This is a genomic window from Dyadobacter crusticola DSM 16708, from assembly GCF_000701505.1.
Lineage (GTDB): Bacteria > Bacteroidota > Bacteroidia > Cytophagales > Spirosomataceae > Dyadobacter > Dyadobacter crusticola.
In genome coordinates this window covers 287164-465525 of sequence record NZ_JNJB01000008.1, presented here as the reverse complement: position 1 = coordinate 465525, position 178362 = coordinate 287164, and the positions used below count along the sequence as shown (strand labels likewise).

The 178362-nt window shown below is 46.1% G+C and carries 153 protein-coding genes (1 of these 153 only partly in view); 57 read left to right on the top strand and 96 right to left on the bottom strand.

All coding sequences use genetic code 11. The features are described 5' to 3' along the window. The 4 genes from Q369_RS0114710 to Q369_RS0114695 all read right to left on the bottom strand — a co-directional run. The coding region (locus Q369_RS0114710) for a transposase (protein WP_031528561.1) at positions 1–222 on the bottom strand (222 nt) is incomplete at its 3' end. A 121-nt stretch (positions 223–343) separates the two neighbouring features. Continuing rightward, entirely contained in the window at positions 344–709 is a 366-nt protein-coding gene (locus Q369_RS0114705) for a hypothetical protein (protein ID WP_031528560.1), read from the bottom strand. Beyond that, complete coding sequence (locus Q369_RS0114700; RefSeq protein ID WP_157488179.1) at positions 688–1113, bottom strand: HEPN domain-containing protein; 426 nt, start codon at positions 1111–1113, stop codon at positions 688–690. Before Q369_RS0114700 ends, Q369_RS0114705 begins: the two co-directional genes overlap by 22 nt. A 234-nt stretch (positions 1114–1347) precedes the next feature. Then, positions 1348–2874, bottom strand: a complete 1527-nt coding sequence (locus Q369_RS0114695; RefSeq protein WP_031528558.1) for an RtcB family protein — start codon at positions 2872–2874, stop codon at positions 1348–1350. 189 nt (positions 2875–3063) lie between these two features. Here Q369_RS0114695 and Q369_RS0114690 point away from each other — a divergent pair, with 189 nt between their 5' ends. Both Q369_RS0114690 and Q369_RS0114685 read left to right on the top strand, forming a co-directional pair. Beyond that, on the top strand, positions 3064–4293 hold the full coding sequence (locus tag Q369_RS0114690; protein ID WP_031528557.1) for a pyridoxal phosphate-dependent aminotransferase: 1230 nt from the start codon (positions 3064–3066) through the stop codon (positions 4291–4293). A 131-nt stretch (positions 4294–4424) separates the two neighbouring features. Then, the gene (locus Q369_RS0114685; RefSeq protein WP_031528556.1) at positions 4425–5492 is read left to right on the top strand and encodes a ferredoxin--NADP reductase; all 1068 of its coding nucleotides are present in this window, start codon (positions 4425–4427) and stop codon (positions 5490–5492) included. Between the two features lie 9 nt (positions 5493–5501). On the opposite strand, the gene Q369_RS28365 is transcribed toward Q369_RS0114685, so the two are convergent. The 6 genes from Q369_RS28365 to Q369_RS0114655 all read right to left on the bottom strand — a co-directional run bounded on the left by Q369_RS28365 (position 5502) and on the right by Q369_RS0114655 (position 12945). Then, on the bottom strand, positions 5502–7403 hold the full coding sequence (locus Q369_RS28365) for a M56 family metallopeptidase (protein WP_051664063.1): 1902 nt from the start codon (positions 7401–7403) through the stop codon (positions 5502–5504). 2 nt (positions 7404–7405) lie between these two features. Further along, positions 7406–7780: a BlaI/MecI/CopY family transcriptional regulator gene (locus tag Q369_RS0114675; RefSeq protein ID WP_031528554.1), complete on the bottom strand. Its 375-nt coding sequence runs from the start codon at positions 7778–7780 to the stop codon at positions 7406–7408. Positions 7781–7960: 180 nt separating this feature from the next. Beyond that, positions 7961–9085 carry a DNA polymerase III subunit beta gene (dnaN, locus tag Q369_RS0114670; RefSeq protein ID WP_031528553.1) on the bottom strand — a complete coding sequence of 375 codons (1125 nt, stop codon included), beginning with the start codon at positions 9083–9085 and terminating at the stop codon, positions 7961–7963. A 109-nt stretch (positions 9086–9194) separates the two neighbouring features. Then, entirely contained in the window at positions 9195–10853 is a 1659-nt protein-coding gene (gene gldG, locus Q369_RS0114665; protein ID WP_031528552.1) for a gliding motility-associated ABC transporter substrate-binding protein GldG, read from the bottom strand. Positions 10854–10959: 106 nt separating this feature from the next. After that, positions 10960–11967, bottom strand: a complete 1008-nt coding sequence (locus tag Q369_RS0114660) for a phytanoyl-CoA dioxygenase family protein (RefSeq protein WP_031528551.1) — start codon at positions 11965–11967, stop codon at positions 10960–10962. Between the two features lie 84 nt (positions 11968–12051). Further along, positions 12052–12945, bottom strand: a complete 894-nt coding sequence (locus tag Q369_RS0114655) for a 3-keto-disaccharide hydrolase (RefSeq protein WP_031528550.1) — start codon at positions 12943–12945, stop codon at positions 12052–12054. Positions 12946–13098: 153 nt separating this feature from the next. Here Q369_RS0114655 and Q369_RS29025 point away from each other — a divergent pair, with 153 nt between their 5' ends. Both Q369_RS29025 and Q369_RS0114645 read left to right on the top strand, forming a co-directional pair. Next, positions 13099–13275 (top strand): hypothetical protein, encoded by a 177-nt coding sequence (locus Q369_RS29025; RefSeq protein ID WP_157488177.1) that lies wholly within the window; start codon positions 13099–13101, stop codon positions 13273–13275. Continuing rightward, a complete protein-coding gene (locus Q369_RS0114645; RefSeq protein ID WP_031528549.1) occupies positions 13272–13490 on the top strand; it encodes a hypothetical protein in 219 nt (72 codons plus the stop codon). Before Q369_RS29025 ends, Q369_RS0114645 begins: the two co-directional genes overlap by 4 nt. 1 nt (position 13491) lies before the next feature. On the opposite strand, the gene rnr is transcribed toward Q369_RS0114645, so the two are convergent. Genes rnr through lipB form a run of 4 tightly spaced genes read right to left on the bottom strand, consistent with a single transcriptional unit; the run spans position 13492 to position 17843 of the window. Then, on the bottom strand, positions 13492–15882 hold the full coding sequence (rnr, locus tag Q369_RS0114640) for a ribonuclease R (RefSeq protein WP_031528548.1): 2391 nt from the start codon (positions 15880–15882) through the stop codon (positions 13492–13494). A gap of 51 nt (positions 15883–15933) precedes the next feature. Next, on the bottom strand, positions 15934–16668 hold the full coding sequence (locus tag Q369_RS0114635; protein ID WP_031528547.1) for a 3'-5' exonuclease: 735 nt from the start codon (positions 16666–16668) through the stop codon (positions 15934–15936). A 36-nt stretch (positions 16669–16704) separates the two neighbouring features. Further along, positions 16705–17118, bottom strand: a complete 414-nt coding sequence (locus tag Q369_RS0114630; protein ID WP_031528546.1) for a hypothetical protein — start codon at positions 17116–17118, stop codon at positions 16705–16707. Further along, complete coding sequence (gene lipB, locus Q369_RS0114625; RefSeq protein WP_031528545.1) at positions 17118–17843, bottom strand: lipoyl(octanoyl) transferase LipB; 726 nt, start codon at positions 17841–17843, stop codon at positions 17118–17120. The genes Q369_RS0114630 and lipB overlap by 1 nt, the downstream gene beginning before the upstream one ends. Positions 17844–17952: 109 nt before the next feature. Here lipB and Q369_RS0114620 point away from each other — a divergent pair, with 109 nt between their 5' ends. The 3 genes from Q369_RS0114620 to Q369_RS0114610 all read left to right on the top strand — a co-directional run bounded on the left by Q369_RS0114620 (position 17953) and on the right by Q369_RS0114610 (position 22173). Further along, positions 17953–18312, top strand: a complete 360-nt coding sequence (locus tag Q369_RS0114620; protein ID WP_031528544.1) for a YraN family protein — start codon at positions 17953–17955, stop codon at positions 18310–18312. 82 nt (positions 18313–18394) lie between these two features. Next, the gene (locus Q369_RS0114615; RefSeq protein WP_031528543.1) at positions 18395–19264 is read left to right on the top strand and encodes a sugar phosphate isomerase/epimerase family protein; all 870 of its coding nucleotides are present in this window, start codon (positions 18395–18397) and stop codon (positions 19262–19264) included. A gap of 2 nt (positions 19265–19266) precedes the next feature. Further along, on the top strand, positions 19267–22173 hold the full coding sequence (locus Q369_RS0114610) for a PVC-type heme-binding CxxCH protein (protein ID WP_031528542.1): 2907 nt from the start codon (positions 19267–19269) through the stop codon (positions 22171–22173). A 9-nt stretch (positions 22174–22182) separates the two neighbouring features. Here Q369_RS0114610 and Q369_RS0114605 read toward each other — a convergent pair whose 3' ends face one another. The 9 genes from Q369_RS0114605 to Q369_RS0114565 all read right to left on the bottom strand — a co-directional run bounded on the left by Q369_RS0114605 (position 22183) and on the right by Q369_RS0114565 (position 30968). After that, entirely contained in the window at positions 22183–23304 is a 1122-nt protein-coding gene (locus tag Q369_RS0114605) for a DmpA family aminopeptidase (RefSeq protein ID WP_031528541.1), read from the bottom strand. Between the two features lie 84 nt (positions 23305–23388). Further along, on the bottom strand, positions 23389–24312 hold the full coding sequence (locus Q369_RS0114600; protein ID WP_031528540.1) for a DUF4249 domain-containing protein: 924 nt from the start codon (positions 24310–24312) through the stop codon (positions 23389–23391). 15 nt (positions 24313–24327) lie between these two features. Then, positions 24328–26694, bottom strand: coding sequence for a TonB-dependent receptor (locus tag Q369_RS0114595; protein WP_031528539.1), 2367 nt, complete (start codon positions 26692–26694; stop codon positions 24328–24330). 228 nt (positions 26695–26922) lie between these two features. Next, entirely contained in the window at positions 26923–27411 is a 489-nt protein-coding gene (gene folK / locus Q369_RS0114590; protein ID WP_031528538.1) for a 2-amino-4-hydroxy-6-hydroxymethyldihydropteridine diphosphokinase, read from the bottom strand. 87 nt (positions 27412–27498) lie between these two features. Beyond that, on the bottom strand, positions 27499–27738 hold the full coding sequence (gene rpmB / locus Q369_RS0114585) for a 50S ribosomal protein L28 (RefSeq protein ID WP_031528537.1): 240 nt from the start codon (positions 27736–27738) through the stop codon (positions 27499–27501). 91 nt (positions 27739–27829) lie between these two features. After that, complete coding sequence (locus Q369_RS0114580; RefSeq protein ID WP_031528536.1) at positions 27830–28516, bottom strand: response regulator transcription factor; 687 nt, start codon at positions 28514–28516, stop codon at positions 27830–27832. Beyond that, positions 28513–29766, bottom strand: a complete 1254-nt coding sequence (locus tag Q369_RS0114575; protein ID WP_031528535.1) for a sensor histidine kinase — start codon at positions 29764–29766, stop codon at positions 28513–28515. Before Q369_RS0114575 ends, Q369_RS0114580 begins: the two co-directional genes overlap by 4 nt. A gap of 110 nt (positions 29767–29876) precedes the next feature. Continuing rightward, positions 29877–30722, bottom strand: coding sequence for an N-acetylglucosamine kinase (locus Q369_RS0114570; protein ID WP_031528534.1), 846 nt, complete (start codon positions 30720–30722; stop codon positions 29877–29879). Positions 30723–30731: 9 nt separating this feature from the next. Continuing rightward, positions 30732–30968, bottom strand: coding sequence for a cytochrome b5 domain-containing protein (locus Q369_RS0114565; RefSeq protein WP_031528533.1), 237 nt, complete (start codon positions 30966–30968; stop codon positions 30732–30734). A 136-nt stretch (positions 30969–31104) separates the two neighbouring features. On the opposite strand from Q369_RS0114565, the gene Q369_RS0114560 reads away from it, so the two are divergent. The 3 genes from Q369_RS0114560 (at position 31105) to Q369_RS0114550 (ending at position 33674) form a co-directional block, all read left to right on the top strand. Further along, a complete protein-coding gene (locus Q369_RS0114560) occupies positions 31105–31560 on the top strand; it encodes a hypothetical protein (protein WP_031528532.1) in 456 nt (151 codons plus the stop codon). 86 nt (positions 31561–31646) lie between these two features. Next, entirely contained in the window at positions 31647–32666 is a 1020-nt protein-coding gene (gene thiL, locus Q369_RS0114555) for a thiamine-phosphate kinase (RefSeq protein WP_031528531.1), read from the top strand. A 153-nt stretch (positions 32667–32819) separates the two neighbouring features. Next, positions 32820–33674: a hypothetical protein gene (locus tag Q369_RS0114550; RefSeq protein WP_031528530.1), complete on the top strand. Its 855-nt coding sequence runs from the start codon at positions 32820–32822 to the stop codon at positions 33672–33674. Between the two features lie 49 nt (positions 33675–33723). Here the strand turns inward: Q369_RS0114550 and Q369_RS0114545 are convergent, their stop codons facing one another. Beyond that, entirely contained in the window at positions 33724–34554 is an 831-nt protein-coding gene (locus Q369_RS0114545; protein WP_031528529.1) for an aminotransferase class IV, read from the bottom strand. 197 nt (positions 34555–34751) lie between these two features. On the opposite strand from Q369_RS0114545, the gene Q369_RS0114540 reads away from it, so the two are divergent. Then, the gene (locus tag Q369_RS0114540) at positions 34752–35726 is read left to right on the top strand and encodes a polyprenyl synthetase family protein (RefSeq protein ID WP_031528528.1); all 975 of its coding nucleotides are present in this window, start codon (positions 34752–34754) and stop codon (positions 35724–35726) included. A 22-nt stretch (positions 35727–35748) separates the two neighbouring features. After that, complete coding sequence (locus Q369_RS0114535) at positions 35749–36369, top strand: rhomboid family intramembrane serine protease (RefSeq protein WP_031528527.1); 621 nt, start codon at positions 35749–35751, stop codon at positions 36367–36369. Here Q369_RS0114535 and Q369_RS0114530 read toward each other — a convergent pair. After that, a complete protein-coding gene (locus Q369_RS0114530) occupies positions 36361–37020 on the bottom strand; it encodes a phosphatidylserine decarboxylase family protein (protein WP_031528526.1) in 660 nt (219 codons plus the stop codon). The two genes, Q369_RS0114535 and Q369_RS0114530, sit on opposite strands and share 9 nt — an antisense overlap. A 131-nt stretch (positions 37021–37151) precedes the next feature. Next, positions 37152–40493 carry a preprotein translocase subunit SecA gene (secA, locus tag Q369_RS0114525; protein WP_031528525.1) on the bottom strand — a complete coding sequence of 1114 codons (3342 nt, stop codon included), beginning with the start codon at positions 40491–40493 and terminating at the stop codon, positions 37152–37154. 275 nt (positions 40494–40768) lie between these two features. Here secA and Q369_RS0114520 point away from each other — a divergent pair, with 275 nt between their 5' ends. The 7 genes from Q369_RS0114520 (at position 40769) to bshC (ending at position 51175) form a co-directional block, all read left to right on the top strand. Next, the gene (locus tag Q369_RS0114520) at positions 40769–41008 is read left to right on the top strand and encodes a PspC domain-containing protein (protein WP_031528524.1); all 240 of its coding nucleotides are present in this window, start codon (positions 40769–40771) and stop codon (positions 41006–41008) included. Positions 41009–41147: 139 nt separating this feature from the next. After that, positions 41148–42326, top strand: a complete 1179-nt coding sequence (locus tag Q369_RS0114515; protein WP_031528523.1) for an acetyl-CoA C-acyltransferase — start codon at positions 41148–41150, stop codon at positions 42324–42326. Positions 42327–42431: 105 nt separating this feature from the next. Continuing rightward, on the top strand, positions 42432–43439 hold the full coding sequence (locus Q369_RS0114510; RefSeq protein WP_031528522.1) for a glycosyltransferase family 2 protein: 1008 nt from the start codon (positions 42432–42434) through the stop codon (positions 43437–43439). Then, complete coding sequence (locus Q369_RS0114505) at positions 43436–44551, top strand: glycosyltransferase (RefSeq protein WP_031528521.1); 1116 nt, start codon at positions 43436–43438, stop codon at positions 44549–44551. Before Q369_RS0114510 ends, Q369_RS0114505 begins: the two co-directional genes overlap by 4 nt. A 1-nt stretch (position 44552) precedes the next feature. Beyond that, positions 44553–47441 carry a putative Ig domain-containing protein gene (locus tag Q369_RS0114500; protein ID WP_084165749.1) on the top strand — a complete coding sequence of 963 codons (2889 nt, stop codon included), beginning with the start codon at positions 44553–44555 and terminating at the stop codon, positions 47439–47441. A gap of 138 nt (positions 47442–47579) precedes the next feature. Then, positions 47580–49394, top strand: coding sequence for an acyl-CoA dehydrogenase FadE (locus Q369_RS0114495; protein ID WP_031528519.1), 1815 nt, complete (start codon positions 47580–47582; stop codon positions 49392–49394). A gap of 230 nt (positions 49395–49624) precedes the next feature. Then, positions 49625–51175, top strand: a complete 1551-nt coding sequence (gene bshC, locus Q369_RS0114490) for a bacillithiol biosynthesis cysteine-adding enzyme BshC (RefSeq protein WP_031528518.1) — start codon at positions 49625–49627, stop codon at positions 51173–51175. 8 nt (positions 51176–51183) lie between these two features. Here the strand turns inward: bshC and Q369_RS0114485 are convergent, their stop codons facing one another. The 3 genes from Q369_RS0114485 to Q369_RS0114475 all read right to left on the bottom strand — a co-directional run bounded on the left by Q369_RS0114485 (position 51184) and on the right by Q369_RS0114475 (position 53446). After that, positions 51184–52242, bottom strand: coding sequence for a hypothetical protein (locus Q369_RS0114485; RefSeq protein WP_031528517.1), 1059 nt, complete (start codon positions 52240–52242; stop codon positions 51184–51186). After that, on the bottom strand, positions 52202–52810 hold the full coding sequence (locus tag Q369_RS0114480; RefSeq protein ID WP_031528516.1) for a hypothetical protein: 609 nt from the start codon (positions 52808–52810) through the stop codon (positions 52202–52204). The genes Q369_RS0114485 and Q369_RS0114480 overlap by 41 nt, the downstream gene beginning before the upstream one ends. A gap of 81 nt (positions 52811–52891) precedes the next feature. Then, positions 52892–53446: an RNA polymerase sigma factor gene (locus tag Q369_RS0114475; RefSeq protein ID WP_031528515.1), complete on the bottom strand. Its 555-nt coding sequence runs from the start codon at positions 53444–53446 to the stop codon at positions 52892–52894. 178 nt (positions 53447–53624) lie between these two features. Here Q369_RS0114475 and Q369_RS0114470 point away from each other — a divergent pair, with 178 nt between their 5' ends. Beyond that, positions 53625–54848 carry a 4-hydroxy-3-methylbut-2-enyl diphosphate reductase gene (locus Q369_RS0114470; protein WP_031528514.1) on the top strand — a complete coding sequence of 408 codons (1224 nt, stop codon included), beginning with the start codon at positions 53625–53627 and terminating at the stop codon, positions 54846–54848. Positions 54849–54976: 128 nt separating this feature from the next. Beyond that, positions 54977–60430, top strand: a complete 5454-nt coding sequence (locus tag Q369_RS0114465; protein ID WP_031528513.1) for an alpha-2-macroglobulin family protein — start codon at positions 54977–54979, stop codon at positions 60428–60430. A gap of 5 nt (positions 60431–60435) precedes the next feature. On the opposite strand, the gene Q369_RS0114460 is transcribed toward Q369_RS0114465, so the two are convergent. Further along, positions 60436–61176, bottom strand: coding sequence for an MIP/aquaporin family protein (locus Q369_RS0114460; protein ID WP_031528512.1), 741 nt, complete (start codon positions 61174–61176; stop codon positions 60436–60438). A 155-nt stretch (positions 61177–61331) separates the two neighbouring features. Between Q369_RS0114460 and purB the strand changes: the two genes are divergently transcribed. Then, positions 61332–62687 carry an adenylosuccinate lyase gene (purB, locus tag Q369_RS0114455; RefSeq protein WP_031528511.1) on the top strand — a complete coding sequence of 452 codons (1356 nt, stop codon included), beginning with the start codon at positions 61332–61334 and terminating at the stop codon, positions 62685–62687. A gap of 84 nt (positions 62688–62771) precedes the next feature. Here the strand turns inward: purB and Q369_RS0114450 are convergent, their stop codons facing one another. The 6 genes from Q369_RS0114450 to Q369_RS0114425 form a co-directional block, all read right to left on the bottom strand. After that, positions 62772–63488, bottom strand: a complete 717-nt coding sequence (locus Q369_RS0114450) for a DUF3800 domain-containing protein (protein ID WP_229206844.1) — start codon at positions 63486–63488, stop codon at positions 62772–62774. Positions 63489–63645: 157 nt separating this feature from the next. Beyond that, the gene (locus tag Q369_RS0114445; protein ID WP_031528509.1) at positions 63646–66198 is read right to left on the bottom strand and encodes an adenosylcobalamin-dependent ribonucleoside-diphosphate reductase; all 2553 of its coding nucleotides are present in this window, start codon (positions 66196–66198) and stop codon (positions 63646–63648) included. A gap of 270 nt (positions 66199–66468) precedes the next feature. Next, positions 66469–67518, bottom strand: coding sequence for a hemin-degrading factor (locus Q369_RS0114440; protein ID WP_031528508.1), 1050 nt, complete (start codon positions 67516–67518; stop codon positions 66469–66471). Positions 67519–67542: 24 nt separating this feature from the next. Beyond that, positions 67543–68346, bottom strand: a complete 804-nt coding sequence (locus Q369_RS0114435) for a heme ABC transporter ATP-binding protein (RefSeq protein WP_031528507.1) — start codon at positions 68344–68346, stop codon at positions 67543–67545. Next, a complete protein-coding gene (locus Q369_RS0114430; protein ID WP_031528506.1) occupies positions 68343–69449 on the bottom strand; it encodes a FecCD family ABC transporter permease in 1107 nt (368 codons plus the stop codon). The genes Q369_RS0114435 and Q369_RS0114430 overlap by 4 nt, the downstream gene beginning before the upstream one ends. 5 nt (positions 69450–69454) lie before the next feature. After that, complete coding sequence (locus Q369_RS0114425) at positions 69455–70285, bottom strand: heme/hemin ABC transporter substrate-binding protein (protein ID WP_031528505.1); 831 nt, start codon at positions 70283–70285, stop codon at positions 69455–69457. Positions 70286–70515: 230 nt separating this feature from the next. Here Q369_RS0114425 and Q369_RS0114420 point away from each other — a divergent pair, with 230 nt between their 5' ends. From Q369_RS0114420 to Q369_RS0114395, 6 genes are all read left to right on the top strand, one after another. After that, a complete protein-coding gene (locus Q369_RS0114420; protein WP_031528504.1) occupies positions 70516–71787 on the top strand; it encodes a cation:dicarboxylate symporter family transporter in 1272 nt (423 codons plus the stop codon). Between the two features lie 299 nt (positions 71788–72086). After that, a complete protein-coding gene (locus tag Q369_RS0114415; RefSeq protein WP_031528503.1) occupies positions 72087–73820 on the top strand; it encodes a M3 family oligoendopeptidase in 1734 nt (577 codons plus the stop codon). 78 nt (positions 73821–73898) lie between these two features. Then, on the top strand, positions 73899–74150 hold the full coding sequence (locus Q369_RS0114410; RefSeq protein ID WP_031528502.1) for a hypothetical protein: 252 nt from the start codon (positions 73899–73901) through the stop codon (positions 74148–74150). A gap of 226 nt (positions 74151–74376) precedes the next feature. After that, positions 74377–75453: an NAD-dependent epimerase/dehydratase family protein gene (locus Q369_RS0114405; RefSeq protein WP_031528501.1), complete on the top strand. Its 1077-nt coding sequence runs from the start codon at positions 74377–74379 to the stop codon at positions 75451–75453. Between the two features lie 56 nt (positions 75454–75509). After that, the gene (locus Q369_RS0114400) at positions 75510–76457 is read left to right on the top strand and encodes a glycosyltransferase (protein WP_031528500.1); all 948 of its coding nucleotides are present in this window, start codon (positions 75510–75512) and stop codon (positions 76455–76457) included. A 6-nt stretch (positions 76458–76463) separates the two neighbouring features. Then, complete coding sequence (locus tag Q369_RS0114395) at positions 76464–78080, top strand: hypothetical protein (RefSeq protein WP_031528499.1); 1617 nt, start codon at positions 76464–76466, stop codon at positions 78078–78080. Here Q369_RS0114395 and Q369_RS0114390 read toward each other — a convergent pair. From Q369_RS0114390 to Q369_RS0114375, 4 genes are all read right to left on the bottom strand, one after another. Then, the gene (locus Q369_RS0114390; RefSeq protein WP_031528498.1) at positions 78072–78512 is read right to left on the bottom strand and encodes an RrF2 family transcriptional regulator; all 441 of its coding nucleotides are present in this window, start codon (positions 78510–78512) and stop codon (positions 78072–78074) included. The two genes, Q369_RS0114395 and Q369_RS0114390, sit on opposite strands and share 9 nt — an antisense overlap. Before the next feature lie 166 nt (positions 78513–78678). Further along, positions 78679–81084 (bottom strand): 3-hydroxyacyl-CoA dehydrogenase/enoyl-CoA hydratase family protein, encoded by a 2406-nt coding sequence (locus Q369_RS0114385; protein ID WP_031528497.1) that lies wholly within the window; start codon positions 81082–81084, stop codon positions 78679–78681. 36 nt (positions 81085–81120) lie between these two features. Then, positions 81121–81591: a MarR family winged helix-turn-helix transcriptional regulator gene (locus Q369_RS0114380; RefSeq protein WP_031528496.1), complete on the bottom strand. Its 471-nt coding sequence runs from the start codon at positions 81589–81591 to the stop codon at positions 81121–81123. A gap of 139 nt (positions 81592–81730) precedes the next feature. Next, entirely contained in the window at positions 81731–82975 is a 1245-nt protein-coding gene (locus Q369_RS0114375; protein ID WP_031528495.1) for a TlpA disulfide reductase family protein, read from the bottom strand. A 139-nt stretch (positions 82976–83114) separates the two neighbouring features. On the opposite strand from Q369_RS0114375, the gene rsmH reads away from it, so the two are divergent. From rsmH to mraY, 5 genes are all read left to right on the top strand, one after another. Beyond that, positions 83115–84047 (top strand): 16S rRNA (cytosine(1402)-N(4))-methyltransferase RsmH, encoded by a 933-nt coding sequence (rsmH, locus tag Q369_RS0114370; protein ID WP_031528494.1) that lies wholly within the window; start codon positions 83115–83117, stop codon positions 84045–84047. A gap of 23 nt (positions 84048–84070) precedes the next feature. Then, complete coding sequence (locus Q369_RS0114365) at positions 84071–84484, top strand: FtsL-like putative cell division protein (RefSeq protein WP_031528493.1); 414 nt, start codon at positions 84071–84073, stop codon at positions 84482–84484. 48 nt (positions 84485–84532) lie between these two features. Beyond that, a complete protein-coding gene (locus tag Q369_RS0114360) occupies positions 84533–86677 on the top strand; it encodes a PASTA domain-containing penicillin-binding protein (protein ID WP_031528492.1) in 2145 nt (714 codons plus the stop codon). A 7-nt stretch (positions 86678–86684) separates the two neighbouring features. Beyond that, positions 86685–88166, top strand: a complete 1482-nt coding sequence (locus Q369_RS0114355; protein WP_031528491.1) for a UDP-N-acetylmuramoyl-L-alanyl-D-glutamate--2,6-diaminopimelate ligase — start codon at positions 86685–86687, stop codon at positions 88164–88166. 72 nt (positions 88167–88238) lie between these two features. After that, positions 88239–89453 (top strand): phospho-N-acetylmuramoyl-pentapeptide-transferase, encoded by a 1215-nt coding sequence (mraY, locus tag Q369_RS0114350; RefSeq protein ID WP_031528490.1) that lies wholly within the window; start codon positions 88239–88241, stop codon positions 89451–89453. Positions 89454–89491: 38 nt separating this feature from the next. Here the strand turns inward: mraY and Q369_RS0114345 are convergent, their stop codons facing one another. Continuing rightward, positions 89492–90067, bottom strand: a complete 576-nt coding sequence (locus Q369_RS0114345; protein WP_031528489.1) for a DUF4136 domain-containing protein — start codon at positions 90065–90067, stop codon at positions 89492–89494. 80 nt (positions 90068–90147) lie between these two features. Then, a complete protein-coding gene (aroB, locus tag Q369_RS0114340; RefSeq protein WP_031528488.1) occupies positions 90148–91182 on the bottom strand; it encodes a 3-dehydroquinate synthase in 1035 nt (344 codons plus the stop codon). A 276-nt stretch (positions 91183–91458) separates the two neighbouring features. Between aroB and Q369_RS0114330 the strand changes: the two genes are divergently transcribed. Continuing rightward, positions 91459–92514 (top strand): VOC family protein, encoded by a 1056-nt coding sequence (locus Q369_RS0114330; protein ID WP_031528487.1) that lies wholly within the window; start codon positions 91459–91461, stop codon positions 92512–92514. A 3-nt stretch (positions 92515–92517) separates the two neighbouring features. On the opposite strand, the gene Q369_RS0114325 is transcribed toward Q369_RS0114330, so the two are convergent. Next, complete coding sequence (locus tag Q369_RS0114325) at positions 92518–93504, bottom strand: 1-acyl-sn-glycerol-3-phosphate acyltransferase (protein WP_031528486.1); 987 nt, start codon at positions 93502–93504, stop codon at positions 92518–92520. Positions 93505–93656: 152 nt separating this feature from the next. Here Q369_RS0114325 and Q369_RS0114320 point away from each other — a divergent pair, with 152 nt between their 5' ends. The 4 genes from Q369_RS0114320 (at position 93657) to Q369_RS0114305 (ending at position 98023) form a co-directional block, all read left to right on the top strand. Then, on the top strand, positions 93657–94697 hold the full coding sequence (locus Q369_RS0114320) for an aminoglycoside phosphotransferase/kinase family protein (protein ID WP_031528485.1): 1041 nt from the start codon (positions 93657–93659) through the stop codon (positions 94695–94697). Between the two features lie 33 nt (positions 94698–94730). Then, on the top strand, positions 94731–95579 hold the full coding sequence (locus tag Q369_RS0114315) for a TIGR01459 family HAD-type hydrolase (RefSeq protein ID WP_031528484.1): 849 nt from the start codon (positions 94731–94733) through the stop codon (positions 95577–95579). A gap of 184 nt (positions 95580–95763) precedes the next feature. Beyond that, entirely contained in the window at positions 95764–97305 is a 1542-nt protein-coding gene (locus tag Q369_RS0114310; RefSeq protein WP_031528483.1) for a YifB family Mg chelatase-like AAA ATPase, read from the top strand. A gap of 43 nt (positions 97306–97348) precedes the next feature. Beyond that, a complete protein-coding gene (locus Q369_RS0114305) occupies positions 97349–98023 on the top strand; it encodes a Uma2 family endonuclease (RefSeq protein WP_229206843.1) in 675 nt (224 codons plus the stop codon). A 3-nt stretch (positions 98024–98026) separates the two neighbouring features. On the opposite strand, the gene Q369_RS0114300 is transcribed toward Q369_RS0114305, so the two are convergent. From Q369_RS0114300 to Q369_RS0114290, 3 genes are all read right to left on the bottom strand, one after another. Continuing rightward, a complete protein-coding gene (locus tag Q369_RS0114300; RefSeq protein WP_031528481.1) occupies positions 98027–98854 on the bottom strand; it encodes a hypothetical protein in 828 nt (275 codons plus the stop codon). Positions 98855–99008: 154 nt separating this feature from the next. Beyond that, the gene (locus Q369_RS0114295) at positions 99009–99830 is read right to left on the bottom strand and encodes an enoyl-ACP reductase FabI (RefSeq protein ID WP_031528480.1); all 822 of its coding nucleotides are present in this window, start codon (positions 99828–99830) and stop codon (positions 99009–99011) included. 79 nt (positions 99831–99909) lie between these two features. Then, positions 99910–100950 (bottom strand): alpha/beta hydrolase, encoded by a 1041-nt coding sequence (locus Q369_RS0114290; protein WP_031528479.1) that lies wholly within the window; start codon positions 100948–100950, stop codon positions 99910–99912. 61 nt (positions 100951–101011) lie between these two features. Here Q369_RS0114290 and Q369_RS0114285 point away from each other — a divergent pair, with 61 nt between their 5' ends. From Q369_RS0114285 to Q369_RS0114270, 3 genes are all read left to right on the top strand, one after another. After that, positions 101012–101698 carry a response regulator transcription factor gene (locus Q369_RS0114285; RefSeq protein WP_031528478.1) on the top strand — a complete coding sequence of 229 codons (687 nt, stop codon included), beginning with the start codon at positions 101012–101014 and terminating at the stop codon, positions 101696–101698. Between the two features lie 144 nt (positions 101699–101842). Next, a complete protein-coding gene (gene hemB, locus Q369_RS0114275) occupies positions 101843–102823 on the top strand; it encodes a porphobilinogen synthase (protein ID WP_031528477.1) in 981 nt (326 codons plus the stop codon). Between the two features lie 74 nt (positions 102824–102897). Beyond that, positions 102898–104421 carry a M28 family peptidase gene (locus Q369_RS0114270; protein ID WP_031528476.1) on the top strand — a complete coding sequence of 508 codons (1524 nt, stop codon included), beginning with the start codon at positions 102898–102900 and terminating at the stop codon, positions 104419–104421. 82 nt (positions 104422–104503) lie between these two features. On the opposite strand, the gene Q369_RS0114265 is transcribed toward Q369_RS0114270, so the two are convergent. From Q369_RS0114265 to Q369_RS29490, 5 genes are all read right to left on the bottom strand, one after another. Next, the gene (locus tag Q369_RS0114265; RefSeq protein ID WP_031528475.1) at positions 104504–106684 is read right to left on the bottom strand and encodes a S9 family peptidase; all 2181 of its coding nucleotides are present in this window, start codon (positions 106682–106684) and stop codon (positions 104504–104506) included. 54 nt (positions 106685–106738) lie between these two features. After that, positions 106739–106921 carry a type II toxin-antitoxin system antitoxin gene (locus Q369_RS0114260; RefSeq protein WP_031528474.1) on the bottom strand — a complete coding sequence of 61 codons (183 nt, stop codon included), beginning with the start codon at positions 106919–106921 and terminating at the stop codon, positions 106739–106741. Position 106922: 1 nt separating this feature from the next. Next, on the bottom strand, positions 106923–107786 hold the full coding sequence (locus Q369_RS0114255; protein WP_031528473.1) for an SPFH domain-containing protein: 864 nt from the start codon (positions 107784–107786) through the stop codon (positions 106923–106925). A gap of 130 nt (positions 107787–107916) precedes the next feature. Then, positions 107917–109167 (bottom strand): energy transducer TonB, encoded by a 1251-nt coding sequence (locus Q369_RS27720; protein ID WP_229206842.1) that lies wholly within the window; start codon positions 109165–109167, stop codon positions 107917–107919. A gap of 5 nt (positions 109168–109172) precedes the next feature. Then, positions 109173–109364 carry a hypothetical protein gene (locus tag Q369_RS29490; RefSeq protein WP_229206841.1) on the bottom strand — a complete coding sequence of 64 codons (192 nt, stop codon included), beginning with the start codon at positions 109362–109364 and terminating at the stop codon, positions 109173–109175. 175 nt (positions 109365–109539) lie between these two features. Here Q369_RS29490 and Q369_RS0114245 point away from each other — a divergent pair, with 175 nt between their 5' ends. Continuing rightward, entirely contained in the window at positions 109540–110403 is an 864-nt protein-coding gene (locus Q369_RS0114245) for a UDP-2,3-diacylglucosamine diphosphatase (protein WP_031528472.1), read from the top strand. Between the two features lies 1 nt (position 110404). Continuing rightward, positions 110405–111520 carry a glycosyltransferase family protein gene (locus Q369_RS0114240; protein ID WP_031528471.1) on the top strand — a complete coding sequence of 372 codons (1116 nt, stop codon included), beginning with the start codon at positions 110405–110407 and terminating at the stop codon, positions 111518–111520. Between the two features lie 11 nt (positions 111521–111531). On the opposite strand, the gene Q369_RS0114235 is transcribed toward Q369_RS0114240, so the two are convergent. The 5 genes from Q369_RS0114235 to Q369_RS0114215 form a co-directional block, all read right to left on the bottom strand. Then, a complete protein-coding gene (locus Q369_RS0114235; RefSeq protein WP_031528470.1) occupies positions 111532–112110 on the bottom strand; it encodes a hypothetical protein in 579 nt (192 codons plus the stop codon). 2 nt (positions 112111–112112) lie between these two features. After that, on the bottom strand, positions 112113–113411 hold the full coding sequence (locus tag Q369_RS0114230; protein ID WP_031528469.1) for an LVIVD repeat-containing protein: 1299 nt from the start codon (positions 113409–113411) through the stop codon (positions 112113–112115). Positions 113412–113606: 195 nt separating this feature from the next. Next, entirely contained in the window at positions 113607–114836 is a 1230-nt protein-coding gene (locus Q369_RS0114225; RefSeq protein ID WP_031528468.1) for a serpin family protein, read from the bottom strand. A 121-nt stretch (positions 114837–114957) separates the two neighbouring features. Next, on the bottom strand, positions 114958–116460 hold the full coding sequence (locus tag Q369_RS0114220; protein ID WP_229206840.1) for an outer membrane beta-barrel protein: 1503 nt from the start codon (positions 116458–116460) through the stop codon (positions 114958–114960). Further along, positions 116429–116998 (bottom strand): RNA polymerase sigma factor, encoded by a 570-nt coding sequence (locus tag Q369_RS0114215; protein ID WP_031528466.1) that lies wholly within the window; start codon positions 116996–116998, stop codon positions 116429–116431. Before Q369_RS0114215 ends, Q369_RS0114220 begins: the two co-directional genes overlap by 32 nt. Before the next feature lie 280 nt (positions 116999–117278). Here Q369_RS0114215 and Q369_RS0114205 point away from each other — a divergent pair, with 280 nt between their 5' ends. Then, positions 117279–117575, top strand: a complete 297-nt coding sequence (locus tag Q369_RS0114205; protein ID WP_031528464.1) for a muconolactone Delta-isomerase family protein — start codon at positions 117279–117281, stop codon at positions 117573–117575. 49 nt (positions 117576–117624) lie between these two features. On the opposite strand, the gene msrC is transcribed toward Q369_RS0114205, so the two are convergent. After that, positions 117625–118110: a free L-methionine (R)-S-oxide reductase MsrC gene (gene msrC, locus Q369_RS0114200; protein ID WP_031528463.1), complete on the bottom strand. Its 486-nt coding sequence runs from the start codon at positions 118108–118110 to the stop codon at positions 117625–117627. 78 nt (positions 118111–118188) lie between these two features. Between msrC and purU the strand changes: the two genes are divergently transcribed. Further along, entirely contained in the window at positions 118189–119022 is an 834-nt protein-coding gene (purU, locus tag Q369_RS0114195) for a formyltetrahydrofolate deformylase (RefSeq protein WP_084165748.1), read from the top strand. A gap of 140 nt (positions 119023–119162) precedes the next feature. On the opposite strand, the gene Q369_RS0114190 is transcribed toward purU, so the two are convergent. The 16 genes from Q369_RS0114190 to ilvD form a co-directional block, all read right to left on the bottom strand. Beyond that, positions 119163–120320, bottom strand: a complete 1158-nt coding sequence (locus Q369_RS0114190; protein ID WP_084165747.1) for a 2-isopropylmalate synthase — start codon at positions 120318–120320, stop codon at positions 119163–119165. Positions 120321–120582: 262 nt separating this feature from the next. Continuing rightward, a complete protein-coding gene (gene leuB, locus Q369_RS0114185; protein WP_031528460.1) occupies positions 120583–121653 on the bottom strand; it encodes a 3-isopropylmalate dehydrogenase in 1071 nt (356 codons plus the stop codon). A 46-nt stretch (positions 121654–121699) separates the two neighbouring features. Then, positions 121700–123268, bottom strand: coding sequence for a hydroxymethylglutaryl-CoA lyase-like TIM-barrel protein (locus Q369_RS0114180; protein ID WP_035333438.1), 1569 nt, complete (start codon positions 123266–123268; stop codon positions 121700–121702). Positions 123269–123344: 76 nt separating this feature from the next. Further along, positions 123345–123941 carry a 3-isopropylmalate dehydratase small subunit gene (gene leuD, locus Q369_RS0114175; protein WP_031528458.1) on the bottom strand — a complete coding sequence of 199 codons (597 nt, stop codon included), beginning with the start codon at positions 123939–123941 and terminating at the stop codon, positions 123345–123347. A gap of 64 nt (positions 123942–124005) precedes the next feature. Then, complete coding sequence (locus Q369_RS0114170; RefSeq protein ID WP_031528457.1) at positions 124006–124365, bottom strand: four helix bundle protein; 360 nt, start codon at positions 124363–124365, stop codon at positions 124006–124008. A gap of 49 nt (positions 124366–124414) precedes the next feature. Then, positions 124415–125821, bottom strand: coding sequence for a 3-isopropylmalate dehydratase large subunit (gene leuC / locus Q369_RS0114165; protein ID WP_031528456.1), 1407 nt, complete (start codon positions 125819–125821; stop codon positions 124415–124417). A 216-nt stretch (positions 125822–126037) separates the two neighbouring features. Beyond that, positions 126038–126193 carry a HepT-like ribonuclease domain-containing protein gene (locus Q369_RS29875; RefSeq protein WP_374754355.1) on the bottom strand — a complete coding sequence of 52 codons (156 nt, stop codon included), beginning with the start codon at positions 126191–126193 and terminating at the stop codon, positions 126038–126040. 156 nt (positions 126194–126349) lie between these two features. After that, on the bottom strand, positions 126350–126637 hold the full coding sequence (locus Q369_RS0114160) for a nucleotidyltransferase family protein (RefSeq protein WP_031528455.1): 288 nt from the start codon (positions 126635–126637) through the stop codon (positions 126350–126352). 50 nt (positions 126638–126687) lie between these two features. Next, a complete protein-coding gene (locus Q369_RS0114155) occupies positions 126688–127536 on the bottom strand; it encodes an AraC family transcriptional regulator (RefSeq protein ID WP_031528454.1) in 849 nt (282 codons plus the stop codon). An 82-nt stretch (positions 127537–127618) separates the two neighbouring features. Beyond that, positions 127619–127891, bottom strand: a complete 273-nt coding sequence (locus Q369_RS0114150; protein ID WP_031528453.1) for a HepT-like ribonuclease domain-containing protein — start codon at positions 127889–127891, stop codon at positions 127619–127621. Continuing rightward, positions 127872–128180 (bottom strand): nucleotidyltransferase family protein, encoded by a 309-nt coding sequence (locus Q369_RS0114145; protein WP_031528452.1) that lies wholly within the window; start codon positions 128178–128180, stop codon positions 127872–127874. The genes Q369_RS0114150 and Q369_RS0114145 overlap by 20 nt, the downstream gene beginning before the upstream one ends. 65 nt (positions 128181–128245) lie before the next feature. Next, complete coding sequence (gene ilvA, locus Q369_RS0114140) at positions 128246–129502, bottom strand: threonine ammonia-lyase (RefSeq protein ID WP_031528451.1); 1257 nt, start codon at positions 129500–129502, stop codon at positions 128246–128248. 129 nt (positions 129503–129631) lie between these two features. Next, positions 129632–130678, bottom strand: a complete 1047-nt coding sequence (gene ilvC, locus Q369_RS0114135; protein ID WP_031528450.1) for a ketol-acid reductoisomerase — start codon at positions 130676–130678, stop codon at positions 129632–129634. Positions 130679–130733: 55 nt separating this feature from the next. Beyond that, the gene (gene ilvN, locus Q369_RS0114130) at positions 130734–131267 is read right to left on the bottom strand and encodes an acetolactate synthase small subunit (protein ID WP_031528449.1); all 534 of its coding nucleotides are present in this window, start codon (positions 131265–131267) and stop codon (positions 130734–130736) included. 19 nt (positions 131268–131286) lie between these two features. Then, on the bottom strand, positions 131287–133047 hold the full coding sequence (gene ilvB / locus Q369_RS0114125) for a biosynthetic-type acetolactate synthase large subunit (RefSeq protein WP_031528448.1): 1761 nt from the start codon (positions 133045–133047) through the stop codon (positions 131287–131289). A gap of 515 nt (positions 133048–133562) precedes the next feature. Further along, entirely contained in the window at positions 133563–135245 is a 1683-nt protein-coding gene (ilvD, locus tag Q369_RS0114105) for a dihydroxy-acid dehydratase (protein WP_031528446.1), read from the bottom strand. A 318-nt stretch (positions 135246–135563) separates the two neighbouring features. On the opposite strand from ilvD, the gene murQ reads away from it, so the two are divergent. Beyond that, the gene (gene murQ / locus Q369_RS0114100) at positions 135564–136367 is read left to right on the top strand and encodes an N-acetylmuramic acid 6-phosphate etherase (protein ID WP_031528445.1); all 804 of its coding nucleotides are present in this window, start codon (positions 135564–135566) and stop codon (positions 136365–136367) included. A gap of 72 nt (positions 136368–136439) precedes the next feature. On the opposite strand, the gene Q369_RS0114095 is transcribed toward murQ, so the two are convergent. Continuing rightward, complete coding sequence (locus tag Q369_RS0114095; RefSeq protein ID WP_031528444.1) at positions 136440–137231, bottom strand: NIPSNAP family protein; 792 nt, start codon at positions 137229–137231, stop codon at positions 136440–136442. A 99-nt stretch (positions 137232–137330) separates the two neighbouring features. Next, complete coding sequence (locus tag Q369_RS0114090) at positions 137331–138362, bottom strand: PorP/SprF family type IX secretion system membrane protein (protein ID WP_031528443.1); 1032 nt, start codon at positions 138360–138362, stop codon at positions 137331–137333. Between the two features lie 340 nt (positions 138363–138702). Here Q369_RS0114090 and Q369_RS0114085 point away from each other — a divergent pair, with 340 nt between their 5' ends. The 3 genes from Q369_RS0114085 to Q369_RS0114075 all read left to right on the top strand — a co-directional run bounded on the left by Q369_RS0114085 (position 138703) and on the right by Q369_RS0114075 (position 143102). Further along, the gene (locus Q369_RS0114085) at positions 138703–141465 is read left to right on the top strand and encodes a PKD domain-containing protein (protein WP_229206839.1); all 2763 of its coding nucleotides are present in this window, start codon (positions 138703–138705) and stop codon (positions 141463–141465) included. A gap of 100 nt (positions 141466–141565) precedes the next feature. Beyond that, entirely contained in the window at positions 141566–142591 is a 1026-nt protein-coding gene (gene ruvB, locus Q369_RS0114080; RefSeq protein ID WP_031528441.1) for a Holliday junction branch migration DNA helicase RuvB, read from the top strand. Between the two features lie 85 nt (positions 142592–142676). Then, a complete protein-coding gene (locus Q369_RS0114075; RefSeq protein ID WP_031528440.1) occupies positions 142677–143102 on the top strand; it encodes a (deoxy)nucleoside triphosphate pyrophosphohydrolase in 426 nt (141 codons plus the stop codon). On the opposite strand, the gene Q369_RS0114070 is transcribed toward Q369_RS0114075, so the two are convergent. Beyond that, positions 143085–144446: a dihydroorotase gene (locus tag Q369_RS0114070; protein ID WP_031528439.1), complete on the bottom strand. Its 1362-nt coding sequence runs from the start codon at positions 144444–144446 to the stop codon at positions 143085–143087. The genes Q369_RS0114075 and Q369_RS0114070 overlap by 18 nt on opposite strands. 70 nt (positions 144447–144516) lie before the next feature. On the opposite strand from Q369_RS0114070, the gene Q369_RS0114065 reads away from it, so the two are divergent. Next, positions 144517–145206: a ComF family protein gene (locus Q369_RS0114065; protein WP_031528438.1), complete on the top strand. Its 690-nt coding sequence runs from the start codon at positions 144517–144519 to the stop codon at positions 145204–145206. A gap of 58 nt (positions 145207–145264) precedes the next feature. Here Q369_RS0114065 and Q369_RS0114060 read toward each other — a convergent pair whose 3' ends face one another. Both Q369_RS0114060 and mfd read right to left on the bottom strand, forming a co-directional pair. Next, positions 145265–146530: an SUMF1/EgtB/PvdO family nonheme iron enzyme gene (locus Q369_RS0114060; protein WP_031528437.1), complete on the bottom strand. Its 1266-nt coding sequence runs from the start codon at positions 146528–146530 to the stop codon at positions 145265–145267. A 96-nt stretch (positions 146531–146626) separates the two neighbouring features. After that, complete coding sequence (mfd, locus tag Q369_RS0114055) at positions 146627–149974, bottom strand: transcription-repair coupling factor (protein WP_031528436.1); 3348 nt, start codon at positions 149972–149974, stop codon at positions 146627–146629. 240 nt (positions 149975–150214) lie between these two features. Here mfd and pnuC point away from each other — a divergent pair, with 240 nt between their 5' ends. Further along, positions 150215–150832, top strand: coding sequence for a nicotinamide riboside transporter PnuC (gene pnuC / locus Q369_RS0114050; protein WP_229206838.1), 618 nt, complete (start codon positions 150215–150217; stop codon positions 150830–150832). Between the two features lie 27 nt (positions 150833–150859). Here pnuC and Q369_RS0114045 read toward each other — a convergent pair whose 3' ends face one another. The 6 genes from Q369_RS0114045 to Q369_RS0114020 all read right to left on the bottom strand — a co-directional run bounded on the left by Q369_RS0114045 (position 150860) and on the right by Q369_RS0114020 (position 158581). Next, positions 150860–151300 carry a barstar family protein gene (locus Q369_RS0114045; RefSeq protein ID WP_031528434.1) on the bottom strand — a complete coding sequence of 147 codons (441 nt, stop codon included), beginning with the start codon at positions 151298–151300 and terminating at the stop codon, positions 150860–150862. Positions 151301–151302: 2 nt separating this feature from the next. Next, complete coding sequence (locus Q369_RS0114040; protein WP_031528433.1) at positions 151303–152226, bottom strand: sugar phosphate isomerase/epimerase family protein; 924 nt, start codon at positions 152224–152226, stop codon at positions 151303–151305. Between the two features lies 1 nt (position 152227). Beyond that, complete coding sequence (locus Q369_RS0114035; RefSeq protein WP_031528432.1) at positions 152228–153721, bottom strand: c-type cytochrome domain-containing protein; 1494 nt, start codon at positions 153719–153721, stop codon at positions 152228–152230. A gap of 47 nt (positions 153722–153768) precedes the next feature. Then, a complete protein-coding gene (gene rhaM, locus Q369_RS0114030; RefSeq protein WP_031528431.1) occupies positions 153769–154089 on the bottom strand; it encodes an L-rhamnose mutarotase in 321 nt (106 codons plus the stop codon). A 12-nt stretch (positions 154090–154101) separates the two neighbouring features. After that, positions 154102–155577 carry a DUF1501 domain-containing protein gene (locus tag Q369_RS0114025; protein WP_031528430.1) on the bottom strand — a complete coding sequence of 492 codons (1476 nt, stop codon included), beginning with the start codon at positions 155575–155577 and terminating at the stop codon, positions 154102–154104. Between the two features lie 247 nt (positions 155578–155824). Beyond that, entirely contained in the window at positions 155825–158581 is a 2757-nt protein-coding gene (locus Q369_RS0114020; RefSeq protein ID WP_031528429.1) for a DUF1553 domain-containing protein, read from the bottom strand. Positions 158582–158912: 331 nt separating this feature from the next. Here Q369_RS0114020 and Q369_RS0114015 point away from each other — a divergent pair, with 331 nt between their 5' ends. From Q369_RS0114015 to Q369_RS0114005, 3 genes are all read left to right on the top strand, one after another. Next, the gene (locus Q369_RS0114015) at positions 158913–159296 is read left to right on the top strand and encodes a hypothetical protein (protein WP_229206837.1); all 384 of its coding nucleotides are present in this window, start codon (positions 158913–158915) and stop codon (positions 159294–159296) included. A gap of 121 nt (positions 159297–159417) precedes the next feature. Then, positions 159418–162387, top strand: a complete 2970-nt coding sequence (gene secDF / locus Q369_RS0114010; RefSeq protein WP_031528427.1) for a protein translocase subunit SecDF — start codon at positions 159418–159420, stop codon at positions 162385–162387. Positions 162388–162509: 122 nt separating this feature from the next. Then, positions 162510–163961, top strand: coding sequence for an amino acid permease (locus Q369_RS0114005; protein ID WP_031528426.1), 1452 nt, complete (start codon positions 162510–162512; stop codon positions 163959–163961). Between the two features lie 154 nt (positions 163962–164115). Here Q369_RS0114005 and Q369_RS0114000 read toward each other — a convergent pair whose 3' ends face one another. From Q369_RS0114000 to recQ, 6 genes are all read right to left on the bottom strand, one after another. Next, the gene (locus Q369_RS0114000) at positions 164116–164394 is read right to left on the bottom strand and encodes a hypothetical protein (RefSeq protein ID WP_031528425.1); all 279 of its coding nucleotides are present in this window, start codon (positions 164392–164394) and stop codon (positions 164116–164118) included. A gap of 440 nt (positions 164395–164834) precedes the next feature. Next, positions 164835–166034, bottom strand: coding sequence for an L-2-hydroxyglutarate dehydrogenase (lhgD, locus tag Q369_RS0113990; RefSeq protein ID WP_031528423.1), 1200 nt, complete (start codon positions 166032–166034; stop codon positions 164835–164837). A 35-nt stretch (positions 166035–166069) separates the two neighbouring features. Continuing rightward, complete coding sequence (locus Q369_RS0113985) at positions 166070–167263, bottom strand: anhydro-N-acetylmuramic acid kinase (RefSeq protein WP_031528422.1); 1194 nt, start codon at positions 167261–167263, stop codon at positions 166070–166072. 82 nt (positions 167264–167345) lie between these two features. Then, complete coding sequence (locus tag Q369_RS0113980; protein ID WP_229206836.1) at positions 167346–168455, bottom strand: PSP1 domain-containing protein; 1110 nt, start codon at positions 168453–168455, stop codon at positions 167346–167348. A gap of 117 nt (positions 168456–168572) precedes the next feature. Next, positions 168573–169862: a phosphoribosylamine--glycine ligase gene (purD, locus tag Q369_RS0113975; protein ID WP_031528420.1), complete on the bottom strand. Its 1290-nt coding sequence runs from the start codon at positions 169860–169862 to the stop codon at positions 168573–168575. A gap of 52 nt (positions 169863–169914) precedes the next feature. Continuing rightward, positions 169915–172128, bottom strand: a complete 2214-nt coding sequence (gene recQ / locus Q369_RS0113970) for a DNA helicase RecQ (RefSeq protein WP_031528419.1) — start codon at positions 172126–172128, stop codon at positions 169915–169917. A gap of 93 nt (positions 172129–172221) precedes the next feature. Here recQ and Q369_RS0113965 point away from each other — a divergent pair, with 93 nt between their 5' ends. Further along, entirely contained in the window at positions 172222–173196 is a 975-nt protein-coding gene (locus Q369_RS0113965; RefSeq protein ID WP_031528418.1) for a KpsF/GutQ family sugar-phosphate isomerase, read from the top strand. A 43-nt stretch (positions 173197–173239) separates the two neighbouring features. On the opposite strand, the gene Q369_RS0113960 is transcribed toward Q369_RS0113965, so the two are convergent. From Q369_RS0113960 to rpmG, 6 genes are all read right to left on the bottom strand, one after another. After that, entirely contained in the window at positions 173240–173716 is a 477-nt protein-coding gene (locus Q369_RS0113960) for a DUF4293 domain-containing protein (protein WP_031528417.1), read from the bottom strand. Positions 173717–173784: 68 nt separating this feature from the next. Next, a complete protein-coding gene (gene rimO / locus Q369_RS0113955; protein WP_031528416.1) occupies positions 173785–175095 on the bottom strand; it encodes a 30S ribosomal protein S12 methylthiotransferase RimO in 1311 nt (436 codons plus the stop codon). Positions 175096–175235: 140 nt separating this feature from the next. Further along, positions 175236–175862 (bottom strand): PH domain-containing protein, encoded by a 627-nt coding sequence (locus Q369_RS0113950; RefSeq protein WP_031528415.1) that lies wholly within the window; start codon positions 175860–175862, stop codon positions 175236–175238. Then, positions 175862–176824 (bottom strand): signal recognition particle-docking protein FtsY, encoded by a 963-nt coding sequence (gene ftsY / locus Q369_RS0113945; RefSeq protein WP_031528414.1) that lies wholly within the window; start codon positions 176822–176824, stop codon positions 175862–175864. Before ftsY ends, Q369_RS0113950 begins: the two co-directional genes overlap by 1 nt. 146 nt (positions 176825–176970) lie before the next feature. Next, positions 176971–177123 carry a DUF4295 domain-containing protein gene (locus tag Q369_RS28745; protein ID WP_015813059.1) on the bottom strand — a complete coding sequence of 51 codons (153 nt, stop codon included), beginning with the start codon at positions 177121–177123 and terminating at the stop codon, positions 176971–176973. Between the two features lie 27 nt (positions 177124–177150). Beyond that, positions 177151–177333, bottom strand: a complete 183-nt coding sequence (rpmG, locus tag Q369_RS0113935) for a 50S ribosomal protein L33 (RefSeq protein WP_031528413.1) — start codon at positions 177331–177333, stop codon at positions 177151–177153. Between the two features lie 276 nt (positions 177334–177609). Here rpmG and Q369_RS0113925 point away from each other — a divergent pair, with 276 nt between their 5' ends. Together Q369_RS0113925 and gatB are read left to right on the top strand one after the other, a co-directional pair. After that, entirely contained in the window at positions 177610–178173 is a 564-nt protein-coding gene (locus tag Q369_RS0113925) for a c-type cytochrome (protein WP_031528412.1), read from the top strand. A gap of 86 nt (positions 178174–178259) precedes the next feature. Next, on the top strand, positions 178260–178362 hold the start of the coding sequence (gene gatB / locus Q369_RS0113920) for an Asp-tRNA(Asn)/Glu-tRNA(Gln) amidotransferase subunit GatB (protein ID WP_031528411.1). 1394 nt of this gene lie beyond the right edge of the window; 103 of the gene's 1497 nt are visible here — the first part of the coding sequence; it begins with the start codon at positions 178260–178262; its stop codon lies off the right edge, out of view.

Here is a 178362-nt window from a genome sequence, read left to right as displayed (position 1 = left end):
CATATAGCCAAATACGAGCACTTTTAACAGCATCTGGGGATGGTAACTTGCCGGACCGGTCAGGTAGTAGGCGGCATTGAGCGGCTCTAAATTGATCTTATTGATCACATCGTTGACCACCCGGACAACGTGCCCTTTGGGGACAAGATCTTCTAAACTTGGAGGAAGCAGCATCAACTGATGCTGGTGATAAGGCTTGAAATTAGGCTGTCGGCGACCCATTTTTCTTTGGTTTGCTTATAACTAAAGATAATCAATCCAGAAAAATTACCCAAACCTCTAAAATGAAAAAAGACTGCCTCATTTGAGACAGCCTCGTTTTTGCATTTTAATGATTAGTAAATCAGGCAATTTCATGGAGTTCCGCGATCTTCTTTCGGGGATCGTATTGATAGTCCTCGTCGTACCATGTCTCAAAATCGCGGTCACGATGTTCGTTGAGTTCATCTACGGTATCAAACACACGTACGCGATCTATCAGCCCCCTCTCATCGGAAGTCAGGTTTTCAAACATAATATCAATAATAACCGCCGCCTTATCAGCGAAAATCTTTCCTTTCAACGAAGGGGCACTTACACCAAGCGTATAACTGTCCTTTATCAGCCCATAATATGCAGGTGCAAGTCCGATTGCATCAATGTACAAGCCGTCCTTTCTTTTATTCCTGAAAATAGTTTTCAGTCTTTCTACCAGTGTGTCTTTATCCATTTAATTACAATTTTAACTGAATTCAAAAAGCGGTCTGCGGTCTCCTTCTCGCATTCTAATTTGTAACGTCGCTGTTCATTCCATTCCGAGACAACTGTCCAGGCCTTAGCAACGTCAGGGTCCTCTTTAACTAATCTATTCAAGTCCTGCTGCAAACCAGATAAAATAATCAGGTTCCTGAGGTTATGAATTTTAAACGGTCGAGAAACGTCCCTTGGGATATCCAGCAGTTCATCGTCGAAAATTTCGACATTCAATCTTCTACAAATTACAGATTTAATGGCAAATTCTATGGCATATCCTGCCATGTAGTGCGCACCCGAATAGAATTCTTGACTCAGAAGAACGGTAGATTCATCCAATCTAAGCTGTGCTAATGTTTTTAGATCAACAGATGTTGCCACTTATATTGTTGTTTCGTAATGACGATTTTTCAGTTTAGACGTTGAATTGATTTTTTGTCACAACTTCCTTTTACCGAAAACTCAAATCTCAAAACTACCTATTGACCGGATGTTAAGTAACTGCTACTTTTGAGTACACCTAACCTGCCTGCCTTCAATGATCCCCGCCAAACTCTTCCTCGTGTCCCTTTTTCTGATCCATATATTTGTTGAAAGGCGGCGCTTAACCAAGGATTAATCCTCTCTACCTTCTTTTCTATTAGCATCCGCCATTCTGACAATCTTAGGAGAAAACCTGGCCAGTACTGACACCAAGTCGGTTTGCGCCGATATTACATCTTCAATGTTCTTATAAACCATCGGCGATTCATCCAGATCGCCGCCGATCAGCTGAATGCCGGCATCTTCCAGTATCTGGTTCATCTGGCTTCTCGTTGTGCTTGTAAATGCCTTGCTGCGTGACATCAACCTTCCTGCGCCGTGGGACGCAGAGTTGATCGAGTCTGCATTGCCCTTTCCTCTGATTACATAACCCGGCTGGCTCATAGAGCCAGGAATAATGCCCAGTTCGTCCGTACCGGCTGGTGTAGCGCCTTTTCGATGCACTATCACTTCTCTTCCATCTGCCAGCTTTTCTTTCCAGGCAAAATTGTGATGGTTTTCGATCATTTTCAGTGGCGTTTCACCAAGCTGCTTCGCGATTTTGTTATGGATTTCGTGGTGGTTTGCAGATGCATAATCGCCGGCAAGGTTCATCCCGATCCAATATGCCTGCCCCTCTTCCGTATTCAGATCGAGCCAGGCGAGATGCGCCGCCTGCTTGGGCAAGATCGTTTTCTGCATTGCAAGCTTCGAGTAGTAGTTAGCCACATTCCCGCCAAATCCCCTTGAACCAGAGTGGGACAAAAGGGAGAGATACGTGCCTTTCGGCAATCCCAGCAACGGATCATCAGCCAAAATCTCGGTGATTCCCCATTCAACAAAATGGTTTCCCGTGCCCGAACTGCCCAGTTGCCGGTAAGCCTTATCTTTTAAGTCGCGGATTACCTTTGTTGCATTCCATTCCGGCTTGTCCATCACGCTATCATCAAATTTGCGGCCCGTCTCGCCGCCCATTCCGAACTTTGTATTCTCGGTAAGTATCTTTTTAAGTAAATGCGGCTCACGTTTAAGGTAGTCGGGCCGGATATCAAAAATGGACATACACATCCTGCACGCAATATCTACCCCAACTGCATACGGGATCACTTTATCGGCTTCCGTCGCAAGTACGCCACCAATAGGCAATCCGTAACCCTGATGAGCGTCCGGCATCAATGCCCCGCTGACTGAGATAGGCAGACTTACCGCCGTTTCCATTTGCTGCAATGCACCTTCTTCAATATGTTCCCGACCGAAAACCGTGAAATGCAGCTTCTCGTCACGTAAATCGAACTGATTTCCCGATTTATCCTCACGTTGCTGAGGTGTGAGCACCGCTTCTTCATTTACCAGCAGCTCCTGCCCGTCTTCAGTCAGGGTAATTTCTGAGCCATTTTTCTTCAGATCAAAGACGGTTTTGGCCAGATTGGTCAGCTTGCTTTTGGAAAACGCATACTTTTTAGGGTTTCGAAGCATTCTCACCAGCATAATGAATACTTTTTCCTTCGGATGTTTCGCTTTCAGGTGCAGCCCGTTGGCTACCCGCAGGAACGTAGTTTCAAGTTCGCGTGGGATATTGGCGAGAAACCTTAATTCCTCAATGGTGATCTCAGTTTCCATAAATGTATTTTTTAAGATAAAAGATTAGCTGATTATTAACTAAGACGTACAATCATTGAAATGGTAACGGTAAAATTTTAAAAAATCTTTGTTTGCTTAAAACGGCACAACTTCTAAAAAACCCGTACCTTTGCGGGCAATTTGTTGATACAGATAGCAGTACCTTCTTTAACTCAATTCCTTGTTGCAATGTCCGCAGTAGCAGAGCAAACACGGTTGGAAACACGCATGTTAGCCGACCGCATCAACGCCCTCGAAGAATCTTCGACGCTGGCGATGACCAAAATGGCCCGGGAGCTTGCCTCCAAAGGCCACAGAGTAATCAGTCTAAGTGTAGGTGAGCCAGACTTCAAGACGCCTGAGCACATCTGCGAAGCTGCCAAGAAGGCCATCGACGACGGTTTTCATGGCTATTCCCCGGTTGCAGGTTATCCTGATCTGCGCAAGGCAATCGCTGACAAGTTGTTGAGAGATAACAAGATAGATTGGAAGCCTGAGAATATCGTGGTTTCAACAGGAGCCAAGCATTCATTGGCAAACGTGATCCAGGTTTTGGTAAATCCGGGCGACGAAGTTGTCATTTTTGCACCATATTGGGTAAGTTACTCCGAAATGGTAAAGCTGGCAGAAGGAAAGTCGGTGGTTCTGGACGGCGCTTTTGAAAACGATTTCAAAGTTACCGCACAGCAGCTGGAAGCTGCAATCACGTCAAAAACAAAAATCGTGATGTATGCTTCTCCCAACAACCCAACCGGCGCTGTTTACACAGAATCGGAACTGAGAGAAATCGCGGCAGTACTTGAAAAGCACGAAGGTGTGTACGTACTGGCAGATGAAATTTATGAATATATCAACTTCACTGAGGAAGGTCATTTCAGCATTGGTTCCATTCCTGCATTGAAAGAGCGCGTGATCACGGTCAATGGAGTGGCAAAAGGTTATGCGATGACAGGTTGGCGAATCGGCTTTATCGCTGCTGCGAAATGGATCGCCGACGGAGTTGAAAAGCTGCAGGGACAGGTTACTTCGGGTACCAACTCGATTGCCCAGAAAGCTGCAACCGCTGCATTCAACGGTCCAATGGAGCCTTCTATTGAAATGGCGAAAGCTTACCAGCGACGCAGGGATCTGGTAGTAGGATTGTTGAAAGAAATTCCTGGTTTTAAAGTAAATGTACCTCAGGGCGCATTCTACGCATTTCCTGATGTGAGCTACTACTTCGGCAAATCTGATGGCGAAACTACCATTAACAATTCAGACGATTTCTGTAACTGGCTGTTGAACAACTCTTATGTTTCAACTGTGGCAGGCTCAGGATTTGGTGCACCAAACTGCATCCGGATTTCAACAGCAGCAGCAGATGAAGCACTAGTAGAGGCAGTTCAGCGCATTAAAGACGCAGTTGCTACTTTAAAATAAGCATTCAAGAAATGAAAAAAGCCTCATAGGTGTTACCTGTGAGGCTTTTGCATTTAAGATAAAACTGAAAACAAAAGAAGCTAATACCTAACAGCTAAAAGCTGATAGCCAACAGCCAATTCCCAGTCCAAATGAGCAAACACTATTTTTTGAAAGTTAAAGAAGTTGAAAAAGAAACAGAAGAGGCTTCAACAATCCACTTCTGGCACCCGCTGAATGAGGTTATCGCTTACCGGCCGGGACAGTTCCTGACTTTTTTGCTGCCTGCTGAGGATGGTACAAAGGTGCGGAGATCGTATTCAATGTCGAGCTCACCCTATACGGATGTTTCCCTTGCAGTTACGATAAAGCGCATTCCGGGCGGGTTTGCATCCAATTTATTGCTCGATACCATCAAAGAAGGTGACATTCTGGAAGCTGTGGAGCCAATGGGGTCGTTTTTCCCGAAGCAGGAAGATGATCAGGTGAGGCAAGTCGTATTTATCGGTGCGGGAAGCGGTATCACGCCATTGTTCTCCATTCTGAAATCTATCCTGATCGTTGAACCTGAAAGCCAGGTCTTTCTGGTTTATGGCAGCCGAAATGAAAACTCCATCATTTTTAAAAATAAAATGGAGGCGATAAAAGAAAAGTATGGCGAGCGGTTCCAGATAGTGCATACATTAAGTCAGCCCGGTGAAACCTGGACTGGCGAGACGGGTCGTTTGAACAAAACCCACATCTTGAAAATTCTCGGACAATTCGGCGACCTGAGAAGTAAAGAAGCCGAGTTCTTCTTGTGCGGACCAGAAGATATGATTGACGAAGCCAAGCGCGCACTAGCAATTCTTGGAGTTCCGGACGAAAAGGTCAGAAGAGAAAGCTTTGCAACTGCCGCATCGACACAGCCGGGGGAGGTAATAGTAGCCGAAGACGATACGCACAAAATGAGGGAAATAACGCTTTTGTATGAAGGTACCGAGTATAAAGTACCTGTTCAGGCGCACGAAACGGTGCTGGAAGCGGCATTGAATATGGATATCGACCTGCCCTATTCCTGCCAGGCTGGTATGTGTACCGCCTGCATGGGCCGTTGCGTTTCGGGGAAAGTACAAATGGACGAGGATGAGGGGCTGACGCAGGGAGAAAGAGATGCTGGTTTCATCCTCACCTGCGTCACCCGCCCACTATCTGACGATATTATAATCGAAGTCGAATAATTATTAATGCTAGTTATCTAGTTCTTTTGCAGGTGGGACTGGCGGTGCCGGAGGAGCTGCCGGAGCTGCCGGCGCCGGAACTCTCGCTGGTCTGGCAACTTTGGCAGGCGCTGCGGGAGGTGGAGGAGGGGGTGATACCCTCTTCCGCTGAGTCCGGGCACGTGCGGGGCTATGTGGTACATTCTCAATATACACATTTGGTGAAATATCGAAATGATGCATTCCCAAAGTTGAGGTTCCCATTTTGGCTGCGATCTCATTTATTTTCTCATTCAGATCCTCCATTTCGGATTCAAGCTTTTTGAGCGGCTCTTCTGCTGTAAGTGTTTCTTTTCTCGCAGCTGAAATCTGGGAATTAAGGTTGGCTATCTGCTGCTCCTGTACTTTGATCTGCTGTTCGAATTCCGATAATTGTTTGTCGAGATCTGCCTCGCTTAACTTGGATTGATTTGCATTGTTATTTCTGTTGAGAATTTCAGAGCGTTTGTCCATCAATTCTGACCGGGTGTCCATAGCCCGTTCTTTCTTCCATTCAATCTTTTCCATCTCACGATTTACCCGCTCCACCTCAAATCTCTGCTTTTCAATTTCAAGATTGATCTCTTCCACTCTGTGTTGAAGCGGCTCCATCTCGTTTTGTAAAGCCTGCAATTTACGCTGCAAAGAGTCCGTGTTGATATTGAGCCTGATATCGTCAAGGTTTACGTTCACATTGAAATCCAAATCTTCAAGATCTTCGTCGATATTTACATATACCTCGTCGGCTTCAAAATCTTCTGCAGTTTCGCTCTCATCGCTTTTTACAATTGTCCGCTTTTTGCCTGCCTTTTTTGCGGTGATCTGCTTAGATGTTTTTTGTTCTTGCTTTTTTTCTGATTTCTGAGCTACTGCGTACACCGAAACACCCACTACCAGACTAATTGCAAAAAGAACCAAAGGCAACGTGCTCATTCCGCTCGATTTCTTGGGAGAAATGCCCAGTACTCTTTGTACGCGATGGAGGAGTAAAGGTTTCCTGGATGCAAATGCCATCGCCATTCTTGGAGCAGTCTGCCATTCGGCTACTTTCACAAGCGCATGTGCCAGCGACATTTTATCGCCACAGACAGAAAGTGCAATATCATCACAGCAATGTTCGCGCTCTGCACGCACCCGGTCAGACAGCCACCAGATCGCCGGATGGAAGAAGAAAACAACTTCTACAAAGGATTGCAGCATATTTACGAGGTAATCGTTTCGTTTGATATGTGCCAGTTCGTGAGCAAGTATTGCTTCTACCTGGGAAGTGGAGAAGCCAGTCAGAAATCCTATCGGAATAAGGATAACAGGACTTAATGTTCCGATGACCATTGGCGTGAGGATCCGTGCAGTTTCCTTAAACTCAACTGATTTCGAAATATTCATCTTGGCTAAAATCACACCTAATCTCGCCCGCCATTCGCGATCGGATACAATTGCCGCATTCATGCGGAGCCGCTCCGTAAAAAGCCAGCCTCCTACAAACCGCATCAGCAAAAAACCGGCACCAATGAGCCAGCAGATCACCAGTTCGTGCAGGTGTGCACTGAGCCAAAGCTGCATTTTCAATGATAAAGGAAGCTGATATGTGGTTTGCCCTGCCATACTGAGCCTGTGGGAAGATGCGGTTGTTACTGCTGCCATGGTTTGGATAGAAGCCGACGCAGAGAATTGTAGGTAGTAATACGCAAACGTCGTGGCGGATGCAATTACCTGTAAAAGCAGAAAACCAATCCCGGACAAGTACCGCAGATTCGCAGATTTATTCCGAAATGCGAAGAATGTAGCAAGAGCAATTAATAACAAAGCTGTTCCCTGCCAAACTGAGTGAACAAGTGTCCACCCGAAGGCTGGCACAATGGGGGAGGAGAAAAAGGTTGAAATTGCATTCATGGCTAACGATTGTTTTCAAGGTTATTTAATAACTCACGAATTTCATCTAACTCTTCTTTTGACGTAGTGTGGTTTCCCAGCGCCTGCATAACCATCTGCGCTGCTGAACCCTGGAATACAGTTTCAACCAGTTTCCCCACCAGGTTCTGCTGTGTTTCCTCTTTTCCCAGTAAGGCGACATAAATGTGAGAGCGGCCTTGTTCGGTGCGGTACAGCAAGCCTTTGTCATGCATGATCTGCATTAATTTCAGGGTCGTAGTGTAGCCAACATCTTTAGTTGCGGAAAGTGCATCGTGTACAGCCCGGACTGTACTTGGGCCCGCTTGCCACAAGTAATTTAAAATTTCGAGCTCCGATTCGGTGGGTTTGATATACATAGCTAATTAATTACGATAATCTTAGTACCAAATGTCTACGAAAAAAATCGTAGATGCAAGCTCTGTCTACGATTTTTTTCGTAGAAGGTTGGTATTCTTGTTAAAGAGCTGTAAATGAGGATCAACAAAAAGGGTCAGCGTGAAACGCTGACCCACAAATATCTTAAACCAACACGTATTCTAAACGTAAGTATTCAGCATCACCGGCATGACCAGCATTAGAATATCTTCGTTTTCACCTTGGTCAACCGGAATAATCAAGCCAGCGCGGTTAGGAGCGGATAGTTCAAATGTGATGGTCTTACTTGAAAGATTCCCCAGTACTTCAATCAGAAATTTAGCATTAAAACCAATTTCCATATCGTCGCCATTATACTCGCACATCAGGCGCTCATTTGCCTCATTTGAATAATCAAGATCCTCTGCAGATATCACAAGATCATTCAAAGACATTTTCAAACGAACCTGGTGTGTAGTCCGGTTAGAGTAAATGGAAATTCGCCTTAGCGAGCTCAGAATCTCCATTCTGTTGATCGTTAAGGTATTCTGGTTGTTAGTTGGAATAGCATTTTCATAATCCGGGAAGCGCTCGTCAATCAGGCGGCAAATCATGCGGATATTTCCAAAACTGAAAAATGCGTTGGATGAGGTAAATTCTGCTTTTACAGGTACGTCATCGGATGGCAGACAGGATTTCAGTAGGTTCAATGCCTTCCGCTGAATGATCATCGAAGTATCTATATCAGATTTGATGTCAGTGCGGCGGTAGCGAACAAGACGGTGGCCGTCGGTTGCTACAAAGGTTGCGTTTTCTGTACCCATTTGTACAAAAACCCCCGTCATTGCAGGACGAAGATCGTCTGTACTTGTTGCAAACAGCGTATTTGCTATTGCAGCTCCAAGCGCAGAAGATGAAAATTCAACAGACTGGCCACGGTTGACAGCAGGCGTTTTAGGGAAATCAATCGGATTTTCTCCGGATAATTTATAGCGCCCGTTGTCAGAAATAATCTCCGTCCCGAACGTCTCTCCATTCACCTGCAAAGTGATCGGCTGCTCCGGCAATCCGCGAAGCGTATCCAGCAACAATTTAGCAGGTATTGCTATCGCTCCTTTCTCGGCAGATTCAACCTCAATTTCAGTGATCATCACTGTTTGAAGATCAGAAGCTGTGACTGTGAGCACATTGCCTTCCAGCGACAAAAGGAAATTTTCCAGAATGGGGACTATTGGGTTCGTTGAAACGACACCGTTTATAGCTGAAAGCTGTTTTAAAAGAACTGATGACGAAACGACAAACTTCATAATTCGTGACGTAAGTGTTTAAATGTTAATGATATATGATCGGCGGTGGCCAGGAAATCATTTTGTAGGGAACAAAAATATAAAAAATTGCCGACGAACTACCTTTATATCAGGCGAATTTTCGGGCTCGAAGATAGTATCGTAGCGCGCCAAAAATCCCGATAACCACAATGGGCAGCAACAGGTTGATACCCTGCCAGAACTTCCTTTTTTCCTGAATTTGAATCTTATCCAATGCACGGATATCAATTTCTTTGTTGCGCGCACTGATCAGCCCGTTGGCATCTGTGAGGTAATCCAGCGCATTCATCACAAAGTCTTTATTTCCAAACGTTTGCTTCGTTACCTTGTCGTAACCCAGCGGAAACGGAGCATTTCTTTTGTAATCAAAATCGTTGACGATCACGTCGCCGTCTGCACAAATAATCACTCTTCCACCGTTTCCATCAGCCTTGAATTTGGCAGCCCGCGGGTCGCCTGGCAAAATGCGATTTTGAAAAAGGGAGCTAAATGACCCTTCCAACAGCACTGCGGCCAGCTTTTCGCCACCGCGGTACTCCGCTGGATCCGGATCCTTGCGCGCTTCATTATATCCGACTAATGCAGGTGTGTTGAGCACCTGCGTGTACGTCGATGTCAGTAACAAAGGAAATTTCCGGACCGACGATGCGCCGCCTACGGTATCAATGCTGCTGAGAAACCGTGCGTAAATCGCATTCAAATTGCGTGTTATGGTATGTTTGCCAAAATTGTTGATCAGTGGATAAAACCGCCAGGGCACTGGCCTGATTTCCGGAGCATCACCGCGGTTACCTACATTCAGGAGGATCTCCGCGCATTTCAGGTCTTTGACCAGATTTGTATTAACTCGCGCGCCCCATTTGAAAAACAGGTCATTTAAGTTGAGATCGAGCGGCTGGGCATAATTCCCGTCCAGACTCACGCTATCTACTTTGGCCCCATCTACGAAAAACATCACACTACCTCCCGAAACCACGTACTGATCGAGCTTGTATTTTTCATCATCCGAAAACGCGCTGTCAGGTTTCATCACGATCAATGCATCCAACCCTTCATAGGATTCCGGATTGTTCATGTCGAGATACAGATCGTAATTCTGCTGAATTGTGGCAATCAGATCACTCAGTCTGGCCGGTGATATCTTGGTATGACTCACAACCAATCCTACCTTTTTCCGCTCAGGATTAGCCAGAAGACGAATTGCGGATGCCAACTCGAATTCTACGCCTTCGTAAGATTGATTCAGCTGCTCCTCAGGCGAGCTTGTTTTGTTTCCTTTCAGCAGCTGCACCGGGACCGACAAGGTATCTGCCTGAACAATGGCGCCGGGAAAGATGATCTTCTCTGTACGCTTTCCGTCCTCGTTAGCAAAAACATTGGTGGGTGTCAAGCCTCTGTCAACCAAGCTGATAAACTGCTTTTGTCGCTGTTCCTCACTCGTAGCCTCGGTAGGGTCAGAATAATTGACGCTTAAATGTCCATTGGAGTAGGTCTTGAATTCTTCCAGCGTTTCCCGGGTTGCACTTTCCAGCCGCTCAAATCCCGCAGGAAAATCGCCGGAGAGGTACACATTTACAATAATATCCTTTTCAAGGCTGCCCAGCAGATTTTTTGTAGCTTCGGAAATGCTGTACCGCTTATCTTCGGTTAGATCCAGTCTGACGAAAAAAAGCGAACCAAGCCAATTAATTCCAGCCAGAGCAACAATCAGCAGAATTATCCGGAGAATTGAACTTTTGGGGAGCATAAAAATGCTTCGGGGTTAAAAACGAAAAATGGACATTAGTATGAATCAACCTACTAACGTCCATTCTCTGCAAAAATATAAAAAACCGAAAATGAAATGGTTTTAATTACTTGAGTATATCCTCGGATTGGGGGAATACGGGATTGTTATAAATGTGAACGCCGTTGAAAGTCTGCTTAACTGGTTGCTGAGTGGTAAAATTCCTGTGATAGGGTAATGCTTGTTCAGTAGAGTAGTGGCAGACAAAAGATTTTCTGGTTTGTTCCGGATTGGAGATTATCGAACCGCCGTGAGCCAATGCAGCATGCCAGATCAGCACGTCGCCTTTTTTGATCAGCAGTGTTTCTTTTGGATACTGAAGTTCGGTACAGGTTTTGTCCAGGTAATCCGCAAATTCAAGCGGTGTTTTAGTGGAATCTCTTTTAAACAAAATACCTGATCCAAAATCGAACTTCGGCATTTTGTGTGATCCGATGTAATAATATAATGGACCAGAATCGATTTTGATATCTTCCAATGCAATCCAGGCTGCTGCCAAATGGCTGGGGATCTTGGCCGTAACCCAGGGGAAATCCTGGTGGGTGGGTTGCTGGCTGCCGTACATAAATATCAGGCTCTGCATAACCACCACCTGCTGATTGAAAATCGCTTCCAGAAAGGCAACAATGGAAGGATGTGTCATCAGTTTCTTCCCTGCAACGGATGAATTATGGAAGTCATTGATCTTAACGTATTTGCCTAGCAAAGCTTCTTTCGGGAAATCTTTGATATTACGTTCCTGATTAGGTTTGAACTCGTCACGATCAATGCGGACAGATAGATCATACTTATCCGGGTTTTGCACAAGCTCCTGAAAATCGCCCCAAAACTTGTCAATCATTGATTCCGGGATAACGTTTTCGAGTACAGCATAGCCATTTTTCTCCCATGCTGCGAGCTTTTCAGCCATATTATAAGGTACCTCGAAACGCGGCGGATTCTTCTTGAGGAACTCCGCGATGTCGGCGCCGGGCTTGTCAATCCACGGAAGTGTGGATTCGTCGAATTTTCTAAGTGGGAAATATTGATCTTTCAGCGTTTCGGCCTTACGCAAGACCCGGTCAACAATGCTCATACTGAGATAGGTTTGAGAAGATGATATTATCAAATATAATTAAATCCACTTATCGCCAGATACCAGTCGAACAAGTGAAAAGGACTATTTATTAAACGTACAGGACTTCTCATCCGGCTCCACGTAGTACGACTTAAAATTGGTCGCTTTCGGGTTCATACATCCTTTCAGGTTTAGCAGCTCAATGTTCCTGAAATCGATCGGGTGGCTTTCGGCTTGCAAGGCAATGTACCCGCTGCCCAGCTTCGTGCCATCTTTTTTGAGCCAGTCGGATGCGTTGCCTACTTTTCCGTCTTTAAAGGTGTGGTTCTTGCCCACATAGCCGCCACCTACCCGTGGGTTTGTGAAAACCAATACTGTGTCGCCTTCTATCAAATGGTACACGATAGAATCGCCGAGCACAATTGCCTCAGCGGTAACCCATTGGTCGCCATTGTAGGTTTTAGAAGAAGAGTTAATGCAATGCGCTTCGTCGAGTTTTCCATTAATGTCTACGATTGTTCCCGGTGTACAAAGGTTTCCGGTGGTACGCTCGCCGGCATTAAGTCCGCCCAGATACTGCATTTCCAGTGATATCGGAAAGTCCTGGTCGAGCCCGAGGCTGGCAGCGGATTGTGAATGCAGCATAATACCGCTGTTCCTCACATTCCACGAAGCGCCGCCCGGCACCTGATTTCCGGTAAAACGATATTGCAGGCGGATTTTATAATGCGAAAAAGGCTTGTTGTAATACATGTGCCCGTACTCGGTAGTGAACTTATCGTACTCCTTGTAATTGACACGGATCATGTTATCCTCGACGATAAAGGTGTTTTTGTAATTATCGTTGACTTTATGTCCGGCAATCTTAATGTCCCAACCAGTGAGATCCTTCCCATTAAACAGCGGCTGCCAGTCTTCTTTCGAAGCGGGCTTTTGAGCGAGTAACGCGGAGAAGATAAAAGTATTTAAAATGAGGAAAATGAGTGTTTTGCGCATAAGGTGTTTTTCTAAACAAATGCAAAGAAAGCTCTCGCTTGATTCTAACCTATTTGGTTGCTCATTGAGTACTGCCTTCTGCTAACTAAAATGAAATGAGCATTTTTTCAACCATACATTTATGGTGAGTTATTCAAATGTGCATTCTTATAAATGAATCAGGAAGAAAGAAGTGTTCTTGAAGAAGAGCTTATTTATCTGAAAAATATTCTGGATTTTTATGTAAAATTCAGTTCGCGCGTTCTAAGTATGGATGCACCACAGATTGAAGCGCACATTGACGATATACTGGATAGACTGAATGAAATTGAAAACCGGCTGAAATCATGATGCACATACCAACAATCCCACTTAGCTTGATCTCTTACTTTGAGGAATTTTCTGCATTAAAGACCGAAGAGGAAAGAGAAATGTTCTGGAAGAAAATAAATGAAAAAAGTGCTTCCAAAGAAGCACTTAAAGATCAACTGATCAAAGATTTACAATCATTATCAATGCAGGCAGGCTTGCTTGAAGAAAAAGTAAGGGCATTCCTGCCAGCCTGACTTACCTCCTCCGTTTCTTCGCCCTGCCGGGATCAACGCTGGTGGAGCCTTTATTGCCTTTGTTACCTCTTGAAGAACGTGGCGGGCGGGTTTCGCCCCGGCTTGACCGGCCGCCGCGCTGGCCGCGGTCACTGCCTCCCCGATCACGACTTGGCGACGGAATAGTACCTGCAAGGTAAAGGTCCATGCTCCTCCTCGCCAGGTTCGTATCCTTCACCTTTACTTTTACCTTATCCCCAAAAGCATAGATCTTGTTGGTACGCTGACCGACAATGCGGTAATTCTCCTTGTCCAGCTCGTAAAAATCATCACCCAGGTCGGTCATTCTGATCAGGCCTTCGGAAGCTGTCTCTGTTATTTCGACGAAAATCCCGAACTCTGTTACGCCGGTAATGATACCGTCAAACTCCTGGTCGGGATCCATCGAGCTCATGTATTCCACCTGCTTGTATTTGATGGAAGCGCGTTCAGCCTCAGCAGCCAGTCTCTCGCGCTCGGAAGAATGTTTGGAAGCCTCTTCATAAGCTTCCTTATCCACGTTACCACCGCCATTCAGGTAATGCTGCAGCAACCTGTGCGCCATTACATCTGGGTACCGGCGAATAGGTGACGTAAAATGCGAATAACGTGTGAATGCAAGACCAAAGTGACCGTCGTCCTCGGTACTATACCTCGCTTTGGCCATTGTGCGTACCGCCAGCGATTCAATCAGGTTCTGCTCAGGCCGGCCTTCCACTTTGGCCAGCATGGCGTTCATTGATTTGGCAATCTTATTTTCTTCCTCCACATTCAGCTTGTAGCCGAGCTTGGCCACGAAAGTGCCAAATGTTTTCAGCCGCTCCACATCAGGCGCCTCGTGTATCCGGTACACCATCGTATTCTTCTCCTCGCCTTTTGAAATTGAGTACACATACTCGGCCACGCGCTTGTTGGCCAGCAGCATGAATTCTTCGATCAGCTTATTGGAGTCGTGGCGTTCTTTCTTATAAATACCCAAAGGCTTTCCATTCTCATCCAGTCTGAACCTTACTTCCGTCGTTTCGAAGTTGATAGCTCCTTTTTTGAAGCGCTCTGTCCGGAAAATCTTAGCGAGATTATTCAAAGTACTGAGCTCCTTCGGAAAATCACCTTCTCCTGAATCAAGTACTGCCTGCGCTTCTTCGTAGCTATATCTTTTATCAGAATGGATCACAGTTCTTCCAAACCACTCTTTCAGCACTTTTCCTTTTGGATTTATTTCAAAAACCGCTGAAAATGCAAGTTTATCCTCGTGAGGTCTGAGGGAACAAAGGTTATTGGAGAGCTTTTCAGGAAGCATCGGTACGGTCCTGTCTACCAGGTACACAGAAGTAGCGCGCCTGTAAGCCTCTTTTTCAAGCTCTGTGTTTGGCAAAACATAATGGGAAACATCAGCAATGTGAACACCCACCTCCACAACATCATCTTCCAGGTACCTGACAGACAATGCATCATCAAAATCCTTGGCATCGACGGGGTCAATGGTAAATGTGAGCCAATCGCGGATATCTCTTCTGTTAGCAATTTCTTTTTCCGAAATCGTGTCGGAAATCTTGTTCGCCTCCGCTTCCACTATTTCCGGAAATTGATAAGGTAAACCGAACTCCGCCAGGATTGCGTGCATTTCTACATCGTTGTCACCAGCTTTACCCAGTACCTGTACCAGCTCACCCTCAGCCTGGCTTCTGCGCGTCGGCCATTCTTTCACTTTCACGATGACCTTATCCCCGTCTTTGGCATCTTTCGTCTCGCCAGGTTCGATGAAGATAGGATCAAAAAGCTTTTTATTATCCGGCTGAACAACTGCAAATCGCTGGTTTATTTCAATGATACCTACGATTTCAGCATTGTTACGCTTCACAATGTCTGTGACGCGCCCTTCAACACGACCTTCCAGGCGGCCTTTGCCCGAATCGCCTCTGCCTGAGTTCCGGCTGTTTTTGCTTAAAGGTTGAACAGAAACGGTATCACCGTCCCACGCACCATTCAGCAGCTCTGATTCTACATAAATATCATCCTCGCGGCCTTCCACAATCACGAATGCGAAAGACTTGTTAACCCGATCTACGCGTCCGGTCAGCCCTTTGCTTGCTGCCGGTTTGTTGGGGCCGGCCGTGTAGGTACCATCTTTATGATAAACCAGCGTTCCTGCTTGTTCAAGCTCGTGCAGGATTTCATTAAACAGTACCCTGACTTTTTTATCCTGAACTCCAAAATGATCATGAACGTCAAACGGGCGAAATGCCTGATCGTTGTTCAGATCGAAAAATGCGGCAATATCCGCTTTCAAATTATCTATATAGGAAACAATATGATGAGGAGCTTTTGGCTCCTTTTTCTCTCTTGTCCTGTCCTTTGTCTTTTTTTCTTTCATTTATTCTTTAAATTAAATAGCCGGCTGCCGCTGTGGCCGCCTGGCAGAGCCTCATTCGACTCTCGTAATGTTCTCTTCCCGAACGGCTTGAAAACAATGTAATCTGAGGTACAGTTGCGCAAGTACCACTACGTCCTCTCTGCAATATCGCGAAATTTTGGCCAGATCGCCTTCTTCATAATATACCTTCGTCACCTGATCGCCGCTCATTTCGTTTTTGCTGCCCGGAACATTGAACACCGCCGCTAGCAGATCGAGTGAAGTGTAGCTTTTATAGTCACCGAACTTCCACAGGTCCATGGTATCCTGGTGCAGAATTTCCCAGGGTTTTTTGCCTGATATCTGTAAAGCCCTGGGGATTTCAATGCAATGGATCAGCATTCTGCGGCAGAGAAACGGGAAATCAAATTCCTTGCCATTGTGTGCACAAAGTACCAGCTGGTCTGCGGGATATTTCTCAATCAGCGCCTTAAACTGCCGGAGCAATACAGCTTCATCGTCGCCTGAAAAGCTGCTGACCTTAAATGCAAGCTCTTCATTTTCATTGAAATAAAATGCGCCGAAGGCAATGCAAACTATTTTACCAAACTCAGCATAAATGGCGCCCCGATCATAGAAGCAATCCGCATTGGTAATGGATTCGTCGCCACGTTTCAGACCTACCGCTTTTTTATCCCAAAGCTTCTGCATCCGGTCGGGTAGCGCGTCGTAAGATGCGTGTGATGAAACAGTTTCAATATCAAGAAGGAGGAAGTTCTTGATACGTTTCTTGAATTCTTCTGTCATTATCGTGTGTGTTAAAAGGTGGAATTATCGCCCGCCTCATTCATGCAATACCCCTTGTAAGCCAAGCGGTTCTATATTTGTAAGGTTGGCATCTATAATGCTGTCGGGCACGAATATAAACTTTTTATCGTAGATCTGATTTCCAATGAAGTAGCTGACCCAGAATTCGTTATTGAGGTGAAACACATCGGGCATGATCGGTTCTACCACTGCGTGCTCCGACGGCGCAATTTCAGGAAAGAAGTGCCGTAACGTCGATGTTTTCTGGTCTGAGTTGGTCCCTGACTCGCTGTTACTGTATCCCTTTGAGGTTACGAACACATTCGTAATCGGCTGTTCGTTCCTGTTGATCACAATAACGTTCCATTCTTCCTGCTGCAATTCATTCAAGCTTTTAACAATTGCAACCTGTATGCCCTTTACCGGGTGAAATATAATATCCTTCTTCATTATGATGCTTCCTGTAACTCCATTTGAAACAATGCAGCCAAATGGTTCTTCAATTTATTCGAAACTTCGTTTAAGTCAAGCTCGCGTCCGAGCTCTTGTGACATCGAGGTCACCGCCTTATCTTCAATGCCGCAGGGAATAATATTTCCAAAATACGCAAGATCTGTGTTCACATTCAATGCGAATCCATGCATGGTTACCCAGCGGCTGGCTTTCACGCCCAATGCACATATTTTTCGAGGATTGATCTGTTCTTCAAAATCAAGCCAGACGCCGGTTAATCCTTTAATCCTGCCGGCAGCTAATCCATAATCTGCCAATGTTAAAATGATCGCCTCTTCCAGGGTACGCATATATAAATGGATATCCGTGAAGAAGTTGTCCAGGTCCAGAATAGGATATCCTACCAGCTGGCCCGGCCCGTGATAAGTAATGTCGCCTCCACGGTTAATGCGGTAATATTTGGCTTGTTTTTCGACCAGACCTTCTTCCGGCAACAGCAAATGCTCAGGCCTGCCGCTTTTTCCCAGCGTATATACATGCGGGTGCTGGCAGAAAAACAGAAAATTAGGCGTCAATACCTTCTCAGCATCGCTTAACGACCGATTTTGAGTTTTAATCGCCAAAGTTTCCGCAAATACTTTTTCCTGAAAATCCCAGGCTTCCTGGTAGTCGATCAGCCCAAGGTCTTTAAAGCCGACTACTTTATTAATGAGGGTATCCATTACTTCCATTTTAACAGCCGCAGGTGTGACCAATTCTGAAATTCTGCGTCATAATACAACTAGTATAACCTATTTCACAACGTAAATGTTCTGAAAATCACATTAAACAATGGCAACACACAACGACACAGGTTTTTGGGGAGAAGCAAAAGCAGCGGCTTTCCTGAGCGCAAAAGGCTTTGAGATCGTTGAAAAAAACTATCGCAACCGGCACCAGGAAATTGATCTCATCGTGCAAAAAGACAAGATGCTCATTTTTGTTGAGGTCAAAACCCGGTCTGGGACCGGCTTTGGAATGCCCGAAGAATTCGTAAATCCTGCGAAGGCGCGTCTAGTCTTGCGCGCTGCCGAAAATTACATTTTTGAAAAAGACTGGCATTTCGATGTCCGGTTTGATATCGTTTCGGTGCTGATCCTCCCGAATGGAGAAACTCAGATCCACCATATCGAAGACGCATTTTACAAGTAGTAGGCTGACTATCTGACAAGTAGAATCCATTTGCAGGTACATTTTGAAGGTAAAAGAAGGTATTCCTAAATCTTGCGAGACCATGTTTGAAGATTTGAACCTCAGCCGCCGGGAGCTATTCCGGAAATCGGCGCTTATGTGCCTGGCAGCCGGCTCCGATTGGCGCATACCTGCCGCACCCCGGTTTCAGCTCGGCGCGTGCGACTGGTCAGTTGGGAAAGCATTGAACCCGGAGGCATTTGAAAGGGCAAAACAGATCGGCTTGCAAGGAATACAGGTAAGTTATAATACCTCCAAAGACCAGGCCGGACTTTCTGTTCCCGCCACTTTGCAGTCCATTCAGGAAGCTTCCCAGCGCACGGGGATCAAAGTTTCCAGCCTGGCGATCGGAGAATTGAACCGGGTACCTTACAAATCGGAGCCGCGCACCGAGGAGTGGGTTTGGAACAGTGTGGAAGCCGCGAAAAAACTTCATGTAAAGGTGATATTGCTGGCATTCTTCTCGGAAGGTGATTTGCGCAACGATGAAAAAGGCAAAAAGGCGGTAATCGAAAGATTAAAGAAAGTAGCGCCCCACGCAGAAAAGCAGGGAATTGTACTCGGGATTGAATCGTACCTCAGCGCGCAGGAGCATCTGGATATCATCAATGCAGTAGGCTCGCCAGCAGTTAAAGTGTACTACGATTTCCGGAATGCAGCTGACGCAGGCCAAGATATCTACAAAGAAATCCCGATGCTGGGCAAAGAAATAATCTGCGAAATCCACATGAAAGAGAATGGGCAGCGTCTCGGGGAAGGTTCGCTTGACTGGACAAAGATCGCAGCTGCACTGAACGAAATCGGTTACACCGGCTGGATGCAGATTGAAGGCGCGACTCCGCCAGGTGCAGACCTGGTAACCTGTTACCAGCACAATAGAAAATATCTCGAAAGCTTGTTTTCATTTAAGTAATTATGAATGCGATATCTCTCTTTCCGCAGCGTGGTTTACTGTTGTTTTTCAGTGCGTTGTTGTTCTTTTTTGTTGGTTTGAATAAAAGTGAAAATCAACTGAACAAGCCTGAGAAATCGGGCTCTGTTCCTTTCCAGCCAGCGGATACCTCCAAACTGTACGTGCCAGACGATCTGGAAGCGACGCTTTGGGCAGAAGCACCGATGTTTTACAATCCTACCAACATGGATATCGATGCAAAAGGCAGGATCTGGATTACAGAAGCAGTCAATTACCGCGATTTCAATACGAAACCCGCAGAGCGGCTGAGCCACAGGCAAAAGGGGGACAGGGTGATGATTTTGGAAGATAAGGACGGAGACGGGAAAGCGGAGACTTCAAAAGTATTCGTGGAAGATACATTGCTCACCTCGCCGCTGGGCATTGCAGTAATTGGAAATAAAACAATTGTATCCTGCGCCCCAAACCTGATCATTTACACAGACTCGGATGGAGATGACAAGCCGGATAGCCGTGAGGTGCTGCTCACTGGATTCGGCGGTTTTGACCATGATCATTCCCTGCATTCGCTGGTAGCCGGGCCTGATGGCAGGTATTATTTCAATACGGGAAATGCAGGTCCACATAATGTCAAAGATAAAAGCGGCTGGACTTTGCGTAGCGGAAGTCTTTACACCGGAGGAACTCCTTATAACGAGTCAAACCAGGGCAACCAGAAGTCTGACGACGGCCGTATTTGGGTAGGAGGGTTAGCATTGCGCATTAATCCGGACGGAACGGGCTTGAAGGTTTTGGGCCATAATTTCAGGAACAGCTTTGAAGTTTGTCTGGATAGCTACGGTAATATGTGGCAAAATGACAATGACGATCAGGTAATTACATGCCGTGTTTCGTTTTTGCAGGAAAATGGAAATGCGGGTTACTTCTCGGCGGACGGGACACGTTACTGGCAAGCAGACCGTCGGCCGGGACAGGATATTTTTACCACCCACTGGCATCAGGAAGATCCGGGGGTAATGCCGGCTGGTGACAACACCGGCGCAGGTTCACCGACCGGTATCGTTTTCTACGAGGGCGACGCGCTCGGCAAAGATTATCGCGGAACATTACTGAGCTGCGAAGCCGGCCGCAATCTCATTTTTGCTTATAGACCAGAACAAACCGGTGCGGGTTTCAAGCTTACCAGACGTGATCTGATCAGCTCTTTTCCCCAAGCAAGTGAGCGGTACGAATGGTATGAAACAGACCAGGATACCCGAAAATGGTTCCGCCCATCGGATATAACAGTCGGTCCCGACGGCGCGCTTTACATTGCAGACTGGTATGATCCGGTGGTAGGAGGACATGCGATGAAAGACAAAGCCGGATACGGACGCATTTACCGCATTACACCAAAAGGAAAGATGTTAACCACACCAAAAATTGACCTTAAAACAACACCCGGCCTCATTGAAGCATTAAAAAGCCCGGCCGTAAATGTGCGGCTGCTGGGATTTGAAGGTCTGAAAGCAAAGGGGGAAGCGGGTATAGAGGAAGTAAAGCAATTGCTGACCGCCGAAAACCCATTCCACCAAGCGCGGGCAATCTGGCTGTTGTCTCAGCTGGGTGAAAAGGGGGTCGCAGAAGTGGATAAGCTCACCATGTCTGACAATGCGGCGCACAGGCTTACTGCCTTCCGGGCGTTACGTTCCATTGGGAAGTCTGACGGTTTTTTGGAACAAATGTCGAATGATCCTGACGCGGCTGTGCGCAGGGAAGTGGCGATTGCATTGCGGGATTTAAGTTATGATCAGGCTTTTAAGCCGATATTCAACCTTATACAAAAATATGATGGTAAAGATCCCTGGATGCTCGAAGCAATAGGGACGGCTGCGGACGGGAAAGAAAACAAGGTTTATAATATTGTCAAAGAATCATATAAAGCGTCGCCTGAGTATTGGTCCTCGCAGCATGCGAACCTAAGCTGGCGGTTGCACCCTTTAAATGCGATCAATGACCTGAAAATCAGAGCTGGTTCTTCAAAAGTGTCACAAACCGAACGGAAAAAAGCATTAACTGCACTTGGCTTTATTAACGACAAAAAATCTGCGGAGGCAATGGTTGCTCTGGCAAAATCGACCTTGCCAGATGTAGCCTCACAAGCTTCGTGGTGGCTGAACTTTCGAAAAACAAACGACTGGGCTGATCTGCTGAACTGGGCAGAGTCAGCTGCACAGCAAGTAACGCCTGCTTACCGGCAAATGCTCCAAAAGAAAAAGATCGTAAGTGACAAAACGCAAACACTGGCGGAAAGAATAGAAGCTGCGAAGTTGATGGCGGCGAGTGCAGACGGCGGGAATATTTTGATTGATATGCGCGTACAAGGTCAATTGCAGGATACGATTGCAAAATCCGTCAGCGAGATTATTTTCAAAAACCCCGACGCAAGCGTGCGTGTAGTGGCCAGCCAGTTTTTCCCAAGAAACGGAAAAGTGCTGAAAACAGACTTTATAGCCAGAATGAAGCCTGACCCGGTGCAGGGAAAGAAGGTGTTTGAAACCTATTGTACTGCCTGCCACAAACATAGCCAGAATGGAGCCGATATTGGTCCTGACCTGACTCTGGTACATAAAAAGTTCGACAAGGGCGGCTTACTGGATGCCATTATCAATCCTTCTGCCAGCATAGTTTTCGGATATGAGAGCTACACCATCGTGACAAAGAGCGGCGAAACGCATTTCGGCTTTCTAATGAGCGACGGTGCCAATGTAGTACTTAAAGATGCCGCCGGAAAGCAGCACTCGATCAAAGCAAGCCAAATCAAAACGCGTGAAAAAATGCCGAATTCACTGATGCCGGAGCCGGTTACATTGGGATTGAAGGAACAAGACCTGGCTGATTTGACCGGGTATCTGCTTAGTTTTAAATAGCAGAGCAGGTTATTCTTTCAAGCGACCGTATTTCCGCATGATTTCGAGCAACTTCTCTTTCGGGAGCTCTTCCACTTTGTGTCCCTGAGTCCCCTCGGAAGTCCTGGCCATCAAAAGTGAATTGATAATCGCTTCTTCGGTTGACTCGATAGCTGCCAGAAACAAGGGTGATATATAATCGTTGCTTAGAAAAGTGGCAGCTGCAGTGGGCTCAGGCGCGTCGTGCAGCACTTTATTGGCAGTAGAAAATGCGATTACATAATCACCGCTCCCATTGGACGCAATGCCGCCGGTTTGTGCCATTCCCATTATTACCCGCTTAGCCAGTCTTTTCAAATTCCGGGAGTCAAGTGGCGCATCGGTCGCCAGGATCATCATACAGGAACCGTCAGATGATTTGTCCAGAGTTTCCTTGAATGCGTATTTGCCCAGTTCCTCACCAACAGGGACACCATTTACCTGCAATACCCCGCCAAAGTTGGTTTGTGCCAACACGCCGACAGTGTACCCGCCCAGCTTTTGAGTCAATTTGCGCGAGGCAGTTCCGATCCCGCCTTTCCAGTTGAAACAAACAGTGCCGGTACCTGCACCTACATTTCCTTCTTGCACGAGACCATTTTCAGCTTGTGCCAACGCATTCAGTACGTGCTCCTTACGAACATGTCGGCCACGTATATCATTTAAAAAACCGTCATTTGTTTCACCTACTACCGGGTTTACCGACCTTACATTCTCATTGCCTTTTTGCCCCAAGGTCCAATCAATAATGGCGTCAGCAGCTGTGGGTACGCTCAAAGTATTGGTCAGTACGATTGGCGACTCCATTGTACCCAGCTCCTCCACCTGCGAAAAGCCGGTCATTTTACCAAAACCATTGCCGATATACATTGCAGCCTGTACTTTTTGCTGAAACAAATTGCCCTCGTGCGGAATGATAGCAGTGACCCCGGTGCGAATGTCAGCTCCCTCAATAAGTGTAACCTGGCCCACTTTCACACCGGCAACATCTGTGATCGCATTCATGGCGCCTGTGGGAAGTACACCAATTTTGATGCCCAGCTCACGGGCTCTTTTTTGTGCAAAGGATAACGCCGGCAGCATCACCAGCAGGAGGAGGAGTGACTTTTTCATAGCTTTTTACAAAAATGAAATATACTAAAAAACCGCTGGCGAATGTGCTTGCCAGCGGTTTTTGATCAGAACGGAACAGATTTGCTATTTGTCGTCCGGACGTGCTTTTTCCGGAATAATGGTAGTTTCCATCCTGCTTACTGCCGACGCGCCGAAAAAGCCCAGCGCTTTGCTGCCGGAGGCATTTGTATTGATTATGTTGGAACGCACGTTTGCGATCGGAGTGGCGAAAAGCCCACCATTCCCGGCTTGCTCCCGGATTTGTTTCAAAAATTCAAAAGCCTCATTCGTGATACTGTGCAGCTCAACACCCACCTGGTCGCCGGCTGAGTACAGCGAGTCAATGGTAATCGATTGGCGGAGCGGCAAAATGAAGATCAGACCGTCCGAGGGTGCGCCTGCGCCGAATGCTGCATCGTAGGCAATGGAAATATTTACAGCCTTGTCTACCCTTGGCTTGCCTTTCAGTACCGGTTTGATCCAATAGGTATCACCCTCGCCAACGAAATCGCGGGCATAGAACTCGGCTACATATCCCTCCCTCGGTCCTTTATCAGGCTCAAAAGGCAGCTTTTCCTTGGTGTAAACAATAGAATCTACTGGCGGGACCCGTTTCAGCTCCGTGGTAGATGTGAAAGTCTCAGTACCTTGCTTGATAGTCAATGTATAAGTGCGCCCGATGTGGCCCAGCGTGTCGCCGGTTTTTTGCCAGACATAATTTCCATTGCCAGCTACATCTTTAAACTCATATATCACTCCCTGATCATCTTTTACACTTACTTCTGCGTCGAGCACGGGCTTGGCCGGTGTATTGTCGAAGTAGCTTGCCGACCAGGTCAGCTTGATTGTTTGCGGGCCTACCTCGTTGGTGAGCCACCCCTCGACGACCAGCTGAGGCGGTCCGCTTTGCGTTTCCAGGTCGATCACATCTTCACATCCGGTGAGAAAAACACCCAGGAATGCGATCAATGCACTAAATTTTATAATGGATATCTTAAAATATTTCATGTTTCAATGGCCGGTTTAAAATTTGAAATTGTAGGTAATCGCAGGGATAAAGCTACCTATTACTGCATAGCGCACAGCTTCCGTTTTCAGCGGAGTATCTTCATTCGCCCGGGTATAAACCGAGAATGGATTACGGCGGTTGTATACATTATAAACAGAAAGAACCCATTCACCTTCGCCGGTCTTAAAGAGCTTTCGCTTTGCTTTCAAAGTTGCTGCTAGGTCGAGCCGGTGATATGCGGGAATGCGGTTGTTGTTTCTTGCATTGTCATAGTTGTTACCCACCGGCCAGCCATTGAATTCCCAGCGATTGGTCGGGAAAGTGGCAGGTGTTCCTGATGTAACCGTGAAGTTGGCGGAGAGCGACAGGCGCTTGCTCATTTCGTAAATAGCGACAGAAGTGAAGTTATGTGGCTTGTCAAAGCGGGCAGGGAACCAGTTATTGTTGTTAATGCTTTCTACCTGCCTTTCTGTGCGGGACAATGTATAGCTGATCCAGCCGGTCAGTTTTCCCTTATTTTTCTTCAGATAGAACTCAGCACCGTAGGCGCGGCCTTTACCGAAAAGCAAATCTCCTGCAACAAATTGGTTAAGCAACAGATCTGATGCTGGAACGTAGTCGATCTGGTTGTACAGCTTTTTGTAATAAACCTCCACTGAGGCTTCATACATATTATCCTTTAAGTTCTGAAACCAGCCCAATGCAACCTGATCAGCTTTTTCCGGCTGGATAATGGGCGAGCTCAAAGTCCAGACGTCCAGCGGCGATGCTGCTGCGGTATTGGAAAGTAAATGCAGGTACTGCGCCGTGCGGTTGTAGCTGGCTTTGATAGATGCATTGGAACTTACCCCGATATTCAATGACGCCCGAGGCTCCCAGTTTCCATAACTTTTGATTACATCACCTCTTTTGTACTGCGTTCCGGGGAAAATAGGGGTCTTGCGTTTGCCGACCTCATCGGTATAATAATCATATTCAGTACCGGGCCCCAGGCTGCGGAAGTAAGAGTACCGGATACCATACTGCAATGAAATGCGGTCAGATAACTTCTGCTCGTTTCCGATATAGAGTGCGGATTCGTCCGCGTATTTTGGGTCAAGACTAATATCGGTCTCTTCTCCTTCCGACACTGCGACTGCGCGGCCCGGGCGGGTATCATAATAAATGTATTGCCCGCCGAAAGTAAGCTGGTTATTCGGTGTGAGGTAAAAGGTGAAATCTGGTTTCAAGCTGGTACTGATGATCTTTGATTTCCAGTCAAACCTGTCTTTTGCTTTCGGATCATTTACATTCTGCCCGAGCGAATAATCGTAATTGCTGTAATAGCCCGTCAAATTCATGAAGAGCTTATTAGAGAAAATGTGGTTCCAGCGACCGGTGGCAGTTGCATTTCCCCAGCCAAAACCAAAATCGCCGCCGCCGAAAACGTCTTTACCAAAATAACCCGAAGCATAAAAAGTATCCTTGTCGCCAAGCTGGTAGTTGACTTTCGCCGTCAGATCGTAAAAGTAAAATTTAGAATCGCGCAGGTCAGAATTCAGGAATGGCTTTGCGAGGATATCAATGTAAGACCTCCGGCCGGCAACAATGAAGGATCCTTTTCCTTTGGCAAAAGGCTGCTCGTAGGTAAGTCGCGAGAAAATGGTACCGATCCCGCCATTCACCTCGCGTTTTTTTGAATTACCTTCTTTCATCCTCACATCCAGAATAGACGATATCCTTCCACCGTACTGCGCCGGAATCCCGCCTTTGATCAGTTTCACATCTTTCACAGCATCAGGATTGAAGACCGAGAAAAATCCGAAAAGGTGGGAGGAGTTATAAACAGGTGCTTCGTCAAGCAAAACAAGGTTTTGGGAAACATCCCCGCCACGTACATTGAAACCCGACGCGCCCTCACCGACTGTGGTAACACCAGGCAGCAGCTGAATGCTGCGGATCAGATCTACTTCACCAAGTAATGCAGGCATTTTGCGAATGGTTTTCATTTCCACCTTATTCACCGACATTTCTATACTGCGAACGTTTTCGTCTTCCCGCTGCGTGGAAACGGTCACTTCCTGCAATTGATTGCTCTCGTCTTCCATTTCAATGCTGATCGTCTTATCAGCATCCAGAGTCACTTCCCTGGTTACTTTTTGATAGCCAATGTAGCTGAAAACAAGCGTGTAAGCTCCATCGGGCAGGGTAATGGAGTAAAAACCGTAGGGATTGGTCACCACGCCGGTGGAAGCTTCCCGTACGTAAACGGAAACGCCTATCAGCCCTTCTCCATTAGCCTGGTCTTTGACATACCCGCTTACCGTGTGCCGGCTCTGAGCAGATACATGCAGGCAAGTGCCGATCAGCATTAATAACAGGTAGAATGTTTTGTTTTTCATGGACGTGATTTTCGTTCGGATATTGAATTTTTTCTATTCAAAAGATTGACAACTCAAAAGCAGAATCCCCTTTACTAAAAAGGATAAATGTTGTATTCATTGAGCTTACCGGCAACAAAACAAGGTTTAAAGGCGGTATGTTGATAGAAAAAAGTGATGAACTGACTAAAAAATGGAGTCAATGGTCAATGCAGGAAAACCAAAGCACATTCTTTTGATATAATTATTTCAAGAATATCTTGATGCTTGACTTGGGTCGGTACATTCTCCGAGTAACTGGCTAACCGGCTTTTTTAATTTCGGGTCCAAAAAATCGGCTGCTATCTCTGAGAGTGGGACTAATGTAAACCTACGTTCTTTAATGCGGGGATGTGGCAAAGTGAGTGTGGTGTTTTCAAGGATTGTGTCGCCGTAGTACAGCATATCAATATCGATCAGCCGCGCGCCCCACCTTACTTTCCGGACACGACCGAGTTCCTGCTCGATCTGCAGTAAATGAGTGAGAAGCAGCTCTGGTTCCTCAGCGGATCTCACTTCAATGACCTGATTCAGGAATGCAGGCTGATCGGTGATTCCCCAAGGCTCGGTTTCGTAAATAGAGGATTCGGAAATGATCGGCGCGATTTCCGCGATCATTTCTCTGGCCTGCTTCAAGATAGCGGCACGGTCGCCCAGATTAGAGCCTAGTAACAGGAATATCTTTCCGGAGCCGGTCATGCAGACAATTTAATGTATTAAGGTAAGTGCACGAAAAAAGGACTTCCCGATAAAAAGAAGTCCTTTAAAAATAAATTCGTAAAATCCTTAGAACGTAAGTGTTCCTTTGTCGTATGCTTTCTGTATAGTTGCTTCGATACCGTTTTTATTGATGGTACGAAGAGCTGATGTTGCTACTTTCAACGTAACCCACTCTCCTGATGAAGGAAGGAAGAAACGTTTCTTCTGCAAATTCGGGAAGAATTTGCGCTTTGTTTTATTGTTAGCGTGAGAAACGTTATTTCCAACGCGAGTTCTTTTACCTGTAATTTGACAAACCTTAGCCATAACCTTGCAATTTTTCCAAATGAGGGTGCAAAGATGTGTAATTAATTTATTCTGAACAAATGTGAGTGATAGAAATTTTTTAAAAATCATATTACCAACGCATTCTGAACCCAACTCCGTGGACATTGTCAATGCGGATTTCCGGGTCAGCAGACAGGTATTTTCTCAATCTTGATATAAAAACATCGAGGCTTCGCCCCATGAAATAATCATCGTCTCCCCAGATCGCCTTCAAAAGTTCGTCCCGGCGGATTACCTGGTCCGGGCGCTCGGCCAGGTACTTCAAAACCTCTGCTTCCCGGAATGTAAGATTTTGACTAGCTCCGTTCAGGTTCAATGTAAGCTTTTGAAAATCAAATGCGTATTGTCCAACCTTGCTGGAATTCGACTTTACAGGCGCAGGTTGTTCCGATTTGCTGCGGCGTAAAAAAACGTCGATCCGCAGCTTCAATTCCTCGATACTGAAAGGTTTGGTAACATAATCGTCGGCGCCGAGCCGCAAACCTTTGATCTTGTCTTCCTGCAATGAGCGGGCCGAGAGGAAAAGAATGGGAACCTGGCTGTCAGCAGCCCTGATTTTTTCGGCCAGCGTAAAACCGTCCATTTTGGGAAGCATAATATCCAGCACGCAGATATCGAAATGTTCTTTGCCAAAGAAGTCGAGCGCCTCTGCGCCGTCGGAGGCGTGAATCACCTCATAATCATATTCTTCCAGATTGTCTTTGGTCGCGAATGCCAGGTTTGGATCGTCTTCTGCGTACAGGATTCGTTTTTTCATGCGTGTTGTTTCTGGGGAATTGAGATTTTAAACGTGCTTCCCTTGCCTAATGTACTTTCCAGTTCGAGCTTCCAACGGTGCGCCCGCACAATTTGTTTCACATAGCTCAGCCCTATTCCGAAGCCTTTTACATTATGTACATCGCCGTAGGGAATGCGGAAAAACTGGTTGAAAATCTTTTTCTGATACTCCGGCGCAATGCCGATACCTTGGTCGCGGACTTCGATGATCAGACATTTACCTTGATTATAAGTTGCCACATTCACTTCGGGATCATCGTCTGAATATTTCAATGCATTATCAATCAGGTTGTTGATCATGCAACGGAAGTGAAATGGGTCGGTTTCAATCACGTTATTTTCCGTTTGGTCCTGAAACTTCACCTTTCCTTCAAATGGAAGCAGAATGGACTGAATCATTTCGTTTACGTGAACTGTTTCCTTCTGCAAAGTCAGTACGTTACGTTCAGCTTTCGCCATTGAAAGGACCATTTCTACCTGTCCCTGCAAACGCAGGATCTCGTCCTGCACGATCTGAACATACCTTTTGTGCCGTTGCGGCTGCGTGATAATATGGTCGGAATTAAGCACATCGGCAGCAATGCGGATTGTTGAAATCGGCGTCTGCAATTCGTGGGTCATGTTATTGACAAAATCGCGCTGCACTTCCGACAGCTGCTTTTGTCTCAAAATCACAAATAATGCATACGCGAAAAGCGAAACTGCCACCAGCACCAGCACCGACGACCAGATGGCGCGGTTGATGCTGCCTGCAAAGTAGGTTTCCTGCTCCGGAAAACGGACCCCGAAATAGTAGGGATACTTATCTGTTTTGATAAAATTGGCAGTTGTGGCAGGAAGTTTCGCATTGGTTTTAGTGCTCAGCGACATGCCATACCGCATTCTGTTGGTGGTACAATCGTAAATGCCCACTTCAAAATCTGCGATGAGATTATGTTTTTGAAAACTATCCTTGATAAAAACTTCCAGCAGGTCCGGCTGCGTGGTGGAATTGGTATTAACGAGAAAATACTCGGGCGAAAGCTGCTCAACCGGGTTGCTGGTTTGCATTACCCCATTGACTTTGGCCAGCTTGGCAGCCACATCCTGTAAAGCAACGTGCGCATTCTGGTTAAACTGCCTGTGCCGGAGATCGAGCGCCTGTTTTACCCAAAAAATCTGCGTGATTACCACGCCTATAATCAGGAGCGCAGAAAAAACGGTGAGTGATTGAATGGTTCGTCTCGACATAGCACAATGATAATAGCAAATTTAAGGCCAATAAAAGGAATTGGCCTTAGCTATAACTTTATAAGCGTACCGGACGTGCGGGTTTAACATTCATTAACGCTTTGACTGCCTCACGAATAGTATAGAACCAGCCCGTCGAGTGGGGTCCTCAGGATGCGCCCGCATTGCAGGCCTTTGGAAGCAAGTACTTCTTGAAGGATTGCCTGATAATAGAATGCAACGGAGCCTGTAAAATGGACGGGGTAATCAGCCGCGTTGGGATGTTTCAGGATGTATTTTTCGGTAAAAAGAGAAAATGCTTCATTTACCAGATGCTGCATGTGGCTGTCTGCGATATGTGCGGAGATAAATTGTGAAAAGCCTGCGAAGAACCGGTTTGGATAAGGTTTTTTGTAAGCATTGTCCAAAACATATAACCTGTTAATTTCCGGGTAAGTAACTGCAAAATCTTCATGCAATGCGGCGGGAAGCTCATTTTGCAGGAATTGCACGACCAGTGTTTTCCCCAGGTAAGAGCCGCTGCCTTCATCTCCGAGCCAAAAACCCAGCGAACCAATGGAATGCACGATTTTCTCACCGTCGTAAAATGCATTATTTGCACCTGTACCCAGGATACAAGCCAATCCGGGTTCCCGCCCGCACAGGCCACGCGCTGCGCCGAGCATATCCGATGCGATTTCAATTTGTGCAGCAGCAGGAATGCAATGCGACAATGCATCTAGAACAGGCCGGCTCGTTTTCTCATCCGCGCAGCCCGCTCCGTAGAAGAAAATGCGGTCAACTTGTGCCGTAAAATTAGGAATAACCTGCTCATTCAGAACAGGAATGATCTGCTCGGCTGTTTGGTAAAATGGATTGATACCGGCAGATTGAAATGCGGCAAGCTGCACACCTTCGCGTGTAATTACCCAGTCGGTTTTGGTGGATCCGCTATCTGCTATTAAATAGGTTTGCATTGGATTTGACTAGTTTTTCGACTGCAGGCGGCCAATTACATTAAAACGCTCGAAAACGCGATCGGTATGCGGCGCGTCACCCAGCTCTTTGGTCAGGTCCTGCCCGGCCCAATGCTCATAATGGTGCCCGTTGCGCCACAGACGGGAGGAGGTTACATCATATATGATCCCTTTGTACGCACACCAGATTTCCTCTCTGTCCTGCCCGTTTCTGAGTGCAAGTTGCGCGTGCGTATATTCTTTCATAAAATATGATTTGACCGTGCAATTTAGCGATCGGAGCCAGTGGGTAAAAATTAAAATGATCTTCACTGAATATTTTGATAATAAGACTAAAAAGTAGGAACTTGGCGTTGTGTTAAGAAATTTAGGAAATACAAATATGAAAAAAAGTTACTCTCTGATTTGGTGTATCGCTCTGATCGTCACTTTGATAAATGCAGGATGTAAGGAGAAAGTAAAGCCGGCATCTGAAAGAATTGCGAAAGCGTGGACTGCCGAATCGGTGAAACACGGAAGTGCAGTGGCCTACACGAGAGGAGGTTCCAATAATTCAGTTCCGGGATATTCAGGTTTCAGATTGACTTTGACCAATGCGTCAGGAGCAATGACCGCTACACTGACCGACTACGATGGAGTCACTTTCAACGGAAACTGGGCCCTCGAAGGAGATACCAAATTGATCCTGAAAGACCTGGTACCACAGCCTACCGGAACCGGCGGAACGATCGAATTTACGATCAATACACTGGAAGATTCAAAGCTCGTGCTGACGCGTTTGAAAGGCAGCTCGAAAACAGGAGGCACGATCAACGAATATACATTGACGAATCCCTAGTCAACAGCATATAATTAATAGAAGATACCACAGCGAAGCCGGTCCTCACCAGAACCGGCTTCGCTTTTTTTGTCTAATTTTACAGTATGGAAAGCAGAACAGAAATCAGCAGCCTGGGTGAATTCGGGCTGATTCAGAGAATAAATAAAGGAGTGGCAACGGTGTTGCCGGATACTGTACGCGGCATTGGCGACGATGCAGCTGTAATTGATTTAGGCGAAGAATACGGTTTGCTTAGTACCGATCTCTTGTTGGAAGGTGTGCACTTCGACCTTACTTTTTTTCCGCTTAAACACTTAGGTTACAAGGCAATCGCGACAAATGTGTCGGACATTGCTGCAATGAACGGGATACCCCGCCAGGTGACAGTGAGTATTGCAATCAGCAACCGCTTTTCTGTAGAGGCTGTCGATGAGCTTTATGCGGGCATTAAAACAGCATGCAAGGATTTCAATGTAGACCTTGTAGGCGGAGATACTTCTTCTTCGCGCTCAGGATTGCTTATCTCAGTTAGTGTTTTTGGCAAGGTAAAAAAGGATAAGATCGTATACCGGAATACTGCCAAACCGAATGATTTGCTGTGCGTAACGGGCGATCTGGGCGGTGCTTACCTGGGATTGCAGCTGCTGGAACGCGAAAAGCAGGTTTTTCTTGCCAATCCTGAAATGCAGCCTGAGCTGGACGGTAAAGACTACGTAATTCAGCGCCAACTGCGGCCCGAAGCCAGAATGGACGTGATTTACGAGCTCGAAGAAGCCGGGGTCATACCTACTTCCATGATAGATGTTTCGGACGGACTGGCTTCCGACCTGCTGCATATCTGCGCGCAATCGGGTGTAGGAGCGGTGGTATTTGAAGAGCGGCTTCCTATTGATGAGCAAACGTTTCTGGCGGCTTCGGAATTGAACCTGAGCCCGGTAACAGCCGCATTGAATGGAGGTGAGGATTATGAACTGTTGTTTACAGTGTCCCAATCTGCTTATGAACTGATTAAAAACAACCCGAAGATCACATTCGTCGGGTACATTGCGGACAAGAGCGAAGGTGTTTCCATACATACTAAATCCGACAGCCGCATTCCGCTGACTGCACAGGGTTGGAGTTAAGTTTTATTGAAGATGAATGAAGGCGCGGCTATCTGGCTGCGCCTTTTTTATTAGTGAGCAGCTGCATTTGGCAAAAAGAAGCTACGCAACCATCGGGAGATTTTGACCGTATTCGGGACAAATCAATTCATCTCTAACAATAATTTAATTCCGATGAAAATCTTTTCAATCACGCGAATGCTGTTCATACTGGGAGCTTTGCTGGCAGTGACAGTCTCCTGCTCCGACGATGACAGCGAAACTCCGGTAACGCCAAATGACATCATGCTGAAAGAAACCAGCTCGCTTGGCAAGGTTCTGACTGACAAGAATGGCAAAACCCTTTACTTTTTTACCAAAGATGCGGGCAATACCTCAGTTTGTACTGGTCCCTGCCTCGCTGCCTGGCCGGTTTTTTCAGTCGCTAACCCTGCTTCATTGAAACTGGATGCTGGTTTGAAAGCTTCTGATTTCGCCAACATTACCCGCACTGACGGCGCTACGCAGACTACTTACAAAGGCTGGCCGCTTTACTATTTCGCCAACGACGCAGCGCCGGGCGAGGTAAAGGGAGAAGGTGTTAACAATGCCTGGTATGTGGCTAAAACCAAATACACTGTTATGCTCTCCAATGCGCAGCTGGTAGGAAACGACGGGAAATCCTATAAAGCCGATTATACCGAGGGTACGGCCGAAACGCAATTCCTGGTAGATAGTCTCGGTCGCACATTGTATGCATTTGCGCGGGATTCGTCGATGAACAACAACTTCACGAACAATGACCCGACGCACGATGCTACCTGGCCGATCTATGAAGTATCCAGCATTGACGAAATTCCGTCTGCATTGGATAAGACACAGTTTGGTACAATCACTGTTTTTGGTAAAAAGCAATTGACCTACAAAGGCTGGCCGCTGTACTATTTCGGGGCAGATGCCATGACAAAAGGCATGACGAAAGGCGTAAGTGTACCTCGTCCGGGCGTGTGGCCGATCGTGAACAAAGAGTCACCGAATGCGCCTAACTAAGTTGACTTGTTGCGAATGCAAGGTGGCTTCCCGCGGGAAGTCACCTTTTTTATTTGCCCCAGTTCAAAACCAGCTTTTCGAAAAGTCCCTGTAAAAAAAGCGTCTGCTTGCCGGCAGTTCCGTCGCCTATGGGCTGCTCTCCGATTTGCACAACGGGCATAACCCACTTTGTCGTACTGGTTGTAAATACCTCATCAGCAGTGATTACCTCCTGATACGAAACTGGTCGTACTTCAATTTCGAAATGTGGTTTGGCAATTTCCAGGATAACTTTTCGGGTAATTCCATTCAGGATGTTTCTGTTGGAAGTAATAAGCTTTGAGCCTCGGAAAATAAAAATATTACTGCGCGTCAACTCACTCACTTCACCATCTTTGTAGAAAAGCAGGTCAGCGGCTTGCTGCCTTTTCAGTTCGTCGGCCATCAAAACCATGTGCACGTAGTTAGTGGTTTTGATTTCGGGTAAATCGCGGACGTACTCGTACGGGATCACTTTAATGCCTTTCAACCTGCCCGCCGGATTATCCTGGGGCAAAGCTTCTGTGCGTATCAGCATGTTGGGCTGTACTACATGCACACTGTCTGGCGCATAGCCTCCGGTAAGTACAAAGCGGAATGCTACTTCCTGTTCGCCCGACATTGCGTATAAATCTGCGAGGATTTTCTCTGTTTCCTGCTGGGTAACCGGTAGGGTCAGTTTGAGCAGTCTTGCTGAATTTTCAAATCGCTGCCAGTAATCGTCCCACCGGAATGGTACACCATTATAAGTCCTGGAATAGTCAAAAAGTCCGTAGCCACGGAGCAATCCAAGATCGTTCGTCTGGAAAACGGGCTCGTTTATAGCTAGTATATCGCCGTTGAAGTACTGATGAAATGGCATTTTTAAGTAAAAGTGAGATTGAATCTTAAAGTTATGATAATGTTGCAGAATAGCGCCACAATGGCAAAAAGCGAATTTATCCTCGAATTCTGTCGGCAAGACAAGGAAAATCCGCTACTTTGCATAAGTCTCCGGATTGATAAAAACGTTCATAACAAACATTGCGCCCTGGCTTTTTCAGGCGATTTCTGCATTCAATGCTTAACCCCGACCAACTACTTCAAAAGCTTCAGTCTGAATTTGAAAAGCATACTTATGGCGTAGGCCCTGTGGAGCTTTACGAGCCGATCAGCTACATTATGTCGCTGCATGGAAAGCGCTTCCGGCCTTTACTGACGCTGCTGGCCTCGGCGATCTACTCTGAAGATGTGGAGCATTCGATCAAGCCGGCTATGGCGGTGGAGGTATTTCACAATTTTACTTTAATGCACGACGACATTATGGACCGCGCGCCGCTGCGCCGCGGCAAGCCAACCGTGCACGAAAAGTGGAATGCAAATACAGCTATATTATCTGGCGACGTAATGTTGATCCGGGCGTACGATCTGTTGCTTGATATTCCGAAAGAGCATCTGAGGATTGTGCTGGCGCGCTTTAATCAAACAGCTTCTGAAGTATGTGAAGGACAGCAACTGGATATGAATTTCGAAACACGCTGGAATGTGACGGAGGAAGAGTATCTTGAAATGATCCGGCTCAAAACTTCGGTTCTGCTGGGTTTTGCCTTGGAATTAGGCGGGATAATCGGCGGGGCTGATGAACAGTCGGTGAAGCTGCTGTACTCGGCCGGAGAAAATATGGGAATTGGCTTTCAACTGAAAGACGATTTGCTTGATGTTTATGGAGATCCTTCCAAGTTCGGGAAGCAGGTAGGCGGCGACATTATCGCAAACAAAAAGACGTTCTTACTCATAGAAGCTTTGTCAAAAGCGACAGGGTCAATCAAAGCAGAGCTCGACCAATGGATTTCCGCCGAGCAGTTCGATCCCGAAGCGAAGGTGAGTGCGGTAAAAGCCATTTATGAGTCGCTGGATATCCGCAGGTTTACCGAGGAGAAGATCAATACTTATTTTGAAAAAGGCCTGGCCAACCTTCGGAGCTTGAATGTGGAAGAAACCCGGAAAAAATCGCTACTGCAATTCGTCCAGCAGCTGGTTGAACGTGAAAAATAATAGCTTACTAACTCACTGAATTATGTCAATAACCCTCATACTTGTAATTATTACCTCGGGTATCAGCTACTACGCGCTCAATAATTACAGTTTAATGGACAAAATGATCCTGAATCCGTACCGGGTCAGGCAAAAAAATGAATATTACAGGTTCCTTACCTCCGGCTTTGTCCACGCAGATTTTGGTCACCTGATATTTAATATGCTCAGTTTGTGGTTTGTAGGGGATGGGATCGAAAGATTATTCGCAATGCTCTTCGGGCCGAGCGGGACTTTGTATTTTCTTTTTCTTTATCTGGTAGGTATTATTGTTTCCGATATCCCGACTTTTCTAAAACATCGGAATAACTCCAAATACAACTCCCTTGGCGCTTCTGGTGGGGTTTCAGCTGTGCTTTTCGCTGCAATACTTTTTTCGCCGCTCATGCAGATCTGCCTTTATTTCTTCATTTGTATGCCGGGTTTCATATTTGGCCTCCTGTTTCTTGGTTATTCCTTTTATGAAGGCAAGCGTGGTAGGAGTTATGTGAATCACAGCGCCCATATGTACGGAGCTATCTTTGGAATGCTGTTTATGGCGGTGGTTTATCCGGGAGCAGTTCCTCAGTTTTTTGAACAAATATTGAGCTGGCGCTTATTTTAATTCAGCGAGCACAGTTACGCTTCCTACTGTTTTGTCCTGCAGCTTCACTTTGATCTCCGCGTCAAGCGGGACAAATATATCTACGCGGGAGCCGAACTTGATAAAACCCATTTCCGTGCTTTGTTCTACTTTATCGCCTTCTTTGATGTACCAGCGAATGCGGCGCGCTGCTGCACCTGCGATCTGACGGAACAAAACGTCAATTCCTTCAACAGTCCTGATCACCACCGTGGTGCGTTCGTTGTCGGTACTTGATTTCGGATGCCAGGCAACCAGGTACAGTCCTGCGTGATATTTGAAGTATTGGATAATCCCGCTGACCGGGTTCCAGTTGATATGAACGTTAAGAGGTGACATGAAAATGCTGATCTGTCTCCTCGGGCCGTTGAAGTATTCTGTTTCAACAACTTCTTCGATTACCACCACTTTTCCGTCGCAAGGCGCTACGATCTGGCGATCACTTTTATGGACATTTCTTTTGGGAACGCGGAAGAATTGAACGACCAGCAGGAAAACGAAGATACTGCCGATCAGTACCAGCCGCGGAATCCAGTATCCATCAGGAAGAAGATAATTTATTCCTAAGTTGATCAGTACCAGAACAATAATTGTGATTAAAATAATGGTATAGCCTTCCCGATGGAGTTTCATGCTAATAGAATGTTTTCGTTAATGCTTTCAACACTGCAAATATCGTATAAATCCTGATTTAACGGCAGCAAAAAGCCCTGCCTTTCGGAAACGAGAGGCAGGGCTGGTATTTTAAACAGAACTCAAATGGACTACTCGATTACAACGCAATCGCCGTTTTTCACTTCCTGTTCTACTTTTTTAAACTTCACGTCGCGAAGAATCCGTCCGTCCCTGTATTGAACAGAAACCTTCTGGTTTCTGTCCGCAACGCGTTCTGCACGCACAGGCTGCGCCTTGGTGGTGGATTCGGTCCGGGCGTATTTACTTGGATCTTCTACGTCCACGTCAAACTCTTCTTCTTTATTGGTATGCAATGCAGGTGGCGGCGTTGGGCGGCGTACTGTTTGCTGTACTGCACTTGCTGGCACCGCTTCTTCCTGCGGAATATCTGCCTTCATCAGGAAGGAGATCATATCAAAGTTAACTTTGCTCAGGAAGCGTTTGAAAAGCTCAACGGATTCAAACTTATAGATCAGCAAAGGATCTTTCTGTTCGAAAACCGCATTCTGCACGGATTGTTTCAGATCGTCCATTTCGCGCAAATGCTCTTTCCATTCCTGGTCGATCAGCGAAAGCACGATTGCTTTCTCCATTTCACGGGTAATTTCCTTTCCTTCGTTCTCAACAGATTTTTTTAAACCAACAACTACACCGGTCTGACGAAGTCCGTCGCTGAAAGGAATCATTATTTCTGAAACCGTAGCGCCTCTTTCCGCGTAGATAGATTGCAATACCGGCAATGCTTTTTGTGCAATTGCATTGTTTTTGTCCTGATACTGCTTTTCAGCTGCATCGTACAATTTCTGCGCACGATCAGTTGGCTTAAAACTATTGTACTCTGACTCGCTGAATGGCAATTCCATTCCCAGCGTCGTAATAGACGCCAGTTCGAGCTCAGCGTAAGTTCCGGCAGTGCTGATCAATTCGTCACATACATCAAATAACGTGTTTGCAATATCAACTGCAAGACGGTCACCGAATAATGCATTGCGACGGCGGGTATAGATTGCATCACGCTGATAGTTCATCACATCATCGTATTCCAGCAATCTTTTACGCATTCCAAAGTTGTTTTCTTCCACCTTTTTCTGCGCGCGCTCGATCGACTTGGTAATCATTCCGCTTTGGATCACTTCTCCTTCTTCCAGTCCCATGCGGTCCATTACCTTCGCCATCCGGTCAGAACCGAATAAGCGCATCAGGTTATCTTCCAGAGAAACAAAGAATTGAGAAGAACCCGGGTCACCCTGGCGACCGGAACGACCGCGCAGCTGTCTGTCCACGCGGCGGCTTTCATGGCGTTCTGTACCAATAATCGCCAAACCACCTGCTTTCTTTGCTTCCGGGGTCAGCTTGATATCCGTACCACGGCCGGCCATGTTCGTTGCGATTGTAACAGTACCCGGCTTACCGGCTTCTGCTACTACTTCTGCCTCGCGCTGGTGTTGTTTCGCGTTCAAAACCTGGTGCGGGATCTTACGCAAAGTCAGCATCCGGCTGATGATCTCAGAGTTTTCAACGGAGGTTGTACCTACCAGCACAGGTCTGCCGGCTTCCACAAGCTCCACAATCTCATCGGTAACTGCATTATATTTTTCACGGACAGAGCGATAAACTTTATCCTCCTGGTCTTTCCGTACAGCTGTTACATTGGTTGGTATCGAAACCACATCCAGCTTGTAGATTTCCCAGAATTCACCTGCTTCTGTTTCAGCCGTACCCGTCATACCAGCCAGTTTGTGGTACATACGGAAGTAGTTCTGCAATGTAACGGTCGCATAGGTTTGCGTGGCATCTTCCACGCGCACGCTTTCTTTTGCTTCAATTGCCTGGTGCAAACCATCCGAGTAGCGTCGGCCTTCCATGATACGACCGGTTTGTTCGTCCACGATCTTCACTTTGCCGTCGATAATCACATACTCAACATCCTTTTCGAAAAGCGTAAATGCTTTCAAAAGTTGGTTTACTGTGTGAATACGGGCTGTTTTTACAGAATAATCTCGGATTAATGCTTCTTTCTGGATAATGCGTTCCTGCTCATTGAGGGAAGCGTCTTTTTCGATTCTGTCCAGATCGACAGCGATATCAGGCAGGATAAAGAAGTTGGTTTCTTCTGATTCTCCCGTCAGGAAGTCGATACCTTTTTCTGTCAGTTCAATGCTGTTATGGCGCTCGTCGATTGTAAAATAGAGCGGCGCGTCGGCTACCGGCATCAATTTCTGGTTTTCCGCCAGGTATATTGCTTCCGACTCCTGCATCAATGCTTTTATTCCCGATTCACTGAGGTACTTAATAAGTGGCTTGTATTTGGGCATACCGCGGTGTGCACGGAACAATGCAAGTCCGCCTTCTTTCTTATCTCCCGCAGCGATTTTCTTTTTAGCATCGTTCAGGAATTCCATCGCGAGCTTCTTCTGGGCTTCAACGATCCTCGAAACACGCGGTTTCAGTTCCAGGTACTCCTGCTCATCGCCGCGTGGAACCGGGCCGCTGATAATCAATGGGGTACGCGCATCGTCAATCAACACGGAGTCAACCTCATCGACCATCGCAAAATGGTGCTTGCGCTGAACCAGTTCTTCCGGTGTGCGTGACATATTGTCACGTAAGTAGTCAAAGCCGAATTCATTGTTGGTACCGTAAGTAAGGTCTGCCTTATAAGCATTCCTTCTGGCTTCCGTGTTGGGCTGGTGGCGGTCAATGCAATCGACACGCATTCCATGGAACTCAAAAAGAGGTGCATTCCATTCAGCGTCACGTTTCGCGAGGTAATCGTTTACAGTTACGATATGTACACCCTGGCCTGCAAGTGCATTCAGGAACGCAGGAAGAGTTGCTACTAAAGTTTTACCTTCACCGGTCGCCATTTCAGCGATTTTACCCTGGTGCAAAACCACACCACCAATCAGCTGAACATCATAATGCAGCATGTTCCATTTGATAGGCTGGCCGATTACATCCCAGGTTGTATTCCAATACGCTTTATCGCCTTCAATGGTAATGTGCGACTTGCGTGAGGCCACTTCCCGGTCGAAAAAGTTAGCTGTAACTTCCAGTCTGTCGTTTTCTTTAAACCGGCGTGCAGTTTCCTTTACAATCGCGAATGCTTTTGGAAGAATATCCAGAAGCACTTTTTCAAGTTCTTTATTTCGGTCGAGTTCAAGCGCATCTATTCTTTTAAAGATCGCTTCTTTACTATCTACATTAGGCTCGTCGCTTGCCTGCTGTCTCAATGTAGCGATCTGCTCGTCAATCGATTTGAGCTGATCAGATATATGCTGTTTCAGGTTTTCGGACTGCAACCTGAGCTCATCATTTGTCAAAGAAGCCAGCAGCGCGTATTCGGCATTGACCTTATCCACATACGGAGTCAGTTCTTTCAGATCCCGTTCGGACTTTGTGCCAAATAGCTTGGAGAATATTTTAAACATGATTATATATTTTTATAACTTTCTTCTAAAACGAAAAAATTAAGCCTGCCGTAAAGGAGTGTCAGATTGTCAGCACGCTAACATTTTAATCCCAAAGGTAATTCATTGACAATTCTGTTGTACAACATCTTTCGTTTTCCTATCGGAGTTCTGATCTTATATCCGGGATTAAAGCCCGCTCTACCGGTTAATACACCGCTTGTCAAGAAAGAAATCTGCTACTGGGTAATGCACAGTACCTTTGAAACATCAAAACAAAATAAAAGGACATAGCCATGAACCATAACAGATTATACCGCAATACAGCCAACAAAATGCTTGGAGGTGTTGCTTCCGGACTTGCCGACTACTTTCAAACCGATGTAACCATAGTACGTGTGATTTTCGTACTCTCTGTTTTCATCCCAGTAACTTTTCCGGCCATTTTCTTCTATATCATTTTATGGATCGTAATGCCGGATATAGCCAAACGTCCGAAGCCACTCACGGGTAGCGATTTCCCGCCTCAATTTTAACAATCCATCAGTACAGACTTGGTATTTGCAAACCGCCGGAAAACAAACTCCGGCGGTTTGTTGTTTTAGGTATAATTCTTATTTTTACAATGGTATGCCAGCATACTATTATTCATTTTCATCGAACTAAGAATTTCATATGGACGCATATATTGTTGCAGGATACCGCAGTGCAGTTGGTAAGGCTTCAAAAGGCGGTTTCCGTTTCACCCGCCCCGATGACTTGGGTGCGGCGGTGATCAAACATTTACTCGAAAAAATTCCGCAGCTTGATCCTACCCAGGTTGATGATGTGATCGTGGGGAATGCGGTGCCTGAGGCGGAGCAGGGAATGCAAATGGGCCGCTATGTGGCTCTGCTTGCCTTGCCGCAAAATGTGTCAGGTATTACGATCAACAGGTACTGCGGTTCTGGTGTGGAAGCAATCGCGATGGCGTCGGCCAAGATACACGCCGGAATGGCCGAATGCATTATTGCAGGAGGAACGGAATCCATGTCGATGGTACCGACCATGGGCTGGAAAACTGCATTAAACTACGAAATCGCACATACCAACCCGAGCTACTACCTGAGTATGGGATTAACAGCCGAGCAGGTTGCAAGCGATTTCAAGATCAGTCGCGAAAAGCAGGATGAATTTTCGTTTCAATCACATCAGAAAGCTTTGCGAGCTCAGCAAGAAGGCTGGTTTGCAAACGGGATCGTACCTGTAACGGTTAAGGAAACATACTTCGACGCTGCATCCGGCAAGAAGAAAACGCGGGCGACTGTGATCAACCAGGATGAAGGTCCGCGGCCCGATACAACACTGGAAGCTTTGAATAAGCTGAAACCCGTTTTTGCTGCCGGAGGGTCGGTTACCGCAGGGAATTCTTCCCAGACTTCAGACGGAGCTGCATTCGTGATGGTAATGTCAGAGGATATGGTGAAAAGACTAAACCTAAAACCGATTGCGAGAATGCTGTCTTACGCGACGGCCGGCGTCGATCCGAGAATTATGGGAATAGGTCCCGTGGCGGCTATTCCAAATGCATTGAAACAGGCAGGGTTGAAATTGCAGGACATCGAGCAGATCGAGCTGAACGAAGCATTTGCGGCGCAGTCACTGGCCGTGATCCAGGAGCTTGACATTGATCCGGAAATCGTCAATCCAAATGGCGGCGCGATTGCATTGGGGCACGCATTGGGTTCGACAGGCGCTAGGCTATCGGTGCAGCTATTCAATGAAATGGAGCGCCGCAATCAGAAATACGGGATGGTAACAGCTTGTGTAGGTGGCGGCCAGGGAGTGGCCGGGATCTTCGAAAGGCTTAATTAGGCCGGGAAATAACAAATGCTACTTATTTAGGGATCTCCGTGGACAGCTTGGCTATGTTCCACGGAGATTCTTTATTTTTGCCCAATCCAACTTGCAGATTGTTTCATGGATGTATCCATCATCATCATTAATTACCGCACTCCTCAACTCATAATCAATTGTTTAAAGTCAATTTATCAATTTACTTCCGGGGTTACATTTGAGATAATCATTGTAGATAATGATCCGGAAAACGGAGGCGGGTCGCTGGTTCGTGATACATTTCCTGAGGTCCGCTGGGTCGACTTACCTTCTAATCCCGGCTTTGGAATCGCAAATAACAAAGGAATGTCCATTGCAAACGGTCGATATTTTCTCCTGCTGAATGCAGATACCCTGTTGACCGACAATGTGATCGGCCGGTGTTTTCAACGAATGAACGAGCGGCAGGATATTATCGCCTGCGGCGCTTTGCAATACTATCCCGACGGTACTCCGATGCCTTTTTACAAGAGCTTTAACGAGTTTCGTAAAACCTTTTTCATTGTGCCCCCGGCCGGCTTTATCGAGCGGACGATTAACAAGCTTTATCCGGAGCCACAATACCAGGACCCCGACCAATACGACTGGCTTGTGGGTGCATTCATTTTTTTGCGGAGGGAGGGTTTTGAAAAAACAGGCGGGTTTAGTGACGATTTTTTTATGTACGGCGAGGATGTGGAATGGTCGGGGCGACTGGGCAAGCTGGGCAAGCTGTGTTATTTCAAAGACTGCATTTTCATCCACCTCGAAAACAATAACCCTTTCCGAAGGACCAATATCTCCTGGATCAACCGGTTCAGCACACAGATGCAAGTGTCTAATTTTCTGTGGGTACGGAAGCAATATGGCGCGTTACAGTATGTGCTGCTGATTTTACATTACTTATTGATGGTACCTGTGGTATTTGGATGGAAAATCGCATTTAACATCAAGAGCCGAAGAAATCCTCTTACTGAATTACGGACCCAGCGCATTTATGTCAGAAAAACAGGTGTGCTTTTAAAGTATTTCTGGGCAACCTTATTCCTGAAAAAAGGGTCGTATAAGATAAAACCTTATGAAAACATCGACCTTTTAACCGCCTCTTCATGAACAAGACCAAAAAACGAATTCTCTTTTTCACGCCCTTTGCAACACGAACAGGATCAGAAATGATGCTGTTGTACATTCTAAAAAAAATTGATCGTTCCCGTTTTGACATCGGAATAGTGAGTTTTGCCGATGGCGAGCTGCTGAACGATTTTCCGCAGGATATTCCGAGGTTCATTGCTCCCCGCAAATTTAATATACTTCAAAAAGTCTCCTATCACCTGGGGGCCAATCCCATTCACAGACATTTACGCAAGCTGGCGACCGACTTTAAGGCTGACTTCTGGTATGTGAATACCACCATGATTCCCGAAACTGTTTTGATAGCCAGGGAATTCTCAATCAAGCTGGTGACGCATTTTCACGAAATGCCGCTGACCTACTCCTACCTGAGCGGGCCCGACTTCAAAAGCATTATCGATTACTCCGATTTGCTTATCGGCTGCTCCAAGGCAACCAGCGATGCATTAGTAGACTCGGGTGGTAAAAATATCGGGTTACTTTACTCATTTATAGACAGCAGTCTTGTCAAAAGCAGCAAAGAGCGTACTGCTGAGCTGAGAAAAAACCTGGGAATTGCTGAAAGCGATTTTGTGTGGGTACTGTCTGGAATGACCTCTGAGCGGAAGGGATTTGACTTGCTGCCCGACATCGCCGAACAACTCAACGATCCCCGCGTTCACCTGGTCTGGGTAGGGGCGAAAATCGATGATGGAATGGTATATTATACCGAACAAAGATGCAGAAATTCAAGATCGGCGACCAGAATTCACCTGGTAGGTAAGCAAAAAGAAGATTATTATAACTACCTTAACACGGGAAACGGCTTTCTCCTTACTTCTCGGCAGGACCCTTTTCCGTTGGTGATGATTGAAGCCGCGTTGCTTGGTAAACCCATCGTTTCTTTTCCTTCGGGAGGTGTGTCTGAATTCGTTCAGAATGGTATGGGTGTTGTAACCAATGATTTGAGTGTGAGCCAAATGGTTGAAGCAATGCGGAAAATAATCAATGGAGAGATCGTAACCGACAGTTCCAAAAGCATTGAAAGGGCAGGTCAATTCAATGTAGAAAACGGGTACAATGAGTGGATCAAATTAATTGACAAAAACTTTTAGCATGTTCAATTCTGCGAACGCATTTCATTTCTTCAATAAGCTTTGTTACCTGGCGCTCTGCCTGACTTTTTTCCTGCAGCCACTCTCAGCACAAACTGATCAGAAAACTGCAGAAGCTGACCCGCAGCGTTACCTCGCATTGATGCTGCTGAACCTGACCGACGCAGATAACCGTGGCCCGGAGCCGGACCTGATCCGGTCTTCACACCAATATGGCCTCAATGCTGTATACATTACCATTCCCTGGGATAAAGTCTATTATAGTTCACCAACGGAAACTCCGAAGTGGGCGAAATATGACGAGCAAATTAAAATAGCCACCGATCTGGGTATGAAAGTGGCACTTCGCATTCATCTCGGTCGCCACAGTACCCGCATCAAAGGTTTTTGGGAACCATCAGACAGCCAGTTCAGCCATTCTGACCAGCCTTTGCTGGGCGGTTACCTCGATACGTTTTATGGATTCGATAACCAGGCCATTGTCAATAAAGGACTTGCCTTTGTGAAGGAAACAGTTACCCGCTATAAGTACCTACAAACGGATAATAAGCTCCTGTATGTTTCTGTTACCAACACCCCCACGCAGGAAGGCGAATATCCCGGTGGACTGATTGTGAGCGGAAAGGAGAATACTGCTGTTTACGATTATTCCAAAACAATGGTAAGTGGTTTCCGCGCGTGGCTGAAAGCACATTATACCAAAATTGAGCGGTTGAACTTCCTTTGGGGGATGAACTACAAGACTTTCGAAGATCCGTATCCGCCGTTTACCGCCTGGGCTCCCGAGGAATCCTTCCGCCAGCGGGCAGGGAAAGACTGGTATATTTACCGGCATGAGGTCATGAAAAAGTATTTTGACCAAATGATTGCGGCCATCAAATCGGTCGACCCGGCTATCAAGTTTGTTTCCGATTACGGGTCTGTTTTCGATGCCGCTTCTGTGATGCGCGGCACACTGGGCTTTAAAGATCTGAATGAAAAAGCGGATGGGATTAAAATCAATGACAGTCCCATTTTTGATCATAGGTGGTCGGTAGATATTGTGAAAAGCAATGTGCCTGCGCACTTTATTACAGCTAATGAGCTGTTTGTAAGCTCCTACCTGGATAACAATGCGCATTTCAAGCAAATTGATGAAAACTACGCCCACGGTGCCAATGTAGTAGCAGTCGTTGTTTCAACAACGGAACAGATGGGCAGATCCGAGCCTTTCCTGCGTCAGGCTTCATCCAAGTGGCTGAGCCAGCCGGTGACACCTTTTAATTATACTGAAACCGTAAGTTACCGCCTGTCAGCCGCGGTAGAGAAGAAAGGCGCGATTGCAGTGATTTTCGATGAATGGGCCAAACGTGCTTACGCGAATGCAGGTAACCCCAAACCCGTGGCTGTGAAGCTGGAAGAAGACTTGCTTTCGCCGGAGTATTGGAAGGATGCGTCTAATTATATGCCATACGTTTTCAGGCCGGTTCCTATGCAGATCATTCCGGTGAACAGAGATTTCAACTACAAGCTGCCGATTGACACATTTTCTGACGTCGACGGGACCATCGTGAAAGTGGAAGTAAGTAATCTTCCGCCCTGGCTGCGGTTCCAGAACGGGCAGCTCTCGGGCCGGCCAACTCAGCTGGGTGACTACCGCATTACTGTTACAGGTACCGACGACGAAGGTGGTTCAACGGTTGCTTTCTTTACTATCCGCGTCGATACCAGGGAAAATGCCAACAAGCCACCGACCGTAGATGCCAATTTCTCAAACCAGATGGTCGCTGTTAATAAGGCATTTACCTTCACGATCCCTCAGAATACATTTACAGATGCCGATGGAGAAATCACGAAGATCGAAGCAAGTGAGCTGCCTTCCTGGCTGAAATTCTCAAATGGCGTGTTGAGCGGAACTCCAACCGCATTGGGCGAGTACCGTATTATTTTCAAAGCTTATGACGATCTGAATGCATTTGTGGAGACTTACTTTACGATCAAAGTCGTGGAGCCGCAGTTCCTGAATGCGCCGCCGTTTGCGAGCAGTACGCTTCCTGTGAAGTATGCGCAGGTAAACATGCCTTTTAATTACATTTTGCCAACTAACATTTTTGGCGATCCAGACGGGTATATATCGTCCATTTCGATCCAGAACCGACCTTCGTGGCTCAATTTTGCATTGAATGTATTTTCCGGAACACCTACCGAGGAGGGCGAATACAGGCTGATCGTCAGGGCGTATGACAATGGAGGAGCTTATGTCGAGATCCCGCTGATCCTGAAAGTTCAGACTCCTGAGTTGCGTTTTGAGCTGGTAAGTGGAGGAAGTAAAGTGGAGCAGCGCATTATCCGGAAGCTGGTCGGCGACGATGTCCTGGCACACGAATCGCTGCCGCCGCTGCTGAATATTTATGCTTACGGAAACTTCGAATACGATCGGGTTACCTTTCAACTTGATGGGCCTTATAAACGGACTTCCACAACAGCGGTTTTCCCTTATGCTCTGTATGAGAATGACAAAGGTTTCGCACCTTACGCGGGCAGGTATACGCTTACTGTCACCGCTGCAAAGGAGGATTCCGCGATTGTTACCCAGACCATTCAGTTCGGTATTTCGGCCGGTGACTCTGTTAATATCACGAAGAACATAGCTGAATGGGCATTTTACCCCAATCCGACTGAAAATATCATTAACATCAAATTGCCCGAAATTCAGTCAATCGAGGGAATGGAGTATGAGATTGTTACAGTTGGAGGAAAACGCATTCCGCTGCCGCCTGGTCTGGTGACGGTGGCCGATAATCTTGCTTATATCGATCTCTCAGACGCGGGCCTTTCATCGGGAATTTACTTTGTGCGGATTCTAAGTAACGGCGAGCTTTTAAAGCAATTCAGAATCTTCAAACAATAGCGAACACCCAGTTCACGCAGCCTTAACACAAAATTTTAGGATAGTATGCGCGCATAACTTGTTTATGGTTTATATTTGAAACTATCAATAGTATGCAAGCATACCTTTGTTTCACATCGTTCTATAATTACTACTGATATGGCCGTTGCAGAAGCGAACAAAACATCTATTAGAGGAGGCGAATTTTTGATAAAGGAAACCCAAGCCTCTCAAATATTTATCCCTGAGGAATTTACAGAAGAGCAGCGCATGATCGCCGATACTTGCCGGGACTTTCTTGCGAAGGAAGTGTGGCCGATACTCGACGAGATAGACCACGCAAAAAGCCCGGATTTAATATCAGGTTTGATGGACAAAGCGGGTGAGCTGGGCTTACTGGGTACGGTTGTCCCCGAAGAATATGGTGGTTTTGGAATGAACTTCAACACCTCCATGCTTGTAGCCGAAGCTACCGGCGCCGGTAACTCGTTCTCAGTAGCACTTTCGGCGCATACCGGAATAGGTACCCTGCCAATCCTGTATTATGGAAATGAAGTGCAGAAATCAAGATATTTACCGAAGCTGGCCAGCGGCGAATGGAAAGCAGCCTACTGTCTCACCGAACCGGATTCGGGCTCTGATGCAAATTCTGCCAAAACAAAGGCTAAGCTCACAACCGATGAAAAGCACTATGTCATTAATGGTCAAAAAATGTGGATCACGAATGGCGGTTTCGCAGATGTTTTCATTGTTTTTGCCAAAATAGAAGAAAACGGGCAGACGGATAAAAACCTCACAGCCTTCATCATTGAGAAATCGTTTGGCGGTATTACGATGAATGAGCCCGAGCATAAAATGGGAATCAAAGGCTCGGATACCCGGCAGATTTTCTTCAACGATTGCCTGGTGCCTGTTGAAAACATGCTCTCAGAGCGCGGGAATGGTTTTAAGATCGCTGTTAATATCCTGAATATCGGACGTATTAAGCTTGCAGCTGCTGCCCTGGGAGGCGCGAAGAGAGTGGCTGAGCAGGCTATTAATTATGCCAACGAGCGGAAGCAATTTGGTAATTCCATTGCCCAGTTCGGTGCAATTAAGCATAAGCTGGCAGAAATGGCAGTTGGCATGTATGCGACTGAATCGGCATCGTACCGGGTCGGGCAGCATATTGACGATCTGATCGAAGCATTTCAATCGAAGGGAATGGAGGATTCAGAAGCCAAGCTGAAAGCGCTGGAAGAATTTGCAATAGAATGCGCTATTATGAAAGTACACGGATCGGAAGTACTCGATTTTGTGGTAGACGAAGGTGTGCAGATATACGGTGGAATGGGCTTCTCGGCAGACGCGCCAATGGATCGCGCTTACCGAGATAGCCGGATCAACCGGATTTTCGAGGGAACAAACGAGATCAACCGGCTTCTGGTTGTGGATATGTTGCTGAAACGGGCTATGAAAGGCCAGCTCGATTTAATGGGACCGGCTGCCGCGGTGGGCAAAGAAATTATGTCCATTCCGGATTTTGGTGCCGAAGAGGAAGAAACGCTTTTTGCCAAAGAGAAAAAGGTTTTGAAAAACCTCAAAAAAGCAGTGCTGATGGTTTCAGGTGCAGCCGTGCAGAAGTTTATGATGAAACTATCGGAAGAGCAGGAGATCATCATGAACCTGGCGGATATGGTCATCGAGATATATGTGGCCGAATCGGTGCTGCTGCGTGTTGAAAAAAGCATTCAGTTGCTGGGTGAAGAAGAGAATGCATTACAGAAGGATATCGCTGCCATTTACCTCAACCGGGCTGTTGAAAAAGTGAACAGCGCCGGAAGAGCGGCCATTACCAGCTTCGCCGAAAGTGACGAGCTGAACGTGATGTTAATGGGATTGAAACGATTTACGAAAATAGAACCGTCAAACCTGAAAGATGCGCGCAGGCGGATTGCGGACGAATTGATCTCCAAAAATGCTTATGCTCTTTGAGAAAAACCAGTATTGAGCTCTGAGCTCGTCCGAAAAAATAGCCAAAAATCAAGCCGGATCTGCGTAAGGTCCGGCCTTTTTGTAGCCCTCAATAAGGTTTTTTATTCTTCTTCAAATTGCGGAACTTTGGGAAACCAAATTCCGGGATTTTCTCGTTAAAAGATTGGTTACAGATGAACAAAAAGTAAAACACGTTGGATTCTCTTCAAGCTACTGAAAAGCCACCTTTCATGACTCTGCACACTGTGGATCTGCGTACAACAGGGCAATTCCCCGCACTTTTACTCGATTATCTGGACCAAAAACCTGCGCTGGAAGCTTTTTACACCTCTTTTCCCACGCTCGAAAATTTTCAGGAGGTAATAGCAAAGAAGAGCAGCTTCGATCTAGGGAAACGCAAAACGCTGGTGGACGTACTTGAACAGCAATACAAAGGTCTGCCGCATTATCCCGATTTCTCGCTTTTGCTTGATGAGAAAACTTTCACGGTAACAACAGGTCACCAGCTGAATATCTTCACGGGGCCATTATACATTATTTACAAGATCATCACGGCGGTTAAGCTTGCGCAAGCGCTCAAAGCGGCTTACCCGGATTACAACTTCGTGCCTGTGTATTGGATGGCGACGGAGGATCATGATTTTGAAGAAATCGCTTCATTCCATTTGTTTGGACAAACCCATAAATGGACTGGTGAACACAAAGGCGCAGTAGGCCGGCTGAACCCGAAAGAGCTGGAAGTGATTTTAAAACAACTACCTGACAAGCCGCTGCTTTTCGCGAAAGCGTATCTCGAAAACAATTCGCTTGCTGATGCGGTTCGATGTTATATGCACGAGTTATTCGGGCAATATGGCCTGATCAGTATCGACGCCGACAATGCAGATCTGAAACGCAGTTTTCTGCCAGTTGTAAAAGAAGAATTAACTACTTCCATTTGCGAGAAAATCGTTTCGCAAACTACTTCGGAGCTCAATGCACTGGGCTACCATACGCCGCTGAATGCGCGCGAAATCAACTTATTTTATCTGGATAATAACCTTCGGGAGCGCATTGTAAAGGAAGGCGAAACCTTCAAGGTACTTAATACCGACTTGTCCTTCTCCGAAGACGAGATACTCGAACTGGCTGAAAACAGGCCTGAGCTTTTCAGTCCCAACGTCATATTAAGGCCGCTTTACGAGGAGATAATCCTACCTAATCTTGCGTATATTGGTGGACCGTCAGAGGTGCCTTACTGGATGCAACTGAAAGGAGTTTTTGATCATTTCAATGTACCTTTCCCTGCCCTGATGCCGAGGAATTTTGCATTGTATATCAATGGGTACCAGAGCAAAAAGGCGCGTAAGCTGAAAATAAGCTATAAAGATCTTTTTCTCGACGAAGTCGCATTGCGGAAGACTTTTATTGAAAGGAACAGCGAGCGCGTTCTGGACCTGAATGCGGAAAAGGAAGAATTTAACAAGATTTTTGATTCCATTCTTTCAAAAGCTGTGGCAGTGGATCAAACGATGCTGGGTGCTGTGAAGGCGGAGCAAACACGGCTTCTGAATTCTTTGAGACAACTCGAAAAGCGCATCGTGAGAGCGGAAGAACGCAATCATGAATCGGAAATCGAGCAATTGCTGACGCTTAAAAACAAACTGTTCCCGAACGGAATCGCCCAGGAACGGTATGATAATCTGCTGAGTTTCTATATCAATGATCCCGAATTTATTCAGAAGCTTTACAATGCTTTTGATCCGTTGAATTTCAGTTACAATGTAATTCTGGAAGAATAAAAAGGTTCTTACTCTTTTAGTCTCACATCGCCATACCGGGAATTAACAGTAATCTTGGTACCAGAGCCGGTGCCGATCTTTCCCTGGTACTGCTTCAATGTATACGATTTATGGTCTTTAGCCGGCTGCACTGAGAAGTTCACGTTATTGGTCGGATAGGTGAAATTCCCGTAAGAAACAGTCACATTAAACTGGTTAGCCTCCGCCGGTAGTACTACCGAAGAATAAGCAGCTTGGATATCTACATTCTGGGCTGAGTTGGTCAGCTCGTCGATTTTGAAGTTGCCCGAGTAATTCAGCTTGATTTTCCCGGAACCGCGGATCGTACCAATCTTGGCACCTGAGTAGTCAATATCTGCATCCAAGGTGATCACATCGCGGATATTCAGTTCACCTGATTTGTTGACCAACAATATCTTTTTTGCCTGATCGAGGCTCAGCTTCGAGTACTGAAATTCAAGCTTTCCACCATCCATTTTCCCGATTGTAGCACTGCCGTAACGCACATCGATAACATTGTCTGCGTTTTCCAGGTGATTGGCAACAAAGTTTCCATACCTGGAATCTATCGTTAATGGCGCGTAAAATGAAGGAATATCTGTATCGCCAAACTCGTTTTTCACAACCAGTGCATTCTCTTTTGGCATGTAAACGGTGTAATCGATCCGGATATAGTTCTTTTCACCTTTGCGGTTATTCCATCCATTATTGCCAAACTGACTTCTGTCAATGCGGGTAACGAGGCTGATCTGGTTTTTAATTCTTCTTTCTTCAATATTGACTGCGCTCAGGTATTCAGAAGCACGGCCGTCGGAGGGAGCATTGGCAGTTACGACTATTTCTACCTTGATCTCATCTTTGGCCCAAAGGTTGACTTTCACCTGACCGAATTTGTTTTCGACAAGCAGCATATCACTGCTTTTCACATCAAAAACCTTTGTAATGTTCCTCCGCTTCTCGATTAGCCCGTTTTGGTCGGGGATACCTGGTCCTGCGCTGAGCAGGTTGGGTAAAATCAGTGCTATATTAAATAACAGGAGCGCTGTTATTCTCTTTTTCGTAGTCATTTTTGACTTGATTAATGCGTTGCAAAATGTCTAATTGTTGATTGAGCAGATCTACCTGCCATTGAAGGTTCTGGATCATCGCTTCCAGCAGCGCCTCCTGGTTAGGGGCATTTGCCAGGTTGGAGCGCAAGTTCTTGTAACTTACTTCCAGACTTTCCAGATCAGAAGCAAAATCCTTGTACAATTCAGGATTGTTCTTCGCCAGCTTGATAATCTCCTCCCGTTTCTGATCTATTGCAACATTGTACTGGTTGAGCTCCCGGGCGTAAGTGGGAACTTTCAGCGCTACACGAGGGTCGCGGGCGAGGCCGTATTCATTATTAAGGTAAACCAGGAACCCGATTCCAAGGGCAAGGCATACGCCGGCCGCAATGCGCCAGTCGAAGTAGGGATTGTTTAATCGCCTAAGTTTTTTTTTGGATTTCTCGGGAACGACGGGAATTTCGTGATGAAGTTGGCTCTCAATTTGGCTCCACAAAGAATCCTGCGGTAAGAAAGTATCAAATCCATCCCTGTTATCTCTCACAAACCGCTCCAATCGATCCTTTTTATCTGAAGAATTTTTCATAGATTCATTAACGTGTCATGGGTAAATAATTTTTTCAAATCCGTATTTTTTAAGTAGATACCTTGTTAAATATTGTTAATGCTATCTGACCAGCATTTCAGTCAGCTTCCTTTTCGCTCTCATATATTGTGTTCTCGAAGTGGTTTCGCTGATTCCCAGCACCTCGCCTATTTCTTCGTGATCATAACCTTCAAACAGATAAAGACTCAGTACAACCCGGTAACCGTCAGGCAATTTTTGAACCATACTTCTCACCCGCTCCACTTCCAGCAAAGTCTCTTGCTCGTCAAAGCCCAGAGTATCGACGCTGTCCTCCATTGTTTCCTGGTATTCGTCAATCTCCACCCATTTCACCTTTCTGCTGCGCATATGGTTGATCGCCTTGTTGACCACGATCTGTTTGAGCCAGGCGCCAAATGTCGACTGCTGCCTGAACTGGTGCAGATTGGTAAATGCGTCCACAAAAGCTTCCTGCAAAGCATCCTCTGCCTCTCCCATATGGTTCAGAATCCGCATACAGATGTTGAACATGGCTTTTGAGTACGATTTGTACAACTCGTACTGCGCTTTTCGCTCGCCGAGCTTACACCGTTCCACCAGTTCGACATGCCGGTCTGGGTATATTTGTGTTTTCAAGCAGAAGGTTTAATTTTTGAACGTTCTGTAACAAAGACAGCAATGCATCTGGCATGTTGCACGTTCATTATAATTTTTTCAAAAAAATCAGATTTGAACAATGATAAACAGCAGATTGTTCTTCAGGAAGTTTAGTATAGTATCTTTGGCTGTTAGCTGCAATCTACCGAATTCGTAAATGAAAACGTTCAATATCCCGGATTTTTACAGGAGCCGGATTATCACTCCGATCAAGGAATTCCGCCGCAAAAATGACAAGCTGAAACGCGATTATTCGCCAACAGTACTTGATTTCGGGCCGGTTCAATTCCTGATCGCGCGCCACTTCGGGTTTTGTTACGGAGTTGAGAATGCAATTGACATTGCCTACAAAGCAATCGCCGAAAATCCTGGTAAACGGATTTTCCTTCTAAGTGAAATGATCCATAACCCGGATGTAAACCGCGACTTGACAGACCGCGGCGTGCGGTTCATTATGGATACCAAAGGAAATCAGCTGATTCCGTGGGAAGAGCTTACTACGGAGGATATCGTGATTGTTCCCGCATTCGGTACTACGGTTGAGAACCAGCAAAAGCTATCACAACTGGGCATTAACTCGTACGTGTACGATACGACCTGTCCGTTTGTTGAAAAAGTCTGGAACCGGGCTGCACAGATCGGCGAAAAGGACTATACGATTGTGGTTCACGGAAAACCCAAGCACGAAGAGACACGCGCCACATTTTCGCACAGCAAGGAAAATGCACCCACGGTCATCGTCGAGAATATGGCCCAGGCCGAGCGCCTGGCTGAATATATGACCGGAAAGAGAATGGCTGCCGAGTTCTTTACAGACTTTCAGGGGCAGTACTCGCAAGGTTTTAACCCAGAAAAAGATTTGCAGCGCATTGGTGTGGTTAACCAGACAACCATGCTCGCTTCCGATACGCAGGGCATTTCTGATTTTTTGAAAAATGTAATGATCCGCCATTACAATCTCCTTCCCGACCAGGTTGAAGCGCATTTTGCAAATACCAGGGATACACTGTGCTATGCTACCAATGATAATCAGGATGCAACTTATGCATTGCTGACGCAGGACGCAGACCTGGTGATTGTGGCCGGAGGTTATAACAGTTCAAACACCTCGCATTTGGTGGAGCTGTGCGAGCAAGAGCTGCCGACTTACTTCATAGAATCTGTAAACAAGTTGCTGGACAAGCAATTAATCCGTCATTTCGATCTGCATTCAAAAGAGGAAATCGTTTCAGAAAATTACCTGCCCAAGCACCAGCCAGCCCGCATTATGCTCACCTGCGGCGCTTCCTGCCCGGATGCAGTCGTCGAGGCAATTTTGCTGCGTTTACTCTCATTTTTTGAAGGTGCAAAACCTATTGAAGAGGTAATGGAAGCCTTTTAATACCGGTTATCAAGGATTTCAATCCTTTAAATCATTTGGGCTGGAAAGTTCAAGGTGATTAATCAATATACGTTAAATTAGACGGGTGATTTTTACAAAAAAGATCATCCGTTCTTTTATATGCTCTTATGAAAAAAAATTTCCTGTCTGCATTCATTTTCCTTCCTCTGCTCGCCTTACTTATCAATAGCTGCTCTTCTTTGAATGAGGTGCGGATTGCAGGTACCAACTTCGGAGATGAGATCAACCTATCTCAGAATCTTGTTTTTACTTTTAATAAAGACCTGGTATCCCTGGCAGACCTGAATAGCTGGGACTCAACGCAGTACATTCAATTTGAGCCGGCTGTGAAAGGCAAGTTCAAATGGACTGCCGAAAATGAACTTGTATTTTCACCGGTTGCAGGATTTGGCGCGGCAACTTCTTACAAGGCAAAGCTGACCGATCTGCTGACCAGGAAAGTGGCGGAAGAAAAGAAGTACGACGTTGCGAAAGAGCCGCTCGATTTTCACACACCTTTTTTGAGCTTGTCGGCGACAGAAAGCTGGTGGGCGATATCGCAGGAAACAGGTAAGCAGGAAGCCCGGATCAAGCTGGCTTTCAATTATCCGGTCAATGGTCAGGAAGTTGCTCAGAAGTTGCAGATCTCGGTGGATAATGCCAATGCCGGGTTCAAAGTCCTGCCTTCGTCCAACGATCAGGAGGTGACACTTGCGCTTACCCAGGCGGGAAAAGCCGATAATAATGCGATTCCGGTAAAGCTGACTGTAAATTCGGGAGTTAAGATCCTGAATGGAACACATGTGAGCAAAGAGCCAATGGTAACGAATGTAAACCTGCCTTCGCCGCTGCACCTGCAGGTGATCGACGTTCAGACAGGTTTTGAAAACAATGCAGGCTACGCCCGTGTGATTACGTCGCACGAGTTGGATAAGGAGAGTATTTCAAAAGGATTCAGCATCAATCCCGACACGATTAAACAGGTAGAACCAACTGCTAACGGGTTCATTTTACGAGGGGATTTTAGTGAAACGGAGACTTACACACTGCTGGTTAACAAAAACTTAAAAGAATTGCTCGGCCGGAGCCTTGAAGAAGAAACTTCGAAGGACCTGTTTTTTGGCAAACTTCCGGCTGCTGTTTCATTTACGAATAAAAAAGCAGTGTACCTGCCAGGGAAAGGATCTAAGAACATTGGTATTCAGATCGTGAACATTCCTGAGGTCCAGGTACGTATTTCTAAGTTATATGCAAATAACATCCTCAACTACATACGTCAGAACCGCTGGAAAGAATACGGTGAAGTAGATAATACATGGCAAGAAACCGGAGCCTTCCAGTATAGCGACGATTGGGAAAGTAATTTGAGTGATGTGCTGGTATTCAAGAATGTAGATACCGAGAATTTACCCAAAAGCAAGGGAGTAACTGCGCTTAACATTGCATTGCCTGACGAAAATAAGCGCCAGGGCATTTACCTGGTAACCGTTCGTTCTACAAATGAAGCGTATCTGAGTGCCACAAAGCTGATCTCCATTTCCGACATTGGTTTGATCGCCAAGCAGGGAAAAGATGAGTTATGGGTTTTTGCCAATTCTATCCAGACCAATGAGCCTATTGCTGATCTTGATATCACATTGATCAGTTCCAATAATCAGACTATACACACACTTAAAACTGACAGCAAAGGTATTGCGCATGTCGATAAGCTGGAAGAAAAGGCACCAGGGTTAAAGGTCGCATTGCTGACAGCTAGTGTGGAAGATGATTTTAATTACCTGGTTCTGAATGATACCCAGGTAGAAACCTCGCGCTTTGAAGTGGAGGGCATGCGGGATAATGTATCCGGATTTCAGGCTTTTACTTACGGGCAAAGGGATATTTACCGGCCGGGGGAAACAATGTACTTCAATACAGTACTCCGGAATCACAACTGGAACACAGCAAGCAAAATCCCGCTCAAAATGCGGATGGTTACACCAAATGGAAGGGAATACCGGACCTGGCGGAAAACAACCAATGAGCAGGGTGCGGTGGAAACCGAAGTACAAATGGACCGGGCTGCGCTGACGGGGACTTACGTTTTGGAAGTTTATAATGCTAATAATATACTCCTCGGCTCGCACGCGATCAGCGTAGAAGAGTTTATGCCCGACAGGATCAAGGTTGACCTCAGCGGCGCAAAGAAGGAGTATATGGTGGGTGATCCCGTGTCATTAACTGCAACTGCAGTCAATCTTTTTGGTCCGCCCGCAGCGAACAGGACTTATGAAATGGACTATGAACTTACACGAAAAAGGTTTCTGCCAAAGGAGTTTTCTGAGTACACTTTCGACATTCCGTCTGAGGATCCCTTCGCAAAAGACACCCGGCAAGGTATCACAAATGAAAACGGATTGGCAAAGGAAACCTTCTTACTTGGCGCCGGGCTGAAAGATATTGGTGTGCTGGAAGGGAAAATTTACGTAACTGTTTTTGACGAAAATGGCAGGCCGGTTAATCGCTTGCAGCGATTTGATGTATTTACACAGCCGATATTTTACGGGATTCGCTTACCCGATCATTATGTAGGTACCAATGCGCCTGTTCCCGTAGAGATCGTTGGGATAAATGGAAAGGGACAGCTGCAAAATGGAAGTAGCGTAAATGTGGAGGTAGTAAAGCTGGAATATCAGACTGTGGTAGAGAAAAGATATGAACAGCTGCGGTATACCTCCCGGAAAAAGGAAAAGCTTGTTTATTCCAATACAATGCGTTTGCCGGGTGGTAAGGCAACTTTCCGTTATGCGCCTACTGTCTCCGGTGAATACGAAGTAAGGGTGAAAAGGCCGGGAGCGAAGCACTATACCCTCGCCAGCTTTTATGCTTATGGTTACGGAAATACGCAGTATTCTTCGTTTGAAGTAAGCAATGAAGGAAGGGTTTTGATGGAAACCGACAAAGAAGTTTACGAAACAGGCGACGAAGCGAAGGTACTTTTTAAAACACCTTTCGACGGCCGCTTGCTTGTGACTTTGGAGCGCAACCAGGTTTTGGAACAACATATCCTTACTACGGACAAAAAAGCCGCGGAACTTACCTTCAAGATCAAGGACGAACATTTGCCCAATGTATTTGTTACAGCCACGCTGATCCGCAAAATGCACGATTCTGATATGCCGCTGACGGTTGCACATGGTTTTACTCCGGTAATTGTGCAAAATCGGGACAGAAAGTTACCGGTTTCCGTTACAGTAGCGGAAAGTTCGCGCTCGAAAGTCAAACAGCAGATCAGAATCAAAACGGCCCCGAATGCACAGGTTACCGTGTCTGTTGTAGACGAAGGGATATTACAGATCAAGAATTTCAAAACACCTGACATTTACACGCATTTCTATCAAAAAAGGGCATTGGAAGTAACCAGCCACGATTTGTATGCACAACTATTCCCGGAGCTTTCCCTGAGTAAGTCCAGTTTCGGAGGTGATGGTTTTGATCTTGAAAGGAGAATCAATCCGTTGAGTAACGGAAGAACTGAGCTGGTGTCCTTTTGGAGCAAAATTATTACGGCCAATGGAAGCGGCGAAGCTAGTTTTAGCATTGATATCCCCCAATTCAGCGGCGACTTGCGGGTAATGGCCGTTGCATACAAAGATAATGCATTCGGCTCGGCGGCTAAGAATATGAAAGTGGCTGATCCGATTGTGATCAGTGCCGCGGTACCACGGTTTTTCAGTCCGGGCGATGAGCTCACGTTGCCGGTTAATATCAGCAACACTACCAAAACAGCTGCGAATGCTACCGTGACTTTACAGCTGCAAGGCCCACTGTCGGCCGGCGCGCAACCTGCGCAAACGATTTCAGTTCCGGCTGGCAAGGAAAGCAGGGCAACCTTTTTTGTGAAAGCGGCGCAAGCAATCGGGCTGGCAAAGCTGACAGTGAAAGTCAATGCATTCGGAGAAACTTTTGTCAATGAAACGGAAGTGACAATCCGCCCGGCTTCGCCGCTTCTGAAAACAAGTAAATCGGGATTGATCGCCGGTGACAGTCAGGGATTGATCGACCTGAGCTCCTCTTTCATTCCTGCCACAAGCCGGAGCCAGATTGTGCTGAGCCGGTCGCCGCTCGTGCAGGGTGGAGGAAAGGCGCTTTCAACGTTGCTGGGCTATCCTTACGGTTGTCTGGAACAAACGATTTCAAAAGCATTTCCGCAGATTTACTTCGCCGATCTTACAAAAGCAATGGCCGCGCCAGTGTATATGGTGAGAAATGCCGAAAGTGATTTTAACCCGATGACCAATATTCAGCAGGCGATCCGGAAAGTCGAATCGCAGCAGCTTTATAATGGAGGAATGGGAATGTGGCCGGGCGCTACGCAGGAAGATTGGTGGGCAACTGCTTACGCCGTACACTTTCTGGAAGAAGCAAGAAGAGCTGGATTTGAAGTTAATCCCAAAACCGTCAGTCGCGCGCTGGACTACCTTAAACAGCAATCCGGTACCACTGCCAACAAGGAAGTGGTAATCGCATCGACGGGAGACGGATTAGCTTATGAAGGCCGACCCACCGGTACGCAAACCCGCAAACTGGTAGCAAGGCGCGAAGCGATTTACTCTCTTTACGTACTCGCATTGAATGGAAATCCGAACCGTCCTTCGATGAACTATTACAAACAGAATGCGCAGCTGCTGACTACCGATTCCAAATACCTGCTGGCAGCGGCTTTTCAGCTGGCAGGCGACGCGCGAAGCTTTGCTGCATTGTTACCGAAAAAATACGTTACTGAGCATGCAGGGCAGGGTTTGGATGAAAGTTATTCTTCCCCGCTCCGGAATATGTCACTTGTTTTGAACACGTTGCTGGAATCTGATCCGGGTAACCTGCAGATTCCTGCATTGGGTCGGCAGTTGTCACAAGCAGTGCAATCGGCATCTTACCTTAATACGCAGAAGGCGGTTTTCGCTGTACTTGCATTGGGTAAACTCGCCAGGAAAAGTGCAGGATCCACGGTAACCGCAACTGTTTCTACAGGCAATAAACAGGTGGGGACTTTTAACGGGAAAGAGCTGAAAATTTCGAAAGGTTTGGCTGGTCAGCAGGTATTGATCAAAACGCAGGGGAAAGGCGATCTGTATTGGTTTGCACAAACGGAAGGAATGTCGGCAACAGGTACTTACACCGAAGAAGACCAGGGGCTTAGCATTCGCCGGCAATTCCTGACCCGCAATGGAACACCTGTTGGCGCTTTTCATCAGAATGATCTGGTGGTTGTAAAGCTGACTCTAACCAGCATGAATGGACTACCAATTGATAATGTGGTAGTCACCGATCTGCTGCCAGCCGGATTTGAAATCGAAAATCCGCGCATTACCGAGCCGCGTGACATGCCGTGGATCAAAGATGCATCTGTACCGGAATATTATGATATCCGGGATGACAGAATTCACTTCTTCACAACTGCAGACAGACAGGCTAAGACCTTCTATTACCAGGTAAGGATTGTTTCAAAAGGCAATTTTACGGTTGGCCCGGCAGCAGCTGACGCAATGTACCGCGGCGAATACCGGAGCTACTCCGGCGGCGGCAAAATCAAGGTAGATTAAGTAACCTAAAACGAAAAAGAACGGAGGAGCAAGCCTCCTATAACAGCTCCGGCAATGGGCGCAACGACTGGAATCCAGGCGTAGCCCCAGTCGGAGCTGCCTTTGTTTGGTATCGGCAGAATTGCATGCGCAATTCTTGGTCCCAGATCACGAACCGGGTTGATTGCGTAGCCAGTGGTCCCACCCAGTGAAAGCCCGATGCTCCACACCAGCATTCCGACGAGATAGGGATTTATTCCCGACGGAATCCCTCCTTTTTCGGGATCAGAAGTGCCCGCATAGCCAATCGCGACTACGCCGACAATCAATAAAATAGTGGCGATAAATTCACTCAGAAAGTTAGGTCCGGAAGAACGCAGTGCGGGATCCGTAGCGAAACAGGCGAGTTTTGTACCAGCATCTTCGGTTACTTTCCAATGCGGAAGGTATTGCAGCCAGACAAGCACGGCACCTAGAAATGCACCGATAAGCTGTGCCGGAATGTAGCTGGCAATCAGGGTATAATCATTTTTTAAGACAGCAAAGCCGACTGTTACCGCGGGGTTAAGATGTGCAGCCGCGCTTCCGAATGCATTTGCCGTAAAAATCCCGATCATCACCGCGAAAGCCCAACCTGCCGTAATCACAATCCAACCTCCATTTGACCCCTTCGTACTTTTCAAAACTACATTGGCTACCACGCCGTTACCAAGTAAAATGAGAACCATAGTTCCGACTAATTCTCCAACAAAGGGGGAAGGCTGCATAGAAATGAAGTAAAAAGGTTTGGATCGCGAAATATGCGAATAGTTTTATATAATCTGTCTCTGATCCCAAAAAGAATATTTCGTCTCCTTTTTACCATTTTCGCACCACGAATTCCACTAACTTTGCGCGATAATCAATTTCTGTATTGAAAATCATGTCTTTAAATCAACTCACAGCGATCTCTCCGGTTGATGGCCGTTACTACAAGCAGGTATCAGAACTATCAACTTATTTCTCTGAGTACGCCCTCATCTATTACCGAGTATTTGTTGAAATAGAATACTTCATCGCATTATGCGAGTTGCCGCTGCCTCAGCTTTCAGAATTTGACAAGAAGAAATATCCATTACTGCGCAAAATCTATGAGGATTTTAGTGAACAGGATGCATTACATATCAAGGACATCGAAAAAGTGACCAACCACGACGTAAAAGCGGTTGAGTACTTTATCAAGGAGCAATTTGAAAAACTGGATATCGCGACTTACCAGGAGTTCATTCACTTTGGTCTTACGTCACAGGACATCAATAATACCGCCATTCCGCTCTCTTTGCGGGATGCATTGGAACGCCAGATTAAGCCGCTTTTCCGTCAGGTTCTTTTTGTATTGAAAAGAATGTCTATTGAATGGAAAAATGTGCCAATGCTTGCCTTCACGCACGGTCAGCCTGCCTCTCCGACACGAGTAGGCAAGGAATTTCTGGTTTTCGTGGAAAGATTGGAGCGGCAATTGGAGATGCTGGACAAAATCCCGGCATCGGCTAAGTTTGGCGGGGCTACAGGTAATTTCAATGCGCATCATGTGGCTTATCCAAAACAGGACTGGATGGCATTCGCTAACCATTTTGTGGAAGGTTTAGGCTTGAAAAGAAGCAGACACACAACGCAAATCGAGCATTATGATAATCTCGCCGCTACTTTCGACTGTCTTAAAAGGCTAAACACCATTTTAACCGACCTTAACCGGGATATGTGGACTTACATTTCCATGGGTTATTTCAAACAGAAGATCAAGGCTGGTGAAGTGGGCTCTTCGGCAATGCCACACAAGGTAAATCCCATTGATTTTGAAAATTCAGAAGGAAACCTGGGTTTGGCTACTGCCTTGTTCGAGCATTTTGCGTCAAAGTTGCCCATCTCTCGTTTACAGCGCGACTTGACGGACTCTACTGTTTTACGAAATATCGGTGTTCCATTGGCGCATTTGGCAATAGCATTGAATTCTTTGCTTAAAGGTTTGGGTAAAGTCGAATTGAATGGAGAAATGCTGAAAGCAGATCTGGAAGATAACTGGGCGGTAGTTTCTGAAGCAATTCAAACTATCTTACGCCGCGAGAGTTATCCAAAACCTTATGAGGCACTGAAAGAGCTAACCCGCACCAATGAAAAAATCACGCGCGACTCCATTTCCCGTTTCATAGAAACCCTCGACGTCTCAGAAAAAATCCGGGAGGAACTGAGGGCGTTGAGTCCGTTCAACTATTTAGGTGTGGTTGAAGACGCTAACTAGTTTTTTAGTATATTCGTGCTGGGATTGGGGTGTCTCCCGGTCGGCAAAAAGAGTCATTCTTAAGTTGGAATGGCTCTTTTGTTCTTAAGGGAATCTTTTAAGGCCAAAAATTTTTCCGTGTTTCTGGTAAAATTTGGGTTTTAGCAAATCAAATGCCGGATTCGCTCTTGTTGGATGCATGGTGTGAGTGGCAATTGGATAAGCTACCAGATCGGCAACTTGTAAACCGTTTATATTGTCTTTCTTATCTCTGAATTCTATATTCAGGTCGTATTCTTGAATTCTTTCACGGCCAATGTAGCCAGTTCCGCGAGCTTTTACCTTTTCGAAATAGCTTGCCAACTTTTTGTCTTCCTTTTCTCCTCTCTTCTCAATTATGATGCGGATAGACTTGGAATTATGCTTGAAGTCATCTAGCAAGAAAATCGTTCTTTCTATAATGAAAGACAAGCTAATCTCATAGGGGTCGTCAGCAATCCGACCATATCGCTGAATATACCTGGTTTTGTCTATCGAAGCGGCTATAATTTTAAATAAATGCGTAGATATGCAGCTATTTAGCTCATTGTAAAAAGCTCCTTTGGTGTCAAGATTGAGCAATATCTGGAATTCTTTCTGACATTTTCGAATGTCTCGGGAGTGAAATATAACCTCTTTTGTTCCCCAGAATCTAATTTTGATCTGGTTAAGATGATCTCTCATTTTTTGATAGCCATCTTCATAAAAGAGTATTCCACAAAGCACGAAGACCGGAAAGCCTGGATCGATTCTGTCGAGACCGTGATCTCCACTTTCATCCATGTATAGTGTGAATTCCAACGTTTGTTTTTTAAGTGTGTGTGGGAAATAAGAAATAGGATAGCGCCTCGGGCTTCCGGCTTTCGGCCGTCGGCTATCAGACTCTGGAATCGAAAACATCTTAGGTCTGATAGCCGACAGCTGACAACCGACAGCCACTCTATCCACATTTCGAAGAGCCGCAGTCTTTACAAGTGAGGCAGCCTTCCTGGTATAGCAGGTTGGTTGAATTGCAATTCTGGCATTTCTGTTTTGCTGCTTCGGTTCCGTCCGGAATGTATCGCTTCAAAGCCCGGGCTACTCCTGCTTTCCAGGTATTAATCGCCTCATCCAGCTGCAAGCTGCCGATGAGGTCCACCACTTTCTCGATTGGCATTCCGTGTCTCAACGTGCTGGAAATCAGCTTAGCGTAATTCCAGTATTCCGGATTGAATTTGTACGAAAGACCTTCAATTGTGGTTTTATAGCCACGTGTGTTTTTGTATTGGAAGTCGTACCTGGAAGTGCCGTCGCTTTCCCGGTTTTTAATAATATAACCATCATTTACCCAGCGCGGGATCAGAATACCATCTTCATCGTCGGCAAAACCGGTGAAGATCTCGTAAGGCCGGCCGTCGATTGTTCCGATGAATGCGATCCATTTGTCTTTCTTATTCTGAAAACGAACAACATCCGCTTCCAGGGTCTGCGGTCTTTCGGTAGGGAATGGAGCAGGCGCGTCCGCAGATTTTTCTTCTTTTTTCTCCTCATTGGAAATCAAAACGCCAGATCTCGATCCGTCTCTGTAAACTGTAACACCTTTACAGCCAGCTTTCCAGGCTTCCATGTAGCATTCACCTACCAGCTCTTCTGTCACATCATTCGGCATGTTGATCGTCACACTGATCGAGTGATCAACCCACTTCTGGATCGCGCCCTGCATCTTTACCTTTTTGAGATAATCCACATCGTTGCTGGTCGCTTTGTAGTAAGGCGACTTTTTAACAAGTTCATCGAGCTCTTTCTGAGAGTAGTTCTTTGTTAAGTCGTGGCCGTTTATCTGCATCCATTCTTTGAAACGGTGGTGAAAAACAACGTACTCTTCCCAGGAATCACCTACTTCGTCAACAAAATCAACCCGCGCATCCTTATCATTCGGATTAACCTTTCTTCTCCGTTTGTAAACAGGCAAAAACACAGGCTCAATGCCAGAAGTGGTCTGCGACATCAGGCTCGTGGTACCCGTCGGCGCGATGGTGAGCAATGCAATGTTCCTGCGGCCATATTCAAGCATTTCATAGTAAAGCTGCGCATCCGCGGCTTTCAGGCGAAGTATAAAAGGATTGTTTTTCTCCCTCTCCGAATCGAAAATGGCAAATGCGCCACGCTCTTTTGCGGTGTGCACGGAGGCGCGATAAGCTTCCAATGCAACTGTTTTGTGGATTTCAACAGCAAAATCATTGCCCGCATCGCTTCCGTAACGCAGGCCTAATGCGGCCAGCATATCTCCTTCGGCTGTGATACCAATACCTGTCCTGCGACCTTCCTGCGCCTTTTTCTGAATGTTCAGCCACAAGTTTTTCTCTACCAGCTTCACCTCCTCACTTTCCGGATCCGCATCGATCTTCTGTATGATCGCATCGATTTTTTCAAGTTCAAGGTCGATGATATCGTCCATCATGCGCTGGGCAGCGGCAATGTGTTTTTTGAACAAAGACCAATTGAAACTCGCCTGATCCGTAAATGGATTTTCAACATAAGAGAACAAATTGATCGCAAGCAGCCGGCACGAATCGTAGGGGCACAATGGAATCTCGCCGCAAGGATTGGTTGAAACTGTTTCGTAGCCGAGATCAGCATAACAATCCGGAACAGACTCCCGGGTAATGGTATCCCAAAACAAAATTCCGGGCTCCGCAGACTGCCACGCATTGTGCACGATCTTTTTCCAGAGTGCAGTTGCGTCGATATCTTTTACGTGCGTCGGCGTGGCGCTTTTTACGGGATATTGCTGTCTGTAAGTAGATTGTGACTCAACAGCTTTCATGAAATCATCGTCGATCCGCACAGAAACGTTGGCGCCGGTTACCTTACCCTGCGTCATTTTGGCGTCGATGAAATCCTCCGAATCAGGGTGCCGGATTGCGACAGAAAGCATCAATGCGCCCCGCCTGCCGTCTTGCGCTACTTCTCTCGTTGAGTTTGAAAAACGCTCCATGAACGGTACAATGCCCGTAGAAGTAAGTGCCGAATTTTTAACAGGTGAACCTTTCGGGCGAATGTGCGACAAATCGTGGCCGACACCACCGCGCCTTTTCATCAGTTGAACCTGCTCCTGGTCAATTTTCATGATCCCGCCATAAGAATCAGCGGCGCCATTGTTTCCGATTACAAAACAGTTTGACAGTGAAGCAATCTGATACGGGTTGCCAATGCCCGTCATCGGGCTACCCTGCGGAATAATGTATTTGAAATCTTTAATCAGGTCAAAGATTTCGTCCTCGCTGAGCGGATTGGCATATTTCTGTTCAATTCTCGTAATCTCCCTGGCAATGCGGCGGTGCATATCATCGGGTGTAGCCTCGTAAATCGCGCCGTAAGAATCTTTCAATGCGTATTTGGTAACCCAAACCCGGGCAGCCAGATCGTCGCCTTTAAAGTATTGAAGGGAAGCCTGGTAAGCTTCATCGGACGTGTAGGTCCTTTCAGATTGCGAGGACTGAATTGTTTCCATTTATAATAATTTTTTTGAGTAATTGGTGAAGATCAGTAATAGAGCAAATGCAATTGTGGAATTACTTGGCTTTCCAGTATTTTTGAAAAGTTTACAGGAAATTAGATAAATTGGCTTGATTTACAACGATTTATAAAAATCTTTGTTTCATAAAGTTAGCAAATATTTACATCTTAATTCACTTTATCAGCTTTATTTTAAACAAAAAAACCGGCTCGAAGTGAAACCGGTTTTCTTCATTACTATGGCGAAATTTCGACTTAAAGTTTCTTAATTCAACTTAGTTACAGCACGTTCCAGCAGCTCGGGCCATTCTTTCAATTCAGGTATTCCCGGCTTTCTTTTCCCAAAGAATTGATTGAACATGACGCCTTCTTTGTCGATCAGCTCGATGCCCGTCACGATCCCATCTTCCGTCGGCTTTCTCACGATCCAGGCTTCGTCTATTGCATCTTCCCGCAAATGCAGGTTAAACTCGGGATCCATAATATTTAGCCACGGCCCCATTACAAAAATCTTGTTGATCGACCCGGTATGGATCTGAATGCAGTTGGGATTTGAAACAAAAACCATAATGGGAAGTCTTGTTTCTGAAACCGCATCAAAAACTGGTTTCATACTTGCAGGCGTGATCTGGTAGGCGTAACCCTCAGGCGCAAGACGCAGCGCCTGTTTGCGGGTTAGTTTGTATTTGCGCAGCAATGTGAAGAAATCGTGCGTGTCTTTCAATGCAAGCCACTCAGACTGGAATGCGGCAACATCAATGTCCGGCGCAGTTTCTGGCTCGTCAATTTTCTCCGGTTTTGATGCAATTGCCAAGCTAACTTCCTGATCAGCAGCTGTGTATTTTGCTGCCAATGCATCGTAAGCTCCCTTGTTACTTTTTTCTGTCAGGTAAATCTTATGTGTTGCTTCTCCAAAGCTGTTGAAGAATTGCAGACTGTGCCGGTCATTTTCCGAAACGGCAAAACCAAATTTCCAGTCGCCGAGAAACAGCCTGAGATCGATATCCTCACCGAGCACAAGCCCTACGTGGTTATTGAAAGATATTTTTTCGTAAACACCTTTGCGCTCGTGGACTACGTGATCGTTGCGGGTAAGTGCCATGACGTAGCCCAGTGAGCCGACCTCTTTGATCAGTTCCCTGAAATCACCGTCAAGCAAAGTTGCGTTTTCACCTATTCCGGTTGCAACGAGCTCGGCTTCACTTGTATTCAGCTGCTTTGCGGCATCGCGTATTCTTGTTTTCGGATTAGCAACCTTAAATTCTTCCCAACGCTCTTTGAGCTCAGTTCTGTCTGGTGAAAGGGTCGATTTCATATTCTTGTATTGTTAGAGTGATATTTAGATATGAGGGATACCTGGCGAAACCGATGCGATATGAGGTACGATGATCGGGAATTGCAGGTTTTCAGATTTTACCAGCTGTACAGGTAGGCCGAATGCAGCTTTGATGTACTTCTCATTTAAAACTTCCGCTGGCGGGCCTATCGCAAAGCTTTCGCCATTTTTCAGCATCAAAACCTTATCTGCGTACTGCAGAGCCTGGTTGAGATCGTGGATTACCGCCACTACTGCAAAACCTTTGGCAGTCATTTTCTTAGCAAGTTGAAAAGTTTCAAACTGGTGAAGCAGGTCCATTCCGGTAGTAGGTTCGTCGAGCAGTAAGAGTCCATTGTCCACCTCCCATATCTGCGCCAATGCGCGGGAAACCTGTACGCGCTGCTGCTCGCCACCGGAAAGTGTCGGGTATAAGCGTGATTTTAGATGCGCTATCCCTACTTTTTGCAGGCACAAATCTACAATCGCCAGATCACGTTGTGCAGGTTGAGAGTCGTAGAAGGGGTACCGTCCCATGAGTACGATTTCCTGCACGGTAAACGACAATGCAATCGAATTGTGCTGGGTAAGTACAGCCCGTTTCCGCGCCAATTCGCGCAGCTTGTATTTTCTAAGCTCTTTTCCCCTGAACAAAACAGTACCTGAACCAGGTGTAAGCTCAGCGGACAGCAACTTGATCAAAGTAGATTTGCCGGCGCCATTTGCGCCGATAATTGCCCAAAACTCTCCCGGATTTACAGAGAAGCTGACATTGTGTAAAAGCCTGCGACCCCGCACCTCAAAGCCTACCTGATTAATCTCCATCATAGCCTTTTTCGTTTTTGTTCCCAAAGAATATAAATGAAAAAGGGGGTGCCCAGCAATGCAGTAAGTATCCCGATAGGCAGCTCAGAAGGCGCTACAATGGTTCTCGACAGCGTGTCGGCCAGGGTAAGTACAACGGCGCCTGCAATTGCCGAACCGATAATCAGCGTTTTATGGTTGGGCCCAAAAGTGGTGCGTATAATGTGAGGGACTACCAGACCGACAAAGCCGATTGTGCCTGCTACTGCTACGGAGGCGCCAACACCCATTGTTGCCAGGATAATGACTTTTCTTTTAAGCGATTTCATATCTACGCCCAGGCTTGCGGCCTGGCTTTCTCCTAAAACCAGCAGATTCAATGCCTTGGCCAGATAGGGCATGAACAAAACGGAGATACCTACAAAAGGCGCGACTGCCAGCACAGAAGTCCACGTAGCGCCGCCGAGACTCCCTAAATTCCAGAATGTAATGCTGCGTAATTGCTGATCGTCAGCCAGGTACGTCATCAATCCCGTGATCGCGCCGACAAATGCATTGATCGCTATACCGCAGAGCAGGAGCGTGGTTACGCCGCCCTCCCCGGCCACTTTCGACAGTTGATAAACAAAAAACGTCGTAAGTGCTGCGCCGAGGAATGCGACGAATGAAATGCTGTAAACGCCCGCGAGCTCATTCAGCATTCCGAGATATTTAACGTTGAGCATAAGTACAAATACAGCAAAAAGGGACGCGCCTGAGGTAACACCGATCAGCGTGGAGTCCGCGATCGGGTTCCTGAAAAGTCCCTGCAGGGAAGCGCCTGCAATCCCCAGCCCAGCGCCTATCAGCACTGCCAAACAAACCCTCGGCAACCGGATCACCCAAAAAACAATGGATTTCTGTTCCTCAATTGTAGTTTCCCGGATCAGTCCCAATTTAAATGCGACTATTTCGGTCAACTCTTTCATTGAAATGGAAAGCGCGCCGGTGCAGGCAGAGAAAATGATACTGGCAAGCAGGATCAAACCCAATATCCAGGCCATTTTCCGGGTCGAAGATGGCAGGAACAGCCGCTCTTCTGCGTGCGGTTTTTCTGTATCAGGTTCTTTGACGATCTCGGCCAGCATAATACTTAGTTAACTTTTTGCGACAATTCCAATGCAGCTTTTCCAAGCCTCGGTCCGAACCCGGTAAGGAACTGACCATCCATCGTGACTATTTTTCTGTTTTTTCCTGCATTGGTGTTCGCAATTCCAGGCACTTTCAACAATCCGTCCGTTCCTTCCAAACTCTCCAAACCGCTGGAAAACAGCACCAATACATCGGGATTCGCAGTGATCAGCGACTCAGCGGTGAGTGGTTTGAAATCAGTAAATCCCTGCACTGCATTCTTGTGACCTGTCAGCAGGAACATTTTGTCGAGCGAGGTGCCGGTGCCCGACACCATCAATGTGCCTGTGCCTCTGGCATATATAAAAAGTAATTTTTTTGGTGACTTTGGTGACTTAATCTTCGCCAGGTCATTTTCCAGCGCTTTCACCATTTTCTCCGCCTGCGGCTTTGCATTAAAGTAGGCACCCACTTCCCTGATCAGGTTGATTGCACCTTCTTTGGTATACTCATGCTTAAATTCCACCACCTTTTTTCCGGAACTCCCAAGCTGTTTGAGCACTGCCGGCGGCATCATACTTTGATTCGTGTAAATGATAATGTCCGGATTCAGAGAGAAGATACCCTCTGCTGCAATGGTACGGTTGTGACCGATCTTCGGGATTTTGTCAAGCGAAGCCGGGAATGTGCTGGTTACATCCACGCCGACAATATGTTTTTCCAGTCCTAGGCCCACCAAAATCTCACTTAATGTCCCATTGGTAGAGACAATGCGCGCCGCATTTACATTAGATATCGTGTAAATGGCTAATAGAATGAAGACACTTAATCTTTTGATAAATCCGTCGCGCATAGCTTCTTATTTCGCCGGAAAGTACTTCCGAATGCATTTGATCGAATGGTTGATCGCAAATATATGGCATTAATTTAGACCAAGTATAAATAGTTAAGAAAAAAATGAGTTGGCCACGACTAAATCCGCAGCAGCAATCTTTATTATTGTAAATTCATCAAAATGCGCAAAGGGCTGTGTACGCGCTTTGCACTTGACTGATCTGTTCCTAACTCTTATACCTGCTGATCTTGAAAAAGTTATTTACCAATCTTACCTTCTGGGTACTTACCGCAATTACGGCGGGGGCTTTGCTCGGGCACTATTACCCGGCTCAGGGAGTTGAGATGGAATTTTTGGGCAAAGGCTTTATCCAGATTGTCAAGATTTTTATCAATCCGATCATTTTCCTCACGATCACGCTCGGGATTATCGGAATGGGCGATTTGAAAAAAGTGGGCAAAGTAGGTGCCAAAGCGCTTATTTACTTTGAGGTAGTTACTACGCTGGCGTTGGTTGTCGGAGTGGTTGTTGCCAATATTATCCAGCCGGGAAAGGGGGTAGTGACAAGCAACTTGCAGAAAGGGGATATTTCGGTGTATGCAAGTAAGGTCGGCGATTTCAGCTGGCTTCAATTCTTTCTCGACAATGTTACTTTACAGGTTTTGCTGTTTTCACTTGTTCTGGGAACAATCCTGAGCAAGTATTCGGGAAAAGACAAGGTTATTCACTGGCTGAATTTCGTGTCCAAATACGTTTTTCGCGCATTGCACCTGGTGATGATTTTCGCCCCGATCGGTGCATTCGGCGGAATGGCGTACACGATCGGAAAGTACGGGATTGATACGCTCCTGCCGCTTGCCAAGTTGATGGGTACCGTTTATGCCACAATGGCGATATTCATTTTCGGGGTACTTAGCCTGGTTTTGAGAATGTACAAAATCAATCTCTGGTCTTACCTGAAATACATTCGCGAAGAGCTGCTGATCGTACTCGGCACATCTTCTTCGGAAGCTGCATTGCCTTCTTTAATGGTCAAGCTGGAAAGAATGGGCTGTTCCAAACCGGTTGTCGGACTGGTGGTACCGGCAGGTTATTCCTTTAATCTCGACGGAACAACGATTTACCTTTCGATGGCAACGATCTTCCTGGCGCAGGTCTTTGATGTACACCTGACTTTCGGGCAGATACTGTCTTTGATCGGGATTTTAATGGTTACCTCGAAAGGGGCCGCAGGCGTAACGGGAAGTGGTTTTGTGGTACTAGCCTCGACATTGACAGCAATTAAGGTAATTCCTCTTGAAGGACTTGCATTACTGCTGGGTGTTGACCGTTTCATGTCCGAAGCCCGCGCTATCACCAATTTTATAGGAAATGGAGTTGCAACGATCTGGCTGGCGAATAATGAAAAGGAGTTTGACAGAGACAAAATGAATTATGCATTTGCGAACATCAGGGAAACAGAGAATGTTGTAACTGATAACCTGAGCGATGTCACGCAGCCAAAGGAGACGAAATTGTAGGAATTTCGTTATTTTATGAAGTGATAAATAGTGAAAGTCATGAACTATAAAGCGTTTACAGAGGACAAAGACTTTGGAGAATGGGTCTATGCACATCATATATCCGGGATCAGCGTCATTTTTCTCAGATATCATTTTTTGAGACCGAGGCAATTACTAAAGTTTTGATAGAACTTCTGAATGAACGTCCTGATGAGCTTTATGATCATTTTACGACAGTTACAATAAAGAAGATCAGGTCGCGGTCTTTTTTATAGATAGCTTGTACATCGATTAAGTATTACCAACATTATAACACCATGATTGAACAGGAAACAGTACATACACCAACCCGGGCGAGCCGGGTTTTTATTGGGGAAGAATTTGATTTGAAAAGCTGGAATGATGTTGAGCCCTTTTTTGAGAATTTGAAAAATCGGGAGATCAACTCGGCAGAAGATTTGAAACAATGGTTCTCAGATCGCAGTGAAATAGAATCCTACTTGTCTGAAAACTTTGCATGGCGCTATATCCGCCAAACCTGCGATACTGCTAATACAGGACTAATCAATGCATTGCAATTTTTCATTACAGAAATTCAGCCCAAGCTGGCAGAATATGGTAATGCTTTGGACAAAAAGGTTGTCGATAGTCCTTTCCTGAATGAGCTGACAGAACCCGGCTTTGCGATCACATTGCGGGGAATGAAAAAGGCGATCGAGATTTTCCGCGATGAAAACATTCCGCTCATAACCGAAATGCAGACCGAAGAGCGGAAATATGGCGCAATAGCAGGAGCTATGACGGTCACGCTGGATGGAGAGGAAATGACCTTGCAAAAAGCATCTGACCGGCTGCAATCCACAGACCGCACGATCAGGGAAGAAGCCTGGCGTGCAATCAGCGAGCGCCGCTACCAGGATCATGATAAGCTGGACGAGCTGCTGAACTCGCTGGTTACGCTGCGTAACAAAGTTGGGCAGAATGCAGGTTTCGACAACTACCGCGATTATATGTTCGCCGCAATGGGCCGGTTTGACTATACGCCAGAGGATTGCTTCAACTTTCACGGTTCAGTTAAAAAAGCGGTGGTACCTCTGCTAAATACCATGGCAAGTGCGAGAAAGGATTCGCTGCAGGTGGATTCACTTCGTCCGTGGGATACTAAAGTAGATCCGAAAGGTTTGCCGCCATTGAAACCATTTGCAACTGGCGAGGAGCTTTTGGACAAAACGATCCGCTGCTTCACCCGCCTTGATCCTTTCCTTGGCAATTGCCTGAAAGTGATGAAGGCTATGAACCACCTTGACCTGGAATCGCGGAAAGGAAAAGCGCCGGGTGGTTATAATTATCCGCTCGATGAGATTGGCGTACCTTTCATATTCATGAATGCAACGTCCAATCTGCGCGATATGGTGACGCTGCTGCACGAAGGCGGCCACGCGGTGCATTCGTTTGTAACCCGCGACTTGGCATTAAATTCATTCAAGCATACACCTTCCGAAGTAGCAGAACTGGCTTCCATGTCTATGGAGCTGATTACAATGGATTTCTGGGACGAGTTTTTTGAGAATGAGAACGATCTGAAACGCGCTAAAATCCAACACCTCGAATCTATCATCGAAACGCTACCGTGGGTTGCGACAGTAGACAAGTTCCAGCATTGGATGTATGAAAACCCACAACACACCGCGACTGAACGCCAGGCAGCTTGGGTCAGGATTTATGAAGAATTTACGGACTCGGTCATGGATTGGAGCGGGATTGAAAACTTCAAGAAGTACCTCTGGCAACGTCAGCTGCACATTTACGAAGTTCCTTTCTATTATATCGAATACGGAATTGCGCAATTAGGGGCAATCGGAGTCTGGAAAAATTACCGTGAGAATCCGGCAGCCGGACTGAAAGGGTACCTGGATGCACTCAAACTTGGCTACACAGCCCCAATCGGTGAAATTTACCAGGCGGCAAATGTTCCTTTTGATTTTTCAGAGAGGAATATCACCGAGCTGATGCAGTTTGTAAGCAACGAACTGGAAGCGCTAAAAAAATAACAATCCGTCTGTCAACGATTTGGTGGTTATGAAAATGGCGGCTATTTTTGCGCACAATACCATTGAACTGTCAAAGAAATGAAACTATATAGAATTGTTGCATTTGTAGCTTGTGCGGCGTTGCTTACTTCCTGCGAATACCAGAAGTATAACCATATTGAGCAAAAGGACCTGAACACTGGAAATGAATATGTTTATGGTGTAAGTCCGGATTCTTTGCCGCGTCAGATGTCATACAAATATGATCCGCAGCCTAAGCTTGATACACGTGTAAATAATATCAGAGCAAAGCTTTACGGCGGAATAACCAACTCGGTTGTGAAGCAATAGCAGCATTTCAGTCAAATTATAAGGAGATATCCCTGCCAGTGCGGGGATATCTTTTTTTTGATCCTGTATTGAATATTTTCAATATCAGTTCCTGCCGATAGCTTGTTTGCGGCCGTCCATTCAATAACCGATGTTGCGAGATTTTGAACATTTTTAATTTACTTTACGTATTCGAGGCAAGTAGATCTGGTATTATCAAGAACTAAGTAATTAAAAATACACTAACATGGATATAGCTTTGGTAACCGGCTCTGCTGGATTAATAGGAAGCGAATCGGTTGCTTTTCTGGCTGGCAAATTTGATCTTGTCATCGGTGTTGACAATAATTTGCGTCAATACTTTTTCGGAGCTGATGGTAATACAGAGTGGAACCGCAACCGTATCCAGGAAGCTTTTGGAAATTATAAGCACTACGCAGCAGATATCAGAGAAGTAAGTGAACTGGAGCCTATTTTCAAAGAATACGGTTCTGATATTAAAATGATTGTTCACGCAGCCGCACAACCTAGCCACGACTGGGCAGCCCGCGAGCCTTTTACCGACTTTGGCGTAAATGCGGTAGGTACGCTGAACATGCTTGAAATGACCAGGCTGCACGCTCCTGAGGCAGTATTTATATTCACATCAACAAATAAGGTCTACGGAGATAATCCCAATTACCTGCCGCTGGTAGAGTTGGAAACACGCTGGGAAATTGACGAAAACCATCCCTATTTTGAAAATGGTATCGACGAAAACCACAGCATTGACCATACAAAACACTCAATTTTTGGTGCTTCGAAAGTGGCTGCCGATATCATGGTTCAGGAGTACGGCCGCTATTTTGGAATGAAAACGGCAGTTTTCCGCGGAGGCTGCCTGACAGGCCCAAATCACTCTGGTGCGCAACTACACGGATTTTTGGCTTACCTGATGAAATGCGCCATCACAGGTAATCATTACACGATTTTCGGTTACAAAGGCAAGCAGGTACGCGACAATATCCACAGCCACGACCTGGTGAATATGTTCTGGCATTTCTACCAAAACCCACGTCCGGGCGAGGTGTATAATGCAGGCGGCGGCCGTTTTGCGAACTGTTCAATGCTGGAAGCAATTGCATTGTGCGAGCAGATCACCGGAAACAAGCTCTCCTATTCATACTCAGAAACAAACAGGATCGGCGATCACATCTGGTATGTGAGTGACCTTTCTAAATTCAAATCCCACTATCCGGATTGGAACTGGGAGTACGGCCTGGTGGAAACTTTAACTCAGATTCACGACGGTATCTCTTCCCGCCTGGGCTTAAAAACGGTTTAATTGTATTTTTGAATCTCCGGAGCATTCCGCTTCGGAGATTTCTATTTCCTCCCCCGATGTCAGAAAACATTGTCATTATCATTCCCCAATTCAACGACTGGGAGGCGCTGAACCTGCTGATACAAAAGATAAATGCCGACGTTGACACGTCCATTCTGGCAAATACCACCTTAATGATTGTCGACGATTGTTCGTCCAGGCTGCGGCAAGTTCCCTTTGCTCCGTTTAGCGGAAAAGAGATCAAGGTTTTAAGGCTGTATCGCAATCTGGGACACCAGAAAGCAATTGCAATCGGGTTGTCTTATGTAGCTGAAAACCTCGCGGCCGACAAGGTGATTGTAATGGATGCAGACGGGGAAGATGCGCCGTCGGATATCAACAGCCTGGTGCGCAAATCACTGGAAGTGCCTGATACCATTATTTTTGCGGAAAGAAATAAGCGGACGGAAGGTCCTGTTTTCAGGATTTTTTATGTGATCTATAAATTGATCTTCAAGCTTCTGACAGGCAAGATTATCACCTTTGGAAACTTCAGTCTGGTTCCGCACAGCAGACTGCAAAACCTTGTGCGTGTCTCCGAAATCTGGAATAACTATCCGGGAGGAATTATAAAATCACGCATTCCCTACGACTCCGTACTCACAAACCGCGCGAGAAGGCTCGCCGGAGAAAGCAAAATGAATTTTGTTTCTCTCGTTTTGCATGGTTTGAGCGCGATCTCGGTCATGATCGACACTACCGCGGTGCGTCTCCTGATCTTTTCCATTTGTATGTCCGGACTTGCGATCGCATTTATTTTCGTGATCGTTTTCCTGAAATTGATAGGGAATGCAACACCTGGCTGGGCTTCTACTTTGGGAAGTACCCTGATGATCCTGATGCTGCAAGCATTTCTGATATCTCTTTTTCTGGTGTTTATGGTGTTGCAATACCGTTCGCAGCAACACTTCATTCCGGCGGTACATTACAAGGATTTCGTGGAGAAGGTTGAGACTTTCAGCTAGCCGCCTATGATTAATTTCGATCATTCCCCGACAGTCTACTGGTTGCTTGGCTACCTGCTGGCCGGGATGATTGTTTTGTTTGCGGGCTACAAAAAGCTCCCTGCTAACGCATTTGTTCTGCTCGGCATCGTGTTGCTTTTCATGATGCGTTTGCCCGTGATTGTGTTCAATCGGGAACTTAATCCCGATGAAAGCCAGATGCTTAGCCACGCGATCACGCTTTTTCAGGATCCTGTGTACTGGCGCTCGGTCGATGGTACTACCATTGGTCCGCTCGACAATTACCTGCTAGTCATTCCCCGCCTCTTAGGCTTTGAGATCAATTACACTTCCGGCAGGCTGATGGGGCTTCTTTGTTCCGCAGGCTCGCTGCTTTTTCTGTTTTTTGCATTAAAGAATTGGTTTGAAGAAAGGACAGCGCGACTTGCCTGGATTGTACCTCTTGTTTTGCTGTCTTTTACGCAGGAGGTCGATTTTGTTCATTATTCGAGTGAGCAGTTTCCGGTGTTTCTTTTGGCACTCTGCATTTGGTTGCTGTCCAGAATAAGTACTCAAAATGGAAATTTGCAACCCAGTGCTTTTCTGCTCGGGCTGGTTGCGGGCGCTGTTCCTTTTGCCAAATTGCAGGCAGTTCCGCAAGCTTTTGTCCTCGTCTTCGCAGCGTTGTTTTATGTATATCAATGGTTTAAAAATCGGCGGGACATTGTTCCGCTCGTTTTGCTTCTCCTGGGCGGTCTTACCTTTCCGTTACTTGCTCTGATCTGGACTTTGGTGCACGGCGTCTTTCATGATATGATCGACTTTTACCTGCTGGGAAATGCAATTTATGCAGGAGGCGAAGGCTTCTTGGGTATTCCCGGTCAGTTCTGGCGTATTTTCAGCTTGTCGCCTGATTTTCAAATTTATACCTATGCGCTTCTCGTTCCGATACTAGTTAGTGTTGCAGGCTTTTTTAATGCAGCAGAAAAGAAGAAAGGTAAACGGGTCGTTTTAACTACAATAATTTCGCTGCTACTGGCGGGCGTTTATGCAGTCACGAAATCCGGAAACGATTTTATCCATTACCTTAATTTCTGCATTCTCCCGTGGAGCTTACTCGCTGCCGCAGGTATTCAGAGGATCAGCAAGTTTGCAATTATTTTCCCGGCAGCGTTTCTGTTATGGTTTGCAGGAAATGATGCATTGGGATTTGTAAAGGAAAGAAGACTCAACAATTTCTATTCGGTAGACGCAGTAACACTGGCGCAAAGCCCGGTTGTTCAGGAATTGAAAAAGTACAGTTCCGGTACCGACTATATGATCGTGTGGGGCTGGCAATGCAGGTATTACGTGGAGGCGCAGCTAGCACAAGGTACCGCTGAAAACCATTCAGAACGGTCTATATTCGCACATCCGATGCGGGAGGTTTACCGCGCCAGGTATATGTCGGATCTGGAACGCACCAGGCCGGCATTTGTGCTGGATGCAGTTGGGAAAAACAGTTTTTGGGTACAGGACAAAAAAACGCAGGGCATTGAAAGTTACCCTGCGCTGCTGACTTTCGTCCAAAACAATTATAAGTATATCGGAGACTTCGATGGTACGCGGCTGTTTGTCCGCAAAGACCGGGCGGTTTTAAGGTAAAATGTCCAATCCTGCATTCTCTGCACGCAACAGGTCGTTCAGTGTTGTTTTATCCAGAACCGCCAGGTTAGCGTCGCGCCACCTTTCCAGCACAGTTCGCAGGCTGCATGTTTCTTCATCTTTGCAATCATCGCACCGACCGTAAAAAAACATTGAAACGCACAAAGCCGGAGCGATTGGTCCGTCAATAATCCTCAGTACCTTGGAAAAATTAACCTCTCCCGGCGGCACTCTCAGCAAGTATCCGCCGCCTTTTCCTTTCTGACTTTGTAAAACGCCATTATTGCGCAAATCGAGCAGAATCGCTTCCAGGAACTTCTTCGGGATTTTCTCTTTTTCCGCGATGTAAGATATCAGTACAGGACCTTTTCCATATTGCTCTGCTAAAACTTTCAGGGCTTTCAGCGCGTATTTGGCTTTTTTTGAAATCATTGTTGATTATTAGGCTCTTTTTTGGGGTTGGGATCGGCGCAAATATTAGACGGTTTTAGAAAAGATTTTAGTTGATCCATTCTAAATATCGAATTTTTGAGCGGAAATCCTAATATTCGAAAACACAAATCCGCCTGCTAATAATTCCATTTACGAAATGCAGCCGCTAGTTACGCGGTGGCTTGCCTCCGTTCAATAGTCCCTGCATTCGTTCAAGTGTTTTCTTTTCGCCGCAAAGTGAGAGGAATGCTTCGCGTTCGAGATCCAGCAGGTATTGCTCAGTAACCAGCTGAGGATAGCTCAGATCACCTCCGTTAATTACATAAGCCAGCTTGTTCGCAATTTTCGCATCGTGGTCGCTGATGTAGTTGGCGAGCCGCATTTGCGCTATACCTGCCATGAAAAGCGCCATTCCGGTTTTTCCTTGTACCTTGATATCATTGCGCTGCTTAGGCTGTGTATAACCATTATCTGCCAGATCCAATGCGGCTTGTTTCGCCTCTGCGATCAGGCGTGAGCGGTTGAGTACGATCTGGTCTTTTTCCTGCAGGTAATTCATTTCCAGTGCTTCCTGTGCCGAAGTGGATACTTTCGCCTGCGCAATATTCATGAAAGCAGTTTGCAGGATATTAAGCTCAGGATCTCCGACCTTGTACAGATCGGAGCAGCGCAGCGCCATTTCCTTGGTACCGCCGCCGGCCGGGATTAGTCCTACACCCAATTCTACGAGACCAATGTAAGTTTCTGCGTGCGCCACAATCTTATCTGCATGCAGGTTCAGCTCACAGCCGCCTCCCAGTGCAAGCGTGTGCGGCGCAGTTACCACCGGGATAGACGAGTACCGTGCACGCATCATCGTTTGCTGGAATTGCGCAATTACCATATTGATCTCGTCAAATTCCTGTTCTATCGCAAACATGAAAAGCATTGCAAGGTTAGCACCTGCCGAAAATGCCTCGCGGGACTCATTGCCGATCACCAGTCCGTGGAAATCTTTTTCTGCAATGCTGATACTCTTCTGAATACCCTCGATTACCTCGGAGCCCATTGTATTCATTTTGGATTTGAATTCCAGGTTCAGAATTCCGTCTCCAAGGTCGTACAAATTGGCGCCTGCATTCTTCCATACTATATTCTGAGAAAGGTTGCTCAGAATTACAAAGCTGTCCTGGCCAGGGATCTTCTGGTAAGATTTTGATTGAATATCATAATACAGCCGCTTTCCATTCTCGATTCTATAGAAAGACTCATTGCCCGCTTCCACCATTTCGTACACCCAGGCAGCAGGTTTTTGATCAAGGCTTTCCATGATACCAAGCATGTTTTTCAGCCCGATCGCATCCCACGTCTCAAACAGACCATATTGCCAGCCAAAACCGGCCGAAATGGCCTGGTCGATCCGGAAGATCTCGTCAGATATTTCAGGAATGCGGAAAGTGGCGTAGCGGAAAATGTCAGCAAATGTCTTCCTGTAAAATTCACCCGCCTTGTCTTCGCCGGTTAGCAGCACCGGAAACCGCTTCCACACATCGCTGATCGCCTTGGTACCTTCCAGTGTGGCAAACTTAACTTTTTCAGAAGGCTTGTATTCCAAAGTTTGAAAGTCCAGCGCGAGGATTACAGACTTACCTTTTTCATCTTTTACTTTCTTATAAAATCCCTGGCCCGTTTTGTCTCCAAGCCATTTATTGTTAAACAATTTCTGCATAATGGAAGGCAAAACAAATGCATCTCGCGATTCGTCTTTTCCTTCTCCCGAGGCGTATAAGTTATTGGCCACGTGCACAGTAGTATCCAGCCCGACCACGTCAGAAAGCCGGTAGGTACCCGATTTGGGGCGCCCTGCGACTGGGCCTGTGAGCTTATCCACTTCGTCCACGCTCAAACCCATTTCCTCCGCAACACGGATCGTCTGGATCAATGCGTAAATGCCGAGGCGGTTGGCGATGAAGCCCGGGGTATCTTTACAGAGGACAGTTGTTTTGCCCAAAAACAAATCGCCGTAATGCATTAAAAAGTCAATTACCTGCTGATCTGTTTCGTGGGTCGGGATAATTTCAAGCAGGCGGAGGTATCTTGGCGGATTGAAAAAGTGGGTACCGCAGAAATGCTTTTGAAAATCCTCGCTGCGCCCCTCGGCCATCAAATGGATCGGTATACCCGATGTGTTGGAAGTAATGAGCGTACCCGGCTTGCGCAGCGCATCCACCTTTTCGAAAAGGCTTTTTTTGATATCCAGCCGCTCCACTACCACTTCGATCACCCAATCGTAATTTTTAATATCTGCCAGGTTATCTTCAAAATTCCCGGTCTTAATGCGTGAAGCAAATGAGGGACTATAAAGCGAAGCCGGTGTCGCTTTGAGGGTTTGCTGCAGCGATTCGTTTACAATTTTATTTCTGAATGCAGGATGTTCAGCAGATATTCCCTTCGCCTTTTCTGCGTCGGAAAGTTCTTTTGGGACAATATCGAGCAGAAGTACTTCCACACCAATATTGGCAAAGTGACAGGCGATCCTGGAACCCATGATGCCGGAACCCAGCACAGCTACTTTACGGATTGAACGATTCATCAGTTAAAGATTTTGGTTTTTAGAATAGCAGCAAAGTCAGAATGCTTCTTCTGCATCGCCTTCGCCAGCTTTAATTTTCTGGTTTTCCTCCTCTACGAGCCTGTTAATATCTTTTATTACATCAAAAAAAGTGACCAGCTTGTCCAGCGGGATTTTGTCCCTCACCATTGTATTAAACGAAATTACACCCTCACGGGCCAGCTCGCGTTTCTCTTTACCGAGCTCTGTCAGCACAATTCTTACAAAACGTTTATCATTTTCACTTACCTCCCGCTTAATCAATCCCTTCTCTTCCAATGTTTTAAGCATTCGAACCAGACTCCGTGGCTCCATTCCGAGCAGCGGCGCGATCTTGGTAGCAGGCGTGCCGTTTTCAATGTCGATATTCAAAAGCACATAGCCCACTGACATGGTTGTGTCGTAACGCGCAGCATAGGCATTGTACATTCTGGATATGGAATGCCAGGCCCGTTTTATCTGAAAATCAACCGTTTTCTCTTTCCGCATTGGTCTTGATCTGCTAAATGATATCAGTTAAGCCTTGTTCACAAATGTAAAAACCGCAGTAGTATTATGCAAGCATACTATTTTTTGGTCAAAAAAATACACCGCGATGGCTGGTCGCGGTGTATTTGGTTATGCTTGCTTATTTTTCGCTGATCAGCTTGTCCATCAGCGTGTTGAATTCAGTGACAAACTCATCATAGTATTTGCCGGTACCAGGACCTGAAAACCCGGTGTGTATCTCGCGTACTTTTCCTTTTTTGTCAAGAAAAATGGTTGTCGGATACGACATTACTTTGTTGAGCATTGGAAGCGCTTTCGCAGTGGCTTCGTCGGTGCTTGTGCCGGCCAGCACAACAGGGTACTGAATGCCGAAACGCTCTACCATTTTGGTGATTTTCGGATTGGCCACTTCCGGCTTGTCCGAACGTTCGAATGCAAGTCCGATGATCTCTACGCCACGGTCTTTATTCTTTTCGTACCAGGGTTGCAGGAAATTTGTTTCGTCCATACAGTTGGGGCACCACGAGCCCATGATCTGGATGATCACCGGCTTACCTGCAAAACGGGGATCTTTCAGCGTCCATTCTTTTCCGCTCGGATCCGAAAATTTGAAGTCAACCGTTTCAAACCCGGGTTTCATAAAGGTCAGTTTCACTGGATCGGGTAATGTTGCATTGGGATCCAGCGTTGCATTCCAGCTTCTGAAACCTTTAATACCTGACCATAAAGATCCGCTCATTTTTCCGTCTTTTACCGCCGCCTTGAAGAGCTTCGCATTGGATCCGTCGAATGTGGACAAGTACAGGCTGTCCCCATTAACACTGCCTGTCAGGTAGCGATAATCTCCGGTAGTTGTCAAAAAAGAGCCTGTTACTTCTGTTCCTTTCTGCGTCAGAGTTCCGAGTGCCTGGGTAGAGTCCCCGGTTTCATCATTGATGAAAACAGTAGCCCATTTCCCGGAAACATTCTGCGAGCTCTTCGCCTGTCCTTCTTTGAAGAAAGTGTGCTTCTCGCCGAACCTGGCTTCAAATGGAAGTGAGCCCGATACAGTTCCGTTAGCGAGACGGTAATAAGTACCTTTCAGATGCTCCTCTTCGGCTTTTGCGACGATTTTGGCATCAAAAAGCTCCATGGTAATAACAAGTGAATCATTCTCAAAATAGGCAGTGTCCATGCTGAGTTTTTCCTCACCGTTCAATGCATAAACGTTGTATGTTTTTCCATCGGCATTTTTGGAGATATCGAGCAGAAATGGAAGCTCCTGATTGTCGCGGTTGAGCGTCGCCCTCCAAATGCCATTTTTAAGGTTAGCTTCGGAGGAGGATTTACAGCCAATTTGAAACACTAAAAATAATAGGGAGGCTGCCGAAATGATTGCTCTCATAAACAGTTTGTTATAGTATAAATATAAGTGCGGCAAGAAAATTAAATCCGATGAAAGGCGCAATTCCTACGGTCTAAAATTGCTAAGTTTGTAACTGCCGCCTGGTAAAAATTAGTTCCTAAAAACGTTTCTTTTCACAATGGATCAACCGAGTACCTATCACGAACCTGTTATGTTACAGGAATGTCTTGAGGGATTGCAAATTGATCCGGCTGGTATTTATGTCGATGTCACTTTTGGCGGAGGAGGACATTCCCGGGCGATACTCGACCAGCTTACTACAGGTCACCTGTTTTCATTTGACCAGGATCCCGACGCAGCAGTAAATGCACAGGCTTTCAAAGGCGATCAGCGCTTCACCTTTATAGCGGCCAATTTCAGGCATTTAAAACGCTACCTCAAATTACATAAGGCCGAAAAAGTAAATGGTATCCTGGCCGACCTGGGCGTTTCTTCACATCAGATCAATACACCGGAAAGAGGGTTTTCCACAAGATTCCAGGCCGACCTTGATATGCGGATGAATCCGGGTATTGACAAAACGGCGCGCGAAGTTTTAAATTCGAGGTCGGCGCGGGAGCTGCAGCGCATTCTCGGGATGTATGGAGAGGTAACCAATGCCAAAACGGCTGCCGATGCGATTTTCGCGGCGCGCCACAATACACCGATTGAAACGGTCGATGATTTAAAGAGCATTCTGCTTCGGTTTGCGCCTAAACATCGTGAAAACAAATATTTCGCGCAGGTTTTCCAGGCTTTGCGCATTGAGGTAAATGACGAGCTGCTGGTACTGGAAGAGTTTCTCTCGCAGGTTCCCGACGTACTTGCGCCGGGTGGCAGGCTGGTGGTAATGTCTTACCATTCGCTGGAAGACAGGCTTGTCAAGAATTTTATACAAAAGGGAAAGTTTGACGGAGAAGTTGAGAAAGACTTTTACGGAAATGTTTTAAAACCTTTAAACAGCGTTACCAGAAAGCCTGTTGAGGCAAGTGAGGAGGAATTAGCAAGAAATCCACGCGCAAGGAGTGCGAAGTTGCGGATTGCTGAAAAAGAACAGGTTTTTGCTGAGTGAACGATCAATTTGGAGGAATTAGAATGGCAGAGAACAAAAGAAAACCAAAACCAAAGGCGCCCAAGCCACCAAAGAAAAAGCGGGAATATCACCTGTTTAACTGGCTCAACAAGTTCCTGCCGCTCGATAAGGTTTTCGGGGACAAAACACCAGGTCGCGAGGAGCGGCTTCCGGTTAAATATTTCTACTATTTTGGCTGGGTTGTGATTCTGCTCGTCGCTTACGAAAGGATCGGATTCCAGTCTGAGCAGTATGTGCGGAACAGCATCAAGCTTAAAAAGGAGGTAGATGATCTCCGGGCCGAGTACCATTCCATCCATTCCGAATATCAGAAAAGCAAAAAACAGTCGGTTATTATTGAAAAAGTGAAGGCGACCGGCCTGGAAGAGAACCTGACCCCCCCCAAGAAAATCTTTGTCAAAGCAGACGAGTATTAAACCGCATTCAACTCTGAAAATCGTCAAAAGTAATTTTTTCTTCCCGGTATGAAGAACGAGATCGAAAGTGGTCAAAACAACAAGAAGGCACTTATTAACAGGGCGCGGACTGTCGGCTGGCTGTTGTTCGTGCTGGCTATACTTGTTTTCGTAAAGCTGATCCGCGTCCAGTATTATGATGAGTTCAAAGGCAAAACCTGGGCTGAGTATTCTGTCAAAAATGACCTGAAACTAGATACGATTCCGGCAATGCGCGGAAATATCTATTCTAATGATAAAAGCCTGCTTGCTACTTCGCTGCCTTACTATTATGTCGGTTTGGACACCAAAGTAGCCGATTCGACCTACTTCTACGATCATTTGGACGAACTCGCTTCCCTGCTAGCAAAAAGCTTCAAGGAAAATACAGCGGCGGGTTATCGCAGTAAAATTTTGAGATACCGCGTAAGTAAATCGAAGCGGTACCTGCGATTGAAGAGTCGTGAAATCAGTTATCTCGAACGGGAGAAGATCAAGCAGTGGCCATTTTTTGCCAAAAACAGAAAAGGCGGCGGAGGTAAATTCGAGACGATCTACAAACGCTATAAACCTTACAGTCCGATGGGTGACCGCACGATCGGCGGTATTGACCCGAAAACGGGGCGGGGCTATATCGGGCTCGAAGCGAGTTTTGACAAAATACTGGAAGGGAAATCGGGGATAGGCTGGGTGGAAATGGTTGAAGGCGGAATGAAGATACCTGTCGGGGACGCACTCAATGTGCAACCGGAGGCGGGCCGTGACGTGTACACAACCCTCGATATGAAGATTCAGGATATGGCTGAGATCGCATTGCGACGGAAACTGACAGAAATGAATGCGGATTTTGGTTCTGTGGTCATCATGGAGGTAAAAACCGGTGAAATCCGTGCTATGGCGAACCTGACGAGGCGGGGCGAAAACAAGTACGAAGAAGTGTTCAACTATGCATTAGCCGGCAGCAATGATCCGGGGTCGACTTTCAAGCTGGCTACGATGATGGCGCTTCTGGAAGAAACCCACATGGATCCGGACAAGATCATGGTGAATACCGGAAATGGTGCAATGCGGTTCCGGAGCAATATCATCCGTGATGCGCACCGCGGCGGGTTCGGCACGATCACAGCTTCACAGGTTCTGGAAAAATCATCCAATATCGGCATTGTACAGCTAATGATGCGGTATTTTGCCAACAAGCCTGACAAGTACCTGCAGTACCTCAAACAATTTCATCTGACTGAGCCTACGGATATTCAGATGAAAGGTGAAAAGCCGCCGCTAATCCGTAATCCTTCGTCGAAGCAATGGAGTTCTTACTCGATGTACTACATGGCGCACGGTTACGAAATGCAGCTTACTCCTTTACAAACGCTTGCCCTTTATAATGCGGTGGCCAATGACGGTTACTGGGTGAGGCCGATGATCGTGAAAGAGATCAGGAATGCAGAGGAGATAGAGGACAAAATGGAACCTTACGTGCAAGAAAAGCCGATTTGCTCCCCGGAGACGATCCGGAAAGTAAAGAAAATGCTGGAAGGGGTTGTAAATAATGGTTTGGCAAAACATATCAAGAGTGACTTGTACCAGATCGCAGGCAAGACCGGAACTGCCCGCAAACTGATCAACGGCATTTATACAGAAGGTAAGAACTACACATCTTTCGCGGGGTACTTTCCTGCTGACAAACCTAAGTACAGCTGTATCGTAGTAATTGATAACCCTAAAAGTTCAGGCGCAGACTATACGCGGTATGCGGGAAGTGTGGCGGCGCCAGTTTTCAAAGAAGTAGCCGACCGCATTTATGCATCCGAAGTGGGCATTCAGAAGCCGGTCAAAGATTCCATTCCGGAGGAATCCAAGCCGGTCAAGTGGGCAGGCAGAACTTCTGATCTCAGGGTAATCAGCAAGGAGCTGAAACTTACACCTGCGCCGGAGGATGCGGAATACGCGGCTGCTTCGCTTTACAAGAAGGGGAAAACGAACTGGCGGTCTGCTGATGTACTATCTAAGGAAGTCCCCGATTTGCAGGGAATGTCAATGCGGGACGCGCTTTATTTATTGGAAAACAAAGGTTTTAAAGTGACTTTCAAAGGGTCAGGTAAAGTGGTGGAGCAATCGCTGCCGCCGGGCGCCAATAAGGAAGGGATTAAAACAATACTATTAACCTTACAGTAACTTCTTGATGGACAACAATCAGGATAAGATATTAAGTACGCTTCTTTCTGACGTGAAAGGTGCCCGGGTGACGGGTTCTGATGATATAACGGTCAATGCACTTGTACTTGACTCCCGCAAAATTCTTACGGGAAGTCTATTCGTAGCACTGAGGGGGACACAGACGGACGGGCACCAGTACATTGGGAAAGCCACGGAACTAGGCGCTAGTGCGATTTTATGTGAAGAACTGCCTTCGCAAATCAGCGATAATGTTACCTATATCCAGGTAGAAGATTCGGCGGCAGCAATGGGGCTGATCGCCTCCGCCTTTTACGATCATCCCTCTCGAAAGGTGAAGCTTGTGGGAGTAACCGGGACGAATGGAAAGACGTCTGTCGCTACCTTTCTTTTCCAGCTTTTCAGGGCGCTGGGTTATCGCTGCGGGCTGCTGTCTACTGTTCAGAACCAGATCGAAGACGAGGTAATCGCCTCGACCCATACCACGCCCGATTCCATTGCATTGAACCACCTGCTTTCTCAAATGGTGGCCAGGCACTGTACGCATGTTTTCATGGAGGTAAGCTCACATTCAGTGGCGCAGCACAGGATTACAGGTCTTCACTTTGCCGGCGGTATTTTCACCAATATCACCCACGACCATCTCGATTTCCATAAAACATTTGACAACTATATCGCTGCCAAAAAAGGCTTTTTTGACCAGCTCCCGAAAAGTGCGTTTGCATTGGTGAATATCGACGATCGCAGAGGCGCTGTGATGGTGCAGAATACGAAAGCCAAAATCGAGACTTATTCGTTGCAGACGCTCGCGACTTTCAAGGGAAAAATCATCTCTGACACGCTGGCGGGTATGCATATGGACGTCAATAACCAGGAGGTTTGGTTTAGGGTAATCGGACGTTTTAATGCATATAATTTGCTTTCTGTATACGGAGCGGCTGTTTTACTTGGTGAAAAGGAAGACCTGGTACTAACCGAGCTTTCAAACCTGAAAAGTCCTCCCGGCAGATTCGAACAATTCCATTCTGCCGATCAGATCGTGGGAATTGTGGATTATGCACATACGCCTGACGCACTTGAAAATGTACTCGAAACCATCACGCATTTACGGAATGGAAATGAGCAGGTGATTACCGTGGTGGGCTGCGGAGGAAACCGCGACGCTGAAAAGCGCCCGAAAATGGCTGCAATTGCGTGTAAGTTCAGCAACAAAGTTATATTGACTTCGGATAATCCCAGGTTTGAAAATCCGATGGACATTCTGGAACAAATGCAGAAGGGAGTACCGCCATTGGACTACAAAAAAACAACTACCATTGCGGACCGGAGAGAAGCAATTTTCAAAGCGGGACTTTCGGCAAATCCGGGTGATATAATTCTCATTGCAGGTAAAGGCCATGAGAATTATCAGGATATACAAGGCGTAAAACACCATTTTGATGATAAGGAAGTACTGCTTGAAGTTTTCGAAAAGCGGTATTCCAATTAAATACACAATGGCTTTTTGCGTAGTCTTGGAAAAGCCCCAACTTTGCAGCCGTCACCCCCAATAAGCTTTTTCATGCTCTATTACCTATTTGATTATCTCGACAGAAACTTCAATATACCCGGCGCGGGCGTATTCCAGTACATTTCTTTCCGCGCTTTGGGTGCAACTGTGCTGTCGCTTTTTATTGCTGCCACCTATGGTAAGTCGATAATCAATTTTTTAAGGAGAAAGCAAATGGGCGAGTCGATCCGTGATCTTGGATTGACAGGACAAATGGAAAAAGCGGGTACACCGACTATGGGCGGGTTCATTATCCTTGCTTCGCTGCTTATTCCCGTTATTCTCTTCGCAAAGCTTACCAACGTATACATTGTGCTGCTGATCATCACCGCTTTATGGACAGGTTTGATCGGGTTTGTTGATGATTATCTGAAAAAATTCAGGAATAATAAGGACGGACTGCACGGCCGTTTCAAGATCGTCGGACAGGTGGGCTTGGGTATTATCGTAGGTGTGACACTTTCTTTCAACGACAGTGTGAGGATCAGAATATATGATCAACCGTTACTAAGTTCCAGCCTTGGGGAGATCCAGCGGTACCGTGATATTATTCATCCGACAGTGACTACTATCCCTTTTACCAAAAACAATGAATTTGATTACAAAACATTGCTTTTCGGGTGGTTACCAGAGGAATATACCTGGGTGATTTACACAATCGTCGCCATTTTCATCATCACAGCAATTTCCAACGGAGCGAATATTACGGACGGGATCGACGGGCTTGCTGCGGGCGTTTCGGGTATTATTGCATTGACACTTGGCGTGCTGGCTTATCTTTCGGGTAATACCAAGTTTTCGCAGTATTTGAACATCATGTACATTCCGAACTCGGGTGAGCTGGTAATTTTCTGTGCAGCATTTATAGGAGCGTGCGTCGGGTTCTTATGGTATAATGCATATCCTGCGCAGGTATTTATGGGTGATACAGGGAGTTTAATGCTGGGCGGGGTAATCGCAGTAATCGCGCTGGCGATCCGCAAAGAATGGCTGATCCCTATTATGTGCGGTATTTTCATAGCTGAAAACCTGTCGGTGATCATGCAAGTCAGCTATTTCAAATATACCCGGCGAAAGTATGGGGAAGGCAGGCGCATTTTCCTGATGTCACCACTGCACCATCATTACCAAAAGAAGGGAATTCACGAATCTAAAATTGTAACCAGGTTCTGGATCGTAGGGATTATCCTGGCCATTTTGACGCTGGCGACATTGAAGCTCCGTTAGAACCCCCAACCCCCCGGAGGGCGGTTGGGGGGACAAGGTCAACGCCCAACCTCCTCGCTGTACCTCCTTGGGTCATATCCTTTTGCAAATAAGGGATATTGGTCAAAAATCCTTCTAACAACACTTCTGTAGTGGTTATTTGAGTTTTCAACGCCTTTAAATATACCGGAAGCATAACCTCTCCAAACCACCTGGTCGCTCTCGGCATCGATCAGAGATACGATCAGTGTTCCTTTATCGAGCGCGTATTTGATAGGCTCGTACCGGAAGCCGTCGTTTTCAGTGTCAACCCAGTTTTTGATTACAGGCTGCATATAACCTTGATAACGCAGGTTATCATAGAAAATACCGTAGTTAACCAGCAGGGTAGGTTTGTCGGCGGTGAGTTTGTATCCTCTTACCTGCATTTGCCGGCGGATTGCTTCGTAAATCTCGGTACAAAGGTTGTTGGTATCACGTTCACATTCCAGGAACGTGTAGGAAGAGTAGTCTTTGAAATTGGTTTCGTAGCTGTAATCGTGCTCGACAAACACTTTCCTGCCGCTGGAGCAGCCGGCTATTATAATTACAAGAAGCAGTGCAGAATAGATAGAAATAGACCTCAGCATAAGTATTTAATTTGTCAGGTTGAATAAAATATTTCTGTAAATGGTTGATACAAAACATTATTAACCAATAACTGACTCTGGTAAAACTATCCCAAATAATAAGCTATTGATTTACGCATTTCAGGAGCTGTCACTACTATATCAAATGCACATTGCCCGGCTCCATTCAGCAACGAAAAACGCACTTCTTTTCCTCTGTTCTTTTTATCCTGCTTGGTCAATGCAATAATCTCCTCCACATCTTCCGCACTGATCTTCACCTTCCCATAAGTGGCGAAAATGAATTCCTCGATCTCGGTAAGCGTGTCTTGCGTAATCATTTTACGCTCAAAAGACAGATAGCTTTCCATGATCATTCCGATTGCGATTGCTTCGCCGTGGTAGAGCCTTTTATTTGCTGGTTTATTCAAAAAGCAGGTTTCTACCGCGTGCCCTAGTGTGTGTCCGAAATTCAGGATCTTGCGAAGTCCTTTTTCCGTTGGGTCCTCGTCTACCACTCTCTGTTTGATCTGCACCGAGTGCGCAATCAGATCCGGCCATTTTTGTGCCTCAAAATCCCTTTGTCTGATCTCGTCCCATTTCGCCACATCTGCAATCAGACAGTGTTTGATGATTTCCGCGAATCCCGACCGAATTTCTCTTTCAGGTAAACTGCTTAGAAAAGAGGGGTCGATCAAAACACTTTTCGGAATATTAAAAACACCTAAATGGTTTTTAAATCCTTGAAAATCAATTCCCAATTTCCCGCCAACACTGGCATCAACCTGTGAAAGCAAGGTCGTGGGCACCTGTATAAAATCTATTCCACGTTTGTAAACTGCTGCACAAAAACCACCCATATCTCCGATCACGCCGCCACCTATATTAATGACCAGTGCGTGCCGGTCCAATTCTTCTTTCGTCATTGCCTCCCAGATCTTCTCGCAGGTCGACAAGGTTTTATTCGCTTCGCCGCTTGGAACTGTTACGACAGTATGTTTTGGTAAAACGTCCTTTAGCGTCGGATAACAATACCTTTTGGTATTACTATCGGCAATTACAACGATTTTTGAATAATTAGTGCTACTTAAAAAATCCGGTAAGCTTTCGCCTATCGGTGCAATGATAACTGACTGATTCATTCCAGGTTGAATTGAGACAAGCTCACCACAGATACGATGAGCGCATCCAAATGGATGCGTAGATTTCACGTTTTTAAAAAGAAAATTCTGGAAATCTCATTTAAAGATAGGAATTATAATGTTTATCAGAGAACGCTTTCAGCTTTGTTGATCAGAAAAATTTTCCACACCCCACAATTTTTCGGCAACTATGCCACACGGCGGCTGGTTTGCATTTTATTTTGTAAAATTGCCTTTTAAATTGCAATCGACTGATCCATTTTTTTCTCTCAACGAATGAGTGCTGCACTGATTTCAGGAATCCAACAAGTAGGAATAGGTGTTCAAAACGTGCCCGATGCATGGAAGTGGTACCGGCAGGTACTGGGATTCGACGTTCCGGTTTTTGATGAAAAAGCAGAGGCTCCATTGATGATCCCTTACACGGGGGGAAAAGTACATCAGCGGCATGCTGTGCTGGCTATTAATATGGCTGGCGGCGGCGGGCTTGAAATCTGGTCATTCACAAGCCGCCAGTCGCAGTTACCTGATTTCAAAATAGAGCCTGGCGACCTGGGAATCAATGCGATCCGTTTTAAGGCGCCGGATGTGCACAAGGCGCACGCCTGGATAAAAAGTCAATCAAAAGAGAAGGTCGGTCCCATTGTGAAGCTGCCTGAAGGCGAAGGTTTCTGGGGAACTGATCCCTACGGTAACATTTTCCAGATTACGACTGACAATACCTGGTTTCAGAAAACAGGCTCGCCGGTCGGGGGAGTTGCGGGTGTGGTAGTGGGCGTTTCGGATATAGACAAATCTTTGGCATTTTATAAGAGCCTTTTACAGCCGCTGGAAGTAGTTTATGATGAAACGGGTGTATTCGCGGACATCCCGTCATCGCTGCCGAACCAGCAATACCGCAGAATGCTGTTGCGCAAGAAATTTACCCCGGAAGGCGCATTCAGTAAGTTGTTAGGGGATATCCAGATCGAGCTGGTTCAGGCGCTGGACCGGACTCCTAAAAAGATCTTCGAAAATCGTTTCTGGGGAGATTGCGGCTACATTCATTTGTGCTTTGATACACTGGATATGAATGCATTGAAAAGCAAACTGCACTCGCAAGGATATCCATTTACGATTGACAGCGAAAGCTCTTTCGGAATGGAAGCAGCCGCGGGCCGCTTTGCTTACCTCGAAGATCCTGACGGAACACTGATCGAGCTGGTAGAAACGCATAAGGTACCGATATTGAAAAAGATCGGCTGGTTTATGGATTTACAAAAACGTAAAAGCCAGAAGCCGCTGCCCGACTGGATGCTCAAAACAATGGGTTTTGGACGCGTTAAGGATTAAGGTTTAAAGTACTTTGTACCGGCTCCCAATCCACGCAAGCAGCGGCAAGCCAAAGAAGACGATCAGCGCGGCTGGCCAGCCTGCAAATGCGCCGATAAGCAATGCAAGGAGCGTGACGATTACGGGATAGAGGTACATCAGCATTCCGAACAATACGGAATCATAGAACACAGACCGGCCAGTTAACTGGGCGGTCTTTTTTGTGAAAAAAGAATAGAGCGGGGCGTGGATCATTCTGCCAGCCCAACCTATCGCTTTCATAACGGGGTTGGTACGAGGCGGAACTGTGCAGTCGCTGAAAAATGCGTTAAGTAACCTTGTGCGTTCCTGAATGGTTGTGTCTGCAGGGATCGTGAGGATTACCTCATTCATTTTTCTTTCCAGTATCTCATTAAACTCCCGGAGCCACTTTTCATATTCCTGCGGACTGGTCAGAATTTCCTCCTGACTGATCGGGTGACCAAATTTGAGTGAAACCCTTTTATGCGGGCCGCGAAAATTTTCATAATTGAGCCCCGTCGGAATCACGTTCATTTCCGGCAATGCATCCTCGCCAAACCAGATTTTATACGCCATTCTCGCGGTACCTTTTCCGAGCGGGCGCAGGCGCCATTCATTCACACAAATACCCTCGGAAAACACCACCACAGCATCATTTTTTTTCAATGCGTCGTGGCTTTCCTGTTCTGTTACATCATGGTTTTTCAAGTACTGCCGACCTTCCGAGCCACGGAAAACAGGTATCAGGTTGATCTGCCTGAGCCAGAAAGCAGCGGCTTTTTTCTTGAAAACGTCTCCGCGGGTAAGCGTATGAATGGGCTGACTCAATACCGAGCCGATCACAACAGCATCAAAAAAAGAATCAGGGTGATTGGAGGCCAGTAGCAGCGGCTTTCCTTTTGGCAGCCTGTCGAAGTGCGAAACACAAAGCTTTCTTAAATAAATCGGCAATGCCAGGCGAACGAGAAAACGGGAGAAGTAGTAAAACAAAATGAAAGCGGTAAGTTTTTACAAAATTATGTGATTATTTTTTTATTTATCCAGTCGGCTTTCCTCAATCGGCGCATTGAAGTTGCTAACTTTGAAACTGCATATAACTGGCTATAAGAACATCGACAGGCTAAATTGTAACATATAAAGCAATGCATTTAAAAGATTATCCGGCAATTATCCGTCAGGCCTGGGCTGGTTTTGATAATTCGATCGGGGTCAAATTTGTAGAAGATATCAGTGCGAGGGTATCTACCAACCATGTTTTCAGGGTAACACTCGACAATGATGATAAGGTAATTGCCAAGCTGTCTTATTTTGGTAAATACGAGCATTTCAAGGAGGACCACCGCATTATACAGGCGCTTTCCAACAATCTGCTTTATCCCTTTGAAAACGTACTCGCGAAGTCCCTTTTCAAGAACAATCAGGTTTATACATATCGTTACCAGGAGGATTTTGTGGATACCTGGGTTGTTTTCTACAATCCGATCAGGGCTGCCAACCGTTTGCCGCGCCGGTTGAATGAAGATCAGATCAGGAAGCTGGGGGCGGAGGCGGCAAGATTTCACCAGGCGTGTTTTCGTGCAAGCCGGTCTATCCCAAAGTCTTCCAAAAATCTGAGAACCGATATTCAGCATTTGCTGGACATTCTGGAAACGGACACGGGCCAGTATGAGCACCGGGGATATATCAATATTCTCAAAAGGCAATGCGATATATTTATGAAAAATATCCAGCGCCTGAATGTAAGCGGATTTGATCTGATGCCCGTTTTTGTAGACTGGAACATCGGGAACTTCTCAGTAACAGATGACCTGAAACTGTTTTCGAGATGGGATTACGACTGGTTTCGCGTCTCTTCCCGGGTAATGGATTTCTATTTTTTCAGCCGGGTTTGTTCCAACGTGGGTGACAAAACCGTGTTCAGCTACCTGATCGGTCCGCTGATGGAAGAACGGTTTATGATTTTTCTGGAAGAATACCACAAGATCTATCCATTGACTGAGCGTGAGGTGCGGTTTATGAAGGAAGCTTACCGGTTTTTTATTCTTAATTATGTGATAAAATACGGAAAATACTTTTTTCACCGGGCCTACTGCGCCAAGCTTCAGAAAGAAGCTTATGAGCTCTATTTTCCGTCCATTGACGGTTTTGACGCCGAGAAGATTCTTAAAAGATTAAATATATAGGCTTTTGCGAGCCCATCTTTCACTTCCTTTACTATGGTTCTTGACAATTTCAGATCAGTAATCTCTAAATATGATGTCATTTTTTTTGATGCCTTCGGTGTTTTAAAAACTTACAACGGATTGATCCCCGGCATTGAGAAAACCTTTCAGTATCTGAATGATAACGGGAAGGATTTTTACGTGGTGACCAATGATGCTTCCCGGAGCCCTGAGCAGCTAGCAGATTCGTACTTCCAAATGGGCATTAACGATATAACAGCCGACAGGATCATTTCGTCCGGAATGCTGGCCCGCGAATATCTTGATTACAAATTCCGGGACGGGCTGGTAGCTTATGTAGGTACCGACAATTCTGCGCATTACATTGAAACGCTGGGGTTGAAAACGATTTCGATCCACGAGGTGAACCTGGACGATGCATCTAGTATCAATGCACTTGTTTTCTTGGATGATGAAGGATTTGACTGGAACACTGATTTGACAAAAACCCTTAATCTGCTGCGTAAACGAAATATTCCGGTTATTGTAGCCAATACGGACAAAACATACCCGGCTTCAAAGAGCCGGCTTTCTATTGCAGTGGGCGCACTCGCAAAAATGATCGAGGATACGATCGGCCGGCAGTTCATCCGCTTCGGAAAGCCTGACCCGCAAATGTTCATTTTCGCTTATCAGCACATCAAAAACTATCCGAATGTAAGCAAGCGCAGCATTCTGATGGTAGGCGATACATTGCATACTGATATTCTCGGAGGTAACAAATTCGGGCTCGATACTGCACTGGTACTGACCGGAAATACCCAGGCCGAAGATGCCGAGGTTCGTATCAGAGCTACGGGTATCATTCCTACCTATATTTCTGTTTCAGCAGTGGTTGAATAAGAAGTGAAGGAGACGGTACTTGCTCCTAATGTTAACTTATTCCCGCCATTTGTACATTGATCTCAGCCGGTAGTAACCGGTTGCAGTGGCACCTTGTTGCCGGATCTAAAAATATGACTTGGTTTGTAGTATACTGGCAATTCTTGCCGGGACTTTTCTTTGTATTTACTCAAATTACACACACATGTTAGCTAAGACTTACGGAAGCGCCGTATTTGGCGTAGATGCTACCATCATCACCATTGAAGTGAATGTAGGTCAGGGGCTCGGTTTCTTCATGGTTGGGCTCGCCGACAGTGCGGTGAAGGAGAGTCAGCAGCGCGTGGAAGCATCTCTTAAATACTTCGGCTACAAAATGCCGAGGCAAAAGCTGGTGGTTAACCTTGCTCCTGCGGATATCCGTAAAGAAGGTTCAGCTTACGACCTGCCGATTGCGCTTTGCACACTTTTGACCTCCGAGCAGCTGACCTGTGAACGCAGCCTGGAAGATTACATTATCCTGGGAGAGCTTTCCCTGGACGGCGTTCTGCGGCCGATAAAAGGTGTGTTGCCGATCGCCATTGAAGCCCGAAAACAAGGTTTTAAAGGCGTAATGCTGCCGGCTGAAAATGCATACGAAGCAGCTATCGTCAATAATATTGACGTGATACCAGTCGAAAACCTGCCTGATGCGATTGCATTCTTTGAAGGAAAGCTGGATATCCAGCCGGTGAAAGTAGATACGCGCGATCTGTTCTTTGCCAGCCAGAACGAGTATGATGCTGATTTTGAGCATGTACAGGGTCAGGAGAATATTAAGCGTGCATTGGAAATCACAGCCGCAGGCGGGCACAATGCAATTATGATAGGTCCGCCGGGAGCAGGCAAAACAATGCTGGCGAAGCGAATACCGAGTATTTTGCCACCGCTCAGTCTGCCGGAAGCATTGGAAACTACCAAAATCCACTCAGTAGCAGGCAAGTTGGGGCAGCGGGCTACCCTCGTGTCGCGCCGGCCTTTCCGCGCGCCGCACCATTCTATCAGCGACGTGGCGCTGGTGGGCGGCGGAAGTTACCCGCAGCCGGGGGAAATATCACTGGCACATAATGGCGTGCTGTTTCTGGACGAGCTGCCCGAGTTCAAGCGGACAGTACTGGAAGTAATGCGGCAGCCGCTTGAAGAACGCAAAGTATGTATTTCCCGGGCAAAAATGGCAGTGGAGTACCCGGCTAACTTTATGCTCATTGCGAGTATGAACCCTTGTCCGTGCGGCTACTACAATCATCCCGACCGGGAGTGTGTTTGCGGGCCGGGAGTTGTTCAAAAGTATCTTAACAAGATCAGCGGTCCGTTGCTTGATCGTATCGACTTGCACGTGGAAGTCACGCCTGTGTCGTTTGATCAGATATCATCAACCCGGAAGTCGGAGAGCAGCGCGGAGATCCGCGAGCGTGTTATCCGCGCGCGGCTCATGCAAACGGAACGTTTTAAGGATAAAAAGGAAATTTATTCAAATGCGATGATGACGCCCGAAATGGTGAAAGATATCTGCGTGATTGAAGACGCCGGAAAGGCGCTGTTGCGCAAAGCAATGGAAAGACTGGGACTTTCCGCAAGAGCTTACGACCGCATTCTGAAAGTCTCCCGCACCATCGCCGATCTCGCCGGAAGCGAAGACATCAAAGTAGAGCACCTCGCCGAGGCGATCCAGTATAGGAGCCTGGACCGGGAGAACTGGGCTGGGTGACAGTGCTAACAGCTTTATTTTTTCACCTTAAACTTTGTTAAATTTGGAAATACAACTTCTGACAAAAAAGATGAGCAATCGTATTTTTTCCGAAATCATGAATGTGCCGGATGCATATTTGATTCTTGATGCGGTAGGAAAAGCACTCGACGAAGAGCGGGAGCGACGGTTGCAATTCTACAATGACATTACAGACGAGCAAAAAGTCGAATTCATCAACGGGGAAATTATCGTGCATTCCCCCGCTCAAAAGCGACATGGGCGAATACTGTTCCGTCTTGCGCATCTGATAGACATATATGTGATGGAAAGAGACCTTGGTCTGGTAGGCGGAGAAAAGTGTATGATTACGCTAACTCGTAATGATTATGAGCCTGATATTTGTTTCTTTCGAAAGGAAAAAGCCGAGCGTACAACAGATAAGCAAACGCTTTTCCCGGCTCCCGACTTTGTCGTGGAAATTTTATCACCTTCAACACAGTCTCGCGACCGAGGGGTCAAATATGATGATTATCAGGCGCACGGAATCGAAGAATACTGGATTGTTGACCCAGAACTTGAATTCCTAAAACAATATCACCTGGTCGGAAATAAGTACGCGGAGGTACTTAACAGTGGAACAGGGTTAGTACATAGCTTTGCGATCAAAGGCTTTCAAATTCCCGTTCGAGCTATTTTCGACGATACCGAGAATTTGAAAGCTATTAAAAATCTATAATACTCAAAGTTCCTCTACACTCACCCCGCCCAGCTCCTGAAACAGCGTCTGCCAGTAATGCGTTACGTGCGGGTTGTTTTCTTTGGTGGAAGCAGTTGGTTCGAAAGGCGAGACAATGGTTACCTGAGGCGAGCCTATCGCGTATTGATCCAGTTTTTTGCTATCTGCTTTTGCATCGGCTTCGGCTTCTGAGTCGCTTTTCGGAGGTTTAATGTGAAAATCTCTTCTATCCGCACCTTTTACACTTTCCACCATATCACTGAAATAATAAACTTTCACCTCCGAGCCACTTTCACCCGCTTTTGCAATTACCGGCAAGCTCGCCCAAATGTCCGTCTGCAAGTTGGAAGCGCCTGTGTTCTGCTGATTTAGCTTAGTCAATAGCTGCCGCAAATAAATGCCTTTTTCTTTTTGAAGTGCGAGCTGGAATGCGGTTTCAATACCTTCTCGGTCAGTTGCATTGGCGCCCTCGGTTTCATCCTTTTCGCTTCTGACCGTCAGGGAAAGGGCCCGTGCTTTTGATGTATTTTCATGAATAAAATACACTTCCAGCTTATCTCCTTTGTTCCTCATGTTCGTTTCCACTATATCTGTTAATGCCTGACGGTATTTATCATTCACATAGTTCCTGTCAACATGCACGCTCTGCGTTTTATCCAAAAAAACCAGGGTATAGATAGGTGTGTCCGGAGCCGCCTTCGCTTCCTCCTTCTCGCCGCCACAGGAAAGAAATGAGAAGGATACTGATAAAAGCAAAAGAGCAGCAAATAGCCGCGCCTGTTTTTCATTTAAAATACGATCTGCAAAGGGCTGATTTATCCGAGGTTTCATAGGGTCAATTTTATTTGGCTAAAACTAATCTGTTCATAAATAGCACACAACGCCAAACGGGTGAGTGGTGGAAATATTTTAAGTAAAAACAGAAAACCCTTCAAAACGTGTGCCTTGAAGGGTTTTACCTATGATATGCTATGTGATCAGCGGCTTATTTGTGCTGCTCCTGGATCAGTTCGACCAATTCCTCTGAGATACCTGTCGATGAGTAACCGCCATCGTGGTAGAGGTTCTGCATGGTAACAAAACGGGTGAGATCAGAGAACAGGGTAATGGCGTAGTTGGCGCAATCATCTGCTGACGCATTACCCAGCGGGCTCATTTTATCTGCAAAATCATAAAATGCATCAAAACCGGCGATTCCTGAACCAGCTTTTGTCTTGGTAGGTGACTGTGAAATGGTATTTACGCGAACATTCTTCGCTTTGCCGTAACGGTATCCGTAGCTGCGGGCAATGCTTTCCAGCAATGCTTTTGCTTCGGCCATATCATTATAAAATGAGTAGGTTCTTTGAGCGGCAATGTAAGACAATGCGACAACCGAGCCCCATTCATTCAGTGCGTCCTGTTTCTCGGCAACCTGCATAAACTTATGCAGTGAAAGTGCAGAGATGTCAAGTCCTTTTTGAAACCACTCATAGTTCAAGTCGCCATATTCTTTGCCTTTTCTTACATTTAAAGACATTCCGATTGAATGCAGCACAAAGTCTATTTTACCTCCCAGGATTTCAGTTGACTTGCTAAACAGATTTTCTATATCCTCAATAGAAGTAGCGTCGGCAGGAATGATTTCGGCTTCACATTGTTTGGCCAGATCATTGATCGCCCCCATACGCATCGCGATCGGCGCATTGGTCAATGTAAACGTGGCACCTTCTTCTTTTGCTTTCAAGGCTACTTTCCAGGCGATCGAGTTTTCGTCCAATGCACCTGAAATAATTCCTCTTTTTCCTTTTAATAAACCGTAAGCCATATTTTCCTCTCTATTGATTAATTAGGATAAGTCCGTTTAAGGCGGCAAAGTAAAGCATTTTTGATTGGTTATGCCAGATTTAGTCAGCCCAACTAACAGTATGAGGCTGGGTTACTGCCGATTCTACTGGTTTTAAATGCAGCTTTTCCTGAAAAAACCTGTCGGTTGCTTCATACACCCCTTTCACATCTTTCGAGCGCAGCCGCGATGCAATTACATGGTCGCCGCTTTCCGGAAAGGCCTTTTCAACTTTCAGTGTTTCCGGCGTACCCAGCAATGGTACCATCTCCTGAATTGCTTTGACAGAGACAACCGGGTCCTGTTCTTTTTCGTTTTTATAATAATACCCAACAAAAACAGGCATTTTGATGCGCTCATAAACCTCGCGTCTGGCAATCACATCCATCATTTGCTGCAAAGTGATCAGTCCGTTTGTATGGTAGCCTTGTAGCCAGAACTGCGCCCGCTCGGGAATGGAATCCTTAACTTGATTGTGTTCGCCTATTACCTGATGAAGAATCTGCTTGCCCCATGGACCCGTAATGAGTTTGAGGCTTGAATTGGCCACTTCCATGCACGGTGAATAAAGTACCAGTCCTTTGATTTCGGGGTGTGTGGAGGCGAGGTACACCGACAATAAGCCGCCCGCCGAAGTTCCGATCACGATAACACTGTCACCTAGTGCTTTACCGATCGCGAGTGCGCGTTTTGCTCCCGATATAAAGTTGTTTGGAGTAAGATCATCGAATGCATCAGGATCATCAATCCCGGCGTCGTGCATGCGCGCCAGGTACAGATTGGCGCCATACCTTTTTGCCAGTTCTCTATGTACAGGATCGCCTTCTGCCCAGCTGGCACCGAATCCGTGGATATACACTATGCTGTAAGGTGTCTTCGCCTTTTTGCTGCTATCGGCCCAGATAATGCGGGCTTCGTTATCTTTTTTGATGTGAGGAACCGCCTTTTCAGACTGGTTCATTTCCTGTTCAAGCTTTGAAAGGTCAGTAGTAATCGTGGGTAACACGGGTGTCAGATGTGCTTCCGGCACCCTTGGCCCGGCGTAATAAACAATACCCAGGAGAACAAATATGGCTACGAGCCAAACCAGAAGTTTTAACATTTTTTATAAGTTAAGAAGGTTTATCAATACTATCTTGCAAACATAATCTAATATCCTTTCTATGCCCAACCTGCTACTAGTTGAGGACGATGCAAATCTGGGTTCGCTGCTTCAGGAATATCTGATCGATAAAGGCTATCCTACTGATCTTGCTACTGATGGACAGAAAGGATGGCAGTCTTTTGTCGATAAAGAGTACGATCTATGCATTTTCGATGTGATGATGCCGAAAAAAGATGGTTTCTCGCTGGCAAAAGAAGTTAGGATGAGCGGGCGCGATGTGCCTATCATTTTCCTGACTGCCAAATCGATGAAGGAGGATACCATGCAGGGTTTCAGGGTTGGGGCCGACGATTATGTTACAAAGCCTTTTGACCGGGAAGAATTGTTACTCAGGATAGAAGCGATTTTACGCAGGTACAAAAAGCAGCCCGACGCTAAGGAGGAGCTTAAAGTGTATCAGATCGGGCAGTATCAGTTTGACTACGATCACCAGCAGCTTTCTGCAAACGACAAATCAGCCAGGCTCACCAGTAAAGAATCCGAGCTGCTACGCCTTTTTTGTCAAAACCTTAATCAGCCGATCAGCCGCAGCTATGCATTAAAAACCATTTGGGGCGACGATTCCTATTTCAATGCGCGGAGCATGGATGTTTATATTACAAAGCTGCGCAAATACCTCCGGGAAGACCCCTCCATTCAGATCATGAACCTGCACGGCGAGGGTTTTAAGTTGATGGTAGGGTAGGTGAGGGAGGAAGGAGGGTGGACGAAGGGGAGGAAAAAGGAGGGGCCGGGAAACTGAAACAGTTGCTGAATGGTTTTTTATTTGCATTAAATTTAAGCAGCATAAAAAAGCCGACAGCCTACCGCTGATCGCCCAAATCCCATTATGATCCAATTATCCCGTCGCCCGAGACGCAATAGAAAATCCGCAGGAATCAGGGAACTGGTTCAGGAAACAACACTTCAGGTTTCCGATTTTATTTATCCGATGTTTGTGCAGGAAGGCTCTAACCAAAAGGTTGAGGTGAAGTCGATGCCGGGCATTTATCGTTTTTCACTCGATAATTTACTGGAAGAATTGAAGGAAGTAACTGATCTTGGAATCCGTGCGATCGACCTTTTTCCTAATTATCCCGAAAGCAAAAAAGACAAAGTAGCTTCTGAAAGTTACCGGGAGCATACCTTTTATCTGAAAGCGATTACCGCCATCAAGGAGCGTTTCCCTGAGCTGGTGATTATGACCGACGTCGCAATGGATCCTTACAGTTCTGATGGTCACGACGGACTGGTTGAGAATGGCAAGATTTTGAATGATGCTACATTGGAAATCCTGGGAAATATGTCGCTGGCCCAGGCGAAAGCAGGCGCGGATATCCTTGGCCCCAGTGATATGATGGACGGCCGGGTAGGTTACATTCGTCAGCACCTCGATTCACACGGATTTTCAGATGTGAGTATAATGTCTTACTCAGCTAAGTATGCGAGTGCGTTCTATGGTCCATTCCGCGACGCGCTTGAATCGGCTCCCAAGTTTGGCGACAAGAAAACGTATCAGATGAACCCGGCCAACAAGCGTGAGGCGCTTCTGGAAGCACAGCTTGATTTTGCAGAAGGAGCAGATATGCTGATGGTCAAACCCGCGCTTTCTTACCTCGACATTATCCGCTTACTCGACGAAAATTTTGATATACCCATTGCTGCATACAATGTTTCGGGTGAATATGCGATGATTAAGGCAGCTGCACAAAACGGCTGGATAGACGGTGACCGCGCCATGATGGAAGTACTTACAAGCATCCGCCGCGCCGGCGCCAAATGCATTCTCACCTATTTCGCGAAGGAGGCAGCTGTGATATTGAATGGGTAAGATTCCTTCGGACTTTATCGGAATTTAGAAGGATTCTTTTACATTCAATTTTAAAACATTATCTGACTTTGCAAATGAGAAAATTATCCTTGCTGGCACTTGCTTTAAGCTTACACATTCAGCCTTCCTTCGCTCAAAAAAAATCACCAGCCTTACCCGAATTCCAGACGAAGAAATCCGAACTGGAATCGCATATGCGGTTTTTGGCGGCAGATGAATTAATGGGCCGGCGGACTGGCGAGATGGGGAACCTGGTTGCGGCACGTTACATTGCCGAGCAGTTCCGGAAGCTGGGCCTTAGTGCTGTTGCCGGTACAGGGGCCAACAATAACACGTATTTTCAAAGTGTTCCTTTCGAGAAAATGGGCGCTTCTACTGCCGGGGAAATTACCGCTGATGCAGAAATGATGAAGGCCGGAACGGATTGGATCCTGATGAATGGAGGAGAAACAAATCTCAAAGCGCCGGTTGTTTATGCCAGCTTTGGTCTTGAAAATGCAGCTAAAAGCTGGGACGATTATAAAGGTCTTGATGTAAAAGGCAAGATCGTGCTCGTTGAAAGCGGCACTCCCGAGACGCAAACGCCGGGAGAAATCTTTGCAACTTCCAATGAAAAAAGAAAGCTTGCTGCCGAAAAAGGTGCCGTCGGCGTGATTGAGCTGTTCAATGCGCCCATTCCCTGGAATGTGGTAACGAAGTATTTTGGTGGAGAGAAAATGGCTCTTTCGGAAGGCGGTGAAGGGACTTCTTCAACAATTCCACACGCCTGGGTCAATGGCAAAGAAGCAAAATTTGCCCGCGCGTTACGCGCTGCTAAGGAAGTGGACTTTAAAACACCCGGCCGGAAAACGCAGGTAGTCAACAGCTATAATGTTGTGGGGCTAATCCCCGGATCTGATCCGAAGCTGAAAGAAGAGTATATATTGCTGTCTGCGCATTACGATCACGTGGGTGTCGGCAAGCAGGGTGGACAGACTTATACGCCTGAGGACAGCATTTTCAACGGAGCCAGAGATAATGCATTCGGGACCGTGGCTTTGCTGGCAGCCGCAGAGGCTCTATCTAAAAATCCGCCAAAACGTTCGGTATTGATTGTTGCATTGACAGGAGAAGAAGTGGGCTTGCTGGGAAGCAAATATTATGCTTCACATCCGTTATTACCTTTGAACAAGTGCATTTTTAACCTTAACTCTGATGGGGCAGGTTACAACGATACCACGATTGTAGCCGTAATGGGCCTGGACCGAACAGGCGCTCGCACTGAAATCGAAACAGCCAGCAAAGCATTCGGCTTGGACGTTTTCGCAGACCCATCACCGGAGCAGGGGCTTTTCGACAGATCGGATAATGTAAATTTTGCCAAAGAAGGAATTCCCGCACCGACTTTCACGCCCGGCTTCAAGGAGTTCAATGGAGATATCATGAAAAACTATCACCAGGTTTCAGACAATCCCGAGACGATCGACTTTAACTACCTTCTGAAATTCAGCCAGGCTTATACTTATACGACCAGGTTAATTGCAGATAGGAAAGTCGCTCCGCAATGGTCGGCAGGTGATAAATATGAGCCGGCCGCTAAGAAGCTTTACGGCAAATAAAGGCTTTTGTCATCCTGAGCGCAGTCGAAGGCGCTACTCAGCATGTGGTAACGCCTTCGACTGCGCTCAGGACGACAAAGTGTTACTTTGCTCCCGGAGGGCAGTTCTTTTTGAGATAATCAGTAAATAAGCTTCTCAGATGCGCTGAGGTACCCTGGCCTTCGTTGATGCTGTGCGAGCGGTTTGGATAAGGCATAAATTGAAATACCTTATTTGCCCTAATCAATTCGTTCACAAGCATCTCTGCATTCTGGTAATGCACATTGTCGTCTCCCGTGCCGTGAATGTAAAGCAAGTTGCCTTGCAGGTTTTTAGCGTAGGTTATCGGTGATCCTTTTACGAAATCATCGTGGTTTTCCTGTGGCAGGCCCATGTACCGTTCCTGATAAATGTTATCGTAAGTAAGCTGATTGCCGACAGCCGCTACAGCAATTCCTGTTTTAAAGTGCTGAGGATATTGGAAAAGCAGGTTTAAAGTAGAAGAACCGCCACCGCTCCATCCGTGCACCGCTACCCTCGATGTATCAATGAACGAATACTTTTTGAACATCGCCATAGCAGCGCCGTCCATATCTTTGATGTTGATGCGGCCGATGTTCTTGTAAATCGCTTTTCTCCATTTCGCACCTTTTGGCGAAGGTGTGCCGCGGTTATCCACAGACGCGTAAATGTAGCCGTCGTCTGCCATACTGCCGTTGTATAATCTGTTCCGGCCTGTTCCGTAAGTGTCTTTTATAGTACTTCCGGCTGGTTCTCCGTACACCGTGAATACGATCGGATATTTCTTGGAAGCGTCAAAATTGGTTGGTTTAACAAGCCAGCCGTCGATTTCCACGCCTTCGTCGGTGGTTACCTTGAAGAATTCAATATCCAGATTGGCAGCGTTGATCTTGCCTGCTGACTGTGCAATGGAGTTTGCAGGATCAATGGAGGTATGTTTTGGGAGAGAAATCCATTCAGTTAAAGGCGTGGTTTTCGCATTCGAGAAGCGGTGCATTGCAAATTTCGCAAGTGGTGAAATCTCGTACACGTGAGATCCCTGCTGGTCGGCCGGAGTAATTCTCACAGGCTTGCCTTTTCCATCAAGCGTTGTTTTGTACAGATAGCTTTGCGTTGCATTGTCGGGAGAAGCAATGAAATAGTATGCATTGTTTTTCTCATCGATTCTCACAGGATTGATCATGTCAAAATTTCCTACCGTGATCAGCGTCTCCTTTTTACCGTCGCGACTTATGCGGTAAGTGTGGCGCCAGCCGTCTTTTTCACTTACCCACAAAAACTCCTTTCCATTGTTGATCCAGTCCCAGCCCATCGGGTCATTTTCCCAGCGACTTTTGATATCGATCCACGCTTCGTCTTTTTCAGTGTAAAAAGGTTTCGCCGATCCGTCAGTTGTATTAATGTAAAACAGAGTGCTTTCATTCTGTTTGCGGTTAAGCTGCTGTATCACAAGCTCGTTGGGCATACCCGACCATTCCATCCTTGGTACATAGGTATTCTGCGGATCACCCGGGATATTCATCCATTTGGTCTGAGAACCAGCGATATCTACCACACCAATCTTGTAAGGCGAAGGTGTTTCCCCTACTTTGGGATATTCAACAGGTACATTGAAGGAGTAAATAGAGTCCGTGGTATTGATCATCAAAAAGTTGCGGATCTTGCTTGCATCCAGCTGCCAGTAAGCAATGGACTTGCTATCGTCGCTCCACCGGAAGCCGTCACGGCAATCAAATTCCTCTTCGTAGGCCCAATCGAAAGTACCATTGATCACACGATCTGTGCCGTCTTTCGTCAGCTGCTTTACTTCACCGCTTTGAAGATCCTCTGCATATACATTGTGCTTGCTTACATAAGCCACGTGTTTCCCGTCCGGAGAGAACTTCCCGAACATCAGTGACGACGCAGGCAAACCTTTACCAAGTTGCTTTAATGTTTTCGCAGTCATATCAAAAACCCAGTAGTCGCCGCGTGTATCATATCTCCAGACTCTTTTAGAGTTGGTATAGATCAAAACCTTATCTCCTGCCTTGCTCATGGTGTAGCTTCTGACTGCAAGCGGACTACCTCCGGCCGGGGTTAGCTGCGCTTTTGAAACGATAACCTTAGGCGTATTTGCGGGAAGTGCTACTTCCACAATTTCATTATCGCTCACATCGCGATAGCCGCTCCCGTCGGGAAGCCATTGAAAATTATCGGGAATTTGGGCAGATAGTTGGAGAGAGATAATGGCGAACGCCAGAATCCTGATAACGTGCTTCATGTTCGGCTTGAAAATTGGTAGAACAACTATTGTAATGCAATGTTAACATTTTCTTTATTCTTTTCCTTCCGCATCATCGTTGCTTTGCTTCTTGCTTCGTCGCTGCTTTTTCAGTGCCTCACTCAGCAGGAATTCGATCTGCCCATTTAAACTACGGAAATCCTGCTGTGCCCAAACTTCAAGTTCTTTGAGCATATCAGGATTGATCCGTAAAACAAATGCCTTTTTTTCTGCCATATCAAGGGTACAGGGTACCAGCGTTCAATATAGGCGTTGCCGCCTTTTCACCGCATAATACTACCAATAAATTGCTTACCATAGCAGCTTTGCGTTCCTCGTCCAATTCCACGATCTGCTTCTCAGAGAGCATTGCGAGCGCCATATCCACCATTCCAACTGCGCCGTTTACAATCTGTCGGCGGGCTGCTACTACTGCGGAAGCCTGCTGCCTTTGGAGCATTGCGCCTGCGATTTCGGGTGCATAAGCCAGGTGGCTGATCCGCGCTTCGAGCACTTCGATACCGGCCCGGCTCAGGCGCTCGGTCAGCTCGCCTTCCAGCATTTCGTTGATTTTGCCGCTGCCGTCGCGCAACGTTACTTCGTGTGCGGCCAGATCATCGTCTTCCATACTGTCGTAGGCGTAAATGCCTGCCAAATGGCGGACTGCCGCTTCGGATTGTATCTCCACATATTTGACGTAATCATCTACCTCAAAGCAGGCTTTTACTGTGTCTCCCACACGCCACACCACCACGGCAGCGATTTCAATGGGGTTACCCAGTTTGTCGTTTACTTTAAGCTTTTGTCCGTTCAGGTTGCGTGCGCGCAGACTGATTTTCTTTTTCTTAAAAACCGGGTTGACCCAAGCCAATCCATTTTTCTTGATCGTTCCCTGATAATCGCCGAAAAAAGTAGCCACTACCGCTTCATTTGGGTTGATCACCGTGAATCCCACCAGCAGAAAAAAGCCGGGAATAAATAAAATCACGCCTGGCAGCGAGTTGTTTAATGAGGCCGACAAGCCGCCGCCGGACAGCATCAGCAACAAGCCAAGACCGAGCATAGCAGCTGCTGATCCGGTACCTAGTTCTTTTTCATTCATAGCCTGGAAGTTGATATTGAATTGATATCACAATATTATCAATTCGAGGATAAATGCATTACAATTCTGCATAAAAAAATCCCAAAAACATGTGAGCGGTTTTGGGATTGGATAAATGGTTCTGATAAAATCATTCAAGCTGAAAATTGATCGGCACATTATAACGGACCCGAACGGGCTTACCCCTCATTTCGCCCGGTTCCCAATGTCCGTTCATCAATTTCACGACGCGCATTGCCTCGTTGTCTAAGCGGAACCCGGCACTCTTCTCCACCTTGTACTCACATAAGCTTCCGTCTTCACACACCACAAAAGATAGCTGAACACGCCCGGCCACACCCCGGCGCGAGGCTTCTGACGGATATTTGATGTTCATCCCCAGGAACTTGTAGAAAGAATTAAGCCCACCCTTAAACTGCGGATTGATTTGTGGCTCGGTATACTCGCTTTTTGCGCCGTCGTGGTAAGCTATTCCTTTTTGCAGTGTTCCATTCTCGTACAACTCTTCATAATGCAGCGTACTGTCGGCCCACTTACCCGTCCATTTACCAGTTTTGCCACCCGCTGAAATACGGCCGGTTTCGGTGAGCCACTTTCCATTATAGGTTTTCTCGGTTGTTTCCCAGGTACCTTCGCCTTCCTTGGTTATCTGCGTTCCGTCTTTTTTCCAGGCATCGAGATAGATGGTTCTCGGAATTTCAGTCGGCTTGGCACTTATCATTTCTGTTACCGACCTGATCTGCCCGTTTTCATACCACTTAACCTCCGTTTTTACACTGTCTGTATAAAGGTGCAGTTCGCGCACCATTCCATTCAAATCGTATAGTTTATGCAGGAAAGCCTTGTTGTTGGCACCGTATTCTGTGAATTCCAAAAGGGTTCCATTCAGCTGAAAAGTACCTTCCGCAGCGTGGCTGGCCGCATTCTGATCTCTTGCCGACACAGAATACACCTGAATGGAATCGGTATTTGCGGGCAGGTAGTCGGACTTGAACCAGCCATTATCCCTGGCGAATGCAGCGGTTCCCATTCGCTTCCATTTGCTACCCTGCCGATCTTCGTATACAACATTCCGCGCCACAAAGCCTTTCTCGTCAACCGGCAAGATTTTCCTGTACTCCGCCTTATTCGGATCTGATGTAGGAGCGTATTTGGCGTCGTAATATTCAACGACTGTGCTGCTTGTACTATCGTACCCACTCCTGGGCGCTGCTTTGAAGGTTATCGGGTAGGAAATGGACTGTCTCACCGGCTCACCTTTGACAGTGGCGGGTTTCCAGGCTTTATAAAGTTTAAAAACACGAACTGCTTCCTGGTTGCACAGAGAATCGATCCCGCGGGCGACCTCCACATTGGTAACACTGCCGTCGGTTTCGACCACTGCTTTTACATAAACTCTCCCATTGATTCCTTTGACTTCGCTTTTAAAAGGAATTTGGAGGTTTGTGTTAAGAACTGCATTAATAAAGGATTTCCGCCGGCAGGTTCAGCTACTTTCTCGACCTCATGAGGAAGGTGGATTTTTTGTGCAAATGCGCCGAAAGAACATGCCAAAAAAAGTGCAAAAAGTGATCTCATAGCTTGTCTGTTGATTTCTGAAAATATAAATATCTGAGCTTTTTGATTAAATAACCAATGGTGACGATTAGAAAAAATATACAGAGCTGCGTAGAAATACTTTTTAGCGAAGAACTTAACTTACTGATAAACTGCAAGTAACATCCAGGTAATATAAAATGAGAAAATTTGTATCATGGGAGATACAACTCACTTTCGCACAATCATCATTTCTGATCTGCATTTAGGCGCCGGAGGTTCCAAAGCAGAAGAGGTGACCAACTTTTTGAAGAGCTACACCTGCAAGAAGCTAATTCTTAATGGAGACATCATTGATGCGTGGCAGTTGAAAAAATATGGTGTATGGAAGCGAAAGCACACGATGTTCTTCAAAAGAGTGCTGAAAATGATTGAAGAGCACAAAACGAAAGTGATTTACATACGTGGTAACCACGATGATTTCCTGGACCAGATTATCCCATTGCGGCTGGGCAAGCACTTTCAAATCAGAAAAGACTACATTCTAAACTCAGGTACCCAGCGTTTTTACGTTACCCACGGCGATGTTTTCGACTCCATTACCACGCATTTGAAATGGCTGGCGTACCTCGGAGATATGGGCTACACTTTCTTGCTTTGGGTAAATAAGTTTTATAACAAATACCGCGAATGGAGAGGGTTATCCTACTATTCGCTTTCGCAGCGTGTGAAGCAATCTGTAAAGCTGGCTGTCAACTACATGACAGACTTTGAAGAAAAACTTACTGAACTTGCGCGCTCCCGCAACTGCGATGGTGTGATCTGCGGGCACATTCACCACCCTGCTATCCGCGAAATCGACGGGATTATGTATATGAATTCGGGTGATTGGGTTGAAACGCTCAGCGCTTTGGTCGAGGATTTCGATGGAAATTGGAGTTTGCTTTATTACGATCAGCAGGAAGTTGTTCAAAAGCCGGCAAAGACCAAGGCGAAAGTCATTACTGAAAATTTCACTGTTTCCGAGAAACAAGTTGCATTCACAGGCTTATTAACAGGCCGGAACCAACGCTATTTATAATATGAAGATCCTTTTTATGGTGCAGGGCGAGGGTAGGGGGCATCTTACCCAGGCTATCTCGCTTGGACAAATACTAAGGTCGGCCGGTCACGAAATAGTGGGTGCGCTGGTAGGAACTTCGCCTGGCCGGCACATTCCGGCATTTTTTAATGATGCAATCCAGGCTCCGGTGTTGCATTTCGATGCGCCCAATATCATCTACAAAGCGCAGGGCGGAGGTATGAACTTGCAGCGGACATTGTGTACGCATTTGGCCAATATTCCCAAATATCTGCGAAGCCTTCAGAAAATTCATGAGTCAGTCAGGCAGATCCAGCCAGACCTGATTGTCAGCTTTTACGACACTTACGGCGGTTTGTATAACCTGATTTACAGATCGGAAATACCGATGGTCTGCATTGCACATCAGTACCTGTTGCTTCATCCGAGATTTGTTTTCCCGGAACAAAGCAAGGTCAATCAGTTTCTGATCAATCTGAATTCAAAATCGACTTCCTGGTTCGCAAGGAAGCGACTGGCATTGTCTTTCCGTGAAATTCCGTCCCGGCCGGACCTGAAAATTACAGTTGTGCCGCCGCTTCTGAGGCGGGAAATCGGGCGGCTGGTACCTCAGAAAGGTGATTATTTTCTGGTGTACATGACCCATCACAGTCTGAGCCAGCAGATTATCTCATGGCACCAGGAACATCCCGAAATCAGGTTGCACTGCTTTTGGGACAACCCGAATGTTTCAGATGAATTTGAATACGACAAAACGCTTACCTTTCATCGCATTAACAGTGAAAAGTACCTGAATATGCTCGCAGGCTGTCGTGCATTGGTTACCACGGCTGGATTTGAGTCCGTATGTGAAGCAATGTACCTGGGTAAGCCAGTGATGATGGTTCCGGTGCCCAATCATTTTGAGCAGGAATGTAATGCATTAGATGGCGTCATTTCCGGCGCAGGCGTAACTTCGAAGTCCTTTGATCTGTCGGTTCTGCTGGAATACCTGCCTACGCACATTGATCAGTCCGTAAAATTCCGCTCCTGGTACCATAGTGGTAAAGCCATGTTTTTAAAGGAAATTGAAGCATTTGGTGCCGGTAGTAACCAGAAAATACCTACCGAAGTTTAGCCGGATTTTGTTCAAAAGCTAATACCCATTCTAAGCCCCAGCCGGTTATATATGCGGCTCTCGTGACGCTCCGTCTGGTTCCAAAGTGGAGGTTTATCCACTTCTGCCTCCTGGCGTTTGTATGAAATCGTAAATGTAAAAGCAGCATTTCCGGCTTTCCCGCACCTGATCCCAACAGCCGGATTGAGCATCACGCCACCTTTGGTTTTATAACCGACCGGGTCGTCGTGAAACCACGCAAATCCATAGCCGGCATCCAGTTGAGCTAAAATATTCACATTCTTTTTTCTCGTAACGTCATAGCGAATACCTGCGGCAATAGGATTGATAAATGCAGCTTTGTACCAGTCAATGCCTAGTGTAATGCCAGCAGCCGTTTTTCTATTAATCTGTATTCCATTGAAAGTTTGAACCGTGAGGTTGAGCCTATTGGCGGCAGTCTCCTGCATATAATTGTAAATAGCGGGAGACCGCACTCTACCAAATAATCCGCCTGCTTCGGTATGGTTGATGTAGCTTCTTGTAAATGGCTCTTGCGCCATCACCGCATTCGTGGTGACAAGTAATATCAGGATCAGTAAGTTTCTCATGATTAAATGGCTTTACCGACCGGGATCTTACTTAACAATTTCAGGTCACGCGGATTGGACGCATCATATTGGTAAAAACCATCTTTGCCGATCAAGAGCAGGGTTTTACCCAAGGAAATTACATCGTATGCATCCATATCTTTAAAGTGCGCAATCTGATTTTTATCAACATCAAATTTGTCAGTGACATTGAACAGCTTTAACCCATGCTCACCTTCGCAGAGGTACAATGTTGGGAAGTCAATGCTCAATCCGTGCGGGTTCTCCATCTGGTAGCTTTTGATCAGCTGTGGCGAAGTGGGGCTACTTACATCCACAAGGTCGAGCTGATTTTGGGTTCCTGCGCAGGCAGTACCGGTGCGCAAGGTTACGTAAGCGATATTTTCATGAACAACCACCGGATCGCAAGCCCGTCCATGCTGGAAGACGGAAAGCTGTTTTGGCTCGGAAGGATTGCTGTTGTCGTAAATGAACATGCCGGTTGCAGATCCGATGAAAAGCTTGTTTTGGTAGGGAAAAATAGTTTCGATGCCCCAGCCGAGGGTTATCGTTGTGAAATCAATGGGTTTTGAAGGAGAAGCGATGTTAAACAAATGCAGCTGGTTTTGGCTGACAGTGTATAGAAATTGCTGATGAAGTGCAAAGCGCGACATTGATCCGGCCTGTCCGTTCGAGCCGCCCGCAGACTGCGGTGAAGCCGAAGATGCAGCTGAGCTGAAAAATGCCCGGTCGGCTACCATCCAAATGCCATCCAACCATGAATTCGGCGTGATATCGCTTTCACAATCTACCGTAACCGTTTCTGTTACGAATTCCACATTCTGATCATTGATCGCACCTACGGACTCATTCAAGGTCCAGCTGCCGCCGTCGAAAAGTCCTTGTTTAAAGACGTTTTTAACCCGGTTTATCTCAGTTGCATTCTCGGGATTGGAAATATCCAGCGCTATCAGATCTGAAAAGCTGTCGGCATAAAGCACATTGTCCCGAACCGCGATATCTCCATTGCCGGGGATATTAATAAATGAAATGAACCTGGGATTTGATTGGTCTCCATTGTCAATGATATGAATGCCTTTTTTGATCTCGTTGACAAACAAGTACTTGCCTTTTACGTACATCTTCCCCGGGTTTTCGAGGTACCTGGGCGCTTGTGCTTCAACCTTGGTGCGCAACTCCATCAGGGAATGCGTTACATTGCTGAACTTGCGGACAACCCGCGTCTCTTTACATTGGTCATTGCAGGACCAAAAGGCCGTTGCGAATACCAGCAGAAGCAATTGTAGAAGGTTAGGTTTCATAAGGGTTGAGTTAAATGGAGATATGACAAATAGAAGTAGTTATATGACAATTCTATTTCACAATTGGTTGTAACGCAAAACAAAATCGTCCGAAAGCAAGGCTCTCGGACGATAACGCACCCCGAAAATGCCGACATGGCCGGCATTTTTTATCTTTGATACTCTAAATGTCTGATAATGAAAGGTTCACTTATGTTATTTGCTGTCAGGATTTTTGATCCTACCCATAAACAAGATTGTATTCGATGTATTTTCGCTTATGATAAGCCCGAAAGGTCTGTCGCAGATGAATTTCGGCTCTTGCGGACCGACGGAGGTAGCTACCACTCCTATCGATGTAACAGCAGCTGCTTCTGTTCCTTTTTCGTCGATTCCCAGGTAAGTATCCTGTTTTACAAAATCCACTTTTAACTTTGTATCCTGACTTATTTTTCCAAATTCGGCACCGTCTGTAAATGCCTTTTGGATCCCCATTTGCTTTATAGTGCCTGAAAGTAATGTTGAATATTCGAGCTTAAATCTGGGTAAGCCGAGCTTTATATTGTTATCATTTGTGCTGGAAGCAATTGTTTTCCATCTTTCCGAATCCAATCCTGACAATACCTCATCAATCGTCGCGCTTCCTTTTGGAATCAAGATTGTCATGCTAAATTGACCGTTTCCGTATGGAAGCTTCACTGCACTGTAAGTCGCATCTCCGGCAGTAGTAAAAGCGCCTTTGACATTCATCATTTTCACCGTTTTCACAGATCCGTCTTCCAATGTGAAGGGAGCATCAACTGTTTCTTTCGGGTCAAAGCTCGCTTTCCAGTCGCCTTTGAAATACAGTGCATTTAAGAGAAACATCACGTGATCAGCCTGTATTTGGTCGATCACTTTTTTGATTTTCCCATTTGTCTTATCACTTGCCCATTGATTGATCTTCGCTTTGGCAGCGTCGTTAAATGGCAAGCCTGTTATCTCCGCATGAAAGGAATCTCGAAGTACACTCTGGAAGTCTGGTGCAACATTAAAGCCTGCTTTATACCAGATCGAGTTAGCCAGCCTAAGCGTAACCCTCGAGTCGGCAACAGGCAAATCATTGATCAGGGTTTGATAAGCCTTATTCAGGTCGGCCATTGACACACCCTGCATTTCAAGCGTTTTCTTTATTTCCTGTGCTGTTTCACTTTCTGCGCCATTCAGCAGCATTCCCAATGCCATGTGCAAGCTCAGCGGTGAAACGAAGAAATTATCCTGAGGCTGGCTTTTTTGGAGATTGTGTAAAAACTGAAAGGCAAACCTGCTTGATCCATCTGCTACTTCAGCAGGGATTATCACAGGGTTGATTTGATTTGAGGGAGCAGGCTCCTCATCACTGGTGCATCCTACCAGAGCCGAAGCCGCCAGTAGGGATGCGAAAATTGACCGCGTTAAGATTTTCATGGCTAATAAATGTTAAAGTAATCTAAGGAACAGCTTCAATAAGAAAGATTTCCCTTTCAATGCATCAACACTTTTCAGATTCAAAAACCCTTACGAAGGTTGGAAGAGGTTTCAAACAATTTTAAAATGAATACCTGACTCCCCAGGATATCCCGTACAGATAAGGGCGTGCATCCAAAGTCTGGTTAGATCTGAAACTCGATGAAACAGACTTCTGGTAAGAGCCTGTCAGGCTGGCTTTCCATTGGCTGGAAAGACGGTAGTTGAACCTTAAACCTGTTGTAGCAGCCCAGTTCATACTTTTATAAATCTCGTCACTGACTTTGGTCGTAATGATCTCACCCGAAGCAGCTTCAAGCTCGTTGCTCAGGAAGAAATTCGCCATCATACCACCGAGCAGTGAGTAGCTCAGTTTCTTGTCAGGGTTGAGCGTGAAACCGGCCTGCACAGGCATTTGCAGGTACTGGTAATTGTTGCTAACTCTTTTGGCTACATCAATATATGCCGCTCCGTTGTTAAAGTTTTTCTCTGCGGAAAAAGAAGGCCTCGGGGAAGCGTCGGCCAATGCATTTTCCAGCACGTTGGCCGACTGGTTATAGGCATTTAACAGGTACCCTCCACCTTCATACGAAGAATTTCCCTGCAGGTAACTAAGTCCAAGTTCTACAGACCAGTGTTTTGAAAGCCGCATTCCGCCTTGTGTCTGCAAAGCATAGGAAACGCCTGCTTCACTGGTACCTGATACCGCTTTCATGTTCGAAAGGGCCTGGTAAGAAAAGGCTTGCGGTGTTTGCTTTACCTGCACATTGGGATTGAAAGAAGCTGGCATCAGGCCAATCCCAGCCCAATACTCTTTGTGCTTTTGGGGCTGAACTTCTTCCTCTGCCATCACATCAGGTTTGAAGAAAACATACCTCTGCTGAAAATGAACATCCAGCTCATTATAGGTGCGACCTGCAAGCATTTCCGGTGTAACCGCACTTTGGTATATATTATTTTGTGCCAACAGCGGGGTCTCGGGTTGCGTAGCAGTCTGCTCCGCATTAGTCACAGCATATTTCTGCTCCGAGGTTAATGGTTGTTTGGAGAAATTATCCTGACCGGAACGAGGTACATTGGGCCTTTTTGCACGTGCTAACGCATTTTCGCCACCATATTTCGAAGCTGAATAATTACCCGCGGCATTGCCAGGGTTTTTAGAGCTTGCAATAGCGGCATCTTCGGGAGAAATGTTTGTTTGCTGATCAGAAGAAGTCTTTTTGTTCTCAGCATCTGCAACTGCCTCCATACCTCCAGTTTCTGCATTTAATGTACCAGGAACTGCTGAATTGCTGTCAGAAGTTTTGGCGGATTCTGTAACTGCAAGACCATTTTCACTGCCTGCATTCTTAAAATCTGAATACCACAGTCCTGCACCCACGACCAGCAAAGCCGCGACAGATGCGGCAACAAGCCACAGCTTTTTCGACTGCCACCAAAGAGGAAGAACCATTCCTTTCTCATTCTCCTCGTCAAGCCGCGCTTCTATGTTCTCCCAGATCGATTTCGGGGGAGTTTCAGAAGCATCGCTCAGCGCCTTTCGCCACTGTTCTTCAAAATTGTTTATTCCGGACGGATCCATCATCAAATCTTGTTTCCTTGTTCAACTTTTGTTGAAGGAGCGTTCTTGCCCTCGCATATTGCGATTTCGACGTTCCTTCTGAAATGCCCAGTTTTTGAGCTATTTCGTTGTGCTGATAACCTTCGATAGCATAGAGATTAAAGATTGCCTGGCAACCTGGCGGTAATTCCCTGATCAGCTCTAATAGTTGCTGCATCTGAAAATTACCGAGGGTAAACTCTTTGTCTGCTATACCATTAAGATGGTAATCAATGTCATCAAGATCTTTCAGGTACTTCTGCTGCCTCAGGTGGTTCAGCGCCGTATTTACCACTACGGAGCGCAACCAGTATTCCAATGGACTATCTGCCCTGAAAGAATCTATATTCTCATATATTTTAATAAAAGCATCCTGCAGAACATCCTCTGCATCAGCCCTGTTCTTGGTATACCGAAGGCAAATAGCGAACAGCTTTCCCCCAAAAACATCATATAGCTGCTTCTGGGCGGTGCGGTTGCGCTGTTTACAGCCTCTCACCAGTTCCTGTTCGTTAAATGTCATCCGAAGGTTTGGGGTGCTTCGTTCGGTTTATGGTTTAAAATCAGCACCCTTACCCAAAGGTAGTCGAATACTGCTTCGCTTTGGCTGGGTTTGAAATACTGAAAACCGCAATCCGTATATAGTACGACACAGATTACGTTTAGAAGGTTGGAAATTCCGATGCAGGTTTTCAAGAATATTCGTATGTTATTCTGAGGAACTAATAACCGGTGCATATCATTTTATAAGGAGATCACACACAAGAAAAAAGGTATTTGTTGTAAACCTAACTTTATCACCTATGAGCCAATATATGGTTGAAATACAACTTCCGGCGGTGCTTTCGGAGGATTTCACGGCAAAAATACCAGCTCAGAAGAAGAAGATCAATGAGCTTATGGAACTGGGACGGATGATGTCGTACGCTTTGTCAGATGATTACTCCAGACTATGGTGCGTCGTAAGGGCGGACAGTGAGTTTGAGGTGATGTCACTGGTCTCCGAGTTTCCGCTTATTGATTTTATGGATCCGAAAATCACGAAGCTGATGTTTAATAATGTTGTTGCTTTGCGACTACCGATGTTCTCCCTGAATTAAGCTGGGAACGATGCTATTGTTAGGCTTTCCTGAACCGGAAAGCCTTTTTTTATAATTTTTTTTCGAGCAACTGCAAGATCTTGCCAAGTCCGTTTGCATCTGCTTCGCTAAAATCGTCCAGCTCGTCGCTATCTACATCCAAAACCATTGCAACGGTGCCGTTTCTATGCATCACAGGCAGTACAATCTCAGATTTGGAAGCGGAACTGCAAGCAATATGTCCTGGAAATTGTTCAACGTCGGGAACAATAATCGTTTCCTTTCTTGAATAGCTGGCGCCGCAAACGCCTTTGTGAAAAGGTATCCGGGTACAGGCAATTGGTCCCTGGTAAGGACCAAGTACAAGCTGTCCCTCCTTCACAATGTAAAATCCAACCCAAAAAAATCCGAAAGTTTGCTTTAATGCGCCTGCTATGTTTGCGAGGTTGGCAACGAGGTCACTTTCATCTTCTATCAACGCGCTAATTTGCGGAATGAGCGCTTCGTAAGTACCGGCGCGGTCGGTGTCTGCTGGTATAATCAGTTCTTCTGCCATTGAATATTGGATTATGGAAATTAGCTAACAGAAATTTTCAGATATTGGTTACCGGATTAGCAAGGAAACAAAGCCAAAATGATTCAAAAACACATTCTTTTGATGGACGGTCCTGATCACAAGGGACTGATTTACCAGGTAACACGCATTCTTTTTACACATAATCAGAACATTATCCGAAATGACGAATATGTGAGCCCGTCGAGGTACTTTTTCATGCGGACAGAATTCGAGGGGGAAACGGATGCAAACGAGTTGCTGAAAATACTTCAAAGCGAATTGCCCGCCGGTTTGAACCTCAGGATTAATCCCAAGAAAAAGAAAGATATCGTTATTCTGGTGACCAAGGAACATCACTGCCTTGGCGAGCTGCTGATCCGTTACGCATTTGATGAGCTGGATGCAAATATCTTGGCAGTTGTAAGCAACTACAACAAGTTACAGCCATTGGTTGGGAAATTTGGCATTCCATTTCACTTTATATCACATGAGGATAAGTCGAGGGAAGAGCACGAAGAGGCTATATTAAGGACTTTGGATGTATACCGGCCCGAGTACCTTGTTCTCGCCAAGTACATGCGCATTATTACGCCCGCATTTGTGGATCACTACCCTAATAAGATTATCAATATCCATCATTCGTTCTTACCCGCTTTTGTGGGGGCTAACCCGTACAAGCAAGCTTACGAACGTGGTGTAAAGATAATCGGAGCGACTGCCCATTTTGTGAATAGTGATCTGGACGAGGGCCCGATTATTGCGCAAGACGTGAAATCAGTTGATCACCGGCAAACGGCTGCCGATATGGCAACTTTGGGGAGAGATACAGAAAAGGCGGTTTTGTCAAAGGCTTTAAAGCTTGTTTTTAACGACCGCGTTTTCATTCATAACAACCGCACGATTATCCTATAAACAAGAAAAAAGCCCTTAGTCAGAATCACCGAGGGCTTTTTGCAATCTGATGGATGTTATTGAATATGTAACATTACAAAATTTTCTTTAAAACATCAAATTCAGATTCAAGGAGTTAAGCATTTCTAAGCATATTCTAATCAGGCCGGAATAGCAGTTTTTGCTAAATCAACCAGGTCAGCGTCATTTACCTCTTTTTTGAGGTCAGCTACTTCCAGAAAACGTGTATATAGTTCGTCCAGACTTGGTTTTTCAAAACTGAAACCCAATAGCTCAAAACGGTACTTCAATGCGTGCCGCCCGCTTCTGGCTGTTAATACAATATCTGACTTGTCTAAACCCACATCCTGCGGGCTCATGATTTCGTAAGTCAAATTGTTTTTCAGGAAGCCATCCTGGTGAATTCCCGATGAATGCGCAAATGCATTACGGCCGACAATCGCCTTGTTAGCCTGCACGGGCATGCGCATCATTTTAGAAACCAGCTGACTTGTCGGATAAATAAACTGCGTGTTAATGCCGGTTTCCAGCCCAAGCTCATCCTGGTGCACGCGCATTGCCATTACCACTTCTTCGAGCGAAGTGTTGCCGGCGCGTTCGCCTATTCCGTTGATTGTAACTTCTACCTGGCGGGCGCCTTCCGTGATTCCCGCAAGGGAATTGGCGGTAGCCAGTCCGAGGTCATTGTGGCAATGAATCGAGATGGTAGCTTTATGAATATTGGATACGTGTTCAAAGATGTATTTGATCTTGCCGCCATATTGTTCAGGAAGGCAATACCCTGTGGTATCAGGAATGTTCACCACCGTTGCGCCGGCACCAATTACCGCTTCTACAAGCTGCGAAAGAAATACCAGATCGGCGCGACCCGCGTCTTCACAGTAAAACTCTACGTCTTCAACTTTGGACTTAGCGTATTTCGTAGCTGCAACTGCTCTTTCCAGAATTTTTTCGCGGGTAGTATTGAATTTGTGCTGGATGTGAATGTCGGAAGATCCGATTCCGGTGTGAATGCGTCCGCGTTTCGCGTATTGCAATGCGTTGGCTGCCGCGTCAATGTCACCTTGCACTGCCCGCGACAATGCACAAATAATAGGTTCGCGAACTACTTTCGAAATTTCTACCACAGAACGAAAGTCGCCCGGGCTCGAAACCGGGAACCCAGCTTCAATGATATCCACTCCCAGCTTTTCGAGTTGACTCGCCACAACAATCTTTTCTTCCGTGGTCAATTGGCTGCCGGGTACCTGCTCGCCGTCTCTCAAAGTTGTGTCGAAGATCTGAACTCGATTACTCATTGGTGGGAATTAAAAATTTAATGGATACGAATTTAATAATTTTTGGACAATATAAAACCCCTTCCTAAGCAGGAAAGGGTTCGAAATGAAATCACAACATAACCTTTTCCCGTGTCACGGAACTATCTGAATGAGAAGAATTGAATTTCTTAGAAGTGCGCTCATTAATACCTGGCGAAAATTCGCTGACAACTGGTTTATATTGCAAAGAAAGCAGAAGTTTTGATTGCAACAAATATTCTTTGGCAAAACTTAGGTTAGTTTATAATCTTTTCAAAAGTTCAGCTCCCGCAGCCTGAGTGTTCAGGATTTTATCCGCAGAAGTAGTAGAATCAGCTATATCTTTTGTTCTAAATCCATCTTTAAGCAATTGGTCCACAGCCGATATGATAGAATCAGACTCTTCTTTCAATCCAAATGAGATATCCAGGAGCAATGCAGCTGACAATACCGATGCAAGCGGATTTGCGATTCCCTTGCCGGTAATATCATGCGCGGAACCGTGGATCGGCTCGTAAACTCCGGTGCTGTCTCCAACCGAAGCCGATGCCAGCATACCCATTGAACCGGCAATCTGACTTGCTTCGTCGGTAAGTATATCGCCAAACAAATTGGCAGTTACCACCACGTCAAACCGGCGTGGATCTTTGATAAGCATCATTGCGGCAGAATCTACAAACTGGTGCTCGACTTCGATATCGGGATACTCGGGAGCAAGCGCCTGAACTACTTCTCTCCACAGTCGGCTGGTTTCCAGTACATTTGCCTTGTCTACCGAGCAAAGCTTCTTTCTTCTCGTGCGGGCAGCTTCAAATGCCTTACGTGCGATTCTTTCCACTTCATAGCGGCTGTACTCTGCGATATCGTAGGCAGTGTTATTGTCATTCTTGCGACCTTTTTCACCGAAATAAATGTCTCCTGTCAGCTCGCGGAAAAAGAGGATATCCGATCCTTTCAAAATTTCAGGTTTGATGGAAGAAGCGCCTAGCAGCTCATCAAACAATTTGATCGGTCGTAAATTGGCGTATAAACCCAGCTCTTTACGCATTTTCAGCAGACCTTGTTCCGGGCGTACTTTGGCAGTTGGATCGTTGTCATATTTTGGGTGACCCACTGCGCCAAAGAGGATTGCATCCGAAGCGCGCATTTTGGAAAGTGTCTCGTCAGGAAGCGGGTTACCAGTCGCTTCGATCGCCGCGTGGCCCATTAATGCTTCGTCGTAAATGAATTCATGCCCAAACTTCTCCGCTATCTTCACCAGGACACTTTTTCCGACTTCAGTAACTTCCTGCCCGATTCCATCACCGGGTACAATAAGGATATTTTTTTTCATTCAAGTATTTAATTGATAATAAATAAGTAGCTAAGTGCAGACCCTGCTAAATAGAAGCCAGCGGCAACTCGGGCGCCAATTTTGCATTCTCTGGCACGCCAAGCAAATTCAGCATTTTTTGAGTGGCCATAATTGCTGAGAATGTCTGGTCAGAGTCCAATCCGCGGGTTTTCACTTCTTTTCCATTGATCTCCCAAGTAATGATCGTTTCGCAAAGTGCATCGGTTTTTCCTCCCGGCGGAATGCGTACAGTATAGTCAGTCAGCATGGGTAAACTGATCCCTTTCTGGCAGTAGATCTTCTTCAATGCATTCATAAATGCGTCGTACTGCCCGTCACCCTGCGCATTTTCCTCAAATACTTCTTCACCAAACTTGATTTGCAGCGTAGCCGAAGGTTTCAGGTTTTTGGAATGCGTCAGAACGTAATTCACAATCACGACTTTCTCCTCAATTGCATTGCTGTCGAGGATATCTGAGATAATATAAGGCAGATCCTCCGGTGTTACTGCCTCTTTCCTGTCGCCGAGCTCGATGATCCGCTGGGTAACTTTTTTAAGATCCGCATCAGAAAGCGTGATTCCCAGGTCGCGTAAATTGTTTTCGATATTCGCTTTACCAGAAGTTTTTCCCAAAGCATACAACCGCTGGCGGCCAAACCTTTCGGGCATTAACTTGCTGAAATATAAGTTGTTCTTCTTATCTCCGTCAGCGTGGATTCCCGCAGTTTGAGTAAATACACTTTCACCAACAATCGGCTTGTTAGAAGGTATGCGGATTCCAGAAAAAGTCTCAACGATTTTGCTAACTGTATAAAGGGACCTTTCATTTACCGAAGTCTTGTATTCCGGCATCAGATCATTCAAAACAGCAATGGTACTTGCAAGGGGCGCATTGCCGGTGCGTTCCCCCATTCCGTTCACAGTTAAATGCAACCCGTGAGCACCTGCGCGCAATGCTTCCATGACATTGGCTACACTCAGGTCGTAATCATTATGTGCATGGAATTCAAAATGCTGCTTTGGGTAGCGATCAACGATCTGCTTTACAAAGCTGTAAGATTCTGCAGGCGTAAGTATGCCCAGCGTGTCGGGCAACAGAATCCGTCTGACAGGCTGTGTGGACAGGAAATCCAGAGATTGGAAAACATAATCAGGAGAACTCCGCATTCCATTACTCCAGTCTTCGAGGTACACATTACACTCAATGCCTTTTGAATCGGCAAGCTCAATAACAGCACGGATATCTTCAAAATGGGCTGCGGGTGATTTTTTGAGCTGGTGGGTTAAATGGTTGAGCGAACCTTTTGTGAGGAGGTTCATCACCTTCGCGCCGGCTTCCAGCATCCAGTTGATAGAAGCGTCGCCATCGACAAAAGTGAGTACTTCTATTTTGTCAAGAAAACCATTCGCCTTTGCCCAGTTTGTAATCTGTTTGACAGCCTGAAATTCTCCTTCAGACACACGTGCCGAGGCAATTTCAATGCGGTCTACCTTCACTTCCTGGAGTAACACTTGGGCAATGGTCAGCTTTTCTGACGCAGAAAACGACACTCCGCTGGTTTGCTCACCATCGCGCAGTGTCGTATCCATTATTTCTATGTAGCGACTGTTCATATTTGGTTATCGGCTGTCAGCCGTCGGCTGTCGGCCAATCAAAGTATGATAGCCGAGAGCCGAAGGCCGAAACCTGTTAATACATTCTTTCGAGCTCAAAACCTCTGATTTCCTCTTTCATAGCCTGCAAATAATCGATGTCATCAAAGCCATTCATGAGGTTATGTTTTTTGTAGCCGTTAATGTCAAAGGATTCTTTCTCGCCGGTCGCAACGATCGTGATCGTCTGTTCAGGAAGATTAACTTCCAGCTCAGCTTTTGGATCTGCTTCAATTGCAAGGAAGATTTTGTTTAAAAATTCTTCACTTACCTGTACAGGCAAAATGCCGATGTTCAGTGAGTTACCTTTAAAAATGTCGGCGAAGAAGCTGGATACTACGCAACGGAACCCGTAATCGTAGATTGCCCAGGCTGCATGTTCCCGGCTTGATCCGCTTCCGAAGTTACGTCCGCCAACCAGGATTTTTCCGGAGTAGATCGGGTTGTTAAGTATGAAATCTTCTTTCGGCGTATCGTCGCCATTGTACCGCCAGTCGCGGAAAAGGTTATCTCCAAATCCTTCTCTTTTCGTCGCCTTCAGAAAGCGAGCGGGGATAATCTGGTCGGTATCGACGTTCTCAATGGGTAATGGAACGGCTGAACTTCTAAGTACAGTGAATTTATCGTAGGCCATGTTAATTAGGCTGTCAGCTTTCAGCGATCGGCTTTCGGCTTTTACTTCGCCTTGTGCCTTTCCCTTAAACCTGAGCATTAAGTTTTTTAATTAAATGATACAATTGCTTTTTTATTGAAATAATATCCGCTGCAAGGAATTGATGAACATCAGCTTCAATAAATCCCAGATCTTTAGCAAGTAGTGTCAGATATTCCACTTCCTGGCAAGAGCCAAACGAAATGCTTAGAAATCTGGCAAAATCCTTTTGACTCGGTTTACCACAGCCCTCGCAGATGTTAGTTGGCACTGACACTACCGCACGTCGTATTTGCGATACTAACCCGAATTTCTCATCGCTTGGAAATTCTTTGGTCAGCCTGTAAAGTTCAAGAACAAGTTGATGGCTTTGCTCCCAGACAGAATACTTTCTGAAATCTCTCATTTTAAGTGTGTGTTGAACTGGCTGACTGCCGATAGCCGACAGCCGAAGTCTATTGCATCAACTCCCGAGGATCTGTAACAACCCCCATCACTGCCGCTGCAGCAGCCACAAGCGGGCTGGCGAGTAAGGTACGGGCTCCCGGTCCCTGGCGGCCTTCGAAGTTTCTGTTGGAAGTACTTACTGCATATTTTCCAGCAGGTATCTTGTCGTCGTTCATCGCGAGACAAGCCGAGCAGCCAGGCTGGCGGAGTTCAAAGCCGGCGTCGGTCAGGATATCCAGAATACCTTCCTCTTTGATCTGAGATTCAACGATATGTGAACCTGGTACAATCCAGGCAGTAACATTGTCAGCTTTTTTACGCCCTTTAACGATTGAAGCAAATGCACGAAAATCTTCAATGCGGCCATTGGTACAGCTGCCGATGAAAACGTAATCAATCTTCTTGCCAATCATCGACTCATTTTCTTGGAAGCCCATGTAATTCAGTGATTTATCAAAAGTAGCTTTGCCGCCTTCGACCTGATCAGCAGTCGGGATTGTTTTGGAAATACCTTGCCCCATTCCAGGGTTGGTTCCGTAAGTGATCATCGGCTCAATTTCCGATGAACTGAAAGTATATTCTTTATCAAAAACAGCGTCTGCATCTGTTTTAAGCGTTTTCCAGTAAGCGAGCGCTTTGTCCCATTTCTCGCCCTTTGGCGCTTGCTCGCGACCCTCGATGTAGTCAAAAGTTGTCTGGTCAGGAGCGATCATACCGCCGCGCGCGCCCATTTCGATGCTCATGTTACAAACGGTCATACGACCTTCCATGCTCATATTTTCAAAAACATCGCCTGCGTACTCAACAAAATAGCCTGTTGCGCCAGCAGTTGTCAATTTTGAAATGATGAAAAGGGTAACATCTTTCGGGGTAACCCCCTTGCCTAAAGTCCCATTTACGTTTACACGCATTTTCTTTGGCTTAGGCTGCATAATGCATTGAGAAGAAAGTACCATTTCTACTTCGGAAGTACCGATCCCAAAAGCAATGGCACCAAATGCGCCGTGCGTTGATGTATGTGAATCGCCACAGACGATTGTCATTCCAGGAAGTGTAATCCCATTTTCGGGACCTACTACGTGTACAATACCGTTTCTTGCATTGCCCAGTCCCCAGTGAGAAATTCCGTATTTCGCGGAGTTAGTTTCAAGCGCTTTCAATTGGTTTGCAGAAAGCGGATCTGCAACCGGAAGATGTTGGTTGATCGTGGGAGTGTTGTGATCTGCTGTCGCGAAAGTGCGTTCGGGATACATTACACCGATGTTTCGGGTTTCAAGTCCAAGAAATGCAACCGGGCTGGTTACTTCGTGGATAAAGTGACGGTCGATGAAAAATACATCCGGCCCATCTTCGATTTTGCGGACAACGTGTGCATCCCACACTTTGTCAAACAAGGTAGTTGCTTGGTTACTCATTTTGATAGATTGAAATTTCGCCTATTCAACACTGGCATTAAAGAAGAAACTACGGTCGCAGCCACTTCTTTAAGGGAGAATTGATATTACAAATTACCACATATTCAAGCGAACAATGATAACGGTAAAGGTTCAAAAAATAGTGATTTTGGTTTGAAGGTGTTGTTTGAGCGAGAATCTTTATTTGAGCATCTCAGGACTTGTCTTCTACTATCTTTACCAATGCTTCGCGCAATGGGGAAGATGTTGTTCAATGATGCGCCAGACAATCTCAAAAGCAATTCCTGCATAATCATGAACAAGAATGTGTCGGGATCTTATAATTCGCATCCACTCGATTTCGGGATAGAGTTCTCGAACTTCTTTCGTAATGCGGTTTGCGGCTTATCCTAAAACCTGAATGTTCCGAATAACAGCATCTCTTGTCTTACGATCATTGAGAAATGCGTGATAATCCATTCCGCAGTGTATTCTTAAACCGTATCGACGGAATCAAGCATGTCCGAGAAAAGAATTGATGGGATTCTCTCAGACATAAATCAGGGTTTTCTCAATAATCGGGAGTAGGGGAGCTTTCACGCCTTTTTTACTCACAAGATCTACTTTCTGATGCAAAACATTCTCTAACTCAATTGCCAGGTCGATGAACTCGAACCCGACTGGCGCTGAAAATTCTACAAGGATATCTACATCACTTTTCTCATTAGCCTCATTCCTGGCATAGGAGCCAAACAAAGCCATAGATTTTAAAGGGTACTTTTTAAAAAAGTATCCTTTTGACTGATGAAGCTTGTCTAAAACCTGAGCTGTATCCATAGCGATCTCGATGTGGATTGAAGCTATGATATTTAAGGCGATTAACCAAATCAACCCTGCTTCTTCGGAGTAAAACCGTACTTTTCCTTATACGTTTTTATGAAATGAGAAACGCTTTCGTAGCCGATCTCAGTACTGATTTCAGAGACATTTTTGGTGCTGTTCCGGAGGAGGAAATCTGCATAGTCGAGGCGCTTATTTTTAAGCCAAAGCGCGGGAGAAGTGTGAAATTCATCCTGAAAGTCGCGTTTGAAGGCAGATAAGCTGCGGCCGGAAAGTTTCGCGAGCTCGTCTAATGTGAGCGGTTTAAGATAGTAGCTGTTCATCAGAAAGGCTAAGTCGACCTTTTCACCTTTGTAAAGACTATACAATATCGCCCGCAATTGCCGGGAATGATCCAGTTCCAGCAAATGCAGCAGCAGTTCCTGAAATTTTAATCTCAAAAAATGATTTTTTAACTCAGTTCGGGAGCGGAAATATGGAAAAACAGACTGAATGAATTTTTCAAAATTCTCATCTGATTTCAGCAGCAGAATGGGATTTTCAAAAACTGTTTTTTGCTCCTGACTATCGAAGAGCTCCGAATGTAACCCGACGAATTCTTTCAATAATTTTTCATCAAAAAAGAAAACAAGGCTTTTGTAAGCTTCATTAATAGACTCAGACATCAGGTAAAAACCCCGCTGGACAAACAGAATATCGCCTTTTTCAACATGTACTTCCTGGCTTGGACTTGTAAATTTTTTCTCGCCTTCCAAAACCACAATCACCGCATGCTCTTCAAAAAAGACGTCGTACTTGGAGGGATATACCTCATTGCGGTATGCAACAAAAGTCATATCCTGAATTTTCAGGGATTCAAATTCGGAGGAGCTGATATCGGAAGGAACGCGCAGCATACTGTACAGAAATTACTTCTCGCGTTCGATTATGAGTGATATCCATATAAGATTGAATGGCAATTCCATTTTGATTGCATCATCAAATGATATAGTAATCAATTCCCCAGTAATGGTGAATCATTCTGTCTCTTAAACCTGCAAATCCCCGCCAATCGAATAGTGGATACTTAGTCCGAATTTCATCTGGAACACGTTTGCAAGCTTCACCCGCTATTTCAAAGCTTCGAACAATTGCTTTTGTCAGGGTTTCATCATCCAGGAATTCGTCAAAGCTCAGAACCGCCGTTTTCTTGTCGATATAGCGGAGTTCGGATTCGATATGTTGTAAGAACTCAATCAGCGAAGGTGACATATTCTATTTCTTCTTTCACATTTCGCTGAACAAACGAGGCAAGCGACTCCCAGGTCAATAAATCGACTTTTCGATTAAGCAATATTTCTAGATAGTCAGCAAGATTCAGATAGTTTCTGAAAGTTTTCTTTCCCTCCTTAAACTCTACCAATATATCTATGTCGCTACCCTCGTTTTGTTCCCCACGAACAAAGGATCCAAAAATACCTAATCGCTCAGCTCCAAAACTTTGAATAGATGATTGGTGATTTTTGATAACCTGATAAACTTCCTGTTTGCTCTGGACCATTTTTCTATCTGTATGTGTAACACAATATTAAATACTTGCGAGCTGACATCAAACAACTTAAATCCTCAAACCATAAACTGAAACAAATCCGGTTGATCGTTAAGGTATTCGTAAACTACCCGGTTGGCATCCATTCGCTCGATGAGCGGCGCAAAGTCTTCGCGGTTTTTCAACTCAATCCCTACCAATGCAGGGCCTTGCTCGCGATTTGTTTTCTTTACGTATTCAAAACGGGCAATGTCGTCATTCGGTCCCAGAACATTCAAAAATTCGCGGAACGCACCGGAACGTTGTGGAAAGCGGATAATGAAGTAATGTTTCAAGCCTTCAAACAAAAGCGATCTTTCCTTGATTTCTTCTGTGCGCGTGATATCATTGTTGCCGCCACTGATCAATAAAACTACGTTCTTACCCTTTATCTCGTCCCTGATCAGATCGAGTGCGGCTACTGTCAATGCACCTGCGGGCTCCGCTACAATCGCTTCTTCATTATAAAGCTGCAAAATGGAGGAGCAAACTTTCCCCTCAGGAATGAGCAGGATTTTATCCAGACTTTCACGGCAAATCTGAAAAGTAAGATCACCTGCACGCCGTACTGCCGCGCCGTCGACAAACTTGTCTATTTGTTCCAGCGTCACCACCTGACCTTCTTCAATGGACCTTTTCATGGTCGGTGAACCTTCCGGCTCTACGCCGATCAGTTGCGTTTTAGGAGATAGTTGTTTAAAAACTGTCGAAATGCCCGAAGCCAAGCCGCCGCCGCCGATGGCCATTAACAAGTAGTCAATTTTGAAATCAGCGTCTTTGAAGATTTCCAGACCCACGGTTCCCTGACCTTCAATCACCTGCAAATCGTCAAATGGGTGTACGAAAACTGCATTGTTGGTAGTCTGGTATTCTTTTGAGGCATAGTAGGCATCGTCGTAAGTATCTCCTACCAAATGAATTTCGATCCATTCTTTTCCAAAAAGCCTTACCTGCTTGATCTTCTGGGCGGGCGTGGTAGTTGGCATGAAAATCGCGCCTTTCACTTCCATTTTCCGACAGGCGTACGCCACTCCCTGGGCGTGGTTACCAGCGCTGGCGCATACAATTCCATTCGCTAACTCAGCTGCTGACAAGCTTGCCATTTTGTTATACGCGCCTCGGATTTTGTAGGACCTTACCGTTTGCAGGTCTTCTCTTTTAAGGTAAATGTTTGCATTATACTGTTCCGACAAATGCGCATTGTACAAGATCGGTGTGTGATTAATAACCCCGCGCAACCTTTCGGCAGCCAGGAAAATATTGTCTAAAGTTGGGAGTGAATGTGCAGTTTCCATTGCCTGTAAAGAAAAAAGCCTTGCAATAGCAAAGCTCTTGTTTTTTCAGCACCGTCGGCTAAAAGCCGACGGCAACTGATTATAATTTTCTATTGCCGTCGACTTCAGCCGACGGCATGAAAGATTTGATTAGTTGTTTTCTGGGCGCAGGCTGCGAACAGTTGTGCCGGCTTTCCACATTTCGGATTCGCGAAGCTCAGCCAATTCTTCTTCCAGTTTCACGCGGTAATCTGGTTGCGAGTTGCGGGTAATGGAAATATTTGCTTGCTCGCCGCTTTTTACCGAATTGTAAAGTTGCTCGAAAACAGGCTTGGTAGCGTCACGGAAAGGTTTCCACCAGTCAAGCGCACCGCGTTGTGCGGTTGTTGAGCAGTTGGCATACATCCAGTCCATTCCGTTTTCAGCAACCAATGGCATCAACGATTGTGTCAATTCTTCAACTGTTTCGTTAAATGCTTCTGATGGAGTGTGTCCGTTCGAACGCAATACTTCATACTGAGCAGCGAAGATTCCCTGAATAGCACCCATCAAAGTACCACGCTCGCCAGTCAAGTCAGATGTTACTTCACGGTAAAAATCAGTTTCGAACAAATATCCTGAACCAACACCGATTCCCATTGCGATACATTTCTCACGCGCTTTGCCGGTTGCATCCTGGAAAACAGCGAAAGAAGAGTTCAAACCTTTACCTTCTACAAACAGGCGGCGAAGTGAAGTACCCGATCCTTTTGGAGCAACAAGGTACACATCCACGTCAGAAGGAGGAATAATGCCAGTCTGGTCTTTGTAAGTAACACCAAAACCGTGTGAGAAATACAGCGATTTTCCGGCAGTCAGATGCTTTTTAACAGTTGGCCAAAGTTCAATCTGAGCGGCGTCAGAAAGCAGGTAGCAAATGATAGTTCCTTTTGAAAGCGCTTCTTCGATATCGAAAAGTGTTTCACCAGGTACCCAGCCGTCGGCAACAGCTTTGTCCCATGATTTGCCACCCTGGCGTTGACCAACGATTACATTGAAACCATTGTCACGCATATTCAAGCTTTGGCCCGGACCTTGTACACCGTAACCGATTACAGCTATAGTTTCATTAGAAAGTACTTCACGCGCTTTTTCAAGAGGGAATTCTTCACGGGTTACTACTTCTTCTTCGACCCCGCCAAAATTTAATTTTGCCATTGATTATTGGTTAATTTGATTTATTACGATTAAAAAGGACAATTAATAGAGCTGATTACTGATAATACTCCCATTCGGCTTCCGGGAGATAATCCACGAGCGTCTGGGGGGATTTGCTTACTGCTACTCTGCCGGATCTTACAAATTCAAGAATCTCGTGTGGTTTGATATAGTCGAAAAACTCGAATATTTCCTCCTCTGTACCGGTCTTCTGGATGATCACATAGGTGAGGTGCCAATAAACAACCCACGCTTTGTAAACTTTGTTAATGGTTTCAATGTCAATTGGTTTCGCACCAATCGGGGTCGATACTTTGAACAATGCGATCTCATTGTACGCGATATCATCGTTCAAATATCCGAAAACAGCGAGTACTTCCACTACTTTCCGAATCTGGCGCACGAGTTTTTCGACAGCTTCTCTCGACTCATGCCGAATGACGATAGTAAAACGGGAGATACCCTTACGCTCCGTTTCTGAGACTGTCAAACTGTCGATATTAATCCGCCTGCGCGTCAGAATGGTGGTAATCTTATTAAGAATACCAATCGTGTTTTCCGTAAAAACGCAAATGGTGTATGTTGTCATAGTTGCGATATTTTCCTGTTTATTCTAATCTGATATCTGACACACAGGCACCGGTAGGCACCATAGGGAATACATTTTCCTCATTTTCAACAATAACCTCCAACAGATAAGGTTTGTCAGAAGCGAGCAGCGTATCCAATGAATCGTTCAGGTTATCGCGGCTGCTGCAGGTATGTCCGTTTATTCCAAAGCCTTTTGCAATCGTGATGAAATCAGGATTTTGCAGTTCTACGAACGAGTATCTTTTCTGATGGAAAAGCTGTTGCCACTGGCGCACCATCCCTAGGAAATTGTTATTCAGAATGATAATCTTTACTGGAAGTCCGCTCTGTGCAATGGTACCCAGCTCCTGGATCGTCATCTGAAAACACCCGTCGCCAATAAAAGCAACCACTTCACGATCAGGCGCTCCTACTTTCGCTCCGAATGCGGCAGGCAATGCGTAACCCATTGTACCCAAACCGCCGGAAGTGATAAATGAATTCGGCTTTTTAAACTGGTAATATCTGGCGGTCATCATTTGATGCTGGCCCACATCCGCCAAAACGACTGCCTCTCCCTTTGTCTTATTTGAAAGTGTGCGGATTACTTCCGCCATTTTGATTTTTTCGGTAGTAGGAGCGAGCTCAGGTTGCGTGATTTTTTCATTCTCAATCGCGTCAAACTTCTTAAACTCAGCGATCCAGCCTTTGTGATCATTCTCCTTCACCAATGGAAGCAGCATTTCAAGTGCTAGTTTCGCGTCCCCTACTACGGGCGCATCAGCCTTGATAATTTTGTCAATTTCCGCCGGATCTATCTCAATATGAACAACTTTCGCCTGTTTTGCATAGCGGCTTACATCACCGGTTACCCTGTCGTCGAAACGCATGCCGACAGCAATAATCAAATCGCATTGGTTTGTCAGCACATTCGTGCCATAGTTACCATGCATTCCAAGCCAGCCCACATAGTTAGGGTGATCAACCGACACAGACGAGAGGCCCAGCAGGGTTGATGCAGCAGGAATATCCGTTTTTTCAATGAATTTGATCAGCTCATCTTCTGCATGTGAAATCCGTACACCGTGGCCAACGAAGAGAAAAGGCTTTTTTGCTTCGTTGATCAGCTTCGCTGCTGCTTCTACCTGCTCCGTTTTTGGCGCAAGGCGCGGACGGTAGCTGATCAGGTTCTCACATTTTTTATAAGAAAATTCTTTCGACATCAGCTCGTTTTGAGCGTTTTTTGTGATGTCGATCAGAACTGGTCCGGGACGGCCGGATTTGGCGATGTAAAATGCTTTGGCCATGATTTCCGGGATTTCGTCAGCCCGGGTAATCTGGTAATTCCATTTTGTAATTGGAATCGTAATACCGATAACATCCGTTTCCTGAAAAGCGTCAGTACCAAGTAAATGCGCAGCTACCTGTCCCACTACACAAACCAGCGGCGTGGAGTCAATAATCGCGTCAGCAATGCCGGTTACCAGGTTCGTTGCGCCGGGGCCGGAGGTAACAAGGCAAACTCCAACCTTACCACTCACACGTGCATAACCTTCCGCAGCATGCGCCGCGCCTTGCTCGTGACGTACAAGAATGTGGTCAATTTGATCTTGATAGTCGTAAATCGCGTCGTAGACGGGCATAATTGCGCCGCCGGGGTAGCCAAAAATAGTTTCAACACCCTCTTCAATCAATGACCTGATGACCGCGTGAGATCCGTTGACCAGCTCCGGTTTGGCAACAGCCGCTACCGTTTCAGTAACCTGGGCTATCTCAGTTTGATTTTCATTAAATTCCATGACTCCTCTATTTATTTGTCTGACGAATTTTCAAGATTTTCAATATCATTCATATCTCTCGGTCTTCCCGCTGCCTTTTTTGCTTTGATTAAATCGTGGTAGTTTATCAATCGTATTTTAAGATCTTCTACCAGATAATCTGATGCATTTTCATTTGCAATATCAAACTCGAGTCCTTTCAATTTTGTTATTATGTCAATTGAAAATAGCCTCCAACCAAAATATATTCTACGTTGCTTTCATTGAGACATTTTAAAGAATCCTGAAGGTCATCGTTGAAGATATTAGCCATCACAATGCGTGTTTTCTCATCGAAAAAGCTGTTTTGTCCATTTTGGGAGGATTTTCCAAATCGTACTGAAAAGCAATACTGTTCAGGTAATTGGCGGCTTCGAGCCTTTCTTTACCGGTCTTCGGCTGTACATCTGAATAGTATTTTTCTGCCTTAGCATGCGTTCCAGCATGAAATGCGGTTCTGTCTAATTTGAAATTTCCCGAATTCATATTCCTGAATTCTACGCCTCGTCGGTAACACAACCTTCACTGGCTGATTTTACGGTTCTGATATATCTTCCCAGCATTCCTTTGGTAAACTTCGGTGCGGGCTGTACCCACTCTGCTTTGCGGGCCGCCATTTCTTCGTCGGAAATATGCAGGGTCAATTCACGCGTATTTGCGTCAATTGTAATCCGGTCTCCGTCTTTTACCAATGCGATAGGCCCGCCGTCGAATGCTTCCGGTGTAATGTGACCAACCACAAACCCGTGCGTACCGCCTGAAAAACGGCCGTCAGTGATCAATGCGATTTTATCACCCAGACCAGCACCCATTACAGCAGAGGTCGGTTTAAGCATTTCCGACATACCCGGTCCGCCTTTTGGTCCCGCATTGCGGATTACTACTACGTGTCCCGGCTTTATCTCGTGGTTTGCCAGCATGGTAATAATTTCCGATTCATGCTCACATACTTTTGCTTCTCCGTCGAAAGTTAAGCCTTCCTTGCCTGTGATCTTCGCCACTGCGCCTGTTGGTGCAAGGTTACCATACATGATTTGGATGTGTCCCGTGGGCTTTATTGCTTGTTCGATTGGGAACACCATTTTTTGAGCTTCAAAATCAAGATCCGGCGCTTCTGCCAGGTTCTCTGCTACGGTTTTCCCGGTTACTGTAATGCAGTCTCCGTGGATTAGTCCTTTGGAATATAGATACTTGGTGATAGCAGGTACTCCGCCAATTGCCAGAATATCCTCCATATAGTATTTGCCGCTCGGTTTCAGGTCGGCAATGAATGGCGTTCTGTCGGAAATTTCCTGAATGTCATTTAAGGTCAGCCAAAGTCCCGCTGAACGTGCGATTGCTAGGAAGTGCAGTGCTGCATTGGTAGAGCCGCCGAGCGCCATTACTACTGTTAACGCGTTTTCAAGCGACTTTTTAGTGATGATTTCCTTAGGAGTAATGTTCAGTTCAAGCAGCTTTTTCATCGCCGAACCGATCTTCTTGCATTCCTCCTGCTTGCCTTCGTGCGTGGCAGGATAAGAGCTGCTGAACGGGAGGCTCATCCCCATTGCTTCGATGGAAGCAGCCATTGTGTTAGCGGTGTACATACCGCCGCAGGCACCTTGTCCGGGAATTGAATTCTGGATTACTCCTTTAAAGTCTTCATCAGAAATATTGTTTGCAAACTTTTTACCCAAAGCTTCAAACGCAGAAACAATGTCCAGTTTTTGTCCTTTATAGTGGCCGGAACGGATTGTACCGCCATAAACCATGATCGCCGGGCGGTCCAGGCGCGCCATCGCCATTACTGCACCGGGCATATTCTTGTCACAGCCCACGACAGCAATTACGCCGTCGTACCATTGTGCTGAAACTACGGTCTCAATCGAATCTGCGATAATGTCGCGACTTGGCAGCGAGTAGCGCATACCATCGTTTCCATTGGTCATACCATCAGAAACACCAATGGTATTAAATATCAAACCAACCATGTCGTTGGCTGTTACACCCTGCTTGACGTACACGGAAAGCCCGTTCAAGTGCATGTTGCATGGATTTCCCTCGTAGCCGGTACTAGCAATCCCGATTTGTGGTTTCGCGAAATCTTCTTCTTTCAAACCAATACCGTAAAGCATGGCCTGTGCGGCAGGGTTTGTAACTTCCTGGGTTAAGGTTTTTGAAAATTTGTTCAGTTCAGACATGGTGAATGGTGTATTAAATAAAACACCTCACTCTGTTGTGAGTGAGGTGCCGAACTATATAGTCTTTCCTCACTCACGCAAAAAGCGTGACAACTCGTAGACTTAGAATGACGCTGATCTTTTTCATAGCGGAAAATAGAAGCTTAGCGAAATTTCGCTGAATTGTGCTTGCTGACACAAATTAGAAGGGTATCTTTTTATTTTCCAAACAATAGGTCAGTTTTTTGTTCATATTCTTTAATAAATACCAAATTTCTTGGAGGAAAAGCTTTGTTACGGGAAAACTTTTAATTTTGAATTCTAACGAACACAAGCAAAATGCTAACTACCGAATCTTCATCCCATTATCATGACCTCGAAAAAATGAGTGTCAATGAGCTGCTGACTTCCATTAACACAGAGGATCAGACAGTACCATTCGCTGTTAACAAAGCTATCCCGCAGATAGAAGCGCTGGTAGAGCAGATCGTTTCGAGGATGCGGGGTGGGGGCCGGTTATTCTATATCGGAGCCGGTACGAGCGGAAGGTTGGGAGTAGTAGATGCATCTGAGTGCCCGCCGACATTTGGCGTTCCTTTTGATCTGGTTGTTGGAATTATTGCGGGAGGCGACACTGCAATCCGCCGCGCAGTTGAGAATGCGGAGGATGATAGCGAGCAAGCCTGGAAAGATCTTGCTGTCTATAAACCTGGTGAAAATGATACTTTGATCGGAATTGCTGCATCCGGCCGCACGCCTTATGTGATAGGTGGATTGAATGCAGCCCGGCAGGCAGGTTTACTGACTGGCTGCGTGGTTTGCAATGCGGGCTCCAAGGTTGCGGAAGCGGCGGAGTTCCCTGTGGAAATCGTAGTGGGTCCCGAGTTTCTCACCGGCAGCACGCGCATGAAGTCTGGTACTGCACAAAAACTGGCATTAAATATGATTTCAACAGCGGTGATGATCCGTTTGGGGAAAGTAAAAGGCAATAAAATGGTAGATATGCAGCTTACTAACGAGAAGCTCGTCGACCGCGCTGTACGTATGATCATAGAAGAACTGAATATTTCACCTGAGGAGGCCGAGTCACTGCTGACCGAACATGGAAGTGTGCGCGCCGTAATTAATGCGGTAAAAAGGTGATTTAATTAAAAATAAAAGAGGGTGCAACTGCGGCTAAATGCCGGTTGCACCCTCTTTCTTGTTGATTACAGATCAGATATCTGAATATTCAGTCGGGAACAGGAACAATGTTATGTTTTTAGATACATTGTTCTGGTACTCAGGCAATGATCTTACTGTTTTCCACTCCGCATCGTCGCCGAATGATTTCCAATGGGCGTCGCGGGAAGCTTTGTCTGCGAATGTTGTCATGTACATCAGGTTCGGCATCGTCGCGCCTGCAACTACCTCTCCATAAAATACTGCGTTGAAGCCAAGACGCGCGAAAATTCCGATCTCATTTCCTGCATTGAATTGCTTTACCTTGTTCCAGTAGATCTTCTCGGTATGGCCTTCGTAGCTTCTCAGCTCGTAAATGCGCTCACTTTTTGGTGACGTAAGATCAGGTTTTTTCATCATCGGGCTGTTTTCAAATGCTCTCAGCACCGTTGATCTGATCCGGATGTAAGGCGGGTTCTTGTATTCAGCGTCGATATAGTCTTTTCCTGCTGCCATGTAAGCAGCATCTTTGCCAAGTACCTTTGGAAGGTCAACCAGCTGGTCAAGTGACTTTAATGGTGTAAGTACGTAGATCAGCTTGCCGGCTGCTGTGTCGGAAGCCACAGGTTTAAAAACACCGATGTTTTTTATCCCTGCACGGTGCAATGCCGGTATGTAGGCATCTTTCAGGTAGTTATCAATGCGTGACGCCTGATCGGCATCTTTTACGTGGTAAATTTTAATCTCGTAAAATTCTCTCTTCGGGGGAGCGGCAAAAAGCAACGTAGCACAAAAAAGCAGGCACAGTGTTGCGAATGCACCTTTCTTGGAAATTTCAAACATCATGATGTGGTAGGTTAATATATAGTAGTTAATACACAGGAAAGACCTCCGGCTTCCATCTATACCCGCCGGCTCCCTTCAATATTTGAACAAATAAAAAACTTAGAATTTTGGACAGGAAAGCTGCTTTTTGCTGCTTCTGCTTCGCTTTTGTTTTGGTTCGAGAGGAGGAAAAATGTAGGAGAGTGAAATCTCATGAGCGCCGCCGCTACCCACGCCAAGTGTGGAAATCGTTACGTCGTAACTGTAACCAATAGAAAATTTATCCTGACGAAAGCCTGCAAGGAAAATCAGCGACTCGTGATTATTGATGTTTTGTTCATATTTCTTAAATGGTATTCCACGGTACCAGGCCCCCAAAACAAGGGGCTCGATGGTGACGTATAATCCTGCGTCGAACTGATCGTATTTACCCTGTTTTTTATACATGATAGCAGGGGAAATGGTTTTTTCTTTGTCGATCTCGTCGCCTAGAAATGTGTAGCCGGCAAATGGAATGCGCAATCCCGCCTGCAAACTTGCCTTCACGGGCAACCGCGCGTCTGTTAATCCTGAGAATGCCTGATTAGGTCTGTTCAAATGGTGAGCCGAAGCGCCAGCCCAGTACCAGTCAGAGTAAAGCATTGCCCCGGCCCCAAAATCTGCATAAAAAACGTTCGGGCCGCCTCGTGCAAAGGGGTCCTGGGAAGGACTTCCGGTTAAGCCGCCATTATCATACTGGTCACCAAAAGTCAGTCCGAAATAATCGAGTGTACGTGAACCAAAGCCTCCCTGTATCCCCAGCCTAAGTGAGGTAAGCTCATTGAACTGGATCTGGTAGGAATATTGTAACGCGGCTTCGGTCGACTTCAGATTACCCAATCCCTGGCTGTCCATTGTTACCAGCACGCCTACGCCACTGTTTACATTTGAGAAAAATGCATCGGCTCCGAAGGAAGTAGTAACAAAATTCGCTGAAAGGGAAGGCCACTGGTTGCGGTAGTTCACGGTAGCTCGGGGCGCAAGTGCTCCGCCTGCCAGGGCAGGGTTAAGATACAGTGGATTAGCATAAAACTGGGAAAATTGGGGGTCTTGACTCCAACCATCTATGCAAACCAGTGTCAGTATAAAGAGGCAAAGTAAACGCTTGATCATATATTTAACTTGCATCCGCCACGCGGGTGGCAGTTAGGTTATGGGCCGTAAATATTTGCCCGATTTAATTTTCACAAAATATCTTCTAATTGCGTATTAATATTCAAATTAGAGTGGTTTTTACGACTTTCCCGCACAAAATTTTAACATTTTATTTTCGTTAGTATTGTCGGGTAATCTGAATATCAAATGTGGTGGACAGGGGTGTTTGAACAGTTAACGAAACATGGGGCGATTTTATAATAGGTACCAACAAATTTTTTGTGCTTTTTTCTTCCTTATGCTGCTCTCAACAGGGTACGCAAAGGCACAGGTAAAATTTTTGGTCGAAGGTCAATGTATGCAAAACCCCGACTGTGAAGCAGATTCTACTTCATTCAGGGATACACTAAGTACAGCCATAGCCTGGCGATGGAGTTTTGGTGAAGGCGCAGCAACAGATACGCGGCGCAATCCGCAGCATTCGTACATGGCGCCGGGCGCTTATACAGTTACATTAACCCGCACCATCAGAGGCGGCTCCACGGAAACTGTTTCTGAGGTTGTACAAATCGGCGCGCTTCCTCCGTCTTTTCAGGAGTGGAAGACGGACACGACCATTTGTCCGGGTGATACGCTTATTCTTGATCCATATCCAAACGGCGCGCCCGCAGGAGCAAGATTCGTCTGGTATCCCAAAGGTGATACGACGCAGACGTTAAATGTCGATAGTTCAGGCTGTTACTCCGTGGAGGTGATTTTGCCAAACGGATGTAAGATACAGGATCGCGTGAATGTGAAGATTTGTATGGAACCTTCTGCTCAGGAAGGTGCAAAATGGTATTTTGGTGGAAATGCGGGACTTGATTTCTCCAACTCTCCCCCAACGCCAATTACCGACGGAAAAGTCAATACGCCCGAGGGTACGTCTTCTATTGCCAATTCGAAAGGTCAGCTGCTGTTTTATTCGGATGGTATAACGGTCTGGAATAAGAATGGCGACGTCATGCCCTGTTTTAGTCCCGGAAATTGTGCGCCGTTGAAGGGAAGTCCGAACTCAACACAATCCGTACTGATCGTTCCGCAACCTACCTGTAAAGGCTGCGAGTATCTTTTCAATGTATTTACAACGTCCGATATCAATGGCGAAAAGCTTTTGACAGTCAGTGTAGTCGATATGCGCAGGAACAATGGACTTGGCGCAATCATTGAGCAGAATACTACTTTGCAAACGCCAACTACGGAACGTATAGTCTCAGCCCGTAACGATCGTGACTCGACTTACTGGGTTATTTCCCACGACTACGGTACCAATAAATTCCGCGTTTTTCATGCGACAAATGGTGGACTTAATGAGAGCGGAACCTTCGACCTCGGAATAGCGCACGACAGCTTGCATAAAGCAGAAGGTTACATGAAATTTTCTTCTCCCGACAGTGCGACGGGACAAAGGAGACTTGCCGTCATAGTTCCCGGACCGCCTAAAAACTATGTAGATCTGTTCTTTTTTAACGATTCAACCGGTACGCTGACGCACGATAAAACAGTGGACCTTGGCCCGGCGCCACCGATTGCTTACGGGATCGAATTTTCGCCCAGCGGAGAGAAAATGTACATTTCCTTTACCGGCGAGAATGGAACAAGCTCGTACTTAAAACAATACGATCTTACATTACCGGATAGTTTACTGACTGAAACAGCAATCACGATCGACAGCTCGGCAACACGAAAGTTCGGGGCATTACAATTCGGTCCGGATGGGCGGATTTATATGGCTATTCAGGGTAGTGAATACCTTGCAGTAATCGGGGAGCCCGAAGGTAATTCGCTGACTGGCGTTGAATATGAGCGGGACGGCGTAAACCTGGGTGGAAAAAATAGTCAGTTGGGTTTGCCCAATATGGTGCAGGACTTTACGCAGGAATCGTCAGGGCCGGGCTTTGAGGCGGATGGTTTTTGTACCAATGAGCCTACCACTTTTCAGGCCAGTCCAATTTGTGACCCGATTGAAGATACTTACCAATGGGATTTCCTTGGAGACGGCAGTTTTACAGCGCCTTCCAAAGAGACACAGGCGACTTACACTTACACGCAGCCGGGTACTTACATGGTGCGAATGCGCGCAGCCAATAAATGTAAGGATACGATCATTGTGCAGGAGGTAACTATCTATGAAACACCGCCACAGATCAACCTGGGAGCTGATAAAGATACCTGCGGCAGTTTTGTTCCGCTGGATATGGGCGTTGAGGCGGAAGTATATGCGTGGATCAACAGAGGGAGGGTAGTATCTCGCCAAAGAACTTACAATGCAACTGCAACAGGCCAGTACATTGCAGTAGCATTCAACGGACCACAAGGAGAATGTTATTCCGCAGATACTATCCAGATTACCCTGCGCCGCCCGCCCGCATTCTCCATTGGGCCGGATACGACACTTTGCCGCGACAGTTCCGTCGTACTTGGTGTTGTGAGTGACAGATGGATTGAGTTCAATTGGAGCAATGGCGAAACAACCCGTGACGTAACAATCAGTCAGCCGGGAACTTACACCGTAATTGTAAAAGACAGAAACGACTGCTACAACTCCGATACAATTCAGGTAGGAGAGCTTCCATCGCCGATCCTGAACCTTGCGCCGGAAAATGCAATTTGTATTCCTGATGGACAATCTGTGATCCTGGATGCAAATGGACAAGGGCAACTTTCGTATCTCTGGCCCGCCTCTGGGGATACTACGCGAACGATCACCGTAAATGTGGAGGGTACCTATGTGGTACGCGCTACTAATCCCGAAGGCTGCGTTACAGAAAAGTCAACTGAGGTTGTCGATAAATGTGAGCCGCGGTTCTTTATTCCCGATGCATTTACGCCCGACGGAGAAGGAAGAAATGAAATTCTTGAAATCTTTGGAGCCTATTACACCAATTTCACAATCCGCATTTACAACCGCTGGGGTGAGGTGATTTATGCTACCAACAATCTTGAAGACCGCTGGGATGGTACCTATAAAGGTCAGAAAGTACAGCCGGGAGCCTATCCTTATGTGCTTTCGTACGAGAGCCTTTATTATCCAGAACGCGCCCCAACTGTAAAGCGCGGCTCGGTGATGGTGATCCGCTAACCCTTCTTTTTGCGGATTAAAACAGCTATTTTTGATTATACCAAATACCCGCCGCGTGATAAGTGGCGGGTATTTTTGAACAATACTATTATATTCCATTATGCGCCAGGACTATTTGTCAGGAGATAAAGAGGGGCTTTCCAATACTGAAAAGGAAATTGAACGTGCATTGCGTCCGCTTACTTTTGATGATTTCGCAGGGCAGGATAAAATTCTTGAAAACCTGAAAATTTTTGTTCAGGCAGCTCGGCAACGAGGTGATGCATTGGACCACGTACTACTGCACGGACCTCCCGGACTGGGCAAAACTACATTGTCTAACATCGTGGCCAATGAACTGGGCGCTAACATCAAGATTACATCCGGCCCGGTACTTGACAAGCCGAGCGACTTGGCAGGCTTGCTGACCAATCTTCAGGAGCATGATGTGTTATTTATAGATGAAATCCACCGGCTCAACCCGATTGTAGAAGAATATCTTTACTCGGCAATGGAGGACTATAAGATCGATATTATGCTCGACAGCGGTCCCAATGCTCGCAGCATTCAGATCGGTTTGAACCCATTTACATTAATTGGCGCGACTACCCGCGCGGGAATGCTGACATCCCCTCTACGGGCGCGTTTCGGGATCAATGCCCGGCTGGAATATTATGATGCGAAACTACTTTCGTCTATTTTAAAACGCTCGGCGGCAATCCTCGGAACGCCGCTTGAAGAAGATGCAGCTTACGAAATTGCCCGCCGCAGCCGGGGTACCCCAAGGATTGCCAATAACCTGCTACGCCGCACACGGGATTTTGCCCAGGTGAAAGGCAATGGACGAATTACGGTTGCAATAGCAGAAATTGCATTGCGGGCGCTAGACGTCGACCAGAATGGACTGGATGAAATGGACAACCGGATTTTGAATACGATTATCCAGAAGTTCAAAGGCGGACCGGTGGGGTTATCAACAATCGCGACAGCTTGCGGCGAAGAGGCGGAAACGATAGAGGAAGTATACGAACCTTTTTTAATCCAGGAAGGATATCTGAAAAGGACCTCCCGGGGAAGGGAAGTAACCGAGAAAGCTTTTAAACACCTCGGAATTCTTCCTACTTACAGGTCGGGAGAGCTGTTCTGATTCTTGTAATATATTTAGTTTCAGGATGTAGATGCAAAATAGGAACAGAAGTAGTAAATTTGCGGTAAATTGACTAACCGCCTCTATGATTGAAGTGCTTGTTTCAGAAAAATTGGTTGTGAGAGTGCCCTGTGCAGTGATTGAACACAATGGAAAGATACTTGCAGGTCAACGTAGCGCAGCCCTTTCCTTCCCATTAAAATGGGAGTTTCCCGGCGGTAAAGTTGAACAAAACGAATCTGACGAAGAGGCACTTGTACGCGAGATCCGGGAAGAACTGAACGTTGAAATTGACATTCTCTACAGGCTGCCGGTTACCACCAAAGATCAGGGCTGGCGTGAGATTATCCTGGTACCTTTCGTTTGTAATCTTCAAACCACTCAAATCACCCTCACAGAACACGAGCAGATCGTCTGGCTTAAAGCCGAAGAGCTACCTACGCTCGATTGGACGGAAGCAGATCTCAATGTAATTCAAAGCTACTTCGATTACCTAGCGGTTAAAAAGTAAGCGCTCCCCTTTCACTTCCTCATGGAAGCTTCCATTTTCATATACCAGATGCCCCGATACAAATGTGTGGGTAACCTGCGAGCCAAAGCGCATTCCTTCAAATGGTGACCACCCGCATTTAGCATAAATATTATCCGGCTCAACAACTGTAGCCGCATTCGTGTCTACCAATATAAGATCTGCCTTGTAACCTTCACGTATATAGCCCCGGTCGGCGATCTGGAAACAATCGGCTACGGCGTGGCTCATTTTTTCCACTACCCGCTCGATGGAAATTTTCCCGGCGGCGCACAGTTCAAGCATTACATTCAGGGTGTGTTGCACCAATGGAAGTCCAGACGGTGCCTGCCAGTAATCTTGGGCCTTTTCTTCGACTGTATGCGGCGCGTGATCGGTTGCTATTACATCAATTCTATTGTCCAATACAGCCTGCAAAATAGCCTCTTTATGATGCGGCGCTTTGATAGCCGGATTGCATTTGATCTTGTTGCCTAAAGTGTGATAGTCTTCTGCGTCGAACCATAAATGATGCACGCAAGCTTCTGCCGTAACCAATTTCAGTTCTCCATCGGGAAGCCAGATCCGGCCATTCTTCCGGATACCGGTTTCAAACAGCGGCACTTCATCACCGGTTGAGATATGCAGAATGTGCAGACGGGTTTTATGTTGGTGAGCAAGTGAGGTTGCAAATGAGGAAGATTTCAGGCAGGCTTCCTCATTCCGGATTAATGCGTGAATGTTATAAGGCACATTCTCCCCGTACTTTTCTTTAAACAACTCCATTCGCTGACGTACCGTCGGCTCATCCTCACAATGCGTTGCGATGATACACGGCGCATTTGCAAATATCTTTTCCAAAACTTCGGGTGCATCCACAAGCATATTTCCGGTGGACGAGCCCATAAAAATTTTAATTCCACAAACCTCCGCCGGATCGGTCTTCATCACCTCTTCGTAATTGTCATTCGACGCACCCATGAAGAATGAGTAGTTCGCGAGTGAAGTTTGGGCAGCGATTTGGTATTTGTCTGAAAGTAACTCTTGCGTGAGCGTATTCGGGACTGTATTGGGCATTTCCATAAAGGAAGTAACCCCTCCGGCTACTGCGGCCTTTGATTCGGTGTAAATATTGGCTTTGTGAGTAAGTCCCGGCTCCCTGAAATGCACCTGATCGTCGATTACACCGGGCATGAGGTACTGGCCTGTTGCATCTATAATCTTGTTTGCGGGAATGTGCTGCAGGTTTTTTCCTACACTTTTAATGTGACCATTTTGAATTAATACGTCTAATTCCTGAACCGTATTTTCATTTACTACGCGAGCATTAACTATCAATGTTGTCATATCAGTGTAAGAATTTCTTTCCAAAGTTATTTAGTCAAATCAAATAACCCCATTTCAGATCAAAAAATAGATGTTAAATCGATTTTTCAGAGACTTACTGGACCTTATTTTCCCTCGTTGCTGCGCAGGTTGTGACAAGCCGCTGATCGGGACAGAACAAACATTATGCACGGTTTGCCGGATTTCCCTTCCCAGAATCGGCTTAAAGGGTTTGCAAAAAGATGTTCTTCAGAACAAATTCGTCAATGAGCCGGCTGTCGTTTTCACGCATTCGTTTCTGCTTTTTACCAAAAAAGGCAAAGTCCAAAAACTGTTACACGCACTCAAATACAGGGGAAACCAAGAGGTAGGGTTGGTACTTGGAGAAATGTTCGGGCAGGAGATGAAAGATGCTGAGCAGCTATCTGGCGTAGACCTGATCATCAGTGTGCCGCTTCATGCGCGTAAGAGGAAGTCGCGCGGCTATAATCAAAGCGATTTACTGGCAGCAGGCTTCTCGAAAGCAACCGGCATTCCCTGGTCAGCTTCTGCATTGAAGCGGTTGAAGTTTACAGAGACACAAACGGGGAAAAATAAGATTGAGCGCAGAGACAATGTGAAAGGAGTATTTGCGGCAGATACCGATTTGAAAGCATCCAAAGTTATTATCATGGACGATGTACTTACTACCGGAGCTACACTCGAAGAATGTGTACAAACACTTACCAATGCCGGCTGCCGAAAATTTGTAATACTCACGATTGCACTGGCTCAGCACTAAATGCAAAAAGCCGCCACCTGATCAGGTGACGGCTTTTCTAGCATTATTATCTAAAATCTTATTCTTTGTGGCTACCAGTAGCGATCATTGCGCAACGGAAACCAACCATTGCAGTTGCAGAATCCTGATCCATGTAGCGACGCGTTCCGGGAGACAACCAGTAAGCAACGTCTGCCCACGATCCACCTTTGTAAACTCTCAGCTTATCATCAACAAGTGAGTTGTAGTTTTTGGTATCGTATTTTTTTGCTTCATCCTGATAACCGTCTCGACGGAAAGAGTTCAAATCGTTAACGTCAGAGTTTGACAATGGACGGTAAACGTCATAAACCCATTCGCTTACGTTACCTGCCATATCATACAAGCCATTATCATTTGCAGGATACGAACGAATTTCCTGAGTAATAATCGCTCCGTCATTTGACTTACCTGCGATACCCGCGTAGTCACCAGGACCGCGCTTAAAGTTCGCTAGCATCGTTCCTTGTTTCCGGCCGCGAGGCTGGCGCATTGTTGAACCATCCCAAGGATAAATTCTTGAGTTGGACTGGTTCTCGTCAGAATACTGCGTACCGATCATCGCCATTGCTGCATACTCAAATTCAGCTTCTGTTGGAAGGCGATAAGGTGGCATTACGTAGCCGCTTTCAATTCTAAGTTGTGGCGCTGGTGCTGCTGTTTCTGCGGATGCAACTGCTGCATCGTCATTTTTCTTCTTACCAAAAGAAAATCCTTTCTTTTTCTTACCACCTGCTGCTGCTGCCGCACCTGCTGTATTATTCGCCTGACTTACAGCCGCAGTACGCCACGCACAGTAATCATTTGCCTGAACCCATGAAACGCCGACAACCGGATACAGACGGAAGCCCGGGTGACGAAGGTACATGGTCACGTAGGAGTCATTGAATGACAACTCGTTGAACCACACGTTTGTATCAGGTAAAGCTTTTGTGTAAAATTCTTCTGAGGAATCTCTTTGAACTGCATTCAAATATTCAAGATAGTGGACATTGGCCACCTCTGTCTGGTCCATATAGAAAGACTGGATACTGACAGTTCTTTTAGGGTTATCCCTTCTTGCCATCACATCCTCTTCCAGAGAACCCATTGTAAACCGGCCACCTTCGATATAAACCAAGTCGGGGCCTGCTGGCAGCGCTTTGTACTGCTTTACTTCAAAACCATCTTTGCCATTATAAGCCAATCCTGTTTTAGAGCTCGTCTTCCCAGGTTTTAAGCTGGTAGGTTTCTTCTTACTACATGAAGTAGCCGCTAATAACACAATCAACATCAACGCGATTGACCGGGTACCCATCTTTTGCATGCAAATCATTGCTTAAAGTGACTTTATAGTTTGGTCTTTTATAGTATGCGAAACCGCAAATTTATGAAATGAAACGAAAACATTTTCAAAAATCAATCAGTGTGTCATATCCGCAAGCACATTCCTCGCCTGATCTATACTTTGTACATCTTCGCAGATCAGGATCAGCTTACCTTTCTGGTCCTTTAACGAGATCTTTTGAGGATGTTTTTTAATGTAATCGATCACCTGTCCGAACCGGGCTGACTGAAAGAATTCGTCGTTCTGCGAAGTAACGAAGTACCCTTTCATTGTATTGCTCTTCAAAGTTAGTTTTTCCAGATGCAAAGTCTCTGCTTCCCAGCGCAAACGGACCGTTTTAAGCAAATCCTGAACTTCCTTCGGAACCGGACCAAAACGGTCAAGTATTTCCTGTTCGAATTTCGAGAGTTCGTCTTCGGTGGCTATGTTGTCAAGGCGGGTATATAACGATAGTCTTTCTGAAATATTTTTAACATATCCGTCGGGAATTAAAGTCGCAAAATCGGTTTCGATCTGTGTATCGGGAACCAGCTTTTTCGGCAGTCCCAATGCATTTGCGAACAGGTCTTTAAACTCGTTGTTTTTTAATTCCTGAACTGCCTCATCGAGCATTTTGTGGTAAAGCTCGTAGCCCAGATCATTTACAAAACCACTTTGCTCAGCTCCCAGCAGGTTACCCGCGCCACGTATATCCAAATCTCGCATCGCAACCTTAAAACCGTCGCCCAGATCTGAAAATTCTTCCAGTGTCTGCAAACGTTTACGGGAATCGCTGGCCAGTGTCGAAGCGCTTGGTGTAAGCAAATAGCAGAATGCTTTTCTGTTTGATCTTCCTACGCGCCCGCGCATCTGATGCAGATCCGAAAGTCCGAACATGTGCGCCGAGTTGATGATGATTGTATTTGCATTGGCAATATCAATCCCGGATTCTATAATGTTGGTTGAAACGAGCACATCATATTCACCCTCGATAAAGCCTACCATTACTTTTTCCAGCTTGTCGCCGTCCATTTGTCCGTGCGCTACCCCAATTCTCACATCCGGAACCAGCCTAAGTATAATGTTCGCGATTGACTCAATATCGTTGACACGGTTGTGTACAAAAAATACCTGACCGCCACGGTTCACCTCAAAGCTGATCGCATCCCGGATAAACTCTTCGCTGAACGTATGTACTTCGGTAGTTACAGGCTGCCGGTTTGGCGGCGGAGTTGCGATAACAGAAAGGTCGCGGGCGCCCATCAATGAGAAATGCAGCGTTCTTGGAATCGGCGTTGCGGTAAGTGTCAGCACATCCACATTGACGCGCATTTCCTTTAAGCGGTCTTTTGCTTTGACACCAAACTTCTGTTCTTCATCAATTACCAGCAGACCCAGATCTTTGAATTTTACATCTTTATTCAAGATCCGGTGCGTTCCGATCAGAATATCGATTTTACCTTCCTCGGCTTCTTTCAGCGTCTCTTTGATCTCTTTCGGAGTTTTGAAACGATTGATATAACCGACCCGCGCCGGGAAATCCGACAAACGCTCGCTAAATGTTTTATAATGCTGCATCGCCAGAATGGTAGTTGGTACCAGCACTGCAACCTGCTTGCTGTCACAAACGGCTTTGAATGCAGCGCGGATCGCAATTTCAGTTTTACCAAAACCCACATCCCCGCATACGAGCCTGTCCATCGGATGTGCTTTTTCCATATCCTCCTTCACATTTGAAGTTGCTGTAGCCTGGTCGGGCGTATCTTCGTACAAAAAGGAAGATTCGAGCTCGGCTTGCATGTAGTTATCGGGCGAATATTGAAAGCCCGGAGCTTGCCTGCGCTTGGCGTACAATGCAATCAGCTCGTGGGCAATATCTTTCAGCTGCTTTTTGACCTTCGATTTTTTGGCTTCCCATTCACCTGAGCCGAGTTTGCTCATAGCTGGCGGTGTACCTTCCTTGCCTGTGTATTTGGCGATTTTGTGCAGGTTATGCACACTTACATACAGCAAATCATTATCCCTGTAAATCAGCCTGATTGCCTCCTGCTGCGTTCCATTCACATCTTTCCGCTCCAAGCCCGCAAAGCGGCCGATACCATAATCCACGTGCGTAACAAAATCGCCCGGTTGAAGGGATTTGAGTTCTTTTAATGTAATCGCTTTCGATTTGGAGAACTTATCCTTTAAACGGTATTTATGAAAGCGTGCAAAAATCTGGTGATCGGTATAGCAGGCGACTTTTACATTATCGTCAACAAACCCTTCCCGAAGCGAGATGTGCATTGGCTGAAACTTGACAAACGGATCAAGGTCTTCGAAAATGCGTTCGAGCCGGTCCAGCTGCTTGGGCTGTTCGGCAACAATTACATTGACATACCCTTTGGATTGGTTTTCAGACAAATCGTCCAGTAACCTTTTGAAATCTTTGTTAAATGAAGGCTGCGGCTTGGATGAATAGGGGATTTTAACCTCTGTTTTGAAATAAAACTTACGGCCAAACTCGACGGTCTTGTACTTCTTCACTTGTGCAAGAAACCCGCGCCTTGTTTCAAATAATGCCTGCGGATTGGAAACGATCTGAACACCGCCGCCTGTGGCATCTTCCAATGCTTTTTCCGCTTTCTCAAAGCATTTTTCAATTACTTCCAGTGTCAGCTCGGCATCTTTGAACCAAATGGTCGTTTCTCCGGAAAAGAAATTTAAAAAGGACTCTCTTGTCTCGTGAGACAGCCTTTGCTGAATGTCCGGTACAATGTTGATCTGCTTCGAGGATTCAATGGAAAGCTGCGTATCGGGGTCGAAAGAACGAATGCTTTCAACCTCATCGCCAAAAAGCTCGATACGGAACGGATGTTCGTTGGCGAATGAAAAAACATCGATAATACCTCCACGCACAGAAAACTGACCTGCCTCAAATACGAAATCCGTAATCTCAAATCCATAGCTTGTCAAGAATTCGGTCAGGAACGAAGGGTCCAGCTTTTCGCCGACTTTAACCGAAAATGTATTTGCTATCAGCGATCGTTTGTTGATCACTTTTTCAAACAGCGCCTCCGGGTAAGTTACTACCTGAATGGGAGTCGCCCGGCTTGTGTTCAGCTTGTTGAGGATTTCGCCCCGCATCAGGACATTGGCATTGTCCACCTCCTCATAATGGTAAGGCCGCTTGTAGGAAGTTGGGTAAAAAAGTACCTCCGAGCTACCAAGCAGGTTCTGTAGATCGTTCTGGAAATAAGCGGCCTCATCGCGGTCGCTTAATATATAGAGTGCCGGACTTTTTTTGCGTTGCTGTACTGCCGCAGATACCACTGCGTCCAGGCTGCCAACAAGTCCTTTAATTTGGATATGGGAGGATTCCGGGCTCTTTGAACCGATCTGCTCCATCAACAGATTCATGTATCCGTCGCCCCCGTATAGTGTTAATAAGTCCTTGACTTCCAAGTAATTTCAAATTAATCGCGGCTGTTGCCGACTGTGAATTTAAACGCAAAAAGCCGTTTCGGGGATTTTCCCGACCGGCAAGAGTGATAACACCAGCTTCGGAAATTTCGTTTGCTGATATTCCTTGACTACAAAAATAAGACCAAAGGTCACAGCTACAAGTTACGCTTTCGTTAACAGCCTGGCATTTCGTACCTATATTCGCATATTTTCCAGCTTTTCAGATGTTTTAATGCGATAATGATGATCGACTGGCTCAACAAGATGGTGTCCCTTGGGATATTCGTAACCACACCTTTGGAAATCCTCGGCTTTGTGACTGGCGCGATCTGTGTTTATCTGAACACGCGGCAGAATGTACTTGGTTGGTTTTTCGGGATCATCAATGCGATTCTATACGCAGCTGTTTTCTGGCAGGTACGATTGTATGCAGATATGGGGTTGCAGGGCTACTACTTTCTTACAAGCATTTACGGCTGGTGGATGTGGAAATTCGGCGGAGTCGGCCGGAACGAATTACAGGTAACATTTACTCCGCGCAAGTTATATCCCGTTTTCGCCCTTGTTTTCATTGGTGCAACCATTTCATGGGGATACCTGCTGGAAAGGTTCACGAATGCAAGCTTCACCTATGCTGATTCGGCATTGACAATCGCGAGCCTGATCGGACAATGGATGATGGCCAGAAAATACCTCGAAAACTGGCTGGTCTGGATAGCAGCCGACGCTTGTTATGTAATCATGTACATTTACAAATTCCTGAACCTCACCGCATTGTTGTACTTCGTCTTTCTGATACTCGCCATGATAGGTTATGCGAAGTGGCGGAGGAGTGTTTTGGAAAATGGGTATCAGTAGTCGTTGATGCCCTATAAGCTCCATTAGTTAAATAACACCAAATGGTATCTCCTGCTCTTCCAGCAGCGCATTAATGCGGTCGGACTGCTGGAAAACGATGCGCAGTTCTTTTTTATCAACACCTTCCTCATCGTCGAGCCATTTCCAATCCTCAGCAGTTGCATCGAGCATGTCGATCACCGTGAGAATTTTCTCCTGCGATTTTTCTTTTGAAAGCCACTCAGCCGAGCTGCTGATGTAAATAATAATCTGCTTCGATCCGATCCAGGAAAGATCGTTCAGCATTTCGTCCAGATCATCCAGACTTGTACCCTCATAGTCAGGGAACTGCAATGCCTCTGCGATCTGAGTATGGAAATCTTTGACGGAAAGAGATTTGGTACCATCGATGTGCGCTATTACCGCAGCGTGAAATTCTTTTTGAACCTCCGTCTCGTCGGCCGCAAGTAAAAAGTGTGTGTTCTTCATAACTATTTTAAGTATCGTTTTCTGAATAAATGCATCATATGTACATTAATTGCCCATTGATCTGCAATAGGCTGGTGCGTAAACGGGACTGTAGGCAGGTAATTAGGCGGGCCGAATTCTGTTAAAACAGTCAGCGTTTCGCCACTTTTTACTTTCTGTTCCACAACCGCATCCCACCACGCTAAATGCGCCTTTAAGGCTGCCTCCCACTCGGGAGCCCGCGGATCATTGACCTGCGGCCCCTCTTCGTGTCCGACGCGCGAGTGAATGTGACCGGTTCGCGACAATGCGAGTTTAACCGTTTCCTGTTGATCCTGCAACAGACTTTCGTGCACATTACACCAGTGCGAAATATCGAGCGTCAATCTCAGTTCAGGATTTTTCTCCATAAACTCCCTTGCAATATGCGCAGCAAAAAGCATTCTACCCCTATGTGTTTCATGGTAAATGGGAATTCCTGTTTTAGCAGCTGCAGCAGTAGTATGGTCTATAAATGCTCTGTTTTGTTCGTAGGTAAAAAAATCCTTCCCGCTGTGGCAGTTGATATAAAGGGGTTTTTGCTCATACTCCGTCGTCGCTGCATTGATCTGCTTTTTAAAAATATCCAAATGGGCTGCATACTCTTTTTCCGCTGATCCACATAGAAAACCAACATCCAGACTGTGCTTTTTCAAAGCTGTAAAAAGCTCTTTTTGCTTCTCTTTTGTACCCGGCCACCAAATTTCCAGTCCGTCGTAACCTTCTTTTTTGATGGCTGCACAAAAAGCATCGGTATTCCCCACAAAGCCCCAATTGGTGCCGAAGACTTTAAGTGAAAGCTTATTGTCAAACTGGAAAGGCGCTTTTTCTGCATCTGAGATAGCCTCAAAGCCTGTTAAAACTCCCGCTGTGGCGATGGCACTGCTCATAAATTTCCGACGGTTCATATTATTGTTTTTTGACTACTTCTCTGCCGGTCGAATCACCAGCTTTTAAAAATTGCGCCACCGCTGCTTCATTGAATCCATTTACCACCATGATATTAGGATTTTGACGACTCGCCTGGCTTACTGCACTATCCGTCACCGCCGACTGCCATACATAAACCGACTTAACAGATTTCATCCCCGCAATCATTTTCAAACCTTCATCGCCTACTTTGGTATCAACTATATTGACGTATTCGAGATAAGAAAGCGGCTTTAATGCAGCGATACCTTTGTCGGTGACAGACGTATGTTCCAGATGCAGCTTACTGAGATTGGGGAATTTGGCGATCTGCTGCAGTGCGGCGTCGGTGATTTGCGTGCCGCCCAATTTTAGCCAGGTAATCTGTTGTGCTACCGGTTGCAGCAGCTCCATTTGTTTGTCACTGAAAGCAGGCAGGTTCACCGCACTGATTTCAAGTAAATTCTGGTCCTGAGATAACGTGTTGACGATCAATCCGGTTTTACGTAGATTTTCAATTGCCTGCTCATTTGCCTTGGGTACTTTCAAACTAAGTACCGCAGATCCCTGCGCCTGGCCTGAGCCTGCCGGAGCCTCTTTGCCCAACGATGCCAATGCAGGCTTTACCGCTTCTGAGACTGTTAGCTGTGATACTTTTTTGTCAGCCGACGCACCCTGATCGATCCACCAGGAAAGCAATGCGATCTGGTCTGTCGTCAACTGCGGCTTGCCTTTCGGCGGCATGTGATCGTCGTCGTTTTCGGGTAAAAGGCATCTTCTGATCATGTCACTTTCAGCGCCTTTGCCCGCGATTAGCGCAGGTCCGCCTTCTCCGCCTTTCAAAAGTAATGTAAGCTGGTCCATTCGTAAATCACCTTTGCTTTTGCTGGCGCTGTGGCATTGCACGCATTTTGCTTCCAGAATGGGTTGAACAATATCGGTGTAAACAACAGCTTGCTGTACATCAGCAATCGGCTTGATTTCAGTACTTTTCTCCTGCATAGGAGGCAGCCCAGCTAGTCCGCGGAATGGTTCGGGTGTATATTGGGTCAGGTAACCTGCTCCGTGCGTCAGTGAACCGCCGTCGTGACCGGCACTCAATGTCAGGATTGTAGCAATCAGAATCGCAGGCAGGTAGACCATTTTCCCCGAAGGTACTGCTCTGGAAAGCCGGTCGGACTTGACGAGCCAGGCCGCCCAGGCAAAAACGGCGACGCCGATTCCTTTCCACATGTGGTTATTCAATAACTCCACATCATATCCGCCACTCAGGGATAGGAGATAACCTGCAATGCAAGCGATTGTCGCGGTAACAGCAGACCAAAACAGAATAAAGACGACGGTACCCTCGCTCACATTGACCTTACCCCAGCGTCGGCCAATTTCCAGGACAGCTGCGATCAGTAAAAAGCCGATAGGGAAGTGGACGATCGCCGGGTGGAACCTGCCAATGAAGGTAGCCCACGACGAATCCTGAAGTAGAATGTAATGCATTTATAAAGGGTTTAATATCAATCCTAATGATGCCTGTATTCGGCTTATTAAAGCCTGAAAACCTCGGGCAATGCAAATACCTGAGGAGAATTGTCTTCGTTTACATCCATTATATCTGCCATATAATCCCACCATTTTTTCATGATCGGTAATGCAGCCAGTTCGGAGGTTGTATCACCTTCTTTCAACTTCTGAAAAGCGAAGAGGGCCAATGTTTTTTCGTCAAGAAATATATAGTATTCCAACAATCCGGCATTTTTCAGGAGCGCGGTAAGTTCCGGCCAGATCTCATCGTGGCGCTTTTTGTATTCTTTTTCAAAACCCGGTTTCAGCTGCATCCGGAAAGCCTTGATCGTTGTATGCTCCATTATTTGAAAAACCTAAGCGATAACTTCTTTAACTACTTTTCCCTCCGTATCCGTAAGCCGGAAGTTCCTGCCCTGAAAAGGATAGGTGAATTTTTCGTGGTCAAAACCCATTAAATGCAGGATAGTAGCTTGCAGATCGTGAACGTGGACCCTGCCTTTTGTACCATAATAACCCAGCTCGTCGGTTTCTCCGTGCGAGAAGCCTTGCTTTACGCCGCCACCCGCCATCCACATCGTGAACGCGTCCAGATGGTGATCTCGTCCCATAAACGGCATTACCAATCCATTCCGATTTTCCTGCATTGGCGTGCGGCCAAATTCCGCGCCCCATATAATGAGTGTTTCTTCCAAAAGTCCGCGCATCTTCAAATCTTTAATCAATGCAGCTACGGGCTGGTCTGATTCCCGGCATTTATGGCGCAGGCCGCCTTCTACATTGTGATCTTTCGAAGTACCGTGCCCATCCCAGCCCCAGTCAAACAGCTGCACAAAACGGACATCGTTTTCAACCAGCTTCCTGGCCAGCAGGCAGTTCATTGCAAAAGTGCCTTCGCCGGGCTTTACGCCGTACATATCCAGTATAAACTGCGGCTCTTTGGAAACATCCATTACTTCCGGCACAGAAATCTGCATTCTGAATGCCATTTCGTACTGGCTGATCCGTGTCAGGATTTCAGGATCTTTTACTTCTTCGTAAGTCTGCTTGTTAATTTCATTAATAGCTTCAATGGTCTGCTTGCGCATATCGCGGTTCATTCCGCTTGGGTCGCTTACGTACAAAACGGGATCTCCGCCGGTCCGGCATTGTACACCCTGGTATACCGACGGTAAAAAGCCGCTCCCGTAAACACTTTTTCCTGCGTCAGGCTGCTGCCCCCCGGAAGCCAGAACAATGAACCCAGGCAGGTTCTGATTCTCAGATCCCAATCCATAAACCGACCACGCGCCCAAACTGGGCCGCCCAAGCCGCGCACTTCCCGTGTGCATCAGCAGCTGCGCCGGTGCGTGGTTGAACTGGTCGGTATGCATTGCTTTGAGGAATGTGATCTCATCAGCCACGGTTTGCAGGTAAGGGACATAGTCGGACATCCATGCGCCAGACTGACCATATTGTGCGAAATGACCTTGCGGCCCGAGCATTTTTGGTACACCCTGTATAAATGCAAACTTCTTTCCTTCCAGAAATTCGGCGGGACAATCCTTTCCGTGGTATTTGAGCAATTCGGGTTTGTAATCGAAAAGCTCCAATTGCGAAGGCGCGCCGGCCATGTGAATGTAAATCACACGCTTCGCCTTGGGTGCAAACTGTGGAATGCGGGCCCTCGCTGCTTCGCCCATCTGCGTATCCGCTGCAGTTGAAGAGCCGCAGGAATGAAGCATCGTTCCCAGCCCTAATGCGCCCAGCCCAAACCCAACGGACTGCAAAAAATGCCTCCGCGTTTGGTGCAGCAAAGAAGCATGTTGCAATTCTTTTATTAGCTTTTCCATTTATCCAGATCCCCGGGCTTAAGCCCGGGGCAATTGATTGTTTTGACTGATTTTCGGGCTTCGCCCTGAATCTTTCTAAATATTCTAGTGCAATCTGTCTAAAGCCGGGCGCAATTGATTGTTTTTAATTGATTTTCGGGCAAAGCCCAAAATCTAAAATCCATTTCCGTCGACTTCAGTCGACGGAGAAAGGGTATGTGATGGCGGAAACGGCACCATCGAAACAGAGCGACGAAAACAGGCATCATCATTCTTTAGTAATGACATTATCCAGATTGAGCATCACATTTGCTGAAATTGTCAAAGCTGCCAGCTCGGGTGTGCGCTCTTTTCCGTAAGCCAGAATGCTATCGGCATCCGTGGGCTTTTTCCGGTAAGCTTGCAAAGCTTCTTTATAAACTTTCACCAAAACACTCAGATTTCGCTGCTCTATCGGCTGAAAAGTCAGCATCCGATAACCTTCTGCTAATTGTTGTTCAGGCGTTTTTCCTCTCTTTTGCATTTTACCCGCCAGACTTTCCGCTGCTTCCAGGTACACCGGATCATTGAGGGTAACCAATGCCTGCAAAGGTGTATTGGTTAAAATTCTCCTTGACTGGCAGAATTCACGGCTCGGTGCATCAAATGTTACCATTGACGGATAAGGCGCGGTTCGCTTCCAGTAAGTATACACGCCGCGGCGATACCTGTCTTCCCCTTCACTCAGCACCCACTTCTCACCGCTGTAAGGCGATTGCCAGATTTTGTCAGGCTGAGGCGGCATTACACCGGGACCGTACATTTTATCTGATATCAACCCGCTGCACGCCAGTGCCTGGTCACGTACCTGTTCCGCACTGAGGCGGACGCGTGGCCCGCGCGAGATCCAGACATTGTAAGGGTCTTTTTCGAGTTTATCTTCATTGGTCTTGGAGCTCTGCCGGTAGGTCGACGACATCACAATCGTTTTCAGCATTTTTTTGATACTCCATTGATCATCTTCCATAAACTTTACCGCTAACCAGTCCAGAAGCTCGGGATGTGTCGGCTCTGCGCCCTGTGAGCCGAAATCTTCCACGGTTTCAACAATCCCCTTTCCAAACAGCTGTTCCCAGAACCGGTTCACGATGACACGGGAGGTCAGTGCATTGTCGCGGCTTACAATCCATTTGGCCAGACCAAGTCTGTCACGCGGCGCGTCGCCTGGTAACGGCGCCAGCAATTTTGGTACATCAGGTTTTACTTCTGCGCCTTTTACCATCCAGTTTCCGCGAACAAAAACATGTGTTTTCCGTGCAAAATCTCCTTTACCTTCCCAGATTACCGGCATGCTCTCGGTTTGGCGGGTCAGTACCGTCGCATAATCTGAAAGAATTTCCTTGTACTCAGGTTTGTCAGTCCCCGGCAATGCTTTTTGAAAAGATATCCAGGTAATCCGCACCCATTCTTCCGGTGCTTTGGGACTTTTAAGTGCGAGATAAATGTCGTGCTTACCTGATGTTTTGATAAGTGGTGCAATGATCACAGAATCTCTCACCGGCACTTTGATCTCAGAAATCACCGGGCCGTCTAGTTTGTCGAGGTGTAAGGATAGTACGGCATTCTCCGCTTTGGTGGCAATGTTCATGACCACATTGTCCGCGCCGGTAAGGTTAACTTGCGAAATACGCGCGTTTCCATTGTTTTTCACACCATAATAGGAAATCGTCAATACCGTCGACTGGTCGCCTTTTACAAAGTTGTGGGCATTGATCTTCGGCTCCATTACTTTCATAAACTGCGTCACTTCCGGCAGCTGCTCAGGTTTGTTTTGTCTGATCCAGCTTTTCACGCGTTCCACCCGCATTGAATCTTCTCCTTTGTAAAACCGCAGCTTTGGCCATTCATCCCACACATCTTCGTCGCGGGTGTTATTGAAGAATGCCATGTATTTGTAATAATCCTCGTGCGGAATCGGATCATAAGGGTGGCTGTGGCATTGAATGCATGCAAATGTAGTTCCCTGCCAAACTTCCCAGGTTGTGTTCACGCGGTCGATCTGCGCGGCAGTGCGGAATTCCTCATCGTCGGTACCACCTTCATTGTTTGTCATCGTGTTCCGGTGGTAGCCGGTGGCGATCATATTGTCTTCTAGCGGGAAACCGTCTTTGTCCTTTTGAAGTAAATCCCCTGCGAGCTGTTCAATGGTAAACTGGTCAAAAGGCTTATCCTGGTTGAAAGATTTTACCACATAATCCCGGTAGCGCCACATGGTGCGCCCGCCGTCGCTCTCGTACCCTTTTGTATCTGCATACCTAGCCAGATCCATCCACATGGAAGTCCAGCGCTCTCCATAGCCTGGTGAATGGAGCAGGCGGTCAACTACCTTTTCATAAGCATTTTCCGAGTTGTCATTTATAAAATCGGCAACCTGCTTCTCGGTTGGAGGCAAGCCGGTCAGGTCCAGACTTACCCGGCGGATCAATGTGGCGCGGTCGGCCTCGGGCGATACTGTTAGGTCTTTGTCTTTCAGTTTGGCCAAAATAAAGTGGTCAATCTCATTGGTCGCCCACTTTTTGTCGCCTGTGTTCAGCAGTCCGAACAAATTGCTGAAACTGTTAAGAGAAGGTACTTCCGGCTTTTCGATTTTTTTGTAAGACCAATGCGTTTCCCATTTCGCACCTTCATTGATCCATTTTTTGAGAATATCAACTTCCTGCTCATTGAGCGGCGTGCCATTTTTCGGCATTTTTTCGTCTGGATCATCGGATAGTATGCGCCGGATCATCTCGCTGGCGTCGGCGTCACCGCGCACGACCGGGATCTTGCCGGACTTACCGGGTTCCAGCATTTCATGCTCAAACAGGAAACTCACGTCGCCGGCCTTCTTCACTCCTCCGTGGCAGCCCATACAATGCTTGTTCAAAATAGGCTTTACATCGGTATTATAATCTACCGACGAGGAGCCCGAGCCCGAAAGCCAGAAAAAGGAAGATATAACAACGATCAGAGCTCCCGCACCAATAAAGATTTTGTTATTCAACATCCTTTTATAATTCTGTTTGTTATAAACATCAATATAGCGAATCTATATCTTTAAAAGTATTTACCCTCAGGGGTTTACTTGCAGTCGGCGCTACTGTTCGTTTACAATTAGCTTTACATTCATTTTCCTGTGAGAGCGTTCTGCCGGATTTTCAGACTGGTCAACTGGCGCGAATACCTTCTCAGATCATTTGTATTTAGTTCATACTGTGTTTGATGATGATCGAATACTATCCTTCTGGATTATCCGTTGAATACGAAAAAAATAGTTTGCTATTCTGAAATTTTCGATCCTAATTTGCGGTTCGTTTTTGAACCCCCTACTGCAAACAGTGAAAACTCAAAGAGTTATCAACCAGACAATCAGCTTTATGCTTGCCGCCATGCTTTTGGTGGTAGCAGGCGCACGGTCTTGGTCTGATCATGCAATAGGCGGACAGAACCTTGTTTCCAAATCGAAAGAAATTGCCAAGAGTGGCGCGGCTGAGCAGGCTTCCCAGCCTGGCGAAGCCAAAGTAAGCGCGCTTGCGCTGGATGCGGTAATTACCCCCGCCATTTCGTTTAACTTCTCCGATTACTTTTACTTTTTACCTCAGCCCGTCTGGCATTTTGTAGCCAAAGAGCTGGCGGTCAGATTTACTTTCCAGGAATCATTTTTCCTGTTTTCCTACTTCCACCGGATCTTCGGAAGGTTCATAGTCACCAATGCTCCTTGATAAGATAGGAGACTCTTTCTGCATTACTATAATATTTTCAAAGTGAAGCGCCTCGTAGCCTGAACCAGGCAGCAAGTCCGTATTTTTTTAAGAATCCCAATCAATTTTTTCATTTAAGAAAATGACCAATAAAAATGGAATAATAGGGCTGACCATCGTGATCGCCCTTATTAGCGTTTATTATCTGTCTTTTACTTTTGCTTCAAGAAGCTTCAGAAGCAAGGCAATTGCTTATGCAACTGACGCAAAAGGAGAGGTAGATATCGCGAAAAAACAACGTTACATTGATTCTCTGTGGCGTGAAGAGGTATATCTCGGCCACACATTGCAAGAGGTTACCGAGCGTGAACTGAACCTGGGTCTTGACTTACAGGGTGGAATGCACGTAGTGCTTGAAGTAGCACCTGCGGACATTTTGAGAGGAATGGCCGGCGGAAATGCACGCAGCGCAGCATTCCAGACTGCATTGAAAAAGGCAGGCGAGGACAAAGCGGCGAGCAACAGTACATTTATCAACCGTTTTGCAGCAGCTTACAAAGAGGCAGCACCTAGCAGCAGCCTTGCGTCGTTGTTCGCAACCAGTGCCAACCGTGGCAAGATCAGCAGCAATTCATCTGATGCAGATGTAATTAAGATGCTGAATACGGAGGTGGATGGTTCTATCGACCGCGCATTTCAGATTACTTCTGCACGTATTGATAAGTTTGGGGTAACTAACCCGAATATCCAGCGTTTGCCTGGTCAGAACCGTATTTTGGTGGAATTGCCAGGTGTGGATAATCCGGAGCGTGTTCGCCGCCTGCTCTCAGGCGCTGCAAAGCTTGAATTTGCAGAGGTATATCTTACAAATGAACTTGGCGCGGGACTGGAAGGTCTGGGCAGATATCTGACCCAGCAAGCTGAAATTGAAAAAGCAAAGAAACCTGCTGCTGCAACTACTGCACTCACAGATACTACCAAGAAAACATCTACCGGCGGTTTGGCTGAGCAGCTCGCTCAGAAAAGTGATTCTACTCAGAATGACTCCGCTGCGGTAGCCGCACAAACTGCCGCATTGACCAGCCTGTTTGTTCCAATGCCACAAGGATTGGGCGTTTATTTGAAAGATACTGCACGTGCCGGAGAAATCCTGCGCCGCCCGGAAGTACGTTCATTGTTCCCTGCTGATCTTGTTTTCATGTGGGACCGCAAAGGAACAGCCGCTGGTGACAATCAGTTGATCCTGCCATTGTATTTTATCAAAAAGGCAAATGGCGAAGCTGCAATGGAAGGCGACGTGATCGTAGATGCAACGCACGATTATGACGAAAGAGGTCGGCCGGAAGTTACCATGCGTATGAATGGAGAAGGAGCACGTAAATGGCGCTCCTTGACTGCCCGCAGCGTTGGCCGTCCGGTAGCTATCATCATCGATAACCTGGTTTACACTGCACCGACTGTACAGGGAGAAATTCCAAATGGTAACTCAAGCATTACAGGTAGCTTCACGGTGGAAGAAACAAAAGATATGTCGAACGTGCTAAAAGCAGGTAAGCTGCCGGCTCCGACACACATTGTGGAAGAAGCGGTGGTAGGCTCGACACTCGGTGCTGAGGCGATTAATGCGGGTTTGTTATCCTCTGCGGTTGGTCTGCTGATCGTACTGGTTTTCATGGTGGCTTACTACAGCAAAGCTGGCTGGATTGCAGATATCGCCTTGTTAATTAACTTGTTCTTCCTGCTTGGCGTGATGGCGTCATTGGGTGCAGTATTGACGCTTTCAGGTATCGCAGGTATCGTACTTTCGATTGGTATGGCTGTGGATGCGAACGTATTGATTTACGAGAGTATCAAGGTGGAGATGGAAACAGGCAAGCCTTTTACCCAGGCAATCCGCGACGGATTTAAACACTCGCTGAGCGCGATCATTGACTCGAACGTAACAACCTTATTAACAGGTATTATCCTTTATACATTTGGTACCGGGCTTGTACTTGGTTTTGCGACTACCTTGGTACTGGGTTTGCTTACATCACTGTTCAGTGCGATTTTCATCACCCGCCTTTTACTGGAACAACAAATCAAGAAAGGGAAGGTTTTCAACTTTTACACCGGGCTGACCAAAAACTGGTTTAAGGACAATCATTTCGACTTCGTATCGCAGCGCAAGCGCTTCTACCTGATTTCCGGAGTTATCATCGCCATCGGTATCGGTTCATTCATTTTCAAAGGATTCGGTTTAGGTATCGACTTCAAAGGTGGCCGTTCGTATGTGATTCGTTTTGAAAACAAGGTGGATGCAGATGATCTGCGCAGCAAAATGGACGAAACATTGGGATCTTCTACGGAGGTGAAAACTTTCGGTGGTCAGGACCAGGTTAAAATCACTACTGCTTACCTGATTGATGAAACGACACCCGACGCGGACCAGAAAGCTGAGGCTAAGGTGATGGAAGGCGTGAACAAGATCAGCGGTAATCCTGCCACAATCGTAAGCTCAAATAAAGTGGGTCCAACGATGGCGAAGGATACATTATGGTCAGCTATTTATGCAGTATTGCTGGCGCTTGCGGCCAACTTTGTGTACATCCTGATCCGTTTCAGGAGAGTTGCATTTAGCTACGGTGCGGTAATGTCGCTTTTGCATGATGTGGTGATTATCCTGGCTATTTTCTCATTGTTCAATGGCATTCTTCCCTGGTCACTTGATATCGACCAGGCATTTATCGGTGCAATCCTCACAATGATCGGTTATTCGATGAATGATACTGTCGTAATTTATGACCGTATCAGAGATTACCTGAAAGATGATAAGGCGCGGGGCCAGAGCCTGCCTACCGTAATCAACAATGCATTGAACAGTACGCTGAGCCGTACAGCGGTGACAGGTATTTCTGTAATTCTCGTATTGCTTGTACTGATGATCTTCGGAGGAGCGGTTATCCGCGGATTTACATTCTGTATGCTGCTTGGGGTAATCGTAGGAACTTACTCTTCACTGTTCGTAGCGGCGCCGATCGTGGTAGACCTTCTGCAACGCGAAAAGATGAAAGAGCCTGCGCTTGCAGTAGCTGAACCTGTTGCGCCTGCTGGTAAAAAGGTTAAAGCGTAAGATTTATAGAATAAAAGAGGGTGAGGATTGTACTTGCCCTCTTTTTATTTTGCAGGAATACGTAAGTAGCAGAATTTTCTTATAGTTTTATAAGATGTTAAAATAACTACAACAAACAGCTTATGGCAAATCAATTATGGGTTAAAAAGCCCATTGAGAAATTATTAAGTGAATCAACAGGCGAGGCTAACCAGCTCAAAAGATCATTAGGATCGGCGAGTCTGGTAGCACTAGGAATTGGTGCCATCATTGGTGCGGGACTCTTCTCTTTGACAGGTATTGCCGCTGCGGAACATTCAGGGCCTGCGGTAACGATCTCATTTATACTTGCCGCGGTAGGCTGCGGCTTTGCCGGCCTTTGCTACGCCGAATTTGCTTCCATGATACCCATTGCAGGAAGTGCTTATACTTATTCTTATGCTACAATGGGCGAATTTGTAGCCTGGATCATTGGCTGGGACCTTGTTCTTGAATATGCTTTGGGAGCTGCAACGGTCTCAGTAAGCTGGTCGAGATACCTGCTGGAATTGCTTAGTAAATTTGATATACATCTCCCGACTCAGCTGGTTTGCTCGCCTTTTGAAGTGGTTACATTGAGCAACGGGACCGTGATCAATGATGGGATTGTAAACCTTCCCGCCATTTTCATTGTGTGCATGTTATCCCTGTTGCTGATCCGCGGTACCGAAGGTTCTGCATTTTTGAACAATATGCTGGTAGTGCTTAAAGTGGCAGTTGTACTGATATTTATCGCATTGGGTTGGAGCCATATTAATCCTGATAATTACGTTCCGTACATTCCTGAAAATACCGGCGCTTACGAGAACTTTGGCTGGTCGGGTATTGCCACCGGGGCTGCTGTCGTCTTCTTTGCATTTATCGGATTTGACGCAGTGTCCACTGCCGCACAGGAAGCGAAGAACCCGCAAAAGGGAATGCCAATCGGTATTCTGGGCTCGCTGGTCGTTTGTACGATTCTGTATGTATTGTTTGCACACGTGATGACAGGTCTGGTGAAATACACAGACTTCCTGAACGACGCCAAGCCCGCTGCAACGGCATTTGCCAAAACCGGCTATGATTCACTCCAAACAGCTTTAATCATCGCGATCTTGGCTGGTTATACGTCGGTAATGCTTGTGATGCTTTTAGGTCAGAGCCGTGTTTTTTACTCCATGAGTAAAGACGGATTGCTGCCAAAGTTTTTCAGCGCGGTACACCCCAGATTTTCTACGCCTTGGAAGACAAACCTGTTCTTTATGGCTTTTGTGAGCATTTTCGCTGGACTGGTTCCGGTGAGTGATCTTGGTCACATGGTGAGTATCGGTACTTTGTTTGCGTTCTGTCTGGTATGCGTGGGTGTTTGGATGCTGCGTGTAAAAAGACCAGAATTACACCGTGCATTCCGTACGCCATTGGTACCGTTTGTTCCGATTATGGGGATTGTAGTTTGTGTGTACCTGATGTACTCTCTGCCGGTAGAAAGCTGGTACCGTCTGGCGATCTGGCTAGCGATCGGCTTAGCAGTTTATTTCGGATATGGTAAGAAGCACAGTAAGTTAGGGCGCGAGTAGGAGAGGGCAGCCGGCTTTTAGCTGTTGGCTTCTTTTACAGATGTTTATTTTAAAGTCGTGGTTGTTTCAGTAGGAGCAGCCACGACTTTTTGTTTTCATAAACAGCTAACAGCTAACAGCTAACAGCTAACAGCTAACAGCTAACAGCTAACGGCTAACAGCTAACCCGCCGATTCTTTTCATTCAATTTGCTAATCAATGTTACTGCTCTGAGTTGATTGGCAATATCGACCCGCATTTCGGGAGTTACATTCTCCACATCCTTACTGAAAAGTACAGTTTCAAGCAATGCATTCATTGAACCGATGATTTCGGCGCAGCTATCTGTTGAGAAAAAATCGCGAACATCATTGATCATCACGTGTTCGGTTTGCGATGGATTGGTCTCCGTACAATTTGCTGTTTTGTTCGCTGAATTCTGAAATGTGTTCATGCATTTACGAAAGTTTGATTGTTAATTGATTGAACTCGCCAGGGTGTTGAAGTTTGGTCACCGAAGGATCCGGGTTTTTCTTTTGTACTTTCTGGGGAAATTTCCCCAGAAATAAGTTAAATAAAAAGCCTGTTAGGGCTTATAAATAATGATTGTTTGGATCTCAAAGTGTCCATACTCAATCAAAATCTCTTTCATTCTTGACTCTGACATACTTCCCTTGTGAGTGTAGTCTCGCCATGCGTTTGTCAATTTCCCTTTTTTCTGATCTGGCGATAAATCTGGATAAATGTTCTTTATCCACCAATCGAAAGCATCGTGAACCGTGGAAAATTTCTTCATATCAAAGATATTGTATTTTGGGGAAATTTCAACAAATAATCTACTATTTTCACTTTTTTAATCCCTTGCCGTCGACTTAAGTCGGCGGCAAGGGAGCTTCAAAGCCGCGCTAAAACCCTTTCCGAAACCGTTTGCCCAATCGAGAGCGACGAAGTTGCGGCCGGTGAAGGGGCGTTACAAATATTGATAGCGTTTTTGTTTTCGATAATGGAAAAATCATCCAGCAAGCCGCCGTCGTAGTCACAGGCTTGCGCTCTTACGCCGGAGCCGCCAGGAACAAGATCTTCGATACGTACAGCCGGGATCAGCCCCTGTAATGCTTTGGCAAAGGCAGCTTTTGAGAACGAGCGGTAATACTCTCCCATTCCTGTTTTCCAGTATTTGGTAGCTACCTTCCTGAAACCTGGCCAGGCAAGTGATTCCAGGAGTTCAGGTACATTGATATCCAGCCTATTGTACCCTTCACGCCTGAATGCAAAAACAGCATTCGGGCCCGCTTCGATGCCACCTTCGATCATTCTTGTAAAATGCACGCCCAGGAACGGGAAATTGGGGTCTGGAACAGGATATATCAGGTTGCGAACCAGATAATGCCGCTCGGGCTTGATCTTGTAGTACTCGCCGCGGAACGGAATAATCCTGACCTTGATGTTTTCTGGCTGCGTCAGTTGCGCGACTTTGTCGGAGTATAGTCCCGCACAGTTTACAATTAGCCTTGTTTCAAAGACCTTCCCGCTCGCTGACACTACTTCTGAGTGTGAGGTTTTGCTTCGTACATCAATCACTTTTTCGCCGAAGAGGATCTCGCCGCTCAGGTTTTGAAAGCATTCTGCGTATTTCTCGCATACTTGTTTATAATCGATAATACCTGTATAAGGCACCCAAATACCTTCAAGGCCAACTACATAAGGCTCCTTTTCGCGTATCTCAGCCTGCGAGATCATGCGGTTCTGGATAAGTCCGTTCTGGTTTCCGCGCTCAAATAGATTCCGTAATAATGGACGCTGTTCTTCGGAAGTAGCTACTACTATTTTGCCGCACAAATCATAAGGAACGCCTTCTCTGTTACAGAAATCAAGCAACATCTGGTACCCGCGAATGCAGTTGGTGGCTTTCAAACTTCCGGGTTTATAGTAAAGCCCTGAATGGATTACACCACTGTTGTGGCCCGTCTGGTGCTTTGCTACTTCGTGTTCTTTTTCGAGCAGCAGTACTTTAAGTCCGGGTCTTTGCTCCTTGATACGCAACGCAGTAGCGAGCCCGACTATTCCGCCTCCTATGATTGTGATATCGTACATTACAACTTGTCTATTTTAACGTTTTGAATTGGAGGTTAACCCGGAAATGAAATCTTGCCCATTGAAATGGACGGAACTCCTTCTTTTTTACCGAAATCGGAATATAACCCTGCAACTGCTTCATTCGCAAGTACAGCGAACAGCACGGCTTCTTTTGCGTCGCCGGAGATGCCGAGTTCATCAATCAAACCGACCGATTTCTGTAATCCACTGCTGATAGCTTCCATTAAAACGGGGTTGTGGGCCCCGCCGCCGCTTGCATATATTTTGTACTCCTCGCCTTCTTCAATGGAATCCTGGATGGCGGCGACAATAGTGTCCGCACTCAACTGAGTAAGTGTCGCAATCAGATCTTCGTTTGAAACAGGTGTTATGCCCGCCTTTTCAAGCGCGCCTTCCACGTATGCTGCGCTAAAAACTTCCGGGCCGGTTGTTTTAGGAAATGGGAGATCGAAAAAAGCGAGTGATTTTAACTCGTTTAACAGTGCCTGGTTTACATTCCCGCTTGCCGCAATGCGCCCATTTTCGTCGAATGGTTTGTTAAAAAGCTTTCTGACGAAATAGTCCAGTAATGTATTTCCGGGGCCTGTGTCAGTGGTAAAAACTGCCGCAGAGTCTAAATGCCCGGGCAGTAAGGTGAAGTTGGCTATACCGCCCATATTGAGCAATATGCGATTTTCATTTTGTTTTGAAAACAGATAATAGTCGCCGTACACAGCGAGCGGCGCACCTTCTCCTCCTGCTGCAATGTGTTTTTGGCGAAAATCACTAATCGTAATAATGCCGGTTTCAACAGCGATATGGTCACCATCACCAATTTGCATGGTTGCATTCGGGTACTTAGGTAGTTGGTGCTGCTTTCGGGGCGCGTGAAAAACAGTCTGCCCGTGGCTTGCGATCAGATCAATTTCAGTGGTAGAGATACCACATTCACGCAGGGATTGAACGACCATTTTACCATGCGTGATGCCAATGTAAGGATTGAGCACACAAAGCTGCTGAAAATCAATCTCACGTTTCGCAAATATCGTCCGGATATCTCTTCGAAAATCGTCTTCGTAGGGCACCGTGGTGAATTTTTCAAGCGATAATGAAGTGCTCGTGCCACTATCGCGGATATTACAAACTGCGATATCAAGCCCGTCCAGTGAGGTTCCAGACATCAACCCGATAATGCGCCTGGACTCATTCTGCGCGATTTTATGAAGCCGCTCTATGTGTTCTCTCATCGAATCATCGAAAAAAAGAAGTCAAGCCTTAAACGGGGACGCTTAGTCTTGACTTCTTATATAATTCGTAAAATCCGGGCAGTTACTTGTTCGCGGGCTGGTTTGGTGAAGCAGCCTGTGGTTTGTTCTGCGCGTTCGGATTGTTCTTGTTTTGTGCTGACCTGTTCTTCTTTTTCTTCTTTTTCTTCTTTTGCTCCTCGCTGTATTTTTTATCCAGGTTTTCAAGGTCGCTGTTCAATTTACCAGCACCTTTATCGAGGCTCTTTTCGGGCTCCGGCGTCAGGATTTCGAGTGACTCAGGAATGATATCCTTTTTATTCAGATCGATAATCTGCAACACCTTGTCGATTGCGACCGGGTACCAGTTGGTATCCTTGTCAAACCCGAACCACATGATCTTTTTGAAGATATCCGTTTTTTGGAGCGTAGCAATTCCTTTTTTGGTTTTCAAAGGCGCATCTACCGTCGGTATATCTCTTAATGCATCGATGTAAGTTTCCAGCTCGTAATTAAGGCAGCATTTTAACCTGCCGCATTGACCCGAAAGCTTAGCCGGATTCAGTGACAAATTTTGATACCGTGCTGCCGAAGTAGAGATATTCTTGAAATCAGTCAGCCAGGTAGAGCAGCAAAGTTCACGTCCGCAAGACCCCAGGCCACCGAGGCGGCTCGCTTCCTGACGCAGACTGATCTGCCGCATTTCAATCCTGACCTTAAATTCAGAAGCCAGCGATTTAATCAGCTCCCGAAAATCAACACGTTCCTCAGAAGAATAGTAGAACGTAGTTTTCGTATTGTCAGACTGGAATTCCACATCCGACAATTTCATGTTCAACTTCATTTCCCGGATAATCTCGCGGGTACGATAAAGCGTCGGCATTTCGCGCGCCATTGCCTGCGTATGCTTGTCCAGATCTTTCTCTGTCGCGATGCGATAAATGACGTGCATATCATCGCTTATCACCACGTTCTTTCGCTTCATCTGAAGCCTCACCAATTCTCCCTGCAGGGAAATAGTGCCTATATGCTGGCCCGAGGCCATTTCGCAGACAACATAGTCGCCTGTTACAAATTCCAATTGGTTGATATTGCGGAAATACTCTTTTCTTCCTCCCTTGAACTTCACCTCGACAACGTCAAAGCGCTGACCAGCAGGAACGTCCATGTGGCTGAGCCAGTCAAAGACATTCATTTTGTTACATCCTCCGGTTCCGCAATTCCCTTTACTTCCACATCCGGATACTGCTGTACCGCCGGTACCGCATCCCCCGGATGAACATGATCCGCATCCCATAGTTACTCCTCCTCATCAATCGTTATAACGTATTAAATCAACACCTATATCGTGACGGAAATATTTTCCTTCGAACTGTACAACCTGCGCTGCACGCTGCGATTTATGTACCGCATTTTCGAGTGAATTGGCCAGGCCGGTCAATGCCATAACCCTGCCTCCATTCGTCACAATTTCAGCATCTGCATTAAAAGTAGTGCCAGCATGGTATAAGTATACGTCTTCTACTTTTTCACTTCCGGTAATCACCTTTCCTTTTTCGTAATCACCAGGATATCCGCCGGAAACAACAACTGTTGTCACTGCTACCTGCGGTGATATTTGTATTTCAAAATCATTCAGCGTTCCTTTTGCTGTCGAGGCCATTAACATAGCCAGGTCCGATTGGATCCGCGGAATGACCACTTCTGTCTCAGGGTCACCCATACGGACATTGTATTCAATCACGTAAGGTTCGCCTTTTATATTCATTAATCCAATGAAAATAAAACCGACATATTTGATGCCTTCGCTTTTTAGCCCATTAAGCGTCGGTTTGACCACTTTTTCATCAACTTTTCTGAGAAAATTCGCGTCGGCGAAAGTTACCGGTGATACTGCGCCCATTCCGCCGGTGTTCAGGCCTGTATCGTTTTCGCCAATGCGTTTGTAATCTTTTGCCTCAGGTAATATTTTGTAATGCTCTCCGTCTGTCAACACAAAAACGGAAAGCTCAATTCCTTTTAAAAATTGCTCAACAACTACTTTATTGCCAGCGTCGCCGAATTTTTTATCCAAAAGCATTTCCCTGAAAGCAGTTTCTGCTTCGGCAAATTTCTCGGCAATGATAACACCTTTTCCGGCAGCCAGTCCGTCAGCTTTCAATACAATCGGCAGCGGGTGTGCTTCCAGGTATTCCAAACCAATTTCAAGTGTCTCCGCAGTGAAAGTTCTGGAAGAAGCGGTTGGAATTCCGTATTTCTGCATAAATGTTTTGGAAAAATCCTTGCTGCCTTCCAGCTGTGCGCCCGCTTTGTTCGGACCGATGATCTTCACGTGCGCCAGTGTTTCTTTTGATTCAAAATAATCGACAATCCCATTCACGAGCGGCTCTTCCGGGCCTACGATCACGAGCTCGATCTTATGTCCGATCACTGCATCGGCGATTGCATCAAAATCATTGTAAGAGATAGAGAGGTTCGTTGCTACACTTGCCGTACCGGCGTTTCCGGGCGCTACAAACAAGCTGTCACAAAGAGGGCTTTGGGAGATTTTCCAGGCAAAAGCGTGTTCTCTCCCGCCGGATCCCAATATAAGTATGTTCATAAGTTGGTTAAAAAAATCAATTGTTGGTTGGTACGGATCGTTTCACCAGTGCTTAATTAGCCAGCTCTGACAAGAACTTAATACGCATCAGCCTCAATTCTTCCTCACTGATTTCGTCGTTTGCAAATTCGTCGAGCGCAACGGCAATGTTATCAGTTTCGGCCGTCATAAAATAATCATATATATCCTGTTGCCTTTCGCGATCGATCACCTGATTGATATAGTAATCCAGGTTCAGCTTCGTTCCCGAGTAGCAAATATGTTCAACTTCTTCGATCACATCCGCCAGTTCCAGGTCTTTCACTTCGGCGATTTCATCCAGACTTACTTTACGGTCAACCTGTTGAATGATGAAAATCTTGATCTTCGACTTGTTTACAGTCGACTTAATAACCACATCTTTCGCAGTTTCGATCTCATTCTCCTCAACATATCTTGTGATCAGATCAATAAACTGCCGGCCAAACTTCTGCACTTTCCCCATTCCAACGCCATTAATCTGCGCCATTTCCTGCTGGGTAGTAGGATAAGTAGTCGCCATTTCTTCCAGAGACGGATCCTGGAAAATAACGTAGGGAGGCAGGTTTTTCTCTTTGGCTACCTTCTTGCGAAGTGCTTTGAGCATTCCAAGCAAAGCTTCGTCATACGCGTGGGCGCTTCCCCCGGTAGTGGCGGCTTCTTTGTCGTCGTCTTCCGGTTTGACCTCTTCTTCCTCGAAATTATGGTCTTTATGTAAAGTAACCTGGTAAGGATCATTCAGATAATTTGCTCCTTTTGCACTCAGCCGGATCACGCCATAGTTTTCAACGTCTTTTTCAAGGTAATTGAAAATAACAAGCTGGCGGATCGTTGATATCCAGTATTCGCGGGATTCATTCAGTTCCAGACCTTTTCCATAAACTTCCAGCTGATCGTGCTCATAACTTTTCACGTACTGGTTTTCAGTAGCTGTCAGAAGATCTGCAATATGTTCACAGTCAAAGCGCTGCTCGGTTTGTGACACAGCTTTTAAAACAAGGATTATATCTTCCTGAACCTTGGTCTTTTCAGTCGGCTTAACACAGTTGTCGCAGAACCCGCAGTCTTTTTCGAGGTACTCACCAAAATAGCTGAGCAGCTGGCGCCTGCGGCAAACACCGAGTGTAGAGTAAGCTACCATTTCATTCAGCAAATGGCGCGCATTATCCCGCTCGGTAACGGTTTTGTCTTTGTTAAACTTTTCGAGCTTCTGAATGTCTTCGTAGCTGTAGAACATCAGGCAGTTACCTTCCAATCCATCGCGACCTGCGCGTCCGGTTTCCTGGTAATAACCTTCCAGTGATTTGGGCACGTCGTAGTGGATCACAAAACGAACGTCCGGCTTATCGATCCCCATTCCAAAAGCAATCGTAGCCACAATCACATCGCATTCTTCATTCAGAAATGCGTCCTGGTTTGCCATTCTGGTATTACTGTCGAGCCCGGCGTGGTACGGTAATGCACGTACGTCGTTTACATTCAGCAACTCTGCTACCTCTTCAACGGTTTTACGGCTCAGGCAATACACAATACCAGATTTGCCTTTATTGTTGCGGATATACCGGATCAGCTGCTTTTTGACGTCCTTTTTCGGGCGTATTTCGTAGTAAAGGTTCTTTCTGTTGAATGAAGATTTAAAGGTTTCTGCCTCTTCCATTTGCAGGTTTTTCCGGATATCCTGCTGCACTTTCGGGGTGGCAGTTGCGGTTAATGCAATAATGGGAAGCTGGCCGATATTTTCGATAATGCCGTAAATCCGGCGGTATTCAGGTCTGAAATCGTGGCCCCATTCGGAGATACAATGTGCCTCATCAATCGCAACAAAGGATATTTTCACCCTTTTCAGGAAATCAAGATTATCTTCTTTGGTCAGCGATTCAGGGGCAATATAAAGCAGTTTGAGGCTTCCATCGAGCGCGTCTGTTTTCACGCGCGTCATTTCAGCCTTTGTCAAGGTGGAATTCAAAAACTGTGCATTAATGCCGAACGCGGTAAGCTGGTCGACCTGATTTTTCATCAATGCAATAAGAGGTGAAATAACAATCGTCAGTCCATCGCTGACCAGGGCAGGTAGTTGATAGCAAAGAGATTTGCCTGCTCCGGTAGGCATAATAACGAATGTATTTTTGCCAAGAAGTATGTTTTGAATAATTACCTCTTGGTCTCCCCGGAACTGACTATATCCAAATATTTCTTTGAGTTTTTCTTTTAACGTGTCTAGTACGACATGATCAACCTGCTTTACCATACTCTGTTAACAAAATGGTTATTCCAAACTTCTATATCTTTGTTTTTGAATTGAATATCCACAATTGTATTCCCTTTAAACTGTGTTTCAGATTTGAAATTAATAAAAAATATCCAGTCAATAGCAAAAGAAGTAATACGGCAAGAGGCAGAAGCTTTGTATACAATTATTGAACTGATTGATGATGAATTTGAAAGCTGCGTATATGCTATTTTAAATTCGGGAGGGCGTGTCGTGATTTCAGGAATAGGCAAGAGCGCAATTGTAGGGCAGAAAATCGTAGCTACTTTAAACTCAACGGGAACGCCCGCTTTGTTCATGCACGCTGCCGATGCGATTCACGGAGATCTGGGTATGATCCAGGATAATGATACCGTGCTTGTAATATCAAAAAGCGGGGATACGCCGGAGATTAAAGTGTTGGTTCCGCTTGTAAAAAGAACGGGTGTAAAAATGATTGCAATGGTCAGCAACAGAGATTCTTATCTCGCCCGAAATGCCGATTTCGTTCTAAATGCATACGCAGCGAAAGAAGCCGACCCGTTGAACCTGGCACCTACTACAAGTACCTCTGTCACGATGGCGCTTGGAGACGCATTGGCGATTTGTTTACTTGAAGCGAGGGGATTTACACACGACGATTTTGCCAAATACCACCCCGGAGGCGCATTAGGCAAGCGACTTTACCTGAAAGTATGCGACATATACCCGCACAATGCAATGCCCAAGGTTGCTGAAAAGGCTTCTTTGCAGGAAGTTATCCTCGAAATGACTTCAAAAAGGCTGGGCGCTACGGCGGTAGTGAAAGCTGAAAATCAAATGGCTGGGATTATCACCGACGGCGATTTGCGCCGAATGCTCAAAGAGCACAAAGGCACAGAGCTGCTTGACCTCAAAGCAAGTGATATTATGACAGCCACTCCCGTGACTGTTTCACCGGATGAGTACGCTGTGAATGCGCTGGAAATCATGCAGTCCCGGAGTATCACCCAGGTAATTGTGGTCGAAAACAATGAAGTACTCGGGTTCGTCCACCTGCATGATCTGCTGCGCGAAGGATTGGTTTGATTGTTGTACCTGCCCTTCGACTGCGCTCAGGGTGACAAAAGGTCTACCTGAAACGCTTTGATTGCTGCACTGTACGCTCGTCTTTGCGGATAAAACGATTTGCAAAAACATTGGCGAGCATTGCGCCTACGAGTCCATAGAAGCCGAAATCGTATTTGCCAGGCAATTCAGGATCAAACAATTTAGCCGCTTTGTAGAAAGTGAAGTAAATAACAAGTCCCATTATAACTGTCATCAGAATCGAGTTCACAGCGCAAAGTGCAGATTGTAAAACGCGGTTTTTATATTGAGAAACGGCGTAAGCAGCCACACCGGCCACCAGAATCGCTAAAATGATCAGGTAGTATACGGGTTGAATGTTTGCTTGCACCGGATCTACCTGGTGCGTCAGTTTCGTCGCAGTCAATATGGCACTTTCATCGCCTGAAAGTGCAATTTTACTCCAGATCGGGAATGCTAGGAATAAACCCATTCCTACGATGGTAATGGCTAAAAAAACAGTCTGTATTCTTTGTAACATTTCTTTAATTATTATTTCTACAAAAATCTAAAAGGCAAATCGAAAAACACAGGAAGAAGGCGAAAAAATCAGGAAACAATATCTCCGTACAAATCAAATTCTTCTGCTGCATTGATTTTTACATTTGCAAAATCGCCTAAACGCACGTACTGACTGGCTGGTACCAGTACTTCATTGTCCACTTCCGGTGAATCAAATTCAGTCCGGCCAATAAAATGCCCGCCTTCTTTCCGGTCGAACAGCACTTTATAAGTATTGCCAATTTTGTTCTGGTTCAATTCGTAAGAGATACCCTGCTGCAATTCCATAATGGCGTCGGCACGTTCTTGTTTGATCTCGGAAGGAACGTCATCTTCCATTGTAAATGAATGGGTATTATCCTCATGTGAATACTGGAATGCGCCCAGACGATCGAAACGCATTTTCTCCACAAAATCATAAGTTTCATCGAACAGAGATTCCGTCTCTCCCGGGTGACCGACGATCAATGTAGTACGCAATGCGATTCCGGGCACTTTGTCGCGGATACTATAAATCAGGGATTCTGTTTTTTCGCGTGTAATTCCTCTCCGCATTGACTTCAATATCTCTGTTGAGCCCGTTTGCAGCGGCATATCGAGGTATTTGCAAACGTTACTGCGCTCGTTCATGATGTCCAGAATGTCCATTGGAAAGCCAGCCGGGTAAGCATATTGCAACCTGATCCATTCGATTCCTTCAACATCCGAAAGCTGAGCAATCAGGTCGGAAAGGTTTCTTTTTTTGTAAATATCCAGACCATAGTAAGTCAGGTCCTGTGCGATGAGGATCAGCTCCTTGGTACCTCTTTTTGCAAGTGACTTTGCTTCTTTTACCAGCTCGTCAATCGGACGGGAAATGTGGCCGCCGCGCATAATGGGTATCGCACAAAAACTACATGGACGATCGCAGCCTTCTGCTATTTTCAGGTAAGCGTAGTGTGTGGGTGTTGTCAGCAAACGCTCGCCAACGAGCTCGTGTTTATAATCTGCTTTAAGCGTTTTGAGCAATCGGGGCAGTTCATTAGTACCGAACCAGGCGTCAACAGTCGGGATTTCTACCGAAAGTTCATCTTTGTAGCGGTGCGACAAACAGCCGGTAACATATACTTTATCCACCATTCCCGCCGCCTTCGCATCAGCATAGCGTAAAATAGTGTTGATAGATTCTTCTTTGGCATTATCGATGAATCCGCAAGTATTGATTACTACAATCTGCGAATCATCTTTTTTCGACTCGTGGGCAACGGTAAAACCGTTTCCTTTGAGCTGCGTATACAAAACTTCCGAGTCAACCAGGTTTTTGGAGCAACCCAGTGTTACGATGTTGACTTTGTTTTTTACTATTCCTTTGGTTTTCATTGGGATTAGCTATTAGCGGTCAGCTTTTAGCTATTTACTTTTTGAATGGAAAATTGAATGGATGCTGTCACCAGCGAAGTAGTTGATTATGAACTACAAAATGGGCTGCAAAGTTCGGGAAAAAATATCAGAATACGAGGTCAGGGCATGAGCGGATACCTGCGCCTGTAAAGTTTGACCGGAATTTTCTTGAAGTATTCCATGATTGCCGGTACACCTTTAGCCTGACCCGAGATGTAAAAACTGGCGTTGCCGGTCAGGTTAAATTTATAGTATTGAAACAGAAACTTCGACCCCTGGTTGCTATAACATTCCACGCTTTCAATGGTATCTTCTCTGAGGACATACTCTTGTTCGTCTTTCTCCACCCAAACTGTTTTAGTAGCAGGCTCAAAAGTGATTATCAGTTTTTTCGAATGCTTCCAGTGATTGATATACAAAATCTGAATCCAGGCAGCGAAAAAAAGCATAGTCAATACCAGCAGAGAAAGCATCAGGTATGCTCGCCAATCGCCGTTTGAGGGATAAACATCCAGATTAAACAGAGTCTTAGTGGTAAAACCTGCCATCAAGGTGAACAGGTATGCGAAAAAGATGTCGGTGGTTAAAAAGAAATAGGAGATTGTAGTTTTATAAGCCCGCGGCTCTTTCAGGACTTTGTAGATTTCATTGCTTTGGCGGGCTCCAATAATTACCACGGCCAAGAGTGGCCCTGCACTTCCGCCCAGCGCAATTACTACTAGAATAAAGGTCTCCCAATTGGTCACTATCCAATTTTCTTAAACAAAGAATCTACGAATTCGCTTCTGTCAAATACCTGCAAATCATCCATTTTCTCGCCGACACCAATGTACTTCACCGGAATTTTAAACTCGTCTGAAATACCGATTACCACGCCACCTTTGGCTGTTCCGTCCAATTTGGTAATTGCCAGGGCAGTAATTTCAGTGACTTTGGTAAACTCGCGTGCCTGGATTACTGCATTCTGCCCGGTACTTCCGTCCAGCACGAGCAAAACTTCATGCGGCGCGTCAGGGATGATTTTCTGCATTACCCGTTTGATCTTTGAAAGCTCGTTCATGAGATTGACTTTCGTATGCAAGCGGCCTGCGGTATCAATGATAATCACATCGGCGCCTATTTCCCCGCCCTTTTTTAATGCGTCATAAGCAACTGCAGAAGGATCGGTATTCATACCGTGATCGATGACGGGTACGTCAACCCTTTTCCCCCAAAGTTTCAGCTGATCCACTGCCGCGGCGCGAAATGTATCTGCTGCGCCTAAAACAACTTTGTGGCCGCGCTGGTGAAACTGGTGTGCGAGCTTTCCGATGGTGGTTGTTTTACCGACCCCATTCACACCTACCACCATGATCACGTAGGGTTTGGGCAGGTGCTGTGTCTCAAAACTGTCTTTGATATCAACGGATTTATTCTCTGTCAGCAAGGCTGCTATCTCTTCCCGTAGAATGCTGTCAAGCTCCGCCGTAGTTGCATATTTGTCCCGCGCCACGCGCTCTTCAATGCGTTTGATCACCTTCACTGTGGTTTCAACACCTACGTCGGAACTTACCAGAATATCTTCCAGCTCATCGAGAACATCTTCATCAATCGTGGTTTTGCCGACAATAGCGCGTGAAAGTTTGCCAAAGAAGCTGTCTTTGGTTTTTTCAAGGCCTTTATCTAGTGTTTCTTTTTTCTCCTTTGAAAAAAAGCCGAATAAACTCATAATCCAAGTATGTTAATGGATCAAAAATAAAACAAAAAAAGTCCCGAAAGGGACTTTTTAGTAACTCGATGTTTAAAGCCTGGTCTTCGACTGCGCTCAGGCTGACAATACTCGAAGGCAATTGTCAGTCTGAGCGCAGTCGAAGACTAGTTTTTCAATGCACCTTGAACACCATCAAGGGGTACGATTTCTTCTTTGAAGGTATAAGCTCCTGTTTTAGGAGATTTCACGGCTTTGATCACTTTCGCGAATGCTTTACCGCCTTCTTTTTTCAGGGTAGCAACTACTTTCTTTGCCATGTCTGTATATCGTTAAAGTTTTGAAACTTATTTAATCTCTTTATGTATAGTATATCGTCTCAGGAAAGAATTGAACTTTTTCAATTCCATACGGCCTGGCGTATTCTTGCGATTTTTTGTAGTCACGTAACGTGACATTCCTGGAACACCGCTATCTTTTTGTTCTGTGCATTCCAATATAACCTGCACTCTATTACCTTTCTTAGCCATTGCTTTAAATCATTTTTACAAACAGGAGTGCAAAAGTAACAACATTTAATTTAAACACAATAATCAAGTCAAAAATATCGGTAGAAATTTTAGACGTTTTTACAAAACAACCCATTGCTTAACAGATTGTCAGACAAACCCGTAACTTGTACAAACTTGTCTGGAAAATCTAATTTCTGCCGCCTGAATGAAGGAAATATGAAGCAAACATGCTTTCTTCGTGTGGATGTTTGCATACAATCCTTAATCTGGCGGAAAATTTTAAAATTTAAAACAATGACAATCAGTAAAAGCACTTCTTTGGCGGTTATGGCCTTGGCAGTTTACTTCATTACAGGCTGCTCTTCAAAAGAAGATCGTGATAAATACGACCATTATTATGGTTCAGGCAGTAAGTCAAGAGAGGAAACAGCGCTTGTAAAGCTGGCTAACGACAGAAAAAATCAACCTGAGGTAGCGGCGGCAGCTCCGGCGCCGTCAGCAACACCTGCTGCTCCCGCGGCGGGCGGTGCTGCGAATGGCGGTGATACAGCAGCAGCTGCAGCACCTGCGGCAGAGGCTCCGGCAGCAGCAGCTGCTCCGAAAAGAAAGCCAGTACCTGCAGATGTTTCAGCCTTGTTGAACAAACATGCATGTTTTGCCTGCCACCAGGCTTATGATAAAGTAATTGGTCCGGCTTATTCGGATGTAGCTAAAAAGAAATATTCGGTTGACGAGATCGTCGCGCTCGTACACAGCCCGAAACCTGAGCATTGGCCCGGATTTCCTCCAATGGCACCTATGCCTCATGTTCCAAAAGCGGACATTGCAGTGATTGCCAACTGGATCAATTCATTATAATACGGACTTCAAAGCCGTTAATCTGCGGGCCGTTCATGCTATGGACGGCCCGTATGCATATCTTTATATAGCATTTATCACTGATTATGACTTCAACTACCCTGCAACCCGCTGATATCACAGATGAACTTCTAGCCACTTATGAAACGGTGATCGGGCTGGAAGTACACTGCCAGCTGTTGACGGAAT

Coding starts and splice junctions, on each gene's coding strand:
- Q369_RS0114705 (WP_031528560.1), bottom strand. CDS start 709: ATGGATAAAGACACACTGGTAGAAAGACTGAAAACTATTTTCAGGAAT.
- Q369_RS0114695 (WP_031528558.1), bottom strand. CDS start 2,874: ATGGAAACTGAGATCACCATTGAGGAATTAAGGTTTCTCGCCAATATC.
- Q369_RS0114690 (WP_031528557.1), top strand. CDS start 3,064: ATGTCCGCAGTAGCAGAGCAAACACGGTTGGAAACACGCATGTTAGCC.
- Q369_RS0114685 (WP_031528556.1), top strand. CDS start 4,425: ATGAGCAAACACTATTTTTTGAAAGTTAAAGAAGTTGAAAAAGAAACA.
- Q369_RS28365 (WP_051664063.1), bottom strand. CDS start 7,403: ATGAATGCAATTTCAACCTTTTTCTCCTCCCCCATTGTGCCAGCCTTC.
- Q369_RS0114675 (WP_031528554.1), bottom strand. CDS start 7,780: ATGTATATCAAACCCACCGAATCGGAGCTCGAAATTTTAAATTACTTG.
- dnaN (WP_031528553.1), bottom strand. CDS start 9,085: ATGAAGTTTGTCGTTTCGTCATCAGTTCTTTTAAAACAGCTTTCAGCT.
- gldG (WP_031528552.1), bottom strand. CDS start 10,853: ATGCTCCCCAAAAGTTCAATTCTCCGGATAATTCTGCTGATTGTTGCT.
- Q369_RS0114660 (WP_031528551.1), bottom strand. CDS start 11,967: ATGAGCATTGTTGACCGGGTCTTGCGTAAGGCCGAAACGCTGAAAGAT.
- Q369_RS0114655 (WP_031528550.1), bottom strand. CDS start 12,945: ATGCGCAAAACACTCATTTTCCTCATTTTAAATACTTTTATCTTCTCC.
- Q369_RS29025 (WP_157488177.1), top strand. CDS start 13,099: ATGAATCAGGAAGAAAGAAGTGTTCTTGAAGAAGAGCTTATTTATCTG.
- Q369_RS0114645 (WP_031528549.1), top strand. CDS start 13,272: ATGATGCACATACCAACAATCCCACTTAGCTTGATCTCTTACTTTGAG.
- rnr (WP_031528548.1), bottom strand. CDS start 15,882: ATGAAAGAAAAAAAGACAAAGGACAGGACAAGAGAGAAAAAGGAGCCA.
- Q369_RS0114635 (WP_031528547.1), bottom strand. CDS start 16,668: ATGACAGAAGAATTCAAGAAACGTATCAAGAACTTCCTCCTTCTTGAT.
- Q369_RS0114630 (WP_031528546.1), bottom strand. CDS start 17,118: ATGAAGAAGGATATTATATTTCACCCGGTAAAGGGCATACAGGTTGCA.
- lipB (WP_031528545.1), bottom strand. CDS start 17,843: ATGGATACCCTCATTAATAAAGTAGTCGGCTTTAAAGACCTTGGGCTG.
- Q369_RS0114620 (WP_031528544.1), top strand. CDS start 17,953: ATGGCAACACACAACGACACAGGTTTTTGGGGAGAAGCAAAAGCAGCG.
- Q369_RS0114615 (WP_031528543.1), top strand. CDS start 18,395: ATGTTTGAAGATTTGAACCTCAGCCGCCGGGAGCTATTCCGGAAATCG.
- Q369_RS0114610 (WP_031528542.1), top strand. CDS start 19,267: ATGAATGCGATATCTCTCTTTCCGCAGCGTGGTTTACTGTTGTTTTTC.
- Q369_RS0114605 (WP_031528541.1), bottom strand. CDS start 23,304: ATGAAAAAGTCACTCCTCCTCCTGCTGGTGATGCTGCCGGCGTTATCC.
- Q369_RS0114600 (WP_031528540.1), bottom strand. CDS start 24,312: ATGAAATATTTTAAGATATCCATTATAAAATTTAGTGCATTGATCGCA.
- Q369_RS0114595 (WP_031528539.1), bottom strand. CDS start 26,694: ATGAAAAACAAAACATTCTACCTGTTATTAATGCTGATCGGCACTTGC.
- folK (WP_031528538.1), bottom strand. CDS start 27,411: ATGACCGGCTCCGGAAAGATATTCCTGTTACTAGGCTCTAATCTGGGC.
- rpmB (WP_031528537.1), bottom strand. CDS start 27,738: ATGGCTAAGGTTTGTCAAATTACAGGTAAAAGAACTCGCGTTGGAAAT.
- Q369_RS0114580 (WP_031528536.1), bottom strand. CDS start 28,516: ATGAAAAAACGAATCCTGTACGCAGAAGACGATCCAAACCTGGCATTC.
- Q369_RS0114575 (WP_031528535.1), bottom strand. CDS start 29,766: ATGTCGAGACGAACCATTCAATCACTCACCGTTTTTTCTGCGCTCCTG.
- Q369_RS0114570 (WP_031528534.1), bottom strand. CDS start 30,722: ATGCAAACCTATTTAATAGCAGATAGCGGATCCACCAAAACCGACTGG.
- Q369_RS0114565 (WP_031528533.1), bottom strand. CDS start 30,968: ATGAAAGAATATACGCACGCGCAACTTGCACTCAGAAACGGGCAGGAC.
- Q369_RS0114560 (WP_031528532.1), top strand. CDS start 31,105: ATGAAAAAAAGTTACTCTCTGATTTGGTGTATCGCTCTGATCGTCACT.
- thiL (WP_031528531.1), top strand. CDS start 31,647: ATGGAAAGCAGAACAGAAATCAGCAGCCTGGGTGAATTCGGGCTGATT.
- Q369_RS0114550 (WP_031528530.1), top strand. CDS start 32,820: ATGAAAATCTTTTCAATCACGCGAATGCTGTTCATACTGGGAGCTTTG.
- Q369_RS0114545 (WP_031528529.1), bottom strand. CDS start 34,554: ATGCCATTTCATCAGTACTTCAACGGCGATATACTAGCTATAAACGAG.
- Q369_RS0114540 (WP_031528528.1), top strand. CDS start 34,752: ATGCTTAACCCCGACCAACTACTTCAAAAGCTTCAGTCTGAATTTGAA.
- Q369_RS0114535 (WP_031528527.1), top strand. CDS start 35,749: ATGTCAATAACCCTCATACTTGTAATTATTACCTCGGGTATCAGCTAC.
- Q369_RS0114530 (WP_031528526.1), bottom strand. CDS start 37,020: ATGAAACTCCATCGGGAAGGCTATACCATTATTTTAATCACAATTATT.
- secA (WP_031528525.1), bottom strand. CDS start 40,493: ATGTTTAAAATATTCTCCAAGCTATTTGGCACAAAGTCCGAACGGGAT.
- Q369_RS0114520 (WP_031528524.1), top strand. CDS start 40,769: ATGAACCATAACAGATTATACCGCAATACAGCCAACAAAATGCTTGGA.
- Q369_RS0114515 (WP_031528523.1), top strand. CDS start 41,148: ATGGACGCATATATTGTTGCAGGATACCGCAGTGCAGTTGGTAAGGCT.
- Q369_RS0114510 (WP_031528522.1), top strand. CDS start 42,432: ATGGATGTATCCATCATCATCATTAATTACCGCACTCCTCAACTCATA.
- Q369_RS0114505 (WP_031528521.1), top strand. CDS start 43,436: ATGAACAAGACCAAAAAACGAATTCTCTTTTTCACGCCCTTTGCAACA.
- Q369_RS0114500 (WP_084165749.1), top strand. CDS start 44,553: ATGTTCAATTCTGCGAACGCATTTCATTTCTTCAATAAGCTTTGTTAC.
- Q369_RS0114495 (WP_031528519.1), top strand. CDS start 47,580: ATGGCCGTTGCAGAAGCGAACAAAACATCTATTAGAGGAGGCGAATTT.
- bshC (WP_031528518.1), top strand. CDS start 49,625: ATGACTCTGCACACTGTGGATCTGCGTACAACAGGGCAATTCCCCGCA.
- Q369_RS0114485 (WP_031528517.1), bottom strand. CDS start 52,242: ATGACTACGAAAAAGAGAATAACAGCGCTCCTGTTATTTAATATAGCA.
- Q369_RS0114480 (WP_031528516.1), bottom strand. CDS start 52,810: ATGAAAAATTCTTCAGATAAAAAGGATCGATTGGAGCGGTTTGTGAGA.
- Q369_RS0114470 (WP_031528514.1), top strand. CDS start 53,625: ATGAAAACGTTCAATATCCCGGATTTTTACAGGAGCCGGATTATCACT.
- Q369_RS0114465 (WP_031528513.1), top strand. CDS start 54,977: ATGAAAAAAAATTTCCTGTCTGCATTCATTTTCCTTCCTCTGCTCGCC.
- Q369_RS0114460 (WP_031528512.1), bottom strand. CDS start 61,176: ATGCAGCCTTCCCCCTTTGTTGGAGAATTAGTCGGAACTATGGTTCTC.
- purB (WP_031528511.1), top strand. CDS start 61,332: ATGTCTTTAAATCAACTCACAGCGATCTCTCCGGTTGATGGCCGTTAC.
- Q369_RS0114450 (WP_229206844.1), bottom strand. CDS start 63,488: ATGGATGAAAGTGGAGATCACGGTCTCGACAGAATCGATCCAGGCTTT.
- Q369_RS0114445 (WP_031528509.1), bottom strand. CDS start 66,198: ATGGAAACAATTCAGTCCTCGCAATCTGAAAGGACCTACACGTCCGAT.
- Q369_RS0114440 (WP_031528508.1), bottom strand. CDS start 67,518: ATGAAATCGACCCTTTCACCAGACAGAACTGAGCTCAAAGAGCGTTGG.
- Q369_RS0114435 (WP_031528507.1), bottom strand. CDS start 68,346: ATGATGGAGATTAATCAGGTAGGCTTTGAGGTGCGGGGTCGCAGGCTT.
- Q369_RS0114430 (WP_031528506.1), bottom strand. CDS start 69,449: ATGCTGGCCGAGATCGTCAAAGAACCTGATACAGAAAAACCGCACGCA.
- Q369_RS0114425 (WP_031528505.1), bottom strand. CDS start 70,285: ATGCGCGACGGATTTATCAAAAGATTAAGTGTCTTCATTCTATTAGCC.
- Q369_RS0114415 (WP_031528503.1), top strand. CDS start 72,087: ATGATTGAACAGGAAACAGTACATACACCAACCCGGGCGAGCCGGGTT.
- Q369_RS0114410 (WP_031528502.1), top strand. CDS start 73,899: ATGAAACTATATAGAATTGTTGCATTTGTAGCTTGTGCGGCGTTGCTT.
- Q369_RS0114405 (WP_031528501.1), top strand. CDS start 74,377: ATGGATATAGCTTTGGTAACCGGCTCTGCTGGATTAATAGGAAGCGAA.
- Q369_RS0114400 (WP_031528500.1), top strand. CDS start 75,510: ATGTCAGAAAACATTGTCATTATCATTCCCCAATTCAACGACTGGGAG.
- Q369_RS0114395 (WP_031528499.1), top strand. CDS start 76,464: ATGATTAATTTCGATCATTCCCCGACAGTCTACTGGTTGCTTGGCTAC.
- Q369_RS0114390 (WP_031528498.1), bottom strand. CDS start 78,512: ATGATTTCAAAAAAAGCCAAATACGCGCTGAAAGCCCTGAAAGTTTTA.
- Q369_RS0114385 (WP_031528497.1), bottom strand. CDS start 81,084: ATGAATCGTTCAATCCGTAAAGTAGCTGTGCTGGGTTCCGGCATCATG.
- Q369_RS0114380 (WP_031528496.1), bottom strand. CDS start 81,591: ATGCGGAAAGAGAAAACGGTTGATTTTCAGATAAAACGGGCCTGGCAT.
- Q369_RS0114375 (WP_031528495.1), bottom strand. CDS start 82,975: ATGAGAGCAATCATTTCGGCAGCCTCCCTATTATTTTTAGTGTTTCAA.
- rsmH (WP_031528494.1), top strand. CDS start 83,115: ATGGATCAACCGAGTACCTATCACGAACCTGTTATGTTACAGGAATGT.
- Q369_RS0114365 (WP_031528493.1), top strand. CDS start 84,071: ATGGCAGAGAACAAAAGAAAACCAAAACCAAAGGCGCCCAAGCCACCA.
- Q369_RS0114360 (WP_031528492.1), top strand. CDS start 84,533: ATGAAGAACGAGATCGAAAGTGGTCAAAACAACAAGAAGGCACTTATT.
- Q369_RS0114355 (WP_031528491.1), top strand. CDS start 86,685: ATGGACAACAATCAGGATAAGATATTAAGTACGCTTCTTTCTGACGTG.
- mraY (WP_031528490.1), top strand. CDS start 88,239: ATGCTCTATTACCTATTTGATTATCTCGACAGAAACTTCAATATACCC.
- aroB (WP_031528488.1), bottom strand. CDS start 91,182: ATGAATCAGTCAGTTATCATTGCACCGATAGGCGAAAGCTTACCGGAT.
- Q369_RS0114330 (WP_031528487.1), top strand. CDS start 91,459: ATGAGTGCTGCACTGATTTCAGGAATCCAACAAGTAGGAATAGGTGTT.
- Q369_RS0114320 (WP_031528485.1), top strand. CDS start 93,657: ATGCATTTAAAAGATTATCCGGCAATTATCCGTCAGGCCTGGGCTGGT.
- Q369_RS0114315 (WP_031528484.1), top strand. CDS start 94,731: ATGGTTCTTGACAATTTCAGATCAGTAATCTCTAAATATGATGTCATT.
- Q369_RS0114310 (WP_031528483.1), top strand. CDS start 95,764: ATGTTAGCTAAGACTTACGGAAGCGCCGTATTTGGCGTAGATGCTACC.
- Q369_RS0114300 (WP_031528481.1), bottom strand. CDS start 98,854: ATGAAACCTCGGATAAATCAGCCCTTTGCAGATCGTATTTTAAATGAA.
- Q369_RS0114295 (WP_031528480.1), bottom strand. CDS start 99,830: ATGGCTTACGGTTTATTAAAAGGAAAAAGAGGAATTATTTCAGGTGCA.
- Q369_RS0114290 (WP_031528479.1), bottom strand. CDS start 100,950: ATGTTAAAACTTCTGGTTTGGCTCGTAGCCATATTTGTTCTCCTGGGT.
- Q369_RS0114285 (WP_031528478.1), top strand. CDS start 101,012: ATGCCCAACCTGCTACTAGTTGAGGACGATGCAAATCTGGGTTCGCTG.
- hemB (WP_031528477.1), top strand. CDS start 101,843: ATGATCCAATTATCCCGTCGCCCGAGACGCAATAGAAAATCCGCAGGA.
- Q369_RS0114270 (WP_031528476.1), top strand. CDS start 102,898: ATGAGAAAATTATCCTTGCTGGCACTTGCTTTAAGCTTACACATTCAG.
- Q369_RS0114265 (WP_031528475.1), bottom strand. CDS start 106,684: ATGAAGCACGTTATCAGGATTCTGGCGTTCGCCATTATCTCTCTCCAA.
- Q369_RS0114260 (WP_031528474.1), bottom strand. CDS start 106,921: ATGGCAGAAAAAAAGGCATTTGTTTTACGGATCAATCCTGATATGCTC.
- Q369_RS0114255 (WP_031528473.1), bottom strand. CDS start 107,786: ATGAATGAAAAAGAACTAGGTACCGGATCAGCAGCTGCTATGCTCGGT.
- Q369_RS29490 (WP_229206841.1), bottom strand. CDS start 109,364: ATGAGATCACTTTTTGCACTTTTTTTGGCATGTTCTTTCGGCGCATTT.
- Q369_RS0114245 (WP_031528472.1), top strand. CDS start 109,540: ATGGGAGATACAACTCACTTTCGCACAATCATCATTTCTGATCTGCAT.
- Q369_RS0114240 (WP_031528471.1), top strand. CDS start 110,405: ATGAAGATCCTTTTTATGGTGCAGGGCGAGGGTAGGGGGCATCTTACC.
- Q369_RS0114235 (WP_031528470.1), bottom strand. CDS start 112,110: ATGAGAAACTTACTGATCCTGATATTACTTGTCACCACGAATGCGGTG.
- Q369_RS0114230 (WP_031528469.1), bottom strand. CDS start 113,411: ATGAAACCTAACCTTCTACAATTGCTTCTGCTGGTATTCGCAACGGCC.
- Q369_RS0114225 (WP_031528468.1), bottom strand. CDS start 114,836: ATGAAAATCTTAACGCGGTCAATTTTCGCATCCCTACTGGCGGCTTCG.
- Q369_RS0114220 (WP_229206840.1), bottom strand. CDS start 116,460: ATGATGGATCCGTCCGGAATAAACAATTTTGAAGAACAGTGGCGAAAG.
- Q369_RS0114215 (WP_031528466.1), bottom strand. CDS start 116,998: ATGACATTTAACGAACAGGAACTGGTGAGAGGCTGTAAACAGCGCAAC.
- Q369_RS0114205 (WP_031528464.1), top strand. CDS start 117,279: ATGAGCCAATATATGGTTGAAATACAACTTCCGGCGGTGCTTTCGGAG.
- msrC (WP_031528463.1), bottom strand. CDS start 118,110: ATGGCAGAAGAACTGATTATACCAGCAGACACCGACCGCGCCGGTACT.
- purU (WP_084165748.1), top strand. CDS start 118,189: ATGATTCAAAAACACATTCTTTTGATGGACGGTCCTGATCACAAGGGA.
- Q369_RS0114190 (WP_084165747.1), bottom strand. CDS start 120,320: ATGAGTAATCGAGTTCAGATCTTCGACACAACTTTGAGAGACGGCGAG.
- leuB (WP_031528460.1), bottom strand. CDS start 121,653: ATGAAAAAAAATATCCTTATTGTACCCGGTGATGGAATCGGGCAGGAA.
- Q369_RS0114180 (WP_035333438.1), bottom strand. CDS start 123,268: ATGAACAGTCGCTACATAGAAATAATGGATACGACACTGCGCGATGGT.
- leuD (WP_031528458.1), bottom strand. CDS start 123,941: ATGGCCTACGATAAATTCACTGTACTTAGAAGTTCAGCCGTTCCATTA.
- Q369_RS0114170 (WP_031528457.1), bottom strand. CDS start 124,365: ATGAGAGATTTCAGAAAGTATTCTGTCTGGGAGCAAAGCCATCAACTT.
- leuC (WP_031528456.1), bottom strand. CDS start 125,821: ATGAGTAACCAAGCAACTACCTTGTTTGACAAAGTGTGGGATGCACAC.
- Q369_RS0114160 (WP_031528455.1), bottom strand. CDS start 126,637: ATGGATACAGCTCAGGTTTTAGACAAGCTTCATCAGTCAAAAGGATAC.
- Q369_RS0114155 (WP_031528454.1), bottom strand. CDS start 127,536: ATGCTGCGCGTTCCTTCCGATATCAGCTCCTCCGAATTTGAATCCCTG.
- Q369_RS0114150 (WP_031528453.1), bottom strand. CDS start 127,891: ATGTCACCTTCGCTGATTGAGTTCTTACAACATATCGAATCCGAACTC.
- Q369_RS0114145 (WP_031528452.1), bottom strand. CDS start 128,180: ATGGTCCAGAGCAAACAGGAAGTTTATCAGGTTATCAAAAATCACCAA.
- ilvA (WP_031528451.1), bottom strand. CDS start 129,502: ATGGAAACTGCACATTCACTCCCAACTTTAGACAATATTTTCCTGGCT.
- ilvC (WP_031528450.1), bottom strand. CDS start 130,678: ATGGCAAAATTAAATTTTGGCGGGGTCGAAGAAGAAGTAGTAACCCGT.
- ilvN (WP_031528449.1), bottom strand. CDS start 131,267: ATGACAACATACACCATTTGCGTTTTTACGGAAAACACGATTGGTATT.
- ilvB (WP_031528448.1), bottom strand. CDS start 133,047: ATGGAATTTAATGAAAATCAAACTGAGATAGCCCAGGTTACTGAAACG.
- ilvD (WP_031528446.1), bottom strand. CDS start 135,245: ATGTCTGAACTGAACAAATTTTCAAAAACCTTAACCCAGGAAGTTACA.
- murQ (WP_031528445.1), top strand. CDS start 135,564: ATGCTAACTACCGAATCTTCATCCCATTATCATGACCTCGAAAAAATG.
- Q369_RS0114095 (WP_031528444.1), bottom strand. CDS start 137,231: ATGATGTTTGAAATTTCCAAGAAAGGTGCATTCGCAACACTGTGCCTG.
- Q369_RS0114090 (WP_031528443.1), bottom strand. CDS start 138,362: ATGATCAAGCGTTTACTTTGCCTCTTTATACTGACACTGGTTTGCATA.
- Q369_RS0114085 (WP_229206839.1), top strand. CDS start 138,703: ATGCAAAACCCCGACTGTGAAGCAGATTCTACTTCATTCAGGGATACA.
- ruvB (WP_031528441.1), top strand. CDS start 141,566: ATGCGCCAGGACTATTTGTCAGGAGATAAAGAGGGGCTTTCCAATACT.
- Q369_RS0114075 (WP_031528440.1), top strand. CDS start 142,677: ATGATTGAAGTGCTTGTTTCAGAAAAATTGGTTGTGAGAGTGCCCTGT.
- Q369_RS0114070 (WP_031528439.1), bottom strand. CDS start 144,446: ATGACAACATTGATAGTTAATGCTCGCGTAGTAAATGAAAATACGGTT.
- Q369_RS0114065 (WP_031528438.1), top strand. CDS start 144,517: ATGTTAAATCGATTTTTCAGAGACTTACTGGACCTTATTTTCCCTCGT.
- Q369_RS0114060 (WP_031528437.1), bottom strand. CDS start 146,530: ATGCAAAAGATGGGTACCCGGTCAATCGCGTTGATGTTGATTGTGTTA.
- pnuC (WP_229206838.1), top strand. CDS start 150,215: ATGATGATCGACTGGCTCAACAAGATGGTGTCCCTTGGGATATTCGTA.
- Q369_RS0114045 (WP_031528434.1), bottom strand. CDS start 151,300: ATGAAGAACACACACTTTTTACTTGCGGCCGACGAGACGGAGGTTCAA.
- Q369_RS0114040 (WP_031528433.1), bottom strand. CDS start 152,226: ATGAACCGTCGGAAATTTATGAGCAGTGCCATCGCCACAGCGGGAGTT.
- Q369_RS0114035 (WP_031528432.1), bottom strand. CDS start 153,721: ATGCATTACATTCTACTTCAGGATTCGTCGTGGGCTACCTTCATTGGC.
- rhaM (WP_031528431.1), bottom strand. CDS start 154,089: ATGGAGCATACAACGATCAAGGCTTTCCGGATGCAGCTGAAACCGGGT.
- Q369_RS0114025 (WP_031528430.1), bottom strand. CDS start 155,577: ATGGAAAAGCTAATAAAAGAATTGCAACATGCTTCTTTGCTGCACCAA.
- Q369_RS0114020 (WP_031528429.1), bottom strand. CDS start 158,581: ATGTTGAATAACAAAATCTTTATTGGTGCGGGAGCTCTGATCGTTGTT.
- secDF (WP_031528427.1), top strand. CDS start 159,418: ATGACCAATAAAAATGGAATAATAGGGCTGACCATCGTGATCGCCCTT.
- Q369_RS0114005 (WP_031528426.1), top strand. CDS start 162,510: ATGGCAAATCAATTATGGGTTAAAAAGCCCATTGAGAAATTATTAAGT.
- Q369_RS0114000 (WP_031528425.1), bottom strand. CDS start 164,394: ATGAACACATTTCAGAATTCAGCGAACAAAACAGCAAATTGTACGGAG.
- lhgD (WP_031528423.1), bottom strand. CDS start 166,034: ATGTACGATATCACAATCATAGGAGGCGGAATAGTCGGGCTCGCTACT.
- Q369_RS0113985 (WP_031528422.1), bottom strand. CDS start 167,263: ATGAGAGAACACATAGAGCGGCTTCATAAAATCGCGCAGAATGAGTCC.
- Q369_RS0113980 (WP_229206836.1), bottom strand. CDS start 168,455: ATGAATGTCTTTGACTGGCTCAGCCACATGGACGTTCCTGCTGGTCAG.
- purD (WP_031528420.1), bottom strand. CDS start 169,862: ATGAACATACTTATATTGGGATCCGGCGGGAGAGAACACGCTTTTGCC.
- recQ (WP_031528419.1), bottom strand. CDS start 172,128: ATGGTAAAGCAGGTTGATCATGTCGTACTAGACACGTTAAAAGAAAAA.
- Q369_RS0113960 (WP_031528417.1), bottom strand. CDS start 173,716: ATGTTACAAAGAATACAGACTGTTTTTTTAGCCATTACCATCGTAGGA.
- rimO (WP_031528416.1), bottom strand. CDS start 175,095: ATGAAAACCAAAGGAATAGTAAAAAACAAAGTCAACATCGTAACACTG.
- ftsY (WP_031528414.1), bottom strand. CDS start 176,824: ATGAGTTTATTCGGCTTTTTTTCAAAGGAGAAAAAAGAAACACTAGAT.
- Q369_RS28745 (WP_015813059.1), bottom strand. CDS start 177,123: ATGGCAAAGAAAGTAGTTGCTACCCTGAAAAAAGAAGGCGGTAAAGCA.
- rpmG (WP_031528413.1), bottom strand. CDS start 177,333: ATGGCTAAGAAAGGTAATAGAGTGCAGGTTATATTGGAATGCACAGAA.
- Q369_RS0113925 (WP_031528412.1), top strand. CDS start 177,610: ATGACAATCAGTAAAAGCACTTCTTTGGCGGTTATGGCCTTGGCAGTT.